Source organism: Allobosea psychrotolerans (genome assembly GCF_002917105.1).
GTDB lineage: Bacteria > Pseudomonadota > Alphaproteobacteria > Rhizobiales > Beijerinckiaceae > Allobosea > Allobosea psychrotolerans.
In genome coordinates this window covers 56,391-240,942 of record NZ_PQFZ01000008.1, presented here as the reverse complement: position 1 = coordinate 240,942, position 184,552 = coordinate 56,391, and the positions used below count along the sequence as shown (strand labels likewise).

The following is a 184,552-nucleotide window of genomic DNA, read 5'->3' as shown; positions in this document are numbered from 1 at the left end:
CGCCAGGATCATCATGATGCCGAGCCAGAAGGAGGGGATGGTGAGCCCCGCCACCGAGCCGATCCGCAAGGCGGTGTCCCAGGCCTTGCCGCGCAGCCGCGCCATCAGCACGCCCAGCGGCAGCGACAGGCCCGCTCCCACGAACAGCGCCAGCACGGTGAGCTGGATCGTCGGCCACATATGGCCCGCGATCTCCTCCGAGACCGGCCGCCGGGTCCACAGCGACACGCCGAGATCGCCGCTCAGCACGCCGCCGAGCCAGCTGAAATACTGCAGCACCACCGGCTGATCGAGCCCGATCCGGCTGCGCAGCGCGGCGACCCGATCGGGCGTCACCTCGGTATTGGCCCCGAGCATGATCGCAACCGCATCACCCGGAATCAGCCGGATCATCAGGAAGGTCAGAACAGACACGCCAAACAAAACGACGGCTAGATCAAGCGCGCGGGAGCGGATGAAGCTCATGGCTTATAAAACACGCGCAGTCATCCTGGGCTTCGCGCAGCGAAGTCCCGGGATCCATCGGAGGGCTCCGGAGCTCTCCGATGGATCCCGGAGCTGCGCGGCTACGCCGCTTGTCCAGGATGACGGCGTGTTTCCAAGAGAACCCATTAATCCATGAAGCAGCACGGGCTCGGCTATTGTCAGCGCCGAATGTGTCAACCCTGCTTCACCGCGCCTGCGTCGTCGTGGCGAGCGAGAACAGCGAGCGGTTCGCGACGATGTCGAACCCGCTCACATTCGTACGCATGGCGGTGAAGAGCTGGCCATAGGTCATGAAAGCGGCTGGGCCGTCACAGGTCAGGAGCGACTGCACCCGGTTATAGGACGCCTTCCGCTTCGCCTGATCGGTCTCGATGCGGGCCGCATCGAGCAAGCCGTCGATCTCGGGGTTCGAGTATTTGAACACATTGGTCGAGCCGGCCGTGCGGAAGGTCCGGTAGAAATAATCGTCCGGATCGATCGAGCCGGCATTGGTCGAGACGAAGGCGTCGAAATTCGAGTTGCGCCAATCCTGCACGAACTGGCCGAGCTCGGGGATCTTCAGCTCGGCCTTGAAGCCGGCCTTGTTGAGCTGCGCCTGTACGACCTGGGCGATGTCGCGAATATCCTGGCGCGGCAGCACGAGCAGCGTCACCGCAACCGGTGTCGTGATGCCGGCGGCCTTGAGCAGCTCCTGCGCCTTGGTGGCAGAGGGCGTGAAGCAGGGGAACTCCTTCACGTCGAGCGCCCATTCCTTCAGCGCCGGCGAGAGCGGCCCGCCAGGAACGCCGGCACCGAAGAGCGCGGCCTGGACGATCTCCTGCCGGTTCAGCGCGTAGTTCAGCGCCTCGCGCACCTTCGCATTGTCGAAGGGCGGCTTGGAGGTGTTCATGCCGACGAGCGTGTAGGCAAGCTCCAGCGTGTCGGCGATCTTGACGTTCGGCCGGCCCTTGAGCTGCAGGGCCGTGGCGGCGTCGATATTCGGCAGCAGCGCATATTGGCCGCTCGACAGCCCGACCTGACGCGTCGCCGATTCCGGGATGATGTTGAACTTCACCCCGTCGAGCTTGGGCTGGCCCTTGTTCCAGTAACCCGCATGCTTCTCCAGTTCGATGAAGCCGTTGGGCTGCCATTCCTTGAACTTGAACGGGCCTGTACCGACAGGCTGGCGCTGCAACCCGTCCTTGTTGGTCTCGAAGGCGCGCGGCACGATCCCGATCGAGGCCAGCGCGGTCAGGAAGGGTGCCGACGGCTCCTTCAGCGTGACCTGGACGGTGCCGGCATCGACGGCGCTCGCCTTCTCCATCGCCGCGAGACGGCTCGCCAATGGCGAGGCGATGTCCTTGGAAAGCACGCGGTTGAGGCTCGCGACGACATCGGCCGCCTCCAGCGGCTTGCCGTCATGGAAGGTCGCGCCCGAGACCAGCTTGAAGACATAGCTCTTGCCGTCGCTGGAGAGCGTCCAGGACTGTGCCAGGGCCGGCACCACGCGCAGATCCTTGTCGATCCCGGTCAGGCCCTCATAGATCGTGCCGTTCACCACCTGGAAGGAGCTGAAAGCCGTGATGATATGCGGGTCGAGACCGGCGGGCGAGGCATCGACCGCAGCCTGCAGGACCTGCGCCCGCGATGGCGCCGGCAGAAGCGCCGCCGCAGCGAGCCCCATGGTCAGCGCCAGCGCCGTGGTGGTCAGAAAACGCGCCATGCCTCAACTCCCCTACCGAATGCATCGGGCGGCCTATGGCCTTGCCCGGAGTGGTCTCATCGAAGGCTAGCCCTCTAGAATACCAATTGCAAGATGAGCTCTTGCCGCGACGCCGCTTCCACAGGCGTGAAATCGCAATCGCAGCCGCCTGCGCAACCCGCCTGCGTGCGAAGTTTCGGGCATGCAAAACACCCGGCGCCGCGCTTCAGCGCAACACCGGGTGTAACAACGCCGGTCTAGAGGCGTTAGGGACTCTGGGGCCGATGTGATGCTGGTCTATGGCTTCGCCGCGCCGTCCTTGAAGATTTCGGCCCAGCGCGCGACCTCGGCATCGACCAGCTTCTGCAGCGCGGCGGGGCCGCGCTCCTCCCTGGGCGGGATCGGCACGGCCAGCTCCTCGAAGCGCTTCTGCACCGAGGCCGTCTCGAAGGTGGCGTCGAGCGCAGCGATCAGCCTGTCGATGACAGGCCCGGGCGTCGCCTTGGGCACGCTGATCGCGTTCCAGACCGTCATGCCGAATTCGGGTAGCCCCGCCTCGGTGAAGGTCGGCAGGTCGGGCGCTTGCGGAATGCGCCTGGGTCCGCTCACCGCCAGCGCCGTGACGAGCCCGCCCTGATGGATCGGCAGCATCGTCACCGTCTGGTCGATGACGGCATCGACGAAGCCGCCGGTGAGATCGCGGATCGCCGGCCCCGCGCCCTGATAGGGCACGATCGTCGCCTTGAGCTTGGTCTGGTGGAGCAGGAGATTGGGCGCCATGTCGGAGGTCGCGCCATAACCCGCCGTGCCGAAGGTCACGGCCTCGCCCTTCTCGCGCATCCTGGCGAGGAGGCCCTTCAGATCGGTGACGCCACTCGCCTTGCTGGCAGCGAGCACCATCGGCACGTCGGAGACGAGCCCGATCGGCGCGAGATCGCTGCGCGGGTCGTAGCGCTGGTCCTTGAACAGCGCCTTGCTCGCCGCCATCGGCCCCATATTGCCGAACAGGATGATGTAGCCGTCAGCCTGCGCCTTGACGACGCGCTCGGTCCCGGTTCTCCCGCCCGCCCCGCCGACATTCTCGACCAGCACGTTCTGGCCGAGCTCCCGCCCCATGGTCTCGGCGACGATGCGCGCCAGGATGTCGGTGGTGCCTCCGGGCGCGAAGGGCACGATCATGGTGACCGGGCGTGTCGGGTAGGTCTGAGCCGAGGCAGCTGCCGGCGCGAGCAGCGCGGCGAGCGCGATCAGCGCCTTGAAGGGGCGAAGCATCCTGTCCTCCTTGGTGTCGGCAAGCTTTTGGGCTCCGGCAGTTCGCCTTGCCCGTCAGGAAGTCTGGCTTCCGCCTGCTCGGATTTGCCTGCTATCAGACAATCAGTCAAAATTGCTGTCAAGCCGTCTCGAGCGGTCACAGGCGCACACAGACGATTGACTGATGTTCAGGCGAAGGCGAAGACTCCGTGATGAGCACGATGAACCTCCAGATTCCCCGCCAGGCAGCGACCTTGCGCCTCCTGGTCGAAGACCGCCTGCGCACGGCGATCGCCTCGGGCCATTTCAAGCCCGGCCAGCGCCTGATCGAGCGTGAGCTTTGCGAGCAGATCGGTGTCGGGCGCACATCGGTGCGCGAGGCGCTGCGCCAGCTCGAGGCAGAGGGCCTCGTAATCACCATTCCCCATCGCGGCCCGGAGGTGAGCTCGATTACGTATGAGGAAGCGCGCCAGCTCTATGAGGTGCGCGCTCTGCTCGAGGGCTTCGCCGGGCGCGGTTTCGCCGAGCATGGCAGCGACGAAGCGATCGAGGAGCTGCGCCTCGCCGTCGAGCGTTTCGCGACCGCTGCGCTGGGCGAGGATCGCGCCGAACTCGTGGCCGCCAAGACCCGCTTCTATGCCGTGCTGATGAACGGCGCCGGCAACACCTTCGTGAAGCAGTCGCTGACGATGCTGCATAATCGCATCACGCTGCTGCGCGTCACCTCGATGACCCAGACCGGGCGGCTCGCGAACAGCGTCGCGGAGATCCGCGAGATTTTCGAGGCCATCAAGACCCGCTCCGGCGATCGCGCCGAGGCCGCCTGCAAGCGCCATATCGAGATGGCTGCCCATGTGGCGCTCGCCGTCCTGGCCAAGGCCGAGCCCGGCGAGACGCATAACGGCAAGGCCTGACGGCGCCTTCGGCATGGCCGAGGCGCGTCAATCAAGATTGACAGATTGTCTGCTTGCCTGCACATCTTGCCGCCAACTGACGAGGAGCCGGCGACGACGCGCCTGACCTGCGCCGTGCGGAACTGTCGGATCGAGGAGACTGGAAAGCCCATGCCGGATGCAATCCAAAGCGCGCCGATCGCCCCACCCGCCATCATCGCCCTGATCGGGCTCGGCCAGATGGGTCTGCCCATGGCGGCGCGGCTCATCCTTGCCGGCTTCCAGGTCCATGGCGCCGACCCCTCCGAGACGGCGCGCGCCCTCTTCGAGCAGGGCGGCGGCAAGGCCTTCGCCGATGCCGCGCAGGCCGCCAAAGGCGCGAGCGCGATCATCACCATGCTACCCAACGGCAAGATCGTGCGCGACGTGCTGCTCGGCGCCAACGGCATCGCGCCCCGCCTGCCCAAGGGCACGCTGATCATCGACATGAGCTCCTCGGCCCCGACCGACACGACCAGCCTCGCCGCCGAGCTCGCGCCATTTGGCTTGCCCTTGCTCGACGCCCCGGTCTCAGGCGGCGTCAAGCGCGCCATCGACGGCTCGCTCGCCATCATGGCCGGCGGCCCCGAAGTGGAAGTCGAGCGCGCCGGGCCGATCCTGCAGGCAATGGGCAAGTCGATCTTCGCCACCGGCCCGACAGGCTCGGGCCATGCGATGAAGGCGCTGAACAACTATGTCTCCGCAGCCGGGCTGATCGCCGCTTCCGAGGCCCTGCTGGTCGGGCGCAGTTTTGGCCTGAAGCCCGACACCATCGTCGATGTGCTCAACGCCTCCACCGGCCGCAACAACTCGACTGAAGTGAAGATGAAGCCCTTTGTCATCTCTGAGGCGTTCAACTCCGGCTTCTCCTTCGCGCTGATGGCCAAGGATCTGCGCATCGCCGCCGATCTCGCCACGCATCTCGGCCTCGGCATTCCGCAGATCGCGGCGGTGGCGAGGCTGTGGGAGGAGGCCAAGGGCAAGCTCAAGCCCGACGCCGACCACACCGAGATCTACCGCTACCTCGCCGAGGCCTTCGACAATGGGCCCGTACAGGGATGAGCCTGGCGCGCCTGCGCGAGCGCCTCGAAGCCGCCGCAACCGACCCGGAACTGCGGCGTCTCGGCCCCGGCCTGCAGGCGAGCCTGCGGCTCGAAAACGGCGGCGATGCGCTCGTGCTGCGCCTCGATGCCGGTGAGCCCTTGTTCCTGGCGACTGACGCCCCTGCGGATATCGTGCTGGCCGCCGCGCCCGAGGCCTGGGACCAGGCGCTGGCCTCACCGCCCCCGCCGCGCTTCCATGCCTTCACCGCCTTTGCGATCGCCAACCCGGACTTCACGCTGACGGGGGACCCGCTGCAGATCGCCCGCGCCCGCCCGGTGCTCGAGCGCCTGTTCGAGCAGGTCGCGGCCAGCGAGCCCGCACCGGCGACAGAAGTCCCGCGCGATCTCAGGCAGGTCGCGAGCCGCTATCACCGCCTCGAGACGGCGGAAGGTCCCTGCGATCTCTTCGTCGAAAGCGCCGGCAGCGGCGTGCCGATCCTGTTCCTGCATACGGCCGGCGCCGATGCGCGCCAGTTCCATGGCCAGCTCGCCGATATCGGGCTCGGGCGCTCCTGGCGCATGATCGCCCCCGACATGCCGTTCCATGGCCGCTCGATGCCCCCAATGGGCTGGCGGGGCGAGCCCTATCGCCTGAACGCCGCGCGCTATCTCGGTTGGTGCGTGGCGATCATCGAGCAAATCGCCGGGGACAAGGTCGTCGTCGCCGGCGGCTCGATGGGCGCGGCGATGGCGCTGTTGCTCGCGGCGGAGCGGCCCGACCTCGTCGCCGGGGTGGTCGCGATCGAGCCGCCCTTCCAGTCGAAGGGCCGGCGCAACCCCTATCAGCACCATGTCGGCATCCATGCCGGACTGCACAATTCGTCTTTCGTGCGCGGCCTGATGAGCCCGACGAGCCCGCTCGACCAGCGCCGCCGCGCCGCCTGGATCTATTCGCAAGGCGCGCCGGAGATCTATTCGGGCGACCTCGCCTTCTACAGCGAGGAGTTCGACGGTGCGCTCATCGCCCCGCGCATCGACACGAAGCGCACGCCGGTCGCGCTGCTCTGCGGCACCTATGATTATTCGGCAACGCCTGAGGACGGGCAAAAGCTCGCCGCCCTCATGCCCGGCGCGGCCCTGCGCGTCATGGACGGGCTCGGCCATTTCCCGATGTGCGAGAACCCCGACCTGTTCCGGCCGCATCTCGTCGCGGCGCTCGACCATATCGCCGCTTGAGTCTGATGGTGTGACTTGGAACCACTCCGTCATTCCGGGGCTATGCGAAGCGTAGAGCCCGGAACCCAGAACCGATGGAGCCGGGAATCAGGCGCCGTCATCGGCACCGCTTATCTCATCGCCACCTGCGGTTCTGGGTTCCCGGCTCGCCCCTACGGGGCCCCGGAATGACGCGGCGACCTCTCAGCCCGACCAGGCTCAGGTCACCGGATCGAGATGCAAGATCGCCGTCTCGCCATCCGAACCGGGATGGGCGGGATAATTCAATCGCACCAGCGGATCGTGGCCGGGAATGACGCGCTCCTCGGCTCCGGCGAGGCGTTTTGCCGCCCGCCAGCCCTGCGCCAGCGCGCCAAGGTCGTAATAGATCGGGAACGGGTTCTGCCGCTCCATATTGGCATAGAAATGCGCCGCGTCGCTGGCGAGCACGACCGGCCCGCGCGCCGTCTCGACCCGCACCATCTGCAGGCCGGCGCTATGGCCGCCGACCTTGTGCAGGGTCACGCCCTCGGCGATCTCGGCATCGCCATCATGGAATTCGACGCGCTCGGCATAGACCGCACGGACCATGCGCACGACATCCTCGACCTCGAAGGGATAGCGCAGGCAGGCCTGGCACATATGCCGCCCGGTCGCGAAGGACATTTCCGCATCCTGGAGATGAAACATCGCCTTCGGGAAGAGGTCGAGATTTCCGGCATGGTCGTAGTGCAGATGCGTGATCACGACATCGCCGACATCGCCGGGCTCGACGCCGAGCTGTCGCAGCGCCGCCTCGACCGGCCGGATCAATTCGCGCTTGCGCTTCGCCCCGCCTTCGGGCGTGAAGCCGGTATCGACGACGATCGCCCGGCCCTGCGAGCGCAGCACCCAGACGAAATAATCCATCGACATCGGCACATCATGCGGGTCGGGCGGCCGCAGGAAATTCTCCAGCGCGGTGCGCTCATGCACGGCGTAGCGCAGCGCGTAGACGTCCCATAGCCGCATGGCGGACTCTCCTGGGTTACTGGTCCTGCACCAGCATCGGAACCTAGCCTGTCATCCTGGCCGCAGCCCTTGGGTCCGATCTTCGATCGGCCCAAGGATGAACTCCGCGAAGGCCGGGATCCATCGCAGAGTTCAGCGCCCTCCGATGGATCCCGGACGCCCTACGGGCGCCCAGGATGACGGTCGAGATCGTGTCAGCGCGTCGAGCGCGCCTGCTGGTTCACGTCCCAGCCGGAACCGCGCCTTCCGCCTTGAGTACCTCATGGGCCGCCTTGAAAGCGTCGAGGCCGGCGGGGATGCCGCAATAGACCGTAGCGTGGAGCAGAATCTCCTTGATCTCGTCCACGGTGACGCCGTTCGCCAGCGCGCCCTTGACGTGGAGCTTGAGCTCGGCGGGCTTGCCCAGCGCCGTCAGCATGGCGAGGTTCAGCATCGAGCGTGTCTTGTGCTCTAGGCCCGGCCGCGTCCAGGCATATCCCCAGCACCATTCGGTGGTGATCTCTTGGAAGGCCATCATGAAGTCGTCGGCCTTGGCGAGGCTGCCATCGACGTACTCGGCGCCTAGCACCTTGCGGCGGACCTTCAGGCCCTTTTCGAACTGTTCGTTGCGGGACATGTCTTGGCTCCTTTGGTGAATGTCACAGGCCGAGATAGGCGCTGCGGACAGCGTCGTTATCGGAGAGTTCGGCGCTCGTGCCGGCAAGCACGATGCGGCCGGATTCGAGCACATAGCCTCGGCTGGCGACCGAGAGTGCGAGCGTGGTGTTTTGCTCGACCAGCAGAATCGCCGTGCCGGTCCGGCTCACCGTCAGGAAGGTGTCGTGCAACTCGTCGACGACCTTGGGCGCGAGCCCATGGCTGGGCTCGTCGAGCAGGAGCAGGCGCGGCGACAGCATCAGCGCCCGGCCGATCGCGACCATCTGCTGCTCGCCGCCCGACAAGGTGCCGGCGGCTTGCGTCAGGCGCTCGCGCAGGCGCGGGAACATCTCCAGCACGCGCTCGCGCCGCTGCGCCAGATCGGAGGCGCCGCGCACGGAATAGGCGCCGAGCGTGACATTCTCGTCGACGCTCATCTCGGGGAAGACATGTCTGCCCTCGGGCACATGGGCGATGCCGAGGCCGGGGATCCTATGCGAGGGCCGGCCGACCAGTTCCTCGCCCTGGAAACTGATGCTGCCCTTGGCGGCGACGAGGCCGGAGATCGTCCGCAGCAATGTGCTCTTGCCGGCGGTATTGGCGCCGATGACGCAGACGAACTCACCTGCATCCATCGAAAGCGCAATATCGTGCAGCACGGCGACGCCGTCATAGCCGGCATCGAGGTTTCGGATCGCAAGAAGCGCGGTGGCCGTGGTCATGGCGTGTGCCCTCCCCTCACGCGGCCGAACGGCCGAGATAGGCCTGCACCACAGCCGGATCGTGCGAGACCTGCGCCGGCGTGCCGGTCGCGATCAACTGGCCGAAGTTCAGCACGACGAGCCGCTCGCATAGCGACATGATCGCGCGCATGTGGTGCTCGACGACGATCAAGGTCAGCCCCTCCTCGCGAAGCTGGCGCAACAGACGCATGAACTCGTCCATCTCGACGTGGTTGAGCGCCGCCATCGCCTCGTCGAGCAGGAGCACGCGCGGTTGGGTGCAGAGCGCGCGCGCCACCTCGACGCGGGCCCGTTCCGGGAAGGAGAGATCGCGTGCCAGCTTGTCGGAGATCGCGCTGATGCCGACGCGCTCGAGGCAGCGCCGCGCCAGATCGCGCGCGTCCTCGACCGAATGGCGCAGCAGCCCGCCGGTCAGGACATTGTCGAGCACCGAGGAATCGAGGAAGAGCGCGACGTTCTGGAAGGTCTTGATCATGCCGGCCGCGGCGATCTTGTGCGGCTTCAGGCCGACAAGTTCGCGCCCGTCGAGCGTGATCGTGCCGCTGTCGGGCTTGTGCAAGCCGACCAGCGTGCTGAACAGCGTCGTCTTGCCCGCGCCATTGGGGCCGATCAATCCGACGATCTCGCCGGCATTCACGGTCAAAGACACATCCGAGAGCGCTTTCAGGCCGCCGAAGCGCTTGGAGATGCAGGAAACCTGCAGCAGGGCTTCAGTCATGACCTGTCCTCCCGGCGGAAGCGCCGCGCCAGGCGCTGGCCCATGGCGACAAAGCCGCGCGGCTCGACCAGGATGACAACGACCAGCAGAACGCCGAAGACGAGTTGCGAGAGGCCCGCCGCCTGCGCCGAGAAGATCTGGTTGGCGAACTCCTCCAGCGGAATCACGAAGAAGGCGCCCAGGATCGGCCCGATCGCGGTGCCGATGCCGCCGACGATCGCAATCATCGCCACGCGCACCGAGATCGAGCCGACGCCGAAGACCGTGTCGGGATCGAAGAAATACTGGAATTGCGCATAAAGCGTGCCGAGGCAGGCCGTCAGTCCGCCGGAGAGCACCGCCGCGATGATCTTGGTCCGGGTGGTGTCGATGCCGATGACTTCGGCCGCGTCGACATTCTCCTTGATGGCGCGCAGCCGATAGCCCAGCCGGCTTTTCCGGATCGCGACGAAGATCGCGGTGACGGCGATGAGCGCAGCCAGCATCAGCCAGTAATAGGGCCGCGTCTCCTTGAACTGCAGCATGGCTAGGCTCGACGGCGCGAAAGGCACGGAGATGCCGACCGGCCCGCCGGTCAACCCACCCCAGCTATTGGCGATGACGCGCATCACCTCGCCGAAGGCGAGCGTCGCCAGCGCGAAATAATGCCCGCGCAATCGCATCGTCGGCAGGCTGATCAGGAGCGCCGCCAGACCACCGAGCACCGCGCCGGCGATCATGCCGAGCCAGGGCGAGATCCCGAAATGGATCAGCAGCAAGGTCGAGGTGTAGGCACCGATGCCGAAGAAGGCGGCGTGCCCGAGCGAGACCTGGTTGGCGAGGCCCGCCACGATGTTCCAGGCCTGCGCCATCGCCCCGAAGAGCAGCGCCAGGCACAGGATGCGGATGGCATAGCCGCGCGGATCGAAGGCGAAGGGCAGCGCGATGGCGGCCGCCAGCAGCACGGCGATCAGGATCAGGCGCATGGGAGAGAGGCGGCTCATCTGGCCGCCCCCAGCAGGCCCTTTGGCCGGAAGGCGAGCACGCCGATGAAGACGACGAAGAGCACGAGGTTCTGCAACTGGATCGGGAAGGCGAGCCCCGAGAGCGACTGGATGATGCCGACTGCGAACCCGCCGACCACCGCGCCCGCGACCGACCCCAGACCGCCCAGCACCACGACCGTGAACATCAGCACGACGAACTGGCCGCCAACCGTCGGCGAGGCCGTCAGATAGGGCAGGATCACCGCGCCGCCGAAGGCGGTCAGCCCGACGCCGAGCGCAAAGGCCAGCATATGCATGCGGTCGGAGTTGATGCCCAGGAGCTTGGCCGCCATCGGGTCCTGTGCGGTCGCGCGCATCGCCTTGCCGAACCAGCTCAGCTTCATGAACAGCCAGAGCACCAGCCCCGAGGCGACCGACATCAGGAAGGCCGCGAGATAGGGCACGCTGACGAAAAGCGGCCCGAGCTGGAGCGAGGCGGTCTGGTAAGGCGTCGAAACCGATTTGAAGCCGGAGCCGAACATCAGCAGCGCCGCGTTCTCCATCACGATCAGCAGACCGACCGTCAGGAAGATCTGCGCGACCTCGGGCGCCTTCAGCACGCGCCGGATCAGAAGATGCTGCAGCGCCGCGCCGAGCACGAAGACCACGGCGAAGGCGAGCGGCGCCGCCAGCAGCGGGTCGAGCCCGAGCCACGCCCAGGCGTAGTAGGCCACGAACATGCCCAGCATCAGGAACTCCGCCTGCGCGAAGTTGACGATGCCCATGACTCCGAAGACGAGCGTCAAGCCGATCGAGATGACGGCGTAGACGCCGCCGATCATCAACCCGTCGAGGATGGCCTGAACCACCGCCATTCCGTTCTCCGATCTCGCTTTAAGTCAGGCTTGGGCGTCGCTCAGGACGCCCAGACCGCCTTGGCCTTGGCGACGTCGGAGGGCCAGACGGTGACGAGCTCCTTGCTGCGCCACTGCACCATCACCGGCACGGAGAGTGTGTTGAGCCCGGTCTTGTCGAACTGCACCGCGCCGCCCGTCATCGTCTTGGTCCAGCCGGCTTCGAACCTCGTGCCGTGCAGCACCTTGCGCAGCGCCTCAGGGGCAGTCGATTTCGCCGTCTCGATCGCCTGGGCGAGCACATCCATGCAGACCGCGTGCTCCAGCGCTTCATGGACCATGAAATAGCCGTAGCGCTTGCGGAAGCGCTCGGTCAGCTCCGGGGCGAGGTCGTAATTGGCCGGCGCGATCGAGAGCACGCCCTCGGCGAACTCGCCGAGCCCCTTCTCGAAATCGGGGATGACGTAGCCGGCAGCACCGCCGATCGCGGGAATGCCGATCTTCTGCTGACGCATCGCGCGGATGATCTGCAGGCTGTCGTTGAGATAGGAGACCGGGAAGACTGCCTGCGCGCCCGAGGCCCTGAGCTTGTTGATCAGCGGGGTCACATCGGTGATCCCCAGCGGATAGGCGTCGTCCATCACGATCTGGACGCCCGCCGCCTTGGCGCCCTCGCGCAGGCCCGCCGCCTGCGAGGTGCCATAGGCCGTGTCCTCATACATGATCGCGATACGCTCGAGCTTCTGGCCGGCGGTGGCGGCAAGCGCCATCGTACCGTCGAACTGGGCCTTGCCGAGCACGGAGGCCTTGGCGACGACCTGGAAGATGTTCTCGAAGCCGCGCCCGGTGATCTGGTCGGAGAAGGACATGGTCAGCAGCGGCACGCCGCGCCGCTCGGTCACTTCAGAAATCGCGATGGTGAGCGAGGATGCGAAGGCGCCGAGAATCGCGACGACATCGTTCTGGGTCAGCAGGCGCTGGGCGACATTGGCCGCCGTTGTCGGCGTCGAGGTCGAATCGGCGATGACGAGGTTGATGCGCGCGCCGCCGAGCGCCTTGATGCCGCCGGCCGCATTGATCTCGTCGGCGACGAGCTCGACGCCATTGCGCGAATTGATGCCGAACTGCGCATTGGCACCCGAGAGCGGCATCACCACGCCGACATTGACCGCTTTGCCCTGTGCCACCGCATCGCGCAGCACGAAGGGCATGGCGATGCCGCCCACCGCCGCGAAGGCGAGTGCCTGGCGCCGATTGATGCGGCCCGAGGCCGTGTCGTTTCCGCTGCTGCTCATCGCTCGACTCCCTGGATCGCAGCGCCCTCTGCGGGGCGCATGAATGCGCGATCCGCTGGCAGGTGCCGAAGCCCCGCGCCTGATCGCGGCGACAAATTGGCCAAGCGAAGCCTGCCTGTCAATATGATTGACAGATTGTCTGATGCTGAGTTGAAACCAGCAATATCCCTCGCAGCACCACCGCCGCGAGGGCGCGAAACAGCATCCCTCCCCTGCGAGGAGCGAAGCGCCTTACTTGCCCATCACCAGATTGGGTAGCCAGGTCGTCAGCGGCGGCCAGAGCGTGATCGCCACGAGCACGACCAGCAGCGGCACGATCCAGGGCAGGATCGCCTTCGACATGGTCTCGAAGGAGACATTGGCGATCCGCGTCACCACGAAGAGCACCACCCCGATCGGCGGATGGATCGTGCCCAGGATCAGGTTCAGGATCATGATGATACCGAACTGGACCGGGTCGATGCCGAAGCTATGCGCGGCCGGCACCAGGATCGGGATCAGGATCAGCATCGCCGCCAGTGCTTCCATGAAGCAGCCGACCAGGAGCAAGATCAGGTTGCAGACCAGGAGGAAGACCAGCGGATTCCTGATCGTCTCGACGATCAGCGGCGTCAGCGTCTGCGGCACCCGCGAGATCGACATGCACCAGCCGAGCGCGCCCGCCGCCATGACCAGGACCATGACGAGGCCGGTGGTCTCGACGGTCTCGACAAGGATCGGTCCGAGCTGCCTCACCTCCAGGGTGCGATAGACGAAGAAGCCGAGGAACAGCGCGTAGAGGCAGGCGACCGCGGCAGCTTCCGTCGGCGTGAAGATGCCGGAGAACATGCCGCCCAGGATCAGGGGCGGCGTCATCAGCGCGAAGAAGCCGCTGACGAAGGTGCGCCCGATCTCGCGAAAACCCTTGAACGGCTCCTTGCGGAAACCCTGGCGCTTCGAGATCAGCATGACCATCGCCATCAGCGACAGCCCCATCAGGACGCCGGGAATGACGCCGCCGATGAAGAGCCGGCCGATCGAGACATCGGCCGTGACACCGTAGATCACCATCGGCAGGCTGGGCGGGATGATCGGGCCGATCGTCGCCGCGGCAGCCGTGATTGCGGCAGCCGTCTCGGGCCGGTAGCCGGCCTTCTTCATGGCCCTGATCTCGATTGCGCCCGAGCCTGCCGCATCGGCGACAGCCGAGCCGACCATGCCGGCGAAGATCATGCTGGTCAGGATCGAGGCATGGGCATAGCCGCCGCGCAGCCAGCCGATCACCGAGGTCGCAAACGCCACGATCCGGTCGGTGATGCGGGCCGCGCCCAGGATGTTACCCATCAGGATGAAGAGCGGGGCTGCGACGATCGGGAAGGCGTTCATGGCCTGCGCCATCTTCTGCGGCACGATCGAGGCCGAGAGATCGGCGAGCGCCACGAAGGCGAAGGCGGCGAGCCCCATCGAGGCGAAGAGCGGGAAGCCGGCGAGAATCGACAGCAGCCAGACGCCCGAGATCTGGAAGATCAGTGTGCTCACAGAACCTCTCCGGTGATCGGGGGCTCGGCCGGCTCATAGGGCGAGACCGCCCAGTTCCTGAGATTGGCGATGAGTTCGAACAGGCCCTGCACAGCCGTAACGAAGCCGGCGAAGACCATCGGGGCGTAAAGCAGCCCCATCGAGATCGGCACCGTCGTCGCCTCGAGATCGCGGTTCACGGCGACGAGATGGATGCTGTACCAGCCGACCAGCAGGCCGAAGACGATCATGGCGATCTGCATCACCGTCTCGGCGGCCCGCCAGCCCTGCCGCGGCAGCAGGTCATGGAAGAAGCGGATGCGGATATGGACCTGCCGCCGGCTGGCGATGACCCAGCCGCAGACGGCGACCCAGAGCATCAGGAAGCGCGAGACCTCGTCGGTCCAGATCAGCGGATCGCCCAGCGCCCGCGTGACGATGCCCAGCGTCACGCAGACGAGCAGCGTCACGATCAGGATACCGGCGAGGATCTCCATGGCCCGGTCGAACACCGTGCGCGCGAAGGCGATCATGCGTTTTTTACTCCCAGGGAAGAGCGGCTCGCATTCTGCGGAGGCTGCCATCCCGGACGACCGGAGGGAGAGCCGGGATCCATTCCGGAGCGCTTCAGGAATGGATCCCGGGTCTGCGCTTCGCTCCGGCCGGGACGACGGCGCCTTTTCAGAACGAACTTGGCGCTACAGCGCCTCGATGCGCTCCCACAGGCCTTTGCCCCATTTGCTTTCGAACTTGGCCGGCAGCGACGCCAGCACCGGCTTGCGGAAGCTCTCCAGATCGGGCTTGACCACGATCATGCCGCTCTTGCCGAGGCTCTCGGCAAGCCCGTTCTCCTGCGTGACGATCTCCTTGTCCTGCCAGGCCGAGGCCGTGTCGATCGCGGCCCGGACGAGGGTGCGGTCGGCCTCGGAGAGTTTCGACCAGGCGGCGTCGTTCACGATGACGAGGCGCGGCGTGATGATATGCGCGGTCAGGACGAGGTATTTCTGGACCTCGGCGAGCTTGGCCGACTGGATCGTCGGCAGCGGGTTCTCCTGGCCGTCGACCGCACCCTGCGACAAAGCGAGATAGAGCTCGCTGAAGTTCAGCGGCGTCGGCCGCGCGCCCCAGGCCTCGGCCATGGCGCGGAAGGTGTCGACCTCCGGCACCCGCAGCTTGAAGCCCTTCATGTCCTCGACCGAGTTGATCGGGCGCTTGCCGCTGGTCAGGTGCCTGACCCCGTAATAGGTCACGCCGATGACGCGCATGCCGCGCTTCTCGACCAGGGCCTTGTTGAGTTCGTCGATCAAGGGCGACTTCAGCGCCCGCGTCATATGCGCCGGATCGCGCCAGAGATAGGGCGCCTCGATGATCGAGAGCTGCGGCACGAACTGCCCGAGCTGCGCCGCCCCTTCCGTCACCATGGTCAAGGCGCCGCTGGCGACGGACTCGACCATGTCTCGCGACGAGCCGAGCTGGCCGGCCGGGAAGGTCTGGATGTCGATGCGCCCGCCGGTCTTCTCCTTGACCTCGGCGGCGGCCTTCACCGCGCTTTGCGGCGAGGGATGCGTCATCGCCTGGCCGTCGGCCCAGCGCAGTACGATCGCTTGCGCCCGCAGGACGGCCGGCATGGCGATGCTCGCTCCGGCAAGCGCCGCGGAGCCGGCGAGCAGCTCGCGTTTGGTCAGCCTGGTCATGATCTTTGCTCCTCCCGAGAATGTCCGGTTGTCCGGATCGCTATAGGGTGAAGCCGCCTCTTATGAGCCGGCTTCGTATCGCATCAGTAGTTCATCGCCCGCATCCGGGCATTGCCGATATGCAGGCTCATCTCCTCGGAGGCACGCACCGGGTCGCGTGCCTCGATCGCCGTGATGATCTTGAGGTGGTCCCGCATCACCGGCACCAGGATGTGGTTCTGGATCCGCGTCTCATATTGCCGGATCAGCCTGATCTTCAGCCAGGTGACGCGGAAGGCCTTCGAGACGATGTCGTTGTCGAGATGATCGATGATCGCCTCATGCATCAATCGGTCGACATCCTCGGCGTCCTCGATCAGCCTCTCGTCGCCGCCGGCCTCGGCGCGCGCGATGATCGCCTCGTGCCGCTCGCGCTGCTCGGCGATTTCCGCATCGGTCGCATTCGCCGCGTAGAGGGCGGTCGCCTCCTTTTCCAGGAAGAGCCGGAACTGGAAGGCGTTGCGGATCAGGTTGAGGTCGACATGGGCGACCTGCATGCCCCGCTGCGGCACCGTCTTGATCAATCCCTCGGCTTCGAGCCGAGGGATCAGTTCGCGGATCGCCCCCAGGGGCAGGCCGGTCAGCGCCACGAGCTCGCGCTGGGTCACGAACTGCCCGGGCTTGATCTCGCGCGCCAACAACCGTTCGGTGAAGCTGGCATAGGCCCGCTCCCGCAGTTTCAGCGGCTCGGCCTCGCGTTCGGGCTCGGTCTCCGGCTGGTTCAACCTGTCCTCCCTGGGGCCGCCTCGTTTCAGGCCGCCTTGGCGCGCGTGATCGTGTCGAAGGCGGCGAAGAGCCGCTTGCGCTGGCCGTCGTCAAGCGCTTCCAGCGGCGCGCGCATCGCGCCGTAGCCGGCATCGCCATGCACATGCCCGACCAGGGCCTTCACCGCCGCCAGCACCGGATAGCTGCAGATCTCGTCGACCAGCGCGTTCACCACCGGGCTGTCGGTTCCCTCGTAGACCAGCGGCCGCAGCAGATGCGGCACGAGATTGGCGACGCCGCAGATCGAGCCCTGCGCACCCGCACGCACCGCCCGGGCGAGCTGCCGCTCGTCGCCGACCAGGATGGCGAGTTCGCCATGCGCCTTCAGGAACGCTTCCGTGCTGGCATAATCGCCCGACGAATCCTTGATGCCGGTGACGACACCCGGGAACGCGGTCTTCAGCTTCTGCACCAGCCCGACGCTGATGCTGACCGCCGTCACCGAAGGGATGTGATAGAGAATGGCGTTGCGCGCGGAGGCGCCGAGCTTGTCGAAGAACTGCGAGAACCAGGCATAGAGCCCTTCGTCGCTGACGCCCTTGAAGTAGAAGGGCGGCGCGACCAGGAGGCCCCTGGCTCCGGCGTCGAGCGCCAGCCGCGCCTGTTCGACCGCCTCATGCAGCGAAGCCGCCGCGATGCCCGCATAGATCTGCTTGTTCGGGTCGACGCCCGCCCCGATCAGCGCCCCCATCATCGCCGTGCGCGCCGGCAGGCCGAGCGCCGCGCCCTCGCCGGTGGTGCCGAACAAAGTGACGCTGTCGCAGCCTTCGGCGAGGACATGGCGCGCATGCCTGACGAGGCGCGGCAGGTCGACGGCGCCGCCCTCCCGCATCGGCGTGGTGATGGCGCAGGAGAGGCCGAAACGATCGGGATTGAGAGCCATGGAACTTGTCTTTCGAGGAAGATGACGGACTGACATGTTAGTTTGAGCGTAGAAAAGCCGCAAGGCCAGGACGGGTGATTTACCCGTCCTTGAGGCCTCCGGCCGACAGACCGGCGACGATCTGGCGCTGCGCCAGGACAGTGACGAGAAGAACCGGCAGGGTAACAAGGAGCGCGGCCGCGGCCAGCGGCCCCCACGAAATCTGTTCAAAGGTCAGCGAATTATAGACCGCCGAGGGCAAGGTACGGCTGTTCTTGCCGCCGAGCACGACGGAGAAGATGAAGTTGTTCCAGGAGAAGATGAAGGCGAGGATGCCGCCGATCGTGACGCCGGGCAGCGCCAGCGGCAATGCGACATGGCGGAAGGCCTGCCAGGTCGTGGCGCCGTCGATGCGCGCCGCGTCTTCGAGTTCCATGGGGACATTCTCGAAATAACCGATCATGATCCAGACGATGATCGGGATGGTGATGACGAGATGGGTGATCACCAGTGCGGTGATCGTGCCCACCAGCCCGGTGATCTGAAAGAGCAGGAAGAGCGGGATCAGATAGGACAGCGCCGGCGTCATCCGCGCAATCAGGATCAGGATCGCGAACTTCGTCGCCTTGCCCCGCGCTATGCCGTAGCCCGCGGGTACGCCGACCAGCAGTCCGATCAGCACGGCCCCGCCCGTCACCAGGATCGAGTTCCAGAGATAGAGCGCGAAATTGTTCTGCGCGAAGACGTCGACATAGTTCTTCAGCGTCGGCGGATCGGGAATGAACACCGGCGGGAACGCCGTGTTGTCGAGTTCGTTCTTCAGCGACAGCGAGATCATCCAGAGGAAGACCAGCACCGCCGGCGAGACCAGCACGAAGACCGAGGCATAGAAGCCGAGTTTGGTTGCCAGGCGCTTCATCACGCGTCCCACTTCGACTTCTGGCGCGCATAGAGCAGCAGCAGCGAGAGCATGATGATCATCACGAAGAAGATCACCACCACGGCCGAGGCGTAGCCGATCTTGTAGAACTGGAAGGCCTGCAGATAGAGGAAGATGTTCAGCGTCTCCGACGCCGTGCCCGGCCCGCCCTGGGTGATCACGAAGATCGTGTCGAAGGCCTTCAGCGCGTCGATGGTGCGGATCACGATCGCGACCATGATGAAGGGCCAGACCAGAGGCAGGGTGATGTGGCGGAACATGTGCCAGTTGTTGGCGCCATCGATCAGCGCCGATTCATAGGGCTCGCGCGGCAACCCGGCGAGGCCGCCGAGCACGATCAGCATGACCAGCGGCGTCCAGTGCCAGACCTCGACCAGGATCAGCGTCGGAATCACGGTCCCCGGGTCATAGACCCAGTTCTGCGGGCCGATGCCGATGGTCGAGAGCAGATAGTTCAGCACGCCGAGTTGCGGGTGGAACATCATCGTCCAGACCAGCGCGACCGCGACCGGCGTCGCCATCATCGGCATCACGAAGATGGTGCGCAGCAAACCCCGGAACGGAAATTCGCGATGAAAGACCAGTGCCGCGGCCGTGCCGAAGAGGATCGGCAGCACCACCGCCAGAATCGTGAAATAGGCCGTGTGCCCCATCGATTCGATGAAGCGGGCATCGCGAAAGAGCTCGGCGAAATTCTGCAGGCCGACGAATTCCGGCCCGCCGCCGATCTTCCAGTCCTGCGTCGACATATAGAGCGTGAACAGCCAGGGGAAGACGATCACGCCGGCGACGATGAGTACGGCCGGTAGCGAGAACAGCCAGTAGCGCGGCGTGAAATCGGCGGAATGCTGGAACGCCGTGGAGGGCGGCTGTGCAACCGCTGCAGGCATGGATGTGCTGATCGTCATCAGATGCGCCTTGTCTGGCACGCCCGGTCACGCCCGCCTCTGCGGCGAGCATCCACCTCTTGAACGCCGCATGGCGGCAGCGAAGATGTGGATGGCCGGGACGAGCCCGGCCATGACGCGTGAGCGCGGATGCTTTAGGCCTGTTCGCTCTTCTCGAGGATCGGCTTGAAGGTCTCGGTCGCCTTCTTCAGTTCGGTGGCGGAGTCCGCACCGGTCAGCGTGTTGGTGAGCGCCACGCCGAAGACGTCGCGGAACTCGGTCACCGGGATGATCTGCGGCAGGCCGGCGCGCGCGATCTTGCCGGATTCCGCCAGGCACTCGAAATACTGCTTCGGGAAGCGCGAGCCGGCAGAGGCCTCCGGGCTGCTCAGCGCCGAAAGCCGGCCCGGCGCACCCGCGCCTGCCTTGATCATCGCCAGCTGGTTGCCCTTGTTGCACATGTACTGAAGGTAGAGCCAGGCGGCCTGCTTGTTCTTCGACCCGCGCGCGATACCCAGCCCATCGCCGAACAGCGCCGAGTGATGTGCCTTCGGGCCGGCCGGCGTCACGCCATAACCGACCTTGCCGACGATGCGCGACTTGGTCGGATCCTCGAGCGGGGTCGCAAAGCCGATGCCGTCGAGCCACATCGCGGCCCGGCCCTGCATGAAGGTGGTCTGGCATTCGTTCCAGTTGAAGCCGATCGTGCCCGGAGGGCCGTAATCCTTGTTGAGCTTGCGGTACATGTCGGCCGCCCAGACCGCCTCCGGCCCGTCGGTCTGCAGCTTGCCTGTGGGCGAGACCGTCTCCAGTCCCTGGCCGAGCAGCCAGGAGGTCCAGACCGGAATGTTGGCGTTCTTCAGGCCGCGCGAAACGAAGCCGGCGATACCTTTCGACGGATCGTTGAGCTTGGCTGCGGCAGCGACCAGCTCGTCCATGGTCTTGGGATATTCGAGCCCCTTCTGCGCGAACATCTCCTTGTTGTAATAGACCATCCAGAAATCGATGAAGTGCGGCAGGGTATCGATCGAACCGTCCGCCTGCTTGCCGAAATCCACCGCGCCGGCTGCGAAATCGGCATAGTCGAAATCGGGCGAGGTCAGCGAGGCATCGGCGAGATAGGGCCGCAGGTCCTCCATCCACTTGCCCTTGGCGGAGAGCCGCTTCTGGACGTGGAGCGCCAGCATCGTCACGTCGAAGGCGGGCTTGCCCGAGGAGAACTCGATCATCGCCTTCTGGCGCTGCTGCTGCTCGGGCACCTGCTCGGAGGAGACCTCGATGCCCGTCAACGCAGTGAAGGCCTTCTCCTCGGCCTGCATCAGGTCGGAGCGCGGGTTCTTCACCAGCATCACGTCGAGCTTGGTGCCGGCGAAGCGCTTCCAGTTGAAGCTCGACTGGGCGTTGGCCTCGCGAATGATCGCGGGCGCCGCGAGCGTGCCAAGCGCGCCGAGCGCTGCGGCATTGCGCAACAAGGCGCGACGGGTCGGCTTGAGAATCTCAGATGACATCGGTGTCCTCCCTCCGGACATGGCACGACCCGTTGACGGGCCTGTTGGTTATGCGATCGCCTCGATCTTCCGACCTCGACTTCGATCGATCCGGCACGGACGCTAGCGCCGTTCGATCTGGGTTGCAAGCTAACATGTTGGCGTGCACATAGTGCCGGCGACGACCATGGGAACGCCCTGACATGCCTGCCGCCACCGCCCTCGCAATGCGCATGATCGGCCGCTCCGGCCTCAGTGTCTCGACGCTCGGCTTCGGTGGCGCGCCGCTCGGCGATCTCTATGCCCGGCTCGACGAGGTCCAGGCCGTGGCGGCGGTCGAGGCCGCCATTGCGGGCGGCGTGACGCTTCTGGACACCTCCCCGCTCTATGGCCATGGCCTGTCCGAGCACCGCATCGGCACGGCGCTGCGACGCGTGCACCACGCCGACATCGTCGTCTCGACCAAGGTCGGCCGCGTCGCCGAACCCTTCGGCCCGCGCGGCGATGGTTCCGGCTATCTCGGCGGCCTGCCGCATGCGCTGCGTTTCGACTATTCCTATGACGGCGCGATGCGCTCGCTGGAGCAATCGGCGTTGCGGCTCGGCGTCGACCGTATCGACATCGTCCTGATTCACGATGTCGATGTCTGGACGCATGGCGCGGGCGCGATCGAGGCGCGCTTCTCGCAGGCTATGGACGGGGCCTATCGCGCGCTCGAACGCTTGCGGGCCTCCGGCGCGGTGAAGGCGATCGGCGTCGGCGTCAACGAGGCTGAGATGTGCGAGCGCTTCGCCCGCGCCGGCGATTTCGACACGATGCTGCTGGCGGGCCGCTATTCCCTGCTGGAGCAGCCGGGGCTCGCCTCCTTCATGCCATTGGCGCTGGAGAAGGGCATCGGCTTGATGCTGGGCGGCGTCTTCAATTCCGGCATCCTGGCGACCGGCCCGGTCGCCGGCGCGAAATACAATTACAAGCCCGCCCCGCCCGAGATCCTCGCCCGCGTGGCGGCAATCGAAGCCGTCTGCCGCCGCCATGACGTGCCGCTCAGGCGCGCCGCGCTGCATTTCCCGCTGGGGCATCCCGCGGTCGTGAGCCTCGTTATGGGCGCGGTCTCGGCCCGCGAGGTCGAGGACCAGATCGCCGAATTCGCCGCCCCTGTTCCCGCCGCGCTCTGGGCCGAATTGAAGGCCGAGGGGCTGCTTGGCGCCGACGTTCCCGTGCCGGGTTGAACCGATGCGGATCGACGCCCATCAGCATGTCTGGACGCTCGCACGCGGCGATTATGGCTGGCTGACGCCGGCGCTGGGACCGATCCATCGCGATTTCGGCCCCGACGATCTCGCGCCGCTTCTGGCCGGCCACGACATCGACCGCACCATCCTGGTCCAGGCCGCACCGACCGAGGCCGAGACCCTGTTCCTGCTCGATGTCGCGGCCCGTACGCCCTTTATCGCCGGCGTCGTCGGCTGGGCGGATTTCGAGGCGCGGGATGCAAGCCTGCGCATCGCACACCTCGCCTCGACCCCGCTGCTCGTCGGCCTGCGCCCGATGGTGCATGACATTCCCGATCCGGACTGGCTCGGCAAACCGGAGCTCGACCCCGCTTTCGATGCGCTGATCGCGGAAAACCTCGTCTTCGACGCCTTGCTCAAGCCTCGGCATATCGCGCCGATGCTGAGCCGGCTCGAACGCCATCCCGGGCTCGCCGCCGTGATCGACCACGCCGCCAAGCCCGACCTCGTCAGCGGCGATCTCGGCGGCTGGCGCGAGGGCATCACCGCCTTGGCGCGGCATCCCGGCCTCTTCTGCAAATTATCCGGCCTCGTCACCGAGGCCAGCGAGGACTGGACGCCTGCGACCTTGCGCCCGGTCTTCGAACATCTGCTTGCAAGCTTCGGCCCGCAGCGCCTGGTCTGGGGCAGCGACTGGCCCGTCCTGACCCTGCGCGCCAGCTATGGCCGCTGGATCGAGACCGTGGAGACGCTGCTCGCGCCGCTTTCGGAGACCGAGCGCGCCGCCATCATGGGCGGCAACGCCCGCAAGCTCTATCTCGCGCGCCGGGGACGCAACCCGCTATGAGCGCGCTGCCATGCTGACTATCTGTTTGCTCCTCTTTCCGAGCCCTCATCCTGAGGAGCCGCGTAGCGGCGTCTCGAAGGATGCTCCAGGAGACTTCGGTATCCGCTGGACCATCCTTCGAGACGCCATTCCGTACGGAATGGCTCCTCAGGATGAGGGCTGTGTTTCCAAACGGATTCAGAAAGATTTCCCATGCTGAAGGGCCTTGATCCCGTCCTCTCCGCCGATCTGCTCTGGCTGCTCGCCGCCATGGGCCATGGCGACGATCTCGCTCTGGTCGATGCCAATCACCCGGCCGAGACCATTGCGCGCGCCACCACCAGCGGCAGGCTCGTGCGCCTGCCCGGGTTGACCATGGCCCGCGCCGCCCGCGCCATCCTCTCCGTGCTGCCGATCGACGATTTCGAGCCCGGGCCAGTGCGGCGCATGCTCGTGGTCGGCGATGCGCAGGTTGTTCCCGTCGTGCAGGAGGAGGTGCAGCGCGAGCTCGACCGCGCGACTGGTGCTCCCCTCCCGCTTGTCGGCATCGAGCGCTTCGCTTTCTATGAGGCGGCGAAAGCCGCCTTCGCCATCGTCCAGGTCGGCGATCCCCGCCCCTATGGCTGCTTCCTGTTCCGCAAGGGCGTGATCGCCGGCGAGCCCGGCTAAAGGGCCGATCTGGCCCGGCCACGAGCCCGGGCTTCTGTCATGGACCGTTCATTTTAAAGGGGTTAGCCTCCTTCCCTGCAGCACGACCGCCCGGAATGAGCCGTCCGGCCGAAGCTCCACCAACGGGCCATGCCCGTCAGGGAACGATGACCATGACAAAGACCAGCACCGCGCTCGCCGCCGGCGTCTTCGCACTCGTCGGCGGGTTCGTCCTGCAAGCCTCGGCTCCGGCCCAGGCGCTGACGATGAAGGAATGCAGCACCAAATATAACGCCGCAAAGACGAGCAACACGCTGGGCGGCCAGTCCTGGAACGATTTCCGCAAGGCTCAGTGCTCCGACACCGCCGCCCCGGCTGCAGCCACCGCGCCGGCCCCGGCCACCGCCCCGGCAGCAGCAACGCCCGCCAAGCCCGCAGCCGCGCCGGCCGCCGCCGGCAACGCCGTCTTCCCCACCAAGGTCGATCCGAAATATTCGACCCTCTCGGCCGGCAAGCAGCGCTTCAAGACCTGCAACGACCAGTACAACATCAACAAGGCCAATGGCGGCAATGGCGACCTGAAATGGATCCAGAAGGGCGGCGGCTATTACAGCCAGTGCAACACCAGGCTGAAGGGCGCCTGAGCGCCCTCTCTTCCTTCTCCCCCATCAAAACCGGCTCTTGCCGGTTTTGACACTTTGGGTTGCCCATCTCGGGCAAGCGCGAGATGGCTGGGAGAAGCTGGCAGCGCGCAGCCTCTTCGTCATGCTCGGGCTTGGCCCGAGCATCTCGTGCCGAGAGAGCCTCCCTTTGCCGGAGCTTCTGCCGGCCTGAGATTCTCGGGTCTTCGGAGAGCCTGTCCTTGGGCCGGCCAAAGGCCGGACCCGAGGGCTCCGCCCGAGCGCACCCTTACGCCCCCTTCGCTACCGCCTGCTTCAACCGCGCCACGGCCTCAGCCGCGCCGGCCTTGATCACCAGCTCCTGCGTCTGCGCCTCGCGCTCGATCATCTCGATCAGCACGGCCGCATCGATCTCGCTGCCGGCGGCGGTGAGCTTCAGCACCGCATTGGCGATGATGTTGGGCCAGAACGCCGCCCCGCCCTTGGCGAGCCCCTTCGCCTTGCGGCCCTCGAACTCCTTGGCTAGCTGTTCGGGGGTCTTCTTGGCCATGACGGGCTCCGGTTTTCGTGTCGGCCTGTCCCACCATGACCGTCGGGCTGGCGCAAGGGCCGTCTTGCTGAAGTCTGAATCCATCTCTCATCTAAGAGCGAGAGCAGGATCGAGAAGAACCGGCTCCGGCTTTTTCTCGATCCTGCTCTCGCGCCGCCTTGGCTTGGCTCAGCGCTCGCGGCCCGGAGACAGTCGCGCCTGCTCGTGCGGAACCACACGGCCGAGCTCGAGCAGGGCCATGTCGATCATGAAACGCAGATCGTTCTGCCCTGCGGCGGCGGCGATCTCGCGCGCCGCCATCAGGTGGTCGGCGGCATCGTCCAGATCGTGGCGCGAGCCGAAGGTGATGTCGATCACCACCCCCATATATTCGATCGGCCGCCCGGCTTTCGAGACGACGGGGAACCCCTCTCCTGCATCGAAGTCGGGTCTACCCGACTTCGACACCCTGAAGTGCTGAACTCGGGCAGGCCCGAGTTCAGTGAGAGGGGCAGGGGTGAGGTGTCGGCCCCTGGACCAGCTGCGTGACACCTTGCCGTCATTGCGAGCGCAGCGAAGCAATCCAGGGGACATAGAGCGAACCCTTCTGGATTGCTTCGCTGCGCTCGCAATGACGATGGAGCAGCGGTCAGGGGCACGACCCACGCGTCGAACGGCCGACCCCTCACCCTGCCCTCTCCCTTCGGGAGAGCAAGGGTTCCCCGCGCCTGCTGATTTCCGTCGCGCCCTCCCCCGAGCAATACCCTCCCTGCAAGCCGGGCCTTCGGGAAACGCCGTTGCGCGCGACGGCGGGGCGGTGCAGGAGCGGCGCGGCCGCAGCGCGCGGCCCGCTCGTTCAGGACCGCCATCATGCCCCTCGCCTCCCGCGCGCTCGTCGCGGCCCTCGCCTGCCTCCTCACCGCCGCCCCGGCCTTTGCTGCGATCACTGACCCGGAGATGGATTGCGCCACCTATCTCAAGAGCAGCGCGCAGGGCCATCGCCAGCCGAAGGCCCGCCAGGCCAGCCATGATGTCGAGGCCAGGATCAGGGCCTTCTGCGCCGCCAACCCGAAGATGAAGGCGATCGACGCGGAGATGACGGTGACGGGGGATTGAGGGGGCGCTCCAGCCCCTCGCAGGTGAAGCGCGAGGAACCCCTCTCCTACATCGAAGTCGGGTTTACCCGACTTCGACACTCTGAAGTGCTGAACTCGGGCAGGCCCGAGTTCAGGGAGAGGGGCAGGGGTGAGGTGTAGGCCGTTGGACGGTGAGGCGCGATGGCGACGGAACAACAGAGTTTCGCAAGGACACTCCGCCGGCAATCGACGAAACCGGAAGTCATCCTCTGGGACCTGCCGCGTGCCCGCCGCCTTGATGGATTGAAGTTCCGACGTCAGCAGCCGCTGCTCGGCTACACCGTCGATTTCCTCTGCTTCGAGCGCAAGCTCGTCGTCGAACTCGACGGCAGGCAGCATGATGTCGAGCGTGAGTATGACGCGGCGCGATCAGAGGAGATCGAGCGCCACGGCTTCATGGTGATCCGCTTCGGCAATGAAGTCGTCCTGAACGACCGCGACGCGGTCATTGCCCGGATTCGAGAGGCAGCGGGAACCGCGCCGGAGACCCCTCTCCTATAAGGTGAGGGCACGGTGAGGTGTCCGCCGTTGGCCGCGTTGGGCTCACGTGAGCAGCGGTGAGGCTTGCGCTTCACTGGTCCAGGGGCCGACACCTCATCCCTACCCTTCTCCTTAGAGGAGAAGGGTTCCCCGCGCCTTTCGACAGAATCGCGACGCGTCTTTCGTTCTCCTGGATCGGTCGGAAAGAGTGGCACGGAACGTCGGATGAAGGTGTGGGGGCCCATGCCATCAAGCATCAATGCCCCACATACAAAGCCGCAGCAGCGGCAATATAGGATACAGCGATCATCACGTAAGAGATCTGAAGAAATGACAATTCGGCCTCCTGGCGCTCAAGGGGCCTCTTACATACAGCGCAAAATTCCCAGTCACGTGGATATTTCTGCCAGTATTTTGGGTGAATCAGCCAAGATCCCGCCCCAGCGATCAGCGGCCCACCCTCATCTCTGCCCTTCACTCGCCAGGGGAGAAGGGTTTCCCGCGTCCTCTCCGTCATGCTCGGGCCCAGCGTGACGCGGCCACTCGGCGATGAATTGCGGCACAAGACGCGCTACAGCTCCAGGAGTGGGTCGTAGACAAACGCGTCTACAAGACCCGGGTTGGCGACGGCGATGCAGAGACAATCGAGCCTTTTTAGCTTGATTGCAGAGGGTTCCAGATCGCGGTCACCAAATTTGCGAATGCAGCAATAGCAATGCTCAAGAAAAATACAGAAAGAACCGCTTTTGCCATTTCCCAGCGCTTTTGGCCTTTACCAATCGCAAAAATCATCGAGGGCAGCACAATCCAGGAAAGCGATACTCCCAAAAGGACAAGGGCGGCGGTTGACACGCTGGGTTTGGCCTTGCCACCGCTGACCTCTACCCCAACTGCAAAGCTTATCAGCACCAGACCGGCCAGCGCGGTCAGCCACACAAGCACGGCCGCCTGAATGTGCTGTCCGAAAGGAGCTATGACCCAGGAGTACCACTGCCTTGGCCCCTCAATCAGATTCTCGATCTGCTTCTCTAGCGCCAAGACCTCGTTACGCTGACCGGATAGATGCATGGAGATTGGCCGAACGAATGATCGTCTGAAGTCGACACTGGCGCGCAAATGCCCATTTGAGCCTTCCAACGAGATTGACTCGATCGACTCCTTGTAGAGGAAGGTGTCCGTGAGCATCGCCTCGACGCTTTCGTACTCACTCCTCCGATCGATCCCCAATGTTAGGATGCATTTCGCCTCGCTCCCCAACTCGCGATTCAGAAGCGCTTCAACCGACTTGAGGTCATCTGCTTTCAGTACATATGCGCCCGGCAAAACCCGGTCGACTCGATCGCCAGACGCCACAGCTGCCCCTCCGCTCTGCCCTTTGGAAGCCGTAGCGCAATTCAAACTTTGCCGACATCTGATTGTTCGCGCTACATTGGGGGGGCACCTTGACTCCCTCCCCCCTCCCGCCTTACCCCCATCGACGGGACACGCCTCCCCACCGAGGCGCGCCCATCTGTAAGGATGGAGACATCGATGGCGAATACAGTTCCGGCCACGCGTCCGCGCGTGCCGCATTTCTCGTCCGGCCCCTGCGCCAAGCGCCCCGGCTGGGCTCTCAAGAACCTCAGTGACGCAGCACTCGGCCGCTCGCACCGCGCCAAGGTCGGCAAGGACAAGCTCAAGCTTGCCATCGACCTGACCCGCGAGGTGCTGCAGGTGCCGGCCGATTACCGCATCGGCATCGTGCCCGCTTCCGACACCGGCGCCGTCGAGATGGCGATGTGGTCGCTACTCGGCGCCCGCGGCGTCGACATGGTCGCCTGGGAAAGCTTCGGCGAGGGCTGGGTGACCGATGTCGCCAAGCAGCTCAGGCTCACCGATGTGCGCACCATCACCGCCCCTTATGGCGAACTGCCGAACCTGAAGAAGGTCGACACCAAGACCCGCGACGTCGTCTTCACCTGGAACGGCACGACGTCCGGTGTGCGCGTGCCCGATGCCAGCTGGATCGCCGATGACCGCGAGGGGCTGACGATCTGCGACGCGACCTCGGCCGCCTTCGCCCAGCGCCTCGACTGGCCCAAGCTCGATGTCACCACCTTCTCCTGGCAGAAGGTGCTCGGCGGCGAGGCGGCCCATGGCATGATCATCCTCTCGCCCCGCGCGGTCGAGCGGCTGACGACCTACAAGCCGAGCTGGCCGCTGCCGAAGATCTTCCGCATGACCTCCGGCGGCAAGCTGATCGAAGGCATCTTCCAGGGCGAGACGATCAACACGCCCTCCATGCTCGCGGTCGAGGATTATTTGGACGCGCTGGCCTGGGCGAAGAAGGTCGGCGGGTTGGACGGGCTGGTGAAGCGGGCGGATGCGAATTTCCGCGTGCTGGCGAAATTCGTGCGCGAGAACGACTGGATCGACTTCCTCGCGGTGAAGCCGAAGACGCGCTCGAACACCTCGGTCTGCCTGAAGTTCACCGATCCTGCGGTGACCGCGCTGCCGGCCGAGGCGCAGGCGGCGTTTGCCAAGCAGGTCGTCTCGATCATCGAGAAGGCCGGCGCAGGCTTCGATCTCGGCCATTACCGCGATGCCCCTCCGGGCCTGCGCATCTGGTGCGGCGCGACCGTGCAAGCACGCGATCTCAAGGCGCTCACGCCCTGGATCGCCTATGCCTTCGCCGAGGCCAAGGCGGGGTTGAGCAAGAAGGCGGCCTGAGGCGCTGCCCTGTCATTCCGGGGCGCGGGCGCAAGCCCGCGAACCCGGAACCCACGACCGGGCGAGCCTTCCCCGCCGCCGCATCCACACCGTCGCACCCCGTCATGGGTTCCGGGTTCGGCGCTGACGCGCCGCCCCGGAATGACAGACGAGGCACTCCTCTTTTCGCGCGCGCCGCCGCGCCGCCGGAGCCATCCCCGATGACCGCTCAGAATCCCGCCCCCAAAGTCCTCATCTCTGACGCCCTCTCCCCCGCCGCCGTGCAGATCTTCAAGGATCGCGGCATCGAGGTGACCTTCGATCCCAATCTCGGCAAGGACAAGGACAAGCTCGCCGCCATCATCGGCGAGTATGACGGCCTCGCCATCCGCTCGGCGACCAAGGCCACCGCCAAACTGCTCGAGGCCGCCAAGAATCTGAAGGTGATCGGCCGCGCCGGCATCGGCGTCGACAATGTCGAGATTCCCGCCGCCACCGCGCGCGGCATCATCGTGATGAACACGCCCTTCGGCAATTCGATCACCACCGCCGAGCACGCCATCGCGATGATGTTCGCGCTGGCCCGCCAGATCCCTGCGGCCGACACCTCGACCCAGGCCGGCAAATGGGAGAAGAACCGCTTCATGGGCGTGGAGATCACGGCCAAGACGCTGGGGCTGATCGGCTGCGGCAATATCGGCTCGATCGTCGCCGAGCGCGGCATCGGGCTGAAGATGCGCGTCATCGCCTTCGACCCCTATCTCTCGGCCGAGCGGGCGGTTCAGCTCGGCGTCGAGAAGGTCGAACTGGAAGACCTGCTCAAGCGCGCCGATTTCATCACGCTGCATGTGCCGATGACGGCGATGACCAAGAACATCCTCTCGGCCGAGAATCTCGCCAAGACCAAGAAGGGCGTGCGCATCATCAACTGCGCCCGTGGCGGGCTGGTCGACGAGGCGGCGCTGGCCGAATTGATCAAGTCCGGCCATGTCGCGGGCGCGGCCTTCGACGTGTTCTCGGTGGAGCCCGCCGAGACCAACCCGCTCTTCGGCCTGGAGAATGTCGTCTGCACGCCGCATCTGGGCGCCTCGACCAATGAGGCGCAGGAGAATGTCGCCCTCCAGGTCGCCGAACAGATGTCGGACTATCTGCTCAAGGGCGCGATCACCAATGCGGTGAACTTCCCCTCGATCTCGGCCGAGGAAGCGCCGCGGATCAAGCCCTTCGTGGCGCTGGCCGAAAAACTCGGCTCGTTCCTGGGCCAGCTCACCGAGGCGCCGGTCAAGGGCATCCGCATCGAATATGAGGGCGCGGTCGCCCATCTCAACCTGAAGGCGATCTCGGCTGCCGCCATCACCGGCGTGCTCCGCCCCTTCCTGCCCGAGATCAACATGGTCAACGCCGCGATGATCGCCAAGGAGAAGGGCATCGTGGTCGAGGAACTGACCCGCGAGGTGGCGGGGAACCTCGAAAGCGTCATCCGCATCGTGGTCGAGGCCGAGGACATGCCGCGCCATGCCTCGGGCACCGTCTTCCAGGACGGCAAGCCGCGCATCGTCGAGATCCGCGACATCCAGGTCGATGCCGAATTCGCCCCGCACATGCTCTATGTCCGCAATGCCGACAAGCCGGGCTTCATCGGCCAGTTCGGCTCGCTGCTCGGCGAGGCCGGCGTCAATGTCGCGACCTTCTCGCTCGGCCGCGACAAGCCCGGCGGCGACGCGATCTGCTATGTCGCCGTCGACGAGCCGATCTCGGATGCGCTGCTCGACAAGATCCATGAGATCCCGATGGTCAAACGGGCCCGGCGGCTCAGGTTCTGAGCTGATGCGTTTTGCAGATCTGCGCGCCATCGTCGCACCCCGCAAGGTTGAGCCCATGGTCCCCGTCAAGTTCGAGGTCCGCCGCGACGAGGAGGCCGGCGTCTGGTACGCGGTCTCCTGCTGCGATCTCGGCATCGTCACGGAAGCCCCGACGCTGGAGGGGCTGCGCGAACGCCTGAAGCAGCTCGTGCCGGATCATCTCGATCTCGACTGCGACTGCCCGATCGAATTGGAGATCTGGACGGACGAGCCGGGCGGCGCGGCGTAAAGCCGGCTGTTCTGGAAAGCTGACCATCTTGGCTCAGGAACCACGCCGTCATCCTGGCCGAAGCGAAGCGGAACGCCGGGATCCATCGTAGAGTTCCGGAGGCCTCCGATGGATCCCGGGTCGACCTTCGGTCGCCCAGGATGACGGCGTAGTTCCGGTTCTCTTTCCGGCTCGGCCCCATCCCCGCCCCAATCGCACGCCCCTGTGGCGCCGCCTCAGGAGATGCCTCATGCTTCGCTACGCCGCCCTTGCCCTCGCCATCCTCACTGCTACGCCGAATCTGCTCGCGACACCGGCCCTCGCCGATTGGGACAAGGCCAGGCTCGACCAGGAGATCGCGGCGATCGAGCGCCAGTCGCAGGGCCGACTCGGCGTCGCCCTGCTCGACCTGAAGGACCGCAAGAGCTGGTCGCATCGCGGCTCCGAGACCTTCCCGATGCAGAGCGTCTTCAAGCTGCCGCTGGCGGTCGCGGTGCTGCAGGCGGTCGAGGCAGGCTCGCTGAAGCTCGACCAGCAGATCACCATCACCCGCAAGGATTTCTCGCTGTTCCACAGCCCGCTGGCCAAGGCCTTCAAGGGCGAGAGCAACGCCTATCCGCTGCGCGAGCTGATCGCGCTCGCCGCCGGCGAGAGCGACAATACCGCGGCCGACACTCTGATGCGCCTCATTGGCGGCCCTCAAGTCGTGACGAAGATGCTCCGGGATGGCGGCATCGGGGGGATTTCGGTCGATCGCTATGAGCGCGAATTCCAGCCGCAGGTGTTCGGCCTGCAAGGCTTCGGCTGGGACAGGACCGTCGATGAGCCGGCTTTCCGGGCCGAGCTGAACGCGCTTTCTCCGAGGAAGCGCTCGGCCGCGCTCGCTCTCGCCCTCAAGGACCCGCGCGACGCCGCAACGCCCGAAGCGAGCACGCTGTTCCTGGAGGCGCTGGCCAAGGGCAACTGGCTGCGCGACCCGGCCCACGCCGCCTTCCTCGATACGGTCATCACGCAGACGAAGACGGGCCCGCTGCGCATCCGCGCCGGCCTGCCGCTAGGGGCGCGTTTCGCCCACAAGACCGGGGCCGGCCTGACCATGGACGGCGTCAACCACGCCACCAACGACATCGGCATCGTGACGCTGCCCAATGGCCGCGTCTTCGCGATCGCGATCTATCTCGCCGGATCGAAAGCCGACGAGAAGGGCCGCGAGGCAGCCCATGCGGCGGTGGCGAAGGCGGCGGTCGCGGCGCTGCGCTGAGGCGTCCCCGTCATTGCGAGGAGCAAAGCGACGAAGCAATCCGGGGGGCGTAGCGCGAGCCCCGGATTGCTTCGCTTCGCTCGCAATGACGATGGCCGACCGCTCGAAAACCGCCCTGAACCTCACCGCTTCCCCAGTCGCTCGGCGATGAAGATGCCGCCGAGCACCAGCGCCAGCGCCAGGCCGTGATAGAGCGCCAATTGCTCGCCGAGGATGAAGACCGCCAGGATCGGCGCGAAGACCGGCACCAGATTGACGAAGACGCCGGCGCGGCCGGGACCGATCAGTTCGACCGCGCGCAGGAAGCAGATCTGCGAGATCAGCGAGGGGAAGATCACCACGAAGGCGAGGATGAGCCAGCCCTTCGGCGTCGGCCAGTAGCCGTGGCCCAAGGCGATCTCGGCCCCGAAGAGCGGCAGCGAGGCGAGGCAGGCGACGATCGCCAGCGCGGTGAAGAAGACGAGGCCGGGCACGGCCGGGCGCGAATGGATCGCAACCGTGTAGCCGGCATAGAAAAAGCTCGCCAGGATCATCAGGAGGTCGCCAGGGAAGAAGGCGAACTGCGTCAGCACGTGATAATCGCCGCGGCTGGCGACGACCATGACGCCGAGCAGGGTGACGAAGACGCCAAGCGCCTGCAGCGGGCCGATCGCGGTGCGATGGGCCAGGAAGGCCCCGACCAGGACGAAGATCGGGATCGCGCCCTGGAGAATGCCGATATTGATCGCCGTGGTCGAATAGCCCGCGAGATACATCAGCGCGTTGAAGGCGGTGAAGCCCATCGTCCCCGTGGCGATGATGAAGAACCAGCGCGCCTTCAGCGCCGGCCAATGAGCGGCAAGCTCGCGCCGCATCAGCCAGGGCAGGATGGCGCAGACGAACACCCAGCGCAGCGAGGTCAGGCCCATCGGCGAGATCTGGCCGACCGCGAGCCGGCTGGCCACGGCATTGCCGGCCCACATCAGCGTGGTCAGGCTGAGCAGGAGATAGGCATTGCCCCAGAGGCGCTGCGGCAAGGTCTTGCTGGCGCTCCCGCTGAGGGGAGTCTTGTCGCGTGGAGTCTTGGCCGGCATGGTCTCGGCTTCTGTCACGTCTGGCGTCCGGCTGCCTCAGGAATGGGCACTTGCAATAGCCTTGCAGGCGGCTTGCGTCCTATGAGATGAGGCGCAGGGCCGCCCATCGCCCCGCGCATCCCTCGACCCACCTCCTTGCACGCTTTCTTTTGGCACGCATTCCTGGCCTGGACTCCGCTCATGCTGCAGATTTCGCCTCGCCCGCTCCGCCTGCTCTTCGTCGACGGCAACACGCGCGAGCAGCGCCAGAACCATGCGGCGGGCTATCGCGACCTCTCGCCCGCCGACGCCTATGCCGAGGAGGTCCGCCGTATCGCGCCGGGCAGCATCACCGATATCTGCCTGCCGGCCGATGAGGGCGCCAACCTCCCCGACGGCAGCGGCCTGCAATCCTATGACGGCATCTTCCTAACCGGCTCCTCGCTGCACATCTACAATCTCGAGCCGGCGGTCACGCGCCAGATCGAGTTGATGCAGGCGATCTATGCCAGCGGCACGCCCTGCTTCGGCTCCTGCTGGGGCATCCAGATCGGCACGGTCGCGGCCGGCGGCACGGTCATCGCCAACCCCAGGGGCCGCGAGGTCGGCTTCGCCCGCAGGATCACGCTGACGCAGGCCGGGCAGGGCCACCCGCTGCTCGCCGGCCGGCCAACCGCCTTCGACGCGCCCGCGATCCATCTCGACACCGTCGCGCAGCCGCCCGCGGGCGCGACCGTGCTCGCCTCCAACCCCTATAGCGTCGTCCATGCCTGCGAGATCGCCCATGATGGCGGGCTGTTCTGGGGCGTGCAGTACCACCCCGAATTCCCGCTGGCGCAGGTCGCCTCGATCCTGGAGCGGATGACGCCGCTGCTGATCGCGGAAGGGTTTCGCAAGGACGAAGCCGCCACGGCGGCCTGGCTCGCCGACGTCACAGCCCTCGACGCCGATCCGGCACGCTTCGACCTCGCCTGGGCGCATGGCCTCGACGAGGAAGTGCTCGATCCCTGGCGGCGCGTCACCGAACTGCGCAATTTCCTGGAGCATCGCGTCCAGCCGCAGGCGAGCGCGCGGGGCCGGGCGTAAGCTCGCAAGATAGCCGCTCCAATCGAGTATCCCTCTGCGCCACCCGCTGCCTGCGTCAACACCTGTGGCGCACTCCGCCACGCCCTTCCGCAGTCCGGCCCAATTCCGCCTTTGCCACGTCGAAATCGGGCGTGCTTTATCGCGGGCATCGTGATTTGGGAGGGGACACCGTTATGATGAGCCGACTGGCCGCTGCCTTGATCGTCGCGCCGAGTTTTGCCGCCGCCGCCGAAATGGACCTCGCCTCGCGGATCGATCGCGTTACCGTCTATCCCGATGGCGCGGTGATCACCCGCATCGGCCGGGCCGAACTGCTGCAGGGCGCCTCGCAGATCGTCCTGCGCGGCCTGCCGGCGACGATCGATCCGGCCTCGATCCGCGTCGAGGGCAAAGGCGACGGCTCCTTCTCGATCGGCGCCGTCGATGTCCGCCTCACCCCGGGCGACGCCAAGCCGCTCGACAGCGTGATCGAAGCGAAGCTCAAGGCTCTGCGCGACGAGAAAGAGATGCTCGACGGCCAGGCTGGCGCCATCGAGGCCAAGCGCGGCACGATCGAACGGTTTGCGCAGACCGGCCCCGACAAGCTCGGCCCCGACGGCAAGGCGCTGCCGGTCGCCGACTGGCCGGCGATTTTCGATGCGATCGGCACCGCGCTGGTCAAGGTCAATGCCGAACTCAGGACCGTGCGCGGCCGCGCCGCCGAGATCGAAAGTGAGATCGCAGCCCTCGAACGCGCCCGCCCGCAGACGGGCCGCCCCGGCGCGCCCAAGCGCGACGTCGCCATCGCCGTCGAGGCCCCTGCCCCCGTCGCGGCCGAGTTCACCGTGAGCTATCGTGTCGCCGGGGCGAATTGGACGCCGCTCTACGAGGCCAGGCTCGCCACCGGCGGCGCTGGGGCCAAGCCCGAGATCAGTTTCATGCGCCGCGCCGAATTGCGCCAGCGCAGCGGCGAGGACTGGACCGATGTCGCCGTCACCCTCTCGACCACCCGCTCTGCCGGCGGAACGCGCGCGCCCGATCTCGCCCCGATGCAGGTGATGTTCTTCGACCCGCAGGAAATCTATCAGGCTCGCGAGCGCGCCATGGAGCAGGCCCGCAAGCAGGCGACGGAGCGTGCAGCGCCTCCCGCCATCGCCCGTGCGCCGGCGCCACGCGGCTTCGACGCAACGCAGTCGCCGGAGGGCCGCGTCGCGCAGCCGGCGACCATCGCGGCCTCGACGATCGAGGCCGGCGCCTATCAGGCGAGCTTCCAGGTGCCCGGCCGGATCACGGTTCCGCAGGACGGCTCGTCCAAGGCCGTCCTGCTGAGCCAGAGCAAGGTCAGCCCGACTCTGAGCGCGCGAACGACACCGGAGCTGGAGGAGAAGGCCTATCTCGAAGCCGCCTTCACCCACGAGGACGAAGCCCCATTGCTGCCGGGCGAGGTCTTCCTGCATCGCGACGGCGGCTATATCGGCAAGGGTCGGATTGGCCTCGTCGCCTCCGGCGACAAGGTCGAGCTCGGCTTCGGCGCCGACGACAAGCTCAAGGTGACGCGCGCGCCGGTCAGGCGGCGCGAGAACGACCCGACCTGGCTCGGCCAGAGCCGCACCGACCTGCGCGAATTCCGCACCGTGGTGAAGAGCCTGCACGCCCAGCCGGTGAAGGTCACGGTGACCGAGCGCGTGCCCTTCTCCGAGAGCAGCGCCATCACCATCGAGACCCTGCCGCAGACCACGCCGCCGACCGAAAAACAGGTCGGCGACAAGCGCGGCGTCCAGGCCTGGACCTTCGACCTCGCACCTTCTTCCGAGAAGGAGATCAAGCTCGCCTACCGGATCAAATGGCCCGGCGACCGCGAGCTGACCTACCGGCCGCAGGACATCGCCGAGCCGCGCCTGATGCGCTGAAGCGGCAGCTGAACTGCCTATTCGACCGTCCTCGGAACCACGCCGTCATTCCGGGGCATGCCGCAGGCATGAACCCGGAACCGACGACTGGGCCCTCCGGCCACCGATCGTTTTGGGCGCTCACCCGGCCGCGGGTTCCGGGCTCGGCCCTACGGGCCGCCCCGGAATGACAGCGAGGGCCCAATACAAACCGGCGCTCACAGCGCCATGTCGAGCTCGCTCTGCCGGCCGAGCCGGGTCATCCAGTCCTGATACTGCGGCTGGACCTTGAGCTGGTGGCCGTAATGGCGGCGCAGCGCTTCGACCAGTCGCCCGCCACGGTCGAGCTGCTCGTCGGCAAAGCCGATCATCACCGAATTCGGCCAGGCTTGCGGGCGCACGCCGCGCAGACGGTCGAACAATTCGTCCTCGCTCGCCTCGCTGTCGTTTTGCGCCATCAGCGCCAGCATCGCGGCGGTCGAGCGCGAAATGCCCATATGGCAATGCACCAGGAGATGGCCCTCGACGCGGCCGGCCACGCCCTCCCGCAGGCTCTCGCCAAAGCCCAGGATCGCCTCGACATGCTTCGGCTGCGGATGGGTATAGCCCGGCGAGGGACCGAGGATGTCGTGGAAGCGCAGGGTGACGCGGTGATGCTCGCCATAGGCGCCGAAGGCATCGAGCTCCGCCAGGCCCGGATCGAGCAGGGACAGGACATGGGTGACGCGGCGCTCGCTCTGCGCCGGCAATTCGTCGATGCCGCAGATCGTCAGGGTCGAGATGGCGAGCGTCTTCATGCGGGAGCTCCGGCGGCTGGAGAGAGCTGCCGGCATAGAGCCGGATGATCCCGGATGGAATCACGAAGTGATCCCATCCGGGATCTGAATCCGCCTCTCATCCAAGAGCGAGAGCAGGATGCCCAGCCGCAGCCGCTCCGGATGACGCCCTCCGCTGCAGCCGGAGCGGCCAGCCCCTACCCCGCGCGCGGAAGGCGCGGCAGCAGGATGGTGAGCAGCCCCAGCAGCGGCAGGTAGGAGCAGATGCGGTAGACGAAGGCGATGCCATGCGTATCGGCGAAGTCGCCGAGCAGCGCCGCCCCCAGCCCGCCGGCCCCGAAGGCGAAGCCGAAGAACACGCCCGCGATCAGCCCGACACGCCCAGGCACCAGCTCCTGCGCGAACACCACGATGGCCGAGAAGGCCGAGGCGAAGATCAGCCCGATGACCACGCTGAGCACGCCCGTCCAGAACAGGTTGGCGTAAGGCAGCAGCAGGGCGAAGGGGATGACGCCCAGGATCGAGAACCAGATCACGAAGCGCGCGCCCAGCCTGTCGCCGATCGGCCCGCCGAGGAAGGTTCCGGCCGCAGCCGCGGCCAGGAACAGGAACAGCATGAGCTGCGCCTCGCGCACGCCGAGCCCGAACTGGTCGATGACGTAGAAGGTGAAATAGCTGGAGATGCTGGCCATGTAGACGTTCTTCGTCGCGGTCAGCAGCACGAGGATGCCGAAGGCGATGGCGACCCGCCCCTGCGGCAACGGCAAGGCGCGGCTTGCAGCGGGCTTGCCCGCATTCTGCTTGCGATGGGCCGCATACCACGCCCCGACACGCCAGAGCACGACGACTCCCAGCATCGCGACGCCCGACAGCCAGGCGACGCTGCCCTGGCCGAAAGGCAGGATGATGAAGGCGGCCAGCAGCGGCCCCATCGCCGAGCCCATATTACCGCCGACCTGGAAGAGCGACTGCGCCAGCCCGTGCCGGCCGCCGGAACCCAGCCGGGCCACCCGCGACGCCTCCGGATGGAAGATCGCCGAGCCGAGCCCGATCAGGCAGGCCGCCATCACCAGCAGCGCGAAATTGCCGGCATTGCCGAGCAGGATCAGGCCGAGGAAGGTCGAGCCCATGCCGGCAGGCAGGGAATAGGGCATCGGCCAGCGGTCGGTCGCCATGCCCACGAGAGGCTGCAGCAGCGACGCCGTGACCTGGAAGGCCATGGTCAGAAGCCCGATCTGGACGAAGTCGAGCGCGTAATTCGCCTTGAACAGCGGATAAAGCGAAGCGAGCAGCGACTGCATCAGGTCGTTGAGCAGATGACAGAAGCTCACCGCCAGCAGGATCGACGTCGTCGTCTTCTCGATGCGGGGCTCAGCCCCCGGAAATGCCGCAACCATCTCGAAACCTCTTTCGCGCCGCCATTCGGCGCGCCATGCCGGACTCCTTCTACAGGCCTTGCCGCTGACCTTCATTCGTGTTTTGGTCAAAAACTTTCGCGATTGGGCCAAGGTTATGACGAAGCTAAAGATATGACAAAGCTGCCGGCGCCGACGGTCGCGGCGCTCGACGAGAGCCACCGGCACAGTGTCGGCAAGATCTTCCATGCCGGCAGCAGCGTGATCGTGCATCGCTCGGATGATCCAGCCGGCTACACCGTGCCGCCGCACAGCCACAGGCACGTCCAGCTGCTGTGCGTCTTCTCCGGCGTCGTGTTCGTCGCGACCGGGATCGGAGGATGGATGATCCCGCCCGGCCACGCCTTGCTGATTCCGCCGCGTCTCGAACATTCCGTCGAGATGATGAGCGATGTCAGCATGCGGTCGGTCTATCTGCTGCCCGGCGACGATGCGCTCGCCAAGCGTTTCCTGCAGGTGCTCGCGGTCACGCAGCTCGTGCGCAGCCTGATCATCGAGGCGATTCGCCTGCACGATGCCGGGGTGGAGGGCCGCAAATCGCAACTGGTGCTCGACCTGCTCGCCGAGGAGGTCTCGACCCTGGCACCCCGGCCGCTCGGCCTGCCCTTTCCCAGCGACGCCCGGCTCGCGGAGCTGTGCCGGGCCTTCATGGAAGCGCCCTCGGCCCATCTGCGTCTCGACCAATGGGCCGACAGGCTGGCGATGAGCCGGCGCACCTTCACGCGCTTCTTCCTGCGCGAAACCGGCCTCAGCTTCGCGGCATGGCGCCAGCAGGCCTGCCTGTTCGCCTGCCTGCCTAAGCTCGCCGCCGGTGCTCCGGTGACGCAGATCGCCATGCTGGCGGGCTATGACAATGTCGCCGCCTTCACCACGATGTTCACGCGCCGCCTGGGAACCCCGCCACGCGCCTATATGCGCCGCGCGCTGCCGGGCTGAGCGACACCGGAACCTGTATTCCCCGGGCGCCTGACGCCGCCACGAACCCGGCAACCAGCGACGTCGGATATGCACAGCCTTGACCTCGCCGCAGTGTTGCCTCATGAGGGCCTGCAAGAACCTGCCTTACAAACCCCGGTCTTGCGCCGGGGTTTTTCATGTGCGCGGCGCTTGCGTGGGATCAAACAGGCAAGACAGCAGGACACCTGGACCATGGCAAATGTGGTGGTGGTCGGCGCCCAGTGGGGCGACGAGGGCAAGGGCAAGATCGTCGACTGGCTGTCGAGCCAGGCCGATGTCGTGGTGCGCTTTCAAGGCGGCCATAATGCCGGGCATACCCTCGTCATCGACGGCAATGTCTACAAGCTTTCGCTGCTGCCCTCGGGCATCGTGCGGCCCGGCAAGCTCTCGGTCATCGGCAACGGCGTCGTCGTCGATCCCTGGCATCTGGTCGAGGAGATCGAGCGGCTGCGCACGCAAGGCGTCGCGATCAGCCCCGAGAACCTGCGTGTCGCCGACAACGCGACCCTGATCCTGCCGCTGCATCGCGAGCTCGACCATTTCCGCGAGACTTCGAATGCCGGCCTCAAGATCGGCACGACCAAGCGCGGCATCGGCCCGGCCTATGAGGACAAGGTCGGCCGCCGGGCCATCCGCGTCATCGACCTGAAGGATCCCGCGATCCTCGAGGCCAAGATCGAGCGCCTGCTCGCGCATCACAATGCGCTCAGGCGCGGCCTGGGCATCGCCGAGGTCGACGGAGCGGAGTTGCTGACGCAGCTCACGACCATAGCGCCGCAGATCCTGCCCTATGCCGACACCGTCTGGGCGTTGCTCGATTCGGAGCGTCGCGCCGGCAAGCGCATCCTGTTCGAGGGTGCCCAGGGCGCCCTGCTCGATGTCGACCACGGCACCTACCCCTTCGTGACCTCGTCGAACATCGTCGCCGGCCAGGCCGCGACCGGCTCGGGGCTGGGTCCCTCGGCCGTCGGCTATGTGCTGGGCATCGCCAAGGCCTACACGACCCGCGTCGGCGAAGGCCCCTTCCCGACCGAACTCTTCGACGAGACCGGCGAACTGATCGGCCAGAAGGGCAAGGAATTCGGCGTCGTCACCGGGCGCAAGCGCCGCTGCGGCTGGTTCGACGCCTGTCTGGTCCGCCAGACGGTGAAGACTTCGGGCATCGACGGCATCGCCTTGACCAAGCTCGACATCCTCGACGGCTTCGAGGAGATCAAGGTCTGCACCGGCTACAAGCTCGATGGCGAACTGCTCGAGCATCTGCCCGCCGGGCAGAGCGACCAGGCCCGCGTCGAGCCCGTCTACGAGACGATCGAAGGCTGGGAAGGCTCGACCGCGAACGCCCGTTCATGGGCCGATCTGCCGGCCCAGGCGATCAAATATGTCCGCCGTATCGAGGAACTGATCGGCGCACCCGTGGCGGTGCTCTCGACCAGTCCGGAACGCGACGACACCATCCTCGTCCACAACCCTTTCGAGGGTTGACGGGACCAGCCAACATCGACAAGTGAGGCCAATGGCCGATTTCTATCCCATCCTGGCACGCGCGATCGCTGGGTTGCCCGACAAGTCGTCTGCGGCGCGGCGGGCCGTCTATGACCGCGCCAGGACCGCGCTCGTCGCGCAGTTGCGCAGCCTCGACCCACCGCTCGGCGAAGCCGAGATCATGCGCGAGCGGCTCTCGCTCGACGAGGCCGTGGCGAAGATCGAGGCCGATTACGGCGAGGGCCCGGCACAGCCGCCGGCCCAGGCCGGGCCGGTCTTCCGCCCCGCCATCACGCCCGAGCCGGCCCGCAGGGAGGTCACGACGCCTCCGGCCGCCATGGCGCGCGCGGAGCCGGAGCCCGAGCAAACCCAGGATGACGGGCGCTTCGAGAATCCGCTGCCGGAAGTCCCCGAGCAGCAGACGATCCGCCCTCGCGTCGCGCCCCGGCGCGAGCGCCGCCTCAATCCCGGCCATGTCCGCACCGCCATCGTCGGCGGCGGCGTCGCCATCGCGGTGGCGGCGATCGCGGCCGCCGCCTATTACGTCAACAAGATCAGGCCGCCCGAGAATACGGCGCGCAGCCATGTCGAGACGCCGGCCCAGCCGCCGCAACCCGACGCCACGGGCAAGCTGAACGACCGCGTCGGCGATGCCGGAGCGCCGCCGCAGACCCGGCCGAACAGCAACGCCGGCGCAGCCGCGCAGGGCAGCGAGGTCGCCGTCGCGCAGCGCGCCATTCTCTACACCGAGGTTCCCGAGAGCCCGCAGCAGCCGCGCGCCGTGAACGGTCGCGTCTTCTGGCGGTTGGACAGCGAGAGCGCCGGGCCCGGTCGGCCGGTCGAGACGATCGTACGCGCCACGATCGAGGTGCCGGAGGCCGGCATCGGGCTCGACTTCACCATCCGCCGCAATACCGATCCGGCCTTTCCGGCTTCGCACATCATCGGCCTGCGCTTCACCAATACGGGCACGACGGCGCCGGAGACCATTCGCGAGATCGGCGTGCCGCAGTTCAAGACCGACGAGAACGAGCGCGGCGCGCCCTTGTCGGCGATCAATTCGGCGCTTGGCGAAAACCTCTTCGTCGCGGCCCTGTCGAACGTGCCTGTAGAGGTCGAGCGCAATCTCGATCTGATCCTGAACCGCAACTGGATCGACGTGCCGATCCGCTTCGCCTCGGGCAAGCGCGGCATCCTGACCTTCGAAAAGGGCTTCCCGGGCAGCCAGACCCTGGCCGACGCCTTCGGCCGCTGGCGCTGAGGCTTTCGCTTTAAGGCGTGCGGCCCGCGGCGTGGAACAACACGTGATCCTGGACGAGGCGCGAGGCGGCGCGGAACGCAGCGTCTCTCCAATGGATCCCGGGAGCCCTTGAGGCACCCAGGATGACGGGTGGTTCCGCGCCTGATCTCCAGCGCTAGCTTGTCCGCTCAGCCGCGAAACGCGCCGCCGCGCGCAGGACATCCGCCTCCGGCCCGAAGCCGGCCAGCGCCGCGATGGCCTCGGCGCTCAAGCGGTCGCGCTCGCGCTTCGCCGCGTCCAGCCCCAGCACGGAAACCAGCGTCGCCTTGCCCCTGTCCTGGTCCTTCGCCGTCGCCTTGCCGAGCGCTTCGGGCGTGGCCTCGATGTCGAGGATGTCATCGGCCACCTGGAAGGCGGCGCCCAGCGCTCGGCCGTAGCCGACCAGCGCGGCGCGCGCCTCGGGCGCGGCGCCTGCGATCAGCGCACCGATCTCGACGCTCGCCGCCAGCAGGGCGCCGGTCTTCATCGCCTGCAGCCGGCGGATTTCGGCCTCGGTGAGGCTGCGCGGCCGGCCGCCGTCGAAGCGGCCTTCCGCCGCGAGGTCGAGCATCTGCCCGCCCGCCATGCCCCCTAACCCCGAGGCGCGCGCCAGGGCCAGCACGAGCGCCGCGCGGATCTCGCCCGAAGGATGCGTCGCCTCATCCGCCATCACGTCGAAGGCCAGCGTCAGCAGGCTGTCGCCGGCCAGGATCGCTGTCGCCTCGTCATAGGCCTTGTGCACGGTCGGCCGGCCACGGCGTGTGTCGTCATCATCCATCGCCGGCAGGTCGTCATGGACCAGCGAGTAGCAATGCACGAGCTCGACCGCCGCACCTGCCCGCAGCGCCTGGCCCGCATCGCCACGCAGCAGCCGCGCAGTCTCGACCGTCAGGAAGGGCCGCAGCCGCTTGCCCCCGCCGAGAGCGCCATGGCGCATGGCCGAGAGCAAGGGCTCCGGCCGGGCGATCTCGCTGTCGCGCGGTGCAGCCGACAGCAGAGCCTCCAACAGGGACTCGATCGCCTGCGCCGTCCGTGCGAGGCTGGAGGCAAGGTCGCCGGTCTCGGCGGTGGGCAGGGCGGAACTCATGCGCGAATCTCGCATTCGCCGTGAGCGCGGGATGCGGGACGGCGACAACCGGTGTCTCGCATGAAGCCTGCCCTCGACAAGTGATGAGAGCCCCGATTGCCGGAGCCAGCCGGCACCGTCAAGCCAAGGGGCAGCAAGCCAAGGGGGCGTAAGGGCATGGCGGCAGGAGAGCGGACGGCGCGGCGCGGGTTTTTCGCGCGCCTGATTCGCTGGATCGGTCGGCTCGTCCTCAGTCTGCTGATCGTGCTGGCACTGGGCCTCCTGCTGTATCGTTTCATTCCGGCGCCATCGACCCTGATGATCGCGCGCTGGCTGACGCTGCAGCCGGTCGAACGGCATTGGGTGCCGCTCGATCAGATTTCATCGGCCCTGATCCGCTCCGTGATCGCCGCCGAGGATCAGCGCTTCTGCGCCCATTCCGGCGTCGACTGGATCGAACTCAACACGGTGCTCGACGATGAGGACGGGCCCAGCCGAGGCGCCTCGACCCTGACCATGCAGACCGCCAAGAACCTCTTCCTCTGGCCCGGCCGCTCCTATATCCGCAAGGCGCTGGAAATTCCGCTGGCGCTGGCGATCGACCTCGCCTGGCCGAAGCAACGCGTCATCGAGGTCTATCTCAACGTCGCCGAATGGGGCGATGGGCTGTTCGGCGCGGAGGCCGCGGCCCAGCGCTATTTCAAGAAGTCGGCGGCAGGGCTGACCGGGCCGGAAGCCTCCAGGCTCGCCGCCGCCCTGCCGAATCCGAGCGCCCGCGATCCCGGCCGGCCGAGCCGCAGCCTGCAGGCCGGGGCGGCGCGCGTGCAGCGGCGCGTCGGACAATTGGGCGCGCTCGCCAACTGCGCGGTGCCCGTGGGCGAGGAGGATATGGACTGATCCAGACGCTGTGGACTCGAATTCACAGGCGGGCTTGCGACTTTTTCGCATCCCGCTCTAGCCAGCGCGCGCCGCAGCGTGTATGGGCAACGCCTCACGAGATTGATCCGTCGTCGTGACGGCAGCGCGGCCTTGAGCCAAGCGCTTCCGGACGGCGGCACGATGGAGATTACTATGGCCGTTCCGAAGAGAAAGACGTCGCCGTCGAAGCGTGGCATGCGCCGCTCGGCCGACGCGCTGAAGCAGCCCACCTATATCGAAGACAAGAACTCCGGCGAACTGCGCCGCCCGCACCATGTCGATCTGAAGAGCGGCATGTATCGCGGCCGCCAGGTCCTGAAGGTCAAGGCCGAGGCCTGATCGCCTCACTGCCCAGCGCGGGCTCTGCGCCCGACGCTAACGAAACAAGCCGGCCGCAAGGCCGGCTTTTTCTTTGGATACGAACGCGAGAATACGAACGCTGCCGTCAGAGGCGCACGGGCCTGCGATCCCTGAAAGTCGGGGTCGCCTTGGAGGTTCGGGCCGCCTCATAGACGCGCGCCGCCTCGCGCGGCGTCTCCCGCCCCGACCGGGCGAAGGGGCCGATCTCGGCCCGGCAGGCCGCGAGCTGCAGCAGCACCATGGCGAGATCGGATGCGGAATCGGCTGCGAACGGGGCGCGGCTGCGGCTCTGATCGTCGAAATCCGTCATGTCCCGCTCCGAAACATTGGGTCAGTCTAGGAGCTGAATTTGCAAAGTTACAGCCAAACTTAACGGCGCGTTAAGGCTGAAAGCCGCATCGTTTCGAAACATGTCCCGATCCGCCCGGGCCAGGACGAGACGGCATCGCTCCGCATCGTTCGAACAGCCCCATTGAGGCCCCCGTCCGATGCATGCGCCGTCGATCCTCAGCCCCCGCGACGACTGCCACATCGATCCGCGCAGCCTGCTCTCCTCGATCGGCGAGGTCGTCTACACCTGGGACATCGCCCATGACTCCCTGAGCTGGGGTCCCAATGCGCATGAAGTTCTCGCCGGCGTTTCCGAAGCGATCATGAGCCGCGGCCTCTCCTTCGCCGGCCTGGTCGAGCCCGGAAGCGGGCGCAGCCGCTACGATGCGATCTTCTCGGCCAGCGGCCAGGACCAGGGCGAGGGCGTGGTCTACCGCACCCGCTACGCCGCCGACCTTGCCGGCCGCAAGATGTGGATCGAGGATGCCGGCCGCTGGTTCGCCGGCGTCGATGGCCGCCCTGCCAGCGCGCGCGGCGTGCTGCGCCTGGAGCGCGCGGTGAAGCCCGACGAGCTCGGCGCCAACCATGGCGAGCTCTGCGACCGCACCTCATTGGTCGAGCGCGTCGAACTGGCCCTGGCCGAGCATCTGCCGGCCGAGCGCGTCGTCGTCGTGCTGATCGCGGCGATCGACGAACTGACCCGCCTCAACGACGATTTCGGCCATGAGGCGACCGACGAGATCATCGGCGTGGTGCAGGAGCGTCTGCGCTCGGTGATGCGCCGGCGCGACCATCTCGTGCGCTATTCCGGCAACCGCTTCGCCATCCTGCTCACCGGCTGCCCGCAGAATCAGGTCGAGGCGGCGGCACGCCGCTTCATCAAGGCGGTGGCGCAGTCGGCCATCGAGACCGCGCGCGGCATCGCCCTGGTGCGCCTGCGCGTCGGCGCAGCGATTGCGCCCACCCTCTCGAGCCATGCAGGGCCCCTGGTCGCTGGTGCCGAGAATGCGCTCGCCAACGCCAAGGCCGGCGCGATAGACACCGCCGTCATAGCCAAGCGCAGCGACATGCGTGAACCCGCCGTGGCGCAACAGGGTTTTGACCTGCAGGCCGTGGCCGCCCTGAACGAACGGCGCGTGCAGCTTGCGCTGCAACCGATCGTCCGCGCCCGCCAGCGCGACACCGCCTTCCATGAGGCGCTGCTGCGGGTCGGCCAAGGCGAGAACGGCCTCTTCTTCTCCCCAGCCGAGTTGATTCCGCTGCTGGAGCGCCGCGGCCTGATCCGCCTGTTCGACCACCGCGTCCTCGAGCTTGCCGTCGACATGCTCGCCGGCGATCCCGAGCTGTCGCTCTCGGTCAATGTCTCGCCGCGCTCGCTTGCCGATCCCGAATGGCTCGATGCCTTCCTCGCCTGCACCAATGCCGCGCGCGGCGTGGCCAAGCGCCTGATCGTCGAGGTTACGGAGACGGCGACGATCGAGGATCCGATGCGGATCACCAAGCTGCTGGGCAAGATCAAGGAACAGGGCGCGCGCATTGCGATCGACGATTTCGGCGCAGGCCACACCTCGCTCAGGCACCTGCGCGCCTTCCCGATCGACATCCTCAAGCTCGACGGCGCTTTCACCCAGAATCTGCGCCGCTCGACCGACGATCGCTTCTATGTGCGCACGCTGATCGACCTCGCCCGCCATCTCTGTGTCGAGACCGTCGCCGAATGGGTCGATGACGAATTGCAGGCGACGATGCTGACCGATTGGGGGGTGACCTATCTGCAGGGTCACCTGATCGGCAGAGCCGAAATCCGGCCGAAGGCCCAGGCTGGGTCACCCAGGCGCGTGGCCGGCTGAGCGCAGGCCCTAAAGCATCAGACCGGATACCGTATCCGGTCTGATGCTTTAGGGCTTTGACTTGGCATTGGCATGTCCCGGAAATCGGTTCCCACTTCTCGGGCCGATGCTCTAAGCCAGCCTCACTTCGACTTGGTGAGCTTGTCCAGGCGCTCGCGCATCTCGCCGAGCTCGCGCTTGAGGTCGCCGAGATCATCGCCCTTGGCCGGGGCGGCAGTGCCCTCCTCCTTCGCCTTGGCGGCGGCTGCGGCGGCAGCGAAGGGATTGAACATGCGGAAGGCATCGGTGAACAGCGCCATATTGGCGCGCGTCTGCTGCTGAAGCGCATCCATCGCACCGGTACCGAAGGCCCCGCCCGTGAAGGCCTTGGTCATCTGCTCGCGGAACTGCCCCTGGTCCTTGGTCAGATGGTCCATCGAAAATTCGAGATAGCGCGGCACCAGCGCCTGCATGCTGTCGCCATAGAAGCGGATGAGCTGACGCAGGAAGGCGATCGGCAGCAGGTTCTGCCCATCCTTGGCCTCCTCGTCGAAGATGATCTGAGCGAGGACGGAGCGCGTGATGTCCTCGCCGGACTTCGCGTCATAGACGACGAAATCCTCTCCGCCGCGCACGAGGCCGGCCAGATCCTCCAACGTTACGTAAGAGCTCGTGCCTGTATGGTAGAGTCGCCGATTGGCGTACTTCTTGATGACGGTCGGTTCTTTTTCGCTAGCCATCAGTACCCTACATGACGTTGGTTCGGCTCCTGCCGCGAAACCCGCAGCGGACCAAACGGAACGAATTCCTCCTGACGATAGCCGCTCAGTGGTTTGCCGCAAGTTTTTTGAGCGTGCAGCGCAAAAACAAGACTAAAGCATGACTGTTCTGCCCGTCTTTGCAGCAGGCGGAGCGTGACGAACCGGTCGAATCCCGACAAGCGCACCTTTCGCCTGACTTGACGCAAGCGCGACAGGCTTCGAAGGTGCCTGACGAACCAGGCGGCCCGGCGTGAGAGCGGACCGTCCCGACAACAGCGAGGATCTCTCCCATGGCTGATACGGACATCGTCATCGTCGGCGCAGCGCGCACCGCCGTCGGCGCCTTCAACGGCGCCTTCGCCAACACTCCGGCCCATGAGCTCGGCGCCGCCGCGATCAAGGAAGCGCTCGCCCGCGCCAAGGTCGAGGGGGCCGAGGTCGACGAGGTCATCATGGGTCAAATCCTGACCGCCGGTCAGGGCCAGAACCCGGCCCGCCAGGCCGCGATGGCGGCCGGCATCCCGCAGGAGGCGACCGCCTGGGGCCTCAACCAGCTTTGCGGCTCCGGCCTGCGCGCCGTGGCCATCGGCCTGCAGCAGATCGTCAATGGCGATGCCGACATCATCGTCGCCGGCGGCCAGGAATCGATGTCGATGTCGCAGCATGGCGCGCATCTGCGCAACGGCACCAAGATGGGCGACATGAAGTTCGTCGACACGATGATCAAGGACGGGCTCTGGGACGCCTTCCACGGCTACCATATGGGCACCACCGCCGAGAACGTCGCGACCAAATGGCAGATCAGCCGCGAAGAGCAGGACAAGTTCGCCGTCGGCTCGCAGAACAAGGCCGAGGCCGCCCAGAAAGCCGGGCGCTTCAAGGACGAGATCGTTCCCTTCACCATCTCGGGCCGCAAGGGCGACATCATCGTCTCCGACGACGAATATCCCCGCCATGGCGCGACGATCGAAGCCATGGCCAAGCTGCGCCCCGCCTTCTCCAAGGAGGGCACCGTTACCGCCGGCAACGCCTCGGGCATCAATGACGGCGCCGCCGCGCTCGTGCTGATGAGCGCCAAGGAGGCCGCCAGGCGCGGTCTGACCCCGCTCGCCCGCATCGCCTCCTGGGCGACCGCTGGCGTCGACCCGGCGATCATGGGCTCTGGTCCGATTCCGGCGACGCGCAAGGCGCTGGAACGGGCCGGCTGGAGTGTCGGTGATCTCGACCTCGTCGAGGCCAACGAGGCCTTCGCGGCGCAGGCGCTGGCGGTCAACAAGGACCTCGGCTGGAACACCGACATCGTCAACGTCAATGGCGGCGCGATCGCGATCGGCCATCCGATCGGCGCGTCCGGTGCGCGCGTGCTGGTGACGCTGCTGCACGAAATGGCCAAGCGCGACGCCAAGAAGGGCTTGGCGACACTCTGCATCGGCGGCGGCATGGGCGTGGCGCTCGCAGTCGAGCGCTGAGCCCTGCGCATGGCAAGGCAGACGACGCTCTACCGCTATCTCACCGGGCCCGATGACGCCGCCTTCTGTCATCGGGTCTCGGAGGCCCTGAGCCAGGGCTGGGTGCTCTATGGGCACCCCACCCTGACCTTTGACGCAGCGCAAGGACGCGTGGTCTGCGGGCAAGCGATCATCAAGGATATCGACGGGTCCTATTCGCCTGACATGAAGCTTGCAGAACAATAGCGCGGCGCTCACGCCGCCATGAGGGAGGAGACGGGAATGTCGAAGGTCGCTTTGGTCACAGGGGGCACGCGCGGCATCGGCGCTGCGATCAGCAAGGCCTTGAAGGAAGCCGGCCACAAGGTCGCGGCGAGCTATGCCGGCAATGACGAGGCTGCCGCCAAGTTCCAGGCCGAGACCGGCATCCCCGTTTATAAATGGGATGTCGGCGATTATGACGCCTGCGCTGCGGGCATCGCCAAGGTCGAGGCCGATATCGGGCCGGTCGACATCCTGGTCAACAATGCCGGCATCACCCGCGACGGCTTCTTCCACAAGATGACCAAGGACCAGTGGTCGGCCGTCATCCGCACCAATCTCGATTCGCTCTTCAACATGACGCGTCCCGTGATCGAGGGCATGCGCGCCCGCAATTTCGGCCGCATCATCGTGATCTCCTCGATCAACGGCCAGAAGGGCCAGATGGGCCAGGTCAACTACTCCGCCGCCAAGGCCGGCGATATCGGCTTCGTCAAGGCGCTGGCCCAGGAGAACGCCAATAAGGGCATCACCGTCAACGCGATCACGCCGGGCTATATCGGCACCGACATGGTCGCGGCGATGCCCGAGGAAGCGCTGAAGCGCGTCGTCGCCGGCATCCCGGTCGGCCGTCTCGGCAAGCCGGAGGAAATCGCCCAGATGGTCGTCTTCCTCGCCTCCGACAACGGCGCCTTCGCGACGGGCGCGACCTTCGCGGTCAATGGCGGGCAATACATGGCCTAAGACCTCAGACGGAAACCACACCACCATTCCGGGGCGATCTGAAGGATCGAGCCTGGAATGGCCGGGAGGTTCCGAGTTCAGGCAGTAGCTCTACGGTCTCCGTGACGGCATTGGCGCACCCGCCGAGGCGCTCACGACGACGCTGGCGCTCATCCTCGCCGGGGCGGCGGCGGAGATTCTGAAGCACGCGCTGTAACGGCGCAGCACAATCGCCTTGGCGCGACCTGTGTGACGCCTGGGCCGTGCATGGCGCAACAGCCGCCTGTCACCGCTGCGATCCTGCCCGCTCGCTCATAGCCAGAAAGCCCGCCCCCAGCATTGCGAGGCGGCAGACGGTCCTGGCTCCGAGGTCGCCGAGATCGTGCTGAGGGGTGAATTCGACAAGGTTGAAGCCGATGATCGGCGCGCGGACGGCCACACCGTGCAAGAGCTCCACGATATCGCCATAGCCGAGCCCGCCCGGAGCCCGGCCGACGACGCCGGGAACTACCGTGGGGTCCAGCCCATCGACATCGCAACACACGACGACCGGCTGGCCCTCCGGCACCTGTTGGGCGGCATAAGCGAGCCCCTTGGCGCGCAGCATGCGCATATCGACCAGTCGTGCTCCCGCCGCGACGGCATCTGCCACATCCGCTTCCCGGGCGCTGCCGATACCCCGGGCACCGACCTGAACGATCGCCCCGACACCTGCCATTTCGGAGGCCCGTCGCATCGTGCTCGAGGGCCCGAAGCGCTCGCCCTCGACTTCGTCGCGCCAGTCGATATGCGCATCGATCTGCAGCAGCGTGACCTTGCCATGCGCAGCAAAGGCGCGCAGCGCAGGAATCTGGACGCTGTCGTCGCCACCCAGCAGAAGAGGCCGCGCGCCACGGCCCAGCAGCGTCGAAAAAGCCGCCTCGATCCTCACGCGATTGCCGCCGAAATCGGTTTCGTCAAAGGCGAGATCGCCGCAATCGACCAGAACCGTGTCGGACGTCATCAGCGGAGCGCCCAGATCGAAATCGTAATGCGTGCGGCGGGCGGCATGCCGTGCGCTCGCTGCCCGGATCGCCGCCGGCGCGCCCGCACTATGGGCGCCATTCCCGGCATAGGGCGTCGCACCGGGAAGGCCGACCACGGCGACCGCGCCTCGCGGCACGGCATCGACGGCGACGGCTTCGCAGTCGAGGAAAGTCGGCCTCTGGGCGCGCGGAACAGGCGTGTCGGCTGGCAATGAAGCGGGACCATCGTCGGGGTTGAGGTTTTTGATTATGCCGCGCTGGCGCGCGTCGCGGCAAGCGCGGCCGCCCGCAAGAAACCAGCGGTCGATTCAAGCCAGGGATGCCCTCGGGCTCAGGCCGGCACGAGCCGATAGCTGTCTCCAACCGCCTCCAACCGCTGGAAGCCGGTTATATGCCCTCCCGAGACGACCCAGCCGTCTCGGGCCGCCTCCTTCAGGATGATGTGGCGGCTGCGCACGGCCGCTGCCGGATCGAGATCATAGACGAGCCCGACATCCGGATCTTCGGGCTGGAGATCCTCGACATGCACGAGATCGCCCCAGAGCAGCAGGCTGTGCTGCGCATCCTGCACGATGAAGCCGGTATGGCCTGGCGTGTGTCCCGGCAAGGTGCGCGCGGCGATGCCCGGCAGGATCTCGCCTTCGCCGAAGCTGCGGATGCGGCCGCCATAGAGGCTTTGCAGCTTCGCAGCGATCACGAAGCCGCTCCGCCGTGACGCCGGCAGCGATTCGCGCGCCTGCTCGTCGGTGAAGAAGGCGAGCTCGACCTGCGGAACCCAGATCTCGGCCTGCGGGAAATAGGGCGCCTCCCCGTCGAAGAGACCCAGCGCGTGATCGCCATGGAGATGGCTGATCAGGACGCGCTGGACCTGGGCAGGCGTCACGCCCGTAGCTTCGAGCGCCGCGCGGGCATGGCCGAAGGCATCGCCCCAGGAGGCGCCTGTTCCGGCATCGACGAGGGTGACCCCCGTATCGTCCCGCAGCAGGAAGCAGTTCACATCGACGCTGATCGCGGATTTGCCCCAGCCTGCGAGCGCCTGCTTTCGCGCCTCGTCGCCTCCCGCATGGATCAGGACATCCGCCGGGGCCTGGAAAACGCCATCGTGCAGGATGGTGATATCGTAGCGACCGAAACGCCGTGAAGACTGGTCCATGCCGAAAAACCTCGATCAGAGCGTTTTCGAGCGAAGTGGATACCGGTTCGCCCGAAAACGCCTCAAAACCGCTCTAGTTGGCCCGCTCAGCGGATCGCGGCGATGAGGCGGTCGACGAAGCCGTCGAGCGCCGTCTTGTCGATCCAGCGCAGCACCGCGACGAGATCCTGCGCCGGGTCGAGCCAGATCGCGTTGACTCCGGCGCCGAGCGCGAAGACCGCTGTCTCCGACACATTCGGCCTGGCGGTCGCACCCCGGTTCAGCCACCAGAGATAGCCGTAATTGGCGAGCGTCGGCGAGGGCGTGAGCATCGCCTCGATCCAGGCCGGCGACAGCAGTTCGCGGCCGCCCCACACGCCGCCGCGCGCCACCAGCAGGCCGACCCGGGCATGGTCGCGCGCGCCGATGAAGAGCCCGCCGCCCCAATGGCCGCCGCCGGGCACGGACTGGACCCGGCGCTCGTCGATCTCGACGAAGGCGTTGTCATAGCCCTGCCAGCGCCAGTCCTGCGAGGCCCCGATCGGGTCCATGATGCGCTCGCGCAGCACCTCCGGCAGCGGCCGGCGGAAGCGCTGCAGCAGGCAATAGGCCAGCAGATTGACCCTGACGTCGTTGTATTCGTAATAGCTGCCGGGCGGCTGGAGCGCGCGCTTCTCGCCCTTGCGGCTGTTGTCGGCGCCGGGCCCGATCTGGCGGTTATGGTCGACCTGGTCGGATTTGCCAAAAATCTCGCCCTGCCACTCGCTCGATTGCTGCAACAGGTGGCGCCAGCTGATGGCTCGGTTATGCGCGCTCTCGAACCATGGGCCGGCGACGGTCTTCACTACGGGCTCGTCGACATCGCCGATCAGCCCGTCAGCAACCGCAAGCCCCGCCAGGATCGCGATATAGCTCTTGGCGATGGAGAAGGTCATGTCGGTGCGCGCCGTGTCGCCCCATTCGGCAACGATGCGGCCGCCCTTGACGATCAGCCCGGCCGGCCCGCCGCGCTCGCGGACGGGACCGACGATCTCGCTCCAGGGTCCGCTCTCGTTCCATTCGACCAGGCCGACATAGCGCCCATCGGGATAATACAGGCTGCGCGGCCAGGAGCTCTCATGCGCCCTGGCGAAATCGACGGCAGCCGCGAGCCCGACAGCGTCGAAACCGGCCTGCGCCGGCGAAAGGCTGTCCCAGGCGTCGCCATCCGATGGCGGCACATAGCTTTCTGTCGATATCGTCACCTGGCGGATGCTCCGGAATCCAAGACCTCGCGAGGCTACGATCTTTAGGGAGCGCCGACGGCAGTCACAAGCGCCACCGACGGTTGACCTGGCCCCTGGGGCCGCCTCGATAAGCATGGCTCTCGGCAACAGCGAGGTGATTCGTGAGCGCTTCCACCCCATTCTTCTCCGCCTCCGAAGCCGCAGGGCGGCTCGGCGTCTCGACTAAAGCCCTGCGGCTCTACGAGCAGCGCGGCCTGCTCTCTCCCATCCGCAGCGTCGCCGGCTGGCGGGCCTATGGCCCCGATCAGATGGCTCGCGCCACCGAGATCGCGGCCCTGCGCAAGCTCGGCCTCAGCCTTGCCCAGGTGGCGCGGGTGCTGGGCGGCGACCCGCAGGGCCTGGAGCCGGCGCTCGCCGCGCATCAGGCAACGCTCGAAGACCGGATCCGCCAGCTCGCTGGGGCGATCGCGAGGGTCCGCGAGCTGCGCGGTGACCTCGCCCGGGGCAAGGCGCCGGCCGACGGAGAGCTCGCGCGCCTGCTGGGGCCGGCTCCAGAGCGCGACGTCGCCTTCGCCCTGCCCTGGCCCTGGGGCGGAGAGCGCTTCGAATTGCGCGACATCCGGCCGCTGAACTACATCATCGGGCCGCTGGGCAGCGGCAAGACGCGATTGGCCCTGCGCCTGGCCGAGACCTTGCCCGGCGCTGCCTTCCTCGGCCTGGATCGCTTAGCTGATGGTGGCGCGGCGGCCCGCGCCCGGCTGGACGCCGACCTCGCCCTGAAGGCGCGGGTCGACCAGGCCCTGGCCTGGCTCGCCGAGGATGGCGCCCTGGCGTCGGACGAGCTCATCGCCCTGCTCGCCGGGCTGGAAGCCGAGGGCCCCTCCGTGCTGGTCGTCGATATGATCGAACAGGGGCTGGACCAGGCCACGCAGGAGGCCGTGATCGCCCATCTGCGCCGCCGTGGCCCGAGCGGGAGGCCGCTCTTCCTGCTCACGCGCTCCTGCGCGATCCTGGATCTTGCCGCTATCGGCCCCGACGAGGCGATCATCCTCTGCCCAGCCAATCACAGCCCGCCGAGCCGCGTCGCCCCCTATCCCGGCGCGCCGGGCTTTGAAGCCGTTGCGACCTGCCTGGCCTCGCCCGAGGTGCGGGCGCGGACGGAAGGCGTCATCGCCTGGCGGCCGCAGGTGGCGTGACGGCTTGCCTAAGCTGAAGGCCCGGAGAGACAGTCAGGCTCGCTTGCCCGTGCCTTGTCATGTCACCGGCGCGCTGACCGGTCTCGCGGCGATATCCATGCCGGCGCGCGGCTGCACTCCGGTCTCGTGAATCGAGCATCGCGGCGACGATCATGCAACCGCCGGCCGGCCACGCGGCAGGAACATGGCGAGCAGCCCGACAGCCGGCAGCCAGGCGCAGAGCCCGAACACCCTGACGATGCCGATCTGGTCGGCGAGCGCGCCGATTCCCGCCGCAGCGATGCCGCCCAGGCCGAAGGAGAGGCCGTAGAACAGCCCTCCGACGAGGCCGATGCGGTGCGGCACGAGGTCGATCGCATAGATCAGGATCGCCGAGAAGGCGCTCGCCATGATGAAGCTGATGACGATGCTGAGCGCACCGGTCCAGAACAGATCGGCATAGGGCAGCATCAGCGCGAAGGGCAGCGAGCCCAGGATCGAGAGCCAGATCACGCGGTGGCGGCCGATCCTGTCGCCGATCATGCCGCCGACGATCACGCCGAGCGCGCCGACGACGAGATAGAGGAACAGCATGATCTGCGAGAGCTGAATCGCGATGCCGAAGCGCTCGATCAGGTAGAAGGTGTAATAGGAGCTGAAAGCCGAGGTGTAGCCGTTCTTCGACATCAGCAGCACGATCAGCATCGTCATCGCCAGGATGACCTTCGCCCTCGGCAGGCCGTGGCTGGCGCTCTCCTCGACATGGTCCTTGGAGGATTTCTGGTCGCGGCGCAGCGCCGAATAGCGCGCGCCGAGCCAACCCATCACCAGCATCGCGACCAGCACCACGCCGGAGAACCAGGACAGGCTCTCCTGCCCGCGCGGCACCACGACGGCCGCCGCCAGCAGCGGACCGGTTGCGTAGCCGATATGGCCGCCGACCTGGAACACGCCCTGCGCCAGCCCCTGCCGGCCGGCGGCCGCATGGCGCGCCATGCGCGTCGCCTCGGGGTGAAACACGGCGGACCCCAGCCCGATCAGCGCGGCCCCGACCAGTACGACCGCATAGCTGTGCGCATGGGAGAGCAGCAGCAGCCCGACCAGCGTCCCGCACATGCCGGCGACCATCGCATAGGGCCAGGGCTTGCGGTCGGTGACGTAGCCGAGCAGCGGCTGCAGCAGCGACGACGTCACCTGGAAGGCCAGCGTGATGAAGCCGACCTGGAGAAAGTCGAGCTTGTAGGCCTCCTTGATCAGCGGATACAGCGCCGGGATCATCGACTGCACGAGATCGTTCAGCAGATGGGCCAGACTCAGCGCCAGCAGCACCGGAAGCAACGGGCGCCGCGCAGCTGCAGTGGGCATCGGGATCGTGGTCATGACTGACGCATGATCCTGCGCAGGCGCACGGTCAACATTCCGGCGCGGCGCTCAGAGCATGGCGCCCATCGCGCCCAGGCCGTGCTGCGGTGCAAGAAAGCCGTCTTCGGCAGGCCGCCATCGGCATTTGCCGCCGAAGCTGATATCGCGGGCACAAGATTCCTTCGTTCCGCAGCCAAGTCCTGCCGAACCAAATCCTGCCAAGCCAAGTCCCGCCGAGCCATGTCTTCCCGCAGCGCCACCCTCATCGGCTTCATCGCCATCCTGCTCTGGTCGACGCTGGCGCTGTTCGCCGCCATGTCGGGGCGGGTGCCGCCGTTCCAGCTCGTCGGCATGACCTTCGTCATCGGCGGGCTGCTGATCCTCACCATTGCCGCGGCGCGCGGAGAACTGCGCCGCGTCATGCCGACGCCGGCCTCCTTCGCGCTCGGGCTCTACGGCCCCTTCGGCGATACGGCGCTCTATTATGCCGCGATGAAGACCGCGCCGGCGGCCGAGGCCAATCTGATCCATTATCTCTGGCCGCTGCTGATTGTGCTGTTCGCAGCCCTGCTGCCGGGCGGCCGGTTGAAGCCGCGCCACCTCATCGGCGCGCTGATCGGGCTCGCGGCGACGGCATTATTGATCTCGGGCGGCCTCGGCACCGGCGGCGGCATCTCGCTCGGCCATGGGCTGGCGGCGCTCGGCGCCTTTGTCTGGGCGAGCTATTCCGTGCTCTCGCGCCGGTTCAGCACCGTGCCTTCCGAGAGCCTGAGCGTCACCATGCTCGGCTGCGCGATCCCCGCCTTCGCCTGCCATTTCGCCTTCGAGACGACCCTATGGTCGCTGACATCGGTCGAATGGAGCGGCGTGCTTGGACTTGGCCTCGGTGCGATCGGGCTCGCCTTCGTCGTCTGGGACATCGGCATGAAGAAGGGCGACGTCGCCCTGCTCGGCGTCGCCTCCTACGCCGCCCCGGTGCTCTCGACGATCATCCTGGTGATCGCCGGCTACGCGGCGGCAAGCTGGCTCCTGGCGGCATCCTGCCTGCTGATCGTGGTCGGGGCGCTGGTGGCCAGCTTCGAGAGACGTCATGGTCGGCCTTGAGCCGACCATCTCCTGGAGGAGATTCTCGCGTCTGCGTGGAGCTTGTCCTTGGGCCGGCTAAAAGCAGGACCCGGGGGCTTCGCCCGAGAATGACGCTGCCGCTCAATTCCGTCGGAGCAGGCGCTCCAGATAGTCGAGCTCTTCGCTCGGCCGCGACGGGTCGCCGAGACGTCGCCTCAACTCGTCCAGGATGCGGCGGGCGCGCTGCGTCGCGCTCTCATCGGCACCGGGCACGCGGACGCGGCCATCGGCCCAGTCGCGCTGGCGCTGCGGCCGGCCCAGAGGATCCTCACGGCCACGCTGCTGCGCCGAAGGACGCCCGGCCGGCCGGCCATCGGGCTCGCCGAAAGCGCCCTCGGTGCCGTCGCCCTCGCCGGGCTGGCCCTGCATCTGCTGGGCGAGGTTCTGGCCGCCCTTGCGCAAGGCTTCCAGGGCACGCCCTTGCGATTCGAGCGCGCCTTCGCCCTGGCCCTGGCCGAGCTGGCCCTCGGCCTCGCGCATCGCGTCCTCCGCCTCGCCGAGTTCGCTCTGGCTCGGTGCGCCCATGCCTTGCATGCGCCGCTGCAATTCCTGCAGACGCTCGCGCAGGGCCTGCTGGCGCTCGGACAGGCTCTGGCCTTGCCCCTGCTGGTCCTCGCCGTCCTGCCCTTCTTCGCCTTCGCCCTGATCGCCGGGTTGTTGGCCGGGCTGCTGGCCGCGCTGCCCGCGCTGGCCCTGTTGTCCTTGCTGGCGTTGTCCCTGGCCGGGGCGCGCCTGCTGCTGGCCGGGGCGCTGTCCGCGCTGCGTCCGGTTCTGGCGCTGCTGCTCCTGCTGATAGGTCTCGTCGCGCAGTCCCTGCTGCTCGCGCGTCATCTTGTCGAGCTCGCCCAGCGCCTGGTTCATCTCGCGTTGGCGAGGGTCCTGTTGGCCGGGGCGCGCCATCTGGAGATTGTTGAGCATCTGGTTGAGCTCTTCCATCAGGCGCTGTGCCTCGGCCATGTCGCCGCGCTTCGAGAGTTCCTCGATACGGTCGAGCATGTTCTGCAGGTCGCGCGGCGTCACCGAGCGGAAATTCTCCGGCAGCTGCGCCGATTTCTGATCGCCATTCTGCAGCTGGCGCTGCATCTGCTCGGCGAGCTGGCGCATGAAGCGGTCCATCGCCCGCCGCATCTCCTCGGTGAGCTTCTTGATCTCCTCCTCGGAGGCGCCGCGCTCCAGCGCCTGCTGGAGGTTTTCCTGCGCCGCCCGCAGGGCGCGCTCGGCATCGGACAGGTCGCCATCCTCGAGCTGCAGCGCCATTGACCACATCAGGTCGGCGACATCGCGCAATTGGTCGTCGCTGGCCGAACGGCGCAACCGCTCGGCGATCATCCGCATGCCGAGATAGACACCCGTCTCCTTCATGAACAGCTCGGGCTCGATCAGCAGCGCGTCCATGGCGAGCTGGACCTTGCTCCGGGTCTCGACATCCATGACCAGCTTGCGGCGCTGCTCGACCAGGGATTTGGCAAGCGGCTTGGTGAAGGTGCGCTGCGGCAGCGTGACCTCGACCGGCTCGCTGCGGCCCTCCTGGCCGGCGTCGTCGCGCGCGACCAGCGTCATCCTGACCTTGGCGCCGGCCCAGGGATGAGCCGAGAAATCGACCGTGCTCTTCATCTCCTCCTCGCCGGTCGGCGAAGAGGGTGTACTGAGAGACTGCTTGGGCGGCTCGACCAGCGAACGCCCGGTCGAGGACGAGCCCGGCCGCGAGACCAGAACCTCGACCGAGGCGACGCCGTAATCGTCCTTGGCGCGATAGCTCAGCCCGAGCCCGCCGCTCTGCGCGCCGGTGATCGGCTTGGGCGGCTCGATGAAGCTGATCTCCGGCGGCTGGTCGGGCACCGCATTCAGATGCAGCGTCGCATTGGGCGCGCCGCTGCCGGTGAGCCGCAGCGTGCCGTTGCCGGCCAGCGCATAGCGCTTCTCCAGCACGGCAGGCGCGGTCCCCGCGGCCGGCTTTACCTCCTTGGCGTCGGCCGCCGGCAGCGCGTCGAGCCGGCCCGTGGTCGCGACATCCATGCCCGACTTGCCGGCGATACGGACGACGACGACGGATTTCTCGGGCGCGCTGAAATTGGGGCTCGCCAGCCTGGCGAAGTCGATCAGGATCGGCGGCAGGCGCGTATAGGCAGGCGGATCGATCCAGGCGTCGATGCGGATGGCGGGCGCCGCCGAAGCCGGTCCTCGCCAGTCGAAGGCGGCGCCGAGGCGCGGCCCGGCCTCATGGCCGGCGATGAAGAAGGCGGTGATGGCTGCAAGCAGCGGCACGGCGCGCAGGGCGAGGCGGTCGCGCCCGGCCATGAGCGGATGCGGGGCCGCGAGCCTGAGTCCGGCGACCTGACGGCTCTGACGCTCGACATGGAGCTTCCACAAAGCCTGCGAGACCGGGTCTCCGGAGCCGACAGCAAGGCTGTCCTCCAGCGAGGAGGCCGGGCGATGGCCGCCCTCGAGCGAATGATCGAGCCGCGAAAGCCCGTCGCGCCGGGTCGGCAGCGGTGTCGTCGCGACATGCCAGAGGCTCGCCGCCAGGCCGGCGACGAACAGCACGACGCCGAGCGCACGCCCCTGCCAGGGCAGCAATGTCCACAGGCCAAACCAGGAGAGCGCCAGGAAGGCTAGGATGATGCCGGCCGACAGCCAGAGCCGCGGCCAGATCCGCTCCCAGCCGAGCGACAGGCGTGAAGCGGTCGTGAGCCGACCGAGCCGCTGCCGGATGCCCTCGATCGGATCGGACGCCTTGCGGCGCTCAGCCTCATTCATGCCGTCGCTCCGAGCTGCCTGCGCACCATCCTGAACCTTCGCCACTCGACACACGCTAACACGTGAATGTGGCAAGGCCAGAGCGAAGGCGCTCCGCCCACAGGGGCCTCAGCGCATCGTGATCGAGAGCTCAGGCCAGCCAGGGCGGTGCACGATCCGTGCCGAGAAGCTCCTCATAGCTCTGGCGCGGCCGGGTCACGGCGAATTGCCCGCCCTTCACCAGCACTTCCGGGACGAGCAGGCGCTGATTGTAGGTCGAGGCCATGCTGGCGCCATAGGCGCCCGCGGTCATGAAGGCGATCAAGTCGTCGGGCTTCTGCTCGGGCAGGACGCGCCCGGTCGTGAAGGTGTCGCCTGATTCGCAGATCGGCCCGACCACGTCATAGGCGATGCGGCTTGCATCCGCCGCCGGCTCGGATACCGGCCAGATCTCGTGATAGGCCTCGTACATCGCCGGTCGCATCAGATCGTTCATCGCGGCATCGACCACCAGGAACTGCTTGGTCGGGCGCGGATTGAGATACAAGACCCGCGTCAGCAGGATACCCGCATTGCCGACGATCAGGCGGCCGGGCTCGAAGCCGAGTTCGACATCGAGCCCCTTGGTGACCCGCCCGACCATGGCGGCATAGGCCTCGATCAGATCGGGCCCGTAGTCGAAATCCTTCGGGATCTCATAGGGAATGCCGAGGCCGCCGCCGAGATCGAGCCGCTCGACGCGATGACCCTCGCCACGCAGGCTCCTGACCAGCGTCGCCATCTTGGCATAGGCCGTCTCGAATGAATCGGTCTCGCGGATCTGGCTGCCGATATGGAGCGCGAGCCCCATGATCCTGACGCCTGGCATATTGGCCGCACGGGCATAGAGCCTGCCGACCTCCTCGAAGGAGACGCCGAACTTGTTCTCGGACGAGCCCGTGGTGATCTTGGCATGGCCGCCGGCGCCGACATCAGGGTTGACCCGGAACACCGCCTCCTGGCGCTTGCCCAGCGAAGCCGCGATGCGCGAGAGCAGATCGAGCTCGCCCTCGGTCTCGATATTGACCTGATAGATTCCGGCCTCGACCGCGAAGCGCAGCTCGCTCTCGCTCTTGCCGACGCCGGAGAAGACGATCTTCTCGGGCGGGAAGCCGGCGGCAAGCGCCTTGCGGATCTCGCCCTCGGAGACCGTGTCGACCCCGGCCCCGAGCGCGGCCAGCGTCTTCAGCACGCCGAGATTGCCGTTGGCCTTCAGCGCATAGAAGACATGGGCCGTCCCCGCCGGAGCGTTCGCCTTCACCGCCGCGGCGAACAGGCGATAATGCCGCTCGATCGTGGCCGAGGAATAGACATAGACCGGCGTGCCGACCTCGGCAGCGATCTGCCTGAGATCGACGTCCTCCGCAAAGAGCGAACCGTCGCGATAACTGAAATGGTGCATGGGGCGCTCAGTGCCTGTTCAGGAATGCCGATGGCCCTCGCTCAAGCGCCATTCCGGCCGGAACAGCGTCTCGAAGTGCAAGGGCGCGCGTTGCAAACGCTTCGCTTTAGAGGATCGGATCGAGCACGAAGCTCTTTTCCGGAATCGTGAAGTTCCTATCCGCTTTCGGCGGCTTGCCGAAGGGCGCGCCGCCGGCCTGGGTCTCGATTTGCTGTTGCTCCTCCCCGCCGATGTCACGGTCAGGCAGGTCGAGCGCGCTGGTCGCCTTCGGCGGCGGCTCCAGCGGCCCCCTGCGGCCGCAAGCGGTCAAGGCAAGTCCGAGCAGGCCGGCCAGAACGACGGCACGGCCCAATTTCAGGCTGGAATGCGGCACGAAAGGAAACCCTCGGACGAAGCGTGGCGGAGACTGTAGCGAATGGAGCAACCTGTTGCGAGCTTTTGAAGGCGCTGCAACCTCATTCTCGGGCGGAGGCCACGGGTCCGGCCATCGGCCGGCCCAGGGGGAGGCTCCGCGCAGACCCGGGAAACCCTGGCGGAGATGCTCGGATCGAGCCCGAGCGTGACGGTTTCGTCAGCCGCGCTCCTTTGCAAGCCGCCTGAGCCATGACTTCGCTTGCCGGCGGACATTGACGGGGGCCGTACCGCCATAGCTGACACGGCTCTTCACCGACTGCGTCACGCCGAGCACGGCGAAGACCGCTTCCGTGATCTTGGGCTCGACCTCCTGCATCTCGGCCAGCGTCAGTTTCTCCAACCCGACGCCCTTGGCGGAGGCGATGCCAACGAGCCGGCCGGTGACGTGATGCGCATCGCGGAACGGCATCTTGAGTACGCGCACCAGCCAGTCGGCGAGATCGGTCGCGGTGGCATAGCCCAGCCCCGCCGCCTTCTTCATCACCTTCAGATCCGGTTCCATGTCGCGCACCATGCCGGCCATGGCGGCGAGGCAGAGCGAGAGCGTCTGGAGGGCGTCGAAAGTGCCTTCCTTGTCCTCCTGCATGTCCTTGGAATAGGTCAGCGGCAAGCCTTTCATCATCGTCAGCATGGCTTGCAGCGCACCGAAGACGCGGCCTGCCTTGCCGCGCACCAGCTCGGCGGCATCGGGATTGCGCTTCTGCGGCATGATCGAGGAGCCGGTCGAGAACTTGTCGGAGAGCTTGACGAAGCCGAATTGCGGCGTCGCCCAGAGCACGATCTCCTCGGCCAGACGCGACAGATGCATGGCGCAGATCGAGGCCGCCGACAAAGTCTCGAGCACGAAATCGCGATCCGAGACCGAATCGAGCGAATTCGCCGTCGGGCGGTCGAAACCGAGCGCCTTGGCGGTCATATGGCGGTCTATCGGGAAGGAGGTGCCCGCAAGCGCCGCAGCCCCCAGCGGGCATTCGTTGAGGCGCTGACGTGCATCGCGGACGCGGCCGCGATCGCGCGACAGCATCTCGACATAGGCCAAGAGGTGATGACCGAAGGTCACCGGCTGCGCCGATTGCAGATGAGTGAAGCCCGGCATCACCGCGCCGGAATGGAGATCGGCCTTCTCAGCCAAGGCGAGCTGGAGATCGGCCATCTGCTCGTCAAGGGCATCGAGCGTGTCGCGGACCCAGAGCCGCATATCGGTCGCGACCTGGTCGTTGCGCGAGCGCGCCGTGTGCAAACGGCCGGCGGCGGCGCCGATCCTGTCCTTCAGGCTCGACTCGACATTCATATGGACGTCCTCGAGCGCGCGCGAGAATGTGAAGCTGCCCGCCTCGATCTCACCCTCGACGCTCTTGAGTCCGGCGCTGATGGCGGCCACATCGTCCCTGGTCAGGATGCCGGTCTCGCCCAGCATCGCCGCATGCGCGAGCGAGCCTCGGATATCCTGCCGCCACAGGCGCTTGTCGAAGTCGATGGAGGCGTTGATCTCCTCCATGATGGCGTCGGGACCCGTGGCGAAACGCCCACCCCACATGCGATTGCTCACGGCGGTCTTTCCTGATTTCAAAGGACGTATGATGACGTCTGGAACGAAGATAGGTCTGGCCCTCGGGGTCGTGGCGGCGCTCGGCCTCGCGGGCATGGCGGCCTTCTACTCCGGCCAGGGCCGTGCCGGCAATTCCGCATCTTGCGGCGCAGCAGCGGCGCGTGCGGCGAAGATGCAGCCTTTGGCGCAGGGCGAGGTAGCGGCCGTCGAGGTGCGTACGAGCCCGCAGCCGGCGCCCGTTCTCGCCTTCGAAGGCCCCGACGGCCAGCCGACGACGCTCGCAGCCTTCAGGGGCAAGACGGTGCTCGTCAATCTCTGGGCGACCTGGTGCGCTCCCTGCCTCAAGGAGATGCCGGCGCTCGACGCCCTGCAGGGCGCGCTCGGCGGGCCTGACTTCGCGGTGGTCGCGATCAATATCGACACGCGCAATCTCAACAAGCCGAAATCCTGGCTCGCCGAGAACAAGATCACGCGCCTGCCCTATTACGCCGACGCCCAGGCCAAGGTCTTCCAGGACCTGCGCGCTGCCCGGAAGATCGAAGGCATGCCGGTGAGCCTTCTGGTCGATCCCCAGGGCTGCGAACTCGGCATGATCCAGGGACCGGCGGACTGGGCGAGCGCCGACGCGAAGGCGCTGATCGCCGCCGCGATGGGGCGTTGAAGAAAGCGGCTTCGAAAAGCTGCAGCCAACGATCGCGGCGATCGCCGGCAGCGTGGCCTTCGCAGCCGGGAAATAGGCCGGCAGCGGCAGCGTCGACCGCCTGCGTCGATTGCCTCGCGCTTTCAGCTGCGCCATACGCTGCCGGCCATGACCTACACCATCGGCCTCGCCACCACCTTCCACGACCCCGCGCTCGCCATCATCGGCCCCGATGGCGAGGTCGTCTTCGCCGAGGCGACCGAGCGCTACCTGCAATATAAGCGCGCTCCCAACTCCGAGCCGGATCCTGTGCAGCGCATGGAAGGGCTGCTCAAGCGCTACATTCCCAGGGATGCCGACGTCCGGATCGCCACAAGCTGGAGCGAGGATTTCACCGGCTTCCTCGACCAGATGAGCCGCGCCGGCTCCTTCTCGCTCGACGCCCTGCTCAAGCTCTCGCCCGAACTCAACCGCTCGCTGGTGCCCGAGCGCACCGAGCGCGCGCTGATCGCTTCGCTGCATCTGGGCCAGCAGCGCGCCGGCCTCGGCACGCTGCTCGGGCTCGACCGCGCCTTCGGCAAGGCCAATGTCACCGGCCTGACGCGCTACGACCACCATCTCAGCCACGCGGCCTATGCCTGTTGGTCCTCGCCCTTCACGGACGCCGCCTGCCTGATCGTCGACGGCATGGGCGAGACCGGAGCTTCAGCGATCTTCGCGCTCGCGGATGGCAAGATCACCGAGGTGAAGCGCCATCGCGGACGTGAGTCGATCGGCTTCTATTTCGGCCTCGTCACCGACCTTGCCGGCTTCGACCAGGCCAAGGGCGAGGAATGGAAGATCATGGGGCTCGCGCCCTATGGCAAGGCCGACGGCGCGCTGATGGCGTTGCTGCGCCGGCTCTACCGGATCGACGGCCACAAGCTCTCCTTTGCGGACGCCGCGACAGTGCGCCAGGTCAGCGCCGAGATCCTGGCGCTGCGCCCAATCGATGCGCTCGATCAGGGCTGGGCCGACCTCGCCCGCTGCGGCCAGGACGTCTTCGCCGAGATGATGGAGGCGCTGCTCACGGAAACCGCCGCTTTGGTGCCGGCCGAGAACCTCGTACTCGCCGGCGGCTGCGCGCTGAACTCCTCCTTCAACGGCAAGATCGTCGGTCGCCATGGTATCAGTCGCGTCCATGTTCCCTCCGCACCTGCCGATGACGGCAATGCGATCGGCGCGGCCTGGCTCGCCCATGCGCAGGCCAATCCTGACTGGCGCGCGCCCGAGGGTCCGCAATCGCCCTATCTCGGCTCGACCGTCTCGACCGAGCCGCTGGAGCGCATGGCAGCCTGGGAGCCGCGCTTGCGTAAGCTCGCGCCCGAAGAGGTCGCCCCCGTCACGGCGCAATTGCTAGCCGAGGGCAAGCTGATCGGCTGGGTCCAGGGCAAGGCCGAGTTCGGCCCCCGCTCGCTCGGCAACCGTTCGATCCTGGCCGATCCGCGCCCTGCCAACGCCAAGGACCTGCTCAACGCCAAGGTGAAGTATCGCGAGGCCTTCCGCCCCTTCGCGCCCTCGATTCTGGCCGAGCACGGGCCGGACTGGTTCGAGAACTACCAGGACGCGCCCTATATGGAACGCACTTTGGTCTGGAAGCAGGCCATGCGCGAGCGCGTGCCCGCCGTGGTCCATGAGGATGCGACCGGCCGGCTGCAGAGCGTCACCGCGGAGCGTAATCCGTGCTACCATGCGCTGATCCAGGCCTTCCATGCGCTGACCGGCGTGCCGGTGGTGCTGAACACCTCCTTCAACATCATGGGCAAGCCGATCCTGCACACGGCGGAGGACGCGATCCTGATGTTCTATACGAGCGGCCTCGACGCGCTGGTGGTGGAGGACTGGCTTCTGGTGAAGTGATCCAACCCATCAGCAAGAAGCGTTGGCAGACGATCGCGACTGGCCGCATTCTCCGCGCTAGGAGGATATTGTCATGCTGCAACTGCGCCCGAACTGCGAATGCTGCGACCGCGATCTGGCTCCCGATTCGCGCGACGCGATGATCTGCACCTTCGAATGCACCTTCTGCGCGGACTGCGCCGACACGCGCTTCCACGGCGCCTGCCCGAATTGCGGCGGCGAACTGGTGCGCCGGCCGGTCAGGCCAGCAGGCAAGCTGGAAAAATATCCAGCCTCGCAGGAGCGGGTGAGGAAGCCGCATCCGGAATGTGCGGCGGCTTGAACAGCACCTGCAGATGGGGATGAGCGATCGCAAGGAACTCGCAATGACGTCCGTCCCCGTCCTCTATGGCGCGCCCTACAGTGTCTATGTCCGGGCAGTCCGGTTGGCGCTCGAAGAAAAAGGCGTCCCCTATCGGCTGGAGCCGATCGATGTCTTTGCCGAAACCGGGCCGCCGGCCGCCTTGCTTGAGAGGCAGCCTTTCGGCCGCATACCCGCCTTCGAGCATGACGGCTTCAAGCTGTACGAGGCGGGAGCGATCGAGCGCTATGTCGATGAGGCGTTCCCGGGACCGGCCCTGCAGCCTTCCGCGCCGCGCGAGCGCGCCAGGGTCAATCAGGTGATCAGCATCCTCGACTCATACGCCTACCGCACCCTGGTTTGGGACATCTATGTGGAGCGCGTTTCCAATCCCAGGAAGGGCCGTCCGTCTGACGAGGCGCGCATCCAGGCGGTGCTGCCGAAAGCGCGGCTATGCCTGAGCGCGATCGCCGAACTGATGGATGGCGGCCCCTGCCTCGCCGGCGGCGCGCTCACGCTCGCCGATCTGCATGCCGCGCCGATGTTCGCTTATTTCACGCTGGCGCCGGAAGCCGGCCCATTGCTCGCCGGCCAGCCAACGATAGAGGCCTGGTGGGAGAGAATGGCCCAAAGGCCTGCCATGCGCGCAACTGCACAGCCCGCCTGAACGGCCCCTCGATTTGAGGCTGCGCGTAGCCTGCCTCGCGCTTGCGAGAGGCAGGCCTGGGTGAACGAGAACGAGCCTTCAGCTCGCCTGCTTGACCGTGATGCCCTTCTCCTCGAAGAGCGCCTGGAGCTCGCCAGCCTGGAACATCTCGCGAGTGATGTCGCACCCGCCGATGAACTCGCCCTTGACGTAGAGCTGCGGGATCGTCGGCCAGTTCGAATAGGCTTTGATGCCCTCGCGGATTTCCTGGTCCTCGAGCACGTTGACGCCCTTATAGGGCACTCCGAGATAGCCGAGGATCTGCGCGACCTGGCCGGAAAAGCCGCACATCGGGAATTGCGGCGTGCCCTTCATGAAGACCACGACATCGTTGGACTTCACTTCGGCATCGATGCGGGCGTTGACGTCGCTCATGATCTGATCTCCTGAGGCGGGTTCAAGGCCCGCTGGCAAGGACTGCTGGACTAGTCTCGTTCTAATTCTGGGGAACCGAAGTCGTCAGCGCAAGGGCGTGCAGCACGCCGCCCATGTTACCTTTCAGCGCGGCGTAGACCATTTGGTGCTGCTGCACCCGGCTCTTGCCGACAAAGGCTGACGAGGTCACGGTCGCGGCGTAATGGTCGCCGTCACCCGCGAGATCCTTGATCTCGACGGTGGCGTCGGGCAACGCCGCCTTGATCATCGCCTCGATATCGCGCGCATCCATCGCCATCGTGGCTCTCCTCAGGCGGCCTTGCCAGCCATATAGGCGGGCAGCCAGGTTTCATGCGCGGACTTCAGGGCCGCAACCGCGATCGCCGCCTCCCCGGGAAGGGCAAGCGCATCGCCGCCGGTCTTGCCGAGCGCGAGCGCGGGCACACCAGCCGCCTTGAATTCGGCGAGCACCGCGGCGGCCGAAACCTCCGGCACCGTGACAAGATAGCGCGCCTGATCCTCGCCGAAGAGCACGGCATGGACAGGTCCGGCAGGCAGGGCGTCGATCGCCGCCCCGACGCCGCCCGCCATCGCCATCTCGGCCAGCGCGACGGCAAGGCCGCCATCCGACAGGTCATGGCAGGCCGTAACGCGCCGGGCGGTGATCAGTGCCCGCACCGCATCGCCATTCCTGCGCTCGATCGCGAGATCGACCGGCGGCGGCGCGCCCTCTTCCCGGCCGCAGATCGTGGCGAGATAGGCGGACTGGCCGAGCCAGCCCGCGGTCTCGCCGACCAGGATGATGGTCTCGCCCACAGCCTTGAAGGCGACGGTCGCATGCTTGGTCACATCCGCCAGCACGCCGACGCCGCCGATGGTCGGGGTCGGCAGGATCGAGACGCCATTGGTCTCGTTGTAGAGCGAGACATTGCCGGAGACGACCGGGAAATCGAGCGCCTTGCAGGCTGCCCCGATGCCCTTGATGCAGCCGACGAGCTGGCCCATCACCTCGGGGCGCTCGGGATTTCCGAAATTCAGGTTGTCGGTGATCGCGAGCGGCGTCGCGCCCACGGCTGTGAGGTTGCGCCAGGCTTCGGCCACCGCCTGCTTGCCGCCCTCGAACGGATCGGCCTCGCAATAGCGCGGCGTCACATCGGCGGTCATGGCAAGGCCCTTTGGCCCATCCTCGATGCGGATCAGGCCGGAATCGCCACCGGGCGTGATCACCGAATTGCCCAGGATCAGCGTGTCGTATTGCTCGGTGATCCAGCGCTTGGAGCTGAGATCGGGCGAGCCGATGAGCTTCAGCAACGCATCGGCATGCGACAGCGGCGGCTGGACCGAGGCGGCCTCGACCACCGGCAGTTTGGGCGTCTCGATCCAGGGCCGGTCATATTCGGGAGCCTCGTCGCCGAGTTCCTTGATCGGCAGGTCGGCCATGACCTCGCCCTGATGCTTCACGACGAAGCGCAGATTATCCGTGGTGTAGCCGACCACGGCGAAGTCGAGGCCCCACTTCCTGAAGATGGCCTCGGCCGGCTCTTCATGACCGGGCTTGATCACCATGAGCATGCGCTCCTGGCTCTCCGAAAGCATCATCTCATAGGCGCTCATCTGATCCTCGCGGCAGGGCACAGCGTCGAGGTTGAGCTCCACGCCGAGATCGCCCTTGGCGCCCATCTCGACGGCCGAGCAGGTCAGGCCGGCCGCGCCCATGTCCTGGATCGCGTCGACATGGCCGGCCGCCATGATCTCGAGGCAGGCTTCCAGCAAAAGCTTCTCGGCGAAGGGGTCGCCGACCTGCACGGTCGGGCGCCGCTCTTCACCGCCCTCGCCGAAAGCCGCCGAGGCCATGGTCGCGCCATGGATGCCGTCGCGGCCGGTCTTGGAGCCGAGATAGACGATGGCTTTCCCGACGCCCGAGGCCTTGGCGTAGAAGATCTCGTCGGCGCGGGCGATGCCGACCGCCATGGCGTTGACCAGGATGTTGCCGTCATAGCGGCTGTGGAAGCCGGTCGCGCCGCCGACATTGGGCACGCCGAAGGAATTGCCGTAGCCGCCGATGCCGGCGACGACGCCGGAGACCAGATGGCGCGTGCGCGGATGATCGGGAGAACCGAAGCGCAGCGCGTCGAGCACCGCGATCGGCCGCGCACCCATGGTGAAGACGTCGCGCAGGATGCCGCCGACACCGGTCGTCGCACCCTGATAGGGCTCGATGAAGGAGGGGTGGTTGTGGCTCTCCATCTTAAAGACGATGGCAAGCCCGTCGCCGATATCGATGACGCCGGCATTCTCGCCCGGCCCCTGGATCACCCAGGGCGCCTTGGTCGGCAGCGTCTTCAGATGCAGCTTCGAGGATTTGTAGGAGCAATGCTCGTTCCACATCGCCGAGACGATGCCGAGCTCGGTGATCGTCGGCTCGCGGCCGATCAGATGCAGGAAGCGCTGATATTCGTCGGGCTTCAGGCCATGTTCGGCCACGAGCTGCGGGGTGATCTTGATCTCGTTGGGAATCACGGCGCGACGGTTCCTGATCGTCCGGCATGAAGAAGGGCCGGCCCTCGATGGGCGGGGCATAGCGCGCCTGCGGGCGCGAGACAACGCATTCCCGACCTGCAATGGCTGCGTTCAGGCGGAAAGTGCCTCCAGCGCCGCACGCAAGGGGGCCGGAATCGGCACTGGCTTCTGCGTCGCCCGCTCGACATAGACATGGGTGAAACGGCCTTGCGCCACCACAACCTGCCCGCCCTGGCGGAAAATCCCGAGCCGGTAGGTCACCGAACTGGTGCCCAGCCGCGCCACGGCAAGCCCGATCTCGACGGTTTCGGGAAAAGCGACGCTCTCGAAATAGGTGCAGCTCGTCTCGACCACGAGGCCGACGACCGGACTCGTCGCCGGGTCGAGAAAACCCTGCTCGATCAGCCAGGCGTTCACGCCCGTATCGAACCAGCCGTAATAGACGACATTGTTCACGTGACCGAAGACGTCATTGTCGTGCCAGCGCGTCGGGATCGACCGGAACAGCTTGAAGTCGACGCGGGAGAGGCGGGGCTCGCGGGCACTCATCGGGGAGCCTTGTCGCCGGCCCCGATCTCGGGCACGCCCAGCGCATCCGCCAATCGCGCCTTGGCCGAGCCCGGGCGCAGCGGCTTCTGCTGGCTTTCATGCGGGGCCCAGCCGGAGAGCCAGACCATCTCGAAGGTCGCGCGCAAGCGCCCATCGGCATCAGCGAAGCGCTCCGCATAGAGCAGAGCCGCCCGCGCCAGCGTTTCACGCCGCAATCCGGTTCGGCTGCGCTGCGTCAGCGCATTGGCCCAGCCCATGGCGCGCAGATCGCCGAGCAGACCGAAGATGTCGCGATAGCGCACCGTGACGAGCTCGCTGTCGACCACGGGCAGCGCGAAACCGGCACGCTGCAGCAGCGAGCCCATGTCGCGCAGATCGGCGAAGGGAGCGACACGCGGGCTCGCCCCGCCAGATGTCTCTGCCTCCGCCTCCAGCAGCACCTGCCGCAGTTCCTGCAGCGTGCGGCCGCCGAGCAGGCAGCCGATGAACAGCCCGTCCGGCCGCAAGGCCCGCCTAATCTGGATCAGCGCCCCGGGCAGGTCGTTGACGCCGTGCAGCGCCAGGAGCGAGGCGGCGAGATCAAGCGAGCCGGTCGCGAAAGGCAGGCGCTCGAGATCGCCGACGATGTCGGCGTCCGCGCCCGCCGCCTCGGCCATGCGCAGCTGCGTCTCCGCCTTGGCCTGAAGCACCGGTGCCGCAACCGGCAATGGCGTGCCGAGATCGGCAGCAAGCGCAAAGCGCCGCAGCACCGCGTCGAGCCGCTCGGCCAGATCCTCGACCGCCCGCGCGAGCAGGAAATCCGGGTAGCCGGCCGCAAGCGCCCGTGCCAGCCGGCGCCGGCCGAGATCGCGATCGAAGACGAGCTGGTTGTCGCTCAAGCACGGCTCCTCGCCTATGCGCCCCATCAACTCTCGAGCAGCCGCTCGATCTCCTGGCGAAGCTGCGGGCCGAGCTCGCCGCGATCGAGCGCGTAGGCGATGTTGGCCGTCAGGAAGCCGATCTTCGAGCCGGTGTCGTAGATGTCGCCGTCGAAGCGCACGGCATGGAACGGCTCCAGCCGCGACAGCGCGATCATCGAATCGGTGAGCTGGATCTCGCCGCCGGCGCCCGGCTCCTGATTGGCAAGCAGGTTGAAGATCGTCGGCTGCAGGATATAGCGGCCGGTGATGTGCAGGTTCGAGGGCGCCGTGCCCTTGGCGGGCTTCTCGACCATCTTCGTCACCCTGGACACCTTGGCGTTGCGATCCTCGACGCCGACGATGCCGTATTGATGGGTCTGGTCCTCGGGCACGGGCGCCACGGCGATATGGTTGCCGCCATGCTTCTCATAGGCGTCCATCATCTCGGCGAGACAGCCCTTGCCATGGCTGTGATGCAGCATGTCGGGCAGGAGCAGGGCGAAGGGCTCGTCGTCGCCGATGATGTCGCGCGCGCACCAGACCGCGTGGCCCAGGCCGAGCGGGGCCTGCTGGCGGGTGAAGCTCGTCGCGCCGGCGGCCGGCAGATCGGCCAGGAGCCCTTCCAGCTCCTTGAGCTTGTTGCGCTTGCGCAAGGTGTCGTCGAGCTCGTAGGCAAGGTCGAAATGATCCTCGATCACGCCCTTGTTGCGGCCGGTGATGAAAACGAAATGCTCGATACCGGCGGCCCTCGCCTCATCCACGACATGCTGCACGACCGGGCGGTCGACGATGGTCAGCATCTCCTTGGGGATCGCCTTGGTGGCGGGCAGGAAGCGCGTGCCGAGCCCGGCTACGGGGAGAACGGCCTTGCGAATGCGTTTCGTCATGAAGGATCCATTTCGCGCGCTTAACCGTGCGACGACGGTAGCGTTTGGGGTGGAGGTGGCGACTTGGCTCACATGTTCACTGAGCCCGCCGATGATGGCAAATAGCAGGACGACCTTGATGGCTCGTCAACATCTTTTGCTTAGATGAGTCGAAACGATTGTGACGGAAGAGGATGTGTAATGGCAATTCTGGTTTCGGGCGGCGCCGGCTATATCGGCAGCCATATGGTGCTGGAATTGCTCGATCGTGGTGAGCAGGTCGTCGTACTCGACGATCTCTCGACCGGTTTCTGGTGGGCCGTACCGAAGGAAGCCACCCTCGTCCAGGGCGATATGGGCGACCAGCCCTTCGTCGAGCGCGTCATCGCCGAGCACGGCATCACCGAAATCGCGCATTTCGCCGCCAAGATCGTGGTGCCCGATTCCGTCTCCGACCCGCTCGGCTACTATCTGAACAACACGGTGAAGACGCGCGCGCTTCTTGAAAGCGCGGTCCGCGGCGGCGTGAAGCATGTCATCTTCTCCTCCACGGCCGCCGTTTATGGCGAGCCGCCGGTCAGCCCGGTGCCGGAGGACATCGCGCTCAATCCGATCAACCCCTATGGCCGCTCCAAGCTGATGAGCGAATGGATGCTGGGCGACGTGGCGCGCGCATTTCCCCTGACCTATGTCGCACTGCGCTATTTCAACGTCGCCGGCGCCGACCCCAAGGGCCGCTCGGGCCAGTCGACCCCCAACGCGACCCATCTGATCAAGGTCGCTTGCCAGGCAGCGCTCGGCCAGCGCGCCGGGCTCGAGGTCTTCGGCACGGATTATCCGACGCCGGACGGCACCTGCGTACGCGACTACATCCACGTCACCGACCTGGCGCGCGCGCATCTCTCCGCCCTCGACCATCTGCGCGCCGCCGGCGCCAGCCTCACCCTAAACTGCGGCTATGGACGCGGCTATTCGGTCAAGCAGGTGGTGGATGTGGTGAAGCAGGTCTCCGGCGTCGATTTCCCGGTCAAGTTCTCCGGCCGCCGCGCCGGCGATCCCGCCTCGCTCGTCGCCAAGGCCGACCGCATCCGCTCCGAGCTCGGCTGGCAGCCTGAGCATGATGATCTCGAGCAGATCGTGCGCCAGGCCCTGACCTGGGAAGACCAGCTGAAAACCCGCAACGCCAAATAGGCTTGCAACCAGGCAAAACGGCCCGCGAAACCGGCGCGCGATTGCGCGCCGTTTACCCTTGGTTAATCTTGTTCGGGCGCTGTGGGGAAGGTCTCTTTCCCACTAGCCTGCCCGAGCGAGGTTCGTCATGCGTCTGTCCGTGATCGCTGCCACGGCCATCATCAGCCTTGCCCCCGCGCTTGCGCAGACCACCGGCTCGATCAGCGTCTCGGCGGCCCGCGCCACGGACGCCAGGACGGCCCCAGTCAATGCCTCCTTCGACGCCTTCCTGAAGGGGCTCTGGCCGCAGGCCCAGGCGCGCGGTATCTCGCGCGCGACCTTCGACCTCGCCTTTCGCGGCGTGACGCCAGACGCCTCGATCGTGGCGCTGACCAAGAAGCAGTCCGAGTTCACTGCGCCGATCTGGGGTTATCTCAACAGCGCGCTCGGCGGCACGCGCATCCCGCGCGGGCGCGACGCCGCAGCTGAGAATGCCGGCGTCCTGGCACAGGTCGAGGCGCGCTACGGCGTGCCCAAGGAGGTCGTGCTCGGGATCTGGGGCATGGAGACCAATTACGGCTCGTTCAAGGGCGACAAGGACACGATCCGCTGCCTGGCGACCCTGGCGCAGATCCGCTATCGCGGCGACTTCTTCCGTGACGAATTGCTGACCGCGCTGGAGCTGATCGAGAAGGGCCATGTCGAGCGCACCGAACTGCGCGGCTCCTGGGCCGGCGCGATGGGCCACACCCAGTTCATGCCGTCGAGCTACATGAAATACGCCGTCGACTGGACCGGGGACGGCCATGCCGACATCTGGACCTCGACCAGCGACGCGCTTGCCTCCACGGCCAATTACCTCAAGGGCTATGGCTGGGTGCCGGGCCTGCCCTGGGGCCTCGAGGTCACATTGCCCGAGCGGTTCGACTACCGCATCAACAAGGCGAGCTTCTCCTCCTTCGCCGCCGCCGGCGTGCGCCGGGCCGATGGGCGTCCCCTGCCCGCCTCCGGCGAGGGGCGCTTGTTCTTCCCTGCCGGCCATCGCGGACCGGTCATGCTGCTGACCGAGAATTTCGACGTCATCAAGAAATACAATTCCTCCGACGCCTATGCGCTCGCCGTCGGGCATCTCGGCGACCGCATCATGGGCCGCCCGGCGATCCAGGCCGACTGGCCGGTCCAGGCGCCGCGCCTCGACAAGACCGGCCTGCAGGAGGTGCAGCGCCGGCTCAAGGCGGCCGGCCTCTACAATCACGACGCCGACGGGCGCATCGGCACCGGCACGCGCGAAGCCGTACGGCAATACCAGCTCAAGACCGGAGAGATCGCCGACGGCTATCCGACACCGGCCTTGCTCGCCAAGATGCGCGACGCCCGCTGACGCTGTCGCGATCCTGCGCTATAAGGGCGAGGAAGCCACGGCGCAGGATCGAAAGACTCATGCGTTTGCGTTCCCTCGTCACGATGCTGGGTGCGGCCTGCCTGCTGTTCATGACCGGCGGGCCATCCTCGCTCGCCCAGGGCGCGCCCCAGCCGCAGCAACGCAGTTTCTTCTCCTTCTTCTGGCAGCAGCCGCCACCACCTCCCGCCGTCGTGCCGCGGCGTCCGCGTGTGGTGCCGCCGGCGGCGAAACGACGTGCACCGCCGGTCATCGTCAGGGACGACCCGGTCATTCCGAAGGTCGATGTCGCCCATCAGGTCCTGGTGATCGGCGACTCGCTTGCCGTGCTCCTTGCCGGCGGGCTCGACGATGCCTTGAACGACAGGCCCGATGTGGCGGTGGTCAACAAGGCGAAGCCCGATTCCGGCCTGGTCAGGAGCGATTTCTACGACTGGCCCAAGGTCGCCAACGATCTTCTGGCGAGTGACTCCAAGATCAGCCTCGGCGTGATTCTGCTCGGCCTCAACGACCGGCAGGCGATCCGCGAGGGCGAGACGGTGCATGAGCCGCTCAGCCCGCGCTGGAGCGAACTCTACAAGGCCCGCATCGACGCAGTCGCCAACGCCTTCGCGACCAGGCGCGTCCCGCTGATCTGGGTCGGCGCGCCGCCCGTGCAGAACCCCCGCCTCTCCGCCGATTTCGTCTCCTTCAACGAGCTTTACCGCCAGCAGGCAGAGAAAGCCGGCGGGCAATATGTCGATCTCTGGGGCGCCTTCGTCGACGCCGAGAACCGCTACACGGCGATGGGGCCGGATGTCTCGGGCCAGGCCATGCGGCTGCGGCTCGGCGACGGCATCCATTTCACCGCGGCGGGAGCGCGCAAGGCCGCGCATTTCGTCGATGTGTTGATCCGCCGGCAGATCGAAAGCCAGCCGCAGCCGGGCCTCATCGCCGTGCCGGCGCCGGGAACCGGCGCCCCGACCAATCCCGAGCTCCAGCCCGGCGGCATCGAGCGCCTGATCGACGCCATGGTCGGCAACCTGCCCGCCGCGCCGGGACTGCCGACCGCCTTACAGGTCAAGCCGCTGGCCGGGCCGATCCAGCCCTTGACCGGGCAGGCGAGCGCGGGCGAACAGGCGCTGCTGGCTTCGATCACGGATGCCCGCGGGCGCGGCGAGGCCGCAGCCCAGCTCGACCGCATCTTTGGCGAAGGCATCGCGCCCGAGCCGAAGCCCGGGCGTCTCGACGATTACAAATGGCCGCGCTGAATCCGGCCTACCCCTGTCTGGTCGACTTCTGGGCGCTTGTCGCGAAACTCGCTCCGGGGAGTCGGCTGGCGTGGCTTTCGAGAACCCGAGCGCAGCGGACTTCATGTCCGTGAGCACGCGAAGCGCAGAAAGCCGCGTCAGACGGCCGCCGGAGTAGAGTTACGCGGCAGGCTCACCGCGGCAGAATCGTCTCGCCCATCAGATGCTTGTCGATCGCATGGGCCATCTGGCGGCCTTCGCGGATCGCCCAGACCACCAGCGACTGGCCACGCCGCATGTCGCCCGCGGTGAAGACCTTCTCGACCGAGGTCTTGTAGGCGAGCGTGTTGGCCTCGACATTGCCGCGCTTGTCGAGCGCGACGCCGAGCTTCGCCAGCAGCCCCTCATGGACCGGTGAGACGAAGCCCATTGCGAGCAGCACGAGATCGGCCTTGAGGTCGAACTCGGTGCCCTCGATCGGCTTGAACTGACCGTCGACCCTGGCGCAGCGCAGCTTGCGGACCTTGCCGTTCTCGCCGATGAACTTCAGCGTGCCGATGGCGAAGTCGCGCTCGGCGCCTTCCTCATGGCTCGACGAGGTGCGCAGCTTGAGCGGCCAGTTCGGCCAGGTAAGCGCCTTGTTCTCCTTGAGGGGGGGCTCCGGCATGATCTCGATCTGCGTCACCGAGAGCGCCCCCTGGCGCACCGAAGTGCCGATGCAGTCGGAGCCGGTATCGCCGCCGCCGATGACGACGACATGCTTGCCCGAGGCCAGGATCGGCTTGGCGTTGCCGGTCGCAGCCTCGCCCCCGACACGGCGGTTCTGCTGCGGCAGGAAATCCATCGCAAACTGGACGCCCTCGAGCTCGCGGCCCTCGATGGCCAAGTCGCGCGGCTTCTCGGCGCCGCCGGTCAGGCCGACGGCGTCATATTGCGCCAGCAGCTCGGCGGGATCGATATCGATGCCGACATTGACGCCGTAATGGAAGATGACGCCCTCGGCCTCCATCTGGCGGACGCGGCGCTCGACATGGGACTTCTCCATCTTGAAGTCCGGGATGCCGTAGCGCAGCAGGCCGCCGGCCCTGGCCTGACGCTCATAGAGATGCACTTCGTGGCCGACGCGCGCGAGTTGCTGCGCGGCGGCGAGGCCCGCCGGGCCGGAGCCGATCAGCGCGACCTTCTTGCCGGTCTTGACCTTGGCCGGCTCGGGCGTGATCCAACCCTCCTGCCAGCCCTTGTCGACGATGGCGCATTCGATCGACTTGATGGTGACCGGCGTGTCCTCGAGGTTCAGCGTGCAGGACGCCTCGCAGGGCGCGGGGCAGACGCGGCCGGTGAACTCCGGGAAATTGTTGGTCGAGTGCAGATTGGTCAAGGCCTCGCGCCATTTGTCGTTGTAGACGAGGTCGTTCCAGTCCGGGATCTGGTTGTTGACCGGGCAGCCATTGTGACAATAGGGGATGCCGCAATTCATGCAGCGCGCCGCCTGGTCACGCGTTGCCTCGACCCCGAGCGGGATCACGAATTCCTTGTAATTCCGGATCCGGTCCGAGGCCGGAAGATACTTCCGGTCACGGCGGTCGATCTCGAGAAAGCCGGTTACCTTGCCCATCGTCTTACTCCGCCGCGACCGACATGCTGGCCTGCGCCTGCTCGATTTCCTGTAGCGCACGCCGGTACTCGACCGGCATGACCTTGACGAATTTGGGCAGGTACTCCGCCCAGTTGTCGAGAATGTCCTTGGCGCGGAGCGAGCCGGTATAGCGCAAGTGATCGCTGATCAGCTGGTGCAGGCGCTCGGCATCGTAGCCGGACATATTGGCCATCACATCGATGCGGCCCTTGAACTCGAGATCGCCGCCATGGTGGTGGATGCGCTGCATCAGCTCCTCCTCCTCGGTGACCGGTTCGAGGTCGACCATGGAGAGGTTGCAGCGCTTGGCGAAGCTCTTGTCCTCGTCGAGCACATAGGCGACACCGCCCGACATGCCGGCCGCGAAGTTTCTGCCGGTCTGACCGAGCACGACGACGACGCCGCCGGTCATATATTCGCAGCCATGATCGCCGGTGCCTTCGACCACCGCGATCGCGCCGGAATTGCGCACCGCGAAGCGCTCGCCGGCGACGCCGCGGAAGTAGCATTCGCCCGAGATCGCACCGTAGAGCACGGTGTTGCCGACGATGATCGACTGCTCGGCCAGCGGCCGGGCATCAGGCGAGGGCTTGATGATCAGCTTGCCGCCCGAGAGGCCCTTGCCGACATAGTCGTTGGCCTGGCCGGTGAGATCGAGCGTGACGCCGTTCGTGACCCAGGCGCCGAAGCTCTGGCCGGCGGTGCCGGTGAGCTTAACCGTGATCGTGTCCTCAGCCAGGCCGGCATAGCCGTAGCGCTTGGCGACCTGGCCTGAGAGCATCGCGCCGGTCGAGCGGTCGACATTGCGGATCGGGCTTTCGATCACGACCTTCTCGCCCTTTTCGAGCGCGCCTTGCGACTTCTCGATCAGCATGCGGTCGAGCACCGTGTCGATCGGGTGCTTCTGCAATTCGACATGGCGGATCGCCACCTCGGGACCGACATCGGGCTTATGGAAGATGCGGGTGAAATCGAGCCCCTTGGCCTTCCAATGGTCGATCGCCTGCTTCTTGTCGAGCCAGTCGGAGCGGCCGACGAGGTCGTCGAAATTGGCCACGCCCAGGCTCGCCATGATCTCGCGCACATCCTCGGCGAGGAAGAAGAAGAAGTTGATGACGTGCTCGGGCGCGCCCTTGAAGCGCTTGCGCAGGACGGGATCCTGCGTCGCGACACCGACCGGGCAGGTGTTGAGATGGCATTTGCGCATCATGATGCAGCCGGCGGCGATCAGCGGCGCGGTCGCGAAGCCGAACTCGTCGGCCCCGAGCAGCGCGCCGATGATGATGTCACGGCCCGTGCGCAGGCCGCCATCGACCTGCAGCGCGATGCGGCCGCGCAGCTTGTTCATCACCAGGATCTGGTGCGTCTCGGCGAGGCCGATCTCCCAGGGCGAGCCGGCATGCTTGATCGAGGTCAGAGGCGAAGCGCCGGTGCCGCCTTCATAGCCCGAGATGGTGATGTGGTCGGCGCGCGCCTTGGCGACGCCGGCCGCAACCGTGCCGACCCCGAGCTCGGAGACGAGCTTGACCGAGACGTCGGCGGCCGGGTTGACGTTCTTCAGATCGAAGATGAGCTGGGCGATGTCCTCGATCGAATAGATGTCGTGATGCGGCGGCGGCGAGATCAGGCCGACGCCAGGCGTCGAATGGCGCACCTTGGCGATGCGTGCATCGACCTTGTGGCCGGGAAGCTGGCCGCCTTCGCCGGGCTTGGCGCCTTGCGAGATCTTGATCTGCATCATCGCCGAATTGACGAGATATTCCGTCGTCACGCCGAAGCGGCCCGACGCCACCTGCTTGATCGCCGAGCGCATCGAGCGCCCGTCGGCCATCGGCACGAAGCGTTCCGGCTCCTCGCCGCCCTCGCCGGTGTTCGACTTGCCGCCGATCGTGTTCATCGCGATGGCGAGCGTCGAATGCGCCTCATGGCTGATCGAGCCGAAGGACATCGCCCCCGTCGAGAAGCGCTTGACGATGGAAGCGGCCGACTCGACCTGCTCGATCGGGATCGGCTTGCGCTGGAGCGCATCCGCATCCTTGATCTGGAACAGGCCGCGGATCGTCGAGAAGCGCGAGCTCTGGTCGTTCACCAGCTCGGCATAGGCCTTGTACTTGTCCTGCGCATTGCCGCGCACCGCGTGCTGGAGCAGCGCGATGTTCTCCGGCGTCCAGGCATGGTCCTCGCCGCGCAGGCGGAAGGCATATTCGCCGCCGATATCGAGTGAGTCGCGATAGATCGGCGAATCCCCGAAGGCGTCGCGGTGGCGGCGCACCGTCTCTTCCGCGATCTCGGGCAGGCCGACGCCCTCGATCGAGGAGATCGTGCCGGTGAAATACTTCTCGATCGTCTCGGTCTTGAGCCCGACGGCGTCGAAGATCTGCGCGCCGCAATAGGACTGATAGGTCGAGATGCCCATCTTGGACATGACCTTGAGCATGCCCTTGCCGACCGACTTGATGAAGCGCTTCACCACCTCGTAGCGGTCGACTTCCTTCGGGAATTCGCCGGCCTCGAACAGGGCCTCCAGCGTCTCGAAGGCGAGATAGGGGTTGATCGCCTCGGCGCCGAAGCCGGCGAGGCAGGCGAAGTGATGGATCTCGCGCGGCTCGCCCGATTCCAGGACGAGGCCGACCGAGGTGCGCTGGCCCTTGCGGATCAGGTGGTGATGCACGGCCGCCGTCGCCAGCAGCGCCGGGATCGGGATGCGGTCCGGGCCGACCTGCCGGTCTGACAGGATGATGATGTTGTAGCCGCCGTTGACGGCAGCCTCCGCGCGCTCACAGAGCCGCTCGATCGCATGCTCCATGCCGGCCGCGCCGTCGCGGGCGGGATAGGTGATGTCGATCGTCTTGGTGTCGAAACGGTCCTCGTAATGGCCGATGCAGCGGATCTTCTCGAGATCGTCATTGGTCAGGATCGGCTGGCGCACTTCGAGCCGCTTGCGCCGCGAGGTGCCCTCCAGGTCGAGGATGTTGGGACGCGGCCCGATGAAGGAGAGGAGGCTCATCACGAGCTCCTCGCGGATCGGGTCGATCGGCGGGTTCGTGACCTGCGCGAAGTTCTGCTTGAAATAGGTGTAAAGCAGCTTCGACTTCGAGGAGAGCGCCGAGATCGGCGTGTCCGTGCCCATCGAGCCGACGGCTTCCTGGCCGGTCACGGCCATCGGCGCCATCAGGAGCTTGGTGTCTTCCTGAGTGTAGCCGAAGGCCTGCTGGCGATCGAGCAGCGGCACATCGGTGCGCTGCGCCCGCGCCTCGACCGGGGGCAGTTCCTCCAGCACGATCTGGGTGCGCTTCAGCCAGTCCTTGTAGGGGTTGGCGAGGCACAGGCTCGTCTTGATCTCGTCGTCGCCGATGATGCGGCCCTGTTCGAGATCGATCAGCAGCATCTTGCCCGGCTGCAGGCGCCACTTCTGGACGATGCGCTCCTCGGGGATCGGCAGCACGCCGAACTCGGAGGCGAGCACCACGAGCCCATCATCGGTGACGAGATAGCGCGCGGGACGCAGGCCGTTGCGGTCGAGCGTCGCGCCGATCTGGCGGCCATCGGTGAAGGCGATCGCGGCGGGCCCATCCCAGGGCTCCATCAGCGCGGCGTGATATTCGTAGAAGGCGCGCCGCTCCTCATCCATCAGCGGATTGCCGGCCCAGGCCTCGGGCACCAGCATCATCATGGCGTGAGCGAGCGAATAGCCGCCCTGGACCAGGAATTCGAGTGCGTTGTCGAAGCAGGCGGTGTCGGACTGGCCCTCATAGGAGATCGGCCAGAGCTTCGAGATATCGGGGCCGAACAATTCGGAATCGACTGACGCCTGGCGCGCCGCCATCCAGTTGACGTTGCCGCGCAGCGTGTTGATCTCGCCGTTATGCGCCACCATCCTGTAGGGGTGGGCGAGCCGCCAGGACGGGAAGGTGTTGGTGGCGAAGCGCTGATGGACCAGCGCGAGAGCGCTGACGAAGCGCGTATCCGTCAGATCCTTGAAATAGGAGCCGAGCTGGGTCACCAGCACCATGCCCTTGTAGACGATGGTGCGGGCCGACATCGAGACCGGGTAATAGGTCGCGGTGGCGCGGTCCTGGCGCTTATAGACCTTGTTGGAGACCGACTTTCTGAGGACATAGACCTTGCGCTCGAAATCGTCCTCGTCGGTGATCTCGGCCGGACGGCCGACGAAGAGCTGGCGATGGACCGGCTCGCTCTCCCTCACGGCCTCGCCGAGATCGGACGAGTCGACCGGCACGTCGCGCCAGCCCAGGAAGATCAGCCCCTCCTCGGTGACGGTCTGCGCCACGATCTCCTCGCAGACGGCGCGATCCTCGGCCTCCTGGGGCATGAAGAACTGGCCGATGGCGTAATGGCCCGCTGCCGGCAATTCGATGCCGAGCCTGGCGCACTCCTCCGTGAAGAAGCCATGCGGGATCTGGACGAGGATGCCGCAGCCGTCGCCGAGCTTGGGGTCCGCCCCGACGGCGCCGCGGTGGTCGAGATTATGCAGGATCTGCAGGCCCTGCTGGACGATCGCATGGGTCTTGCGGTTCTTCATGTCGGCGATGAAGCCGACACCGCAGGAATCCTTCTCATAGGACGGATCGTAGAGCCCCTGGCGCTCAGGCATTGCAGGATCACGCACGGCCGGGAAAGCCGCAGCTGCCGCCGCCACGCTCGACTTGCTGGTTTCGCTCATCGTCAAACCCCGCTTCACGCTGCCTGCCAGCTTCCGCCAACAGTTGCCTTCGAGTCCACACCATCCTTCGCCGCGCCAGCCCCCGTGCCGAGCCCGATCGGGCACGCAGCAAGGATGGGGCCAACATGGCCAAGTCATTCCTGGGGAGGGTGGCTTGCGCTGTCTTGGGGCGCCCGCGTCCTCCGCAGGCGCCTCGGGCTTGTCGCCCTGCCGCGCCTGTCTAAGCCGCCGCTTTACGGGCGGCGCGCGTACGATTGGTTTTGGCGGTTGTAGCCTTACCCCTCGTCACGCGTCCGCTCCGTTGCGATCGGCCGCCGCAAGCGCTAGGCGGCTCACGGTCGGCGCGGTGAAAATGGGACAGCAACACTGTCCTATTGCGATGAATTTGCCAGAATTCTAATCTCGGCACAAGCGTCGATTGCGAGCAGGGCCGAAATTTTATTGCGATATCGCTTGCCCCCGAGACATATCCGGAGCGAAAGCCCAACATTGCCAGCACGCTTCTTGTTTTCGGCCGATTGTCCAGGCGCCCGCCGCGTTTCGACCATCGTCGCATGCAGACCGGCGATCCCCCAGTGCGCTTGTTGACGTCACAGCCCAGCGCTACCCCTTCTGACATGAACTTCTTCAGCGACAACACCGCCGGCGCGAGCGCCCCCGTCATGGCCGCATTGGCGGCCGCCAATGACGGCACCGCGACGGCCTATGGCACCGACGCCTGGACGGGCCGCGTCGAGCGCCTCTTCGCCGAGATCTTCGAGCATGAGGTCGCAGCCTTCCTCGTCGCCAGCGGCACGGCGGCCAACTCCTTGGCGCTCGCCAGCATCACCCGTCCCTGGGGCGCGGTGCTGACCCATGAGGAAAGCCATGTCGCCGACGACGAATGCGGCGCACCGGAATTCTTCAGCGACGGCGCCAAGCTCGTCGGCCTGCCCGGCGCCGGCAACAAGATTTCGCCCGGCCCCGTGACGCAGGCCCTCGCCCGCATGCGCGAAGGCGCGCTGCATCAGGTCCAGCCGCAGGCGATCTCGATCACGCAGGCGACGGAATGCGGGCAGATCTACACGCCTGCCGAGGTGCGCGCCCTGAAGGATGCCGGCGCGCCGCGTGGCCTGACCATGCATATGGACGGTGCCCGCTTCGCCAACGCGCTCGTCGCACTTGGCTGCTCGCCGGCCGCGATCACCTGGCAGGCGGGCGTCGATGTGCTGACGTTCGGCGGCACCAAGAACGGCGCCTGGGCGGCGGAAGCCGTGATCTTCTTCCAGCCCGAGGCCGCGGCCGAGATGAAGTGGCGGCGCAAGCGCTCGGGCCACACCCTGTCCAAGGGCCGCTTGATCGGGGCTCAGTTCGAGGGCCTGCTCGGTGGTGGCCACTGGCTCGAACTGGCGCGCCACGCCAATGCGATGGCCAAGCGCCTGGCCGATGCGCTCATCGCCCTGAACATCCCGCTCGCCTGGCCCTGCCAGGTCAACCAAGTGTTTCCGATTCTGTCTGCGGAGCTGCAGACAAAGCTGAAAGCGGCCGGCGTCGGCTACCTGCCCTGGTCGCAGACCGCGCTGCCGAAGGATATCCCCTTCGCGGAAGGCGAGACCATTGGCCGCTTCGTCATGGCGTTCTCGACCAGCGAGGCGGATGTCGAGCGCCTGATCAATGTGTTCGCCGCGGCAAAAGGCTGAATTCTCCCCCGATTTCAGCCCCACGCACGCCGCAATCCCTAAGGAAGACTGAAGACCCAGTTCAGTCGCCCAAAGGAGACGACATGGTATTTCGATCGACCGCGCCCTCGCGCCTGGTCCTGACGAGCCTGGCGGTGGCCGGCGCGCTCGCAGGTTCGGTTGGCGGAGCGGCAGCGCAGTACTACCTCTATGAGGAGGAAGAGGCCTATCCGCGCGGCTATTACGAACGCTACGCGCCGCTGCCTCCCGCTCCGGTCCCGCCCCGCTCCATCGGCCGCATCGCCGCGCGCGACTTCGGCCTCGCCCGGGTCGACCGGATGGTGCGCACCGGCTCCTCCTATGTGATCGACGGCCAGACTGCCAATGGCGGCCGCGCACGCCTGATCTTCGACGCCCATAGCGGCTATTTGATCGATCGCATCCCCCTGCCCGATGCACGGCCGAGGCCCGCCCCCGCCCCGCACATCGCCCGCGTCGATCCGCGCGACGACAGGCCGGCGCCTCGGCTGGTGCCGCGCCCACCCGAGCGCCCGCCCGCGCTGAAGCCGCCGGCCCAGGCGAGCGCCCCGGCGACGATCCTGCCGCCGAGCCCCGCCACACCGCCGCACGCGGCCGAACCGCTCAACCCGGCGGAGAAGCCGGCCGCGACGGCCAGCGCCCCAGCGACGGCGGCCCCGAACTCGCCGGCGGCGCCGGCGCTGCCGACACCTGGCCCGGTCAACCCAGCGACCGGCGTGGACAAGCCCCAGCTCGTCAATCCCCAGCTCGTCAATCCCAACGACGTGCGCGGCACGGACGAGGCGGAGCGCAAGCCGCCTCTGGCCCGGGCCGACCCCTCGGGCATCACTGTCGCGCCCGTCGAACTGCCGCCGGTCCAGATCCCGGATGCGACGCCCTCGACGCCGAAGCCTGAGACACCGGCCGTCCCGGTTACGCCACTGGACTGAGCCAATCGCTCGGCCACGAAAAAAGCGCCCCCGGTACCCCGGGGACGCCCCATTCGCTTCAAGCCTTCAGGTCGGGCGCGCGTTACGCGGCCTTGGCCTCAAGCACCTTGGCGGGCTTGGCCCCGCCGATCGCGATCTGACGCGGCTTCTTGGCCTCGGGGATCTCGCGGACGAGATCGATATGGAGCAAGCCGTTCTCGAGGCTGGCGCCGGTCACCTGCACATAATCGGCAAGCTGGAAGCGACGCTCAAAAGCGCGCGCGGCGATGCCTTGGTGCAGAACCTCGCGTTTTTCAGCGGATTCGGTGCCCTGCTTCTCACCGCGCACCGTCAGCGCGTTCTCCTTGCTCTCGATGGCAAGGTCGGATTCGCCAAAGCCCGCGACCGCGATGGTGATGCGGTAGGCGTTCTCGGCAGTGCGCTCGATGTTGTAGGGCGGATAGCTCGGTGTGGCCTCGGCGGCGGTGGCCTGGTCAAGCAGCGAGAACAGGCGGTCGAAGCCGACGGTCGAGCGATAGAGCGGGGAAAGATCGAAGTGACGCATGATGTCCTCCTGGGAAGCGACAAATCTGGTCCAGCCCGCCTCATCATGAGCACGGGCCTGGTTTAGCTCGCGCAGCCGGTCTCGGCCTGCGCAGAGATGATCTGGTTTCGCCTTTTCGGCTTTTCAAGGGGGCGCGGAGACGCGCATAAACAGATTGGCGCCGCCGCGAAGATCCGCCCGATTCGGAGGCCCTTCGATCGTGTCGCCGGCGGATTGTCATGCCCGCATGCGAAAAGCTTGATCGTCAACCCGGGGTTCAGAGCATGGCTCACGCCAAAGACCGCCTCCCCCTGTTTCGTGCACTGCCCTGATGGCGGAGGCCCAGCTCTTCGGCCATCCCGACTATCCGGTCCCCGGGCATGGCAAGGCCTGGTTCGCGAAAACGCGCGACAGCGCGCAACTGCGCTTCGCGAGCTGGCGGCCGACGGTCAAGCCGATGCGCGGCACCATCCTCCTGGTCCAGGGCCGGGCCGAATTCATCGAGCGCTACAGCGAGACAATCGTCGAGCTGCGTCGACGCGGATTCCATGTGCTCAGCTTCGACTGGCGCGGCCAGGGCGGCTCGCAACGCTTCGTGCGGCGCCGGCGCAAGGGACATGTTGGCTGGCTCAGACATTATGAGCACGACCTCGCCTTGGCGCTGGCGCAGATGCGAGAGACGCTGCCCGAGCCTTATTTCGTGCTGGCGCATTCGATGGGCGCGGCGCTGTGCCTGGACGCTGCGCGCCGCAACGCCTTGCCGGTCTCGCGGCTGGTGGCGCTCGCCCCCATGCTGGGCCTCTCGATGATCGAGCGCCCCGATATGGCGCGGCGGCTGGCAAACCTGCTGTTCTGGCTCGGTCTGGGCAAGTCCTTCGTGCCTGGCGGCGGCGACACCGCAATCGCGACCAAGCCCTTCGAGGGCAACCGGTTGACCGGCGACCCCGCCCGCTATGCCCGCAACAGCGCGCTCTCGACCGGCGCACCGCATCTGTGCATCGGCGACCCGACGATCGCCTGGGTGCATGCGGCCTTCCAATTGATGGCGCGCCTGAACGCGCCCTCCGCCGCACGCGAGATTCGCGTGCCGACGCTGGTCATCGCCGCCGGCCAGGACCCGATCGTCTCCACCCCGGCGATCGAGCGTTTCGCGGCGCGGCTCAAGACCGGCGCCGCACTCGTCCTGCCGACCGCGCGCCACGAGATCCTGATGGAGAGCGACGAGATCCGCGCCCAGTTCTGGGCGGCCTTCGACGCCTTCATTCCCGGCGAGGACAATGCCGCAGCCGGCTCAACCGGCGAGCAGGCTGAGCGCGGCCTGATGCAGCGTCTTGTTGCCGGCGGCGATGACCGTGCCGCCCCCGGCGGCGCTGCCGCCATCCCATGAGGTGACGATGCCGCCCGCGCCCTCGATGATCGGGATCAGCGCAACGATGTCGTAGGGCTTGAGACCGGCTTCGATCACCAGATCGACATGGCCGGCCGCCAGCATGCAATAGGCATAGCAATCGCAGCCATAGCGCGGCAGCCGCACCTGGCTCTCGACGCGGGCATAGGCTTCAGCCTCCGCGCCCTTGAACAGCCCCGGCGACGTGGTCATCAGCGTCGCTTCACCGAGATTCGTGATCTGGCGCGTGCGCAGGACGCGCGGGCCGTTGGGCCCTTCATAGCGCGCCTGGCGGCCATCGCCGGAATAGCGCTCGCCGGTGAAGGGCTGGTGCATCATGCCATAGACCGGCACGCCGTCGCGTGTCAGCCCGATCAGCGTGCCCCAGACCGGAATGCCGGAGATGAAGGCGCGCGTGCCGTCGATCGGATCGAGCACCCAGACATATTCGGCGTCGACGTTCTCATTGCCGAACTCCTCGCCGAGCACGCCATGGGCGGGGAAGCTGCGCTTGATCAGATGGCGCATCACGTTCTCGCCGGCCCGGTCGGCCTCCGTCACCGGATCGAACACGCCGCCGAGCGATTTGTCCTCGGTCGCATGATGGGCGCGAAAAAACGGCAGAATCGCCTGGCCGGACTGCGTCGCCAGTTCGGCAATGAAAGCGCCGAAATCGACAGTGCTCATATACCAGCCTCCCGTTATTGTGTTGCTGCGCAGCATTGCGCCTGGCCGTGGCCACGCGGCACGAACCTGTCATGCAAGCGGATTCATCGGAAAACAAGCGAATCGGCCGGTAATTCGCCATCCTTCTTGCGCCTGACGCATGGCGCATAAGACTTTACGCAAAACCACTTGCGTTTTTGCGCTGCACCGTCATATTGTGCACTGCGAAGGGGCGATCACCTCAAGCCTTCGTTGCCCTCCTTGGGCGTTTCCTCCCTAGACTTGGGCCGCCACGCAAGTGTGCGGCCCTTTTTTCTGGGTTGCGGCCGCAAGCGACCTGGCCGCCGCGGATTTTTTGTTTCGCTTAAGCCTGCTGCGAAGGCCCGACCCCGCTTTTCGCGACCGATGCTTTATTCAGCCGCCTCGCGCCATTCGTCGAGCCAGCCGCTCCAGCGCGCGAAGCAATCCGCCATCGCCGCGGTCACGCCCCGCTCCAGCTCCGTAAAGCCGGCATGCGGCTCGAGCGTCGCCTCGTTCATGTAGAGCGCGCGGTTGATCTCGATCTGCAGCGCATGCACGCCCGAGGTCGGCGCGCCGTAATGCTCGGTGATGAAACCCCCGGCATAAGGCCGGTTGCGCGTGACGCTCAGGCCCAGCCGCCGGAAGGCCTCCTCGGCGATGTCGACGATATAGCCCGACGCGCTGGTGCCGAAGCGATCGCCCAGGATGACGTCGGCCTTGGCGAGCCCGTCGCGGTCGAGCCCGCTCGACGGCATCGAATGGGCATCGACCAGGATGCAGGTGCCGAAGGCGCCATGCGTGCGCTGGATCAGGCTGCGCAAGCCGGCGTGATAGGGCCGGTAGAGCGCATCGATCCGCGCCAGCCCCTCCTCGACCGGGATACGGCCGAAATAGATTTCATGCGCATCGCCGACGATTCGCGGAATCGTGCCGAGCCCGCCCGCGACCCGCATCGAGCGCGTATTGGCGAAGGCCGGCAGGCGGCCGTCGAACATGCGCGGATCCAACTCATAGGGCTCGCGATTGACGTCGAGAAAGGCGCGCGGAAACTCGGCGACCAGGAGCGGGGCCCCGAGCGCCACGGCCTGGGCGAAGAGCAGGTCGATATAGGCGTCCTCGGAGCGGCGCAGGCTGCGCAGCGGCAAGCGCGCGCCCTCGACGAAGGCCTTGGGATAGCGCCGCCCGGCATGGGGTACGTCGACCACCACGGGTACGACCTGCAGCGCCGGCTGATGCAGCGTGAAGGGCCGCTCGATCTCGGCGACGACATCCTCGGGATCGGCTTTGAAGAAGGCGGTTGGAGCGCTCATGTCGCCGAACTGAAGCACACAAAACGGCGCGGTAGAAGCATTACCCGCGCGGCTGTTTAACCAAGACCGGATTCACGCGTTGTTTACCATGCGCATGCCTTATAGAAGGACATGGTTCCAAGCCCGCAGCCGGCCGGCTAACCCGGCTGCTCGCCGGCCCGGGATATGGCGCGGGCGCCAGACAATACGACCGGATGGAAACCGCCGCGCCCGGCGGCCTTCATCTTGAAACAGGCCTTTCGGGACGGACATAGCAGGCCCATGACCAAGATACTTCTCGCCGAAGACGACAACGACATGCGCCGCTTCCTGGTCAAGGCCCTGCAGAATGCGGGCTATGACGTGGCCTCGTTCGATAACGGCCTCTCGGCCTATAACCGCCTGCGCGAAGAGCCCTTCGAGTTGCTCCTGACCGACATCGTGATGCCGGAAATGGACGGCATCGAATTGGCGCGGCGCGCCACCGAGCTCGACCCCGACATCAAGGTGATGTTCATCACCGGCTTTGCGGCAGTCGCCCTGAACCCCGATTCGCAGACGCCAAAGGACGCCAAGGTGCTGTCCAAGCCCTTCCATCTGCGCGAGCTCGTCAGCGAGGTCGAAAAGCTTCTGGCGGCCTGACGCTTTTGCAGCTCAAGCGGCTTGCAAGGCGCCGCATGAGCCGCTATAGCCGCACACCTCGCAACATGGTCAGCCGGCAACGGTGACGCCTTGTTCCGGCAGCCGCGACGATATCCCGACGCGGCAGACGGGCGCGTAGCTCAGCGGGAGAGCACTACGTTGACATCGTAGGGGTCACAGGTTCGATCCCTGTCGCGCCCACCATATGAAGCCCTTGAGATACAGGGACAAAAGGCCGCCTCGAAAGGGCGGCCTTTTTGCTTTGGGCTGGACGTGGATCGGAAACAACGCAAGAAGGCCCGGCGAACGGAGCTCTCACGCAGTCACCCCGTATGGGAGCGTGCAGGCCGTGGCCCGCGTCAGTGCACGTGTTACGTATGGCCGGCCCCTGGGGGGAGCATGATGTTCGGCATCCGGTCGGAGGTTCGCGATCGTCGCGCCGCAAAGGCCGGCGCCCGCGGCACGACGCTGGGCATCAAGGTCGCCGCCGAGCGTTGGCAGGGGCAGGGCGAGGTCGCCCTGCGAATCCTCACCGAGGCAGAGGGTGAGGGTGAGGGTGAGGGTGAGGAGACCCGCGAGCGCGATGTGGTCGAGGAGAGCCCCCGCAAGGATTCTGCGGTCGATACCGATCGTTTGTAGCCGCCGAATCAATATAATAAGAAATCTAGGGCTGACTTTCGCCAGCCCTATCTTAATCAGAACAAATCTTTGAAATTATCATAAATGAATTTGCAAATTTTGTAGATTCTGATCATATTTTCAAAATATTTCATCTTAGTGTGTTCTTTCTGCTACATTAGCGTTTTACTCTGTTTACCGTCAGATTTGTTGGCGGATACGAAGTATACCACAAATTACTTTCTTGACGTGAGTCTTTTCGTCAGTCAGCCATCATGCTTTTCGGGCGCGCGCCGCCCCCTTTTTCTGTCGGCACAAGGGAAGGCTCGAAGGCCAGATTCCCGCCGCTGACGTGCACTGGCGCGGGCAACGGGCGCCCTGGCACCCTGTTTTCATGACGACCTCGACCACCGACAGCCCCGTCGTGCCGCGCTTCTCGCGTGGCCTTCGCGAGGGCAAGTTCCGGACCCGGGCAGCAGCCAATGGCGCCGGCATCCCCATCGTCCGACGATCAGGCGATGACGTTCGAGTTCACCTTGCTGACCTCGCGGTCCTGCAAGGCTTACCGCGACATCCTCACCGATGGCGATCGCTGGCCGGTCCGCACCGAAGTCGAGGAGAAGCTCGGCATGCGCGGCGTAGAGGGACTCGACGAGCTCGTCGGCTCCAGCGTCTTCAACAGCCACTACTACTGGGACATCAATGCCGTCGTCGGCGTGATCGAAACCGGCGCCGTCGAGGGCGAGGAACTTGTCTGCCGCGCCCGGTTCTCCCGCCGCGACGACGTGAAGCCCGAACTGCGGTTCACGGACGATCAGCTTCGCGAATGCGTCACCGCCGGTTTGACGCCGCCTCAGGCTGCGCAGCGCCTCGGCGTCTCGCGCAATCAGGTCCGCCTGCCCGCCGCCCCGCTCGGCGTCACCCTCGCGGATTCCGAGCGCAGCCGTCCCCGCAATCCCGCCCCCAGGAGGCTCCACATGGGTAAGTCCCCCGAACACCATCTCGCGCGCTACCGCGTCCGCTTACGTCCCGCCAGACCCGAAAAAGGTCTTCGCTCTCCTTGAAAGCCACGGCTGGGAATCGGTCTTCGAGTGCTGGTCGGAGAGCCAGACGCGCGACAGCCTCATCCAGCTCGTGCAAGGCGCCCGCGAGGCTGCCGGCACGGCGTCAGCAAAGGCCACGATGTGCCCGCAGGAGGCCCGCCGCATCGTCCCGCTCTGTCTCGGCCTCAGGTCCGTCGCCCGCACCGCCCGCGCGCTCGCAGTCTCCGAGGACCGGGCCTACAAAGCCTTACGGCAGACCGGGACCACGCCGCCAAACCTGTCGCCGATCGAGCGGCGGCTGGCGACGCTCAAGGGCGTCGAGCGGGCACCTGGGAAGCCCGTGCAGGCAACGCTGTTTGAGCTGCCGGACCTCAGCGTACTAAAGCCGCTTTTCGCAGCGGGCAGCGCAGCCAGCCGGGCGGCTTTATGGGCGAACTTGGGATCCGTTGAACACCGCCATGGGGTCTTTCGTTAACACCTCGGTCACCATGATCATTGTCAGTCCGTTCTCTTTATGTCCTAGGTGAAGCATGGCGCAAGGCACATCCATCGAGTGGACCGACGCGACGTGGAATCCGGTCACCGGGTGCACGAAGATCAGTCCCGGCTGCGATAACTGCTACGCGGAGCGCTTCTCGGAGCGCTTCCGCGGCGTGCCCGGCAACTCGTTCGAGCACGGCTTCGACCTAACTCTCCGACCCGAGCGGCTGGAGCAGCCCCTCGGCTGGCGCCAGCCCAAGATGATCTTCGTGAACTCGATGTCAGACCTATTCCACAAAGACGTGTCCGACAGCTTCATATCGAAGGTCTTCGACACCATGGAGCGGGCCGATTGGCACACGTTCCAGCTGCTGACTAAGCGTTCGTCGCTGATGCGTGACTTCCTCCGCCGGCGATATGGCGACGGCCGTGGCCCGCTGCATATCTGGTGCGGCGTGTCGGTCGAGGACGGCGCCCGCAAGTCACGCGTGAGGCATCTCCAGGACACCCCGGCCGGCACGCGCTTCCTCTCGATCGAGCCCCTGATCGGGCCGATCGGCACACTCGACCTTGCCGGTGTGGACTGGGTCATCGTCGGCGGCGAAAGCGGCCCCAGGTCACGGCCGATGGACCCCGAATGGGTCCGCGAGGTCCGCGACCAGTGCCAAGACGCCGGCGTCGCGTTCTTTTTCAAACAATGGGGTGGATTCCGGCCCAAATCGGGCGGTCGCACCCTAGACGGACGCGAGTGGAGCGAGTTTCCTGCAACTCCAGCAACGGGATGCAGAGTCGCCGCCGAATGACGAAAAGAAAAAGCGACGGCACCGTTGGGCCTTGGGCCCGCGAGAAGCTGGACGCCTTGGGGGAATACCTGAATTTCTACACGACAGTCCTCAAGAACCAGGCTCACTGGTGCCGGGGAACCGTATTCGTCGACGCCTTCGCAGGCCCCGGCAAGTCAAAGGTTCGCGCGATCCCGAAATCGAGCGAGCCAAAGCGCGAGGACTTCTTTGACGACGTCGTGCCGATGACCGATGACGAGGAAGGCGACGAGTTCGTCAACGGCTCCCCTCGTGTCGCGCTCGACATCAAGAACCCCTTCAACAACTACTTCTTCATCGAGCGCGATCCGCAGCGCGTCGCGGAGCTACGGACGCTTGCCGGCGACTACGGCGACACTCGGAAGATCGTCGTGAAGGAAGGCGATGCTTCCGCCGAATTGCTGGCGATCCTCGGCTCGAAAGCCAACTGGAGCGGCTATCGCGGCGTCATCTTCGTGGACCCGTTCGGGATGCATATCCCATGGTCGACGCTTGAAGCCCTGGCAAAGACTCGCGTCTTCGAGATCATCATCAATTTCCCGCTGGGCATGGCCATCCAGCGCTTCCTGATCAGGCACGGCGAGATCCCCGCAAACTGGGCCGCGACGCTCGACGACTTCTTCGGTTCGCCGGACTGGCGCCTCCACGCCTATGAGAGTTCCGACACCCTGTTCGGGTCCGACACGGTCAAGCTGGCCGACAGCGGCAAGCGGCTGCTGGAATGGTATCTCGGACGCCTCAAGGACGCCTTCGGCCACGTGTCGCCGGCTCGTCTCATCCGGAACACGCAGGGCGGCCACCTTTATTATCTGATTTGGGCCGGTCCTCACCCAAAGGGCCTGGACGGCGCCAGGGCGATCCTTGGCAAGGGGGACGAGGTCCGGGCGCCGCGCAAAAGGCCGACCGCCAAGCGCTAGCCTAGCGCTGCGCGTTGAGCGTCCGGAACCGGTCGGTCAGCTTTTTCTGAAGCTCTTGCAGGCCTTCGCCATTGTTCAGATAGCCCAGTTGGCGATGATGCCGAAGGTCGAACGGGATGTCGCCATCGCTTTGCGATATCGGGACCACGTGCTTGCCTAGCGTGTGAGCGACGCCGGCCTCATAGAACACGTTGGCGTTCCGGCCGGTGAAGTCGCAGACCACGATGAAACTGCGATAAATCAGTGAGAAGATGTCCTGAATGACCGCCGAGTGCTCCCATATGTCGTCGGCCTTCTGGCACTGATAGCCGGCTGCCGTCGCCGCCGCATCGATCGCCGCATAGACCGGCCTCATGCCCGCGTTGAACGGCATCATGACCGAGACGAGCATAGGTTCGACCGGCGCGTCGGGAATCTCAAAGACCTTAGGCTGGAACACGATCGTCTTGCCGGCTTTCCTACCGCTTGAGATGTTTTCGCCGGTCTCGAACCGCTTCCTGACGAAATCCTCCATCTTCGCGAGGTTGCCCGGGTCGCGCGCGCTTATCGAGATAAGCACCGGCAGGACGTGCTCCTCGTAATCCGGGTCGTTGAAGTTCATGCTCCGCAGCAGGCGGCCGTGGCCGGTGACGATATCGTCGCAGCCCGTGAAGAGGCCGAGTTCCCGCCAGTTTCCGCCTGTGAAATTGGCCAAGACAATATCGCGAAGGGCGAACAGGCGATCGCCCTCGGTCAGTTCCGAAGGCCGCGATGGGACCGGTGCCGGCATCGGTTGAACGGAAGGTAACGCCGCGGCTTTGAAAGACTGCGGAACATCGATGTCGAGTTCTTCTGCGACCTTCAGGATGACCTCGTTGGTAGCCGGAGCGAGCCCGGCCTTGGCATAGACACGCTTGCTGTTGACAGTGACGTTTTCGGGCTTCGATAGGCCGAACCCGGCCAAGAAGATGTCGATGTCATCGAACCCAAATCGCTTTTGAAGCTCGACCCCGATCTGCTCCAGTATTGTGACTCTATCGATCGTCCGCACGGCGTTGCCTTTATTGCTTGAGCAGGTCGTAGCACGCTGGTGCCAACGACGGCAGGTGGCCCGCACAGGTGTCCCCAGACGTTAACCCTCGATCCCGTTTCATTTGACCGCAGCGTCCGTAACGGCGGCTCTCTAAGCTAAGGAAAACCTGCAGCAATTCGTTTGGCCGAATTCGACCCGAGCGATGTCCACGCCAGCGCCCTCGGCGACGTGGACGCGATCGGGTCCAAGTTTGGCGGATCGGGAGTAAGCTGACGTCGGACGGCTCGGGATCGATTCGCGGTCAGGTGCCAGCGGCCATCCCCCGCGCGATCAAGGCCGGGGCCAGGGCAGGCCCCTGGTCGAAAGGCAGTCTGCGCCGGCACCTGGGCTGCAGCGCTGCGATCCGCTGGATCTACGGTAAAAGATGACGTCCTTCGGACATCGACCGGGCCCTCAACCGCAGTCGGACAAACCGCCCCCTCGCGACAAGGAAGGCAGCCGCTATTGCGTCAGGTTTCAGAGCCCGTTTCTGCATCGCCCACCGGCACATCGATCCGATTGGTCCGGCGCAACGCGGAATTGTACATCCACTGATAGCTCTGGGCGACATGGCGCCACGAATAGACTGAAAGTTCCGCCTTGGCGCTCGCCAGCGATGCATTGCCATTCGATAGCGTAGTGAATGCATCGGCGATCGTCTCAGCTGCCTCGACCGGGTCGGCGAAATTTGCGAGGCGGATAAGCGGATGCTTTTTCGCGAGGGCCGTGAACGCCGCATTCGGTTGAACGATTGGCATGAGTCCAGCGCTCATCGCCTCTATCACGGCCAAGCCGAAGCCCTCGAACTCCGAGGCCGAGACGAATAATGACGCTTGGCTCATCAGAGCCCGCACGGCCGCATCGTCAAGTTCGAAATGCAGAGCGATGTGGTCTGCCAGCCCGGCTTGAGCGACCGCGTCGCGGAGCTCGGACTCGGACCAATCGGACGCCACGCCGATCATATCGAGATGCCAGTCATCTCCCGAGCGCAGCAGTTCGGCCATCGTGGCGATGAGGTGATCGGGACGCTTGTTCTTGGAGAAGCGCCCGATACTGACGATCCGTCGCACCGGGACGGAGCTGGACGCTTCGGCAAATTTGTCGAGGTCCACGCCGTTCTCGATCAGATGGACGTGTCCGGCTGCAACGTTTTCAAACGTCCGGGCGTCGTTGGCGCTGCAAGCCGCGATCGCGCGATAGGCGCGGGAGGATAGCCGTGTCGGGCCGTTGAACCAGATTTTCTTGAGGACGGAGAAGTCAGCGGTATGAAAGAAGCCGCCATGGGTCGTCGCGACCAAGGGCTTTCGATGGAGCATCCAGCCGATCGCCAAGGCGTCGAAGAAGAAGTCGACGGCATGGACATGAACAATCTCGGCATCTCCCAGATATGCGAAGATCGACGGCGCCAGCGGATAGCGCGACGAGCCGAAATACGGGATGCGTCGGATGGGGATGCCGTTGATCACCTCTTCGCGCGGCAATCGGACGTCCGGCCGGGCGAACAGCCGATCGAGCGTCACGACCGAGGGAGCCAGCCCCATGCGCAATTGCTCTTTGCAGAGATTGGCGACGACGTCTTCCAGCCCGCCGCGATTGGGCAGGAACTGACGCACCACATGGACGATGCGCATCCCTCTGCGCATCGTCGATGGCGCCGATTGCTGCGGTTGCAGGCTCATGGCCGACTCTTCCGCCCACACATGGCGTTTCGGGGTCCGCTGCTTTTCAACTGTTCGATCAGCGCCTTCGTCTGCGGGCGCTCTCCCGCCGCCGTCGGCTCGAGGTTGAAGACGTAGTCGGGCGGCCACCACGGCCCGGCCCCCCACGCCGTCCAGCCGATCCATTGCTCAGGACGCGAATCGAGCCGCCCGATCATCTGCTTGAAGGCCATGACGCATTCGGGTCGATCGGAGGCGGCGAATTCACCCAGAAAACCTTGCCGGCCATGGGCCTTCAGCCAGGCGCCGACGTCGTCGATGGCCTTGAGTGCGCCTTGCGCCGCCGTGCATTCCGGCTGGCGGCCGGAATAGTCGGCATCGAGATATTGGTGGAAATCATAGGCGAACCGCTTCAGCGGATCTTCGATCGCCAGCAGGTCGCGGCCGTTGTTGCCAACCGGCAGATCCGATGTCCAGCTATGGGCGCCGCCATAGGCGGTTCCGGTGACCAGAAGCAGCTGCTTCGCCCCGGCCTTGCGGATCGCGGCGATGGCGACGTTCTGGATCTTCGCCCATTCGGCGCTATGGATGTCGTAGGGCTCGTTCATGATCGAGAAGACCACGTTCGTCCGGTCGCGATAATGCGTTGCCAGCCGCCGCCAGACATCGCCCAGCGCGGAAGCCGGCAAGGTCGGCGCGCCCAGTCTTTTGCCGGCGTAATAGCCGAAATTGTGCAGGTCGAGGATCGCGACCAGACCCGCACCCTTGGCCGTGTCGATGCTTTGGTCGAGGCGGGCGAGTTCGGCCGCATCGAGTTCGTCGCCGAGTTTGGGCTGGATGCGCTCCCAGCGGAACGGCAGCCGGAAGGAGGTCATCCCCAGTCCGGCCAGCCGGCGGATCGCCGCCTCGGCGGGGTAGGTGTAATCGGTGTTCGGCCGCCCCGGCACCGTGCCGAATTCGGCCCCCGAGAGATTGACGCCACGCAGGCACGTCTCCGCGCCTGGCGCAGGCATGGCGGCGCCCAACAGGCCGGCAGCCGCCAGCAGCAAGCCGACGCCCCGCCGTCTCCTCGAGACAGTCATGGCTTGACCGTCTCCAGCAGCTTGGCCCGCAGCCGAAGCGCGGCACCGAGATGGGTGAAGTTGTGGTCGGCGTCGGGAATGGTTGCGAACGACACGTTGCGATAGGCCGAGAGCCCCTCGCCGGTCTTGCCGAAATAGGTGTTGAACTCGGCCATGCCGATATCGCCCTGTGCATAGATCAGGGCGACGTTGACCTTGCGAGTCGCCAGCACGCCGAAGCGCCTGTGGCACTCGCGACGCAGCCGGCCATGCTTGGTCAGACGCCCCAGCACGGGCGCAAGCCGGATCGAGCAATGCTTCAGAAGGCGGAAGGCGAGATAGCGGCCGGCCGGCCCAACGCGTAGCTGCCCGGTGAGCAGCCGGCGCAAGCCACCCTTGCGCTTCAAGGTCGCCCCAAAATCGCCGACACTGCGATGGGCGTAGCGGATCGCATCCTCCACGCTTTCGTCAGGGTCCCAGATGAAGCGCTCGTTGTTGACCATGACGAGATGCCGGACGCGCACGTCCGCGACGGCGGCGTGAAAGGCTGCATAAGCCCCGCTGCAGCGCCCGATCAGGATCGGATCCTGGTAGCCGCGCCTCTCCATGACGTCGAGGGCGAGCCGGACATCGGCGATCTGTTCTTCGGAATAGAGCACTTCCTCGGGACCGTTTTCATCGGGCAGGCTGTCGCCGATGCCGCTGGTATCGAAGCGCAGCGATGCGATGCCTTGCACCGCGAAGGCACGAGCCTGCGCGACGGTGACGCGAGCCCAGCCGATATGGTAGTCGCGTCCGGCATTGACGAACACGATCGACGAGCGGGAAGAGCGGCCTTCGGGCTCGCACACCACGCCGAAAAGACGTCCGTCCGGACCGAACCGAACGGGGCTCTCGATGAAGCCGGGCCCGGACAGCTGCGCAACCCGCCCGTCATAAGGCTTGGCCGTAGCGACTGCGTGAACGGTCTGTTCCGGCGCCCGCGCGCGTTGCGCGACCCAAGCGACGATGGCCGCGATCGTCGGCAGAGGCGGCCTGGCGCCGGTCGGATCGGTCGTCAGCATCTCGTAGCCCTGATAGGGCGAAGTCGTCACCGCGGCACCGCGTGCCGCCAAATGTGTTGCGAGTGCCGCATCGCCCGCATGGCCGGAACGGGACAGCAGCAGCACCTCGTTGCAGGGACGGCTGTCGGTGTCGAGCAGGTTCAGCCTTCCGATGGCGGCGAGGCGCGACGGCGGCAACCGAAGGCCCGCCACGGCACAGCCCGTATCATCGTCGGGATCCATGCCGATCCCGATGCGGTCGGCAACAATGCGCGTCCAGACGGATAATTCGCGCAGATAGCGCTTGCCGTTGACGACCGGCGCCATGACCACGCAGCCGGAGACCGGAGCCAACGCGTCAGCCAGACGCAGGGCGAGCGTTCCGCCAAGGCCCTGTCCCAGCAGGATCAAGCGCGAGCAGCCGCTGGCCTGCCTCAGCAGATCGGCCGCGGCGCGCACGGTCTCCTCCCAGTCGTCGAGGCCGGACGGGTCGACGACATCAAGCGCATCCCCGAGACCGGGATAGTCGAAGCGCAGGCAGGCTATGCCGGCCAGGGACAGCGCTTCAGCCAATGTCCGCCAGGTGCTGCGCAGGCAAAGTTCCTCATAGCCGACCGGAGCCAGCATCAGAACGGCCACCGCCGCGGCGCCTGGGTAAAGCATGCCGATCGTGCCCGAGAAGGCGACGGGCGTGCTCTGTGATGATAGAGCGGGCATCGACGACGACACCGGCGCGAGCGGAAGCTCGGATGCCGCATCCTGCCGTCGTGCCATGACCGGTGTCCGTTCGGCCGCCACTGCGCCCATATCCCTGCTCCGCCTCGGCGTTTTCAATGCACAGCCGTTTTTGCTGCGGTGTCGGCGTGATCACCGTCGGGCTGGGGCTGCACAGGCTCTGGCTTCTTCAGCCCCGTGAAAATGAAGGGCCGGAAAAACGCCGTTGCCATATTGTCGATCGCGTATTTGCGCTTGATCCAGTGCCAGGCGGCCAGATTGGACGCCAGCGTCATGAAAAGCCCGGCGATCGCGATGCCCATCAGCCCACCGATCTGGGCCAGGCCGTACAGTAATCCCAGATAGAAAACGAAGATCACCGTCCGCGCGATCAGGAAGAAGCGCTCGCCGCCGCCGATCATCAACAGCCAGGAACCGGGCCCGAAAAAGGCCTGCGAAACCGACAGCACGCACAGGACCGTCAGGACATCGGCATGCTGGGCGAAATCCGCATTGAAGATCGAGAGGACAAACGGCGCGATCATCACCAGGGCGAAGGCGCCCAGAATCGAGATGCAGAAGCTGGCGAAGGACAGCTGCCCGATCAGGATCTGGGCGCCGGCATTGTCGGATTTCTGGAAGCGGGCAGCGATCATGGGGATGCCGACGGTGTCGATCGCCGCGACCGGCAAGGTCAGCAGCATCGCGATCCGCAGGGCCACGAAGTAGAAGCCGGCCTTGTCCAGCCCCAGCACCGCGCCGATCAGGATCGTTTCCAGATAGGCCGATGATGAGTTCAGGATGCCATTGGCGATGAAATACAGGCTCTCTTTGCGCCAGATCCCATGGGTCTCGCGCGGGACATCATCGTGGCGCGCCAGCCAACCCCAGCCTTCGCCGCGCGTGAAGGCGACGGCCTGATACAAGGTCGTGGCCCCCAGCAACACGGTGACGATGCCCATGACCACCTCGCCATCGGCGCGAAAGCCAATGAGCCCCGCAGCGGCGATGCACAGGATCGAGGCTCCGCGCCAGACGATCTCACGGGGCACCAGCGACAGGTTGATCCGCCCGTGAATGCGGAAATAGTTCTGCAGATACTCGCTGACCGCGAAGACCGCCGCAAAGGCCAGGGCCACCCAGAGATGCCGATAGGGCTCCGGAAACGTATCCGCGAAGATGAAGAACACGGCCGCTGCAACCACCAGCAGCCCGCAGCCAAGCGCGAGCCAGCGCGCATTGACGCCGACCAGCGCCTGGTTCAGCCGATGGCTGGGCCCTTCCTGGCGTTCGTAGCGCTTCACCACAAGAATCTGCTGTCCGAGAACCGCGATCAGGCCCAGCGCACTGCCGATCGAAAACAGGAAGACATAGAGGCCGTATTCCTGCGTGGAGAGGACATGACTCGCCGTCAGCAGGACGAGGAAGCTCAGCAAGGTGCTGCTGAAACGCGACGAGAAGGCGGACACGAACCGCCTGGCCTCCGTCCGCCTGGACAATCTCCACAGGGCGTTCACGGGCTTGCGTCCTGAATCATCGGCACGCGTCGCGGCTGCGCACCGCGCAGCAACTGGGCGAAGACGGCCTCATAGGACGAAGCAATGCGTTCGGGCGCGTAGCGCCGGGCCGCTGCAAGCGCTCCCTGGGAAAGCGTGGCGATACGCTCCGGGTTCTGCACGAATTCAGTGATGTGCTGCGCCAATGCGCCATCGTCTCCAGGCGCGTACAGGGCGCCGTTGATTCCGGGCTCGATCGTTTCGGGAATGCCGCCCGACCGTGCTCCAATGACCGGAACGCCGTGGACGAAGGCCTCGATCACGACGCGTCCAAAAGGCTCCCGGAAGACAGAGGGCACCACGAGGACGTCGATCTGGGGAAAGAACGCATCGGGCTGCACCCAGCCGAGGAAGCGCGTGTTCTCCTGCGGAAAACGGTCCGGCAGTGCGGCTGCATAGTCGCCCTGCCCGGTTCCGGCGATCAGGAACTCGACCGCCTGTCCTTTCAGGCGGTGTGCGGCCGCAGCCAGCGTATCGAGCCCCTTGATCGGATCATGGACGCCGATGAAGCCCAGTCGCAGCGGCCTGCCCTCGCGGGGCGCCATGCGCGGCAAGGGCACATCGCGCGGCGCGATCGCGCCGGGAATGCAATGTGAGGTCGCATGGGGAAAATATCCCTCGCTGAAATGGCGCGCGGCGATGAAATCGGTCTCGCCCACCACGGCATCGACGAAGCGCGACATCAGCTTTTTGCCATAGGAGGTCGCCCGGCAGGAGCTGCAGGCGCGGGCGCAATTGTCGCCGTTGCGCCACATGCTGCCCTTCCAGCACAGGAGGAAGGTGCTTCGCAGAATGTGGCAGACGGGTACGCCCAGGCTCTTGGCGGCGGCCCAAGTCGCCACATTGATGTTTTCGATGGAGTCCGTGAGGACGATATCGGGCCGGACACGCCTGATCTCGCGGCGCATCGCGAGGAAGGCGCGAGGATTGAAATTTTCCAGCGCGTGCCAGACGAGTTTTTTCCACGCAGGGCGCGGCAGGCGATAATTCCAGTCGATATTGAGTGAACGAAGCCGGTGGACCGGCACGCCATCGAAAATCTCGTGCTTGTCCTCGCCGGCGACGTTGACCACTTCGACGTCGTGACCGGCGGCCAGCAACAGCTTTGCCACGATCATCGCCGAGATCGGTCCGCCGCCATCGATGAACGGAGGAAAAGCCGCGCAGGCCATCAGAATCCGCATGCCGCTCCGTTCCCGCGGGCCGCGGCCATGGGAGGGGCCCCCGGCCGACCCGTCCTTTATGCTGCAGGACGCGTTCATGATGTCTTGCGCTGTTCCAGCATCACGGGATGCGACGCTGTACGGGCTGTCACGGGGGATCGAAAGCGGGTCTGCAAGGTTGAGGCTCCACCCAGGATCAATCTCTAGGCGACAGCGGCGCCGGCCAGTGTAAAGTCAGGACGATTTTTCTAAAAATCTATCTATCATCGGGGCAGACGGTAATAAACATCCGAATCTAAGCCGTATCAATCGTGGTTAAATCCGATTTTCTACGACTCTCGACAGAACAGCCAAATTTCAGCTATTTGCTTCAGGGAATTTTAACCACACGGCGGCAGCATGGGCTCTGAATTTGCAGAGCCCTCGCCGCACGCCCTTCGGGAGCGCAGTGCCGGCTGAAGGCATAGGCCGGGTTTCGGGAGGCGTTGGGTGGTTACTGCGTTGGAGGTCGGCGGACGACACGACGCGCCGTCGCCGACCCCGGCATTCGGCGTGCCGGAGCTGCTGAACCTGCTGAAGCGCAGGCGCCTCATGGTGGCCGCCAGCGCCTGCGCGACGCTGCTGCTCGCTCTCGCCTATCTCGCTGTCCAGACACCTGTCTATCGCGCGACAGCCGAATTGCTCGTCGACCCTCAGGCCCTGCAGATCGTCGGCAAGGATATCGTACGTTCGGACAGCTCGGCTTCGATCGACTTCGCCAATGTCGATAGCCAGTCTCTGGTCATGACATCGTCAGGCGTGCTGCGCCAGGTGATCAGCGATCTCGACCTTGAACAGGACAGCGCCTTCGCGCCCCAACCCGGGTTTCTCGCACGCCATTTCGGCAAGCTCTTGATGCCGACCCCGCAACAGCGCGCTGCCCAAACGATGGATGCGCTGCGCCGTGCCATCGTCATCCAGCGGGTCGAGAACTCGCTCGTCTTCCGCATCATCGTGTCGCATCCCGACGCGACGAAATCGGCCGATATCGCAAACGCGCTGGCCAGGGCTTATTTCCGCCAGGGCAATGACGGGCGCCGCGGCGCAGTCGAGCGTGCCAACGAGTCTCTGATCAGTCAGATTGCCGGGTTGCGAACGCAGCTTAACGATGCCGAAGCGGCCGTTCAGGCCTTTCGGATCAAGAACAATCTCGTCAGCACCGGCGAGACCGGGCTCGTGGTGACGCAGCAGTTGCGCGATCTCTATACCCAGATCAGCCAGGCCAGCGCTGAATTGGCCCGCCAGACAGCGCGCCGCGACGGCATTGCCAACCTGCGGGACAATGGGCTGCTCTCCGAGACCATTCCCGAAGCCCTGACCTCGACCAGCATCGTGTCGCTCCGTACGCAATACGCGCAGACGGCGCGTGAAGCGGCGAGCCTGGCGCAAACATTGATGCCCCAGCACCCGCGACTGATCGAGATCAGGGCGGAGCTCGCCGAAACGCGCAAGCTGCTCGCCGCGGAGCTGGGACGCGTGCGCTCATCCGTGCAGCAGGCCTATCGTCAGGCCGAGGCCAACCTGGCCAATCTGCAGAAGCGCGCCAGCGAGTTGACGCGCTCGCAGGAAAACAGCGGGGTGGCCGAGATCCGGCTCCGCCAGCTTGAGAGCGAGGCCGAGGCCATCCGCGCCGTCTACAACGCATCGTTGACCCGCGCCCGAGAACTCGACCAGCAGAAGAAGATCGAGACGAGCAATTCCCGTCTGCTGTCCGAAGCCGTCCCGCCCGCTGTCGCATCCAAACCGCCTGCGATCATCGTCCTGGCAGCCGCGTTGCTGTTTGGGGCCTGCGCTGGGCTGGGAATAGCCTATCTGCTTGAACTGCTGCCCCAACGAACCGCCCGCCTGCTGCCGCAGAGCGCGCTGACCCCCAAACAGGCCGGCGAGATCCTGGGCGTCGCCAGCGTGGCGCGGTTGCCCAAGGACGTGGCCGAGCGGCAGGCTGCGCTCGCACCGACCGCAAAACTGCTCCAGGCGCGGTTCGGGCGACATCTACCGGCCTCCGTCCTGATCGCCGGGCCGCTCGACGCAGCGATCCAGGCCGATATCGCTCAACACCTCGCCCAGGCCTTGGCGGAGATCGGTGAGAGCGTCCTGATCTACCGCGAGAGTGCAGGGCGCAACGACATCAACATGCGGCGGATCGATGCGGGTACGGGTCCGTCCGGAAGCGGGTCGCGCCGCAGCAATTTCGTGCTCATCCTGCGTTCCGATGCCACCGACAGCACCCGCGCGATCTCGCCCGACGCGATTGTGCTGGCGGCGGATCTCTCGGGCATGGGGGTGCCCGACATCATCCGCGCGGCGTCCAAGGTCGATCCGACCGGCCAGCTCGTCGTGGCGCTCGTGACCCCTGGCGAGACCGAGCGCCTGTTCCGAAGGTGGCCAAGGGCAGCCGCGTGACATCCGCCCGGGATCATGTCGCGGACGCAGACGGCTCGCAGCCGCCCTCCCCCCTGACGCTCGCGCTGCTGGTGGGGGCGCTCACCTTCAACACCGCGCTGTGCTTCCTCAACACGAATGTCATGGGCGTCAACGACACCATGGTCATGGGCTCCGAGGTGCTGCTCGTGGCCACAGCGCTCTATCTCGGCCTCGGTCGGAACGTTGCGCCCTATATCGTGCTGGCCGTCTTCATGTCCTACGCCGCCATGCTGATGGCGATGCGCCCGCTGCTCGATCCGAAGGCGGTGCGTGATTTTCTGATCCCGATCGCCTTCTACCTGCTTGGGCAGAGCTGCCGGGACCCGCGTCTGGCCGATCGCGCGGCCCTGATCAGCGGGTTGATCGTCGTGGCCTTCGGCCTCTTCGAATTCCTGGCGCTCGACGTCTACGTCAAATACTTCAATATCATCAAATACTACGTCGCGCGTGGCACGGTCGCGCCCTCCGACGTCAAGGCCGATACCGGCGCGCTCTTTGCGTCGGGCATGCGGCCCGATGCGCGCACGCTGCTGCCCTTCCTGGGGCCGCATCGCGCCTCGTCGGTCTTCCTGGAGCCGATCTCGACCGGAAATTTCGGCGCGATCATCTATATCTGGTGCCTGAACCGGAAAGAGATGAACAAGCGCTGGCTGACGATGGCGACCGGCATCGGCGCGATCATTCTCAGCGACTCCCGCTTCGGCGCCAATGTCTGCATCGTCGCGACGCTCGCCTGGCTCCTCGCGCCGCGCACGCCACGCTTCGTCTGGCTGGCCGCGCCCTTCTTCGTTCTGGCGGGGCTGGCCATATACGGCTTCACCAGTGCGGAGGTGAGCTGGCAGAACAACTTTTCCGGCCGGCTGCTCTGGACGGCACGGCTGGTGACCTCGCTGTCGCCTTCGGCTGTCTGGGGCCTTTCGCCGGACAAGCCCTTCCTGTCGGATTCCGGTTACGCCTATTCACTCAACCAGATCGGGCTGATCGGCGCGATCGGCTTCTGGAGCCTCTTCATCTTCACGCCTGAACGCTCGCGCCGGGCCTGGCGTTTCAAGGTCTGCGTCGCGACCTATATTTGCCTGCTGATGCTCGTCAGCGATTCCGTCTACTCGATCAAGACCGCGGCGCTGCTGTGGTTCCTGACGGGCACCAGCGATGCCGCGCCCGATGCAGCCGAAGCGGAGCTCACCGCCGAGCCTGTCGGCGCTCGCCCCCACTACTTGGCGGCCGGAACCGTCTGACCGGGCGGAAGCGCCGCGCCGGAGGCGGGGTCAACCTGCCCCGTATGGATCCGCGCCGTCAGCGAGAATTTGCGGCGCAGGCGCAGAATCGGCTTCTCGATGGCATGCCAGGAAAAGATCGCCATTGCGCTCGCGGCAGCAATCGACAGCGCGAAGAAGGCCGGCCGGTTGTCGATCCACGGCATGAGCTGGATCATCGCCTGCTGCAGCGGGTAGCCGTAGAGATAGATGCCGTAGGAGTAGTCGCCGCGCGCGAGCGGCTTGAAGACGAGCTTCGGCGACAACCCGGCATAGACCACGATATAGGCGAAGATCGGCGCCGTGACGAAGCTGAAGATCGGATTGGCGTTCCAGTCCGGCGTGCCGAAAGACGCGATCGCGACATAGGCGGCGACGCAGGCCACCGCATATCCGAAGCGGTAGGGAATGCGGTCGCGGTACTGGTAGAGCGCGATGCCGGCAAGGAAGAGCGGCACCAGCCGCGCCGCGCCGCGCGTCACGAACAGATAGCTGAGGGCGTCGTGATAGGGCAGCACGATGCCGAGCTTGCCGCAAAGGAAGATGCCGATCGAGACGCCAAACAGCGCCAGCGTCGCAAGCAGGACGAGGAGGCGCCGGCGAAACAGGCCGGTGAACATGGCCCCGACCAGCAGGACGTAGCAGGCGATTTCATGCGGCACCGTCCAGAGCGAGCCGTTGACGATGCCCGGATTGGGATTGTCGAGAAACACACCCGGCAGCTCGTAGTGGATGTTGCCCAGGATGTTCAGGAAATAGCGCGCGAAGAGCGGATCCGAGACGTAAGCGCCGATGCCGTAGATCGTCAGCAACGGTCCCAGGACGAGCGCCGACAGGATGATCTCGACGGCCAGCGCCGGCAGGATGCGCAGGCCGCGATTGACGACGAACTGCCCGATCGACAGCCGCTCGGCGCTGCCTGCGACCAGAAACCCGCTCAGCGCGAAAAACATCGGCAGCGGCGCGAAGTCGAGTGCCCATTGGGCCATCGGCACATAGGGCGCGACTGGCGCGAGCGCGGCTTCGGGAGTCCCTGCCCGCAGCAGGGCGGTGTGAATATAGAGCACCGAAAGCGCGAGCCCGATACGCACCGCATCGAAGCCCGGGCCAACGCCCTTGTGGTCTGCAAGACGCGATCCGAACGTCACTATGCCTCGAGCTCCCTTCCGGCATCAGCAGCGCGACATCTCCGCCGGGAGACCCGATATAGCAGCCGAACGGCTTCGAAGGGCGCGCCGAGCCGCCTGCGCCGGACGAAATCTGAAAATATCGTAAACGAGCTATCGCCAATTTTGTGCACCCGGACCGTTGCAAGGGCGTTTACCAAACGTCGTCATTAGGATGAGCGCCTGAACTTTCATCGATACCTGCAACACGCCATTAAATGTTCTGCGCTATGCCGAAGCTGCAAAGAAACACTGCGTCGAACACCATCCAGCCGGCCTTCGCGAGAGATGAGACCCGGGGAGCTTCGGCGGGCGCATGACGCGCTCGCAGGATCTTCGCATGAGGCCGTCATTCTCCTGCCAGAGGTTGCCAGCGGACAAAATGGGCAGAGCCAAACGATGAAGAACAGGATCAGGGACATCCTCAAGACGACGGCGCGGCTGCCGATCGACGTCGCCACCCTCGCCGATGACGCCGATCTCCACAATGCCGGCCTGACCTCGTTTGGCACCGTCGAGCTGATGATGGCGCTCGAAGAAGCCTTCGAGGTCGAGTTTCCCGACAAGATGATGAACCGCCGCAACTTCGCTTCCGTCGTGGCGATCGAAAACGCGATCCAGAGCATCCAGAGCGAGCGCGTCTGATGGCGCGCCTCGCTGGCCGTCCCGCACCCCAGTCGCAGCCCGGGATGCTGGCCGAAAGCAGGCAGCGCCCCGTCCTGGTCGACCTCGGCGCGCGTGCAGAGAACGAGAAGGCCATGGTCGCCAAGGCCCGCGCGGTTGCACGAATCGCAGCCGAGCATGCCGCCGACGTCGATGCGAAGGCGCGCTTCCCGCAGGAAGCCTTCGATGCGCTGCGGGCGCAGCGCCTTCTGGGCATCATGATCCCGGCCGCCGATGGCGGCGAGCAAGCGAGCCTCGCCACCATCGCCGAGATCGCCTCCGTCCTGGCCCAGGGCTGCTCCTCGACCGGCATGATCTACGCGATGCACCAGATCAAGGTGTCGAGCCTCGTGGTGCATTGCGCTGCGGATTCCTGGCATCGCGGTTTCATGGCGCGGATCGCCCGCGAGCAGCTCCTGCTCGCTTCGGCTACGACCGAAGGCGGCGGCGTCGGCGGCGACCTGCGCAGCAGCGTCTGTGGCGTCGTGCGCGACGGCGAGGACTTCACCCTCGAAAAAGAGGGCTGCCTGATCTCCTATGGCGCGCAGGCCGATGCCATCCTGATCACAGCCCGCCGCACGCCCGAAGCACCGCCCTCCGACCAAGTCATGGCAGTGGTGACCCGAGATCAATACCGGCTGGAGCGCAGCGCCGTCTGGGACACGATGGGCATGCGCGGTACCTGCTCCGACAATTTCACCTTTGCCGGCCGCGCGCCCGCTCAACAGATCATTCCGACGCCCTTCGCCGAGATCGCAGCGCAATCCATGCTTGCCCATGCCCATCTGCTCTGGGCCGCCGTGTGGTACGGGATCGCCGCCGAGGCTGTTGCGCGCGCCGAGAGCTTCGTGCGCGGCGAGGCCCGCAAGCGCCCGGGCACGACACCGCCCAGCGCGCTGCGCCTGGCCGAGCTGCTCGCTCGCCTGCAGCAGTTCAAAGCGCTGGTCGTCGCCGGGCTCGACCGTTACGAACGCGCGCGCGACGATGCCGACGAGCTCTCCTCGATGGGCTTTGTCGTGGCGATGAACAGCATCAAGATCGCCGCGTCTCAGAGCGTCGGCGAGATCGTCAGCCAAGCCTTCCTGATCTGCGGTATCCAGGGCTATCGCAACGACAGCCCGTCGAGCCTGACACGCCTCATGCGCGACGCGCTCTCGGCACCGATCATGATCAACAACGACCGAATCCTCGGCAACACATCCAATCTGCTGGCCGTGTACAAGCACGATTCCAGCCTGTCCCGGTGATCCCATGTGCCAGAACTGCCAGCAACAGCAGGGTTTCCTTGCTGAACTCATCGACAGTGGCCTGCTGATCGACACCGGCATCGACGGTCTCTATGGACGCAGCGGTCTGTTCGAGGAGGTTGTCGCTCGCTTTGACGATCTGATCACCCGTTATGGCGGCCAGGACGGCGCCGAGGTCGCGCGCTTCCCGCCCGCGATGAACCGCAAGCATTTCGAGCGCAGCGGCTATCTGAAAAGCTTCCCCCAGCTCGCCGGAACAGTCCACGCGTTCGAGGGCGACGAGCGAGCCCACGCCGAGTTGCTGCACAACGTCTCCGACGGTCTCGACTGGACGGCGGGTCAGAAGTCCACCGACATCGTGCTGACTCCGGCTGCCTGCTATGTGCTCTACCCCGTCGTGGCCAAGCGCGGCCCGGTCGGCAAGGGCGGCGCGCTGTTCGACCTGCAGTCCTACTGCTTCCGGCACGAGCCTTCCAAGGACCCGGCCCGCATGCAGCTCTTCCGGATGCGCGAATATGTGCGCTTCGGCACGCCCGACCAGGTCACGGAATTTCGCGCGACCTGGCTGGAGCGCGGCCAGGCTATGATGGCCTCGCTGGGCATGCCGCTGCATATCGATGTCGCAAACGATCCCTTTTTCGGCCGCGCCGGACGCATGCTCGCCAACAACCAACGCGACCAGCGCCTGAAATTCGAACTTCTGATCCCCATCGAAAGCGTCGAGAAGCCCACCGCCTGCCTGTCCTTCAACTATCATCAGGATCATTTCGGCACGACCTGGGGCATCAAGACGGAAGACGGAGAGACCGCGCATACGGCTTGTGTCGGCTTCGGCATGGAGCGCGTCGCGCTTGCGCTGTTCAAGCATCACGGTTTCGACGTCCAGACATGGCCGGCGGCCGTGCGCGACGTGCTTTGGCCATAAGCGCCGTGACCGTCCACGCGACGATCGAGCGTCCGGTCGCAGCGGCAGGTGCGGCCCCGCTGCTGCCGGGCGACCCGCTCGCCTATCGCCGCCATGCGATGCATTCCGGCGACCGGCACTGGCCGCAGACGAACTGCTATGCCGATCTGTGGATCGAAATCCTGCATACGCTGGGCACCGAGCCCGCAGCCGCCTTCGGCTTCACCGTCGCGCAGGATTTCGAAGGCGACCAGTTCACCTTCTTCAAGCCGCCGCTCGATGATCTTGAGGCGCTCTACGGCCTGCGCGTCACGGAGCTCGCGCTGTATGACGATCTGATCGGCCATCTTGAACAGCAGATCGCACGGCGGCGCCTCGTGCTGATCGAGCTCGATTCCTTCTACATGCCGGATACGCAGGGCGTCTCTTATCGCGCCAGCCACGGCAAAACGACGATCGCCGTCAACCGGCTCGACCGTGCCGGCCGCGAACTCGACTACTTCCACAATGACGGGCTCCACCGCGCCTCGGGCGAGGATTTTGACGGCCTCCTGCGACTGCTGCCGGGCCAGATGCGCGACGATACGTTGTTTCCCTATGCGGAGATGGTGCGCCTGCCCGAGCATCTGCCGGGCGACGCAGAGCTACGCGCGACTGCGCAGCGGCTGCTGGCACACCATGTCGCAAGGCGACCGGACACCAACCCGGTCTCAGCCTTCCGCACGGTCGCGACCGCACAGGCGCAGGCTCTCGCCGAGCGACCGACCGAGGTCTTCCATCACTACGCCTTCAACACCCTGCGCCAGCTCGGTGCCAATTTCGAGCTGCTGGCGACTCATCTGGCGTGGCTCGGAACCTCCGTGGATGGGCTGAGCCAGGCAAGAGAGGCCGCCAGCCGGATCGCCGAGAGCGCGAAGATCGCCCAGTTCCATCTGGCGCGGGCCATGAAGCAGAAGCGCTTCGAGCGCTTCGATGCCAGCCTTGCCGGCCTCGCCGCAGAGCACGACCTTGTGAGCGAGGCGCTCGCCCGCCGTTTTGCGGCCTGAGCACGAATGGCCCGCATCGTCGCGCACACCGGCGAGAGCGTCGAGCCGATCGGGAACTGGAGCTGGCTTGCGACGGTGGCTGACGCCGTCGCGGCCGCGGCTGAACTGCCGCACGATGGCGCCTGGCAGGAGGCGGCTGTCCCCGGCACTGTCGCAGGCACCCTGCGCGCGCTCGGACGTCTGGCAGATCCGACGGCCGAGGCTGTCGGCCGGCAGGACCATTGGTACCGGACCCGGCTCGAACGGGCGTTGAGCGGCGAGCTGCGTTTCGAGGGGCTGGCGAGCTGGACCGAAATCTGGATCGACGGCACGCTCGCCGCCGAGAGCTACTCGATGTTCCAGCCGCTGTCGTTGCCGGTCGATGCGCCTGCCGGCACCGAGATCGCACTCTGCTTCCGCGCACTGGCGTCCAAGCTGGCTGCCGCGCCGCGTCGCTCGCGCTGGCGCCCGACGATGATCCAGCCGAACGGTCTGCGCTGGTTCCGCACCACTGCATTGGGCTCGATGCCGGGCTGGTGTCCTCCGGGTCTGCCGACCGGACCGTTTCGGCAGGTGCAACGGATCGATATTGACAAGGCGGCCGCCAGGATCGCGGGCATCGACCTTCGCACGCGCTATGATGGCGAGACCGGCACCATCGCCCTCACGGTTTCCCAGGCGAATGCGACCAGAGACCGCTCGCTACGTGCCGTCATGCGCTGCGCCGGGGGAGAGGCTACCCTCCAATCGACCGCGCCCGGCACGCTGTCGGGCACGCTCAGCCTGCCGGGCGTCGCGCCCTGGTTTCCCCACACCCATGGCGACCCCGCCCTGCACGGACTGACACTCCTGATCGGCGGCGAAACCATCGACCTCGGTCGCATCGGCTTTCGCTCGCTTGTCGTCGACCGCGGCGCCGACGGCGAGGGTTTCGGCCTTGTCGTCAACGACGTGCCCATCTTCTGCCGCGGCGCCTGCTGGAGCAGCGCCGATCTGACCACGCTCGCCTGCGGCCGGGCTGCCTATGAGCCCTGGCTGCGCCTCGCCCGCGACGCCGGCATGAACATGATCCGCATCCCCGGCGTCACCACCTATGAGGACGAGGCGTTCTTCGAACTGTGCGACCAACTCGGCATCATGGTCTGGCAGGAGATGATGCTGGCCAATTTCGACTATCCGCAAGGCGACGCCGCCTTCTGCGCCGCGATCCAGGCGGAAGCCGAAACGCTGCTCGACAGGACGCAAGGCTCGCCGAGCCTTGTCGTTCTCTGCGGAGGCAGCGAGGTCTTCCAGCAGGCGGCGATGCTGGGCGCACCTCCGGCAGCTTGGTCCGGCCCGATCTTCGACCATATCCTTCCCGAGGTCGTGTCACGGCTGCGGCCCGATATCGCCTATGTGCCAAATTCGCCGTCGGGCGGCCCCCTGCCCTTCGTCGCCGACAAGGGCGTGACGCATTATTACGGCGTGGGCGCCTATCAGCGCGGCCTCGACGATGCCCGCCGCGCCACTGTTCGTTTCGCAGCGGAAAGCCTCGCCTTCGCCAATGTTCCCGAGGAGATCTCGCTGGCCTCTGGCCACCTGCCGGCGCTGACGCATCATCCGGACTGGAAACGCGGCGTGCCGCGCGATCTCGGCGCATCCTGGGATTTCGAGGATGTGCGGGACCACTATCTCGGTCTGCTCTACGGGGTCGACCCGACACGGCTGCGGCGGGAGGATTGCGAGCGCTATCTGGCTCTCTCTCGCGCCACCTCCGCGGAGGTGATGGAGGAGACCTTCGCGGAATGGCGTCGGCCCGGATCGCCGACATGCGGCGCATTGGTCTGGCTGCTGCAAGATCTGGTGCCCGGCGCGGGCTGGGGCGTTATCGCCAGCGATGGCGAACCGAAGGCGGCATGGCACGGGCTCGCTCGCGCCTTCCGGCCGGTCCAGGTCATGATGACCGATGAGGGCGTCAACGGGCTGATGATCCATCTCATCAACGAGCGCCCGGCGCCGCTCACAGCTCATCTCGAACTGACATGCTGGCGCGACGGCGCGGTGGCGGTGGCGAACGCGTCTCGGGCGATCGCGCTCGAAGCCCATGGAAGCACGTCCGTCTCCGCCTTCGATCTGCTGGGCCGTTTCTTCGACATCTCCTATGCCTATCGCTTCGGTCCGCCCGGCCATGACGCGACCTCCGTCGTGCTGCGAGCGGCCCAAGCCGGTCCTGTGCTGGCAGAGGCGTTCCATTTTCCTCTCGGGCGCGGGCACGCGCGCCACGATGTTGGTCTGCACGCCGAACTCGAACGCGACGGCGACGGGTGGGCTCTCGAGCTCTCCTGTCGGCGCCTGGCACAGTCCGTCCACATCATCGACGAGGGCTGGCGGCCGGCGCAGAACTGGTTTCATCTCGCGCCGGGAATCACCCGGCGAATTCCGTTGCGGCCGCGTGCGGATTCATCGGCCGCGCCGCTGGGCGAGGTACGCGCGGTGAACGCCGTGGACCGCGCGCTCTACGCGCCTGCAAGGAGGTAGAGCATGTCCGCGCTTCGAGGAAACGCGGAAATTCTCTCAAGCGGCTCCCAGCTTCCGACGGCAACGCGCGTCAGTCCTTCAGGTACATGTCCCAGCAGCTCGAGAGCGCGACGCGCCTGCGTCCCTGCAAGGCGCGAGCGAAATGCGTTGCGATCGTGTTTCGGTTGACCGTCAACGGACATTTGGGTTGGAGGATCGCATCGATGCCCTCCAGCGCCGACAGCGTCTGCTCTGTCACCGGGGGATTCGTACGCGCCGGATCCACGCCGATCGGGACATGGCGCGCCGGCTCGCGTCCGAGCAGCCGGTTGAACGGATCCACGAAATCCAGCGTGAACACGCCGTTCAGTCGACGCCCCGCAGTCGCTTCCCAGGCACGGATCGCGACCAGCCCCTGCTGCAGCTCGAGGAGCCATGTCGCCTGATAATCGGTTTCCGAAAACAGGATGTAGGACGGCATCTGCCCGCGCGTGACGAGATCGCGATAGCTCGCCTGATACGTGGCGTAGTGCTCCAGCATGATCGGCGCACGCTCGGCGATCTCGGCCTTGACGTTGACATGTCCGAGCGTGCCGAGCTCGGCGAGGTCGAGTGTATGATAGAACGGAGCGGCGAACACTGCCCTGGCGCTGCGCTGGGTGAAGGCGGACAGGGCCGGCAGCACCACAGCCAGGCACAGCACCAGCACGAGGAGGCCCAGCCAATCCCGCCGTGCCTGCCAATCGACCAGCACAAGCAGGATGACCGGCCAGAGCCCGATGAATTCCAGCGAGCCGGTATTCTGCGTCTCGAACAGGATCTCCGCGATCAGAACGGCTGCCAGCCAACCGGGTGGGGAGGCCCCCAGCGATCGCATGCGGACCCAGGACAGGTCGGCGCGCTCACGCCAACCGGCCAGCGCCAATGTGCCCAGAAGCAGAACGCAGGGCGCGATCACATCCAGGTTGAGCGAGGCCACGGTGAGGAAGCGGCTCAACAGCGACCCGCCGTTGAGGCGAAGCAGCGTCAGGATGTCGTCGACATACGCCCCGACCATGCCCGTGGCCAGATCGAGCGCGCCTAGCGGCACGAGGACCAGCGCTGCCGCCAGCACGGCATCGATTACGCGCAAACGGCCCACGAGCACAGCATAGCCGACCAGCAGCGCGCCACTCACAGCCCCGGTGATCTTCACCAGGAACAATGTCAGCATCAGCAGCGCCACGAGCCCCACGAGAAGCCGCCGGTCTCGCGAGAAGATCAGCGTCGCGACCAGCGTGTAGAGCAGCAAGGCGACGTGCCGGTTGTAATGCCCGTAACCGTCGAAGCCCGAAATGGGATAGATTGCCTGGAGATTGATCGGCAGCGACGCAAACAGCAGGAAGGGCAGCAGGAGCGCGAGCGCCTGGCCGCGCGAGTAGGCGGCGACATGGCCCGTGAGCATGGCCATCGATGGCAGCAGCACCGGCAGAAGCGCCCAATTGACCAGCAACATCGGTTGGGCGCGGGGAAACACGCTATCCAGCACTGTCGCGAGATAATAGCCGAGCGGTCCGACCGGCGCGAAGAAGTCGACATTCGGCATTTGGCCGGCGCGAATGCGGTTTATCGCATCGTAATAGACAAGGGTGTCCCAGTTGTACGGGCCGATGGGTAGGTTGAGAGGCAGGATCAGCGCAACCACCGCGGCGAGCGCGAAGGCTGCGATCAGGGTCGTTGAAAGGGTCGATGTCCCGCGCCGTTCATCAAGTCTGGTCGCTCGCACCATCGCCGCCTTCTCGTCTGTCACCGGGCTGGTCCTTCTGCGGCTGCGGCTACCAATGGAACCCTGCCTATACGTATGGATATCACGACGATGAATTCTGACCTGCGCCACGGCAGGTCATTGTCGGGATTATTGCAGATCATGCGCGCATCTTGGTTAGAGATGTACGAACTCAGCCGAACCATGCGTCGCGCTGTTGCGATCCCAATTTCGTGGCTGTCTAACGCCCCCCTTCGGCCGGCTTGATCACAGGCCGGCCGCACCCCGGCTGGTAATTTCCTTGGTAACCTCCAATAAAAAGCAATCCTGCGGGAGCCATGCCCATGCCTCAGGCTCCAGCTGCGCGTAACGGACCTAGCCGCCGCCAGAAGACGTGTTACGAAAGTGGCGGGCTGGGAGGGACAGACATGTTCGGCGCGATCATGCGATTTCGGCAGCGGCGGCGCACGGTCTTCCATCTTTCGGTCTTGATGTATCCCGTGAAACAGCGCCAGATCTCAAAGGATCTCGCCGGCCAACTCGATCGCTTTGTGCCTGCCGGCTTGGCCAGGGGCTGGAATGCCCCGACCACCGCCGCCGTTATCGCGTCCGCCTTCATGGCGAACATGGCGTGTCAGGATCTCGACCTTCCTCGGCGAGAACGGTGCCTCGATCAAATGCGCGATCATGGGCCAAAGGATTTGGTGGAAGAGCTCAAGTGGTTCGTCGCCGTCGGACAAGGCGAAATCGTCGCTGCGGATTGGGACCCGTTCTTGTATCGCTTCAATTTTATGAACGGCCTGCTGGCTCACTGGCTCATCCGCGAGAACACGATCGACATCTTCACGAAGTCGCTCTTCATAACCCTGGTCACACAAGCAATAAGCGGGATCGACGCGCAGACCATGAACGAGCGGTTCGACGAAATCTGCTCTCAAATCGGCGAGAATGCCTCGCCGTCGGCCGTCCGCTAGACCCGGGAACCTCCGCGGCGCTTAGGCAATTTACTAACCGCGGATGAGCATTGGGGCATCGATTCGCACGGGCCGGCCGTTGGAGCTCGATCCATGCAAACCGGCCGACTCGGACGAGCCTCATAGGACAACGGAAACCCGCTGCCGGCATCCTTCTTGCTAGCCATCGCCTTCGTGAAACTGACATCGAACGCAGGTTATGAGCCCGCGATCAGTGGAGTTGCCGATGACCTTGCAGCAACGCGTGCGCATTCACACAGAAGACGACCACGAGCGCGCCACACAGCGGATCGACGAGATCGCGCATGCCTCGGCGGGCTCGCGCGAGGAAGCCGAGCTCCTCGCCTTGCTGGAAGCCGTCGAGCGCTGGGAGAGCCATCAGGACTGCTGGTCCGACTGGCTTTGACGGGCAACTGCCGACGCAAGCTCAGCCATGGACTCCCCTATTCGCGCCCTCAGCCCCGATAGGCGTGCCGCAATTCCGAGATCATGAAGAACGGGATCAGGATCCGCAGATCGACGCTCTGCGCGGGGTCGGTCGGCCGGATGCTTTGCGGCGCGATATCGGCGAAGAGGCGCAGATTGTAACCGGTTTCGGCCAATGGACCGACAAGGCCAGAGCCTTCTGCGGGTGACAAGAACGTTCTGCGGGTGAGGCTGGTCAGCGCCGCGCGAAGAGCGCCAGGCCAATGACGCCCATGGCGAAGGTCGCCGCGCCGGTCGCCGTGATCATCGCGCCGACCCCGAACTGGCCGAACAGGGCGGGAGCTGCGAGATAGCCGATCAGCGAGCCGCCGAAGACGGCGCACATCTGCAGGCGGTAGACCTGCGAGAGGCGTTGCGGCGGAAAATCATGCTGCATGATGTAGAGCAGCGCGAGGTTCTCGAGCGGTCCATTGATGGCGGCAAAGGCGGCGAAAGCCATCAGCCAGGCGCGATCGGGCGCGAAGGGCAGCAGCATGACGCCGGCGCCGAAGATCAATTTCGACCCAACGAGCCATAGCGCGGGACGCTGCGGCCGCAGGCTCACCAGGACGAGGTTCGCGCCGAGATTTCCCAGCCCATAGGCGGTCATCATCAGGCTGTAATCCGTGAGCGGGTCGGTGCTCGTCGCGCGCAGATACAAGGCCATGCCGAGCAGGAAGCCCATCGACCAGGCGATATTGCCGACGAGATCGGCGATCAGGCCGTATCGCATGACGGCATGCCCGCGCGTTGCGCGCAGGCCTCCCGACAGCGCGTCCGCCACCGCGCCAAGACCGCGTCCGGTCGAGGTCGGCGGAATCTCGACGCCTTTCAGGCCGCGCCCGACGCCGATCGCCGAGAGCAGGAAGCCCGCCGCCGTGATCGTGAAGAACTGCCCGATCGGCACGATGCCGTTGACCAGCGCGATCAGACTCGGGCCGAGGATGCGCGCCATCCGCCGCGTTGCATCGAACAGACCGTTGACCGCGTGGCGCAAGCGCGGCTCGGGCGCCAGCACCGGAAGCGTGCCCTGCAGGGCCGGATCAAAGGCCGAGGTCGCCAGCGCCACGAGCCCGGCCACGATCGCAAGCAGTGGCAGGCTCATCAGGCCGAGCATTCCGGCCGCGGACAGGACGGCAAGGAGCAGCGCGCGGATGAGGCTGGTTGCGATCATGGTCGTCTTGAAGCGCCAGCGATCGGTCAGGACGCCGCCGAACAGGCTGCCGGTGAGCAGCGCTCCCGCCTGCAGCGCCGAGATGTAGCCGGCATCGCGCCCGATCAGCGAGGTCGCGATCCACACCACCGCAACCATATAGAACTCGGCCCCGGTCGCGGAGAACAATTGGCTGCCCCACAGCAAGGCGATGCGGCGCTCTGCGAGCGGTTTGAAGACGAGCATGGAGCGGCCCTGGCAGCGTGGGGCCGCGACGTTTACACCGCAGCCGGAGAGCCGCCAGCGACGTTTGAGGCGGGCTCTCGCCTGTAATACGCATGACGCCGAACCAGCGCAGCCGGCCGGCCCGGCTCAATCGATGGGAGGGCGGTGGAACGCCGCACTCGTCGCCGCCACCTGCCCCTGATATAGAGCGCTTCAAATCAATGGCCGCGAGCGGGCTTCCAGCCCAGGTGAACCGTCCCCATGCACATCAAGATAGGCACGCGGCGCAGCCCATTGGCGATGGCGCAAACCAATTACATCATCGGCCTGATCAAGGCGAAGCACCCCGAGACCGAGTTCTCGCTGCACCCGATCGCGACGATCGCGGACAAGGACCGCGTCTCCGAATTCCACCAGTTCGGCATCATCGGCGTGTTCTCGACCGAACATGAGGAGCAACTGGTCTCCCGGGAAGTCGATATCGTCGTTCACTCCCTGAAGGATCTGCCGACGACGCTGCGCGAGGGGCTGGTCCTGGCCGCCGTCCCCGAGCGGGAGGATGCGCGCGACGTCCTCTGCGGCGCGACGTTGGACAATCTCAAGCCCGGCGCCAAGGTCGGCACCGGCTCGCTGCGGCGGCGCGCCCAGATCATGAGCCTGTGTCCTGATATTGAGGTCGTACCGATCCGGGGCAATGTCGGCCCCCGGCTCGCCAAGATCGACGGGGAGCACGGCCTCAGTGCCGTGATCCTGGCCCAGGCCGGGCTTCAGCGTCTGGGACTGGCGGGCGCCACGACGGAATTGCTGGACCCGCAGCTCTTTCCCCATGCCGTCGGCCAGGGCGCGCTCGGTATCGAGGCCAGAGGCGACGACGCCGATGTGCTGGCGATCCTGAAGGACATCGAAGATCCGAAGGCCCGCGCCGAAGTCGATTGCGAACGGGCGATGCTGCACGCCCTGGGGGCGGGCTGCAGCCTGCCTGTCGGCGTCTGCACCAGCTGGAAGGACGGGCGCCTCGTCCTGCACGCGCAGATCACCTCGCTCGACGGGCGAGAGCGCATCGTCGCCACGGAAGAGGACACCGCCGAACGGGCCGTCGAACTCGGGCTCGCCGCCGCAGAGACCCTGCGGCTTCGCGGCGGTGTCGCCATCCTCGAATCATCCTACCGAAGCTTCGGCGGCCACTTCAAATTCCTCGGCGCATAAAAAACGTCGACGCTCCCCTTCAAGGGAGCTGCTCACAGGTCCCGCGTCCGGTCCGGCAGTTTATCGACGGCTTCGTCCGCCCCTTCGTCACGGTGAAGGACGCCCTCGCGCAGCACCTTGGTTGCCGCCTCGACCTTCTGTGCGGGATTGGTTTTCAGGCCGTCTGTTGCCGGCGTGGCCTCCAAGCCGACATCGTCAGGCTTCTTGCTGTTGTTTCGGGCACTCGCCGCGAAAGTGGCCAAGGCTTCGGGCTGCTTTGCCATCGTCTCCTCCTCTTTAATGGTGAGGAAACTAACGACACTGCAAACGTGTTCCATTGCAGTCATGAGCGCGACGAAGAGCTTGCAAAGGGCAAATGTCTTGGCTGCGGACGGCCTCATGTCCGCAATCTGAGGCAACCATGCCAGCTTCAAGCCGATGGCCAAAGCGTACTGCTGTGTTGTCGTTTATCGCGTCGGGATCGAGCCCTGGCGACTCGTCACATTGGAAGATTATTTCCCGACAGCAGAACTGCGAGCGCTGCGGGGCGATTATTACGCTTCTTCGCGGTCGTGTTGCTCAAACACTACTTGATATGAGCGTGGCTGCGACATGACCTCCGATCGCAAGGGCTCCTGTTACAAACGGTTCAAACCTGTGAATATCCTCCGTTCGAAATATGCAGCGATGCCTTGGAACAGATCGTTGCCGGGATCAGTTGAACTGGATCGGGAGGCAGCACTCATGATGCACAGAAGCGCTCTGGAGCATCACCAGGCTATCAGCGAACAGCAACGTTCGGATTCGTAGGCGGAGTGCCGCCAGGCTTGACGCGGCGGCGCGGCCAGGGACGTCACAACCGACACGGGCTGAATCGACTTCGAGGAACCGCGTCTCAATCTCTCGCAATGGTCGATCCGAAATAAGCGCTCTCCAAACGGCTGCGGAGATCGGGCTCGTCGCAGCGGGCGCTGAGAACGACGCGCCCTTGAGCCAGCGCATAGACGCGATCGGCCACCGCGAGCACCTTCTCGACCAGTTGCTCGACCAGAAGAATGGCGGTTCCCTCCGCGCGAAGCTGCGACACCACCGCCAGCACCCGATCCACCAGAACCGGTGAGAGCCCGGCCGACGGCTCGTCGAGCATCAGCAGGCGTGGGCGCCTCACGAGACCTTGGGCGACGGCGAGCATCTGCTGCTGTCCGCCGCTGAGCGAGCCACCCCTGTCATGTCGTTTGGCCGCGATTTCCGGGAAGAAGGCGAGAGCCTCCTCGATCCGCGCGCTTCGCTCGCCGCGCGGCAGGTCATAGGCTGCCAGCAGCAGGTTGTCGGCCACCGTCTGCTGTGTGAAGACGCGATGGCCCTCGATGACATGAACCAGTCCGGCGCGTGCGCTTTCGCGAGGCCCGGAGCCTTTCAAACTGTGCCCGGCGAAGACGACATCACCGCTTCCCCATGGCAGAAGGCCCGAGATCGCGCGCAAGAGCGTGGTCTTGCCCGCGCCATTGTGACCGAGCAGCGCCACGACCTCGCCGGCCGCCACGCCCATCTCGACATGGTGCAGCACGCCGATCTTGCCATAACCGGCCTCAAGCGCGTTGACATCGAGCAGCATGTCAGCCTCCGAGATAGGCACTGACGACCTCCTTGTGGAGGCGTATCTCGGCCGGCGTGCCGGCGGCCAGGACGCGCCCGAGATTGAGGACGGTGACATCGTCGCAGATGCTGAAGATCAGGTCGGCGTGATGTTCGACCAGAAGTACGCCTGTGCCCTGCCGGCCGATCTCGACGATCAGGCGACCGAGATGGTCGATCTCGACGCCTGACAGCCCTGCCGCCGGTTCGTCGAGCAGAAGGAACGAGGGTCGCAGGACCAACGCTCTCGCAATCTCGATGAAGCGCAGTTCGCTGTGCTGCAGACGATCGGCACGGACATGGGCCAGAGCTTCCAGGCCCACCGCGCGAAGCGCCAGCAGTGCATCGGCTTCGATGCGGCGCTCGTCCTCCCGATGGCGCGGCAGGGACAAAAGCGCTTCCAAGAAGGTCGCGCGACCGTCGATGGAACCGCCTATCATGACATTGTCCAACACGCTGGCCTCGCCGACGATCCGCGGCGTTTGGAAGGTGCGCGCAATGCCGCGCCCGGCCCGCGTGACAGCTGCGGCTGGGTCGAGAGGAGAGCCGAGCGTCACGTCGCCCTTTTCCGGTGCGTAATAACCCGAGATGACGTTGAGGGTCGTCGTCTTGCCGCTGCCATTGGGGCCGATCAGTCCATGAATCTGTCCCGGCCGTATCTCCAGATTGACGCCATCGATGGCTCGCACGCCGCCGAAGCTCAGGACGACGTCGCGCAGGACGATCGAGCGCCCGTCGCGCTGGCCATGGAAAAGTTCACCTAGGACATGCGGATTGGGCCTGACGGCACGATCGAAAGCGAGCGGCTTGCGGCTTTCGAAATCCAGCAGCGCGGCGATGCCGCCCGGCATGGCGAGCACGATGACCAGCAGGAGGAAGGCGTAGAGGAAGGTCGACCAAGCCGCGAGCGGGGCCGCGATCTCCGGCAGGATCGTTAGCACGACAGTGCCGATGAGCGGGCCCAGGATCGAACCTCGCCCCCCGATCAGCACGGCGATAAAGAACAGCAGCGAAAGTTCGAAGGTGAAGGCATCGGGCGTAATGTAGGTCTGCAGGCTCGCAAACAGCCCGCCTGCCATCGCCGCTAGCGCACCAGCGAACATGAAGACGACGACCAGGAGCCGTGCCTTCGAGATGCCGCTCGCCTCGGCTGCCACTTCGGCATCGCGGATCGCGATCAATGAGCGCCCGACACGGCTGTGAGCGATGTTGGAAGCACCCCAGGTGCACAACGCAGCGATGCCGAGGCAGAGATAGAAAAAGCCCCAGGCGGTGTTGAATGGCGCCGGCATTTCGGGACCCGTGATGCCGATGCCGCCGCCCGTCACGCCCTGCCAGGCCAACGCGACCTGCGTGACGATGGTGGCGAAGCCCAGCGTGGTCATCGCGAAATAGAAGGTCCGCAGCCGCAGCGCCGGTAGCCCGACGATGACCCCGAACACCGCGCCGGCCGCGCTCGCGATGCCAAGCGCGACGAGGGTCGGCAGCGGCGGCAGGACGTTGCCCGCCGCGAGCACAGACGTCGTGTAGGCGCCGAGCGTCAGCAGCGCGACATAGCCGATTGCCAGCTGCCCCGCGAAGCCGACGATCAGGCTGAGGCCCGACACCAGCATCCAGTAGATCGCGGCGCGTGTCGCGATCAGGCCCCAATATTCATTGCCGGTCAGCGGCAGCAGCGCCGCCAGCCCGAACAGGATCAAGAACGGCAGGAACGTCGTCCAGGCCGCCCGTCGGACGGGCCAGGAAGACAGGTTTGTCGTGAGGGTCTGGCTGGCATTGCTCATCAGACGCGCCTCGCGACGTGAGAGCCAAACAGGCCTTGCGGTGCCAGCAGCAGTACGATGATGAAAATGCAGAACACGGCCACCGACGAAAAGATGCCGCCGACGAGGAAGTTGGCGGCCTGCTGGAAGACACCGAGCGCAAGCCCGCCGATGACGGCGCCGCGGTTGTTACCCAGCCCGCCCAGCGCGACCGGAACGAAGCCGTAGAAGTTCAGCAGCGGGCCGTTGGCGAAGAAGGCCAGCAGCAACTGCCCGCCGGCAAAACCGGCGAGCCCACCGATCGCACCGGCCAAAGCATAGCTGGCGATACGCAGATTGCGCTCCGGCAGGCCGAGCGCTCGCGCTGCGAAATTGTCTTCCGCGATCGCCAGGAAGGCACGCCCCACCAGAGTCTTGCGGTAGAGTAATTCCAAGCCGATGATCGTCAGCAGGCAGGCGATGACCGGAACCCAGAACTTCTCGTCCAGCATGCCGGAGCCAAGCTCGAACAGGCGCGGAAAGGGCTGCGGCTCGGTGCTCCATTTGATGGCTGTGACCTGCTGGATCATCAGTGCCAACGCCAGTGTCGAGAGTACATAGAGGTGCTGGTCGAGGCTCTTGAGCACGGGCCGGACCGCGACGAACTCGGTGATCACGCCGATCAACGCGCAACAGGCCAGCATCGCCACGAAACCGGCTATCGGCGGCAAGCCGAGCCGCAGCACGAACAGCGAGCCGAAGACGCCACCCAGCATGCCAAGCTGCCCGGCCGTGAAACTCATGACGCGCGAGGTCGAGAACATAGTGTTGTAGGCGATCCCGATCAGGGCGTAGATCGCCCCCACCGCGACGCCTGACGCCAGGATCGAAGCCAACATCGTTGGTTTTCCTCTGGAAGGACCGACGCGGCGACGCAGCCGGCCCTTCTGGATCTGGAGGGAGATGGCCGGGAGCCGGCTGAGAGCGCCGGCCCGGTCGCCACGTCAGCCGTTGTAGCCGGGCGCGAGCAGGAAGGCGCCGTCCTTGGCGGAGCTTGCGGCCGACATCACCACATCGGCGGTAGGATAGCCGTTGTGTTGATTGGGGCTGAAGCTGTAGTCGCCGAAATAGCCATTGTATTTGGCAAGCCCGTTCCAGTGCCCGATGATCGCTTCGCTGGTCGAGGAACCGGTCGCCTCGACCGCCTTGGCGACGATCTCGACCGCGTCGATCCCGCAGGTCACCCACCAGAGCAGCGTGTCGGAGAGGTTGACCTTGCCCTTCAGGCGCTCGACCAGTTCGGCGTTGCGCGCCGCGAGCTTGCCGTCGGCGCCATAGCTGCAGCTGCGATAGCCGACAGCGTAGACTTTCTCCCAGTTCGCGGGCTTCTCGACGAGATTGCCGATCTCGCCCGAGGAAAGCGAGGGATGGCCAACGAAGGCGACATCCCAGCCCATGCCGGCGCGGACATTCATCATGCGCGCCTCCATCCCGGTCGAGACGCTCCAGACGACCACCACCTCGGCGCCCGCCGTCCGGGCCCGCAGCATATCGGGCGTCATGTCGGGCTGGGTGGCGTCGATATTGGCCTGGTAGACAACCTCGGCACCATCCTTCTTGAAGCCCGCGACCGAGGCATTGACGGCACTGACGCCGTAGCCGGTCGTATCGCCGATGACTGCGACCTTCTTCAGCTTCAGGATCGCGAGGCAGTAATTGCGTACCGCATCGTCCCATTGCGTGTTCGACGGCGCCAGGCGGAAGGCATTGGGGAACTTCTTCTCGTCGATCAGGCTGTCGACCACGCAAGGGTGGATATTGGGCATCTTGGCGCGGGCCATGATCGGGGTCACCGCCAGGGATTCGCCTGAATTGGTCGGCCCCCAGATCGCATGCACCTTGGCCTGGCTGATCATTTCCTGCGTGGCATTGACCGCCTTGGTCGGATCACCCTGCGTATCGCGGGTTATGATCTCGATCTTGCGGCCTTTGACGCCGCCGGCCGCGTTGATCGCTTCGGCGGCATAGATCACCCCACGATTGAAGCCGACGCCGGGTGCCGAGCTCGGGCCAGTCAGGGCCGCAAGCCAACCGATCTTGATCGGCTCGCTTTGCGCCAGGGCGGGACGCGCCAAGCCCAATGTCGAAGCGCCGACAAGGCCTGCGGAGCCCATGGTAAACTCACGACGGCTGATGCTCATCTCGATCCCTCCCGATCGCTGTTGTTATTGGCGGCCCGTCTGCGCGGGCTTGGCGGGCCTGAACCGGCCCTGTCAGGTCAATGTGTCAGGCTGGCGATGTAATCGCGGTTGAAGGTGAAGCCCCAGCCCGGGCGTTCCGGAACAAGGGCGCATCCATCTGAAAAGCTTAGAGTTTCATTGTAGAGTGGCGAAAACCACGGCATGTATTCCAGGTAGATGGCGTTGGAGAGCGCGCCGAGGACCTGAATGCTGGTTTCCGGGAACAGATGGCTCGATACCGGTACGTCATGGGCCTGCGCCATATGCGCGACCCGCATGTACTCGCTGACGCCGCCGACACGCTGCAAATCGGGCATCAGGATATCGGCCGAGCGCAGCTCCAGCATCCTCCGGAAGCCATAACGGGTGTATTCGGTCTCGCCCGATGCGATCGGCGTGTCGAGCGCTGCGGCGACGCGTGCCAACCCTTCCAGGTCCCAGGCCGGCAGCGGCTCCTCGAACCAGGTCAGATCGAACTCCTCCAGCATCCGGCCGAGCCGGATCGCCTGGGCTTCGTTCAGCCCCTGATTGGCATCGGCCATCAGCTTGACATGTGGCCCGATCGCCTTGCGCACCTCGCGGACGCGGGCTGCGTCGTCGCGGGGATCGGCGTGGCCCAGGCGCATCTTCATGGCGCCGAAGCCCGCAGAGGCGAAGCGCTCGGCTTCCTCGACGAGCTCGTTCATCGAGGAGGACAGCCATAGTCCACCGCTGTGATAGACCGGCACCTTGCTCTGCGCGCCGCCGAGCATGCGGTAGAGTGGTAGGCCAGCAGCCTTGCCCGCGAGATCCCATAGGGCGCCGTCGAGCGCAGAGATGCCGACCACCGGCACACCCTTGTGGCCGAGGAAGTTTATGTCCTTCCAGGCTCTGGCCCAGAAATCAGCGATATGGCCTGCGTCGCGGCCGATCAAAAGGTCGCTGAGTTCATCGACCATTTGGCGCAGCACCTTGGTGCGGCGATTGTTGAGCGCGAAGACGAGGTTCTCGCCGGTGATGCCCTGGTCGCCATGCACCGTCACCAGCACGCAGCCGAAGTCGCGGATCTCGCCGAGCGCGCTGCCGATCGGCTGCGGCAGCTTCACGGTGACAGCTTCCGTCTCGATCTTGACGATTTTCATCGGTTGGCCTGCCAAACGTTGCGCGCCCAATCGCCGGTGCGGTAGCGCTCCAGAACTTCGAGATCAGGATCGCAGCCCAGACCCGGCCCTTGCGGCACGGGGAAGCGTCCGTTCTGGCCGCGCACCCAGGGGTCGAACGGATTGGCCTCCATATCCAGCCACAACACCTCGATCATCGGCTTTTCCATGCGAGCGGCGATGATGTGCAGGGTTGCGACGAAGCCCGGGCCGAAATAGGGGCTGTGCGGCGCGACCTCGACCCCGTGGGCCTCGCAGAGATCGAAGACCCTTATCATCTCCTGGACGCCGCCGATCTTGGTGACGCTGGGCTGGGCTATGTCGATGGCCTCTGCCTCGATCAGAGATTTAAATCCAAAAAGCCCGGCAACGTTCTCGCCTGCGGAAATTGGGATGCCATAGGCGCGCACGCTGGCAAGTCCATGCACATCCTCGGGCGGCCAGACCGGCTCCTCGAGCCACATCAGGCCGTCATCGGCCAAAGAGGCAGCCATCTCGCGCGCCACAACCGGTGACCAGGCACAGTTCACATCCAGCATGATCGCGGCGTCTGCGGCGCCCGGCGCCTGTTGGGCAGCCAGAACGGCGGCGCGCGTCAATTCGTGGAGCTTGATGAAGCGATAGCCGGCGGCGCAGGCCGCAGCCGTGTTCTTGGCCACGAGCGGATTGTCGTTATAGGCAAGCAGGCTGGCATAGCCGTCGATCGGCCCTCGGTCGCGCCCGCCAAGCAGCCGATAGAGCGGCAGGCCGGCTCGCTTGCCGAGCAGGTCCCACAAGGCGATCTCGATACCGGAATAGCCGTAAACGAAGGAACCATTGCGACCCAGCAGGTGCAAGCTATGCAGGATCGTGCGTGAGAGGCCTTGGATATCCCCAGCGTCGCGGCCCAGCATCAATGGTGCAATAATCGTATCGATCGCCGCTTTCGTCGCGGGAATGGCGGCGTGTCCGAAGGCCTCGCCCCAGCCGACCAGGCCGTCTTCGGTCTCGACCTTCACCACAAGGATTTCGAGATTGTCCCAGGGCCGGCCCGCAAAGGCAGGTTTTGGTCCGCCCATGTCGAACGGCAGGGCCACCACGCAGGTTTCGACCGCGACGATCTTCATAGCCCAGTGTCGCTTCCTCATGCGCGGCTCTCGTCGGCCGACGTTCGAAGCGAGGCTAGGTCGTAGTCAAAATAACCTCAATTGCATCTGGCTTAATTCTACATAAGCTAACCTGATGTCGCTGAGCCTTAGACAACTGCAGATCGTCTACATGGTCGCCACCAGCGGCTCCGTCACAGCGGCTGCCGAAGCGCTTGGGGTCTCTCAACCCGCGGTTAGCATGCTGCTGCGCGACTGCTCCCGCGACGCCGGCTTCCCGTTATTCGTGCGCCGCCAGGGGCGGCTGCAGCCCACTGCCGAGACGCGGACACTCGCGACCGATCTCGAACGGGTCTTCGACGGTGTCGACCGGATCGGACGGCTGATCGACGACATGGGCGACACCACGATCGGCTCGATCAATATCGCGGCAACCGCAGTTCTCGCCGACAACATCCTGCCGACGGCGATCGCGCAGTTCCAGCAATCGCGCCCTCGCATTCAGATCTCGATCAATACAACGGACACTCCCCGCGTCATTGCCAGCGTCGTGCGTGAAGAGGTGGATCTTGGGCTGGCGCTGTCGCCACTCATTCCGCACGACGCCCGCGCCATCGACCTGATCGCCGCCGACCTTATCGCGGTCGTCCACTCCAGCCACGAATTGGCGCAGCGCGACTTCGTCGGGCCGCAGGACATCCTGCCCTACAGGCTGATCTCGTTCAGCCGCGCGCAGCCGATCGGCGCGCTCGTCGAAAAGGCCTTTCGCGAGGCCAAGACGCCGCGCCGCATCGCGATCAAGGTGAACCAGTCTTCCGTGGCCTGCGCTTTGGCACGGGCCGGTGCCGGCGTCGCGGTGATCGATCCATTCTGGCTCGTAGGCACGCGCGACAGCGCCATCACCTGCCTGAAATTCCACCCCAAAACACCAATCAACGCACAGGTTCTGGTGTCGAAGAACGCGCCGTTATCGCGTCCGGCACGCATGTTCATTGCAAGCATGCGCCGAACCGTGCGCGATCTGCAGAGGCAAGGCCTGTTCTGAAAAAGCGCGTCTGCTGTCGAAGGATGGAAAAGCGACGCCTCAACCGGTTTTGGCGAGGTCGTCGCGCACAGTCCATGCCCCGCCATGGGCGCGGCGGACCGGCGTCGGCGCGGCTGCGCAATCCGGACCAGCTGCGCCGCGCCGCCATCGGCTGTGAATGTTTGTGCCCGCGAAAGCGACCTAAGCCAGCTACGCCAACCGATGTACGAATATCGGTAAAGTTCATGCCTTGCAGCACGCAAGAAGCCCCTCACTGAGGGGCTTCGAGAACGTTAAGGGCCTGCTTTTCACAAAACTATGTACGGTAGGTTGGGTGGAATAACTCGCAGGTGGCTTTTCTGACTTCTACAATTCTGTGCGGCCGGGGCTCAGCGCGTGGCGCGCACGACAGCCGGTGCGCTGATCGCGCCAGCCGCTCCACCGACCACCGCTCCGACAGGGCCGGCGATGACCGCGCCGGTGCCTGCGCCCACGGCCGCGCCGCCGATGCGCTGTTCCGTCCGGTTGCCGCAGGCTCCCAGCGCGAGTGCGGTCACGGCGAGCAGAGTCAAGGTCAGGGTTTTCACAATGATTGTCCCAAAAGAGATCGATGGTTGGAAACGCCCGCGATACCCGAAAGTTCCCTTTCTGAGATCATGCCGGCGCCATGGTCGCGGCACATGCATGCCGCCCCGGCTCCGCGACAGATAACGTCGCCGTGCCACTGAAGCTAGCATCGCAGTCTTGCCGTCCTGGAGCGCTTGCCATGCCCCGCTTCCTCTGCCGCCAATGCGGCGCGCGCTTTCCCGATGCCCCGACACCGCCGCCCGGCTGCCCGATCTGCCTCGACGAACGGCAATATGTGCGCTGGGGCGGGCAGGACTGGCTGACACCGGACGAACTGGCCGCCGATCACCATATCGTCTGCGCGCCGGACCATGGCGTGCTCGGCCTGCGTATCCAACCCGCCTTCGCCATCGATCAGCGCGCGCTGCTCGTCGAGGCGCAGGAGGGCAATCTGCTGTGGGACTGCATCGGCCTGGTCACGCAGGCCGCACTGGATACGATCCGGGCGCGCGGCAAGATCATCGGCATCGCGATCTCGCATCCGCACTACTACACTGCGATGGCGGAATGGGCGCAGGCGCTCGACGTGCCGGTGCATCTCCATGCCGACGACCGGGCCTGGGTAACCGAGCCCGACCCGGCGATCAGGCACTGGGACGGCGAAGCGCTGAAGCTTGGCCCCTCGCTCACCCTGCTGCGCTGCGGCGGGCATTTCGCCGGCGCCACAGTGCTGCATCACGCGGCGGGGGTAGGAGCGCTCTATACCGGCGACGTGTTGCAGGTCACGGCCGACCGCCGCCATGTCAGCGTGCTCTACTCCTATCCGAACATGATCCCGGTCAATGCCGCGACGATCCGCCGGATCGCGGCGATCCTGGAGCCTTACGCTTTCGACAAGGTCTACGGCGCCTTCGAGGGCCGGGTCATCGCCGGTGGCGCCAAGGCGGCGCTGGAGCGCTCCTTCGAGCGTTATCTGGCGGCGATCGCCTGAGGTTTTTTGGTGCCTCGAGCCGGCTTCGCCCTTGCGATATCCGGAAAAATCCGTATACAGCCGGCATCGCATCAGCCGCACCATTCGCGTGGTCGATGTGGGCCGGTCTCCGGTTCGCGTCGGAAGGCTTAGTTTTTGACCGGTTTGCCCGCAATGGCAGATCGACGGAGTTGAGACCATGAAGATCCGCAATTCGCTGAAGTCGCTGCGCGCGCGCCATCGCGACAACCAGCTCGTGCGCCGCAAGGGCCGCGTCTACATCATCAACAAGGTCCAGAAGCGCTTCAAGGCGCGCCAGGGCTGAGATTTGGCGCGCGGCGGCTTCGTCGCGCGACTCTCGCTCCGGTGGGACTGCATGGCGGGGCGCCCTTGGGCGCGTCCCGCCTTTTTGCGTCGTGGCCAAGTCCTGACGTCGTGGCCTACTCGCCTCTCCGTGAATTGACGCACGCAGCAGCTCCATTACACTGCAGCGCATGAACAATTCGCGCATGCTTCCGGTCGCTTTCGCGCTGGCGCTGGCCGCAGCCATCCCCTTCGCGGCCGCCCCATTGCGCGCTCAGGAAAGCCCGCCTCCGCGCCCCGGCTTCGTCCCGCCCGCCGACAGGGACGATAATCCGGTTGCCCCCACACCTGCCCCGCCAAGGACACCGGCGGCCACGCTCGACCGCCTGTTCGAGCGCCTGGCGGCTGCCAAATCGCCTGAGGAAGCCAAGGGCATCGCCAATCTGATCCAGCGCCGCTGGGCGCGCTCGGGCTCCGACACCGCCGATCTTCTGATGACGCGCGCCCAGACGGCGCTGCGCGACAAGCAGACCGAACTCGCGATCGAACTGCTCGACCGCGTCATCAGCCTGGAGCCCGACTGGGCCGAGGCCTGGAACCAGCGCGCCAATGCGCTCTTCATCGCCGGCGACCCGATTCGCTCGATGCTCGACATCGGCGAGACCTTGAAGCGCGAGCCGCGCCATTATGGCGCGATGATCGGCCTCGGCTCGATCCTGCGGCAGCAGGGCGACGACAAGCACGCCATGGTGGCCTATCGCCGCGCGCTCGCGATCTATCCACAATTGGAGGCGATCAAGAGCGCAGTCGAATCGCTGGCGAGCGAAGTCGACGGACGCGACGCCTGAAGCACTCACCTTGATCCCTGGATCACGTCGTATTCGGACGGCTGCGTCCGAATACGACGTGTCGATTCCAAAAATTCAGAGCCTTGCTCATGCGAATGATCGGTATCCACTTTTTCGCGCAATGCTCAAGAGCGTTCTCGAGCGAAGTGGACACCGGTTCGTGTGAAGAAAACGCGCTAAAGCAAAAAGCTGGAGCTGTTGAACGATCCCATTGGATCGGAAACGGCTCTGGCGAAACCGAAACCGGCGCGGCGGCGTAAGCGAAGCATGCTGATCCGCGCCCTCATCACCCTCGCCCTTCTCCTCGCTTCCGGCCTGATCCTGCGGACCGAATGGCTCGGCGCCGAGGTCGCCCGGCTCTACCCGCCCAAAGGCAGCTTCATCACCCTCCTCCCGGGTGGCCGGCTGCATTACCGCGAACTCCAGCCCTCCGGCGAAAGCCATGGCACGGTCGTGCTGGTCCACGGCGCCTCCTCGAACCATGCCGACCTGCTGGCGACGCTCGGACCCGAACTCGGCCATTACCGCGTCATCGCGCTCGACCGACCGGGCCATGGCTGGAGCGACAGGCTGGAAGGCGCGGCGATGGCCGATCCCGCACGCCAGGCGACGGCGATCATGCAGGCGCTCGACCAGATCGCGCCCGAGCGCTTCGTGCTGGTGGCGCATTCGCTCGCCGGCGCGCTCTCGACCCGCATCGCGCTCGACCGGCCGGAGCGCTTGAAGGGTCTCGTCCTGCTCGGCGGCGTCACCCATCCCTGGCCCGGCGGCATCGCCTGGTATCATCACCTCGCCACATGGCTCTTCACCGGCCCGGTCTTCACCAGGCTCGTCGCCTTGCCCGCCGCGGATCTCTTGCTTGAGGAGGGTGCGAGCAGCGTCTTCGCACCGCGTGCGGTGACGCCCGGCTATCTCGATACGGCTGAGATCAGATTGCTGCTGCGGCCGGCGGACTTCCAGGCCAATTCGCAGGACATTGCCGCGACCAATGATTTCGTCACGGCGCAAGCCCCACGCTATCGCGAACTGAAGGTCCCGGTGGCGGCGATCACCGGCGACAGCGACGCCATCGTGTCGCCCACGCTCCACTCCGCCGCGATCGCGCGCGAGGCGCCGCAGGGCCGGCTCATCCTGCTGCCAGGCATCGGCCATATGCCTCACCACGCCGCGCCCGAGATCGTCGTCGAGGCGATCGACCAGATGGTCGGCCCCCGATCGGGACTGGCGCTGAACTGAGGCACCGTGTCCTCCCGCACGCGTTGCGGCACGCAGTGTGCTGCGACGCAGATGCGGGATCGCGCTGATGAGAAGCGTCCAGACTGAATAGCCGGTCCCGTGTCCGCGCAGCGTCACTGCGTGCCACAACGCGCACGCAGTGACATCGCCCTCAGGCCTGCTCGACATGCTCCTTCGCCACGAAGGCGATGCGCACCATATTGGTGGCGCCCGGCGTGCCGAAGGGCACGCCCGCCACCACGATGATGCGGTCGCCGAGCTTGGCGAACTTCTCGCGCACCGCGAATTTGCAGGCGCGCGAGGCCATGTCGTCGATGTCGCTGGCGTCCTTGGTTATAACCGCATGCACGCCCCAGACGAGGGTCAGGCGGCGCGCCGTGGCGCGGTTTGGGGTCAAGGCGATCACCGTCGAATTCGGCCGCTCGCGCGCGAGCCGCATCGCCGTCGAGCCCGACGAGGTCCAGGCGCAGACGGCCTTGAGGTTCAGCGTGTCGGCGATCTCATGGGCAGCCTTGGCGATGGCGTCGGCGCCTGTCGCCTCGGGCTCGGCCCGCTGCGATTCCAGGATGGTGCGGTAGACCGCCTCGCTTTCGACCTCCTCGGCGATGCGGTTCATCATGGTCACCGCCTCGACCGGATATTGCCCGGCCGCGCTCTCGGCCGAGAGCATCACCGCATCGGCGCCCTCGAACACGGCCGTGGCCACGTCCGAAACCTCGGCCCGCGTCGGAACCGGGGCGGTGATCATGCTCTCCAGCATCTGCGTGGCGACGACGACCGGCTTGCCCTTGCGCCGCGCCATCCTGACGATGCGCTTCTGCGTGCCCGGCACCTTCTCCAGCGGCATCTCGACGCCGAGATCGCCGCGCGCCACCATGATCGCGTCGGACGCCTCGATGATCTCCTCCAGACGCAGCAGCGCCTGGGGCTTCTCGATCTTGGCGAGCGCCAGCGCCCTGCCCTGCACGATCTTGCGCAGATCGGCCATATCCTCAGGCCGCTGCACGAAGGAGAGCGCAATCCAGTCGACGCCGGCGGCGGCCGCGGCTTCCGCGTCCGAACGGTCCTTATCCGTCATCGCCGAGACCGGGATCGTCGTATCGGGCAGGCTGACGCCCTTGCGCGAGGACAGGCGGCCGGCCACCGTGACCCGGGTCACGGCCTGGGTCGGCGTCGCCTTCTCGACCACGAGCCGGATCTTGCCGTCGTCGAGGATGAGGTTGTGGCCGGGCTCCAGCGCGGTCAGGATTTCGGGATGGGGCAGATGCACCCGCTTGAGCGTGCCGGGCGCCGGATCGGAATCGAGCGTGAACTTTGCGCCCTTCTCCAGCATCACGCCGCCATCGCCGCCGAACTGGCCGACGCGCAGCTTCGGCCCCTGCAGATCGGCGAGAATCCCGACCGGGCGACGGAACTTCGTCTCCAGCGAGCGCAGCATCGCGATCTTCTCGGGCAGGGTCTCACGCTGCGTGTGGCTCATATTGATGCGGAAGACATCGACGCCCGCCTCGAACAGCTTTGCGCACATCTCTTCGGTCGCGGAGGCAGGCCCCAGCGTGGCGATGATCTTGATCCGGCGTTCCCGCTTCATTCTTCTTCAATCCCTCAGGGGCGTTGCGGCGCATTGCCGGTGGTGTCGGTGAGCTGGATCGTCCAGCTTTTCTGCTCGCCCGTATCGACCTCGAAGAAGCCGGCGCGGTCGAAACCGCGCGCCAGGCAATCCTCGATGCCACGGATCGTGAACTCCTTGTTGCGCGTGCACATGACGGATTTTCCCGTCCACTCGCCGCCCTTGTCGTAATCGACCGCATGCACATAGTAGAAACGCGCCGCCAAGGTGCCGCGCAGCAGCGTCTCGCAGCCGCGCGGGCTGAGGTTCCACCAGCCCTCCGTGGTCCAGCCTTGCGCGTCGCGATAACCGATCGCGACGCCGACGCGGCTGCCTGTGGTGTTGCACATGCGCAGATCGGCGAAGGCGGGCGAAGCCCCGGCCAGGAGGCAGGCCGCCAACAGGCATGAACGCAAGGTCGTCGGGCTGATGCGGGTCATCTCAAGGGTCTATCAGGATCACGCGGCAATCATTCACATTGGTCAAGGTCGGCCCCGTCCGCAGCAGATCGCCGAGCGGCTCGAAGAAACCCGTCGAATCGTTGTCGGCGAGCGATTGGGCAGGAACGAGGCCGAGCGCGGCAGCGCGCGTCAAAGTCGTGGGATCGATCACCGCGCCGGCCGGATCGGTCGCCTCGCCGCCACCGCCGTCGGTGCCGTCGGTATCGCCGGAGAGCGCGACGATGCCCGGCTCGCCCGCAAGCGCGATGGCGAGCGCCAGCGCATATTCCTGATTCGGCCCGCCCCGGCCCTGCCCGCGCAGCGTCACCGTCAATTCACCGCCGGACAGGATGGCGGTGCGCTTGCCCAGCGCCTTCAATTTGCGCGCAAGCGCCGCATGGGCGACGGCGACATCGCGCGCCTCTCCTTCGAGATCGGCGCCAAGATCATGCACCGCATAGCCCGCAGCCTCCGCGGCCTCCCGCGCCGCCGCGAGCGCATCAGCCGGGCGGGCGATGATACGGAATTCGCTGTTGGCGAAGGCGGGATGACCGGGCTTGGGCGTCTCGCTGGCGTCGTCGTCGAGAAGCGCGCGCGCGGCAGGCGGCAGATCGAGCTTGTAATGCGCGACGATGGCGCGGGCCTGCGCCATCGTGGTCGGGTCGGGCACGGTCGGCCCGGAGGCGATGGCGGTCGGCTCATCGCCGGGCACGTCGGAGACCGCGAGCGTCAGCAAGCGCGCCGGAGCAGCAGCAAGCGCCAGCCTGCCGCCCTTGATCCGCGAAAGCCGCTTGCGGACGATGTTCATCTCGCCGATCGGCGCGCCCGAGCGCAGCAGTGCCTTGTTCACCGCCTGCTTCTCGGCCAGCGTCAGGCTGCCGGCCGGTGCGACCCAGTTCGCGGAACCGCCACCCGAGAGCAGCACGAGCACGAGATCGTCGGCGGTGGCGGAGGCCGCCAGCGCCAGCGCCTTCGCTGCGCTGTCGACGCTGCCCTGATCGGGCACGGGATGGCCGGCCGCGACCATCGGGATATGGCGGGTCGCCGTCTCATAGCCATGGCGCGCGACGGCATGGCCGGCGAGCCGGTCCTGCGGAAAGCCTGAATCGAGATAATGGGCCTCGGCCAGCGCCGTCATGCTGCCCGCCGCCTTGCCCGCGGCGAGCAGGATCAGGCGGCCAGAAGCCGGAGGCACCGGCAGATGCGCCGGCAGGCAGCCGTCGGGATGCGCGCGCGCAACGGCGGCATCGAAGATCGCACGGGCGGTTGCGCGAGAGCCTGCCGTATCGTCACGTCTCGCCTGCACCGCCGCCCTGCCTTCCGCCCGAACTTTCATGTCGATTTCATCGACTTTCGTTGCTGATTCTTTTAAGTCGCGGCCGGGCGAACGTCATCAGGCTTTTCCCCGTATAATCATACTTTTTGAGGGACGCATGCGGATCGATCCGGCCGAGACCCAACCGGCCACGGCGCTGAAGCCGGAGGAGCCTCGCGCACCCGGCGAGGTCGAGGTCATTCCAGGCGATCTCGCCAGCGGCATCCTGCTGATCTGCGACCACGCCACCAACGCGATCCCGCCCGAGCTGGCATCGCTGGGCCTGCCGCCGGCCCAGCTCGAACGTCATATCGCCTACGATATCGGCGCAGCCGCGATGACGCGCGCCATGGCGCGGGCGCTCGATGCGCCAGCCGTGCTGAGCAATTTCTCGCGCCTGCTGATCGACCCCAATCGCGGCCTCGACGACCCGACGCTGGTGATGCGTCTCTCCGACGGTGCGATCGTGCCCGGCAACCGCCATATCGATCAAGCCGGCATCGCTGAGCGCGTGGCGCGGTACTACGAGCCTTATGACACGGCGATCGATACAGCCATCGAGGCGGCGCTCGCCGCCGGCCATCCACCCGCGATCGTCTCGCTGCACTCCTTCACGCCATTCTGGAAGGCAGCAGTTCGGCCCTGGCATATCGGCGTGCTCTGGGACGGTGAAGGCGCATTGTCGCAGCTGTTGATCGCCGCGCTGCAGCGCGAGGGCGACCTCGTGGTCGGCGACAACGAACCCTATCGCGGCGGCTTGCCCGGCGACACGATCGACCGCCACGCCACGCGCCGGGGCCTGCACGAGACGCTGATCGAGCTGCGCCAGGATCTGATCGCCAGCGACGCTACCGCACGCGACTGGGGGGAGCGACTGGCCGCGATCCTGCCCGGATGTCTTGCCTCATTGCGCGCCGGCTGAGACATCGCGGCTGTTGAGCATCCCGCGCGAAGTGGCGCTTCGCGCTTGACGCCGGCCCCCGCGCGGTGCGAACCCTCCGGCCAAATTTCCCCACCGCTTAAGGATATGCAGATGGAAGATCCGGTTGCTGGCGACCAGCTCAAGAGCATCGTCGAGCGCATCGAGCGCCTCGAGGAAGAGAAGAAGACCATCTCCGACGATATCAAGGAGGTCTATGCCGAGGCCAAGGGCAATGGCTACGACGTCAAGGTCCTGCGCAAGGTGATCGCCATCCGCAAGCGCGACGCCAATGAACGCGCCGAGGAGGAGGCCATCCTCGACCTTTACCTGCAGGCCGTCGGCGAGACCGCCTGATCGTCTTCATGTTCAAGTACAATCCTCCATGAAAGCAGCCGACGCCCTTCTGCTTTCATGGAGGGGCTGCTCCCTCGAAACGGGGCAGTTCTCAAGGTGTAATCTGCGCGGTTTCCCTCACTGCGGCAAAAACTTCGAGTTTCGTGCGCCGCTCCCAGAAATGGGTTTCTGCCTTAGATCTGAGGCGAAGCCGAAAGACGGAGAGATTCACTAGCCCCTATGGAGAAACGGCCTGGTCCCGCCGCAAACAGGACGAGCAGCCCTCCTGCGATAGCCAAATCCTTCTCGAAATGTAGAAGTTGGTTACCGTCAGTGAATACTGTGTGGAAAATCGCTGCGGTTGAAATGCAGAAGATGGCTAGAACGAGCGCAGCATAGCGGCTACCCCAGCCTGCCACCAGCAGAAGCCCCCCTCCAATTTCAACCCCCAACGCGGGCAAGAAGAGCCATGCCGGCACGCCGAAGCTTCTCATATAGGCCATCGATATTTCGGCATGGTTGAGCTTGATCCAGCCCTCATGCAGGAACAGCAGGGCAAGCAGCAGTCGCCCAACCAAGGCTGCAACGTCTGCGACTGTCGATGTCGTCATGTTCATGGTCCTCGACACTTCAGATAGGAGCCGGCGGATGCCGGCTCCTTTTAGGCCGGTTCAGTTTGTTTTCGGGACAGTCGCGAGAGCCTTCTCCAGGTCTTCACGCTCTTCACAGCCAGTCGGACAGAGCTTCTCAAGAGAGGCGAGATTGGCACGTGCCTTGGCGATTTCGCCGATCTCGACATAAAGCTCGCCTTGATATTCAAGCGCGCCCTTATGGCTGGCATCGAAGTCGAGTGCCTTGGCGTAATAGGTCATTGCCGCCTTCTGTTCGCCGCTCTTGCGCAAGGAGAACCCGAGCAGATTGTAGACGTCAGCATGCTGAACACCGGCGTCGATCATACCGCTGAGTTCCTTGATCGCGACTGTGAACGCCTTGGCCTTGATCGCGGACCTGACGGCAGTCAGGTCTGGCGCGCCCTTGGTCGGGGTGGTGTCGACGGCGAATGCAGCAGTCGAGGCGGCGAGAGCGCCCGCGAAGGCTGCGAATGCGAGTTTACGGATCATGACAGTCTCCAGGGTTGGAAAAGGGGATACGCGGGCCGCGTTCGAACACGACCCGCGTTGATCAGGCCTTGGCGGGGGCGAAGGTGTAGCCCGCGCCGTCCTTGGCGAAGACCCCCATGCCGGGGAACGGGAAATGCGCCCCGCAGATCGCCATCTTCTCCGCGATGACGCGGTCGATCAGCTTGTGGCGCGTCTCGACGGCCGTGGCGCTGTCCTGGTCGTAGCTGCCCTGCCAGTCCGGATGCGGCGCCAGCAGAGCAGGTACGTAGGCGACATCGTTGGAAATCATCAACTGGTCGTTGCCGGAGCTGACATGGAAGGCTGCGTGTCCAGGCGTGTGGCCGGGCGCCTTGACCAGCCTGACGCCGGGCGCAACCTCGGGCTCACCTTCAACGAGTCTGAAGTTCTTCCAACCGGGGAATACCGCATTGATGCGCTGGCCGAGCGGCTTGCGAGCATCGGGCAGCTTCTCGACGCGCCCGGGTTCGGTCCACCATTTGTATTCGGTGGCGGTGACGACGATCTCGGCCTGCGGAAACACCGGGGCGTTCGTGCCGCGATTCATTAGTCCAAAGATATGGTCGGGGTGGAAATGCGAGATCAGGATCGTGCTGATCTTGGCGGGATCAATCCCGGCGGCCGCCATGTTGCTGGCAAGTTTGGTCGCCGTTGGCTGCCATTGCCCGGCCCCGGATCCGGAATCGACCATGACATAGCGCTCACCGATCTTGAGCACGACGACAGTCAGCGGAATTGGGACGAATGCCGTGGTCTGGCCGGCCTTGGCGAGCGCCTCCTTGGTCTCCTCGATGGAGGCATTCTTGATAAACGCAGCCTCGTGAGGCTTTTCCCATATGCCATCATAAAGCGCCGTAACTTCAATCGAGCCAACCTTGTAGCGGTGAAAGCCGATGGCTGGATCGGGAATGGTCTGCGCCTGCGCAAACGTCACCAAGTGTAGCGGATTCGCCAATCCAAAGGCGGCGGCGAGCGAACCCGCGACGAGCGCATCGCGGCGTGAAACGTGGGTCATCGAGCAACTCCCGGAGTATTCATGGCGAGCGCCGCAGTGGCGTCGCACAGTCCAAGAGCCGGGGCCGGCGCGATTTATTCCCGCCTGTCGTCTCTGATCACGGAAAAGATCGCGGGAATAAAACACATGTGATCGGGATCATTGGGAAGAGCGGCTACCGTTCAGGCGCCCCCAACCGCGAGCCTTCAAGGGATCATGCAACCGCCATCACGTTTTGAGCAGTTGGCGCTGCCGCATCAGGAAGCGGCTTTTAACCTCGCTTACTGGTTGCTTCGCTCGCGAGTGGATGCGGAGGACGCGGTGCAGGAAGCATTTCTGCGCGCATTCCGCGCCTTTGACAGCTTTCGCGGCGAGGAGTTCCGACCGTGGCTTTTTGCAATTGTGCGCAATACTGCCTACCGCATGCTGAATTCGCGGCAACGCGCCGCAAACGTGATCTCACTCGATGCTGCTCTTTCCGGGCATGATCACGAAGGCGGGTCGCATCTCGACATCGCCACCGACGAGCCTTCGGCGGAAGACGTCATGATGGCTGAGGTGGACCGCGATCTGGTGCGCCTTGCCCTGGCAAAGCTGCCCGCGGCCTTCCGGGAGGTCGTCGTACTACGCGAAATTGAAGGGCTTGGTTATCGTGAGATCGCAGAGATCACCGGGACTGTGGTCGGAACCGTGATGTCACGCCTATCGCGCGGTCGCATGTTGCTGCGCCAGACACTCGCCCGCAAAATCGGGAAGGACCGTTCTCATGTCGTGTGATCAACACTCACATCTCCTGAGCGCTTATATTGATGGAGAACTTCCGGACTCCGAGCACGAAGCACTGACGCAGCATATAATCGGCTGCACCGACTGTGCCGCTCTAGCTGCCGACTTGCGTGAGACGAGCAGCATGGTCTCCGGGCTTGGACGAGAACCTGTGCCTGTAGGGCTCTCACAGCGACTTCGGCGAACGTTGGCCCAGACGCCGGATCGCCCAGGCGACATCGATATCTACGAACGGGCCGCGCCAGATAGGCTTCCTCCAGATGCACGCGCTTATCGGCGCGGGATCAAAACCGAGCTGCTTAAACAGGCAGCCGCGCTATTGATCGCGTGCTTGCTGTCATCGCTAACGACATGGTGGATCCTGACAGGATCGACGCGAGACAGCCTGCTGACGCAAGATTTGCTCTCCGCGCATCTGCGCTCGCTGCTGCAGGATAGCCCGATCCAAGTCGCCTCCTCCGATGCCCACACGGTGAAGCCGTGGTTTGCAGGGAAGGTCGATTTCTCGCCGGAAGTGCGCGATCTCGCGGCACAAGGCTATCCGTTGCTGGGAGGTCGACTCGATACGATCGCCGGAAGGCGCGTCGGAGCGCTGGTTTACAAGCGGCGGCTGCACGTCATCAATGTCTTCGCTTGGACGGCTGGTGACGTATCGGATGTTGCCCCATCGCTCAGCACGCGCAGCGGGTACAATATTCTCAAGTGGACACGCAGCGGTGTCAGCTACGCCGCAGTCTCAGATCTTGAATCGTTAGAGCTTCAGCGATTGCCTGAACTATTGTAATGCATCCGGGCGAAAAATATCATGCCAGAGGATGAGGCGGAAACACAAATTTAGAAGACCTCATCCATGGGCCGCAGATCCAGTTCATACGTCCACACCGAACTGGGCTGATGAGCTAATTGCCAATATGTTTCTGCGATATCAGCAGGCTTCATCATCTTGGCCGGGTCACGCCCATGCAGTACTCGGCTCGCAGCGCTATCGATGATGCCGTCAAGAATAACGTGCGCAACGTGGATCCCGGAAGACTGGAACTCTCTTGCAAGAGATTGTGTCAGGCCACGAAGTGCGAATTTTGCGGAAGCGAATGCGGAGAATTTCGCTCCTCCTCTCAGGCTCGCCGTAGCACCGGACACGATGAACGCGCCCCCACCAGCCTGAACCATGGCCGGCATGGTATTGTGGGCCAGTATCGCCGCTGACAGTGCCATTGAACGCCACGCCTCCTCGAACTGCGCGATCGGCGTTTCGAGAAGAGGCCCTATAAAAAGCCGGGCGGGATTGTGCACCACGATAGCGGGGGGGCCATGCCGATCCGTCAATTCTTGTGTCACCGCCCGCACTTCATCGGAGTCGGTGAGGTCAAGATTCCTCATTTCTATTGACGGATCGCTGGCCTGTTCACGGTGGCTGTAGCCAACCGCGTGATATCCCCCCTGTGCAAACCGCGTTAGGAGGGCATCGCCCAGCCCAGGACCAGCGCCAGCAACGATCGCAAGACGTTTCGTAGATGTCACGATCTCTACTCCTTAAGCCGAAGGCCCAATAGGCGCGACGGAGAGGTGCCCCAGCTTCATCCACACGCGAGTGCCCTCCAAACCAGCCACAGCCCGCAGGTCCTGCGAAGGCGGCAGCCTTAGCCACGAGTGCCGCGCAAACAGTTCTCCACCCTCCTGGAACCCACCTTCGAGAACTAGAATTTCTAGGCCTTTGTGCTTCTCAATCGACACCTTGGCCCCTGGCTTCCAGACTTCGATGCGAACTTCCTCTCGCTCGTCTAGATGGAGGGGAATAACGGAGACGTCTTGCCGTCCGGGGGCGTTGTCCTGTTCGCACCGGTTCGTATTGATCCACACTGACGCCCGATCCGCTGCATCAAATTGCCAGAGCTTCACGAACAGAACCGCGCCTTCGGATGCACTTGGCGTGTGAGAAGAAAGTGGCGGATTGCGAACATAGCTACCTGCCGGGAAATCTCCCTGTTCGTCCTGAAACACTCCCTCCAGAACCAGGAATTCCTCACCTCCGTTATGTATGTGCGAAGGAAAAGCGCTGCCGGGCGCGAAGCGCACAAGCGACGTTGCACGTGCGACTTCATCGCCGACGCGATCGAGCATCCGCCGCTCTACGCCGGGCGCGGGCGCCGGAACCCACGGCGTTTCCCCGGCGTGCGATACCGCACGCGCGCTAAAGTCTGCGTTGATCTGCGTCATCGGCTTCTGACTCGCTTCAAATGGCCTGGCCAATTCACGGAAAAGTGTGTGGCCGCGGCCCGGCTCTTCTTTATGTGCGTGTGACACGCATATTTATGGACAGCAAGAGGTGCGGCAGGCTCACGTCATCAAGGTTCTGTGAGCCACGATCAGCTCGCGAACAGACGCCATTCAAGTCAGGGAGCAAACAGCTCTGACGGCCAAGGACCCGGTCGGCAGAATGTCGCGAGCAATAACTTTGATGTTTGCGATCGCGTGTGGGGCAAGTGTCGCGAACATTTATTTCGCCCCCCTCCTCGCTGGGATCGCCAGAGATCCACCGGGCGATCAGGCACGTATCGGAATGTCGTCACGATGACCCAGGTCGATTACGGTTTGGGGATATTGCTCATTGTACCGCCAGACGACCTTATTGATCGACATCGCCTCGTAGTATGGCAAATATTATTGTCAGAGTTCGCGCTAATGATTGCCGGAATTGCCTCTTCTGAACCCGTTATGCTGACGGGAATGGTGGAGATTGAAATTCTTACTGTTGCCAATCAAGCATTTGTCGCGTGCACAGCGTCGTTGCCCCCCCCATGAGCGAGGCCACGTCGTCGGTTTAGTTACCAGCGGAGTCGTTATTGGGATCCTAGTGGCAAGGTTCATCGCCGGCCTGCTTGCTGATTTCGGGGCTGGCGATTGGTCTATCTTGCTGCAGCTATTTCGACACTGACGTTGGCTCGCCTCCTGTATAGAGCAATGCCGGCAGGGACACCCCAAGCCAGCTCCGGCTCATATGGCGCGTTGACGCGCTCGATGTTCGTGCTTGTCCGCGACGAGCCGCTCTTACGCGCACGGGCCGTCCTGGCCTGTCTCACCTTCGCCGCCCTGAATGTGCTTTGGACACCGCACGTCCTTCCACTGGCAGCGCCATCCTTTTCCTTTTCTCATACCGAGATTGGAATGTTCGGCCTCGCCGGCGTTGCCGGAGCTCTTGCGGCAGGTCGAGCCGGAGGCCTGACGGACCGCGGGCTCGGCCAAACGACGACCGGATTGGCTCTCGCACTTCTAACCGCGTCGTGGATTCCCGTCTCCCTTTTGGGTAGCTCAATCTGGCTCCTACTGGCTGGCATGGTTATGCTTGACCTCGCGATCCAGGCCGTTCACGTCACCAGCGAAATATGATCTTTACGCTTCACGAGGAGGCGCGCAGCCGCATCGTGGGATGCTACATGCCCCTCTACTCCATTGGCAGCGCAGCAGGTTCAATCGCCTCAACCCTCGTCTACGCGCACGCCGGTTGGGGCGGCGTTTGCATGCTGCGAGCCATCATCAGCATGGGCGCGTTTTGGTTCCGGGTTTTGACCCTGCGCTATTCTCAGGCTCGCCGGAAGCTCGTTCTTGAGGTGTAGTCTTTGCGGGGCCCGCGAACAGTGTGCAGGATCGAAAAGGTCCCGCCCTGGCTAAACTCGTAGACGCTTGAGTACCTATCCTCGAGGCATTGATGGTTGGCTTCCCCTATCAAAAGGGCTTCGACCTGCGTCATGTAAACTTCTTGAAATAGGCTCGCCCGCTCATCGTCGAAGTGAACGCTGAAGCCATCATTCAGCGCCCGAAATAAGAAAGATCGAGTTGCGCGCAGTCTTCGACCGCTATCAAGGACCAGTTCACCCTGCTCATGATAGCGGAGCCAGACGCCACCCTCTGTCCGAGCGAACTCTGCAAATCCTTCCATGCGTCCGCCAGGCGAGATGTGGCGGCTTAACAGCCACTTTCCCGCCAATCGCTCCATACATCCTCCTGGCCCGCCCCAATCCAAGTCAGACGCCCTGTTCATCGCCAGCATCTAGCCCATTGCATCCAAACGGGCGCGCAACCGTGGCGCTGCGAAATCCATAAACGCCCGTAGTTTCTGTGGCACCAGTCCTTGACTGGCGTGAACGAGGTTCACGGGCCAAGGCGCAGGTTCAAACGGTCTCAGGATGATTTCGAGCTTTCCCGCTCGGACGGCATCAGCAACTTGATACGACAACACGCGAGTGACGCCGGCGCCCGCGATCGCGGCATCGACAGCAGCCTCGGCGGTATTGACGATCAGGCGGGGGGACAGGCTCACGACGACATGCGTTTCAGAGTTCTGGAACCCCCAGTCGCGGGCTGAGAGCGCCCCCTCGAACGCGATGGTCTCATGCTGCGTAAGCTCCGCAGGTACAGTTGGCCGGCCACGTACGTCAAGATAGCCAGGGCTCGCACAGGCAATAGTTCTGATAACGCCGATAGACCTCGCGATCAGATTGCTATCCGGCAAGGCCCCGATCCTGACAGCGATGTCGACATGGTCATCGACCAGGTCAACCAAGCGATCGGCGAATATGATGCGGATATTGATATCGGGATATGCAGAAAGGAACTGCGTAACGACGGGCAGAACATGCAGACGACCGAAGACGATCGGAGCAGTCAGTATCAACTCTCCCTTCGGAGTGGCGTACTCACCGGCGGCGGCGCGCTCGGCCTCATCAACGCTCTCCAAGATCCTTCGGCAGGCAACGACATACGAGCGTCCCGCTTCAGTCAGCGCCACCTTGCGGCTCGTTCTCGTTAAGAGCCGTGTCTGAAGGTGCCGCTCCAAGTCGGAGATCCGTCGGCTCACTGTTGCTAACGGCATCCCCAATCGGCGACCCGCCGCAGAGAAACTCCCTGAATCGATGACTTCTAACAGCAGCGACATCGCATCGAGACGATCCATCTTTCATTCCATCTTCTGAGAGGCTTGTTCTCAGTTGGCGTATCTATCCCACTTTTCGAAACAGACATAGACATCGGACACGAGGTCAATCTGGCCTCTCCCCAAGGAAGGCATCGAACATGTCTCGCATCCAGACACCCGCGACGATTGAAGCAGCACCGGCCGCGTCGCGCCCAATGCTTGAGGCGGTGCATAAGAAGCTCGGCGTTACGCCGAACCTTTTCCGCCTGGTCTCCAATAGCCCTGCAGCGCTCGAAGGCTATCTGGGCCTGTCGGCGGCCCTCGAAAAGGGCACATTGCCAGCGGCCACCCGCGAGCGGATCGCGCTTGCCATCGCCGAGGTCAACGGCTGCGACTACTGCCTCTCGGCCCATACCTTTCTCGGGAAAAACGTCGCAAAGCTGGACGACGCCGAGATCGCTGCCAACCGCCGCGGGACGTCAAACGATCCAAAGGCCGATGTCGCGGTGCGCTTCGCTGCCAAGGTCGCGCTGGCGCGCGGTCATGTCGATGATGCCGACGTTCAGTCGTTGAAGTCTGCAGGTTACGACGATGCCCAGACCGTCGAGATCGTTCTGCACGTCGCCCTCAACACCTGGACGAACTACATCAACGAGGTCGGCAAAACGACCATCGACTTCCCGGTCGTGACATCTCGCAAGGCCGCGTGACCCTCCCGCCGCCGACGCCCGGCGTCGGCGGCTTTCTTGTCCGTTCCGGTAGGATCGTGTCCATGAGCCGACCACCACTGCCCCCCTTCACGGCCGAATCCGCGGCGCAAAAGGTGCGTATGGCGGAAGACGCCTGGAATACTCGGAATCCCGCGAAGGTGGCGCTCGCCTACACCCCCGATAGCTTTTGGCGCAACAGGTCCGACTTCCTGTCCGGACGCGCCGCGATCGAGGCCTTCCTCACTCGCAAGTGGGAGCGAGAACTGGAGTACCGGCTCGCTAAAGAACTGTGGACATTTGGCGACGACCGGATCGCTGTGCGGTTCGCATATGAATGGTGCGACCATGCGGGGAATTGGTTCCGTAGCTACGGCAACGAGAACTGGGAATTCGACGAGGCCGGCCTGATGCGGCGTCGGCTGGCAAGTATCAATGATCTCCCAATTGACGAGAAAGATCGGAAGCTGCTTTGGGCATCCGGCCCGCGGCCGACGGACTACCCCAGCCTGTCCGAACTTGGTCTCTAGGGAGATGACGATGACCGGATCCGTCGGCTATCCGAGCGACATTGCCTTCTCTCCGACCGTCAAGGCTATCCAAGAGCGCAAGGGCTCTCGTCGCGCCTACGCCAAGCAAGAAGAAGGCGGTTCATGGCGCACGAAGATCACGGCCGATTTGGCAGACTTCATCGCAGATCAAACGAGCATTTTTTTCGCGACGGCCAATCTTGATGGACAGCCATACATCCAGCACCGCGGCGGCCCCCCAGGGTTCCTCAGAGTGCTTGATGAAACGACCATTGGTTTCGCGGACTATTCCGGAAATCGGCAATACATCACGCTCGGCAATCTGTCTGATAACCCAAAGGCCTATCTTTTCCTGATCGATTACGCTCATCGTCGCCGGGTCAAGATCTGGGGTCGCGCGCGCGTGGTTGAGGGCGACGAAGCACTGCTCGATGCCCTTATGCCTGTCGGCTACAAGGCCCGCCCGGAACAGGTAATTCTGTTTGAGGTCGCGACTTTCGATTTCAATTGCCCGCAGCACATACCGCAGCGGTTCGATGCTGCGGATGTCACCCGAGTCCTGGCCGAACGCGACAATCGGATAGCCGAGCTCGAAGCAGAAGTCGGACTTTTGCGACGACAATCTACCCACGATTTGGGCTGATCACCGCTGCGTCAGAGCTGGCGGAACCCTTGTAGCCTGCCTTCCGACCCCAAGTGCATCCGCAAAGGGGCGATTTGGCTTGCCTAGATCAAGTAACCACTGAACTTTAATTTGAAAGGTTTAACATGACTTCCTTGTCGGCACATTCCCCGCGTAACCTTCGATCATGCAAGCTCGTGCAGGCTGTGATCGCATCGACTTTCGTCTCCAGTTTGAGCCTGGTGCCCAGTGGAGCAAGTGCCCAGGTTCAGTCGAAGGGCTACAACATCCCGCTTTCCCTTGCCATCGAAGCCGCGCTGGAGGGCGTCAGGGCGTGCGAGGCAAACGGATACAAAGTCTCCGTAGCCGTTGTGGACACTGCCGGCGAAATGAGAGCGTTCGTGAAGGGCGACCACAGCACGGTCCACACGAAGACTTCTAGCTTCCGCAAGGCTTATACCGTCGCAACGCTCGGCCCTGTCTTCGGCTTCGACGCACTCGGCGTCTTCACCGAGAAAGTCCGGACCACACCTAACGCGTCTGCTCTGGCAAGCCTCCCCGACGTCATTCTCCTCGCTGGCGGTGTCGCAATCAAAGCACGCGGAGAGATCGTCGCCGCCATCGGAGTCGGTGGCGCTCCCGGCGGGGACAAGGATGAGGTCTGCGCGCAGGCCGGTCTCGCGAAGATCAAAGATCGCCTTCCGAACTGAGACATCGGCAGCCGGCCGAGGTGTCTATCGATAATATCCCAGGAGCAAAATGACAAAGCTACTCTTCATCAAGGCCTCTCCGCGCGGCAGTGCGTCACGATCGGTCGCGGTCGCTGAAGCTTACCTATCGGCGCTCAGGACAAGTCGGCCGGATATCGAGATCGACGTCATCGACCTATGGCAGGAAGATCTGCCCGAATTCGATGGCAATAGTTCCAACGCAAAACTGACAGTCATCAAGGGTGGTATTCTTGATGACTCGCAGCAGACGGCATGGGATCAGATCAGTCGAATTGCCGAGCGCTTTGCCGCGGCGGACCAATACCTGTTCGCCGTGCCGATGTGGAACGGCGGAATTCCATATAGGCTCAAACTCTACATCGACATTATCCACCAGCCTGGAATCCTTTTTGGCTTTGATCCGACCAGCGGGTATTTCGGCCTGCTCAAGGGCAAGACGGCAACCCTTGCCTACACCAGCGGTGTGTATGCTCCTGACGTCGGCCCGAGTTTCGGTAGCGATTTTCACTCGACCTATCTCAAGTGGTGGCTAGGGCAGGTCGGCATCACGGCGATCGAGGAACTCCGTTTCCAGCCGACGCTTCGCAATGCCGACGCCGAAACGGCATTTGCGCTCGCGTTGGCAAACGCTCGTCAAATGGCTGACCAAGTTGTCGTCAGCCAAATCCCGATCTCAACCTCGTCCCACTGAATCGAGAGGAATAGAACCATGTTTGGTTCCCCGCTATTCCGTCGCTTTGCTCATCCTGCGGTGGCGCTCGCCATAGTTGGCGCGGCAGCCGGCGGCGGCAATGCGCCCGCCATGAGCCAGACAGCTCAAGCCAAGCCGGTGAATTCTGCGGTAGCGACCCACTATCGCACCATCAATGTGAAAGGCACCGACATCTTTTACCGAGAGGCGGGCCCGCTCGACGCTCCAGTCGTCGTGCTTCTTCATGGGTTTCCGACATCGTCCTTTATGTTCCGGAACCTGATCCCCGCGCTTTCTGACCGGTACCGCGTGATAGCACCTGATTACCCAGGCTTCGGGCAGAGCGCTGTACCTGACCGAAGGCACTTCTCCTACAGTTTCGCCAACTTTGCCGAGCTTACCGATGGGCTCCTGACCCAGCTCGGCGCCAAGCGCTACGCACTCTATGTTCAAGACTATGGGGCCCCGGTCGGCTACCGATTGGCTCTGCTGCATCCGGAAAAGGTGACCGCGCTCGTGGTCCAGAACGGCAATGCGTATGATGCAGGCCTCAGCCCATTCTGGGATCCGATCAAGGCGTACTGGGCGGATGGCTCTAAGGCCAACCGAGAGGCGCTGCGCGCTGGTCTCACCCTCGAAGCAACAAAATTCCAGTATTTGGACGGCGTTTCCGATCAAACCCGTATTTCTCCAGACACTTGGATCCACGATCAGGCTCTACTCGATCAGCCTGGTAAAGACGAGATCATGCTGGATCTATTCAAGGATTATGCAACGAACATCACTCTATACCCGTTGTTCCACAACTTCTTCCGCATGTATCAGCCGCCAACGCTGATCACCTGGGGGGCGAACGACAAGATTTTTCCGGCGGCGGGCGCTCAAGCTTATCTGAAGGACCTGCCCAGCGCTGAACTTCATCTACTGGACTCCGGGCATTTCGCGCTTGAGGACAAGGGTGAGGAAATTACCCGCCTGATGCGCGAATTCCTCGATCGCAAGGCTCCGCGGAACTAGCAATTGCCCCATTCCAAGCTCTGAAAGGGATCGCCTGCCCGAATTGCTCCACATGCGATTCCGGGCAGGCAAATGACCTTGCCAGTGGAATTGGCTCGCGGCTTCTCCGGAAGGTGATCGGGGAGAGCGCTCATTGCCTATCGGGTTCTTCGGAGCCCTTTTGCTGAGTTAGCGATTCAGCCCGCTATCGAATTCCGTCGTTCGTCAACGATTGGCCCGTCAGGCTGCCTGACGACACTGTTTGAGCTACAAGAACCGAAGCAATCTCGCGCGACAATCCGCATAATCGGAATCGGTCGCCAACGCCAATCATCTCGGCGGCCACGATCACGAACCATGCCACGCCGATTGAGATGCGCATCTCCGCCATGATCATGGGAACAGACGCCGGAAACACGATCCGCGTTAGGTTCGTGATCGGCGAGAGCCTGAGCACCCTTGCGACATTCAAACAGTCCCTGCGCACGCCCGATGCGCCCGCCGCTGCCAGATCGAGGAGATAAGGATGATGAAGATTGCCGAGGCGGCACTATTTTTTAGGGTGTAGGGAGCTCGAGGCATCCATGCGAGCGGGGATATCGGTCGAAGGACTTGAATGAATGGACTGAGCGCCTTGTAGCGAGGTGGGAAGAGGCCGCTGGCGAAACCAAGAGGCACAGCCACGAATACCGCAAGCACATAGCCAAGCAGCACCCTGCCCAGCGAATGCCAGAGATGCATCCAATTCCAATATCGTTTGGGCCTTGGCTGTCGAATGCGTCTCGCGCCAGCTCAACGCCTCGACTGAGCACGGCGGTCGCGTAGTTTGGAGGTCTTGCGACGGCTTCGAGCCGGCTGGATCACTAACCGAACGCGGTAACGTGAGTGCAAAGTGAAACCCCGCGCGTCGCGGATAACGTAAGACTTCGGGCTGCCTCACCCTGGGAACCCGCCTGATGAACCTCGCCTTTCGCGCTTTCGCTGGTGTACTGTTCATGTTGCCCTCCGCCGGCCGCGTCTCCGCCGAAGTGCTGACGCTGACAGCCGTCGACAATGTCAAGATCTACGCCGACTATTACGGCGACGCCGACAAGACAAAGCCGATCATATTACTATTCCATCAGGCCTCGTCGAATGCCGGTGAATACGCCACCATCGCGCCACGCTTGAACGCGCTTGGATTCACCGCACTCGCGCTCGATCAACGCTCTGGGGGAGCCGGCTGGGGCCGTGGCAACCGGACAGCGAAGGCTTTTCGCGGCAATGTTGGGTTCGAGCAAGCGCTGCCCGATATGGAGGCAGCGCTCGATTGGGCCAAGGCCGATGGCCGCAGTAAAGTGATAGTCTGGGGTTCGAGCTATTCGGCCTCACTCGTTTTCCTGCTGGCCGCGAAGCATCCCGAAATCGCAGGCGTTCTGGCCTTCTCGCCGGGCGAGTATTTCAGTGCGCGCAATATTGTGCGTAACGCGGCAGCGAAAGTCAGCGCGCCGATTTTCATCTCCACCGCTAGTGATGCGGGTGAAATCGCCGAGGCGAAGGCGATTATCGACGCTGCGCCTGCCCGCGTCAGGGTGCAGCATCGCCCAAAGACAGGCACGCATGGCTCAAGCAGCCTGCGTGCCGACAGCAATCCCTACGGTGCGAGCGAGAATTGGCTGGCAGTAGAGGCGTTTCTAGCTAAGCTAAAGTAGAGCGTTTCTGAAGAGAAGTCATGCCAGATGACTTTAAACGCTAACGACAGCTCAAGCAGCTCGAATTATATCTGCGAACTGTTGAGTTTCCTTAGCGAGAATCTCACCGTCTCGATTGAGGTCGCGAGCCGCATCAAGCACCCTGGCCACCAGATTGCCAGCAGTCTGGATTGCCACGCTTGCCTCACCAATCGTGCGCGTCACGCTGGCTGTTTTCAGCGCCGCTTCATTGACGTTCGTCGCGATCAGGCAGGTTGTCTCTATTTGTTGGGCAATCGCATCGCTTGCGGAACTCGCGATACCTGCCATTTCATCGATGGAGTGGCTCATCGAGTGGATTGACTCAATCGTTGCAGAGCTCGCCGATTGTATTGCGGCAATGCGTTCGGCAATCTGAGAGGTCGCTCCCGCAGTCTTTAGTGCGAGGGATTTCACCTCCTGCGCAACCACCCCAAACCCTCTGCCAGCATCCCCTGCGCGTGCGGCCTCGATCGTTGCATTTAGGGAGAGCAAGTTTGTCTGCACAGCAAATGCGTTGATGACCTCCGCCACGCTGCCGATCGACAATGCTGCGGTATCGAGAGCCTGGATGTCTATATTTGCCTTTGCAGCCTGGTCGACAGTGTACCTGATGCGGTCACCACTCGTCCGAATCTGGGAGCCCACGCCGCGCATCGAGGCAAACAGGGATCCGGCCGCGTCTGCTACGGTACGCACATTGGCGTTGGCATCCTGAGCTGCTGCAGCAACAGCTTCTGCCTGTGCCGTCGCTGACGCGGTTTCCCTAGACATTCTATCGGCCGCGGTGTGCAGTCCGCGAGCCGCTTCAATGACTGACTGCACAATCACTCCGACCTTTGACTCGAAAGCCAGTGCAAGGCGACGTAGGAATTCGCGCCGTTCGGTTTCAACAATGTTGCGTTGCTCATCCTGCTGGCGGCGTAGCTTCTCCCTCTCCACCAAGCTGGCTCGAAAGACACCGATCGTCGCGCCCATCTGCCCAATTTCGACCAGGCGACTGACCTTGGGTGCATCGACACCGTAATCGCCCGAAGCCAATCTCTGCATCACGTGGTTCATGCGCCTGATTGGATTGATTATCCCAATCTGAAGCAGAATTGTTATCGAGCTAACCAGCACCAAAAGTGCTGTTCCGATCTGCGCAAGCCAGGCCAACGTCATCTCAGCGGTCTGCTCCATACGGCGGTTAACTTCGCCTATGCGAGCGGCCATCGTCTTCAAGAGACTGGCCGCCTCCTCGGAGAACGCGTCCAACGCCTCGGTCTGCGAGCCATAGAGATTTTCTGCAGCGTCGCGGATTTGTTGGAGACGAACAAGCTCATCGGTGCGGTCCTTCGCAGCATCGAATGCTTTTAGCTTGTCATTCGCGCGGTCGATGGCAGCCTTGATATCGATCGGGAAATCAACGGACAGGTTAAGCAATTCTCTCCAACCGGTGGACTGCTCAACCGAACGTCCGCTCGTCGCACTCGCAAGGTGGTCCTTGTTCAGATTTGCGATTGTCCGACGATGACCATTCCAGCGATCGCTTACCGTCATGTAGACATATTCTGCGGGGACCGATGCCTCCCACACTGCGTCCCGTGTCTCCGCGATAAGTTTTGTCGTAAGGTTTTTGACGAGGTAGGCGGAAGCTCCGATCAAGGCAATTACGACCGCAAACGAAGACAACACGCATAACAATATAGAAAATCTTCTTGTGTTCAGAATCATTACAGCATCCGCTTAAGATATTGACTTTGATCCACAATCAAATGCCGCAATCCCTAATTTCGAATTATAATTCAGCTCACAAACTTGTTACTACCTATGTTACCCCCCCATGATCGTGGCCGACACATGCCTTCTATGGACCATTCGAAGTAAAGGGCGCTCGGCTCGAAATAACCGGTCTCACCGGCTTCCATATCGGCATGAGAGCCACAATGACCTTCCGGCAGCGGAGGATATGTCATAGTCCGCGCTCGCTCCCTCTGCGGTCTGGGCGCGCCGAATTGAAGACCTGGATCACACCATCATAGGAATTCAGGCTAGCATAGCGTCGGCCAGCGCGGTCAGGTCGCGGCCCTCCCAATCAGGCTCAGCACTCAGCCTTTCCCGACGAGCAGACTGGCGGTTGATCAGGAACGATCGATGGCCGAACCATTTGGCTCCGGCAGCATCCCATCCTGCCGATGCTGCGAAGCCGACCTTTTCCGCGGGAAGGCGAAGAGAGTCCAACCCCAATTGGTACGCACGCGGTGTCGGCTTAAAGGTCTGCGCACGCCCTGTGCTGATCACGTCATCGAAGATGCCATCAAGATTCGAGCGATTGACAGCATCCTCCAGCATTCTGGTCGTCGGATTAGCCAGCACGATCAACCGGTGGCCTGACGCTTTCAGTCGGAGCAGCGCTTCCCGACACTCTTCAAATGCCCGCAGATTTGAGTAGGCGAACAACAACTGGTCGCGGGTCCCGGCGGACAATTCGAGCTTCAACGCATCGGCCGCGTAAATCAAAGCCTCGCGCATGCACTCGTCGAAGTCTACGTATTTCTGCCCCGATGCGCGAAGCCAGGTGTACTGGAAAAGCTTACCGCGCCATTCAGCGCCCAACGCTTCCCCTCTGCCTGGAAAGGCGACCTCCGCCAGCTTGAAAACGGGTCTGGCGTCGAGAATGGCAAAGCCGTCGAAGGCCACCGCCTCCAAACCATACGTGCCGATTCCCGCATTTGCGGGCGAGGTCGAGCGCGCTGCCGCCGAAGCAGCCAAAGCGACAGAAAGGCCCAAATTGAAGTCGCGTCGGTTCATTCGAATCTGCCTTTATAGATGCTCGTAACCTAGCGCTTTCACGCGCTCTTACCGGCTAGATCGGCCGATTGAATTTCATCGCGCAGGTCGGTCAGAGCGCCCAGGATCTCAGTGGGCTCAAGACGCTTGCGATAATCAGCATCGACGTATGAGAGGACGACGAGCCCCGACTGCGCGACGACGAAAGTACCCGGCGCGGGAAGGCGCCATGTTTCGTCGCCATTATTCACCTGAACAGGCGTCCCCGCGCTTTCGTATTCGGCGCGAAGCGACGACGGAAGTTCGAAGGCTAGACCATAAGCCGCCGCGGCAACATTTCCGACATCGCTCAAGACAGGGAAGTCGAGCCGTGCCGCTTGAGCTGTCCTTTCACTGTGATCGAGCAGTTGCGGCGATATCGCGACGAGCTGCGCCCCAAGCTCCCGAATAGCGGGGAGAACCTGCTGGTATGCGAGCAACTGGAGATTGCAGTATGGACACCACCCGCCCCTGTAGAAGGTCACAACCAACGGGCCACGAGCCAACAATGAGGATAGCGATACAATCTCATTGTGCTGGTTCAAAAGTGCGAAAGACGGTGCACGCTGCCCGGCTGTTACAGCTGCATCGAAGAGCCCGGAGCGTCCAAGATCTTCAAGGACCATCCGATAGAGAGACGACTGATCTTGCGTCACGCCACGCTCAAACGCAGCCAGCCGATCGGCGAGAGCGCGCGCAAGGTTCATTATTCAGACCGGCTTGCAAGGTCGCGCAGGATTGGCAGCAAGACGTTCGGATCCGGGCGCCTTGTATAGTCAGCAGAAGCCTCGGCGTACCGAATGACACCGCTACGATCGATCACAAATCGCGCAGGCATCGGCAGTGTCCAAGAAGATTCGCCGTTGATCACTGGCAAATTGACACCAAAATTCTTATAGAGACTGACAAGTTCATCGGGCAGCCGGTAGCGTATACCAAACTGATCCGCGATCGCGTTGTTCGGATCACTCAAGATCGGAAACGAGATCCCAAGATCCTCGACAGTTTTTCGACCGTTCGCCACGCTCTGGGGCGAAATTGCAACCAGCGAAGCTCCTGTGCCAAGAATCTCTGGAAGGGTAGCCTGCAATGCCTTGAGATCAAGGTTGCAGTAAGGGCACCAGATACCGCGATAAAAGCTGATCACGACAGGCCCCGCCGCCTGCAGCTCCGACGATCTCACTATTGCGCCAGACGATCCGCTGAGTTCGAACCGCGGCGCCTTCGATCCGACACCTAACGCCCTTTCGGCCTGACCGATGGCGACCAGGTCGAATGTCGCCTTGTGAATGACTGCCAGAGCCTCGGCCGGGGCCTTGGATTCGAACTGCGCGCGATAGGCGTCAAGCTGCTCTTGTAGGGACATCGACTGCTCCAGGATGAGAACTCGAACACTCCGCCAATTCGATCGGTTTTGAAATGCGATGCAAAACTATATAATTTATTCGCTCGTGGAATTAATGAGCGTTGCATGGATCGCTTTGTATCTTTCAGCCTGTTCGCTCGCGTGGTGGAAACGGGCAGCTTCTCTGCTGCTGCGCGCGAATCTGGCATCTCGCAGCCGACAGCGAGCAAGCAGATCGTTGAACTGGAGCGCCACCTGGGCGCCCGGCTGCTCCAGCGAACGACGCGCAAGCTAAGTTTGACGGAGGCGGGTTCGGAATTTTACGAGCGAACAAAGCGTCTGCTCGCGGACCTCGCCGAGGCAGAGGCGAGTGTCGGCCGGCTTCACGGCTCACCTGTTGGGACGTTGCGCATTGGTGCGCCCGCGGCCTTCGGCCGCCTCTATATCATGCCGTTGTTGCCTGAATTCCTGCAGGCGAATCCCGGACTCTCGGTTGATCTGTCGATCAATGACAGGTTCGTCGACCTTGTCGAAGAACGGGTCGACGTCGCGATCAGGATCGGTCGCCTGTCCGATATGAATCTCATAGTGCGGCATCTTGGAGTCAGTCAGAGGGTTTTGGCGGCCACGCCAGCATATCTCTCGGCTCGGGGCGAACCCAACTTCGCTGAGGAGTTGTCCGAGCATGAATGCATTGTCTACCGATACCTGAACTCCGCAGCCGAATGGCATTTCACGTCGCCTGGTGGCCCCAAGAGTGTTCGTGTCCAAGGGCGCTTTTCGACGAATAGTTCAGAGGCTGTACGAGCCGCCTTGCTCGAAGGGCTAGGCATAGGCCTCGTCCCTACCTGGCTCATCGCCGATGCAGTCCAAGGAGGCCAGCTTCAGACGATCCTGCCTGAGCTCTCGCCCATACCGCTGGATGTCAGTGCGCTATATCCGCCGACCATAACGGTGTCTTCGAAAGTCAGGACATTCATCGATTTTATTCGGCGCCGCTTTCGAAGCAGCGAACTACTCACGAGCAAATTATGAGCAGCAGTCGCTTCGGTACATCGCCTTAGGCGAACCAGAGAGCCTATGCTTGGTGTGATCGAAGCCAATTGGCAACGTCCGACGCACTGCGGTCCGGTGGAAAAACCGGATAGAAGACCTTGAGGATACGGCCTTTGGGGATCACCATCGTAAGGCGGCTCAAAAGCGTCATCCCTGACACCTCGAAAGTGGGAAGGCGCAACGCCATAGCAAGCTGCAGGCTCTCGTCCGAAAGCAAGGCGAAAGGCAGATGAAGACGACTGACAGCCTCCTGCTGATAGGGCGTGTCCTGCGTCGACAAGCCGAAGATGTGGCCAACCTCCAACTCGTCAAACTCGACGAAATGGTCGCGGAACGAACAAGACTGGGGCGTGCAACCACGCGCGCCGGGAATTACATCCCAGTCATCCGGTGCAGGCGTTCCCGGCTTCGTAGTCAAGGGATAAGCATAGACAATCGCCATCCCGGCCAACTGCGACAGATCGACAGCACGTCCATCTGTCGCACGCAACTCTATGGAGGGGAGCTCGGCGCCCTCCAGATGGGAAGCGCGCCCGTCGTCGATCGGAATCGGCAACTTGGACCAGTCAACGGGATCTTGAATCATCACCGCTGCGTCCTTTCGCAACGGCGCCGCGCATGAAGGGCTGCCGCAGCACGCACCGAATTTTCCAATGCACCTTGAGCCCGCAATCTCTCAAGAGGCGAAGCCCATCAGATCAATACCTGTGCAAGTCACATGATCGCGGCCGACCGGCGCTAAGCCGTGCTGACGATCGCCTCACCCACCTTGGCGATCGGACCACTGTTCGCTCGCTCAAACCGTGCGCAGTCGACAAGGCGATCCACCTCGTCGAGCTCGGCAGCATGCATCCGCCCCCAATCGCACAGCGCCAAAAGCACTGGCTCGAGGCTTCGTCCCAACGTTGTGGCGGAGTAGTCGACCCGCGGCGGAACCTGCCTGAAAATCTCGCGTCGGACCAACTGGTGTTCTTCCATTTCCCGAAGCTGCTGGATCAGCACTTTCTGACTGATGTCGGGAACGAGCTTGCGTAGCTCTGACAGACGACGAGGGCCCTCGTAGAGGTGATAGAGAATGATCGCTTTCCAGCGCCCGGCGATGATCTTCAGTGCCCTCTCCGCGGGCAGAATGGGCAGGCGCTTCATGGGATCGACCATAGTTACCTTTTGGTCTGTATGGCACAAATCGGTGTGTAGATTTCCATTCGACCATACAGATAGTTCAGCGCTCTGCAACCGTCCACGATAGGAGACGAGTGATGAGAGCTATACAGTTGAGCCGCTTCGGCGGCCCCGAAGTTCTCGAAATGGTCGAGGTCCAACCTCCGACACCAGGCACTGGCCAGATTCTCGTGCGCATTCACGCTGCAGGTGTGAACTTCGCCGACACGTTAATGCGCCAGGACCGCTACGCGATGACACCTCCGCTGCCTTCGATCCTTGGATCGGAGTACTCAGGCACGGTCGAAGCCGTGGGGGCTGGCGTTTCCGGTATCGTGATTGGTGAACGCGTCGCAGCAGCCGCTTTTGCGGCGGGGGCGCATTTTGGCGGTTACGCCGACTATGCGGTCATCGACGCAAACTACGCTGTTCCAATTCCCAGTGAGCTGAACTTTGGAGAAGCGACCGCTCTCATGGTGCAAGGCCTGACGGCACTTCATCTTGTTCGCCAAGCGCCCCCTGCTGGTAAGTCTATTCTTGTCAACGCTGCGGCTGGCGGGGTTGGTTCACTGCTCGTCCAGTTAGCCAAACGTGCCGGGGCAAGGGCGATCATCGCGGCCGCCAGCACCCCTGACAAGCGCGACTTTGCCAGATCTCTGGGCGCCGATTTCGTCATCGACTACACGCAAACTGACTGGGCTGAAAAAATCCGCGATCGCGTCCCTGGCGGGCCCGACATCATCTACGAGTCGGTCGGCGGTGACGTCACAAAGGCCAGCCTGCGTGCTCTTGCTCCTCTGGGCAGGATCGTCATCTATGGAGCTCTAAACATACAAGCGTTCCAGCTTGGGGTTCCTGAGCTTCTGAGCCTGATCTTCAACAACCAGTCCTTGAGCGGCATGGCGTTGGTGCCTCTGCTTACGCCCGAAATCCTGGCCAACGACCTTCGCGAGCTCTTCGACCTGGCTGTCAAGGGTGAGTTGAGAGTCACGGTTGGCGGTTCTTTCCCGCTCGCCAACGCGGGCGATGCACATCGTGCCATCGAGACGCGCGCAACGACAGGCAAAGTCGTGCTGCTGGCATAAGACCTGGAACGTGACCTCGGGCGCTCCCGCATGGTCAGCGCACGAGCTCAATCTCGGCTTCCAGAGGCCGCCTCTCGCAGTCGTGAATTGACGAAGTCGACCTTCAATTGAATGTGCGTGCGGCACGCATGTATCATTTGCCTGCAAGGAGAAGACGAATGAACTTCATGAAAACGATGCGGACGCTTGCCTGCGCGGCCGCGTTGACAGGCGCCTCTGCAGTCGCCGCTATCGCGGCTGATTCGATCAATCAGGTCGATGGCGTCGCATTGCACGGCTTCGATCCTGTTGCCTATTTCGTACAGAAGAGGCCATTGAAAGGGGACCCCGAGATCACTTATCAATACAAGGGGGTCACTTACGAGTTCCATAGCGCTGCTAATCTCGCGCTATTTAAGAAGTCGCCTGATAAATATCTCCCTCAGTATGGTGGCTTCTGTGCATTTGCGGTCGCAGCCGGAGCGAAAGCGGACATTGATCCCTACGCTTTTGCCATAAACGATGGAAAGCTGTACGTGAACTTCAGCGTAGATAAGCGTGACAGTTTTCAGAAGAAGGTTACTGAGAACGTCGCGAAGGCCAACGGAAATTGGCCCAAGGTCGAACCGCAGGAAAAGATCTATCGGTAATCGCACCGCGCGAGGTGAAAATGCCGGACGGCACTGGTACGCCGTCCGTGCTCCTAAGCATGGAAACCATCTTGGCATACGGGACATAGCTGAAAACACAGGTGGCCAGCAATCCGAAGGCATCTGATCCGATTGGCAGGTGACGAGGAGCATGCTCGACCGCGAGTGATGGGGGAGTGGGGATAGACGCTCCCCTATCCTCGCCGGCAGTCGCAGCCTCGGAGATATCGAGCATCAGCCCGACACGCTTTTGCAAATTTGGATCGAGGTCACGCGTTCCTTCTCGCGTGGCTCAAATTCCGGCGACCGCGCCAGCATTGCGAATTAGGTGCGTGAGATACATAATCTCCGCATGAACGATCCCAAAAGAACCGCCAACCTGCTTGGTGCAGCAGTTCTGGCACTTCACGACGAAATGCGAGGCGCAGCTGAGCGCATTGCGGGGCGTTCAGGCGAGTCTCCGGCCGCACTGGTAGCTCTTGGTCACCAACCAGGCCTTTCGAATGAAGCCTTGCGCCGCCTCCTCGCGCTATCCCATCCCGGCTCCGTTCGACTTATTGACCGACTAGTCGAAGATGGCCTCGTCGAACGGCGACAGTGTTCGAAAGATGGACGCGCAGTTGCCTTATATCTAACGGCCGCAGGAGCGCGCACCCGCCATGGCATTCTCGCCGAGCGAGAAACTGTGGTTCTCGGGCTCGTCGAGCAATTGAGCTCCAAGGATCAGGTTGGGTTGACGCGCGCTCTGGAAGAACTTCTTCGCGCCGTTTCGCGCGATGATGAGCACAAGTTACGCATCTGCCGACTGTGCGATGGAGACGCATGCGTGGACTGCCCGCTCCATGTCTCAGTGTCCGACTACCGTTCACCCGCTCACTCGGAGTAGCCTACAGACAGCCCATTTCGGCATTCTGGCTAACCCTTTGCCGCCTTTCGCGATCTAAATCGAGCCACTTTATCACGATTGCCACAAACGCTCATCGTGCACCACCGGCGTGTGTTGTTCTTGCCTGCATCATAAAAAACCATTGAGCAGGTCGGACTGGAGCAATGCTTCAGCCGCGCCGGTTCAAAGTCGCATACGAACCGGGAAAAATCCTCCGCGACATAACCCGCTGGGTCCGCAGCAATCACCTCAACTACCTTCACTCCCCCTTGGCTACGCGTCAGGCAGAGGGAGACATGAACGTGACGCAACAGAGCGTTGATTTGAGCAATTGTAGCGTCCGAGACAGGCTCACCAGCCCGCAGCACTTCAAATTCTGACCGCAACGTTCGACGCAAGGCTCGAAGTGCATCTTCGCTCTCGGCCGTAGCGGAGAACTCCAAGCCTGCCGCAGCGATCCATGCCGCAAGGCCATCGGGCGTGCCGATCAGATCGATCGTCCGCTGAGCCGCGTCTAGTGGCGTCGTATTGAGTAGGTCGATCCAGAGCCGGCCTCCGACAAATGGCATCCCGTCCCTAAATTCCTCTCCCTTGGGTGCCGTGTCTTTGCCTGCCATTGGGCGTGGTCGCCGGTCTGCGGACATTTCGGGCCTCGTTCGCGACGATCACATTTTCGTAACCTGACAAATATCTCTTTACAGGTTTCATATCAAGAGATACCACTCAAAATCACTTTCAAAGGTTACATAGGTTTTCTCATGACCCACCCCACCCGCCGTGGCGTTCTAACCGCGGCCGCAATCATAGGAACTCAAATCATGCCGCTTCCCGAAGCCGTCGCCGCGGCGCCAGCGGTCGCAGCCGCCAAGGTTCTTTCAAAAACCGTAAAGGTGAACGGCCTGGACATCGCCTATAGAGAGGCTGGCCCGAAGGACGGTCCGGTTGTGCTGCTCCTGCACGGATTCCCTTCCTCTTCGCATATGTTCCGCAACCTGATCCCTCAGCTCGCGTCAAACTACCGCGTTATCGCCCCCGACTATCCCGGCTTTGGCAACAGCTCGGCCCCTTCACTTCGCGAGTTCCCGTACACGTTTGCGGCCCTGGCAGATATCGTGGATGGCTTCACCGACGCGGTGGGCGCCAAATCGTATGTCCTGTTCATGCAGGATTACGGGGGGCCGATCGGGTTCCGGCTCGCCATCAAGCATCCCGACAAGGTCAAAGCGCTGATCATCCAGAACGCCGTCGCGAATGTCGACGGCTGGAACCCCGACGTGGTCAAGCAGTTTGCCCCGTTCTGGCAGAAGCGAAACAGCGAGACCGAGGCGCCTGTCAGGGCCATGCTCACGCCAGAGACGACAAAGTTCCAGTACGTGCATGGGTCAACGCGCGCGGAGCGGCTCTCACCGGATGCGTGGATCCATGACCAGGCAAACCTGGATCGTCCAGGGAACGCCGAACTTCAGGTGGAGATGCTGTTCAACTACCAGGACAATGTCGCTCAGTACCCTGCCTGGCAGGAGTACCTCAAGCGGCGGCAGCCCAAAACGCTCATCGTGTGGGGCAAGAACGACCCGTTCTTCAGGCTCGAAGGCGTCGAGTTCTTCAAGGCTCAACTGCCTAAGGCAGAGGTGCATCTTTACGACGCCGGCCACTTCGCGCTCGAAACACATTTGGACGAGATCGCGTCCGCTTCGCTGGACTTCCTGAATAGGTTGCCCAAGGGCAACTGATTGAGTTGTATCGTCGGGTTAAGAGCGTGACCTGACGATACGATAGGCCGGAGCAGAGCCCCCCTTGCTCCGGCCACTATCGTCTAAACGCGACCAGATCACTTAAGCTGTTGACGCTTTGTGACCGCCTGCTCGATGCAGCTTGGCGAAGAACGCCAGTAAGAAATCCCCTGAGCATCAGCTGCCACATCTTCAAAGAGTCCACTACTTCACAATACCAAGGCGAAGAACCGGCGCCGCCCTCCGAAGACAAGGTGACAATATATAGAATGATCAGCTTTCCGATTGTCATCGCGTCGCTTGTACTTGCCTATTTTCTGGCAGTCGACATCATCGCCGTCACGGGCGATCAGATTCATCACGGGCAAGACGGAATCCTATGCGATGACGATGCCCAGGAAATCGTTGGTCACGACGGGGTGCCAGCGAAATTCTCGGCGCTCGACGTCGAATGCGAAGCAGCACGAGACAGAGCAATCACGCGCCTATCGAGCGCAGTAAAGATCCCGTATATCGCAGTCGGAACCGCCGCTGTTTCGACAATCTTGGCACTACTTACCGACCACGCTCGTGCCGACGACGGTGATCTGCAGCGCGCCCTCTTTGATGCGAGGTGTGTGAATGCGAAGCTCAAGGCGCTGCCGCCGATTGGCAGAGCCTTGCTCTACGAAGCCGAATGCGCCGGCAAGCCGCCCAAAGTCATCCAGATCATCTGCACCGGAGGCCACTGCTTCACCGATTATCGTGGCGCCGCACGGGACGAGTTGAACGACGATTGAGCCATCCCAAGCCCACCGCCTAAGCAATAAGCCATGAAGGCGACCCAATCTTTGCCTTACATCCCAGAAGGCTGGCCTTTGCGAGCGAACCGGTCAGCAATCCACTCCCCGGCTTGGCCCAGTTCCTTGAACTTGGCATGCGACGCCGCAGGCGCGGCCGCCTCCGACTCCGCCTTGGAACCCAAGTCGCCCGCGCACTCTTCGTTGGCCGTCCAAACCATTGCACAATCGGATTCGCATGAACGTGGACGTGCTTTGCCAGCTCCGTCGACGAGTTCTCGCATTTTGCGCCGCTGGCCCCAGCGTCAACTCGAAGATCACACAGCGGTTCGGGCGTGCCCGCTCCTGATCACAGCCGTCATGCTGCGCTCAGTCAGGAATCCACCTATTCTTGCTGCAGAGATTTTCAGAACCTGTTCTCTCGCTGACCATGGTGCTCAGTCAGGTCTTCTCAAGCGTACTGCGCGAGGCCGTTGCCAAGTGACCAGTTCTCTTTCACGACCTCGACGAGGCTCACGAACACGTCTTCAGGTCGGATTCCAGGGCTCTTGCCCAGCAGCTCCGCGATCCGATGGAAAAGCGCCTTCTTCTGTTCCACTGTGCGTGTGTTGTTCGCTGTGATCTGGATGTACACCAAATCGTCGCTCCGGGCGATGCCAAGATATGATCTTCCGTAGCGAAAAGTGGCAACGTCATGCTCGCTAATGGTCATGAACTGGTCATCTTCCGGAACGCTGAACGTTTCATGCATGGCGCGGTAGATGTTGTCAAATATCGATTGCCGATAAGACTCCGATTTTCCTGTGCGCATTGAGATATGTACGAGTGGCATTGCGGATCCTTTCTGTTCCAGGTGGATTAACATTACATCCTGAGCGATATTTTGATACGCTATGGAAATTGATATCAGTGATAAGGCCCGGAAATGATCAACCGACCTCTCGACTTGGATGCTGTCCAGGCATTCATCCACATCGCCGAGCTAGGCAGCTTCACACACGCAGCTGACGCTATGCGAACAACTCAGGCTGCGGTCAGCTTGAAGCTAAAACGGCTCGAAGAGAGGCTCGGCTGCCGGCTCGTCGAACGGACGCCCCGGTACGTCCAGCTCTCGGCGCAGGGCGCAGCCTTCCTGGAACACGCTCGTGAGCTCTTGGAGGTCCACGATCGCGCGCTCACCGTATTTGCCGGGGCCCGGCAGCGCCTCACCATCGGCATCAGCGACCATGTCGCTGGGCCGGAGCTCCCTGCGCTGATCGCGCGCATGAACGCGCAAGATCCACAATTGTTAATCGAAATCCGGATCGGATCATCGGGCGACTTGCTTCAAAGCTTTGATCGGCGGGAGCTCGATACGGTGATCGTCCGCCTGCACGCTGGGCGGAGCGACGGCGAAATTCTAACCGAAGAAAAATTCGGCTGGTTCGCAGCACCCAGCTGGCAGCATCGCGCTGACGAGCCACTTCCGCTTGCCACTCTTGCCGAACCCTGCGGCGTGCGTGTGATGGCCGGGCAGCTCCTCGACGCGGCAGGCATATCCTGGACCGAAATTTTCGTCGGCGGCGGCGTTACGGCAGTCGCCGCGGCTGTCACGGCAGGACTCGGCGTTGCGGCATTGGCCGCGCGAATGCTGCCATTTGGAGCGGTTGACGTAGGCCCCAAGCTTGGGCTGCCTGATTTGCCTCGTTTGCCAGTTCTGCTTCACTCCAGAGTCAAGGACGGCCGGCCGCGCGATGCGCTCTCCGCGCTTTCGGCGGCATTCAGGAGTGCGGTGCGAGGCTAGCCAGCTTTTCCAGCGAGGTATTCATAGCTGTTTCCGCGGCTGAAGCTGGATTAATGAGCTCGCGCCCTAGGGCAATCAACGTAAGGGCCCATGCAAACCGGCGACACCGCCTATTCTGTCAAATTGGCGGATATCGCAAATTCTCCCGTAGAAAATCGCTGCATTTTTTCGGCCAATTCGGTGGCCGAAGACAGAAGATTACTCGCAACAGCGGCGTTAGCCTCAGAAGAGGCCATATTTTTCTGCTTAATTTCGTCAAGGCTTCTTACGGAGTTACCAATTTGATTCACCGCATTCGCCTGCTCATTTGCAGCGTCTGCGATATCAATGACGACACCGTTCATCGACTGAACGATTGAGGCTATCCCCGTAAGAGCTGTCGCAGCCTGTCGTACTTTATCGCTGCTCTCTCCTACCTGCACCTGCGTGTCGGCGGCCATAACACGCACTGATCGCGAAGCCTCGGCAACCTGGATCGCAAGACGGCGGATCTCTGCCGCTACCACGGCAAATCCCTTGCCGTGCTCGCCTGCACGAGCAGCTTCGACCGACGCATTCAGTGCTAGCAAATTCGTCTGAAGAGCGATCGAGTTGATTACGCCGGCAACCTCTCCAACACGCTGTGAAGAGGCCTCTATCGTGGCCATAGCTGCAAGAGCATCGGAAGCCAGCCGGGATCCAGCACTCGCGCTGTGAGACGCAGTTTGTGCTGTTTCAACCAGGCCCTGCGCGGCATCTGCGGTAGCAGCTACACCGCTTGCGAAGGCCGTTACCGCCAAATTTAGTTGCTCTATCGTGACAGCCTGGCTCTCCGAGCGTTCGGCAATATCTTCCGCCAAACGCTTGATTTCGCCCGCCCTCGTGGCTGTTTTCTCGGATGTCGCCTTAGCTTCTTGAATCGTGGCGCCAAGATCACGCATCGCCGCGTCCAGGCCGCATGCGACGGTCGCGTACCGCCCCTCGAACGCAGCATTGAATCGCTGGCTGAGATCTCCGGACGCGAGACCGGTCGCACAACGGTAGAGTTCATCCAGGAATTCTCCTGTGCTCTGGCAAACCTGGTTCAAGCCATCGACGATCATGGACAGCTCTCCTAACCCGGCCGCCGCCTTGGCTCTGTCTCCAAACTCGCCTCGTGAAGCGCTGGAAACGACGGCCTGGACGGAGCGAGCCGCTGCAGCAATGGCCATTGATCGCTGCTCATCAGTTTGGCGTGCCAGCTTATTCTCTACCTCCAAGTTCTGACGCTCGACGAGCGCAGCTTCCAGTATCTTGAACGACGCAGCCATATCAGCAATTTCTTTGATCCCGCTGTTGGCGGGAACCTCTTGCCCAAACTCATTTCGAGACAAACGAATGATTGCTCGATTTAATGTAGCAAGCGGCCCCAACAATCGAACAACAACCATCAGGCCACCCGCGACCATCAAGCCGATCATTGCTGCGGCAATTGTAATCAGTTGGATTGTACTGCTAGCGGCGGTCGCCTCCAGACGGTCGCTCTCCTGCATGATTCGGGCACTCATCACGCTTAGAAGCTTGGTAGCCTGCGGGCCAATTTCTCTAAATGCTCTCGCCTCAGATCCGTAGTAATTTTCCCGTGCGGCGTCCAATTTTCCGGCAGCTATCAGTTCGGCAGTCTTCGAATACGAACTGTGATAGGATTCAAATCGCTTGGTCGCGATTTCCACCTCGGCCATGACGGCAGGCGGAAAAAAAGCCGACAGGGCCGCGAGCTCGGACCAAATTGACTTACTATCGGCTTCGAACTTTCGAACGGCAGCGATGTCGAATTCATCGCCATGCAACGCGAAGCCGAGATACTCGCGGATGGCTCCCAGGCCATTTACGACGCTGAAGACTTGCGACGGCGGTGTTGAAGCTTCCCAAACCGCATCGCGCGCTCCCGCTATCAATAGAGAGTGGCTGCGCTGCACGATGACGCCCGCGGCGATAACCATGCCGAGGATGACGGCGAACAGCGCCAGCATCTCCGTCTTAAGCGAGTGGTGTTGGCGCAACAGGGACATCTGATATCCAATTTTCGATCGACGTTCAGCGAACACGCCCCAGTCACCCGAGCACATTCGGATTTCCTCGTTTTAGATCGATCGTTTTAAAAAAGCCTTATCCCGCAGGCCGAAGGCAATTCCTCGAAAAAATCGCGGACGACCTTGATGCACGACGGGGCCGCCTGGATTCCTTGAAGCGGCTCAGTTCGAGCGCAGGGCCGCTTATGCAGCGAAGGACTGCAGCCCCCCGACAGGCCAATTGTTTGCGAAAACATTCAGCGTCGCAGCCCAAAAGCGTATAGCCACGACTTCCGTCCCGTCGGGCATGACATGATGGCTGTTCCCGCACATCCGGGCTGAGCCACCCACGACACTGGAAGCACGCTCACATGTGCTCCTAGCGTGTAAGGAGGTTGGTTCGTTTTCGTATGAATGGGGCAGCAAGAATAACAATTGGCAGCATGGCCACCCATGCCAACAGCATGAACGAAGCCAAAAAGCCAAAAAGTGAGCGTCACTTAGAGCTGAGGCGCTGGCGATTGCAGTCGCGATTCCGGAGGTCAACCCTGATTGAATCACTCCGAAAACAAAATGGCTGTAATGCCGTGGAACTCCCGGCGTTCTACAATCCTGCCTTTGCTTTCTGTTTGTCCGCACACAACGGTCGGTGCAGCACAAGCGTTTCAATCGCGAAGGATCCAAGAGACACGATTTCGACTAACTGCCAACGCGTTCAGATCGATCTTCAGTTCTGTTAAAAATGGTGAACGCCGTCCGTACTATACCTTCAAGTAGCGCCCGTTCGGGGCGTACTCGCGCGAGCACTCTAACTCCCATCAGAACGCCGAGAAGATGTTGGGCGACGTCAGTGGCTGGCACTGAACGTGTGATTGTCCCTTCAATTTGCCCGGCTTCGACAGCCCGGAGAAAGAAGCTCTCAATCTGACGCAGAACGCCCGCGACGATACCTTGGAATCGAGGGTCCTGTGGCAAAACGTCGAGTGCCGCATTAACCAGCATGCAGCCTCGGCGCTGAGGATCTCCAAGCGACCGTTCCAATATCTCTGCAAAAAAGCCCTCGATCGCCTGGCGCGGCCCCTGGCCCTCGCACCGCAAGATACGATCGGCAACGCTAGTATCCACGTACAGCGCCAGGGCTTTTTCGTACAAAGACCGCTTGTCGCCAAATGCGTTGTAAAGGCTGGCGCCCGTGATTCCCATGCTTGCAGCAAGATCTCGTACCGAGGTCGCCTCGTAGCCGCGCGACCAGAAGCACTGGATCGCCGCATCGAGCGCCTCAGCTTCGTCAAACTCTCTTGGTCTCGCCATCCCAGCTTCCATTGACTCGCCGATTCAAGACACCTTGCCATAACCGCCTGCTTTGTGCATTTTAGATCGACTGATATAAAATGCAACGACAAGGCCTTTGCGCTTGATCCGAACCATTCCCATCAACGGCCTGATTCCACGGTTCACAGAAGCCGTTGCCGCAAACTCAGATGGAATGCGGGCGATCTTCAACATGTACAAATTGCCATGACGCCTGCACCGAGCGCCAACTGCCGACCAGATCGACTCGCTTCAGCCGCGCCCGAGCTAAGCCTGGCGTGGAAACGAGCCGAAGGGCTTATCTGGGCCTGCGCATCGCTGTTGATCTTTTCCGGTTGGTTCGTCGTAACCAGGTTTAGCGTGACCCGGAACCTTCAGATCTGGGATATCACGGCCTTACGTTTCGGTGTCGGAGCACTGCTATTTGCGCCAGTACTGCTGCGCCACAAGTCTCGTTTACCTCCGGCCGCATGGCGTGAAGGATTTCTGTTTGCCCTTCTATGGGGCGCTCCGTTTGTCTTGTTGGTAGCTCTGGGGCTTCAACTCACATCGGCCGCTCAAGCTGCGTCGATCGCCCCAACTTTGATGCCCGTTTTTGCTGGATTGTTCGCATGGCTGTTTCTGCGTGAGAGTCAGGGCCTGAGACGATGGCTCGGATACGCGACCATCTGCATCGGGTTGGCTGGCCTGGTTGCATCTGGAGCAGCTCTTAGAGGGTCGACCAATATCGGCGGACTCCTCGCACTCGTCGTGGCTGCGGCGATGTGGGCCTCCTACACTCTGCGTTTCCGTAAGAGCGGGCTCACCGCGATACAGTCAGCCGCGGTGATTTGCGTTTGGTCGTCGGCCATTTTCGTGCCTGCCTACCTGCTTCTCGGCCTCAGTCATTTCAGGTTCGCGTCGGCGAGCGAGATTGCTTTTCAGATCGCCTATCAGGGCATTCTGATGAGCGGCGTCGCCATCGTCACGTTCAACCGCTCAGTCGAGCAACTCGGCGCCGCTGCAGCAACATCAATCATCGCGCTGTTGCCGGCGGTCGCATCCGGGCTCGCCATCCCCGTCCTCGGCGAGATCCCAACTGCAGCAGAGGCAGCCGCCATCCTTGTCATCGTTGCTGGCGCTCTGCTGTCTGCAAGGCCCGCCTCTGCTGCAGCCGTACACGCGCCCCCTTCAATCTAAGGAGAACCGAATGATCCGCTTCTACTATCACCCAACACCGAACCCGGCGAAAATCGCGCTGTTCCTCGAGGAGGCAGGCTTGCCTTACGAGACGATTCCGATCGACACGAGCAAGGGCGAGCAGCACACCGACAGCTTTCGTGCCATCAACCCGAACGGCAAAGTGCCTGCCATCGTCGATACAGAGGGACTGGGAGGAAAGGAGACGCGGGTCTTCGACTCGACCGCAATCCTCATCTACCTCGCAGAAAAGACGGGACGCTTTCTCGGAGCCTCGGAGGATCGTGCGGAGCTCCTTTCATGGCTGCTGTTCGTCGCCTCAGGCGTTGGTCCCTTTTCAGGGCAGGCGGTTCATTTCCAGCACGCAGCCCCCGAGAAGCTGCCTTATGCCGTCAACCGCTACCGGCGCGAGGTTGAGCGTCACTACAAGGTGCTGGATGAGCATTTGGCTGGCCGAGAGCACATTGTAGGAACGGATTTCACAATTGCGGACATCTCCGCATGGGGTTGGCTAGGCCGCGCGCCGAGAGTTCTTGCCAATGCTGACAATCCCCTGGCGCCGTTCCCCAATATCAAGCGCTGGTTCGACGCCATCGAAGCCCGTCCGGCAGTCGCTCGCGCGCGTGCAGTCGGGAAGGAGCACGAGTTCAAAACCGTGAGCGACGAAGAGTCAAAGCGCGCACTCTTTCCTTCCAACTACCCTCCTGCTGCTTGAGAGCGAGACCATGAAGATCGAAGGTAAGCGCGTCCTGATCACAGGCGGTTCGAGCGGTATAGGGCTGGCTACCGCGCGTGCTCTCCACGCAAAGGAAGCTCGGCTAGTCGTCACTGGTCGTCAGCCCGAAAAGTTGGCGGATGCCCTGAGAGCGCTGGCCGGTGGTGATGCCATATTTGGCGTCGCCGCGGACGTTGCCACCGCAGAGGGGCGAGAAGCAACGCTTGAACACTCGATCGAGAGGCTCGGCGGACTGGACATCCTCATAAACAATGCGGGGGGTGTTCGAGCCGGCCGGATCGAGGACACGTCGGAGGCCGACATACTGGCGATGGTCGCAGTCGATCTCGTCGCACCAATTCTTTTGACAAGGGCGGCGCTTCCTGTGCTGCGCGCCAGCGGCGATGCCATGGTTGTCAATATCGCCTCCGGCCTCGCCCTTGTCGGCGCCCCTTTCTATGCGACTTATGCCGGGGTGAAGGCGGGGCTTTCTCGCTTCGGAGAGTCACTCCGGCGCGAGCTGAAGGGTGAAGGTATCCATGTCCTGACGGCCTACCCTGGCGGAACCGATACCCCAATGATGGCTTCGAACCGCGCAGGCCCAGAGCTCGGGTTTGCACGCGAGCCCGCCTCTGCAGTTGCAGAAGCAATTGTTGAAGCGATCGAAATGGACGCCCTTGAGATGATCCGCGGAGGCGAGGCGCGGGCAGCGATGATCGCGCTCAATCGCGACGACCCGCGAGGGATAGACGAACGCTTTTTGAGTCTGAAATCAGCTCTCGAAGAAGCGGTCAGAGATCATTCGGCGCTTTGATTAATACAAAATAGTCTCTTCCCCGGAAGTTAGCCCAAAATCGGATGCACGTCATGATTGATCTATACTATTGGCCGACGCCGAATGGCCATAAGATTACGATGTTCCTCGAAGAGGCGGAGCTAGATTACACTATTCACCCTGTCGACATCAGCGCCGGAGACCAATTCAAGCCCGATTTTCTGGCATTCTCACCCAACAATCGGATGCCGGCAATCATTGATCGCCAGGCGGCCGACGGCGGTGATCCCATCACCGTTTTCGAGTCAGGAGCCATTCTGCTTTATCTGGCCGAGAAGACCGGGCGCTTCCTTCCATCCGACCTCCGCGGTCGCAAAACTGCAACAGAATGGCTGTTCTGGCAGATGGGTGGGCTTGGTCCGATGGCGGGACAAAATCATCATTTCGGCGTCTACGCGCCTGAGAAGATTCCGTATGCCATCAATCGTTACGTCAACGAGACCAACCGTCTTTACGGTGTGCTCGATCGAAGGCTGGCGGGCCGCGCCTTCATCGCCAATGACGACTACACGATCGCGGACATGGCCTGTTATCCTTGGATCGTACCGTGGAAGCGCCAGCAGCAGAATCTCGAAGAATTCCCCAACCTTCGCCGGTGGTTCGATAATGTGCGCGAACGTCCAGGCACCGTTCGCGCTTATGCGAAGGGCGAACCGCTCGCTGCACGGCCGACCGTGACCGAAGAAGGTAAGAAAATTCTATTTGGGCAGACCGCCAACCGCAATTGATGCATCCGAGGCTGCTCAATTAGGTCTCCAATGCCTCGCTGTACTCTCATGCGGTGAAGGGTCACCAGGCCTTCGCGCGCTCCTTCTCACGCGGGTGCGTGCGCCCCAAACTTGGGCACGTCACAAAGGCAACACGCCACCCGGTGCCTTCGGCATCGACCAGTTGGCGTCTGCGACAATTTCGACATGAGGGCGGACATGGCAGTACGATGGCAAAGCTCACTACGGGTTGCGATCGCAGTGGCCAGCCTGCTTCAGGCTGGCCATCCGCGGGCGGAGGAGCCGCGGAAGGTGGAGGCGGTCTCGGACTCTTGTCCGGCAAACGGTTGCCAGGTCGAGAGCGGAAAGTATCGCATTATCTTGCCTGCGCGGGCTTCCAAGGAGCATCGCAGCGGCGCGATCATGTTCTTTCACGGCTGGCAAGGGTCCGCTGAAGAGACGATTTCCGACCAATCACTTGCAGCGGCAGCTGAGCGCTTGGGTGTCGCACTAATCGCCCCGGACGGTATGGGGCGGACCTGGTCATACCCCGGTTCACCAGGACATTATCGAGACGAGTTCGCCTTCGTCGCACAAGTACTCGATGACGTTGAAAGGCGCTTTCCCATCGACCCCAGCAAAATCATGGCCAGTGGCTTCTCGCAGGGCGGCTCGATGGTCTGGTATCTGGCTTGTCGGATGCCGTCGCGCTTTGCGGGCTTCGCCCCAGTCGCGGGCTCATTTTGGGAACCGCTTCCGCAGCAATGCGCAGGTCCTCGACCCAACCTGATCCATATCCATGGTACAGGCGATACGACTGTACCGCTGGCAGGACGGTCGATCGGCTCCAGATACAGGCAAGGTGATCTCTTCCGTAGCCTCGCTGTATTCGCGCCCGGAGACTGCACGGCCTCGTGGGCTACAGCATCTCGGGAAGCGGCCTTGTCGGACAAAATGGCATGCTGGCAGGCCACAACTTGCTCCGGGAGTGCTCGACTGGAGCTTTGCCTTCACCCCGGCGGGCATTTTGTCGATCCGACATGGATTGAGCGGGCATGGCATCTCGCCATCCCTCAGCAATCTCCGGCCACTGCGGCGGGCGCCCAGCTCACGTTGCCGTGAGGCTGTAACCACCGCCCCACTCAACACGATCTCTCTCGCAGAACCGTTCATACCGAACACCAAAGAGCGATCATGTCCCAACAGCAAACAGCCGGCCACCGCGCAGAAGATGCGGGTGTCGGCACCCTATCGACCGCTGCCATCCGGCAGTCGAGCCACCATCAAGCGCCGGGCTGGAATGCCCTCGCTGTTGAATTGCCGCCTAAGCACTCCAAGCGCCAGCGCGATGAGCGGCTCGATTTCTTCCGCGGACTGACGATGCTGATCATCTTCGTCGCGCATCTGCCAGAGAACAGCTGGAATGCATACATTCCAGCTCGGTTTGGTTTCTCCTCAGGGGCCGAGGTCTTTGTTTTCTGTTCCGGCCTAGCTAGCGCTCTTGCGTTCGGCAGCGTTTTCGTCCGTCGCGGATTGGCACTGGGTACGGCACGCATCCTGCTGCGTATGTGGCAGGTCTATTGGGCGCAATTGGGCGTGGTTCTAGCCTTGATTGCTCTGGCCGCCTTGCTCGACCGCACTTTTGGTCTCGCCGAACTCCCCTCGCAGTTCGCTCCTCTGATTAAGGACCCGGAACGTGCGCTGCTCGGGCTCGCCACTCTTACGTGGCAGCCTGACTACCTCGACATCCTGCCGATGTACCTGGTGATCTTGGCGCTAGTGCCGGTTGCGATGGCACTGCATCGACTCCATTCCTCGCTGCCTTTTGTGATGACGATCCTTCTCTATGGATTGGTATGGACAGCGGATTTCAATTTGCCTGGCAATCCTTGGAATGGATCTGGCTGGTTCCTGAACCCCTTCGCTTGGCAGCTCATATTCTTCATCGGCTTTTTTTTCGGCATGCGGTGGCTGCCAGTTCCAAAGCTCGGTGACAGGTCGACATTGCTGGCGGCGGGCCTGGTTTTGCTGGTGTCATTGCCTCTTTCCTTCTGGGGCATCTTAGACAATTGGCCTGCCGCGCAGGCCCTTCGCGACTTGATCGTTCCCGCCAGCGAGAAAAGTAACCTGCATGCGCTGCGCGTGCTGCACTTTCTCGCCTTAGCCTATGTGATGTTGAGTCTCGTCGAGGGTTGGCGTCACAGGCTCGATGAAGGTTTAGGGCACGTCTTCATCCTAATTGGCCGGCAGTCGCTCGCCACTTTCCTCGCCAGCGTTGTGTTGGCTCGATTGGCTGGCACCGTCGCCGGGCTCATTGGACGGAGCGAGCTGAATGTCGCTCTGCTCAATCTGATCGGGTTTTCTGCAATCTTCGGGACTGCGATCCTGGTCGGCTGGTTCAAAAGCGCACCTTGGGCCGGCGCCATACCTCGGGCCGAGCCGGCGCGCAATGAAGAGCAGATCGCCGCACACATTCGAGCTCTGTCACGCGTCCGTGAAGCAAGTTGAACCGCGTTTGATCGCTCTGTTGCGAACTCCCCTTTGAGCGCCCATCCGGCCTCCGAAATGGAGCAACTTATGTATCACGACCTCTCCGGCGACCGCATCACCGTTGCGAACGACGCAGCACGTCTTGCCTGGAATGACACGCTCGAAGCCCTGCTGGCCCATGCTGCCGCGACCCCGGAACATCTGGCCCGCACGCTGAAGGCTGATCCGGAATTTGCCTTGGCCCATGCAGCCAAAGGATTGATGCTGCTGTCACTCGCGCGGTCGGAGTTGCTCGGCTCTGCGCGCGAATGCCTCGCAGCGGCACAGGCCGCCATCGCAGTTCGGCCTGTTACGCGGCGCGAGCATATGGTTGTCGAGGCACTGGCGCTGTGGCTCTCCGACGCACCGCGTCAAGCCGCGCACAGACTTGAATCGATCCTGGACGAGCACCGTTTCGATGTGCTCGCGCTCAAGCTCTCACATGGTCTGCGCTTCATGTTAGGCGATCAGAACGAGATGCTCGCAAGCTTGCGCCGCGTTGCGCCCGGCTTCGGAGAGACCCATCCCCTCACTGGCTATGTCAACGGCTGCTACGCCTTCGCACTGGAGGAGCAGGGCTTCTACGCCGAGGCCGAGCGCGCCGGCCGTCGAGCAGTCGCCCTGAGCCCGCGAGATGCATGGGGGCGGCATGCCGTCGCTCATGTGCTGGAGATGACCGGCCGTACGGAAGAAGGCGTCGCTTGGCTGAGCGACGACCGCAACTGGGCCCACGCCAACAACCTACGCTTTCACATTGTTTGGCATCTGGCACTGTTTCAGCTCGAGCAAGGCAAGATCGCGGAAGTGCTTCGGCTCTATGATGAAGACATCCGCCGCGAGCAGACAGACGACTACCGCGATATCGCGAACGGGGCTTCGCTGCTTGCGCGATTGGAGTATGCCGGTGCTGATGTCGGGACACGCTGGGACGAGCTCGCCGCTCGTGCAGAGGGCCGCATTCACGACGGACGGCTAGTGTTCGCCGATCTTCACTACGCCCTGTCGCTGCTCGGTGCCGGCCACACCGATAGCGCGGAGACCATCGCCTGCAGCCTTGTCCAGGACGGCCAATTTCACCCGAGCGGGGAACGGCGCGATGCTGCGCGCAATGGCGCAATGGCGGCTTTTGGCCTCATCGCCTTCCGAGATGGCGACTATGACGAGGCATCACGCCTCCTTGGAGCCGCGAGAAAGGGACTTATGACAGTCGGCGGCAGTCATGCCCAACGCGACCTGTTCGAGCAGGCCTACATCGAGAGTCTGATCCGCTCCGGCAGTCATGAGCTCGCCACCCAGATTCTCCGTGAGCGCGTTGCTCAGCGCGGCGGTTCAAATTTCTTCGCTGCAAAGCGGCTCGCGATGCTGCGAAATCGATCGGCTGGGCGGGCCGCGGCACTCGTCGTCGCTGCAACGCCGCTTGCCATAGCACATTGACCTCAAGCCACCTGACCGGGACGGTGCAGTAACGAGCACCCGTCCTTGGACTCCGCGTCAGCGCTCTTAAACGCCAATGCCTCGGGCCTAGGCGACGGACTTAAGCAATCCCAGGTGGACTTGCTCAAGCCGATTTCTGTCGGAGATCTCTTGACTAACTTTGCTGGAACGAGCTCGGGCTACCGCCCGGCGGCGGTAGCCTTTGTGCTGACTTGGATTGCGCTCTGCTGGCCTTGGCTTTCAGGGCAGTGGACGATCCCTTTCGATGCCAAGGCACATTTCCAGGCCCAGATTCAATTCCTGGCGCAGGCGCTTCATTCTCAACAATCGCCATTCTGGACGCCCAGCGTGTTCGGCGGTTCGCCTCAAATCGCGGATCCCCAGTCGCTTATCTTTTCGCCCGCGATCTTGCTCGCACTGTTGAGTCCTTCTCCCAGCTTTCGAGAAGTTGATGCGTACATCCTCCTGCACCTGCTGGCTGGTGGGCTCGCCTTGCTCATGCACTTCCGAGATCGCAAGTGGCACCCGGCAGGTGGCGTGCTTGCTGCCATTGTCTTCGCCTTTGGAGCGTCAGCCTCATGGCGCGTTCAACACGTCGGTCAAATCGCCAGCCTCTCATATTTCGCGATTGCCTTCTGGCTCACCAGCCGAATGCTGCTGCGGAATTCAACAATCAACGGTGTCCTTGCAGGCTGCGCTGCGAGCCAGATGGTGATCGAGCCAGACCAGGTCGCCTTGCTAGGCTCCTACGTCCTGATTGCCATGGTGTTGGCTCATTGGATGTCTGGCGGTTGGCTTGCGATCCGATCCAGTTTTGTTCCCATCATGGCCGGTGGCCTTGCTGGGAGCCTGATCATCTCGCTTCCATTACTATGGACATGGCTCTTCGCAGAAGCTTCGACGCGCCCTGAGGTCGACTTCGTCGAAGCGGCCCACGGATCCCTTCATCCCGCGTCGCTCCTGACCGCTTTCGTGGCAGACCTTTTCGGTGCACGCGATCCAAGCGTCCAATTTTGGGGACCGGCCAGTGCCTCCTGGAAAGACAAAGGTATCTATCTGTCTCAGAATATGGGGCAGATCTATCTGGGCGCCTTACCCATGCTGCTGATAATTGCGCCGGGGCTGACGCGCGGTTGGGTTTGGGACAAACCGGTCCGGTCAACGACGACCCTGTTGGTCTTCATGGTGCTCTTCGCGCTCGGTTGGTACACGCCATTCTTCCAAGCATTCTATGATTATCTGCCGGGCGTGAAGGTCTTCCGCCGGCCAGCTGATGCGACCTTTCTGTTTGGTGCGCTCGGTGCCGTGGTCTCAGGTTACGTATTGCACCGACTGCTCACGACAGAGAAAATGGGCTCGCACAAACGCGACCTTTTAGTATCTGCTTGTTTAGTCGGCGCTGCAGTAGCGCTTGGCTTGGTGATATCGTCGGATAAAGGTCATCTGACCGACGCCTGGTGGCCTTCGATATCAGCTGTTTCGTGGTTCGGCGCGTCGATTTTGCTCATCGGCATCATGTTGCGCTGGCGCACGACAACTGCCCCACTCGTCTCTGTGCTGGCTGTCGCAAGCGTTGTCGGTGCCGATCTCGGCAGCAACAACGGTATCAATGAATCGACTGCGTTGCCGCCGAAACTCTACGATGTCCTGCGGACGGAAACGCGAAACGAGACTGTCCGCAAGTTAAAGCAACTCTTATCACAGCCGATCGGATCACCGCGACGCGACAGGGTTGAGCTTCTGGGCTTGGGCTTCGAGTGGCCCAACGCCGGCTTGGTTCACGGCTTTGATCACACGCTAGGCTACAATCCGCTGCGGCTTGCTGACTTCTCAGAGGCCGTCGGAACTCAGGACACGATCGCCGAGCCAAATCAGCGCAAGTTTACACCGCTATTCCCCTCCTATCGCTGTCGTCTCGCCGATCTGCTGGGGCTTCGCTACATAGCTTCGCCGGTTCCAATCACACAGATTGACGGAGCACTTCGCGAAGGCGACCTCAAACTCGTGGCGCGAACCCAGGAGGGCTACATCTACGAGAACCCTCGCGCGCTGCCACGAGTTCAGTTCGTCGGAGGTTGGCAACTAGCAGATTTCGACGGCATGAAGGCAACAGGGCGTTGGCCCGACGTCGATCCGCATCAGGTCGTTCTGCTCGAAGCCGAACCTCAAGGCGCGCCGCCAGAGGAGGCGCTAGCGGCGCGTGCAGGCGTGACGCTCTCGCGTTACGAGAACACCGAAGTCGAAATCGACGTTACTGCGACCCAAGCCGGCTTCATTGTGCTGAATGACATCTGGCATCCTTGGTGGCGGGCCGAGGTTGATGGCGTCGAGACGCAAATCCTGAAGGCGAACGTGCTCTTTCGCGCCGTACAGGTTCCTGTTGGATCCCACAAAATCAAATTCAGCTTCCGGCCCGTCGAGGGTGCGCTCGCTGAACTGCGGGATCGCGTCTTCCCGCAAGAGGCTGATGAGGGCGTTCCGCTAAAACCAGAGATCCTAGAACAGATCATAGCCGATGGCCCTTCTGGGCGAATTCCCTTGTCATTGCCCGGGCTTTCATCGGCTGCCCGCGACGCTTTGAATTTGGGTAAATCCGATCGCTTTGTCGAACCGCGCCCACAATCGTCGGCAACCGGTACGGCGAAAGCTTGGTGAGGGACAAAACCTGCATAAGCGCTTGCGATTTAGCGCCGACAGAATTCGAATTCGCTTCGTGTGAGCCCCAAAGACTGAGGTTACAAGTCTCCAGCAACGCGTCGCAGTTGGCCCCTGCTATGATATCTGCAGGTTCGCAAACGGTTTGGCGACGGCACGGATTCTGTCGAAGTACGACAACGCTCTCTATTCGGCATCGCCGCGCAGTATGCGCGGCGTGCTGGTCATGAACGGACAGCTGCGATGTTACGGCTGGCCCGACATCGCGAACACGACCGCAGCTCCCAGGTAGAACGCCTGCGGGTGACAGCAACCGCGAGGCTGACCTGGGTCGATTGGCCAATATCCAGCCTTGCAATCGATCCGCGTAGCGCCGCGTCACATGTCGGGATCGTCGAGCATATCGGGCGGCACGACGTCAGACGAGGTCAGGACGACCGGCTGATTGGTCTTGTTCTCCCACCAATGAGCGTGGCCCTTGCCAAACTCAGGCGTCCAGTCGCCTTCGCGATGCAGGATCGGCACAGAGCAGAAGGCGCTGTGCTCGATGATCTCACCCTTGACGACGTAGACGATCGAGGGCCGGTCGTCGTGCTGGTGCGTCGGCACGATGCCACCGACTGCCACTGTCAGCCGGCGCGTGCGCAGGCGCAGATCGCCGACGCCGCGCCAGCCCGTCAGGTTCACGATCGAGAGCGTCTCGCGCTTGATCCCGACATCCGGTGCCTCCTCGATCTTGCGCGGCATGGTCAGCACCTTGTCCGTCGGACAGGTGCCAGCATCGGCTCCGGCCGTGGCGAGGAGGACGGCGGCGAGGCTCAACAAAGCCACGGCGTTTCGTCGGGCGGACAGGATGGTCGGGATCGACATGACAATCTCCTTGTTGGTGTCGCCACGCCGGGATCGGCATGGCCGCAACCGGAAAATCGGCTTTCGGAGAGGTATTTAGAAATGCCATCTGTCTCCCGTTTCGATAGCGCGCGGCTATCTGCGGCTCGAGACAGGTCAGGGCCGAGACGAGACAAGCCCTCCCGCGCTGGGCGCGGAAGGGTTAGTTCAGCTCGTCGATTGTGGCAGCAAGGCCGCTGCAGCTCAGCCCCGCTGGGCTTGCAGCGCCTGGAAGACAGTGGCGAGCACAAAGCCAAAGATCGCGTGGCCTATCAGGCTCATCAGCGAGAGGAGGTTGTTGTCGCCGATCAGCAGGAAGGGCCGCCCCGCCAGCGGCGCGAAGAAGCCGAGTGCGATGAAATAGGTGATGACGCCCCAGATCCAGCCATCGGTCGGGTGGCCGAAGCTCCGGATTCGCGTGAGCAGCCAATAGCCGAGCGGATAGAACAGGAAGCCGGTGAGGAAATGCAGCGCCTTGGCCCAGACATCGGGCACTGTGACGGCGAGTTGGTGCTGGAACAGCGACTTGATCAGTGCGGGCGGTTCCAGCGGGAAGCCGGCCAGCAGAGCGGTCGGCCAATTGGCCCAGATCTCGTAAAAGCCGGTCGCCGCGAAGCCGGCGAGCGCGAGGTTCCAAAGCGAGCGGGCAGAGGGAACCAGCCCGGCGTCGATGGCTTCGATGCTGTTCGTCATGGTCATGGCGATGGTCCTTTCTGAAGGAGGATGTAAGTGGCGAAACGGCAGGAATGAGCGGTCAGGCCGCGTCCTGCTGTCGGATTGGAATATCGGGCGCCCGGGCGCGGGCGATTTCCTGACCGGTGATCAGACGCGCCCCGCGCTCCCAGGTCAGGTAGGACCAAAGCCAGCTCGTCGCGACGCTGAAGCGGTTGCGGAAGCCAATGAGGAACCAGACATGCGCGGCCGACCACAGCAGCCAGCCGGCGCCTCCGGTGAGCCGGATGCGGCCGAGATCGACCACTGCGGATTTCCGGCCGATCGTCGCCATGGCGCCTTTGTCGCGATAGCGGAACGGCTTGGGCTCGCGCGTGCTGGCGAGGCGCGCCGCGATCAGCTTGCCGACCCAGGCTCCGGCCTGCTTTGCTGCGGGCGCAACGCCGGGTAGAGCCTTGCCGCCCTCATCGACGCAGGCGGCGGTGTCGCCGATCACGAAGATGTCCGGTTCCCCGGCCGTCGTGAAGTCCGGGCCGACCTTGACGCGGCCGGCCCGGTCCGTTTCGGCTCCGAGCCAGCGCCCGGCGGCTGACGCCTTGACGCCGGCAGCCCAGATGATCGTCGCCGCGGGCAGGACTCGACCACTGATCGTTACGGTATGGGCCGTCACCTCCGTGACCGGTTGTGCCAGGCGCAGCGTCACACCCATTTCTTCGAGCGATTGCGCCGCCGCCTGCGCCAGATTCTCGCGGAAGCTCGGCAGGATGCGAGGTCCGGCCTCGATCAGCACGACGGTCATGTCGCCCGGAGCGATGGAGCGGAAGTCGCGCGTCACGGATTTGCGCGCCAGTTCCGCGATCGACCCGGCGAGCTCGACGCCGGTCGGGCCAGCGCCGATCACCACGAAAGTCAGCAGGGCCCGACGTGCGGCTGGGTCAGTCTCGAGTTCCGCCCGCTCGAAGGCGAGCAGGATGCGGGCGCGCAGCCGGGTCGCGTCGTCGAGTGTCTTGATCCCTGGTGCAAACGGCGCCCAGTCATCACGGCCGAAATAGCTGTGGCGGGCGCCGGTTGCCAGCACGAGGTAGTCGAACGGCACGGCGCGCCGCCCTTCCGTCAGAACGACGCGCTTCTCGCGGTCGATGCCAGTGACCTTGTCGAGCATGACATGGGCATTGGCCTGTCGGCGCAGCACCGAACGGATCGGTGCCGAAATGTCGGCCGGCGACAGCGCGGCAGTCGCGACCTGATAGAGCAGCGGTTGAAAGAGGTGGAAGTTGCGTCGGTCGATCACGGTAATGTCGGCATGCGCCTCCGCCAAGGCCTGAGCGGCGGCGAGCCCGCCGAAGCCTGCACCGACGATCACGATGTTCTTCCGCTTAGCGATAGGAGCGATCAGAGGAGCCATGGCTGTGCCTGTTGACTTCAAGGACGGGGAGGCCACGCGTCGTTCAATGCGCCGTCCAGCCGCCATCGACGGGCAGGGCCGTGCCGGTGATCGAGGCGCCGTTCGCAGATGCGAGGAAAGCGGCGAGTGCGCCGATCTCTTCGACCGTGGCGAAGCGCTTGTTCGGCTGCTGTGCGAGCAGGACGTCGCGAACGACCTGGTCGCGCGGAATGCCGTGGGCCGCCGCCTGCTCGTCGATCTGCCTTTCGACCAGCGGCGTCCAGACATAGCCGGGGCAGATGGCGTTGGCGGTGACGCCGAACTCGGCCGCCTCGAGTGCCACCGTCTTCGTGAAGCCGATCAGTCCGTGCTTGGCGGCGACATAGGCCGCCTTGAAGGGCGAGGCGACGAGTCCGTGTGCGGAGGCGATATTGATGATGCGGCCGTAGCCGTTCTCTTTCATCGCGCCGAGCACAAGTCGCGTCGCGTGGAAGGCGGCTGACAGGTTCAATGCCAGGATCGCGTCCCACTTGTCCCCTGGGAATTCCTCGACCGGGGCGACATGCTGGATGCCGGCATTGTTGACGAGGATATCGACCTGCCCAAAGGCGTTGACCGCACCGTCGATCAGCCGAGCGACGCCGGCCGACTCCATCAGGTTGCTGTTGTCGTAGCGGACATCGACGCGGAACTGCTCAGCGAGCCGGCGGCGGGTCTTGTCGATCTCCTTGGCCTCGCCCAGCCCGTTGATCACGAGCCGCGCGCCCGCCTTGGCGAGCGCTCTTGCGACACCGAGGCCGATCCCGCTGGTGGACCCGGTCACGACCGCGACCTTGCCGACGAGCGCGCAACTGACGGGGGCTTCATGGGTGATGGGCGCAGCTTGCATGTTCATCGTGCGGCTCCTGCGGTTCGGATTGTGTCAGGTGACACAGGGACCATGCCGGGCAGGCGCCGCCGGAGGAAATGCCGGCTTGCTCTCGCATCGATAGGCTGCGGCTATGGTGATTTGGATTGCGTAGACGGCTGTCGCGATGCAGCCTTGAGAGACCATGAACGCACGCCCGCTTTCCCAACGCCTGTCCGAGATCAGCGGCCGCCACGCCCGCGAGCGGCAGCATGTGGCCAGCGCCTATGAGCGGATGATTGCAGGCCTCGTCGCCCGCGGCGTCGCCGCCGGCGCGGTCAGCGTCGGCGACATCATCCCGCCCTTCGCCTTGCCCAATGCGGAAGGGCGTTTCGTCCATTCGGCCGATCTTCTATCGTCAGGGCCGCTGGTGATCAGCTTCTATCGCGGCTCCTGGTGCTTCTATTGCGAGAGCGAACTGACGGCGCTGCGCGATGCGCAGGCCGACATCGTCGCGGCCGGCGGCCGGTTGGTTGCGGTCTCGGCCGAGGCAGGTGGCAGGACAGCCGCGACCAAGCGCGATTTCAAGCTGCCCTTTGATGTGCTGTGCGACATCGATCTTGGCTTGTCGCTGAGCTTCGGCCTGGTCTTCCCGGTGGATGACGAAGTGCGCAGAATCTATGGCGAGATCGGTTTCGATCTCGCCCGCTTCAACGGCAATGACTCCTGGTTCCTGCCGATCCCCGCCACCTATGTCGTCGGCACCGACGGCAGGGTTGTCGCCGCCCATGTCGATCCGGATTTCCGTCGGCGCATGGAGCCTGCCGACATAGTGGCGACACTTCTCACCCTCAAGCGCTGATCAGGCTGCAGCCGTCGCCGGCCCGGCCTGCCGGGCGTCATTGATCGCCCATTCGCGCGTGCGCGCCAACCGTAGGCAAGCCTCGGTCGCACTGGTGAACGGCCGGCCGGCGACGACGGCGACAGCGACGTTGCGGGCATTCTCCGCCTCGACCAGATCGCGCGCGACGAGGCCGCCGATCAGCGGCATGTTCGCTGGCAGGAAGCCGAAGCCGAAGCCCGCCTCGACCAGTCGCTGCAACTGCTCGGCGCCGTGGACGCGATGGCGGTAGCGCAGGTTGATATCGGCCGAGGCGCAAAAAGCCTTGAAACGCTCAATGTCGGGACAGTCGATCTGGTCGATCATTTCGGATCCCGCAAGCTCTGCCAGAGACAGAGCTGGCAGAGCTGCCAGCCGGTGTCCGGCGGGCAGGATCAGACGGTAGGTCTCGCGAAACAGAATCCAGCTGCGCATCCGGTCGGGCAGTTCATGCGCGTCACTGACGAAGACGAGGTCGAAGGCACCATCGAGCGCTCGCGCCACCAGATCCTTGTAGGGCAGCTGCGCCAATGTCAGCTCGAAACCGTTGACGCAGGATTTCAGGCCCTCCAGCAGGCCGATCAACGCCGTCGTCGAAATCGTTTCGCTGAGGCCGATCCGCAGCGGAGCCATCTCGCCCTTGCTGACTCCGCGCGCCAGGCTTTTTGCGGCCTGCGCGGCTGCGAAGGTGCGCTCCAGATGCGGCAGCATCAGCCGGCCGAGTTCAGTCAGATGTGTGTGCTGGCGCTCACGGTGCAGGAGCAGGCCGCCGAGCTCCTCTTCCAGCTTCTGGACCGCGCGCGTCAGCGAAGGTTGGGCGACATTGCACTGCTCGGCCGCGCGCGTAAAATTGAGCGTGCGCGCCACGGCAAGGAAATAGCGAATCTGGTGCATTTCCATGAACGTGTCCCCGCCATGATTCCGCCTGCCGCTGAATTCGCGCATAGGGCAGTCCATGCGCGGAGCGTCTCGATGCCGAAGGTCGAACAAACCTGATCTAAGTGGCCCGCAGCCGCAGCGCGAAGAGCGCCGCAAGCGCCAGCGCCAGGCCGATTACTGACACACAGGCTCCCCAACCGACGCGATCGAAAATCTGACCGAGCACAGCGCTTCCTGCAAGGCCTCCGCTAAAATAGCTTGCGAGATAGAGTCCGCTTGCGGCGCCTCGATCGGACGTGGCCGCACGCCCGACGAGGCCAGTCGCGATCGCCTGCGCGGCAAAGGTGCCGATGGCGACGAGCACGAGGCCGGTCAGTACAGCGGCCAAGTTGGGCACGACCAACAGTGACAAGCCGGTTCCGGCGAGTGCCAGCGAAAGGCAGATCGCTCCGACAGAGCCGACGCGGCGTACAAGCAGCCCGATGGTGAGTGTTGTGACGATCGACGGCGCGAAGACGAAATAGACATATCCGATCTGCATCATGCCGAGCGAAAGCGGGGTCCTTGCCAGCACGAAGTTGACATAAGTAAAGGTGCCGATGAAGGCGAACAGGATGAGGAAGCCGATCGCGAAACTGGCGCGCAGCGCAGGATTCGCCAGATGCGTCCCGAGAGCCTCCATCGCTGAACCTGCCGCCGGCGCGGCGTTCACCATGCGCGGCGTCCGGCCTATCGAGGCCTGCGCTATCGCGGCGCCGACAAGATTAAGGCCGGCGAAGGTATAAAAGGCGGCGTTCAGCCCGAAATGATCGGCGATGGCTGCCGACAGCAGCCGTCCGACGAGATTGCTCGCGACATTGCCGGCAATATAGGCAGCGAAAGCGGCCGCGCTGTCCTGCGCGCTGTAATACTCGCCGAGATAGGCCAGCATCAGCGTGAAGGCGCAGGCCATGAACAGGCCCTGGACGACGCGCAACGCCGCAAACGCCCCGAGATCGGATGCCGTGGCCAGGAGTGCGGTCGGCACAGCCAGCATTGCGAGGCTGAGGGTGATCCCGAACCGTCGGTCGAGACGCCGGCTCAAGAACGATGTCGCCAGGCTCGCGACCGCCATGCCGATCGTGCTGGCATTGACCGCAAGTCCCATCGCCGCCGGGCTGACGCCGAAACGCTGGGTCAGCGAGGGCAGCACGGCCTGCATCGCAAAAAGATCGACCAACGTCAGGAACGCCATCGTCGCGATCACGGCAGCACGATGAAATCCGCCTTCGCTGGTCGACGGGGCGGACATCGTGACGCTCGTCACGGAAACGCGGCGGATCATGGCGTCGCGCTGTCTTCGATAGTGCGGGAGGCGCGCCGCGTCGGCGCGGTGAGCTGCTGCTCGAGAGCCCCGACTTGGGTACCTGGCGCGGCGTCCGCGACCGCCTCCCCCGGCTCTGACAGTTCGACCAGCCAACAGACGCCCGGCTGCCAGCCGTGGCGTCGCACCAGTTCATTGGTCAGCACCGCCGGCCCGCTAGCGGGCTTGTTCGCGGGGCAAGCCATAACGGCCGTAACCGCGATCAGGTCTGCCAATGCGATCAGCCCCAGAACGACGAAGCTCATCGGCCAGTTCAGTCTGATCTCGATTGGGCCACCCATGATTCGCCTCTCTTGTCTCGAAGGGTTGGACGCGGGAGCGCCACTGGGCTGAAGATCGCCGCTCGCACGCACCGGCGGAAATGCCGGTTGGCTTGAATTTCGATAGCTGTTCGCTATGCAATGTGCGCCGGCCGTGCGGCTCAGTTGGGGTTTTCCTCGGTGGTGTAGAGCGCAGCCACCCGCCAGCCGTCCGGCGTCCTGATGCAGAGCACGTTGACCAGGAAGGCGATGGTCTTCGGGTTGCTGCGCGGTCCCAGTGTCAGGCGCAGCGGCTGGTAGAGCACAGCGCTGACCGGGCTGACCTCGACGACCCTGGCACGCGTGCGGTCAGGCATGACGCTCCAGATTTCGGCCTTCTGGAAGGCGCTCATCCGCGCGATCAGCGCATCGCGCCCCCAGAACGGCTTGCCGTCGCTGATCCAGACGAAGCTGGGCGAATCCCACAAGGCATTGCGTACACGCGGCAGATCGCGCGCGTTCTGGGCACTGACGAAGTGCTCGTAGAGCGCCTTGATCTCGGTCTCGGTCTGCGTCTCGGCTTGGGCGAGCCCGGTCAGGCCGAGCGCCAGCATGGCAACGGAAGCCAGTTGTCTGATCATGATCCTCTCCTCGAAGGCGGATGCGGATGCGCCAGGCGCAATTCGTGGCGCCGAAGCTCGCAAGGAGTATCCGGCCATGCCCTGCTTCAGGACCAATGCCGACGGGCTCTGCGTTCGATGCTGATCCGCTATCGAACTGCATTGGCCTCGAACGAGGCGCGCATCGTGATGCTTGGTCTCGCCATAGCGTGCGCCTATTGAGACGGAAGCCAGACGGCATTTTCCTCCTGGCGCCGTGATGCTGACACTGCCCCGCAAGCGATCGGCGTTGCGCCACGCATCACGGGATCAGCCGCCATGGACGATATTCGCCTTCTTCCCCAAACAGCCGCCATGACCAGCGACGCCTTGTCCGCTGTGCCCAAGCCGCAGGCCGGTCAGGTCGTCCTCGTCCTGCAGGGCGGTGGCGCGCTCGGCGCCTATC

At 64.2% G+C, this 184,552-nt stretch carries 179 protein-coding genes, 1 tRNA gene and 2 pseudogenes (1 of these 182 running past the window's edge); 87 read left to right on the top strand and 95 right to left on the bottom strand.

Annotation, left to right across the window (positions count from 1 at the left end):
• The 3 genes from CYD53_RS15940 to CYD53_RS15930 all read right to left on the bottom strand — a co-directional run.
• On the bottom strand, positions 1–465 hold a 465-nt coding region (locus tag CYD53_RS15940), incomplete at its 3' end, for an ABC transporter permease (protein WP_146055935.1).
• Between the two features lie 205 nt (positions 466–670).
• On the bottom strand, positions 671–2,188 hold the full coding sequence (locus CYD53_RS15935) for an ABC transporter substrate-binding protein (protein WP_103719066.1): 1,518 nt from the start codon (positions 2,186–2,188) through the stop codon (positions 671–673).
• A gap of 276 nt (positions 2,189–2,464) precedes the next feature.
• Positions 2,465–3,439: a tripartite tricarboxylate transporter substrate-binding protein gene (locus CYD53_RS15930; RefSeq protein ID WP_103719065.1), complete on the bottom strand. Its 975-nt coding sequence runs from the start codon at positions 3,437–3,439 to the stop codon at positions 2,465–2,467.
• 191 nt (positions 3,440–3,630) lie between these two features.
• Here CYD53_RS15930 and CYD53_RS15925 point away from each other — a divergent pair, with 191 nt between their 5' ends.
• The 3 genes from CYD53_RS15925 (at position 3,631) to CYD53_RS15915 (ending at position 6,629) form a co-directional block, all read left to right on the top strand.
• Complete coding sequence (locus CYD53_RS15925; protein ID WP_103719064.1) at positions 3,631–4,332, top strand: GntR family transcriptional regulator; 702 nt, start codon at positions 3,631–3,633, stop codon at positions 4,330–4,332.
• A gap of 150 nt (positions 4,333–4,482) precedes the next feature.
• On the top strand, positions 4,483–5,412 hold the full coding sequence (locus CYD53_RS15920; RefSeq protein ID WP_103719063.1) for an NAD(P)-dependent oxidoreductase: 930 nt from the start codon (positions 4,483–4,485) through the stop codon (positions 5,410–5,412).
• Complete coding sequence (locus CYD53_RS15915) at positions 5,409–6,629, top strand: alpha/beta fold hydrolase (RefSeq protein WP_103719062.1); 1,221 nt, start codon at positions 5,409–5,411, stop codon at positions 6,627–6,629. Before CYD53_RS15920 ends, CYD53_RS15915 begins: the two co-directional genes overlap by 4 nt.
• Positions 6,630–6,827: 198 nt before the next feature.
• On the opposite strand, the gene CYD53_RS15910 is transcribed toward CYD53_RS15915, so the two are convergent.
• The 15 genes from CYD53_RS15910 to CYD53_RS15840 form a co-directional block, all read right to left on the bottom strand.
• Positions 6,828–7,619, bottom strand: a complete 792-nt coding sequence (locus tag CYD53_RS15910; RefSeq protein WP_103719061.1) for an N-acyl homoserine lactonase family protein — start codon at positions 7,617–7,619, stop codon at positions 6,828–6,830.
• Positions 7,620–7,839: 220 nt separating this feature from the next.
• Positions 7,840–8,235 carry a carboxymuconolactone decarboxylase family protein gene (locus CYD53_RS15905; RefSeq protein ID WP_103719060.1) on the bottom strand — a complete coding sequence of 132 codons (396 nt, stop codon included), beginning with the start codon at positions 8,233–8,235 and terminating at the stop codon, positions 7,840–7,842.
• A gap of 22 nt (positions 8,236–8,257) precedes the next feature.
• Positions 8,258–8,977: an ABC transporter ATP-binding protein gene (locus CYD53_RS15900; RefSeq protein WP_103719059.1), complete on the bottom strand. Its 720-nt coding sequence runs from the start codon at positions 8,975–8,977 to the stop codon at positions 8,258–8,260.
• Positions 8,978–8,993: 16 nt separating this feature from the next.
• A complete protein-coding gene (locus tag CYD53_RS15895) occupies positions 8,994–9,716 on the bottom strand; it encodes an ABC transporter ATP-binding protein (RefSeq protein WP_103719058.1) in 723 nt (240 codons plus the stop codon).
• Positions 9,713–10,699 carry a branched-chain amino acid ABC transporter permease gene (locus tag CYD53_RS15890; RefSeq protein WP_103719057.1) on the bottom strand — a complete coding sequence of 329 codons (987 nt, stop codon included), beginning with the start codon at positions 10,697–10,699 and terminating at the stop codon, positions 9,713–9,715. The genes CYD53_RS15895 and CYD53_RS15890 overlap by 4 nt, the downstream gene beginning before the upstream one ends.
• Positions 10,696–11,556: a branched-chain amino acid ABC transporter permease gene (locus tag CYD53_RS15885; protein WP_103719056.1), complete on the bottom strand. Its 861-nt coding sequence runs from the start codon at positions 11,554–11,556 to the stop codon at positions 10,696–10,698. The genes CYD53_RS15890 and CYD53_RS15885 overlap by 4 nt, the downstream gene beginning before the upstream one ends.
• 41 nt (positions 11,557–11,597) lie before the next feature.
• On the bottom strand, positions 11,598–12,830 hold the full coding sequence (locus CYD53_RS15880) for an ABC transporter substrate-binding protein (RefSeq protein ID WP_103719055.1): 1,233 nt from the start codon (positions 12,828–12,830) through the stop codon (positions 11,598–11,600).
• A gap of 231 nt (positions 12,831–13,061) precedes the next feature.
• A complete protein-coding gene (locus CYD53_RS15875) occupies positions 13,062–14,348 on the bottom strand; it encodes a TRAP transporter large permease (RefSeq protein ID WP_103719054.1) in 1,287 nt (428 codons plus the stop codon).
• Positions 14,345–14,860: a TRAP transporter small permease gene (locus tag CYD53_RS15870; protein WP_181011894.1), complete on the bottom strand. Its 516-nt coding sequence runs from the start codon at positions 14,858–14,860 to the stop codon at positions 14,345–14,347. The genes CYD53_RS15875 and CYD53_RS15870 overlap by 4 nt, the downstream gene beginning before the upstream one ends.
• 165 nt (positions 14,861–15,025) lie before the next feature.
• A complete protein-coding gene (locus CYD53_RS15865; protein ID WP_103719052.1) occupies positions 15,026–16,021 on the bottom strand; it encodes a sialic acid TRAP transporter substrate-binding protein SiaP in 996 nt (331 codons plus the stop codon).
• 83 nt (positions 16,022–16,104) lie between these two features.
• Positions 16,105–16,785, bottom strand: a complete 681-nt coding sequence (locus CYD53_RS15860; protein WP_092175327.1) for a GntR family transcriptional regulator — start codon at positions 16,783–16,785, stop codon at positions 16,105–16,107.
• A 26-nt stretch (positions 16,786–16,811) separates the two neighbouring features.
• The gene (locus tag CYD53_RS15855; RefSeq protein WP_103719051.1) at positions 16,812–17,708 is read right to left on the bottom strand and encodes a dihydrodipicolinate synthase family protein; all 897 of its coding nucleotides are present in this window, start codon (positions 17,706–17,708) and stop codon (positions 16,812–16,814) included.
• 79 nt (positions 17,709–17,787) lie between these two features.
• Complete coding sequence (locus CYD53_RS15850; protein WP_103719050.1) at positions 17,788–18,606, bottom strand: carbohydrate ABC transporter permease; 819 nt, start codon at positions 18,604–18,606, stop codon at positions 17,788–17,790.
• Positions 18,606–19,535 (bottom strand): carbohydrate ABC transporter permease, encoded by a 930-nt coding sequence (locus CYD53_RS15845; protein ID WP_103719089.1) that lies wholly within the window; start codon positions 19,533–19,535, stop codon positions 18,606–18,608. Before CYD53_RS15845 ends, CYD53_RS15850 begins: the two co-directional genes overlap by 1 nt.
• Before the next feature lie 134 nt (positions 19,536–19,669).
• A complete protein-coding gene (locus CYD53_RS15840) occupies positions 19,670–21,022 on the bottom strand; it encodes an ABC transporter substrate-binding protein (RefSeq protein WP_103719049.1) in 1,353 nt (450 codons plus the stop codon).
• A 182-nt stretch (positions 21,023–21,204) separates the two neighbouring features.
• Here CYD53_RS15840 and CYD53_RS15835 point away from each other — a divergent pair, with 182 nt between their 5' ends.
• The 4 genes from CYD53_RS15835 (at position 21,205) to CYD53_RS15820 (ending at position 24,351) form a co-directional block, all read left to right on the top strand.
• The gene (locus CYD53_RS15835; RefSeq protein ID WP_103719048.1) at positions 21,205–22,230 is read left to right on the top strand and encodes an aldo/keto reductase; all 1,026 of its coding nucleotides are present in this window, start codon (positions 21,205–21,207) and stop codon (positions 22,228–22,230) included.
• Between the two features lie 4 nt (positions 22,231–22,234).
• Positions 22,235–23,080 carry an amidohydrolase family protein gene (locus tag CYD53_RS15830; protein WP_103719047.1) on the top strand — a complete coding sequence of 282 codons (846 nt, stop codon included), beginning with the start codon at positions 22,235–22,237 and terminating at the stop codon, positions 23,078–23,080.
• A gap of 192 nt (positions 23,081–23,272) precedes the next feature.
• Complete coding sequence (locus CYD53_RS15825) at positions 23,273–23,728, top strand: RbsD/FucU family protein (RefSeq protein WP_103719046.1); 456 nt, start codon at positions 23,273–23,275, stop codon at positions 23,726–23,728.
• A 152-nt stretch (positions 23,729–23,880) separates the two neighbouring features.
• Positions 23,881–24,351 carry a hypothetical protein gene (locus CYD53_RS15820; RefSeq protein WP_103719088.1) on the top strand — a complete coding sequence of 157 codons (471 nt, stop codon included), beginning with the start codon at positions 23,881–23,883 and terminating at the stop codon, positions 24,349–24,351.
• Between the two features lie 265 nt (positions 24,352–24,616).
• Here the strand turns inward: CYD53_RS15820 and CYD53_RS15815 are convergent, their stop codons facing one another.
• Together CYD53_RS15815 and CYD53_RS30330 are read right to left on the bottom strand one after the other, a co-directional pair.
• On the bottom strand, positions 24,617–24,877 hold the full coding sequence (locus tag CYD53_RS15815) for a hypothetical protein (protein ID WP_103719045.1): 261 nt from the start codon (positions 24,875–24,877) through the stop codon (positions 24,617–24,619).
• A gap of 168 nt (positions 24,878–25,045) precedes the next feature.
• On the bottom strand, positions 25,046–25,243 hold the full coding sequence (locus CYD53_RS30330) for a hypothetical protein (protein ID WP_181011893.1): 198 nt from the start codon (positions 25,241–25,243) through the stop codon (positions 25,046–25,048).
• A 483-nt stretch (positions 25,244–25,726) separates the two neighbouring features.
• Between CYD53_RS30330 and CYD53_RS15805 the strand changes: the two genes are divergently transcribed.
• On the top strand, positions 25,727–25,972 hold the full coding sequence (locus tag CYD53_RS15805) for a hypothetical protein (protein WP_103719043.1): 246 nt from the start codon (positions 25,727–25,729) through the stop codon (positions 25,970–25,972).
• 161 nt (positions 25,973–26,133) lie between these two features.
• Positions 26,134–26,493 carry an endonuclease domain-containing protein gene (locus tag CYD53_RS15800; RefSeq protein WP_103719042.1) on the top strand — a complete coding sequence of 120 codons (360 nt, stop codon included), beginning with the start codon at positions 26,134–26,136 and terminating at the stop codon, positions 26,491–26,493.
• A gap of 633 nt (positions 26,494–27,126) precedes the next feature.
• Here the strand turns inward: CYD53_RS15800 and CYD53_RS15795 are convergent.
• Positions 27,127–27,825 (bottom strand): hypothetical protein, encoded by a 699-nt coding sequence (locus tag CYD53_RS15795; RefSeq protein WP_103719041.1) that lies wholly within the window; start codon positions 27,823–27,825, stop codon positions 27,127–27,129.
• A 177-nt stretch (positions 27,826–28,002) separates the two neighbouring features.
• Here CYD53_RS15795 and CYD53_RS15790 point away from each other — a divergent pair, with 177 nt between their 5' ends.
• From CYD53_RS15790 to bla, 4 genes are all read left to right on the top strand, one after another.
• Complete coding sequence (locus CYD53_RS15790; RefSeq protein ID WP_103719040.1) at positions 28,003–29,181, top strand: phosphoserine transaminase; 1,179 nt, start codon at positions 28,003–28,005, stop codon at positions 29,179–29,181.
• Between the two features lie 200 nt (positions 29,182–29,381).
• A complete protein-coding gene (gene serA / locus CYD53_RS15785) occupies positions 29,382–30,983 on the top strand; it encodes a phosphoglycerate dehydrogenase (protein ID WP_103719039.1) in 1,602 nt (533 codons plus the stop codon).
• Positions 30,984–30,987: 4 nt separating this feature from the next.
• The gene (locus CYD53_RS15780) at positions 30,988–31,251 is read left to right on the top strand and encodes a DUF1902 domain-containing protein (protein WP_181011892.1); all 264 of its coding nucleotides are present in this window, start codon (positions 30,988–30,990) and stop codon (positions 31,249–31,251) included.
• A 229-nt stretch (positions 31,252–31,480) separates the two neighbouring features.
• Positions 31,481–32,491 carry a class A beta-lactamase gene (gene bla / locus CYD53_RS15775; RefSeq protein ID WP_103719037.1) on the top strand — a complete coding sequence of 337 codons (1,011 nt, stop codon included), beginning with the start codon at positions 31,481–31,483 and terminating at the stop codon, positions 32,489–32,491.
• 122 nt (positions 32,492–32,613) lie between these two features.
• Here bla and CYD53_RS15770 read toward each other — a convergent pair whose 3' ends face one another.
• Positions 32,614–33,582 (bottom strand): DMT family transporter, encoded by a 969-nt coding sequence (locus tag CYD53_RS15770; RefSeq protein ID WP_245928261.1) that lies wholly within the window; start codon positions 33,580–33,582, stop codon positions 32,614–32,616.
• A gap of 162 nt (positions 33,583–33,744) precedes the next feature.
• Between CYD53_RS15770 and CYD53_RS15765 the strand changes: the two genes are divergently transcribed.
• Positions 33,745–34,629, top strand: a complete 885-nt coding sequence (locus tag CYD53_RS15765) for a type 1 glutamine amidotransferase (RefSeq protein ID WP_103719087.1) — start codon at positions 33,745–33,747, stop codon at positions 34,627–34,629.
• Between the two features lie 176 nt (positions 34,630–34,805).
• Positions 34,806–36,518, top strand: coding sequence for a mucoidy inhibitor MuiA family protein (locus tag CYD53_RS15760; protein WP_181011891.1), 1,713 nt, complete (start codon positions 34,806–34,808; stop codon positions 36,516–36,518).
• A gap of 197 nt (positions 36,519–36,715) precedes the next feature.
• On the opposite strand, the gene CYD53_RS15755 is transcribed toward CYD53_RS15760, so the two are convergent.
• Positions 36,716–37,294 (bottom strand): tyrosine phosphatase family protein, encoded by a 579-nt coding sequence (locus CYD53_RS15755; RefSeq protein WP_103719034.1) that lies wholly within the window; start codon positions 37,292–37,294, stop codon positions 36,716–36,718.
• A gap of 176 nt (positions 37,295–37,470) precedes the next feature.
• Positions 37,471–38,670, bottom strand: a complete 1,200-nt coding sequence (locus tag CYD53_RS15750; protein ID WP_103719033.1) for an MFS transporter — start codon at positions 38,668–38,670, stop codon at positions 37,471–37,473.
• A gap of 132 nt (positions 38,671–38,802) precedes the next feature.
• On the opposite strand from CYD53_RS15750, the gene CYD53_RS15745 reads away from it, so the two are divergent.
• The 3 genes from CYD53_RS15745 to CYD53_RS15735 all read left to right on the top strand — a co-directional run bounded on the left by CYD53_RS15745 (position 38,803) and on the right by CYD53_RS15735 (position 42,391).
• Entirely contained in the window at positions 38,803–39,624 is an 822-nt protein-coding gene (locus CYD53_RS15745) for an AraC family transcriptional regulator (RefSeq protein ID WP_103719032.1), read from the top strand.
• Between the two features lie 213 nt (positions 39,625–39,837).
• The gene (locus CYD53_RS15740) at positions 39,838–41,130 is read left to right on the top strand and encodes an adenylosuccinate synthase (protein ID WP_103719031.1); all 1,293 of its coding nucleotides are present in this window, start codon (positions 39,838–39,840) and stop codon (positions 41,128–41,130) included.
• 31 nt (positions 41,131–41,161) lie between these two features.
• Positions 41,162–42,391: a histidine kinase gene (locus CYD53_RS15735; protein ID WP_103719030.1), complete on the top strand. Its 1,230-nt coding sequence runs from the start codon at positions 41,162–41,164 to the stop codon at positions 42,389–42,391.
• Positions 42,392–42,545: 154 nt separating this feature from the next.
• Here the strand turns inward: CYD53_RS15735 and CYD53_RS15730 are convergent, their stop codons facing one another.
• Positions 42,546–43,496, bottom strand: coding sequence for a polyprenyl synthetase family protein (locus CYD53_RS15730; RefSeq protein ID WP_245928260.1), 951 nt, complete (start codon positions 43,494–43,496; stop codon positions 42,546–42,548).
• Positions 43,497–43,652: 156 nt separating this feature from the next.
• Between CYD53_RS15730 and mtgA the strand changes: the two genes are divergently transcribed.
• Together mtgA and rpmF are read left to right on the top strand one after the other, a co-directional pair.
• Positions 43,653–44,372 carry a monofunctional biosynthetic peptidoglycan transglycosylase gene (gene mtgA, locus CYD53_RS15725; RefSeq protein WP_103719028.1) on the top strand — a complete coding sequence of 240 codons (720 nt, stop codon included), beginning with the start codon at positions 43,653–43,655 and terminating at the stop codon, positions 44,370–44,372.
• A 174-nt stretch (positions 44,373–44,546) separates the two neighbouring features.
• Positions 44,547–44,732, top strand: coding sequence for a 50S ribosomal protein L32 (gene rpmF, locus CYD53_RS15720; RefSeq protein ID WP_069688448.1), 186 nt, complete (start codon positions 44,547–44,549; stop codon positions 44,730–44,732).
• Between the two features lie 106 nt (positions 44,733–44,838).
• On the opposite strand, the gene CYD53_RS15715 is transcribed toward rpmF, so the two are convergent.
• Positions 44,839–45,063, bottom strand: coding sequence for a hypothetical protein (locus CYD53_RS15715; RefSeq protein WP_103719027.1), 225 nt, complete (start codon positions 45,061–45,063; stop codon positions 44,839–44,841).
• A gap of 178 nt (positions 45,064–45,241) precedes the next feature.
• On the opposite strand from CYD53_RS15715, the gene CYD53_RS15710 reads away from it, so the two are divergent.
• Positions 45,242–46,933, top strand: coding sequence for a bifunctional diguanylate cyclase/phosphodiesterase (locus tag CYD53_RS15710; protein ID WP_103719026.1), 1,692 nt, complete (start codon positions 45,242–45,244; stop codon positions 46,931–46,933).
• A gap of 122 nt (positions 46,934–47,055) precedes the next feature.
• On the opposite strand, the gene phaR is transcribed toward CYD53_RS15710, so the two are convergent.
• A complete protein-coding gene (gene phaR, locus CYD53_RS15705; RefSeq protein WP_092175236.1) occupies positions 47,056–47,652 on the bottom strand; it encodes a polyhydroxyalkanoate synthesis repressor PhaR in 597 nt (198 codons plus the stop codon).
• A 311-nt stretch (positions 47,653–47,963) separates the two neighbouring features.
• Here phaR and CYD53_RS15700 point away from each other — a divergent pair, with 311 nt between their 5' ends.
• From CYD53_RS15700 to phbB, 3 genes are read left to right on the top strand one after another with little or no spacing between them, the layout of a single operon-like run.
• Entirely contained in the window at positions 47,964–49,142 is a 1,179-nt protein-coding gene (locus tag CYD53_RS15700; protein WP_103719025.1) for an acetyl-CoA C-acetyltransferase, read from the top strand.
• A gap of 9 nt (positions 49,143–49,151) precedes the next feature.
• Positions 49,152–49,367, top strand: coding sequence for a DUF1737 domain-containing protein (locus tag CYD53_RS15695; RefSeq protein WP_103719024.1), 216 nt, complete (start codon positions 49,152–49,154; stop codon positions 49,365–49,367).
• Between the two features lie 36 nt (positions 49,368–49,403).
• A complete protein-coding gene (gene phbB, locus CYD53_RS15690) occupies positions 49,404–50,126 on the top strand; it encodes an acetoacetyl-CoA reductase (protein ID WP_103719023.1) in 723 nt (240 codons plus the stop codon).
• Between the two features lie 265 nt (positions 50,127–50,391).
• Here phbB and CYD53_RS15685 read toward each other — a convergent pair whose 3' ends face one another.
• The 3 genes from CYD53_RS15685 to CYD53_RS15675 all read right to left on the bottom strand — a co-directional run bounded on the left by CYD53_RS15685 (position 50,392) and on the right by CYD53_RS15675 (position 53,506).
• On the bottom strand, positions 50,392–51,342 hold the full coding sequence (locus tag CYD53_RS15685; protein WP_181011890.1) for an arginase family protein: 951 nt from the start codon (positions 51,340–51,342) through the stop codon (positions 50,392–50,394).
• Positions 51,343–51,461: 119 nt separating this feature from the next.
• The gene (aidB, locus tag CYD53_RS15680; protein ID WP_103719021.1) at positions 51,462–52,283 is read right to left on the bottom strand and encodes an AidB family quorum-quenching N-acyl homoserine lactonase; all 822 of its coding nucleotides are present in this window, start codon (positions 52,281–52,283) and stop codon (positions 51,462–51,464) included.
• Between the two features lie 86 nt (positions 52,284–52,369).
• Positions 52,370–53,506, bottom strand: coding sequence for a serine hydrolase domain-containing protein (locus tag CYD53_RS15675; RefSeq protein ID WP_245928259.1), 1,137 nt, complete (start codon positions 53,504–53,506; stop codon positions 52,370–52,372).
• 143 nt (positions 53,507–53,649) lie between these two features.
• On the opposite strand from CYD53_RS15675, the gene CYD53_RS15670 reads away from it, so the two are divergent.
• Positions 53,650–54,684, top strand: coding sequence for a MerR family transcriptional regulator (locus CYD53_RS15670; protein WP_103719019.1), 1,035 nt, complete (start codon positions 53,650–53,652; stop codon positions 54,682–54,684).
• A gap of 150 nt (positions 54,685–54,834) precedes the next feature.
• On the opposite strand, the gene CYD53_RS15665 is transcribed toward CYD53_RS15670, so the two are convergent.
• Entirely contained in the window at positions 54,835–56,043 is a 1,209-nt protein-coding gene (locus tag CYD53_RS15665) for an MFS transporter (protein ID WP_103719018.1), read from the bottom strand.
• Between the two features lie 222 nt (positions 56,044–56,265).
• Here CYD53_RS15665 and yddG point away from each other — a divergent pair, with 222 nt between their 5' ends.
• The gene (gene yddG / locus CYD53_RS15660) at positions 56,266–57,129 is read left to right on the top strand and encodes an aromatic amino acid exporter YddG (protein ID WP_103719086.1); all 864 of its coding nucleotides are present in this window, start codon (positions 56,266–56,268) and stop codon (positions 57,127–57,129) included.
• A gap of 102 nt (positions 57,130–57,231) precedes the next feature.
• On the opposite strand, the gene CYD53_RS15655 is transcribed toward yddG, so the two are convergent.
• From CYD53_RS15655 to argH, 4 genes are all read right to left on the bottom strand, one after another.
• Positions 57,232–59,907 carry a TIGR02302 family protein gene (locus CYD53_RS15655; RefSeq protein WP_103719017.1) on the bottom strand — a complete coding sequence of 892 codons (2,676 nt, stop codon included), beginning with the start codon at positions 59,905–59,907 and terminating at the stop codon, positions 57,232–57,234.
• A 130-nt stretch (positions 59,908–60,037) separates the two neighbouring features.
• Complete coding sequence (lysA, locus tag CYD53_RS15650; RefSeq protein ID WP_103719016.1) at positions 60,038–61,327, bottom strand: diaminopimelate decarboxylase; 1,290 nt, start codon at positions 61,325–61,327, stop codon at positions 60,038–60,040.
• A 106-nt stretch (positions 61,328–61,433) separates the two neighbouring features.
• Complete coding sequence (gene lptM / locus CYD53_RS30325; RefSeq protein ID WP_103719015.1) at positions 61,434–61,700, bottom strand: LPS translocon maturation chaperone LptM; 267 nt, start codon at positions 61,698–61,700, stop codon at positions 61,434–61,436.
• A 198-nt stretch (positions 61,701–61,898) separates the two neighbouring features.
• Complete coding sequence (argH, locus tag CYD53_RS15640; RefSeq protein WP_103719014.1) at positions 61,899–63,290, bottom strand: argininosuccinate lyase; 1,392 nt, start codon at positions 63,288–63,290, stop codon at positions 61,899–61,901.
• A 31-nt stretch (positions 63,291–63,321) separates the two neighbouring features.
• Between argH and tlpA the strand changes: the two genes are divergently transcribed.
• From tlpA to CYD53_RS15620, 4 genes are all read left to right on the top strand, one after another.
• The gene (gene tlpA, locus CYD53_RS15635; RefSeq protein WP_245928258.1) at positions 63,322–63,951 is read left to right on the top strand and encodes a thiol:disulfide interchange protein TlpA; all 630 of its coding nucleotides are present in this window, start codon (positions 63,322–63,324) and stop codon (positions 63,949–63,951) included.
• A 147-nt stretch (positions 63,952–64,098) separates the two neighbouring features.
• Entirely contained in the window at positions 64,099–65,829 is a 1,731-nt protein-coding gene (locus CYD53_RS15630; RefSeq protein WP_103719012.1) for a carbamoyltransferase family protein, read from the top strand.
• A 73-nt stretch (positions 65,830–65,902) separates the two neighbouring features.
• Positions 65,903–66,151, top strand: coding sequence for a DUF1272 domain-containing protein (locus CYD53_RS15625; RefSeq protein ID WP_103719011.1), 249 nt, complete (start codon positions 65,903–65,905; stop codon positions 66,149–66,151).
• 43 nt (positions 66,152–66,194) lie between these two features.
• The gene (locus tag CYD53_RS15620) at positions 66,195–66,836 is read left to right on the top strand and encodes a glutathione S-transferase family protein (RefSeq protein WP_103719085.1); all 642 of its coding nucleotides are present in this window, start codon (positions 66,195–66,197) and stop codon (positions 66,834–66,836) included.
• Positions 66,837–66,914: 78 nt separating this feature from the next.
• On the opposite strand, the gene grxD is transcribed toward CYD53_RS15620, so the two are convergent.
• The 6 genes from grxD to CYD53_RS15590 all read right to left on the bottom strand — a co-directional run bounded on the left by grxD (position 66,915) and on the right by CYD53_RS15590 (position 72,105).
• Positions 66,915–67,250, bottom strand: coding sequence for a Grx4 family monothiol glutaredoxin (grxD, locus tag CYD53_RS15615; RefSeq protein WP_103719010.1), 336 nt, complete (start codon positions 67,248–67,250; stop codon positions 66,915–66,917).
• 61 nt (positions 67,251–67,311) lie between these two features.
• A complete protein-coding gene (locus CYD53_RS15610) occupies positions 67,312–67,548 on the bottom strand; it encodes a BolA family protein (RefSeq protein ID WP_103719009.1) in 237 nt (78 codons plus the stop codon).
• Between the two features lie 11 nt (positions 67,549–67,559).
• Entirely contained in the window at positions 67,560–69,767 is a 2,208-nt protein-coding gene (purL, locus tag CYD53_RS15605) for a phosphoribosylformylglycinamidine synthase subunit PurL (RefSeq protein WP_103719084.1), read from the bottom strand.
• A gap of 114 nt (positions 69,768–69,881) precedes the next feature.
• On the bottom strand, positions 69,882–70,319 hold the full coding sequence (locus CYD53_RS15600) for an acyl-CoA thioesterase (protein ID WP_103719008.1): 438 nt from the start codon (positions 70,317–70,319) through the stop codon (positions 69,882–69,884).
• On the bottom strand, positions 70,316–71,197 hold the full coding sequence (locus CYD53_RS15595) for a methyltransferase domain-containing protein (RefSeq protein WP_103719007.1): 882 nt from the start codon (positions 71,195–71,197) through the stop codon (positions 70,316–70,318). The genes CYD53_RS15600 and CYD53_RS15595 overlap by 4 nt, the downstream gene beginning before the upstream one ends.
• A gap of 26 nt (positions 71,198–71,223) precedes the next feature.
• The gene (locus CYD53_RS15590) at positions 71,224–72,105 is read right to left on the bottom strand and encodes a UTP--glucose-1-phosphate uridylyltransferase (RefSeq protein ID WP_103719006.1); all 882 of its coding nucleotides are present in this window, start codon (positions 72,103–72,105) and stop codon (positions 71,224–71,226) included.
• A gap of 180 nt (positions 72,106–72,285) precedes the next feature.
• Here CYD53_RS15590 and galE point away from each other — a divergent pair, with 180 nt between their 5' ends.
• The 3 genes from galE to CYD53_RS15575 all read left to right on the top strand — a co-directional run bounded on the left by galE (position 72,286) and on the right by CYD53_RS15575 (position 75,903).
• A complete protein-coding gene (galE, locus tag CYD53_RS15585; protein ID WP_103719005.1) occupies positions 72,286–73,275 on the top strand; it encodes a UDP-glucose 4-epimerase GalE in 990 nt (329 codons plus the stop codon).
• 127 nt (positions 73,276–73,402) lie between these two features.
• A complete protein-coding gene (locus tag CYD53_RS15580) occupies positions 73,403–74,635 on the top strand; it encodes a lytic murein transglycosylase (protein WP_103719004.1) in 1,233 nt (410 codons plus the stop codon).
• 59 nt (positions 74,636–74,694) lie between these two features.
• The gene (locus CYD53_RS15575; RefSeq protein ID WP_103719003.1) at positions 74,695–75,903 is read left to right on the top strand and encodes an SGNH/GDSL hydrolase family protein; all 1,209 of its coding nucleotides are present in this window, start codon (positions 74,695–74,697) and stop codon (positions 75,901–75,903) included.
• 172 nt (positions 75,904–76,075) lie between these two features.
• On the opposite strand, the gene CYD53_RS15570 is transcribed toward CYD53_RS15575, so the two are convergent.
• Together CYD53_RS15570 and gltB are read right to left on the bottom strand one after the other, a co-directional pair.
• Positions 76,076–77,497 (bottom strand): glutamate synthase subunit beta, encoded by a 1,422-nt coding sequence (locus CYD53_RS15570; protein ID WP_103719002.1) that lies wholly within the window; start codon positions 77,495–77,497, stop codon positions 76,076–76,078.
• A gap of 4 nt (positions 77,498–77,501) precedes the next feature.
• Positions 77,502–82,202, bottom strand: a complete 4,701-nt coding sequence (gene gltB / locus CYD53_RS15565; RefSeq protein ID WP_103719001.1) for a glutamate synthase large subunit — start codon at positions 82,200–82,202, stop codon at positions 77,502–77,504.
• A 617-nt stretch (positions 82,203–82,819) separates the two neighbouring features.
• Here gltB and CYD53_RS15560 point away from each other — a divergent pair.
• Positions 82,820–83,881, top strand: coding sequence for a threonine aldolase family protein (locus CYD53_RS15560; protein WP_103719000.1), 1,062 nt, complete (start codon positions 82,820–82,822; stop codon positions 83,879–83,881).
• 83 nt (positions 83,882–83,964) lie between these two features.
• The gene (locus CYD53_RS15555; RefSeq protein WP_103718999.1) at positions 83,965–84,828 is read left to right on the top strand and encodes a hypothetical protein; all 864 of its coding nucleotides are present in this window, start codon (positions 83,965–83,967) and stop codon (positions 84,826–84,828) included.
• A gap of 82 nt (positions 84,829–84,910) precedes the next feature.
• Here CYD53_RS15555 and CYD53_RS15550 read toward each other — a convergent pair whose 3' ends face one another.
• Complete coding sequence (locus CYD53_RS15550) at positions 84,911–85,372, bottom strand: Hsp20 family protein (RefSeq protein ID WP_103718998.1); 462 nt, start codon at positions 85,370–85,372, stop codon at positions 84,911–84,913.
• Positions 85,373–85,682: 310 nt separating this feature from the next.
• Between CYD53_RS15550 and CYD53_RS15545 the strand changes: the two genes are divergently transcribed.
• Positions 85,683–86,738 carry an alpha/beta fold hydrolase gene (locus tag CYD53_RS15545; protein ID WP_245928257.1) on the top strand — a complete coding sequence of 352 codons (1,056 nt, stop codon included), beginning with the start codon at positions 85,683–85,685 and terminating at the stop codon, positions 86,736–86,738.
• Here CYD53_RS15545 and hisN read toward each other — a convergent pair.
• Complete coding sequence (gene hisN / locus CYD53_RS15540; protein ID WP_103718997.1) at positions 86,643–87,425, bottom strand: histidinol-phosphatase; 783 nt, start codon at positions 87,423–87,425, stop codon at positions 86,643–86,645. The genes CYD53_RS15545 and hisN overlap by 96 nt on opposite strands.
• 389 nt (positions 87,426–87,814) lie before the next feature.
• Entirely contained in the window at positions 87,815–88,735 is a 921-nt protein-coding gene (locus CYD53_RS15535; RefSeq protein WP_103719082.1) for an N-formylglutamate amidohydrolase, read from the bottom strand.
• A 261-nt stretch (positions 88,736–88,996) separates the two neighbouring features.
• Here CYD53_RS15535 and cpdR point away from each other — a divergent pair, with 261 nt between their 5' ends.
• From cpdR to CYD53_RS15500, 6 genes are all read left to right on the top strand, one after another.
• On the top strand, positions 88,997–89,356 hold the full coding sequence (gene cpdR / locus CYD53_RS15530) for a cell cycle two-component system response regulator CpdR (protein ID WP_054143348.1): 360 nt from the start codon (positions 88,997–88,999) through the stop codon (positions 89,354–89,356).
• A 129-nt stretch (positions 89,357–89,485) separates the two neighbouring features.
• A tRNA-Val gene (locus CYD53_RS15525) sits at positions 89,486–89,560 on the top strand.
• 198 nt (positions 89,561–89,758) lie between these two features.
• Positions 89,759–89,995: a hypothetical protein gene (locus CYD53_RS15520; RefSeq protein WP_103718996.1), complete on the top strand. Its 237-nt coding sequence runs from the start codon at positions 89,759–89,761 to the stop codon at positions 89,993–89,995.
• 461 nt (positions 89,996–90,456) lie between these two features.
• Entirely contained in the window at positions 90,457–91,038 is a 582-nt protein-coding gene (locus CYD53_RS15515) for a hypothetical protein (RefSeq protein WP_146055933.1), read from the top strand.
• Positions 91,039–91,547: 509 nt separating this feature from the next.
• Positions 91,548–92,300 carry a DUF5131 family protein gene (locus CYD53_RS15505; protein ID WP_103718993.1) on the top strand — a complete coding sequence of 251 codons (753 nt, stop codon included), beginning with the start codon at positions 91,548–91,550 and terminating at the stop codon, positions 92,298–92,300.
• Positions 92,195–93,235, top strand: coding sequence for a three-Cys-motif partner protein TcmP (locus CYD53_RS15500; protein ID WP_103718992.1), 1,041 nt, complete (start codon positions 92,195–92,197; stop codon positions 93,233–93,235). Before CYD53_RS15505 ends, CYD53_RS15500 begins: the two co-directional genes overlap by 106 nt.
• 1 nt (position 93,236) lies before the next feature.
• Here the strand turns inward: CYD53_RS15500 and CYD53_RS15495 are convergent, their stop codons facing one another.
• From CYD53_RS15495 to CYD53_RS15470, 6 genes are all read right to left on the bottom strand, one after another.
• Positions 93,237–94,265 carry a hypothetical protein gene (locus CYD53_RS15495; protein WP_210202352.1) on the bottom strand — a complete coding sequence of 343 codons (1,029 nt, stop codon included), beginning with the start codon at positions 94,263–94,265 and terminating at the stop codon, positions 93,237–93,239.
• Between the two features lie 491 nt (positions 94,266–94,756).
• On the bottom strand, positions 94,757–95,965 hold the full coding sequence (locus CYD53_RS15490; RefSeq protein WP_103718991.1) for a glycosyltransferase family 4 protein: 1,209 nt from the start codon (positions 95,963–95,965) through the stop codon (positions 94,757–94,759).
• Entirely contained in the window at positions 95,962–97,026 is a 1,065-nt protein-coding gene (locus tag CYD53_RS15485; RefSeq protein WP_103718990.1) for a glycoside hydrolase family 5 protein, read from the bottom strand. Before CYD53_RS15485 ends, CYD53_RS15490 begins: the two co-directional genes overlap by 4 nt.
• On the bottom strand, positions 97,023–98,765 hold the full coding sequence (locus CYD53_RS15480; protein ID WP_181011888.1) for an alpha/beta fold hydrolase: 1,743 nt from the start codon (positions 98,763–98,765) through the stop codon (positions 97,023–97,025). Before CYD53_RS15480 ends, CYD53_RS15485 begins: the two co-directional genes overlap by 4 nt.
• A gap of 113 nt (positions 98,766–98,878) precedes the next feature.
• A complete protein-coding gene (locus CYD53_RS15475) occupies positions 98,879–100,231 on the bottom strand; it encodes a lipopolysaccharide biosynthesis protein (RefSeq protein WP_245928256.1) in 1,353 nt (450 codons plus the stop codon).
• Between the two features lie 44 nt (positions 100,232–100,275).
• Positions 100,276–101,502 (bottom strand): glycosyltransferase, encoded by a 1,227-nt coding sequence (locus CYD53_RS15470; protein ID WP_103718987.1) that lies wholly within the window; start codon positions 101,500–101,502, stop codon positions 100,276–100,278.
• Positions 101,503–101,970: 468 nt separating this feature from the next.
• Here CYD53_RS15470 and CYD53_RS15465 point away from each other — a divergent pair, with 468 nt between their 5' ends.
• Positions 101,971–103,923 carry a GumC family protein gene (locus tag CYD53_RS15465; RefSeq protein WP_146055932.1) on the top strand — a complete coding sequence of 651 codons (1,953 nt, stop codon included), beginning with the start codon at positions 101,971–101,973 and terminating at the stop codon, positions 103,921–103,923.
• Positions 103,920–105,182, top strand: a complete 1,263-nt coding sequence (locus CYD53_RS15460) for a UDP-phosphate alpha N-acetylglucosaminyltransferase (RefSeq protein WP_146055931.1) — start codon at positions 103,920–103,922, stop codon at positions 105,180–105,182. The genes CYD53_RS15465 and CYD53_RS15460 overlap by 4 nt, the downstream gene beginning before the upstream one ends.
• Here the strand turns inward: CYD53_RS15460 and CYD53_RS15455 are convergent.
• A complete protein-coding gene (locus tag CYD53_RS15455) occupies positions 105,158–106,348 on the bottom strand; it encodes an acyltransferase family protein (protein ID WP_181011887.1) in 1,191 nt (396 codons plus the stop codon). The genes CYD53_RS15460 and CYD53_RS15455 overlap by 25 nt on opposite strands.
• Positions 106,349–106,765: 417 nt before the next feature.
• Between CYD53_RS15455 and CYD53_RS15450 the strand changes: the two genes are divergently transcribed.
• Genes CYD53_RS15450 through CYD53_RS15430 form a run of 5 tightly spaced genes read left to right on the top strand, consistent with a single transcriptional unit; the run spans position 106,766 to position 112,722 of the window.
• Positions 106,766–107,011, top strand: a complete 246-nt coding sequence (locus tag CYD53_RS15450; protein ID WP_103718983.1) for an acyl carrier protein — start codon at positions 106,766–106,768, stop codon at positions 107,009–107,011.
• A gap of 44 nt (positions 107,012–107,055) precedes the next feature.
• Positions 107,056–108,276, top strand: coding sequence for an acyl-CoA dehydrogenase family protein (locus tag CYD53_RS15445; protein ID WP_103719080.1), 1,221 nt, complete (start codon positions 107,056–107,058; stop codon positions 108,274–108,276).
• Between the two features lie 4 nt (positions 108,277–108,280).
• Entirely contained in the window at positions 108,281–109,201 is a 921-nt protein-coding gene (locus CYD53_RS15440) for an amino acid--[acyl-carrier-protein] ligase (RefSeq protein ID WP_103718982.1), read from the top strand.
• A gap of 5 nt (positions 109,202–109,206) precedes the next feature.
• Positions 109,207–110,226, top strand: a complete 1,020-nt coding sequence (locus CYD53_RS15435) for a DUF1839 family protein (RefSeq protein ID WP_342751708.1) — start codon at positions 109,207–109,209, stop codon at positions 110,224–110,226.
• A gap of 6 nt (positions 110,227–110,232) precedes the next feature.
• Positions 110,233–112,722 (top strand): glycosyl hydrolase 2 galactose-binding domain-containing protein, encoded by a 2,490-nt coding sequence (locus CYD53_RS15430; protein WP_103718980.1) that lies wholly within the window; start codon positions 110,233–110,235, stop codon positions 112,720–112,722.
• 70 nt (positions 112,723–112,792) lie between these two features.
• Here the strand turns inward: CYD53_RS15430 and CYD53_RS15425 are convergent, their stop codons facing one another.
• Complete coding sequence (locus CYD53_RS15425; RefSeq protein WP_146055930.1) at positions 112,793–114,490, bottom strand: hypothetical protein; 1,698 nt, start codon at positions 114,488–114,490, stop codon at positions 112,793–112,795.
• 383 nt (positions 114,491–114,873) lie between these two features.
• On the opposite strand from CYD53_RS15425, the gene CYD53_RS15420 reads away from it, so the two are divergent.
• Together CYD53_RS15420 and CYD53_RS15415 are read left to right on the top strand one after the other, a co-directional pair.
• Positions 114,874–115,419: a hypothetical protein gene (locus CYD53_RS15420; RefSeq protein WP_103718978.1), complete on the top strand. Its 546-nt coding sequence runs from the start codon at positions 114,874–114,876 to the stop codon at positions 115,417–115,419.
• Positions 115,420–115,645: 226 nt separating this feature from the next.
• On the top strand, positions 115,646–115,825 hold the full coding sequence (locus CYD53_RS15415) for a hypothetical protein (protein ID WP_103718977.1): 180 nt from the start codon (positions 115,646–115,648) through the stop codon (positions 115,823–115,825).
• A gap of 49 nt (positions 115,826–115,874) precedes the next feature.
• Here CYD53_RS15415 and CYD53_RS29960 read toward each other — a convergent pair whose 3' ends face one another.
• Both CYD53_RS29960 and CYD53_RS15410 read right to left on the bottom strand, forming a co-directional pair.
• Positions 115,875–116,057: a hypothetical protein gene (locus tag CYD53_RS29960; RefSeq protein WP_146055929.1), complete on the bottom strand. Its 183-nt coding sequence runs from the start codon at positions 116,055–116,057 to the stop codon at positions 115,875–115,877.
• Between the two features lie 23 nt (positions 116,058–116,080).
• Positions 116,081–117,283 (bottom strand): MFS transporter, encoded by a 1,203-nt coding sequence (locus tag CYD53_RS15410; protein ID WP_103718976.1) that lies wholly within the window; start codon positions 117,281–117,283, stop codon positions 116,081–116,083.
• 240 nt (positions 117,284–117,523) lie between these two features.
• Here CYD53_RS15410 and hemC point away from each other — a divergent pair, with 240 nt between their 5' ends.
• Positions 117,524–118,468, top strand: a complete 945-nt coding sequence (gene hemC, locus CYD53_RS15405) for a hydroxymethylbilane synthase (RefSeq protein ID WP_103718975.1) — start codon at positions 117,524–117,526, stop codon at positions 118,466–118,468.
• A gap of 32 nt (positions 118,469–118,500) precedes the next feature.
• Here the strand turns inward: hemC and CYD53_RS15400 are convergent, their stop codons facing one another.
• The 7 genes from CYD53_RS15400 to CYD53_RS15370 all read right to left on the bottom strand — a co-directional run bounded on the left by CYD53_RS15400 (position 118,501) and on the right by CYD53_RS15370 (position 126,330).
• Positions 118,501–118,893 carry a hypothetical protein gene (locus tag CYD53_RS15400; protein WP_103718974.1) on the bottom strand — a complete coding sequence of 131 codons (393 nt, stop codon included), beginning with the start codon at positions 118,891–118,893 and terminating at the stop codon, positions 118,501–118,503.
• 449 nt (positions 118,894–119,342) lie between these two features.
• A complete protein-coding gene (locus tag CYD53_RS15395; protein WP_181011886.1) occupies positions 119,343–120,062 on the bottom strand; it encodes an ABC transporter ATP-binding protein in 720 nt (239 codons plus the stop codon).
• Position 120,063: 1 nt separating this feature from the next.
• The gene (locus CYD53_RS15390; RefSeq protein WP_103718972.1) at positions 120,064–121,866 is read right to left on the bottom strand and encodes a branched-chain amino acid ABC transporter ATP-binding protein/permease; all 1,803 of its coding nucleotides are present in this window, start codon (positions 121,864–121,866) and stop codon (positions 120,064–120,066) included.
• Positions 121,866–122,723 (bottom strand): branched-chain amino acid ABC transporter permease, encoded by an 858-nt coding sequence (locus tag CYD53_RS15385; protein WP_103718971.1) that lies wholly within the window; start codon positions 122,721–122,723, stop codon positions 121,866–121,868. Before CYD53_RS15385 ends, CYD53_RS15390 begins: the two co-directional genes overlap by 1 nt.
• Positions 122,724–122,828: 105 nt before the next feature.
• Positions 122,829–124,025, bottom strand: a complete 1,197-nt coding sequence (locus CYD53_RS15380; protein WP_245928255.1) for an ABC transporter substrate-binding protein — start codon at positions 124,023–124,025, stop codon at positions 122,829–122,831.
• A 77-nt stretch (positions 124,026–124,102) separates the two neighbouring features.
• Complete coding sequence (locus CYD53_RS15375; RefSeq protein ID WP_103718969.1) at positions 124,103–125,185, bottom strand: mandelate racemase/muconate lactonizing enzyme family protein; 1,083 nt, start codon at positions 125,183–125,185, stop codon at positions 124,103–124,105.
• A complete protein-coding gene (locus CYD53_RS15370; protein ID WP_103718968.1) occupies positions 125,182–126,330 on the bottom strand; it encodes a mandelate racemase/muconate lactonizing enzyme family protein in 1,149 nt (382 codons plus the stop codon). The genes CYD53_RS15375 and CYD53_RS15370 overlap by 4 nt, the downstream gene beginning before the upstream one ends.
• Positions 126,331–126,424: 94 nt before the next feature.
• On the opposite strand from CYD53_RS15370, the gene CYD53_RS15365 reads away from it, so the two are divergent.
• Entirely contained in the window at positions 126,425–127,333 is a 909-nt protein-coding gene (locus CYD53_RS15365) for a LysR family transcriptional regulator (RefSeq protein WP_103718967.1), read from the top strand.
• Positions 127,334–127,701: 368 nt separating this feature from the next.
• On the opposite strand, the gene CYD53_RS15360 is transcribed toward CYD53_RS15365, so the two are convergent.
• A complete protein-coding gene (locus CYD53_RS15360; protein WP_092175089.1) occupies positions 127,702–127,899 on the bottom strand; it encodes a hypothetical protein in 198 nt (65 codons plus the stop codon).
• A 179-nt stretch (positions 127,900–128,078) separates the two neighbouring features.
• On the opposite strand from CYD53_RS15360, the gene CYD53_RS15355 reads away from it, so the two are divergent.
• From CYD53_RS15355 to CYD53_RS15340, 4 genes are all read left to right on the top strand, one after another.
• A complete protein-coding gene (locus CYD53_RS15355) occupies positions 128,079–128,870 on the top strand; it encodes an MBL fold metallo-hydrolase (RefSeq protein ID WP_103718966.1) in 792 nt (263 codons plus the stop codon).
• Positions 128,871–129,048: 178 nt separating this feature from the next.
• Positions 129,049–129,174, top strand: a complete 126-nt coding sequence (gene ykgO / locus CYD53_RS15350; protein ID WP_038363015.1) for a type B 50S ribosomal protein L36 — start codon at positions 129,049–129,051, stop codon at positions 129,172–129,174.
• Positions 129,175–129,358: 184 nt separating this feature from the next.
• Entirely contained in the window at positions 129,359–130,000 is a 642-nt protein-coding gene (locus CYD53_RS15345; RefSeq protein ID WP_181011885.1) for a tetratricopeptide repeat protein, read from the top strand.
• Positions 130,001–130,267: 267 nt separating this feature from the next.
• Positions 130,268–131,236 carry an alpha/beta fold hydrolase gene (locus CYD53_RS15340; RefSeq protein WP_103718964.1) on the top strand — a complete coding sequence of 323 codons (969 nt, stop codon included), beginning with the start codon at positions 130,268–130,270 and terminating at the stop codon, positions 131,234–131,236.
• Between the two features lie 151 nt (positions 131,237–131,387).
• On the opposite strand, the gene pyk is transcribed toward CYD53_RS15340, so the two are convergent.
• From pyk to CYD53_RS15325, 3 genes are read right to left on the bottom strand one after another with little or no spacing between them, the layout of a single operon-like run.
• Positions 131,388–132,827 (bottom strand): pyruvate kinase, encoded by a 1,440-nt coding sequence (pyk, locus tag CYD53_RS15335; RefSeq protein WP_103718963.1) that lies wholly within the window; start codon positions 132,825–132,827, stop codon positions 131,388–131,390.
• Between the two features lie 14 nt (positions 132,828–132,841).
• Complete coding sequence (locus tag CYD53_RS15330; protein ID WP_103718962.1) at positions 132,842–133,285, bottom strand: DUF1036 domain-containing protein; 444 nt, start codon at positions 133,283–133,285, stop codon at positions 132,842–132,844.
• 1 nt (position 133,286) lies between these two features.
• Positions 133,287–134,621, bottom strand: coding sequence for a glycerate kinase type-2 family protein (locus tag CYD53_RS15325; protein WP_103718961.1), 1,335 nt, complete (start codon positions 134,619–134,621; stop codon positions 133,287–133,289).
• 97 nt (positions 134,622–134,718) lie between these two features.
• Between CYD53_RS15325 and CYD53_RS15320 the strand changes: the two genes are divergently transcribed.
• Complete coding sequence (locus CYD53_RS15320) at positions 134,719–135,522, top strand: N-formylglutamate amidohydrolase (RefSeq protein ID WP_103718960.1); 804 nt, start codon at positions 134,719–134,721, stop codon at positions 135,520–135,522.
• Between the two features lie 111 nt (positions 135,523–135,633).
• Positions 135,634–135,876, top strand: a complete 243-nt coding sequence (locus tag CYD53_RS15315) for a DUF2312 domain-containing protein (protein WP_103718959.1) — start codon at positions 135,634–135,636, stop codon at positions 135,874–135,876.
• Between the two features lie 173 nt (positions 135,877–136,049).
• Here CYD53_RS15315 and CYD53_RS15310 read toward each other — a convergent pair whose 3' ends face one another.
• The 3 genes from CYD53_RS15310 to CYD53_RS15300 all read right to left on the bottom strand — a co-directional run bounded on the left by CYD53_RS15310 (position 136,050) and on the right by CYD53_RS15300 (position 138,009).
• Positions 136,050–136,466, bottom strand: a complete 417-nt coding sequence (locus CYD53_RS15310) for a DoxX family protein (RefSeq protein ID WP_181011884.1) — start codon at positions 136,464–136,466, stop codon at positions 136,050–136,052.
• Positions 136,467–136,526: 60 nt separating this feature from the next.
• Positions 136,527–136,976 carry a tetratricopeptide repeat protein gene (locus tag CYD53_RS15305; protein WP_103718957.1) on the bottom strand — a complete coding sequence of 150 codons (450 nt, stop codon included), beginning with the start codon at positions 136,974–136,976 and terminating at the stop codon, positions 136,527–136,529.
• 61 nt (positions 136,977–137,037) lie between these two features.
• Entirely contained in the window at positions 137,038–138,009 is a 972-nt protein-coding gene (locus CYD53_RS15300) for an MBL fold metallo-hydrolase (protein WP_103718956.1), read from the bottom strand.
• A gap of 195 nt (positions 138,010–138,204) precedes the next feature.
• On the opposite strand from CYD53_RS15300, the gene CYD53_RS15295 reads away from it, so the two are divergent.
• From CYD53_RS15295 to CYD53_RS15290, 3 genes and pseudogenes are all read left to right on the top strand, one after another.
• Positions 138,205–138,765, top strand: a complete 561-nt coding sequence (locus tag CYD53_RS15295; protein ID WP_103718955.1) for a sigma-70 family RNA polymerase sigma factor — start codon at positions 138,205–138,207, stop codon at positions 138,763–138,765.
• Positions 138,755–138,817 (top strand): annotated as a pseudogene (locus CYD53_RS31030) (hypothetical protein); the annotation flags it as partial. The gene CYD53_RS15295 and the pseudogene CYD53_RS31030, both read left to right, overlap by 11 nt.
• Positions 138,818–138,961: 144 nt before the next feature.
• Complete coding sequence (locus CYD53_RS15290; protein ID WP_245928254.1) at positions 138,962–139,558, top strand: anti-sigma factor family protein; 597 nt, start codon at positions 138,962–138,964, stop codon at positions 139,556–139,558.
• A 50-nt stretch (positions 139,559–139,608) separates the two neighbouring features.
• On the opposite strand, the gene CYD53_RS15285 is transcribed toward CYD53_RS15290, so the two are convergent.
• Together CYD53_RS15285 and CYD53_RS15280 are read right to left on the bottom strand one after the other, a co-directional pair.
• Positions 139,609–140,295, bottom strand: coding sequence for an SDR family NAD(P)-dependent oxidoreductase (locus CYD53_RS15285; RefSeq protein ID WP_103718953.1), 687 nt, complete (start codon positions 140,293–140,295; stop codon positions 139,609–139,611).
• 12 nt (positions 140,296–140,307) lie between these two features.
• Positions 140,308–140,991 carry a cupin domain-containing protein gene (locus tag CYD53_RS15280; protein WP_103718952.1) on the bottom strand — a complete coding sequence of 228 codons (684 nt, stop codon included), beginning with the start codon at positions 140,989–140,991 and terminating at the stop codon, positions 140,308–140,310.
• 354 nt (positions 140,992–141,345) lie between these two features.
• On the opposite strand from CYD53_RS15280, the gene CYD53_RS30525 reads away from it, so the two are divergent.
• On the top strand, positions 141,346–141,576 hold the full coding sequence (locus tag CYD53_RS30525) for a hypothetical protein (protein ID WP_210202350.1): 231 nt from the start codon (positions 141,346–141,348) through the stop codon (positions 141,574–141,576).
• 778 nt (positions 141,577–142,354) lie between these two features.
• On the opposite strand, the gene CYD53_RS31025 is transcribed toward CYD53_RS30525, so the two are convergent.
• Entirely contained in the window at positions 142,355–142,768 is a 414-nt protein-coding gene (locus tag CYD53_RS31025; protein WP_425428307.1) for a DUF6314 family protein, read from the bottom strand.
• Between the two features lie 54 nt (positions 142,769–142,822).
• The gene (locus CYD53_RS15265; RefSeq protein ID WP_103718950.1) at positions 142,823–143,725 is read right to left on the bottom strand and encodes a LysR family transcriptional regulator; all 903 of its coding nucleotides are present in this window, start codon (positions 143,723–143,725) and stop codon (positions 142,823–142,825) included.
• A gap of 119 nt (positions 143,726–143,844) precedes the next feature.
• Here CYD53_RS15265 and CYD53_RS15260 point away from each other — a divergent pair, with 119 nt between their 5' ends.
• The 6 genes from CYD53_RS15260 (at position 143,845) to CYD53_RS15235 (ending at position 147,984) form a co-directional block, all read left to right on the top strand.
• Entirely contained in the window at positions 143,845–144,396 is a 552-nt protein-coding gene (locus tag CYD53_RS15260) for a carboxymuconolactone decarboxylase family protein (protein ID WP_103718949.1), read from the top strand.
• A 62-nt stretch (positions 144,397–144,458) separates the two neighbouring features.
• Complete coding sequence (locus CYD53_RS15255; protein WP_181011883.1) at positions 144,459–144,923, top strand: nuclear transport factor 2 family protein; 465 nt, start codon at positions 144,459–144,461, stop codon at positions 144,921–144,923.
• 10 nt (positions 144,924–144,933) lie between these two features.
• Positions 144,934–145,566, top strand: a complete 633-nt coding sequence (locus CYD53_RS15250; protein WP_103719078.1) for a pyridoxamine 5'-phosphate oxidase family protein — start codon at positions 144,934–144,936, stop codon at positions 145,564–145,566.
• 176 nt (positions 145,567–145,742) lie between these two features.
• A complete protein-coding gene (locus CYD53_RS15245) occupies positions 145,743–146,255 on the top strand; it encodes a GlcG/HbpS family heme-binding protein (protein WP_245928253.1) in 513 nt (170 codons plus the stop codon).
• 49 nt (positions 146,256–146,304) lie between these two features.
• A complete protein-coding gene (locus CYD53_RS15240; RefSeq protein ID WP_103718947.1) occupies positions 146,305–146,967 on the top strand; it encodes an FMN-dependent NADH-azoreductase in 663 nt (220 codons plus the stop codon).
• A gap of 18 nt (positions 146,968–146,985) precedes the next feature.
• Complete coding sequence (locus CYD53_RS15235; protein ID WP_425428306.1) at positions 146,986–147,984, top strand: alpha/beta fold hydrolase; 999 nt, start codon at positions 146,986–146,988, stop codon at positions 147,982–147,984.
• 184 nt (positions 147,985–148,168) lie between these two features.
• On the opposite strand, the gene CYD53_RS31020 is transcribed toward CYD53_RS15235, so the two are convergent.
• Entirely contained in the window at positions 148,169–148,474 is a 306-nt protein-coding gene (locus CYD53_RS31020; RefSeq protein ID WP_103718946.1) for an ABC transporter permease subunit, read from the bottom strand.
• A gap of 445 nt (positions 148,475–148,919) precedes the next feature.
• Here CYD53_RS31020 and CYD53_RS15225 point away from each other — a divergent pair, with 445 nt between their 5' ends.
• Positions 148,920–149,654, top strand: a complete 735-nt coding sequence (locus CYD53_RS15225) for an alpha/beta hydrolase (protein WP_210202348.1) — start codon at positions 148,920–148,922, stop codon at positions 149,652–149,654.
• 51 nt (positions 149,655–149,705) lie between these two features.
• On the opposite strand, the gene CYD53_RS15220 is transcribed toward CYD53_RS15225, so the two are convergent.
• The 4 genes from CYD53_RS15220 to CYD53_RS15205 form a co-directional block, all read right to left on the bottom strand.
• On the bottom strand, positions 149,706–151,388 hold the full coding sequence (locus CYD53_RS15220; protein WP_103718945.1) for a methyl-accepting chemotaxis protein: 1,683 nt from the start codon (positions 151,386–151,388) through the stop codon (positions 149,706–149,708).
• Positions 151,389–151,700: 312 nt separating this feature from the next.
• Positions 151,701–152,465, bottom strand: coding sequence for a haloacid dehalogenase type II (locus CYD53_RS15215; protein ID WP_103718944.1), 765 nt, complete (start codon positions 152,463–152,465; stop codon positions 151,701–151,703).
• A 38-nt stretch (positions 152,466–152,503) separates the two neighbouring features.
• Positions 152,504–153,190 carry a peroxiredoxin-like family protein gene (locus tag CYD53_RS15210; protein ID WP_103718943.1) on the bottom strand — a complete coding sequence of 229 codons (687 nt, stop codon included), beginning with the start codon at positions 153,188–153,190 and terminating at the stop codon, positions 152,504–152,506.
• Positions 153,190–153,849 carry a peroxiredoxin-like family protein gene (locus tag CYD53_RS15205; protein ID WP_103718942.1) on the bottom strand — a complete coding sequence of 220 codons (660 nt, stop codon included), beginning with the start codon at positions 153,847–153,849 and terminating at the stop codon, positions 153,190–153,192. Before CYD53_RS15205 ends, CYD53_RS15210 begins: the two co-directional genes overlap by 1 nt.
• Positions 153,850–153,954: 105 nt before the next feature.
• Between CYD53_RS15205 and CYD53_RS15200 the strand changes: the two genes are divergently transcribed.
• Positions 153,955–154,863: a LysR family transcriptional regulator gene (locus tag CYD53_RS15200; RefSeq protein ID WP_103718941.1), complete on the top strand. Its 909-nt coding sequence runs from the start codon at positions 153,955–153,957 to the stop codon at positions 154,861–154,863.
• 43 nt (positions 154,864–154,906) lie between these two features.
• Here CYD53_RS15200 and CYD53_RS15195 read toward each other — a convergent pair whose 3' ends face one another.
• Positions 154,907–155,470, bottom strand: a complete 564-nt coding sequence (locus CYD53_RS15195; RefSeq protein ID WP_103718940.1) for a peroxiredoxin — start codon at positions 155,468–155,470, stop codon at positions 154,907–154,909.
• A 152-nt stretch (positions 155,471–155,622) separates the two neighbouring features.
• A complete protein-coding gene (locus CYD53_RS15190) occupies positions 155,623–156,030 on the bottom strand; it encodes a winged helix-turn-helix transcriptional regulator (protein ID WP_425428305.1) in 408 nt (135 codons plus the stop codon).
• 113 nt (positions 156,031–156,143) lie between these two features.
• On the opposite strand from CYD53_RS15190, the gene CYD53_RS15185 reads away from it, so the two are divergent.
• The 3 genes and pseudogenes from CYD53_RS15185 to CYD53_RS31015 form a co-directional block, all read left to right on the top strand.
• Complete coding sequence (locus CYD53_RS15185) at positions 156,144–157,130, top strand: quinone oxidoreductase family protein (protein WP_103718938.1); 987 nt, start codon at positions 156,144–156,146, stop codon at positions 157,128–157,130.
• 158 nt (positions 157,131–157,288) lie between these two features.
• Positions 157,289–157,759, top strand: a complete 471-nt coding sequence (locus CYD53_RS15180) for a YHS domain-containing (seleno)protein (RefSeq protein WP_103718937.1) — start codon at positions 157,289–157,291, stop codon at positions 157,757–157,759.
• A gap of 352 nt (positions 157,760–158,111) precedes the next feature.
• Positions 158,112–158,369: pseudogene (locus CYD53_RS31015) on the top strand (MarR family transcriptional regulator); the annotation flags it as partial.
• Between the two features lie 21 nt (positions 158,370–158,390).
• Here the strand turns inward: CYD53_RS31015 and CYD53_RS30740 are convergent.
• Positions 158,391–158,546: a hypothetical protein gene (locus CYD53_RS30740; RefSeq protein WP_245928252.1), complete on the bottom strand. Its 156-nt coding sequence runs from the start codon at positions 158,544–158,546 to the stop codon at positions 158,391–158,393.
• Positions 158,547–158,674: 128 nt separating this feature from the next.
• A complete protein-coding gene (locus CYD53_RS15170) occupies positions 158,675–159,262 on the bottom strand; it encodes a CGNR zinc finger domain-containing protein (RefSeq protein WP_181011881.1) in 588 nt (195 codons plus the stop codon).
• Positions 159,263–159,463: 201 nt separating this feature from the next.
• Between CYD53_RS15170 and CYD53_RS15165 the strand changes: the two genes are divergently transcribed.
• Together CYD53_RS15165 and CYD53_RS15160 are read left to right on the top strand one after the other, a co-directional pair.
• Positions 159,464–160,378 (top strand): alpha/beta fold hydrolase, encoded by a 915-nt coding sequence (locus tag CYD53_RS15165; protein WP_103719075.1) that lies wholly within the window; start codon positions 159,464–159,466, stop codon positions 160,376–160,378.
• A gap of 269 nt (positions 160,379–160,647) precedes the next feature.
• Positions 160,648–161,157: a hypothetical protein gene (locus tag CYD53_RS15160; RefSeq protein WP_103718934.1), complete on the top strand. Its 510-nt coding sequence runs from the start codon at positions 160,648–160,650 to the stop codon at positions 161,155–161,157.
• Between the two features lie 451 nt (positions 161,158–161,608).
• On the opposite strand, the gene CYD53_RS15155 is transcribed toward CYD53_RS15160, so the two are convergent.
• Positions 161,609–161,989, bottom strand: coding sequence for a tautomerase family protein (locus tag CYD53_RS15155; protein WP_103719074.1), 381 nt, complete (start codon positions 161,987–161,989; stop codon positions 161,609–161,611).
• Between the two features lie 93 nt (positions 161,990–162,082).
• On the opposite strand from CYD53_RS15155, the gene CYD53_RS15150 reads away from it, so the two are divergent.
• Positions 162,083–162,940 (top strand): LysR family transcriptional regulator, encoded by an 858-nt coding sequence (locus CYD53_RS15150; protein WP_103718933.1) that lies wholly within the window; start codon positions 162,083–162,085, stop codon positions 162,938–162,940.
• A 110-nt stretch (positions 162,941–163,050) separates the two neighbouring features.
• Here the strand turns inward: CYD53_RS15150 and CYD53_RS15145 are convergent, their stop codons facing one another.
• The 3 genes from CYD53_RS15145 to CYD53_RS30320 form a co-directional block, all read right to left on the bottom strand.
• Positions 163,051–164,970: a methyl-accepting chemotaxis protein gene (locus tag CYD53_RS15145; protein WP_181011880.1), complete on the bottom strand. Its 1,920-nt coding sequence runs from the start codon at positions 164,968–164,970 to the stop codon at positions 163,051–163,053.
• Positions 164,971–165,669: 699 nt separating this feature from the next.
• Positions 165,670–166,281: a TetR/AcrR family transcriptional regulator gene (locus tag CYD53_RS15135; protein ID WP_103718931.1), complete on the bottom strand. Its 612-nt coding sequence runs from the start codon at positions 166,279–166,281 to the stop codon at positions 165,670–165,672.
• Between the two features lie 24 nt (positions 166,282–166,305).
• A complete protein-coding gene (locus CYD53_RS30320) occupies positions 166,306–166,476 on the bottom strand; it encodes a hypothetical protein (RefSeq protein ID WP_181011879.1) in 171 nt (56 codons plus the stop codon).
• Between the two features lie 12 nt (positions 166,477–166,488).
• On the opposite strand from CYD53_RS30320, the gene CYD53_RS15130 reads away from it, so the two are divergent.
• The 8 genes from CYD53_RS15130 to CYD53_RS15095 all read left to right on the top strand — a co-directional run bounded on the left by CYD53_RS15130 (position 166,489) and on the right by CYD53_RS15095 (position 176,335).
• Positions 166,489–167,460: a DMT family transporter gene (locus tag CYD53_RS15130; protein WP_103718930.1), complete on the top strand. Its 972-nt coding sequence runs from the start codon at positions 166,489–166,491 to the stop codon at positions 167,458–167,460.
• Positions 167,461–167,470: 10 nt separating this feature from the next.
• Positions 167,471–168,175 carry a glutathione S-transferase family protein gene (locus CYD53_RS15125; protein ID WP_103718929.1) on the top strand — a complete coding sequence of 235 codons (705 nt, stop codon included), beginning with the start codon at positions 167,471–167,473 and terminating at the stop codon, positions 168,173–168,175.
• Positions 168,176–168,185: 10 nt separating this feature from the next.
• Entirely contained in the window at positions 168,186–168,989 is an 804-nt protein-coding gene (locus CYD53_RS15120) for an SDR family NAD(P)-dependent oxidoreductase (RefSeq protein WP_103718928.1), read from the top strand.
• 53 nt (positions 168,990–169,042) lie between these two features.
• Entirely contained in the window at positions 169,043–169,738 is a 696-nt protein-coding gene (locus CYD53_RS15115) for a glutathione binding-like protein (protein WP_103719073.1), read from the top strand.
• A gap of 198 nt (positions 169,739–169,936) precedes the next feature.
• Entirely contained in the window at positions 169,937–170,839 is a 903-nt protein-coding gene (locus CYD53_RS15110) for a CE1 family esterase (RefSeq protein ID WP_181011878.1), read from the top strand.
• Between the two features lie 72 nt (positions 170,840–170,911).
• Positions 170,912–172,225: an OpgC family protein gene (locus CYD53_RS15105; RefSeq protein WP_103718926.1), complete on the top strand. Its 1,314-nt coding sequence runs from the start codon at positions 170,912–170,914 to the stop codon at positions 172,223–172,225.
• Between the two features lie 69 nt (positions 172,226–172,294).
• Positions 172,295–173,680, top strand: coding sequence for a tetratricopeptide repeat protein (locus tag CYD53_RS15100; RefSeq protein WP_103718925.1), 1,386 nt, complete (start codon positions 172,295–172,297; stop codon positions 173,678–173,680).
• A 114-nt stretch (positions 173,681–173,794) separates the two neighbouring features.
• Positions 173,795–176,335, top strand: a complete 2,541-nt coding sequence (locus CYD53_RS15095; RefSeq protein WP_146055927.1) for a hypothetical protein — start codon at positions 173,795–173,797, stop codon at positions 176,333–176,335.
• Between the two features lie 378 nt (positions 176,336–176,713).
• On the opposite strand, the gene CYD53_RS15090 is transcribed toward CYD53_RS15095, so the two are convergent.
• From CYD53_RS15090 to CYD53_RS15075, 4 genes are all read right to left on the bottom strand, one after another.
• A complete protein-coding gene (locus CYD53_RS15090; RefSeq protein ID WP_103718923.1) occupies positions 176,714–177,205 on the bottom strand; it encodes a cupin domain-containing protein in 492 nt (163 codons plus the stop codon).
• Positions 177,206–177,427: 222 nt separating this feature from the next.
• Positions 177,428–177,922 carry a hypothetical protein gene (locus CYD53_RS15085; RefSeq protein WP_103718922.1) on the bottom strand — a complete coding sequence of 165 codons (495 nt, stop codon included), beginning with the start codon at positions 177,920–177,922 and terminating at the stop codon, positions 177,428–177,430.
• Positions 177,923–177,977: 55 nt separating this feature from the next.
• The gene (locus CYD53_RS15080; protein WP_181011896.1) at positions 177,978–179,279 is read right to left on the bottom strand and encodes an NAD(P)/FAD-dependent oxidoreductase; all 1,302 of its coding nucleotides are present in this window, start codon (positions 179,277–179,279) and stop codon (positions 177,978–177,980) included.
• A 64-nt stretch (positions 179,280–179,343) separates the two neighbouring features.
• Positions 179,344–180,174 carry a 3-hydroxybutyrate dehydrogenase gene (locus CYD53_RS15075; protein WP_103718920.1) on the bottom strand — a complete coding sequence of 277 codons (831 nt, stop codon included), beginning with the start codon at positions 180,172–180,174 and terminating at the stop codon, positions 179,344–179,346.
• 157 nt (positions 180,175–180,331) lie between these two features.
• Between CYD53_RS15075 and CYD53_RS15070 the strand changes: the two genes are divergently transcribed.
• Positions 180,332–180,988: a peroxiredoxin-like family protein gene (locus tag CYD53_RS15070; RefSeq protein WP_103718919.1), complete on the top strand. Its 657-nt coding sequence runs from the start codon at positions 180,332–180,334 to the stop codon at positions 180,986–180,988.
• Here the strand turns inward: CYD53_RS15070 and CYD53_RS15065 are convergent, their stop codons facing one another.
• From CYD53_RS15065 to CYD53_RS15050, 4 genes are all read right to left on the bottom strand, one after another.
• The gene (locus tag CYD53_RS15065) at positions 180,989–181,906 is read right to left on the bottom strand and encodes a LysR family transcriptional regulator (RefSeq protein ID WP_181011877.1); all 918 of its coding nucleotides are present in this window, start codon (positions 181,904–181,906) and stop codon (positions 180,989–180,991) included. It lies immediately after the preceding gene.
• A gap of 97 nt (positions 181,907–182,003) precedes the next feature.
• The gene (locus tag CYD53_RS15060; RefSeq protein ID WP_245928251.1) at positions 182,004–183,176 is read right to left on the bottom strand and encodes an MFS transporter; all 1,173 of its coding nucleotides are present in this window, start codon (positions 183,174–183,176) and stop codon (positions 182,004–182,006) included.
• A gap of 29 nt (positions 183,177–183,205) precedes the next feature.
• Entirely contained in the window at positions 183,206–183,529 is a 324-nt protein-coding gene (locus tag CYD53_RS15055) for a hypothetical protein (protein WP_103718916.1), read from the bottom strand.
• A 140-nt stretch (positions 183,530–183,669) separates the two neighbouring features.
• Positions 183,670–184,128, bottom strand: a complete 459-nt coding sequence (locus CYD53_RS15050) for a DUF4440 domain-containing protein (RefSeq protein ID WP_181011876.1) — start codon at positions 184,126–184,128, stop codon at positions 183,670–183,672.
• 333 nt (positions 184,129–184,461) lie between these two features.
• Between CYD53_RS15050 and CYD53_RS15045 the strand changes: the two genes are divergently transcribed.
• A protein-coding gene (locus tag CYD53_RS15045; protein ID WP_103719072.1) for a patatin-like phospholipase family protein crosses the window boundary here: on the top strand, positions 184,462–184,552 show its 5' portion. It continues 1,049 nt past the right edge of the window; only the first 91 of its 1,140 coding nucleotides appear in the window; it begins with the start codon at positions 184,462–184,464; the stop codon falls past the right edge of the window.

Bases quoted from the DNA above. Each gene is read 5' to 3' on its own strand.
- aidB (WP_103719021.1), bottom strand. From the start codon at position 52,283: ATGGACCAGTCTTCACGGCGTTTCGGTCGCTACGATATCACCATCCTG.
- CYD53_RS15480 (WP_181011888.1), bottom strand. From the start codon at position 98,765: ATGCCCGCTCTATCATCACAGAGCACGCCCGTCGCCTTCTCGGGCACG.
- hemC (WP_103718975.1), top strand. From the start codon at position 117,524: ATGCACATCAAGATAGGCACGCGGCGCAGCCCATTGGCGATGGCGCAA.
- CYD53_RS15630 (WP_103719012.1), top strand. From the start codon at position 64,099: ATGACCTACACCATCGGCCTCGCCACCACCTTCCACGACCCCGCGCTC.
- CYD53_RS15805 (WP_103719043.1), top strand. From the start codon at position 25,727: ATGCCCCTCGCCTCCCGCGCGCTCGTCGCGGCCCTCGCCTGCCTCCTC.
- CYD53_RS15840 (WP_103719049.1), bottom strand. From the start codon at position 21,022: ATGTCATCTGAGATTCTCAAGCCGACCCGTCGCGCCTTGTTGCGCAAT.
- CYD53_RS15700 (WP_103719025.1), top strand. From the start codon at position 47,964: ATGGCTGATACGGACATCGTCATCGTCGGCGCAGCGCGCACCGCCGTC.
- CYD53_RS15760 (WP_181011891.1), top strand. From the start codon at position 34,806: ATGAGCCGACTGGCCGCTGCCTTGATCGTCGCGCCGAGTTTTGCCGCC.
- CYD53_RS15060 (WP_245928251.1), bottom strand. From the start codon at position 183,176: ATGTCCGCCCCGTCGACCAGCGAAGGCGGATTTCATCGTGCTGCCGTG.
- CYD53_RS15885 (WP_103719056.1), bottom strand. From the start codon at position 11,556: ATGGCGGTGGTTCAGGCCATCCTCGACGGGTTGATGATCGGCGGCGTC.
- CYD53_RS15910 (WP_103719061.1), bottom strand. From the start codon at position 7,619: ATGCGGCTATGGGACGTCTACGCGCTGCGCTACGCCGTGCATGAGCGC.
- CYD53_RS15880 (WP_103719055.1), bottom strand. From the start codon at position 12,830: ATGAGCAGCAGCGGAAACGACACGGCCTCGGGCCGCATCAATCGGCGC.
- mtgA (WP_103719028.1), top strand. From the start codon at position 43,653: ATGGCGGCAGGAGAGCGGACGGCGCGGCGCGGGTTTTTCGCGCGCCTG.
- CYD53_RS15055 (WP_103718916.1), bottom strand. From the start codon at position 183,529: ATGGGTGGCCCAATCGAGATCAGACTGAACTGGCCGATGAGCTTCGTC.
- CYD53_RS15445 (WP_103719080.1), top strand. From the start codon at position 107,056: ATGCTGGCCGAAAGCAGGCAGCGCCCCGTCCTGGTCGACCTCGGCGCG.
- CYD53_RS15340 (WP_103718964.1), top strand. From the start codon at position 130,268: ATGCTGATCCGCGCCCTCATCACCCTCGCCCTTCTCCTCGCTTCCGGC.
- CYD53_RS15655 (WP_103719017.1), bottom strand. From the start codon at position 59,907: ATGAATGAGGCTGAGCGCCGCAAGGCGTCCGATCCGATCGAGGGCATC.
- CYD53_RS15865 (WP_103719052.1), bottom strand. From the start codon at position 16,021: ATGACCAGGCTGACCAAACGCGAGCTGCTCGCCGGCTCCGCGGCGCTT.
- CYD53_RS15490 (WP_103718991.1), bottom strand. From the start codon at position 95,965: ATGAGCCTGCAACCGCAGCAATCGGCGCCATCGACGATGCGCAGAGGG.
- CYD53_RS15345 (WP_181011885.1), top strand. From the start codon at position 129,359: ATGCTTCCGGTCGCTTTCGCGCTGGCGCTGGCCGCAGCCATCCCCTTC.
- CYD53_RS15620 (WP_103719085.1), top strand. From the start codon at position 66,195: ATGACGTCCGTCCCCGTCCTCTATGGCGCGCCCTACAGTGTCTATGTC.
- CYD53_RS15900 (WP_103719059.1), bottom strand. From the start codon at position 8,977: ATGACCACGGCCACCGCGCTTCTTGCGATCCGAAACCTCGATGCCGGC.
- CYD53_RS15370 (WP_103718968.1), bottom strand. From the start codon at position 126,330: ATGAGGAAGCGACACTGGGCTATGAAGATCGTCGCGGTCGAAACCTGC.
- CYD53_RS15240 (WP_103718947.1), top strand. From the start codon at position 146,305: ATGACAAAGCTACTCTTCATCAAGGCCTCTCCGCGCGGCAGTGCGTCA.
- CYD53_RS15115 (WP_103719073.1), top strand. From the start codon at position 169,043: ATGATTGATCTATACTATTGGCCGACGCCGAATGGCCATAAGATTACG.
- phbB (WP_103719023.1), top strand. From the start codon at position 49,404: ATGTCGAAGGTCGCTTTGGTCACAGGGGGCACGCGCGGCATCGGCGCT.
- CYD53_RS15260 (WP_103718949.1), top strand. From the start codon at position 143,845: ATGTCTCGCATCCAGACACCCGCGACGATTGAAGCAGCACCGGCCGCG.
- CYD53_RS15515 (WP_146055933.1), top strand. From the start codon at position 90,457: ATGGCGCCGGCATCCCCATCGTCCGACGATCAGGCGATGACGTTCGAG.
- lysA (WP_103719016.1), bottom strand. From the start codon at position 61,327: ATGCACCATTTCAGTTATCGCGACGGTTCGCTCTTTGCGGAGGACGTC.
- galE (WP_103719005.1), top strand. From the start codon at position 72,286: ATGGCAATTCTGGTTTCGGGCGGCGCCGGCTATATCGGCAGCCATATG.
- CYD53_RS15575 (WP_103719003.1), top strand. From the start codon at position 74,695: ATGCGTTTGCGTTCCCTCGTCACGATGCTGGGTGCGGCCTGCCTGCTG.
- CYD53_RS15625 (WP_103719011.1), top strand. From the start codon at position 65,903: ATGCTGCAACTGCGCCCGAACTGCGAATGCTGCGACCGCGATCTGGCT.
- CYD53_RS15580 (WP_103719004.1), top strand. From the start codon at position 73,403: ATGCGTCTGTCCGTGATCGCTGCCACGGCCATCATCAGCCTTGCCCCC.
- grxD (WP_103719010.1), bottom strand. From the start codon at position 67,250: ATGAGCGACGTCAACGCCCGCATCGATGCCGAAGTGAAGTCCAACGAT.
- CYD53_RS31025 (WP_425428307.1), bottom strand. From the start codon at position 142,768: ATGGAGCGATTGGCGGGAAAGTGGCTGTTAAGCCGCCACATCTCGCCT.
- CYD53_RS15890 (WP_103719057.1), bottom strand. From the start codon at position 10,699: ATGAGCCGCCTCTCTCCCATGCGCCTGATCCTGATCGCCGTGCTGCTG.
- CYD53_RS15780 (WP_181011892.1), top strand. From the start codon at position 30,988: ATGCGTTTTGCAGATCTGCGCGCCATCGTCGCACCCCGCAAGGTTGAG.
- CYD53_RS15740 (WP_103719031.1), top strand. From the start codon at position 39,838: ATGGCAAATGTGGTGGTGGTCGGCGCCCAGTGGGGCGACGAGGGCAAG.
- CYD53_RS15790 (WP_103719040.1), top strand. From the start codon at position 28,003: ATGGCGAATACAGTTCCGGCCACGCGTCCGCGCGTGCCGCATTTCTCG.
- CYD53_RS15215 (WP_103718944.1), bottom strand. From the start codon at position 152,465: ATGAACCGACGCGACTTCAATTTGGGCCTTTCTGTCGCTTTGGCTGCT.
- CYD53_RS15395 (WP_181011886.1), bottom strand. From the start codon at position 120,062: ATGCTGCTCGATGTCAACGCGCTTGAGGCCGGTTATGGCAAGATCGGC.
- CYD53_RS15600 (WP_103719008.1), bottom strand. From the start codon at position 70,319: ATGAGTGCCCGCGAGCCCCGCCTCTCCCGCGTCGACTTCAAGCTGTTC.
- CYD53_RS15500 (WP_103718992.1), top strand. From the start codon at position 92,195: ATGGGGTGGATTCCGGCCCAAATCGGGCGGTCGCACCCTAGACGGACG.
- CYD53_RS15225 (WP_210202348.1), top strand. From the start codon at position 148,920: ATGAACCTCGCCTTTCGCGCTTTCGCTGGTGTACTGTTCATGTTGCCC.
- CYD53_RS15545 (WP_245928257.1), top strand. From the start codon at position 85,683: ATGGCGGAGGCCCAGCTCTTCGGCCATCCCGACTATCCGGTCCCCGGG.
- CYD53_RS15830 (WP_103719047.1), top strand. From the start codon at position 22,235: ATGCGGATCGACGCCCATCAGCATGTCTGGACGCTCGCACGCGGCGAT.
- CYD53_RS15200 (WP_103718941.1), top strand. From the start codon at position 153,955: ATGGATCGCTTTGTATCTTTCAGCCTGTTCGCTCGCGTGGTGGAAACG.
- phaR (WP_092175236.1), bottom strand. From the start codon at position 47,652: ATGGCTAGCGAAAAAGAACCGACCGTCATCAAGAAGTACGCCAATCGG.
- CYD53_RS15320 (WP_103718960.1), top strand. From the start codon at position 134,719: ATGCGGATCGATCCGGCCGAGACCCAACCGGCCACGGCGCTGAAGCCG.
- CYD53_RS15295 (WP_103718955.1), top strand. From the start codon at position 138,205: ATGCAACCGCCATCACGTTTTGAGCAGTTGGCGCTGCCGCATCAGGAA.
- CYD53_RS15280 (WP_103718952.1), bottom strand. From the start codon at position 140,991: ATGACGCAGATCAACGCAGACTTTAGCGCGCGTGCGGTATCGCACGCC.
- CYD53_RS15070 (WP_103718919.1), top strand. From the start codon at position 180,332: ATGAACGCACGCCCGCTTTCCCAACGCCTGTCCGAGATCAGCGGCCGC.
- CYD53_RS15855 (WP_103719051.1), bottom strand. From the start codon at position 17,708: ATGGCTCTCAATCCCGATCGTTTCGGCCTCTCCTGCGCCATCACCACG.
- CYD53_RS15590 (WP_103719006.1), bottom strand. From the start codon at position 72,105: ATGACGAAACGCATTCGCAAGGCCGTTCTCCCCGTAGCCGGGCTCGGC.
- CYD53_RS15050 (WP_181011876.1), bottom strand. From the start codon at position 184,128: ATGATCAGACAACTGGCTTCCGTTGCCATGCTGGCGCTCGGCCTGACC.
- CYD53_RS15745 (WP_103719032.1), top strand. From the start codon at position 38,803: ATGACAAAGCTGCCGGCGCCGACGGTCGCGGCGCTCGACGAGAGCCAC.
- CYD53_RS15220 (WP_103718945.1), bottom strand. From the start codon at position 151,388: ATGATTCTGAACACAAGAAGATTTTCTATATTGTTATGCGTGTTGTCT.
- CYD53_RS15235 (WP_425428306.1), top strand. From the start codon at position 146,986: ATGTTTGGTTCCCCGCTATTCCGTCGCTTTGCTCATCCTGCGGTGGCG.
- CYD53_RS15920 (WP_103719063.1), top strand. From the start codon at position 4,483: ATGCCGGATGCAATCCAAAGCGCGCCGATCGCCCCACCCGCCATCATC.
- CYD53_RS15450 (WP_103718983.1), top strand. From the start codon at position 106,766: ATGAAGAACAGGATCAGGGACATCCTCAAGACGACGGCGCGGCTGCCG.
- CYD53_RS15505 (WP_103718993.1), top strand. From the start codon at position 91,548: ATGGCGCAAGGCACATCCATCGAGTGGACCGACGCGACGTGGAATCCG.
- CYD53_RS15110 (WP_181011878.1), top strand. From the start codon at position 169,937: ATGGCAGTACGATGGCAAAGCTCACTACGGGTTGCGATCGCAGTGGCC.
- CYD53_RS15135 (WP_103718931.1), bottom strand. From the start codon at position 166,281: ATGGCGAGACCAAGAGAGTTTGACGAAGCTGAGGCGCTCGATGCGGCG.
- CYD53_RS15085 (WP_103718922.1), bottom strand. From the start codon at position 177,922: ATGACCATGACGAACAGCATCGAAGCCATCGACGCCGGGCTGGTTCCC.
- ykgO (WP_038363015.1), top strand. From the start codon at position 129,049: ATGAAGATCCGCAATTCGCTGAAGTCGCTGCGCGCGCGCCATCGCGAC.
- CYD53_RS15535 (WP_103719082.1), bottom strand. From the start codon at position 88,735: ATGAGCGCTCCAACCGCCTTCTTCAAAGCCGATCCCGAGGATGTCGTC.
- CYD53_RS15380 (WP_245928255.1), bottom strand. From the start codon at position 124,025: ATGAGCATCAGCCGTCGTGAGTTTACCATGGGCTCCGCAGGCCTTGTC.
- CYD53_RS15255 (WP_181011883.1), top strand. From the start codon at position 144,459: ATGAGCCGACCACCACTGCCCCCCTTCACGGCCGAATCCGCGGCGCAA.
- CYD53_RS15440 (WP_103718982.1), top strand. From the start codon at position 108,281: ATGTGCCAGAACTGCCAGCAACAGCAGGGTTTCCTTGCTGAACTCATC.
- CYD53_RS15765 (WP_103719087.1), top strand. From the start codon at position 33,745: ATGCTGCAGATTTCGCCTCGCCCGCTCCGCCTGCTCTTCGTCGACGGC.
- CYD53_RS15065 (WP_181011877.1), bottom strand. From the start codon at position 181,906: ATGGAAATGCACCAGATTCGCTATTTCCTTGCCGTGGCGCGCACGCTC.
- CYD53_RS15550 (WP_103718998.1), bottom strand. From the start codon at position 85,372: ATGCGTCACTTCGATCTTTCCCCGCTCTATCGCTCGACCGTCGGCTTC.
- CYD53_RS15930 (WP_103719065.1), bottom strand. From the start codon at position 3,439: ATGCTTCGCCCCTTCAAGGCGCTGATCGCGCTCGCCGCGCTGCTCGCG.
- CYD53_RS15800 (WP_103719042.1), top strand. From the start codon at position 26,134: ATGGCGACGGAACAACAGAGTTTCGCAAGGACACTCCGCCGGCAATCG.
- CYD53_RS15555 (WP_103718999.1), top strand. From the start codon at position 83,965: ATGGTATTTCGATCGACCGCGCCCTCGCGCCTGGTCCTGACGAGCCTG.
- CYD53_RS15315 (WP_103718959.1), top strand. From the start codon at position 135,634: ATGGAAGATCCGGTTGCTGGCGACCAGCTCAAGAGCATCGTCGAGCGC.
- CYD53_RS30525 (WP_210202350.1), top strand. From the start codon at position 141,346: ATGACCCAGGTCGATTACGGTTTGGGGATATTGCTCATTGTACCGCCA.
- CYD53_RS15190 (WP_425428305.1), bottom strand. From the start codon at position 156,030: ATGAAGCGCCTGCCCATTCTGCCCGCGGAGAGGGCACTGAAGATCATC.
- CYD53_RS15355 (WP_103718966.1), top strand. From the start codon at position 128,079: ATGCCCCGCTTCCTCTGCCGCCAATGCGGCGCGCGCTTTCCCGATGCC.
- CYD53_RS15205 (WP_103718942.1), bottom strand. From the start codon at position 153,849: ATGTCCCTACAAGAGCAGCTTGACGCCTATCGCGCGCAGTTCGAATCC.
- gltB (WP_103719001.1), bottom strand. From the start codon at position 82,202: ATGAGCGAAACCAGCAAGTCGAGCGTGGCGGCGGCAGCTGCGGCTTTC.
- CYD53_RS15430 (WP_103718980.1), top strand. From the start codon at position 110,233: ATGGCCCGCATCGTCGCGCACACCGGCGAGAGCGTCGAGCCGATCGGG.
- CYD53_RS15410 (WP_103718976.1), bottom strand. From the start codon at position 117,283: ATGCTCGTCTTCAAACCGCTCGCAGAGCGCCGCATCGCCTTGCTGTGG.
- CYD53_RS15485 (WP_103718990.1), bottom strand. From the start codon at position 97,026: ATGACTGTCTCGAGGAGACGGCGGGGCGTCGGCTTGCTGCTGGCGGCT.
- hisN (WP_103718997.1), bottom strand. From the start codon at position 87,425: ATGAGCACTGTCGATTTCGGCGCTTTCATTGCCGAACTGGCGACGCAG.
- CYD53_RS15935 (WP_103719066.1), bottom strand. From the start codon at position 2,188: ATGGCGCGTTTTCTGACCACCACGGCGCTGGCGCTGACCATGGGGCTC.
- pyk (WP_103718963.1), bottom strand. From the start codon at position 132,827: ATGAAGCGGGAACGCCGGATCAAGATCATCGCCACGCTGGGGCCTGCC.
- CYD53_RS15195 (WP_103718940.1), bottom strand. From the start codon at position 155,470: ATGATTCAAGATCCCGTTGACTGGTCCAAGTTGCCGATTCCGATCGAC.
- CYD53_RS15420 (WP_103718978.1), top strand. From the start codon at position 114,874: ATGTTCGGCGCGATCATGCGATTTCGGCAGCGGCGGCGCACGGTCTTC.
- CYD53_RS15120 (WP_103718928.1), top strand. From the start codon at position 168,186: ATGAAGATCGAAGGTAAGCGCGTCCTGATCACAGGCGGTTCGAGCGGT.
- tlpA (WP_245928258.1), top strand. From the start codon at position 63,322: ATGACGTCTGGAACGAAGATAGGTCTGGCCCTCGGGGTCGTGGCGGCG.
- CYD53_RS15210 (WP_103718943.1), bottom strand. From the start codon at position 153,190: ATGAACCTTGCGCGCGCTCTCGCCGATCGGCTGGCTGCGTTTGAGCGT.
- CYD53_RS15820 (WP_103719088.1), top strand. From the start codon at position 23,881: ATGACAAAGACCAGCACCGCGCTCGCCGCCGGCGTCTTCGCACTCGTC.
- rpmF (WP_069688448.1), top strand. From the start codon at position 44,547: ATGGCCGTTCCGAAGAGAAAGACGTCGCCGTCGAAGCGTGGCATGCGC.
- CYD53_RS15160 (WP_103718934.1), top strand. From the start codon at position 160,648: ATGATCAGCTTTCCGATTGTCATCGCGTCGCTTGTACTTGCCTATTTT.
- CYD53_RS15835 (WP_103719048.1), top strand. From the start codon at position 21,205: ATGCCTGCCGCCACCGCCCTCGCAATGCGCATGATCGGCCGCTCCGGC.
- CYD53_RS15265 (WP_103718950.1), bottom strand. From the start codon at position 143,725: ATGGATCGTCTCGATGCGATGTCGCTGCTGTTAGAAGTCATCGATTCA.
- CYD53_RS15610 (WP_103719009.1), bottom strand. From the start codon at position 67,548: ATGGCGATGGATGCGCGCGATATCGAGGCGATGATCAAGGCGGCGTTG.
- CYD53_RS15075 (WP_103718920.1), bottom strand. From the start codon at position 180,174: ATGAACATGCAAGCTGCGCCCATCACCCATGAAGCCCCCGTCAGTTGC.
- CYD53_RS30320 (WP_181011879.1), bottom strand. From the start codon at position 166,476: ATGTTGAAGATCGCCCGCATTCCATCTGAGTTTGCGGCAACGGCTTCT.
- CYD53_RS15710 (WP_103719026.1), top strand. From the start codon at position 45,242: ATGCATGCGCCGTCGATCCTCAGCCCCCGCGACGACTGCCACATCGAT.
- CYD53_RS15730 (WP_245928260.1), bottom strand. From the start codon at position 43,496: ATGAGTTCCGCCCTGCCCACCGCCGAGACCGGCGACCTTGCCTCCAGC.
- CYD53_RS15905 (WP_103719060.1), bottom strand. From the start codon at position 8,235: ATGTCCCGCAACGAACAGTTCGAAAAGGGCCTGAAGGTCCGCCGCAAG.
- CYD53_RS15105 (WP_103718926.1), top strand. From the start codon at position 170,912: ATGTCCCAACAGCAAACAGCCGGCCACCGCGCAGAAGATGCGGGTGTC.
- CYD53_RS15385 (WP_103718971.1), bottom strand. From the start codon at position 122,723: ATGTTGGCTTCGATCCTGGCGTCAGGCGTCGCGGTGGGGGCGATCTAC.
- serA (WP_103719039.1), top strand. From the start codon at position 29,382: ATGACCGCTCAGAATCCCGCCCCCAAAGTCCTCATCTCTGACGCCCTC.
- CYD53_RS15180 (WP_103718937.1), top strand. From the start codon at position 157,289: ATGAACTTCATGAAAACGATGCGGACGCTTGCCTGCGCGGCCGCGTTG.
- CYD53_RS15165 (WP_103719075.1), top strand. From the start codon at position 159,464: ATGCCGCTTCCCGAAGCCGTCGCCGCGGCGCCAGCGGTCGCAGCCGCC.
- CYD53_RS15850 (WP_103719050.1), bottom strand. From the start codon at position 18,606: ATGAAGCGCCTGGCAACCAAACTCGGCTTCTATGCCTCGGTCTTCGTG.
- CYD53_RS15390 (WP_103718972.1), bottom strand. From the start codon at position 121,866: ATGAGCAATGCCAGCCAGACCCTCACGACAAACCTGTCTTCCTGGCCC.
- CYD53_RS15325 (WP_103718961.1), bottom strand. From the start codon at position 134,621: ATGAAAGTTCGGGCGGAAGGCAGGGCGGCGGTGCAGGCGAGACGTGAC.
- CYD53_RS15145 (WP_181011880.1), bottom strand. From the start codon at position 164,970: ATGTCCCTGTTGCGCCAACACCACTCGCTTAAGACGGAGATGCTGGCG.
- CYD53_RS15755 (WP_103719034.1), bottom strand. From the start codon at position 37,294: ATGAAGACGCTCGCCATCTCGACCCTGACGATCTGCGGCATCGACGAA.
- CYD53_RS15250 (WP_103719078.1), top strand. From the start codon at position 144,934: ATGACCGGATCCGTCGGCTATCCGAGCGACATTGCCTTCTCTCCGACC.
- CYD53_RS15560 (WP_103719000.1), top strand. From the start codon at position 82,820: ATGAACTTCTTCAGCGACAACACCGCCGGCGCGAGCGCCCCCGTCATG.
- CYD53_RS30330 (WP_181011893.1), bottom strand. From the start codon at position 25,243: ATGGGGGTGGTGATCGACATCACCTTCGGCTCGCGCCACGATCTGGAC.
- CYD53_RS15895 (WP_103719058.1), bottom strand. From the start codon at position 9,716: ATGACTGAAGCCCTGCTGCAGGTTTCCTGCATCTCCAAGCGCTTCGGC.
- CYD53_RS15305 (WP_103718957.1), bottom strand. From the start codon at position 136,976: ATGATCCGTAAACTCGCATTCGCAGCCTTCGCGGGCGCTCTCGCCGCC.
- CYD53_RS15415 (WP_103718977.1), top strand. From the start codon at position 115,646: ATGACCTTGCAGCAACGCGTGCGCATTCACACAGAAGACGACCACGAG.
- CYD53_RS15570 (WP_103719002.1), bottom strand. From the start codon at position 77,497: ATGGGCAAGGTAACCGGCTTTCTCGAGATCGACCGCCGTGACCGGAAG.
- CYD53_RS15750 (WP_103719033.1), bottom strand. From the start codon at position 38,670: ATGGTTGCGGCATTTCCGGGGGCTGAGCCCCGCATCGAGAAGACGACG.
- CYD53_RS15870 (WP_181011894.1), bottom strand. From the start codon at position 14,860: ATGATCGCCTTCGCGCGCACGGTGTTCGACCGGGCCATGGAGATCCTC.
- CYD53_RS15915 (WP_103719062.1), top strand. From the start codon at position 5,409: ATGAGCCTGGCGCGCCTGCGCGAGCGCCTCGAAGCCGCCGCAACCGAC.
- CYD53_RS15375 (WP_103718969.1), bottom strand. From the start codon at position 125,185: ATGAAAATCGTCAAGATCGAGACGGAAGCTGTCACCGTGAAGCTGCCG.
- CYD53_RS15925 (WP_103719064.1), top strand. From the start codon at position 3,631: ATGAGCACGATGAACCTCCAGATTCCCCGCCAGGCAGCGACCTTGCGC.
- CYD53_RS15695 (WP_103719024.1), top strand. From the start codon at position 49,152: ATGGCAAGGCAGACGACGCTCTACCGCTATCTCACCGGGCCCGATGAC.
- bla (WP_103719037.1), top strand. From the start codon at position 31,481: ATGCTTCGCTACGCCGCCCTTGCCCTCGCCATCCTCACTGCTACGCCG.
- CYD53_RS15300 (WP_103718956.1), bottom strand. From the start codon at position 138,009: ATGACCCACGTTTCACGCCGCGATGCGCTCGTCGCGGGTTCGCTCGCC.
- CYD53_RS15665 (WP_103719018.1), bottom strand. From the start codon at position 56,043: ATGACCACGATCCCGATGCCCACTGCAGCTGCGCGGCGCCCGTTGCTT.
- CYD53_RS15185 (WP_103718938.1), top strand. From the start codon at position 156,144: ATGAGAGCTATACAGTTGAGCCGCTTCGGCGGCCCCGAAGTTCTCGAA.
- CYD53_RS15150 (WP_103718933.1), top strand. From the start codon at position 162,083: ATGATCAACCGACCTCTCGACTTGGATGCTGTCCAGGCATTCATCCAC.
- cpdR (WP_054143348.1), top strand. From the start codon at position 88,997: ATGACCAAGATACTTCTCGCCGAAGACGACAACGACATGCGCCGCTTC.
- CYD53_RS15520 (WP_103718996.1), top strand. From the start codon at position 89,759: ATGTTCGGCATCCGGTCGGAGGTTCGCGATCGTCGCGCCGCAAAGGCC.
- CYD53_RS15715 (WP_103719027.1), bottom strand. From the start codon at position 45,063: ATGACGGATTTCGACGATCAGAGCCGCAGCCGCGCCCCGTTCGCAGCC.
- CYD53_RS15100 (WP_103718925.1), top strand. From the start codon at position 172,295: ATGTATCACGACCTCTCCGGCGACCGCATCACCGTTGCGAACGACGCA.
- CYD53_RS15125 (WP_103718929.1), top strand. From the start codon at position 167,471: ATGATCCGCTTCTACTATCACCCAACACCGAACCCGGCGAAAATCGCG.
- CYD53_RS15170 (WP_181011881.1), bottom strand. From the start codon at position 159,262: ATGGCAGGCAAAGACACGGCACCCAAGGGAGAGGAATTTAGGGACGGG.
- CYD53_RS15735 (WP_103719030.1), top strand. From the start codon at position 41,162: ATGGCCGATTTCTATCCCATCCTGGCACGCGCGATCGCTGGGTTGCCC.
- CYD53_RS15825 (WP_103719046.1), top strand. From the start codon at position 23,273: ATGCTGAAGGGCCTTGATCCCGTCCTCTCCGCCGATCTGCTCTGGCTG.
- CYD53_RS15845 (WP_103719089.1), bottom strand. From the start codon at position 19,535: ATGACGATCAGCACATCCATGCCTGCAGCGGTTGCACAGCCGCCCTCC.
- CYD53_RS15130 (WP_103718930.1), top strand. From the start codon at position 166,489: ATGACGCCTGCACCGAGCGCCAACTGCCGACCAGATCGACTCGCTTCA.
- CYD53_RS15310 (WP_181011884.1), bottom strand. From the start codon at position 136,466: ATGACGACATCGACAGTCGCAGACGTTGCAGCCTTGGTTGGGCGACTG.
- CYD53_RS15470 (WP_103718987.1), bottom strand. From the start codon at position 101,502: ATGCGGATTCTGATGGCCTGCGCGGCTTTTCCTCCGTTCATCGATGGC.
- CYD53_RS15365 (WP_103718967.1), top strand. From the start codon at position 126,425: ATGTCGCTGAGCCTTAGACAACTGCAGATCGTCTACATGGTCGCCACC.
- CYD53_RS15155 (WP_103719074.1), bottom strand. From the start codon at position 161,989: ATGCCACTCGTACATATCTCAATGCGCACAGGAAAATCGGAGTCTTAT.
- CYD53_RS15090 (WP_103718923.1), bottom strand. From the start codon at position 177,205: ATGTCGATCCCGACCATCCTGTCCGCCCGACGAAACGCCGTGGCTTTG.
- yddG (WP_103719086.1), top strand. From the start codon at position 56,266: ATGTCTTCCCGCAGCGCCACCCTCATCGGCTTCATCGCCATCCTGCTC.
- CYD53_RS15330 (WP_103718962.1), bottom strand. From the start codon at position 133,285: ATGACCCGCATCAGCCCGACGACCTTGCGTTCATGCCTGTTGGCGGCC.
- CYD53_RS15815 (WP_103719045.1), bottom strand. From the start codon at position 24,877: ATGGCCAAGAAGACCCCCGAACAGCTAGCCAAGGAGTTCGAGGGCCGC.